This window comes from Bacillus sp. 0909A, assembly GCF_036765115.1.
Lineage (GTDB): Bacteria > Bacillota > Bacilli > Bacillales > Bacillaceae > Bacillus > Bacillus mojavensis.
Genome location: NZ_JBAIZU010000002.1, coordinates 114,533 through 345,218, shown reverse-complemented (window position 1 = coordinate 345,218; position 230,686 = coordinate 114,533). Strand labels below are relative to the sequence as shown.

The following is a 230,686-nucleotide window of genomic DNA, read 5'->3' as shown; positions in this document are numbered from 1 at the left end:
GCTGACAAATAATCCGTTCGGTTCTTGAAGAAAAGCTCATTGATTTCAGCTGGTGTGACATGTTCATAGATGAGTAAACCAGCTGAATCTAATGCTTTTTCGATTTCATGATAAGTAAAACATGATTTCATCGGTTCACCGGCTGCTGAAGCCATTTTCACCATATGTTCAACTCTATTTGACATTCCTTTTGTTTCAAAGAGCGTTTCGTCTGCATAATCAAAAACGATAGAGCTTCCCGAGGGAACATGGGCAAATAAATGGTTAAGCAGGCTCTTATTTTCTTCTTTCGTCAAGTAATAAGAAACTCCTAAAAGGCTGAAGAACGTTTTTTTGTTATCAAAGCCTTCATCTAAGAGAGGCTGATATGAAAACGTTTTGGTAAAGTCCATAGGAACCAAATGAAGATTCGTTGGGATAGTCAGCTGTGCATGATCCAATCTTTTCTTTTTCAATTGCTGTGTAGCGGGGTAATCAATTTCAAATATATCTAAGCTGGTTTCCAGCTCTGGATGCCGAAAGCAGAAAGTATCTAACCCGGCGCCAAGAATGACATACTGTTTTGCCCCCAGCACCGCTTCATTGCGCAATACTTTCTCACAATAAGCTGCTCGAGCTAAGGGCGTTGGGGAAAGCTGGACTTGTGTAATCCACCTTAGTATCTCCTCTGAGTCATCTTGAAACTTTCGGGCAATATCTTTATTGAAAAACTGTATGCCTTGTATCATATTTTGACTAATGTCGGAAAACTCTTTTTCAGAAATAAGGTCTTTTGCAATATAATCGTCAAAAATTTTAGGTGTGTCATATTGACTGTGATAGGCTCGGCTAAAAGCAGATAGTAAAGCTGTTAAACTGGACTCATTTTCCTTCATATCATGTCCTCCTGATAAACAAAAATAAGATTCCCCCGGCCAGGAGAATCTTATTATACACACAAAAATATTAATAGTAAATTATAGCATAAATAAAAAAATTTGTCAATATATTTGGGTTGGAAGAGAAGATTTTTCTCTTTTAATTGTTAGCTATTGCTTGTAATACATAACTACAACATGACCTGCTTTTGTGAGAGTCTTATATTAATCCGCTTTGCTCATACGGAACAACGTTATCATGATCGCCGTGTATCATGAGCATCGGAGGCTCCTCGCGATGAACATAAGCGGCTTGGGCCTAGCTTTAGAATCTCATGTAAATTTGCTCTGACCCAGCAGTCTGGATTAGGGTTTTCATGGTGTGGAAAAGGTCGCCTTCTACCCAATCGCCTTATAAATGTCGTAGAAATGACTTCTGCATCTTTTAATAGGTAAGCCCCGCCGGATCCTCTTTTGGCATCATTAAACCCGCTTTTTTAAACAAATTGCTCATTTAGCGGATAATGACCGGGTTAGTATGTACGGAGTCTGCGATTTGCTCACAGGTAAGGTAGGCAGTCCACACATTTGAACATTAACATATGACCGGCTGTCGTGAAACAGCTGCTGATTTTCAAAAAAACTTGAAAATAAGAAAAAGCCTGAGATATCTCAGGCTTTTCATTTAGAAATTACAAACCGACGGCATTCCAGGCTGCTTCAACTTTTGCGGCATCAGTGGAGCCATAAAGGTCACGGGCAGACTGAATGAGGGCGGCCTTCGCATCTTTGAATGTGGAATAAGGTGTAAGATACGTTGTTAACGCACGGTAATAAATCTGCTGTGATTTAGAAATGCCTAGTTTTGTAATAGTATTGTAAGCGGCTTTGTTTGGAATTCCGCTGTTTATGTGTACACCGCCGTAATCGCCTTCATCTGTATTCGGAAGGTTTTGATAGTCGGCGTAATTGTCAGGCTGGTCATATTTTGTCGGATTGGACAAGCTGCGGAGAGCCGGCTGGCTGACCGTAATGTCTTCACCGATATCCCAGTCTTCTGTATCAGTAAAGTAACCGAACACATCAGAGAACGACTCGTTTAATGCCCCAGGCTGATTTTCATAGACAAGGTTGGCTGTTTCTTGAGTGACACCGTGTGTCATTTCATGCGCTGTCACATCCAAGGAGCCGGAAAGCGGGGAGAAGAAGGAGCCGTCTCCGTCACCGTAAATCATTTGATCCCCTGTCCAAGCGGCGTTATTATACTGGCTGCCGTAGTGAACAGAAGAAACGATTTTACTGCCCTTGTTGTCATAGCTGTTCCGTTTAAACGTCGAGTAAAAATAATCGTACACTTTACCCAGGTTATAGTGGGCATCTACAGCTGCGCGCTGTGATGAAGTTGTGAATTTATTTGTTGTGCTTGAGACTAGCGTTCCCGGAAGGCGGCTTTGTCTGTTTTGTAAATCATACGTGATAATTTGAGTGCCGGTTGGTTTTGACAGGTCTCTTAAAACATATTTGCCGCTTTCATAAGAAATATTCAGAGGAACTGTTGCACCTTTTAGTGTGGTCCCTGATCCTGTTGCGGCTGCATGTTCTACTTTATTTTGCTGTTTTAAAATGCTGCCTGTTTCGGCATCCACTAAGACTTCCCAGTTCGCGGGTTCAGGTTCAATATAGCGAATCGTGACATCGTAAGCCAGACGATAGCTGCCGTCCTCTGTTTCTACCGCTTTTAACTCCGCTTTATCACTGTTTTTTGCACTTCCGTTAGAAACGGCGTCAGGTGATTTGCCAATGGCTTTAAAAGCCAGTGCCAATGCTTTGTCAGAGGATACCTTTTTGCTGTTTTTTGTTTTTGAAGCAGACTGATTGTGCAATTCTCCATTGATCGCATAGACTTTGTCAGATTTATCGACGTGAACGATCACTTGCGAATCTTTAATAGGCACTCCGTTAATCACTGGCACGTATCGAAAGTGCTTGTACCCAAGATTGTCAGTTGTGCTTTCCACAAGTTTCAGTCTTTTGGCGGGATCGCCTTTAAATACTTTGCTGTTCTTTTTCAAAAACTGTTTGACAGCTTTGTCATTTGGAGCCGAGAGCTCTGTTTGTGCAATGGCGCTTTTGGGAAGAAAGTTTGTTTGATTCTCCTTAAGTTGGTAATTCTCAGCAGCCTGAACACCCGGAAGGCCGATTGATAAACTCATAAACGAAGCAGCGACAACAACGGACAATTTTTTACCTAAACCCACAATAAATCCCCCTTTTTGAAAATACTGAAAAATCTTTATATCGTTATATTAAACGAGCAATCTAGCATTCTCAACAAAAACTAACATAACTAGACAAAATTGATAGAATTGTCCTGTGTTTATTTTTGTTGAATAATATCAAGATGAGTCAAGTGTCATGTGCTGGATGATTGCAAGAGTTATGTCGTCTTTTCATCAAAGGGGAGATGAGAAATTTTTGGTTTTTATTGAAACTTTTTAACAAGTGGCTTGTCTAACCGAATGAGGCCTTAATAAGAAGTAAAGGATTGTTGTACGTGTTGGAATTATTCAGTCATTATGTATTGCATTTTGAACAGATACACTGCAAGAGCTGCTGCAGCTAAAGGGGCAGCACCAATCCGTTTTGATTTTAAGAGAATTTCAAGAGCTTTCTTATGAAGAAATTTCCGAAATCTTAGGCTGGAGCCTTTCAAAAGTGAAAACCACACTTCACCGGGCAAGATTGGAGCTCAAGAAAAACATGACGAAAAGAAGAGAGGAGGAGCGGATATGACCTGCTTTCTAGTAAGAGACCTTCTCCCTCTGTATATTGAAGGTGATTGCAAAAAAGAAACGGAAAACTTCATTGAAGAGCATATGAACACCTGCGACAGCTGCAGAGACATGTATAAACAGATGTCTGAGCCTTTTGAGTTTAAAGATGAACAAGCACCTCAAGATGCTTTTCTGCCTGAAGAAGAAATCCGTTTTAAACAAAGATACTATGGTTTGCTGATTATTAAAGCAGCCTTCTGGTTTGGAGCAGTGTTTGCTGTGATGCTGATCATCAAACTGCTGATCTAAAGGAAAAGCGCTTGCCGGATTGACGGACAAGCGCTTTTATGACATTAAGCCTGCGGATGAAGCATTTGGTAGATGGCTGCAAGCTGTTCTTGAGACAGAGCGCCAAAGAGCTTTTCATAAAAAATTGCCTGCTCCGTTGTCGCACCAGCTTCTAAAGCTGCATTTTTATCAAAGCTGTACGCTCCATCTTCTGAAACAATGGATGCCTGCAGAATATGAATCTTAAGGGAAACAGCGGCGAAAAATTGGTCAAGTGCCAGTGCTTCTTTTTCTGTGAAGCCGAGCTCAACAGCTTTTTCTGTATCAAATTTGTAGCTGCCGTCTTCAACATACACACATTGTGAAACAACATCAAAAAATTCAGAGGTCGATTCCCACAATTTCGCAATGATTTGAGCCTCTTCTTGTGTCATTCCTAACTCGACAGCTTTTTCACTGTCAAAATAATAAACCCCGTCTTCTTCATATATACATTGATTTAATAAATCTAAAAATGCATTCAGGTCTTTATGTGTGATTGTCTCCTGCAAAGCAGGTGTGCTGTGACTAACTGTTTTTGCGCTTGCGGCATCAGGTCCGAAAGTTAGCAGGGTGGCTGAGGTCAGTGCGGCGGTTGTAAGTATGGCTTTTTTCACAAATGTTTTTTTCATGTTTCGTCTCTCCCTTTTGTGAATTGTGGTGCAATTCCCATTATAGGGAGAGGCTGGTGTCAGGAAAATAGGCTTTATGGTAGTTTATGTATATCAATGTCGAACCACTTTTGTTTGGTTAAAGATGTCATATTTAGAACGATTGTCCATGAATGGATATTGTTTTGCTTCTTCCCGCCTAGGAAACAGGGGAGATAAGCCTTACGCCACGAAAAAACACCGCATTCATTTGCGGTGTTTTTGATTACAATGTCTTTAGCAAGGATAAGCTTTTAATCGAGCAATCCTTGCTCGCGCATTTTCTTTTTTAACGTAAATCCGCTTCCCATCACGGCGCAAACGAGCACAATGCTGGCGATAATGCCCCACGCGCTTTTTTCGGCGATAAAGACGCCGATCAGCATTATGCTGAAAACCGCTGCAAATGCAAATAATAATAAAAGCCAATTCATTTTTTTCATATTTCCATCCCCTTTTACGTCTTATGATAAGTTTACAGAAAAACGTGACGCTTTTAAAGAGGATGTGTGGTATAATATGAAAGTTATCTAATTTTTTTAGGAGATGAAAAAGTGAAACTTCGAAATGATCTTCGCAACATCGCGATTATTGCCCACGTTGACCATGGGAAAACGACTCTAGTCGATCAGCTTTTACACCAGGCTGGTACATTCCGTGCCAACGAACAGGTTGCTGAACGCGCAATGGACTCAAACGACCTTGAACGTGAACGCGGCATTACAATTTTGGCAAAAAATACTGCGATTAACTATAAAGATACACGTATCAATATTTTGGATACCCCTGGACACGCAGACTTTGGGGGAGAGGTAGAACGGATTATGAAAATGGTTGACGGCGTACTGCTTGTCGTTGACGCATATGAAGGCTGCATGCCTCAAACTCGTTTTGTTCTGAAGAAAGCTCTTGAGCAAAACTTGAACCCGGTTGTTGTTGTGAACAAAATCGACCGTGATTTCGCACGTCCTGAAGAAGTTATTGATGAGGTTCTTGACCTGTTCATCGAGCTTGATGCAAATGAAGAACAGCTCGAATTCCCGGTGGTGTATGCTTCTGCGATTAATGGAACAGCGAGCCTTGATCCGAAGCAGCAAGATGAAAACATGGAAGCTTTATATGAAACGATTATTAAGCATGTTCCGGCACCTGTTGAGAATGCAGATGAGCCGCTTCAATTCCAAGTTGCACTTCTTGATTATAACGACTATGTAGGCCGTATCGGAATCGGACGCGTTTTCCGCGGTACGATGAAAGTCGGTCAGCAGGTTTCCCTTATGAAGCTTGACGGTACAGCTAAATCATTCCGTGTGACAAAGATCTTTGGTTTCCAAGGCTTAAAACGGGTGGAAATTGAAGAAGCAAAAGCGGGAGACCTCGTTGCGGTTTCCGGCATGGAAGATATCAACGTTGGTGAAACAGTTTGTCCTGTAGAGCATCAAGAACCGCTTCCGGTGCTTCGCATTGATGAACCGACTCTTCAAATGACATTTGTCGTAAATAACAGCCCGTTTGCCGGCCGTGAAGGGAAATATGTGACAGCACGTAAAATTGAAGAACGCCTTCAGTCACAGCTGCAGACTGATGTCAGCTTGCGTGTCGAGCCTACAGCTTCTCCGGATGCTTGGGTGGTTTCCGGCCGCGGTGAGCTTCACCTGTCTATTTTAATTGAAAACATGCGCCGTGAAGGCTATGAGCTTCAAGTGTCAAAACCTGAAGTTATCATCAAAGAAATTGACGGTGTACGCTGTGAGCCTGTAGAGCGCGTGCAAATTGATGTTCCGGAAGAGCATACAGGCTCTGTAATGGAATCAATGGGAGCGCGTAAAGGTGAAATGATCGATATGATTAACAACGGTAACGGCCAAGTCCGTTTAATCTTTACAGTGCCTTCCCGCGGATTGATCGGTTACTCAACAGAGTTCCTGTCATTAACACGCGGCTTCGGTATCCTGAACCATACGTTTGACAGCTACCAGCCGATGCAGGCGGGCCAAGTCGGCGGACGCCGTCAAGGTGTGCTTGTGTCAATGGAAAACGGAAAAGCGACATCTTACGGAATTCAAGGGATTGAAGACCGCGGTGTGATCTTTGTTGAACCTGGTACTGAAGTTTATGAAGGAATGATTGTTGGGGAGCATAATCGTGACAACGACCTTGTTGTCAATGTCAGCAAAATGAAACAGCAGACAAACGTCCGCTCTGCAACAAAAGATCAAACAACAACAATTAAAAAAGCGCGCATCATGTCTCTTGAAGAATCTTTAGAGTACTTAAACGAAGATGAATACTGCGAAGTAACGCCTGAATCCATCCGTTTAAGAAAGAAAATCCTCAATAAAAACGAACGTGAAAAAGCGGCTAAAAAGAAAAAAACAGCAGGATTGTCTTAATCCTTTGCAGAATTTGAAAAGATAGAACCCGTACGCTACAGGGGAGGGAATCTTTTTGAATGACGTAAGCGAACGCCTGTCGTTCTTCGCCGCTCTATATCAAGTGGACCGGCAGCCCGCAGCAGGCATGTGGCTGCTATACGGCACCATTTTTGTTTTAGCTGTTATTGTGTTTAAACTTGGATTTGCCAAACGGCTTCCGGTATTAAAATCAGCAGTGGTGTACCTATTTCTGGCTTTAGGCTGCACTGTTTTGACTTTTCTCGGTGTATTTTTGCCTGTGGCAGAGGGCTTGGTCGTCGCTGCATTGATTTTAATCATTTACAAAATTCGGCTGTATCAGTCGAAAAAGGAACAGTCGGCAAAATCATGAAAAAAGACTCAGCATCTCGCTGAGTCTTTTTTGTATTCTGTATGAATAGCTGCCGCTTTATTTTTTAACTTTTTCTTTCTTCTGCTGTCCCGGGTGAAACGTGAACTTTCCGGTTTTCAGCCGTTCTTCTGTTTTTTGGGCAATTCGGTCATGGCATTCCTGGCACATATATGTATGGATCGGACGGTTTCTCAGCCGTTTCGCGATCAGGGTTTCATCATCAATTGTTTCAATTTTATCACAAATAGAACATTGGACCCTCATCATATCACCTCTTTCACTCTACTACGTATTATATCATGGATCAGATGCTGTCCAAAATAAGAAAAAGCTAAAGCCGCAAGGGCTATAGCTTAATCATTATTGTTCTTTTTCATATGATGATCAGATTGGTCGTTTTGTTCCGTTTCCATTTCCTTCTCTTGCTTTTCGTTTAATTGATCGTTTTGCTGCTTGGTTTGCGGTTCATCTTCATCGTCAATTACATCGTTAGGCACTTCCGGAAGCACCCGTCCGACAATTGCGGCCAGTTCATCTAAAATCCCTGTAACAGGACGGCCTTCACTGATCTCTCTTCCCATTTCATTAAGGCGGCTGACGGTATCAGGATCAGCAACCACTACTGCATTGGCTCCGTGCCGATCATTTTTTAAAGCCTGTGCCACAGAGTATTTAATGGTTTCGACTTTACTTCTATCCAGATTATCGTCAACGTCAATTCCTACTACAGCATATCCCCCGAGCACAACAGCTGTTGCATCCTTGACATCTGGCACTTTTTCAGCAACGCCGACAAGATGCTTGGCAATATCGGTTCTAGTTCCATTGTCTTTTGTTTCTTGAGATGAGTCCTTTACGTGAATCGGTTTTGTTTCCTGCTGTCTCGTTGATTCTTTTTCAATATTTTGCTCCTGTCTTCCCTGTTGAACAGCGCAGGCGGACAAAATGAGTGTGAGCTGTATGATAATGAAAAGAATTCGCACTTGCGGTTTCCCTCCTTGAAATGCATTCATTAATTTTATTGTTGAATTAACCTTCTATCTTTATTCACAAAAACATATATTTTAGCAGGCGTTCACCTTTTTCATCGTAAAAGAAGCAGGAAGAACTTTGACCCTTATATCAGGAGGCTGAGACTTGAGTAAAATTTATGTGTTAGATACGAATGTGTTATTACAGGATCCTAACGCTATTTTTTCTTTTGAAGAAAATGAAGTTGTCATCCCTGCTGTCGTTTTAGAAGAGATTGATTCAAAGAAACGATATATGGACGAAGTTGGGAGGAATGCAAGGCACGTATCTAAGCTGATAGACGCGCTAAGACTGAAGGGGAGACTGCATGAGAAGGTTCCGCTTGATACGGGAGGAACGCTCAGAATTGAATTAAACCACCGTTCCTTTCACCAGCTTCAAGAAATTTTTATCGAAAAAACGAATGATAATCGTATATTAGCTGTTGCTAAAAACTTAAGCCTCGAAGAAGAGACGAAGGAAAACGGCAGGCCTGTGATCCTTGTCAGCAAGGATGTATTAGTCAGAGTCAAAGCGGATGCCATCGGCCTTCTTGCAGAGGATTTCTTAAATGACCGGGTTGTGGACAATGATGAGATGTACAGCGGTTATAAGGATTTATATATCAACCAGCAGCTATTCAGCTCTTTTTACGGAAAAAAACAAATTTCAGTTCAGGATATAAAGCAGCATGCATTTTACCCAAACCAGTTCGCGTTAATGAAGGATGAATTAGGAGGATCGTCCTCAGCTGTCGGTATTGCCGATAAAACGGGTACGGTCTTAAAAAGGCTTGTGTTTGATGATGAACACGTTTGGGGAATCAGACCGAGGAATGTTCAGCAGACAATGGCGTTAGAGCTTTTGCTCCGAGAAGATATTCCGCTGGTGACGCTGATCGGAAAAGCCGGAACCGGGAAAACATTGCTTGCTTTGGCAGCGGGGCTATTACAGACAGAAGATTTAGGGATATATAAAAAGCTGGTCGTGGCAAGGCCGATTGTACCTGTGGGCAAGGATATCGGATACTTGCCGGGTGAAAAAGAGGAGAAGCTAAAGCCTTGGATGCAGCCGATTTTTGATAACTTGGAGTTTCTGTTTAATGCCAAGAAACCGGGAGAGCTCGAGGCGATTTTGGCGGGGATCGGTTCGATCCAAGTAGAGGCGCTGACTTATATCAGAGGGAGAAGCATTCCTGATCAATTTATTATTATTGATGAGGCGCAAAATTTGACCAGGCATGAAGTGAAAACACTTCTTACAAGAGTGGGCGAAGGTAGTAAAATTGTCTTAATGGGCGATCCTGAACAAATTGATCACCCATATTTAGACAGTCTGAATAATGGTCTGGCATATGTCGTTGAGCGATTTAAAGGACAACCCATCTCAGGCAGTGTGAAGCTTTTAAAAGGTGAGAGATCCGGGCTTGCCCAGCTTGCCGCTGACTTGCTGTGATGATTTAAATGATTTCAATCTCTTTTATATTGGTGATTGGCTGTACGTGATCAACTGGATCTTCAAAGTAAATATGAACCGGGCCGCCTTCCTGAATCGGCTTGCCTGCCTGGCTGAAATGGACAATACTGTTCAGCGCGGTATCAAGAGGAACGGCGGCTTTACCGGAACTTGTAATAAATACGCATTGTGATGCAGAGCTGAGCGGCTCAGCATTTTTCAGCACACTTCCCAATTTCATTGCGAAGCTGCCGTTCATCAATTTCTGTTTCTCAAATTGTTTTTCTGTCTTTAATGTAGGCGGCGCAATCTGTCCTTCTCTAATAACACGTTCAGTATCCAGGGCAGATTCATTCTCAGCCGAATGTAAATTGATTTCTTGGCCGTCCCCTTTACGGTCAAATGAAAATTTTCGATCATCAAAAATCCATACGCTCGGATCAATCGTAATTGGATATGTAACATTGCCTTTTACTTGTATAACGCTCATGGTATAACCCCCTTCTCTCAAAATTATAAAAGTTTTCGCATGAATTGTCACTTTGTGTAACAAATTATGTGTATTGAGATGCTTAGGGAGTGAGGGTGGTCGCATGGTATGCCGGCATAATGACGAGCTGGAAGCGTTAGTGAAAGAAGCAAAAAAGGTGACAGACAAGGGAGAGGTGGCCAGCTACATTCCCGCTTTAGCAAAAGCTGATCAGCATGATCTCTCAGTAGCGATTTATTATTCCAATAATACTTGTCTGTCAGCGGGTGACGTAGAAAAAACATTTACCCTTCAAAGTATATCGAAAGTGCTCTCACTTGCCCTTGTGTTAATGGAATACGGCAAGGACAGAGTCTTCAGTTATGTCGGCCAGGAGCCGACCGGTGATCCGTTTAATTCAATTATTAAGCTTGAAACCATGAATCCGAGCAAGCCGCTAAATCCTATGATAAATGCCGGAGCACTGGTTGTAACCAGCTTGATTAAAGGACAAACGTCTAAAGAGAGACTCGATTATCTGCTTTCTTTTATCAGGAAACTGACAAACAACCAAGACATCACCTACTGCCAGGACGTAGCTGAGTCTGAATACAGCACATCAATGATTAATCGGGCAATGTGTTATTATATGAAGCAGTACGGGATTTTTGAGGATGATGTTGAAGCAGTAATGGATTTATATACGAAGCAATGTGCGATTGAGATGAACAGTCTTGATTTAGCGAAAATCGGGGCTGTGTTTGCGCTTAACGGCAGGCATCCAGAAACAGGAGAGCAAGTCATTTCAAAAGATGTCGCAAGAATTTGCAAGACGTTTATGGTCACCTGCGGAATGTATAATGCAAGCGGAGAATTTGCGATTAAGGTCGGAATTCCTGCGAAAAGCGGCGTATCAGGAGGGATTATGGGCATTTCACCCTATGATTTTGGGATCGGCATTTTCGGCCCGGCTTTGGATGAAAAAGGGAACAGCATTGCAGGTCTAAAGCTTTTGAAAATAATGTCTGAAACGTATAGGCTGAGTATTTTTTAATTTATGTCATCTGTTTAAATCCTCTTGCATTTTCTGCTGATACCCTTTATGATAAATAGAAGAATTAGGTACTCGCCTGGGGAACGGAGGGATACTTTTGGCTTCAGAGATGATAGTTGACCATCGGCAAAAAGCTTTTGAGCTACTGAAAGTTGACGCTGAGAAGATTTTGAAGCTGATCCGAGTACAAATGGATAACTTAACGATGCCTCAATGTCCTCTATATGAAGAGGTATTAGATACTCAAATGTTCGGACTTTCGAGGGAAATCGATTTTGCTGTCCGCCTGGGATTGGTTGACGAAAAAGATGGAAAAGACCTTTTATACACATTAGAACGCGAATTGTCTGCTTTGCACGACGCGTTTACAGGTAAATAAATGATAAAACTCAAACTAATTAACAGTTTGGGTTTTTTTATAACCGCTTGCTTTTTCACCGTATAATGACGGTCTCTTTTTGTGCATTTCATCCGAATCGTATAGAGAATCTTCGTGTCATTTGATAAATTGTAGTAAGATAAAAAATATAAATACATAAAAACCATAGGTAATGGAAGTTGGAAGCAGGGAAGAGGATGTTATGTTAAAAAAAATGCTAAAATCTTATGACTACTCACTGATATTCGCAATTGTTTTACTATGCGGATTCGGTTTAGTGATGGTGTACAGCTCAAGTATGATTACGGCTGTTTCTCGGTATGGGGTAAGCAGTAATTATTTCTTCATGCGTCAGCTGTTTGCTTTAGTCGCAGGAGGCATCCTTTTTATTGTTATGGCCGTGTTTCCTTACAAAGCACTGGCTCATCAAAAATTTCAAAAGGTGATGCTGCTTGTTTCAGTGTTTGCGCTTATCTCACTGTTTGTATTCGGGCATGTTGCCGGAAATGCGCAAAGCTGGTTTAAAATCGGCGGAATGAGTATTCAGCCGGGTGAATTTGTGAAGCTGGTAGTGATTTTATATTTAGCAGCTGTCTATGCAAAAAAACAAAGCTATATTGATCACCTGTTAACAGGAGTTGCGCCTCCTGTGGTGATGACGGTTATTATCTGCGGTTTAATTGCCATGCAGCCTGACTTTGGTACAGCGATGATTATCGCCATCATCGCTACGTGCATGATTTTGTGCTCGGGTTTCAGCGGGAAGACGCTGGTAAGGCTTGTTATACTGGGTGGAATTGTCTTAATTCTGGTCAGTCCAATTATTTATTTTAATATGGATAACATTTTAACAGAAAAGCGTTTAGCTCGTTTTGAGAGTCTGGAAGATCCGTTTAAATATGCGGATTCATCTGGTTTGCAAGTGATCAATTCTTATTATGCGATTGGGTCGGGCGGTATTTTCGGTCTCGGACTAGGAGAAAGTATCCAGAAATACGGGTATCTTCCTGAGTCACATACTGACTTTATCATGGCCGTGATTGCTGAAGAACTTGGCATTTTTGGGGTATTGTTTGTTGTTTTCCTGTTGGGCTTTATCGTATTAAAAGGTTTCTATATTGCGAGAAAATGCGAGGACCCGTTTGGAAGTCTTCTGGCAATCGGCATTTCAAGCATGATTGCCATACAATCGTTTATTAACCTTGGCGGTGTCAGCGGGCTAATCCCGATTACGGGTGTTACGCTGCCATTTATCAGCTACGGAGGCTCTTCTTTACTGCTTTTATTGGGAAGCATGGGGATATTAATCAATATCAGCATGTTTGTGAAATATTCAGAGAATAAGAAAAAGAGAGAGTCCTTGGCGCCAAAGGGAATGAAAAAGAAACAGCTTGAAAAAACTGTTTATCTGTAAAAAACAAGTGTGTACACGTAAAGGGTATTCCGATATGATAGATTATATTCCATTCGGGTAAGGGGGAAAAAAGTTTGTCACAGCAATCAATACAAAAAGTGTTAGTAGCAAACAGGGGAGAAATTGCAATCCGTATATTCCGTGCTTGTACAGAATTGAATATTCGTACAGTTGCGGTTTATTCAAAAGAAGATTCCGGTTCCTATCATCGTTACAAAGCAGATGAAGCGTACCTGGTGGGCGAAGGGAAAAAACCAATTGATGCCTACCTGGATATTGAAGGTATTATTGATATTGCGAAAAGAAACAAGGTGGATGCGATCCATCCGGGATATGGTTTCTTATCTGAAAATATACATTTCGCAAGGCGCTGTGAGGAAGAAGGCATCGTGTTCATCGGTCCGACTTCTGAACATTTAGATATGTTTGGTGATAAGGTAAAAGCGCGTGAGCAGGCGGAAAAAGCCGGAATTCCTGTTATTCCAGGAAGCGACGGCCCTGCAGAAACGCTTGAAGCAGTCGAACAATTCGGACAAATTCACGGGTATCCGATTATTATTAAAGCTTCGCTTGGCGGCGGCGGACGCGGCATGAGAATTGTCAGAAGTGAAAGTGAAGTCAAAGAAGCATATGAACGTGCGAAATCAGAGGCAAAAGCAGCCTTTGGCAATGATGAAGTATATGTAGAGAAATTGATTGAAAACCCTAAGCATATTGAGGTTCAGGTGATTGGAGACAATCAGGGCAATGTGATTCATCTTTTTGAACGGGATTGTTCTGTTCAAAGACGCCACCAAAAGGTGATTGAAGTAGCGCCGAGCGTTTCGCTGTCAACTGAATTGAGAGATCAAATTTGTGAAGCGGCGGTTGCGCTTGCTAAAAACGTGAACTATATAAATGCTGGTACGGTTGAATTCCTTGTCGCGAACAACGAGTTTTATTTTATAGAAGTAAATCCGCGTGTTCAAGTTGAGCATACAATTACGGAAATGATTACCGGTGTTGATATTGTGCAGACACAGATCCTTGTTGCCCAAGGCCACAGCCTTCACAGCAAAACAGTCAACATTCCGGAGCAGAAGGACATTTTTACAATCGGCTATGCGATTCAGTCACGGGTAACGACTGAGGATCCGCAAAATGATTTTATGCCTGACACAGGGAAAATCATGGCTTACCGTTCGGGTGGAGGCTTTGGTGTTCGTCTTGATACAGGAAACAGCTTCCAAGGCGCCGTTATTACGCCATACTACGATTCACTGCTCGTTAAGCTATCAACTTGGGCTTTAACGTTTGAACAGGCGGCGGCCAAAATGGTTCGAAACCTTCAGGAGTTTAGAATCAGAGGAATTAAAACAAACATTCCGTTCCTTGAAAATGTCGCAAAGCATGAAAAGTTTCTGACGGGGCGATATGATACGTCTTTCATTGATACAACGCCTGAGTTGTTTAATTTCCCTAAACAGAAAGACCGCGGAACAAAAATGCTTACTTACATTGGAAATGTAACAGTGAATGGTTTTCCTGGAATCGGCAAAAAAGAGAAACCGGCGTTTGACAAACCGTTAGCTATAAAAGTAGACGTCGACCAGCAGCCTGCAAGAGGAACAAAACAGATTCTAGATGAAAAAGGCGCTGAAGGGCTTGTAAATTGGGTTAAGGAACAGAAATCTGTTCTATTAACTGATACAACATTCCGAGATGCCCATCAGTCTTTACTGGCGACTAGATTCAGATCGCATGATTTGAAAAAAATCGCTAATCCGACGGCTGCGTTATGGCCGGAACTGTTCAGCATGGAAATGTGGGGAGGCGCGACCTTCGATGTAGCCTACCGCTTCCTGAAGGAAGATCCATGGAAGCGTTTGGAGGACCTCCGCAAGGAAGTGCCGAACACGCTGTTCCAGATGCTGCTTCGTTCCTCAAACGCTGTCGGCTATACGAATTATCCAGATAATGTAATTAAAGAATTTGTAAAGCAATCCGCTCAATCCGGTATTGATGTTTTCCGTATTTTCGACAGCTTAAACTGGGTAAAAGGGATGACGTTAGCCATTGATGCCGTTCGGGATTCAGGTAAAGTAGCTGAAGCGGCAATTTGTTACACAGGTGATATTCTCGATAAAACCCGTACAAAATATGATCTTGCTTATTATACATCTATGGCGAAGGAGCTTGAGGCTGCAGGGGCCCATATTCTCGGAATTAAAGATATGGCAGGTCTGTTAAAACCGCAAGCCGCATATGAGCTGGTGTCTGCGTTGAAAGAAACGATCAATATTCCGGTTCACCTACATACGCATGATACGAGCGGTAACGGAATTTATATGTATGCAAAAGCAGTAGAAGCAGGCGTTGATATCGTAGACGTGGCGGTCAGTTCAATGGCTGGCTTAACATCACAGCCTAGTGCGAGCGGATTTTACCATGCGATGGAAGGAAACTCCCGCCGTCCGGAAATGAACGTGCAAGGCGTGGAATTACTATCCCAGTATTGGGAATCTGTTCGTAAATATTATAGTGAATTTGAAAGCGGGATGAAGTCTCCGCATACTGAAATTTATGAGCATGAAATGCCAGGTGGCCAATACAGTAACCTGCAGCAGCAGGCGAAAGGAGTAGGCCTGGGCGATCGCTGGAACGAAGTCAAAGAGATGTACAGACGAGTAAATGATATGTTCGGTGATATCGTGAAGGTTACGCCTTCCTCTAAAGTAGTCGGGGATATGGCGCTGTACATGGTGCAAAATAACCTGACTGAAAAGGACATTTACGAAAAAGGCGAATCATTAGATTTCCCTGATTCTGTTATTGAGCTTTTCAAAGGAAATATTGGACAGCCTCATGGCGGATTCCCGGAAAAGCTTCAAAAGCTCATTTTAAAAGGGCAGGAGCCGATCACAGTCAGACCGGGAGAACTGCTTGAGCCGGTATCCTTTGAAGCGATCAAACAGGAGTTTAAAGAGCAGTATAACCTAGAGATTTCAGACCAGGATGCTGTGGCGTACGCCCTTTATCCTAAAGTCTTCTCTGATTATGTGAAAACTGCTGAAAGCTATGGAAATATTTCAGTATTAGATACTCCGACCTTCTTCTATGGCATGACATTAGGAGAAGAAATAGAAGTGGAAATTGAACGCGGGAAAACGCTGATCGTCAAACTGATTTCAATCGGTGAACCTCGGCCGGATGCAACTCGCGTGATCTATTTCGAACTGAACGGCCAGCCGCGTGAAGTGGTCATAAAGGACGAAAGCATTAAGTCTTCCGTTCAGGAAAGATTAAAAGCAGACCGCACAAATCCAAATCATATTGCGGCTTCTATGCCTGGAACTGTCATCAAGGTACTGACAGAAGCTGGTGCCAAAGTCAATAAAGGTGATCATTTGATGATCAACGAAGCCATGAAAATGGAAACAACGGTTCAGGCGCCATTCTCAGGAACAATTAAACAGATTCATGTGAAAAATGGAGAGCCGATCCAAACGGGAGATCTGCTTCTCGAAATTGAAAAAGCATAATCAAAAAGAGTGTATATCAGCTGATATACACTCTTTTTAGTGAAGAACGAGATATGAAGACATGAAAGCGCAGCTGGTGCAGCAAATCGGGGGGCTGTTTCAAACGTATATAAAGGACGCATTGGTTGTCTGCTCATAGGTGCAGGAATGAGACAAGCTGAACAAGGAGGGATGCTTAATAAGCTTTCGTATGATGTTCTGGTAAGAATGAATGGACTTCTTGGTGAAAAGTTATTTTAATTAAGATCCTGTCCTAAACATCGACTGAACAGCGCGTTTAGCATTCAACATCGGTCGAGATGATCCAAACCTTATATCAATCATCAAGTTGGAAGGATAAAAAAGACCAAAGCGTATAAGAGCTTTGGTCCTGTGTCTTATGCCCGTTTTGATTCGTAACGAAAGCGTGCAATCAATAATAAGAAGTAGCATAAAACCCCAAACAGGCAGGCAATAAAAAATGAGTGCGCAAGCGCAAAGCCCAGCGCCAGTTCAGAATATACGATCATAATGCCGGACAGTGCCTGTAACGTGATAAAAATAAGACACGAAATCCAGCCCCAAAAGATTTGCTTTTGTTCTTTATAGGAAGTAATCGCATGAACAGCGGCAACGATGATCCATACAAACAGGAGCAAGGCTGCAGCTCTGTGCCCCATTTGCACCCATTCGTGGAATTGGGTCGGAAGTCCATTGTTCAGCCGGCTGCACAGCGGTACATCAGGACACGCCAGACTGGATTCTGTATGTCTTACGTATGCGCCAGTATACACAACGATATAGGAATATATCAAAATACCTATCATGTGAAATTGCATTTTCTTGCCGATTTGAAGCGGTTTGACAAGTTTCCTGGTTGATTTATCAGCTTCAAATATAAGCAATGTTAATATTAGAACAGACGCAAAAGAAATCAGTGAAATCCCAAAATGAAGCGCCATAATAAGCGCGTTTGAACCGAATACAACAGCCAACGCGCCAAGCAGTGCCTGGAGAAACAAAAAGATAATGGACATGATGGCAAGAAACGTTGTCTCACGGAAAACAGGTGTGATTTTTCTCCATGACCAAAAGGCAAGGCTTAATACAAGAATAATTGAGATGCCGCTTGCGAATCTGTGGCTCCATTCAATAATAGAAGCGGGATTCAGTTCAGGGAAGAAGCGCCCGTGGCACAGCGGCCACTGTCTGCCGCATCCTTGGCCGGAACCTGTTTTTGTAACGAGGGCTCCCCCGATTAAAACAATAAGCATCACAAATGTAGTCAAAACACCGAGAGCTTTTAATGCTTTATTCATACAATATCCACCTTCTTAACAAACTGCTGCAATTTTTTATACGTACCAAGTGTAAGCGAATATGTGTTTTGTGGCAATTCTTAGAGCCCTTTGTTCACAAAAATATAATAGAATTACGACTTCTGGAAATGTATACTTGATTATTCATGCCGGGTCTGATAGAAATAAGGTAAACGCATTGGCGAATTGGCGATTGCCTTTTTCTCTGGTAAAATTCATAAAAAGTTCACAAATAAATTCCTGTTTCTCGTTTAATATTTAATAGGATGTTTTTTTACAAGTTGTTATCTTGTATGATAGAGTTGCAGGTTATTATGAACCTGCGTTAGGTTTGTAAGGGAGGTTTACGTTATGGCTAACTCCAGAATCTTAAATGATACAGCTATAGACGGACAAATTGAAGAAACAACGGCATGGAAAGATTTTCTGTCCCTCATTAAAATAGGGATCGTAAATTCTAATCTCATCACAACTTTTACTGGAATGTGGCTTGCTTTTCATATTTCCGGTTTAAGCTTTTTAGGAAATATAAACACCGTTCTTCTTACTTTATTTGGATCATCATTAATTATTGCGGGCTCCTGTGCGATCAATAACTGGTATGACCGGGACATTGATCATATCATGGAGCGTACAAAAGTAAGACCGACGGTTACGGGTAAAATTCAGCCGAATCAGGCTTTATGGTCTGGAATTTTGCTTGTTGCTTTAGGATTGATTATGCTGCTGATGACCACTGTGATGGCTGCTGTTATTGGTTTTATCGGAGTATTTACTTATGTTGTCCTGTACACAATGTGGACGAAACGCCGCTATACGATTAACACAGTAGTAGGGAGTGTTTCCGGAGCAGTGCCGCCTCTGATTGGATGGACGGCAGTAGAAGGAAATATCGGCGTCGTGGCATGGGTATTATTTATGATTTTATTCATTTGGCAGATTCCTCACTTCTTATCGCTTGCCATTAAGAAAACTGAGGACTACAGAGCCGCGAATATTCCAATGCTTCCAGTCGTATATGGATTTGAAGTGACGAAAAGACAAATTATTGTATGGGTTGCGTGCCTGATGCCGCTTCCATTCTTTTTAGGAAGCCTAGGTCTACCGATTGTGATTCTCGGCTTGCTGTTAAATATCGGCTGGCTGATTCTTGGTTTGATGGGTTTCCGTTCAAAAAATATCATGAAGTGGGCGACGATGATGTTCGTTTACTCACTGAATTACATGACAATCTATTTCGTTGCAATGGTTGTCTTTACGCTTTTCTAAAAAATAGATACATTGCTTGTTTTATCGCTTCAAAATAAACGATGACAACTAGTGAATGCCGCCTTGACCTTTTGTTTAATCAGGCGGCTTTACTTTTATACATAGATGGCATTTTGAGTAAAAAAACTCATAATTTAAGAGAAGAGGAAATGTAAGTGCTTTATTGGGAGGCGGCCGGATTGCGATGGAATCAATCTATTTTCCGCCGCTGTATTGACCAGAAAAGGGGTTGGGTGAAATGGTAAAGCATTGGCGTCTTATCTTATTATTAGCCTTGGTGCCGCTTCTGTTAAGCGGATGTGGAAAACCTTTTTTATCCACGCTCAAGCCTGCTGGCGAGGTGGCTGATAAACAGTATGACCTGACAGTGCTCAGTACATTGATTATGGTTGTTGTCGTAGCAGTTGTATCTGTTATCTTCTTTTACGTGATTGTAAGATTCAGAAGGTCACGGGTTGGGGAAAACACGATACCAAAACAAGTGGAAGGGAATAAAGTTTTAGAAATCACATGGACAGTAATCCCTATTTTGCTGCTCATCATTCTTGTTATCCCTGTCGTATTATATACGCTTGAACTGGCAGATACATCACCTATGGATAAGAAAAACCGCAAAGCCGAGGATGCTCTCGTTGTCAATGTCAGAGCGAATTTATATTGGTGGGAGTTTGAATATCCTGATTACGGCATTATCACAAGCCAGGAGCTGATCGTACCGACAGACCAGCGGGTTTATTTCAGTTTAAAAGCCTCTGATGTAAAGCATTCTTTTTGGATTCCTTCAGCTGGAGGAAAAATTGATACCAATACTGATAACGAAAATACGTTCTTCTTAACATTCGATTCAAAACGCAGCAAAGAGGCGGGAGATACGTTCTTTGGAAAGTGTGCTGAGCTTTGCGGGCCTTCACACGCACTCATGGATTTTAAAGTAAAGGCCCTTTCTGCGAAAGAGTTTCAGGCATGGACAAAAGATATGAAAAACTATAAGACGACAGCAGAAAATGATTTGGCTAAGCAGGGGGAAGAGCTGTTCAAAGAGAAAAACTGCCTGAGCTGCCATGCAGTAGAGCCGAATGATAAGCGTGCGGAGGCAGCAAGAACGGCACCAAATCTGGCGACTTTCGGTGAAAGGACAAAAGTGGCAGGGGTAAAGGATGCCAATGAAGAAAATGTGAAAGCTTGGCTGAAAGACCCTGAGAGCATAAAGCCGGGGAACAAAATGACAGGAACATATCCGAAGCTTTCAGACAGTGAAATGGACGCGCTTTATGAATACTTAAAAGGCTTGAAAGCAGAAAGCAAGTAGGGAAGAAAGGGAGATATTGGGGGAGGTCACATATGTTGAATGCGCTTACAGAAAAGCGGACGCGCGGATCTATGCTTTGGGATTATTTGACGACGGTGGACCACAAAAAAATTGCAATACTTTACTTAATCGCAGGAGGATTCTTCTTTCTTGTCGGTGGAATTGAAGCGATGTTTATCAGAATCCAGCTTGCAAAGCCGGAAAATGCTTTTCTCAGTGCTCAAGCGTACAATGAAGTGATGACGATGCACGGAACGACAATGATCTTTTTGGCTGCGATGCCGCTTTTATTTGCTTTGATGAATGCGGTTGTTCCATTGCAGATCGGAGCGCGGGATGTTTCGTTTCCATTTTTAAACTCGCTTGGTTTTTGGCTCTTCTTCTTCGGGGGCATTTTCTTAAACTTAAGCTGGTTTTTGGGAGGAGCGCCAGATGCGGGCTGGACGTCATATGCCTCGCTCTCGCTTCATTCCAAAGGGCATGGCATAGACTTTTTCGTCCTTGGACTGCAAATATCCGGACTGGGGACGCTGATAGCCGGGATTAACTTTTTGGCCACGATTATTAACATGAGGGCTCCCGGCATGACGTACATGAGGCTACCTTTGTTTACATGGACGACATTTGTGGCGTCGGCATTGATTTTGTTTGCGTTTCCGCCGCTAACGGTTGGCTTGGCTCTTATGATGCTGGATCGGCTGTTCGGCACAAATTTCTTTAATCCTGAGCTTGGCGGTAACACGATTATTTGGGAGCATTTATTTTGGATATTCGGACATCCGGAGGTTTATATTCTGATTTTGCCTGCTTTCGGCATTTTCTCAGAGGTCATCCCGGTGTTTTCCAGAAAGCGGTTGTTTGGATATTCTTCAATGGTTTTTGCGATCGTGCTTATCGGTTTTCTTGGCTTTATGGTTTGGGTGCACCACATGTTTACGACAGGCCTCGGACCGATTGCGAACGCAATCTTTGCAGTTGCTACAATGGCGATCGCTATTCCGACCGGGATTAAAATTTTTAACTGGCTGCTGACGATTTGGGGAGGAAATGTGAAATATACCACAGCCATGCTGTATGCCGTCTCATTTATCCCGTCCTTTGTGCTTGGCGGTGTGACAGGTGTCATGCTGGCGGCAGCAGCTGCTGATTACCAGTTCCATGATACGTATTTTGTGGTGGCGCACTTTCACTATGTCATTATAGGCGGAGTGGTATTCGGGCTATTAGCCGGTGTTCATTTCTGGTGGCCGAAAATGTTCGGTAAAATTCTGCATGAAACAATGGGGAAAATATCATTTGTCTTGTTTTTTATCGGCTTCCATCTTACTTTTTTCATCCAGCACTTTGTCGGTTTAATGGGTATGCCGCGCCGAGTGTATACCTTCTTGCCAGGCCAGGGGCTTGAAACCGGCAACTTGATCAGTACAATCGGGGCGTTTTTTATGGCAGCAGCCGTTATCCTCCTGCTTGTCAATGTCATCTGGACCTCGGTGAAGGGCGAATATGTCGGAGATGATCCATGGCATGACGGGCGTACGCTTGAATGGGCTGTTTCGTCACCGCCGCCAGAATATAATTTTAAACAGCTTCCATTTGTCAGAGGGCTTGACCCGCTGTGGATCGAGAAGCAGGCGGGACACAAATCAATGACACCGGCTGAACCGGTTGAAGATATCCATATGCCAAACGGTTCAATTCTGCCGCTGATCATTTCCTTCGGCCTCTTTGTCGCTGCCTTTGGTCTCTTGTATAGAACCGAGCACGCTTGGGGTCTGCCGGTGATCTTTATCGGACTTGGCATCACATTTTTTACAATGCTGCTCCGTTCATTGATTGATGATCACGGTTATCATATTCACAAAGAGGAACTGCCGAACGATGATAAAGGGGTGAAGGCGTAATGCAAATTGAAGAAAAATTCACCGCAGAGACCTTTCCAGCTTCTCCCGAAAAAGCAACACTGGAAGGGAAAAATAAATTTTTAGGTTTTTGGCTTTTTCTTGGGGGAGAGACTGTTTTGTTCGCGTCTCTCTTCGCCACTTTTCTTGCACTCCGGAATTCAAACGCCGGTGACCCGCCTACGACAGAAATGTTTGATGTCACACTCGTTTTTATCGCCACAATGCTCTTATTAACGAGCAGTTTAACGAGTGTATATGCGATGTATCATATGAAAAACTTTTCCTTCGGGAAAATGCAGCTCTGGCTGGGGATTACCTTGTTATTGGGTGCGGGATTTTTAGGCTTGGAAATTTATGAATTTAAGCATTACACACATGAGTTTGGCTTTACCATCACAAGCTCGGCGCTTGGCTCATCGTTTTATACGCTTGTCGGCACACATGGTGCACACGTGGCGTTTGGCCTCTTGTGGATCAGCGCGCTGATGATTCGTAATGCAAAGAGGGGCTTGAGCTTATATACAGCGCCTAAGTTTTACGTGGCCAGTCTTTACTGGCATTTTATTGATGTCGTGTGGGTCTTTATCTTTACCGTTGTATATTTAATGGGGATGGTGGGATAAACATGGTCGATAAAAAAAGCAGAGGACATATCAGCGGCGACCTTGAATATAAGAAAAAGAAGCATGCTCAGGAGATGAAATATCAAGTCATGTCTTTTGGCCTGATGATCGGCCTTACGCTCGTTGCGTTTCTGACTGTGGCAACAGACGGCATCGGCAGCTGGTTTACGATTCCTTTCATAATACTGCTTGCGGCTATTCAAGTGATATTTCAGCTGTATTACTTCATGCATATGAATCAGAAAGGGCATGAAGCGCCGGCATTGTTTCTGTATTCAGGTATGTTTGTCGCGTTCATTACGGTGCTTGCGTTTGTTACAATTATATGGTGGTAATTTGAGCAGCCGCCGGAGGTGAAGACATGAATCAGTTAGACGTGTTTGGGTTTCGCGCTATGTGGAGCCCTTATCTTTTTTGTACCCTTTTAGGCATCACGGTGCTTTACATCTTTTTTTACAGACGGATGTCTTCAAAGCCTGACCGTCTTACGGGTAAAGAAATGGCCAGTTTTCTGTCGGCAATGCTGTTTTTATATGCAGCCGAAGGAAGCCCGATTGATCTGCTCGGACATATTATGTTCAGCGCCCATATGGTGCAGATGGCTGTTTTGTATTTAGTGGTTCCGCCTTTATTAATCGCAGGAATTCCTGCATGGGCCTGGGAAAAAATGATTTTTCGGCCTGCTATTAAGCCGTTTTTTACATTTTTCTCAACACCCTTAATTGCATTGCTTTTATTTAACGGCATTTTTTCTCTTTATCATGTGCCGCTAATATTTGATACTGTCAAAACGGATACGCTTTACCATACGTTAATGACTTGGCTCATTTTCGTGTTAGCGTTTTTTATGTGGTGGCCGCTCGTCCATAAGGTGGCTCGGCTTCCGCAGCTCAGCGGCTTGATGAAGCTGGGCTATATTATGGCGGACGGTATACTGCTGACGCCTGCTTGCGCCCTGATCATGTTTAGCGGAACGCCGTTATATGCCACCTATACAGATCCGTCTGCCTGGGCGGAAGCCATGAAGCTTTGTGTTCCTGCGGATATGCTGGGACAGGTTCCGTTAACAGGGCCGGAAATGTTTAATACACTTCCTTTGTTAGAGGATCAGCAGCTCGGGGCAGTTATGATGAAAATCATTCAGGAAATTGTATACGGCGCTTTTTTGGCGATTGTCTTTTTTCAATGGGTGAAGAAGGAAAGGGAAAAGGATGGAAAGGAGGAGCCGCCTTATATTCAGCAGACGATATCATAAAAGGTACAGCGGCAATTGGCTGTACCTTTTTTATTACATTTTAACGGTTTTCAGCATGTCGGAGATGTCCTGGATGAGTGCCTTGCTTTTGGTCACAACCTGCACTGGGAACTCTTCTGTTTCTCCGTATTCCACTCCGTGCGGGTAATAGTGTTTTCCTAATAGAGGGGGCATTAATTGAATAACGGCGCGGCCGCTTCCGACATCGCCCTCTGTTGCATTGCCTTGAATCCGCAGGTAAAACGTTCCCTCAATCGTCGAAAACTTTCTGTCATAGGTCACTCTTTCATAATCCCATTGACCGGCTCTGATGAGTCCCTTGCTTTCCATCAAATCGTCCAAGAGGCTGAGCTCAGCCTTTACCCCTTCAAGTCCGCTATCAGTAAACTTCAACACTGACCCCTCCTTATAAAAATTACCTTTCCTGACAATCATAGTATGAAAGCGTTAAACTTTCAATGAATCTTCTTCTTTTGAAAGTATGCAAAAATGAAAATTTGACGAAAATATCACTAGATAAAAGGAGGTTTTACGGATGACAAAAATAAAAGATCTGATGACAGCTGACTTGCAATATTGCACGGTATTAGATAATGTATATGAAGCTGCGGTAAAGATGAAAGACGCGGATGTAGGAGCCATTCCGGTAGTTGATGAGGATGGAGAAACACTGGTTGGTATCGTAACTGATCGTGATCTAGTGTTAAGAGGCATCGCCTCAAAAAGGCCCAACTCCCAAAAAATCACTGACGCTATGACCGAAAAACCTGTCAGTGTGGAAGAGGACGCGCCAGTTGATGAGGTACTTCATTTAATGGCATCCCATCAGCTCAGACGGATACCTGTAACCAAAAACAACAAGCTGACTGGCATTGTCACGCTTGGCGATCTTTCCTTATCTGAACAAACAAATGAACGTGCCGGCAGTGCTTTATCAGATATTTCAGAGGACGAAAACAGAGAGCAAGGCTTTTTGCATTAACACATAAATCTTTGACATGTTAAATAGGCTGTATTGTAATGAGAAATAAGGCAAGACATGCAATTCACATCACGGGGGTGATAGATTGAAAAATATATTAAGAGCCATGGTTATCCTCTTGATTATTTGCGGAACTTATGTTCTGTTTATTCAATATGGGGCTGTTCCTGAAAAAAAATCAAATGACAGCGAGCCTCAAGTCTCTAACGAGGAAGCGGCAAGCGGCAAACGAATACATATGCCGACTTCAGGATTATTGTCCTTTATGGGCAAATCCGCCGACGATGTAAAGAAAAAACTTGGGGAACCGGAACGTATTGACCCCTCGGCTTATGATTACGAATGGTGGGTTTACAATCAGGGAAAAGACCAATATGTGCAAATCGGGATGCTGGACAATAAAGTGGTCACATTATTTGCGGCGGGAAATGATATTAACGCAAAGCCCTTCAAAATCGGTGAGTCAACGGGAGAAGTATTTAAGACAACCCAGGTAGCTCCGTTTGTAAATGTAGAGTATAAAGGAAATTCCTATCGGTTTGAGTTTTCTGAAGAGGACATCAACACCAGACCGACTGTAAAAGTAGGGAAGATGTACGTCCAGCTGTATATGGACAAATTTGAAGGGAAGCTATCCAGCATCAGGGCGTTTGATGCACAAACCCTTGTCAAGCAAAGACCTTATGAGGTAGTGTACCGCGGCGAATTAGTAGAACCGAAAACGGTTACGGAAGATAAGTGGAAAGAGATCCAAACATCGAGTGAAAAGCAAATTCTCGATTTGACCAATGTCATTCGTGTCAAACATGGGTTAGCTAAGCTTGAGTGGGATCAGCCGACGGCCGAAGTGGCTTTTGGCCACAGTGAGGATATGAAAGAAAACAACTATTTCTCCCATGTATCGAAGAAATACGGCACGCTGAAGGACCGCTTAGAAAAAGGTGATGTCGATTTTGAGCAAGCGGGAGAAAATATCGCATACAATTATGTGGACGGTCCGGCTGCTGTAGAAGGCTGGCTGAATAGTGAAGGCCATCGAAAAGCGCTCCTAAATTCAGACTACACGCATCTTGGCGTCGGTGTAGACCGGAAGTATTACACTCAAAACTTTATTAAACGCTGATAGATCAGCCGCGGGCGACAGTACCGCGGCTGTTTATTGTTTCTGCAAAGACTCAGATGAACCTTTCTCGATGGATACTGTGAGTGACGTCGGAACCAAAAAAAGAGCTGCAACGGGCTGTCCAGCTCTTTTTTGATGAGGAGACTGACAGACGGCCGGAACCAATTATGGATCTTGTTCTGACGGGTTTCGGAACATGCCGCATCCAAACATTTACAAAAGGCTGGGATCTTGATTTCGAAACGATTAAGGTCTCGGCTAGGGATAAAGCTTCTGTTGTTCGACCTGAAAGCGCATTGAGTTTTTTTTGCGCTTCTTATTTTAAGGGGAAATGCCTAAAAAGTTTTTCTGTAAATATTAGGCGAACACTATGGCTCATAAACCGATACATTGTAGAAGGTACATTTTTCGGAGGGGGTGAGGATTGTGGCGAATCAACATGCCAATCATTCAATTAATGACTTTAAACAATTCGTTAAAAAACATCCCAAGCTGATCAAAGAAGTGCGCAAAGAACAAAGAAGCTGGCAGGACGTATACGAAAATTGGGTTCTCTTCGGAGAGAAAGACCCGATTTGGGATCCGTACAGAGAACAAGGGGCAGCCGCAGAAGCGGTAACCGACACATCAGAAAGAAATGATTTTGTTTCTAAAATGGTTACAGCTGTGAAAAAGATGGATGTCAATCAAATGAATGAACAGATCAATAAAATGAGCCAGTCGATCTCATCGTTGCAAAGCCTTCTCAACACATTTTCCGGAAGCGGACATAAGCAATCTCAGCCAGGACCCGGACAGCATCCTTTTTCTTTTAGGAAGGACTAATAAAGGAGAGCTTATATGCGCAAAGACGTTCAGGAATTTATTTTAGCAGATGAAGAACGAAAACGATTCTTAAGAGAACAGCCGATTTGGTACCGGAGGCTGGCGAGAAAGCCGGATGAACTGGCTTCATTTCAGCTTGAGATGATGAATTTTTATGAAAAAACCATTCCGCACCGGGTGAATCAGTTTACGAACGGGATTCAAATGGCACAAATGATGATGCAAATGTTCCAAGCGATGCGGACAAAAGATTAAAAGACCCGAAAATGGGTCTTTTTCATTGCGTAAACTGGGGAGGCTGTTCCGGCTCCTTTTTTAAAGGCGGCTAAGCATTTTCCAATTGGCAGGTTTCATGGTAAACTAACAACTGGAGGTGCGTGCTATGTATGCGACGATGGAATCCGTGCGGCTTCAAAGTGAAGCTCAGCAGCTTGCCGAGATGATTCTGCAGTCGGAGACGGCTGAGAACTACCGCAATTGTTACAAGCGTCTCCAGGAAGATGAAGAGGCAGGGCGGATTATTCGTTCTTTTATCAAAATAAAAGAGCAATATGAGGATGTGCAGCGTTTTGGCAAATATCATCCTGACTATAGAGAAATATCCCGGAAAATGAGGGAGATCAAGCGGGAGCTGGACCTGAACGATAAGGTGGCCGACTTCAAAAAAGCAGAGACCGAACTGCAGTCTATTCTTGATGAAATCAGCGTTGAAATTGGGACTGCTGTATCAGAGCATATAAAAGTTCCGACTGGGAATCCTTATTTTGACGGTTTGTCTTCATGCGGAGGCGGCTGCGGATCAGGCGGCGGCTGCGGATGCAAAGTGTCATGACGAGACTGGCCGTCTCGTCTTTTACATATAAGAGAAATCAGGCAGGTGAACGTATTGGAGAATAGACGCCAGGGCATGATTGTATATCTTCATTCTTTAAAGCAAAGCAAAATGCTGAGAAAGTTTGGAAATGTGCATTATGTGTCAAAACGCTTAAAATATGTCGTGCTGTATTGTGATATGGATCAAATTGAAAAAACAATGGACAAGATCTCGTCATATTCTTTTGTTAAGAAAGTTGAGCCTTCTTATAAACCGTTCTTAAAATTGGAATTTGAGTCAAAGCTTGATAAAGCGAAAGAATATGATTATAAAATCGGAATATAGCTGTATAAAAAAATCCCCGCAGGTTTCTGCGGGGTCCTTCTATTCCTTAACTTGTTAAGGAGAAGGCAAAGGGAGAGGAGAAACCGGAGGAAGAACTTATGGGGAAACGTAAGTCTTCTCCGCGGTTGGCAACAACATCCTCTGGATGCTGTTGCTTATAGTATGGACAATGATCCTTCCGCTTATACACTTGTAAATGAAGTTTAGCGCTCATTGTTTGAAAGAATGCTTTATGATAAGATAGGATTGGTTTTTTTCTTATACATAACGGCGTCCGGCCGAACAAGGAAACAAAATAGCTTTTAGAAAAAGTGGTGTGGAACATGAGAGTAATTTCTGGATCAAAAAAAGGCCGTTCACTAAAGGCAGTGCCGGGAACATCAACGAGACCGACAACCGATAAAGTGAAGGAATCGATTTTCAATATGATTGGCCCTTATTTTGACGGGGGCAGGGGACTTGATTTATTCGCTGGAAGCGGAGGTCTTGGTATTGAAGCGCTTTCACGAGGGTTTGACCATTGTATATTCGTTGACCGTGATTTTAAAGCGATTCAAACGGTAAGATCGAACTTAAAAACATTAGAGCTTACAGCGTATGCAGATGTGTACCGCAACGATGCGGAACGTGCTTTACACGCAGCTGCGAAAAGAGAAACGGGTTTTCACGGGATTTTTCTTGATCCTCCGTATAAGGAACAAAAACTAAAAGCGCTCTTAAGTGTGATAGACGAACAACAAATGCTGGAAGATGACGGTTTTATCGTCGCAGAGCATGACAAAGACGTCGAGCTTCCCGAAGCAGTAGGTGATTTAGTGATAACAAGAAAAGAAACCTACGGATTGACAGGGGTGGCGATCTATAAAAAGAGGGGGTTGTGATGTGACGAGTATAGCTGTCTGTCCCGGCAGTTTTGATCCGGTAACCTACGGGCATCTGGATATCATTAAACGGGGGGCGAATATATTTGATCAGGTGTATGTGTGTGTGCTGAACAATTCTTCAAAAAAGCCGTTATTCAGTGTAGAAGAACGCTGTGAGCTTTTGAGAGAAGTGACAAAAGACATTCCGAACATAACAGTTGAAACGTCACAAGGACTGTTAATTGATTATGCAAAAAGAAAAAATGCAAAAGCCATTTTAAGAGGCTTGAGAGCGGTGTCTGATTTCGAGTACGAGATGCAGGGAACATCCGTAAACCGTGTGCTTGATGAATCAATTGAAACCTTTTTTATGATGACAAATAACCAATATTCTTTCTTAAGTTCAAGCATAGTAAAAGAAGTGGCAAAGTATAAAGGCGCGGTATCAGAATTTGTACCGCCGGAAGTCGAGAAGGCGCTTCAGGAAAAATTCAGACAAGGATGAGTGTTTTGAGCTCATCCTTTTTTTGTTCCGTTTGTCAGTCTGTATGAAAAAATGAAAATGTACGTAAACAGTGCACATAACGTGACAGCAGGGCCAATCTGCACAAGCAGATTCCATCCGCTGATAAGAGCTGTCGGCAGCTCACCTGTTTCAAGAGATTTAAAAACGTACTGATCATGGTCATTCCACGCGGTGTAAAGAGGTTTCCATAACAGAATGACAAAAACGGCTGCATAAATGCCTTGCAGTACACGCGCGATGAAGAATGGTTTAAATCTGATGTCCGTCTCTGATAAAATGCCTGCCACTTGAGCCTGAACGGAAAAGCCGCTGAACCCGAGGATAAAGCTGACGACAACAGCTTTTTGCAAAAGGGAGACATCTGTCTCGCTGACAAGCTTGCTTCCCATTGTAATTTCAAACATCCCTGATAATAAAGGAATGTCCAGCTGAGAGGGGAGCTGAAACAAGGTCAGTGCGCCTTCTGTGAGAATAGAGAGAATATCGGTCAGTTGTACGACAGATAACAAACGATTAAAGACAGAAAACAAAATAATAAAGCCGCCCACCATTAGAAGGGTTTGTACAGATGACGTTACAGCGTCGCCTAAAATTTTTCCTAAAGGTCTTTTTTCCGCAAGTCTTGCAGTGTGAAGAGCATGTAAAGCATCCTTGATTGAAGGCAAAGAGATGGTTTTGTTTCTCATCAGCTGCCGCTCTTCTTTACGCCCGTAGGAGCGCATCGTTAAACCCACAGCCAAATTTCCTAAATAGTGTGCAGAAGCTAATAAAATACCTAATGACGCATTCTGAAAAAAGCCGACGGCGACAGCTCCAAAAATAAAGAGCGGGTTGGATGAATTGGTGAAGGAAGCAAGCCGTTCTGCTTCTACTCTTGAAATCTGTTTTTCCTGCCGCAGCCTTGCCGTCAGTTTTGCGCCGGCGGGGTTCCCTGATGCCATACCCATGGCCAGAACGAAGCCGCCGACACCCGGCACGCGGAAAATAGGGCGCATAAAAGGCTCGAGCAGAACACCGACAAACCTTACAATACCAAAGCCAATTAATAGCTCAGACAGTATGAAAAACGGCAGCAAAGACGGAAATACGACCTCCCACCACATGGACAGCCCGGTTTTAGAGGCTTCGAATGAGGCCTGCGGATGTGAGATGACAGTCGCTGTTAAAAAAATAAAAAACGCAGCAATCAAAAGTGTATGAATCTTCGACAAGTTCATTCTTACCTCCCCGACGCTAAAAATGCACAATGACATGTATATCATGATAAAATATGGTATGACTCGAAACTGCCAAGCAGTACCTGTCCTCTTGACCCTTTGTACTAATATACGAGCATAGGGGTTCAGTTTAGACCATAGAATTCGGTATACAGGGAATTCAGGCAGGAGGTTAACACGTTGGCCAAACCTAAAATCGGGTTAGCGTTAGGATCGGGAGGCGCCAGAGGAATTGCTCATCTCGGCGTGCTTTCCAGTTTACATAAGCACCAAATTGAAGTGGATATGATTGCGGGGAGCAGTATGGGCGCTTTGGTCGGCAGTTTCTACGCCGCGGGGCATGACGTGGAAACGATGAAAAAAGTCGCCAAGGCTTTCAAACGGCGGCTCTATGCTGATTATACGGTACCGAGACTCGGTTTTTTGAGAGGTGACCGTGTCAGGCAGCTCGTGCATGCTTATACATTCGGCAAACCGATAGAGGAACTAAAAATCCCTCTTGGAATTGTCGCGTGTGATCTGCAGACAGGAGAAAAGATTGTTTTCCGAAAAGGATCAGTATCAGATGCGGTGCGGGCAAGCATCAGCATACCAGGCATTTTTATTCCGCAGAAGCTGGACGGACGGCTTCTTGTAGACGGCGCGGTCGTCGACCGTATCCCGGTGTCTGTTGTAAAAGACATGGGGGCTGACATTATCATCGCCTCAGATGTCTCCAGGGTTCGAAAAACCGAAAAGGCGGCGCATATTTTTGATGTAATCATGCAAAGTATGGATATACTCCAAAATGAATTGGTGCGACATCAGACGATCGCCGCTGATATCATGATTCGCCCTTCTCTTGAAACATACAGCTCCAGCTCATTTGCCAATATAGAAGAGATGATAACAGCAGGCGAGCAGGCAACAAACCGAATGATCAGCCAGATAAAAAAAGAAATAGAGAATTGGGAGGGCTAATAACTTGCTACGCAAAAAACATTTTAGCTGGATGCTTGTCATCCTCATTCTGATTGCCGTTTTATCATTTATAAAACTGCCATACTATATTACAAAACCGGGAGAAGCGACAGAGCTTGGTTCACTGATAAAAGTGGAGGGAGGCTACTCGGAAACAGGGAGTCTCTCCTTAATGACTGTCAAAGTGGGACCGGCTAATCCATTTACATATGCATGGGCTAAGATGCATCCCTATTATGAAATCGTTCCTGATGAAAGCATCAAGGAAGAAGGCGAATCAGATGAGGAATATATGAAACGGCAGCTTCAAATGATGAAAAGCTCACAGGAAAATGCCGTCATCGCCGCATATCAAAAGGCAGGAAAAAAAGTAAGCTATTCCTTTAACGGCATCTACGCAAGCTCAGTGGTAGAAAACATGCCGGCGAAAGGCAAAATAGAAGTCGGCGATAAAATCATCAGTGCAGACGGAAAAACCTATCAGTCTGCTGAAAAGCTGATCGACTATATCAGCAGCAAAGCAGCCGGGGATAAAGTAACGTTAAAAATTGAAAGAGAAGGAAAAGAAAAGACGGCCACCCTTTCTTTAAAACAATTTCCAGATGACCCTGGCCGTGCTGGAATAGGAGTTTCGCTGTATACGGACAGGAACGTCAAGGTAAAGCCTGATATTGATTTCGAAATCGAAAATATCGGCGGCCCATCAGCGGGATTAATGATGTCGCTTGAAATTTATAATCAGCTGACAAAAACAGATGAAACTAGAGGCTATGACATTGCAGGCACCGGTACGATTGATGTCGACGGAAAAGTAGGACCGATCGGCGGCATTGATCAAAAAGTCGTCGCCGCAGACAAAGCTGGTAAAGACATCTTCTTCGCTCCGAATCAAAACGGCGCCAGCAATTCTGATTATCAAAACGCAGTAAAAACAGCGAAAGATATTGATTCAGACATGAAGATTGTGCCTGTTGATACGATGCAGGATGCGATTGATTATTTGAATAAGCTGAAAGCGAAAAGCACCTGAAATTCAGGTGCTCTTTTTATATCCTCAAAAAACGGTGTTCATCCTCGTCATATCGTATCGGGGCATGTCCGTATTCTTGTAAATCAAATTCGGTTCTAAGGGGCTCTTCTATCGCAAGGCTGTAGATTCTGCTTGCTTTAATGTCCAGATCGAGAGCAGGGTGGGAAAAGGAAGACAGCTTGCTGACAAGCGGAGCGGACAGCGCCTTTTTCTTTTCTGATAAAAAGGCCTGTCCTTTTTTCGTCATCCCAAGAAGTCTGATATAAGGAACCTCCTCGTCATTGATCAGCCGGTGAATCTCCTGTTTTTTCGTTCTCGTTAAAATGTGTGTGTTCATCCGCTGAAGCCTCGTCCACGTATATCGCTTTGTTTTGAGAAGCTCCATAAATTCCTGATAGGAGCTGGCTTTTCTGATCGAACGGAGGATTCTGTTCTCCAGCCCTTCCTCAACTTCGTATATTTGCTGTAATTCTAAGGCTGTGAGAGTCGAAAGACTGTATTTCAAATAAGAAAAATAGCTTTCTGGTGTATGCCACAGTCCGAAAGTCTTGCGGTAATCGGCTAATTCCCGTGCGGCTGCTTTGGGAAGAAACGGAACGCAGTCTTCAAAAGGCTTTTCAATCAGGGCTTTTCTGATGCTGGTCGCGCTGGCAATGTGACTATCTTCATCAGGAAGGTCAGCATCATGATAATCCGAGGAGATTCTCGCTGTCGTATAGGGCTTCATTTCATATCCGCCGGAAAGAATCGATTTTACATAATGGTATCCCAGAATGTTGTTCGGCTTCGACATATCAAGTCCGTTTTCTGTATGTAAAATGGATTTGAAGGCGATAGCAGCTGCTGATGGATAACTGGCACCCTTTTTAAGCTCTTCTTTTATACATTGATCAAACGAATCTTTATGCTCATCCATTACCTTTGCGGATTCTAAAAACGGCTCAATCTGTCCGTCTTCACTCCCGAAAAACAGTGCCTCGCATCCCAGGTTATTCAAAGTGGAGACGCTGCCGCGTGCGAAAATCTCCGCTTTTTGCACCGCGTAAAGATAAGGCAGTTCGACTACGAGGTCGACTCCGCTCTGAAGCGCCATTTTTGTGCGGGCCCATTTGGATACAACAGCAGGCTCCCCGCGCTGCAGAAAATGTCCGCTCATCACCGCAACAGCCGTGTCGCATCCGGTTTGCCGTTTGGCTGTTTGGGCATGATAAAGATGTCCGTTATGAAAGGGATTATACTCAACCACCAATCCGACAGCTTTCATATTTTTTCCGCCTTTCTTGCTATGTTTAAAAACGTATGGTACATTTGCAATTGAAAACTCTTACGTCTTTTTTGATTTAAGTGTATGCATAGGATATTCAGCTGTCAACGATGCTTGGCTGGTAGCATTATGCTGTAAAGAAAAAATATTGACAAAAACATTCTTAAAAGCTATAATCATGTTTGTTGCTTTCCTGAGGTGATACAAATGAAATGGACGATTTATCAGTTGCATCAAATGAAAAACCCGAGTTTTGAGTTTGATGAGACAGTTGAGTTACATGAGCTGACAAAGCTGAATTCTGACATTCGCCGCATTTCTCCTGTAAGGGTGAAAGGCAGAGCGGATATCAAATCTAAGCAGGTTTCGTTTGATTTTACGATCTCAGGCGAAATGATTTTGCCATGCTCAAGAACACTCGTTGATGTTCCGTATCCATTTACAATTTCAACAAAAGAACTGTTTATATTTCATCAGACGGATGATATAGAAGATGATGACGTTCACATTGTTGAGGACGATACTATCGACTTAACTCCGATCGTAAAAGAAGAAATTCTTTTAGAAATCCCTATGCAAATCTTTTGTGAATCTGAACAAGAAAAAGGAGCTGCTCCTCAAGAAGGAAAGGACTGGCAAGTCATTTCAGAGGAAGACAAGAAGAATCAAGTCGATCCGAGACTTGCTGCCCTTGAAAAGCTCTTAAAACAAGATGATGAATCTTAACTCTTTAAGGAGGTGGGAATAATGGCTGTACCTTTTAGAAGAACTTCTAAAATGAAAAAAAGATTGCGCCGTACACATTTCAAACTTAATGTACCTGGTATGACAGAATGTCCGTCATGCGGAGAGATGAAATTGTCTCACCGTGTATGCAAAGCATGCGGATCATACAACGGCAAAGACATAAATGTAAAAAGTAACTAATTAGAAAAGCGCAGGGTGAAAACCCTGCGCTTTTTCTTTTTTTCTTCCTGTCAGCTTGTAGAAAATTTGTGAGTGCAAATAGTCTATCTAATCTATTACCGGCATATGTATGAGATAAATAAGCTGACATGGAGGGAGATTGATTTGACCATTACAAGACAAGATGCTTGGACACAGGATGAGGATTTGCTGCTGGCAGAAGTAGTGCTTCGTCATATTCGCGAGGGCGGAACACAGCTTTCTGCCTTTGAGGAGGTCGGAAGGGCGCTGACCAGAACAGCCGCTGCCTGCGGATTCAGATGGAACTCATATGTGAGAAAGCAATACCAATCAGGCATAGAACTGGCAAAAAAACAGCGGAAAGAACTAAGAAAACAAATTGGGGTTCATTCCGTCAATATGCCGAATTCCGTCAGGCAGACTGCCCCGGAAGCTCCAGAGGGAAAAAGAGATTTGTCCATTCAGGATGTGATTGAGTTTCTCGAGCAGTTTAAAGAGGCACCGTCTGCGCAAGAATTCCACGTTGAAAAGGAAAAAATGAAGGAGCAAATTCAGTCGCTGCAAAAAGAACTCGAGGATTTACGGAGTGAAAACCAAACATTAAGAAACCAGCTGGAGATGACAGAAGAGGACTACAAGGCACTGATCGATATAATGGACCGAGCCAGAAAAATGGTTGTTTCGAAGGAAGACGGGAGGCTGAAAAAAACAGCTCAAGAAACGTAATGAACCCTCAAAATGAACCGGCCCTAGAGTCATCAAAGGCCGGTTGTTTCATTTTTATGCTGATTCACCCGGTGTCATTTCGCCAGCTATATCCGGATGCCAGATGAGCGGGTTTTCCCCTTTGTCCCGCGCCATGTCATATTTGACTGGTTCAAAGTTCATTTTACTAAAAAACTCTGCTGATTTGATCCGAGGGTTTGTTCGGATCGGCATTCTGAATGATTTGGCGAATTCAACTAAGGCTGTACCGTAGCCTCTGTTTTGATAACCTGGAAGGACTTCAAGCTTCCAAAGCTCTAAGTAATCCTGGTGTTGGTCAAAGTAAGGATTTGATTTGCCATTGACTTGATACAGACTCATACGCGCTACCAGTTTATCCCCAAAATAAATCCCATAAAAAGGCGAAGTGCTGTCATTTTCAATGATATTAGCTTGAAGATCTTCAAGCATCGAGAGCTCTTGTATACCATATTCTTTGAATTTCTTGAATTCTTCAAGCGTTTTATAGTTGACAAGCAGACGTTCTACCTTAATCAAACCAATCTCCCCCTTTGTTGTTCTCTACATATATTGTAATCGCTTTATTTAAAAAATCCAAATATTTAAACTTTAATTTAAGTGTTTTGAAACCTCTGCGAAGTATTTTTTTCATACTTCTGCTATGATAATACGTAAATGTTAAATTGGGTGTGACATCATGAAAATTGGAATTATCGGCGGGGGCTCGGTCGGTCTTTTATGTGCCTATTATTTATCTTTGGATCATGAGGTGACTGTTTTGACGAGGCGGGATGAACAGGCCGCAGCGATTCAATCTGAAGGGGTTCGGCTTTATAAAGCCGGGAAAGCGTTCAATGCTCATTGCAGTGCGGGTACAGCTATTGATTCATGTTTTGACCTTCTTGTCGTGACAGTGAAACAGCATCAGCTTCGAACTGTTTTTCCAATGCTTGAACGAATCAAAAAAACAAATATTTTATTCTTGCAAAATGGTATGGGTCATATACACGACCTTAAAGACTGGGGTGCTGACCATTCCGTTTATGTTGGGGTTGTTGAGCACGGAGCTGTAAGGAAATCGGATACAGCCGTTGAACATACAGGCATTGGTGCGATAAAATGGAGCACATTCAAGCATGCTGAATCAGATCGGCTTAACGCGATGCTCCAGCATAACCATTCAGAATTTCCAATTCGCTATGAGTTGGATTGGTATCGCCTGCTGACGGGCAAGCTGATCGTAAACGCCTGCATCAATCCGTTAACCGCGCTGCTGCGTGTGAAAAATGGAGAGCTGTTGACAGTGCCTGCTTATTTTTCTTATATGAAGCTCGTTTTTCAAGAGGCATGCAGCATTTTGCGGCTGGAAGATGAAGAGGCAGTCTGGGAGCGTGTACGGGCAGTTTGTGAGCAAACGAAAGACAATCGCTCTTCCATGCTGGTCGATGTGACTGCTGGACGGCAGACGGAAGCTGACGCCATCCTCGGATATTTGCTGAAAGAAGCACAGCTTCAAGGTCGCGACGCTGTTCACCTTGCGTTTTTACATGGCAGCATCAAAGCTTTGGAGCGAAACCGAAACAAAGTCTTTTGAGCTTTTCTGGTAACATGCTATACTCATTTCGGATAACTAACTATTTATTGGAGAAAGGAAGTTCTAGAAGATGCAGCTAACTGAACTTTCCATCAAAAATCAGAATGTGTTTGTACAGCACTATATAGATGGTAAAGAAGAAATGTCTTCTTTTTTTGATTACAGCATTCATCATAAGGATATGTGGCAAGAAAGACTGGAAGATTTGTCCTCGCGGGTTTTCGCAAGAGAGGAATTGACAGCCTATTTATCCTCTTATCACAACAAGTTCGGCTCAAGCGCTATGCAGCATTCTATTGAGAAGCTGAAGGATCCTTCGAGTGTTGCTGTTGTTGGCGGACAGCAGGCAGGGCTTTTAACAGGACCGCTCTACACCATACATAAAATCATCTCAATTATTGTTTTAGCAAAGGAAAAGGAAGAACAGCTACAGGTGCCTGTTGTACCGATCTTTTGGGTTGCCGGAGAAGACCATGACTTGGATGAAATTAATTTTGTCCATACGTCAGAAGACAGTGGGCCAGTGAAAAAAAAGCTTCCACAGTCTTACTGGAAAAAGTCATCTGCCGCCAATACACCGCTTGACCAAGAAAAATGCGCCGCATGGATAGACGATGTGTTTGCGGCTTTTGAAGAAACAGACCATACGAACACACTTCTGGAACATGTAAAACGATGTTTAAGAGAATCTGTTACGTTTACCGATTTCTTTGAACAGCTGATTGCGGATCTGTTTCAAGAGGAAGGCTTAGTATTGTTGAATTCCGGAGACCCGGGAATTAAAAAGCTGGAAACCGCCATGTTCCAAAAGATCCTCCATGACAATGATGATCTTGCACAAGCTGTTTCTAAACAGCAGGACTTCATGCGTGAAGCGGGTTACAAGCCGATTATCGAGTCTGGAAAAGAGCAGGCAAATCTGTTTTATGAATATGAAGAGGAACGCTTTTTAATTGAGAAAGACAACGGCCGTTTTGTGATTAAGGAACTTGATCTGGCATGGTCGATGGATGAACTTTATACACATATGGAAGAACATCCTGAGCGCTTTAGCAATAATGTCGTAACGAGACCGTTAATGCAGGAATTTTTGATTCCTACCTTGGCATTTATCGCGGGACCCGGTGAAATCAATTATTGGGGTGAGCTCAAACAGGCTTTTGCAGTGATGGGCTTTAAAATGCCTCCTGTTATGCCGAGGCTGAACATCACGATAGTTGAGCGCCATATTGAGAAAAAACTGACTGAACGAAAGATATCTTTACAAGAGGCGATAGAAGGCGGAACGGAAAACCAAAAAGAGAAATACTTTGAACACCAGATTCCGGAAGAGTTTACCGCGGTGATTGAGCAAGCGAAAAACCAGATTGAAGCCATTCATAAAACCGTCCGGCAGGAGGCGCTTAAGGTTGATCAGAGCATGGAGCCTTTGCTCCTGAAGAACGCGGCGTTTATTCAGGAGCAGCTTCAGTTTTTAGAGCGTACAGTGACAAAACGAATTGAGGAAAAAGAAGGCTATGTCTTAAGGGATTATGAGAGAATTCAAAATAGCATTAAGCCACTGCTCGCACCACAAGAGCGAATTTGGAATATCATGTATTATTTAAACAGGTACGGCCCAAAATTCTTCATATCATTCAAGAATCTGCCATTTTCTTTTCAAAATCAACATCAAGTTGTCAAACTTTGAAATAAAGTTTTAAAGAACCCTGAATAGTTCAGGGTTTTTTTTTATGTGTAAACAGTGTAAAATGAAGTTGTGGAGAGAAGTGGTGGATAGTGGTGAGTTAAGGAGAGAAAGTGGGGCAAAAGATCATGTTTATGGGTGAATACCAGCATACAATTGATGCGAAAGGCCGCATGATCGTACCCGCTAAATTCAGAGAAGGCCTCGGTGAGCAGTTTGTGCTGACAAGAGGACTTGATCAGTGTCTCTTCGGCTACCCTATGCACGAGTGGAAACAGATTGAAGAAAAACTAAAAGCTCTTCCTCTCACAAAAAAAGATGCCCGCGCATTTACACGTTTCTTCTTTTCAGGTGCGACAGAATGCGAACTGGACAAGCAGGGCAGGGTAAATATCGCATCATCTCTATTGAATTACGCTAAACTGGAAAAAGAATGTGTTGTTATCGGGGTTTCGAATCGAATTGAATTGTGGAGTAAGGTAATTTGGGAACAATACACAGAAGAGCAAGAAGATTCATTCGCTGAAATTGCTGAAAACATGATTGGATTTGATATATAATGAATCTTCGTGTATAACACTCTAAAAACAATTTCAATTCATCCTGATAAAAGGTGGGACCAACACACAATGTTTCAACACAAGACAGTACTTCTTCGTGAAACCGTTGACGGCCTAAATATTAAACCGGACGGTACATATGTAGACTGCACACTCGGTGGAGCTGGGCACAGTACATATTTATTACAGCAGTTATCCGAGAAAGGGCGTTTAATCGCATTTGACCAAGATGACACGGCATTACAGCATGCAGAAGAAGCGTTGTCCGATTATCAAGGACAGCTTATTCTGATTAAAAGCAACTTTAGGTACTTAAAAGAATGTTTACATGAACACGGCATTACTGAAGTAGACGGTATTTTATTTGATCTAGGGGTGTCTTCCCCGCAGCTGGATACACCGGAAAGAGGATTCAGTTACCATCATGACGCACCTTTGGACATGAGGATGGACCAGTCGGCCACGCTTACGGCGAAAGAGGTCGTAAATGAGTGGCGCTATGAGGATCTTGTCCGTATTTTCTTTAAATATGGTGAAGAGAAGTTCAGCAAACAGATCGCCAGAAAAATTGAGGAGGCCAGAAGCAAATCTCCTATTCAAACTACGGGCCAACTGGTCGATCTAATAAAAGACGCTATTCCCGCTCCGGCCAGAAGGAGCGGAGGACATCCCGCAAAACGCGTGTTTCAGGCAATCAGAATTGCTGTGAACGATGAACTGAAGGTTTTTGAAGAGGCTTTGGAGCAAGCAATTGACGTGTTAAAGCCGGGGGGCAGGGTATCAGTGATTACCTTCCACTCACTTGAGGACAGAATTTGCAAATCAACGTTTAAAGAGAAGTCGTCACTTCCGGATCTTCCTCCGGGTCTTCCTGTTATACCGGAAGAGTTTGAACCGGAGCTCAAGCTTATCACAAGAAAACCGATCACGGCATCTGAAGAAGAATTGGCAGAAAACAATCGTGCTCGTTCTGCGAAGCTTCGAATTGCTGAAAAAAGAAAATAACAAAACGCGAACGCAAACCTAAAAAGGAGGTCATCAGCCTATGAACAATTTAGCTTATCAACCAGAGAAACAGCAACGGCATGCGATCAGTCCTGAGAAAAAAGTGATTGTCAAGAAAAGGGCTTCCATTACTCTCGGAGAAAAGGTGCTTCTCGTCCTCTTCGCCGCTGCAGTGCTGAGCGTATCGCTTTTGATCGTGTCGAAGGCTTATGCGGCTTACCAAACAAATATAGAGGTGCAAAAGCTTGAGGAGCAAATTTCTTCCGAAAACAAGCAGATTGGTGACCTCGAAAAAAGCGTTGCTGATTTAAGCAAGCCGCAGCGCATTATGGATATTGCGAAAAAGAACGGCTTGAATTTAAAAGATAAAAAAGTGAAAAACATACAGGAATGATTCAAATGCCAAAAAAGAATAAATTTATGAACAGAGGAGCAGCGATTCTAAGTATTTGTTTCGCTCTCTTTTTCTTTGTCATCCTCGGGAGAATGGCATATATTCAAATAACCGGAAAAGCCAACGGTGAAGTGCTTGCGACAAAAGCGACAGAGCAGCATGAAAAGAAACGGTCAATTGAAGCGAGCAGGGGCTCCATCTTAGACCGAAATGGAAAAGTAATTGCTGAGGATACAGCTACGTATAAGCTAATCGCTGTTCTTGATGAAAAAATGACTACTGACAAAAAGCATCCGCAGCATGTCCAGAACAAGGAAAAAACAGCTGAAGAATTGTCTAAAATGATAAACATGGACAAGGCTGATATTCTTGATATCTTAAACAAGAAGAAGGCAAAACAAGTCGAGTTCGGTTCAGCGGGACGGGATATTACTTATTCACAAAAGCAAAAAATCGAAAAGCTGAATCTCCCGGGAATTTCATTTTTGCGTGATACAAAACGCTACTACCCGAACGGCATATTTGCGTCCAACTTGATTGGCTATGCCGAGGTTGACCAAAAAACAAATGAAATCACCGGCGCGATGGGATTAGAAAAAGTGCTGGATAAGTATTTAAGGGAGCGGGACGGATACGTCACATATGAAAGTGACAAATCCGGCTGGGAACTCCCGAACAGCAAAAATAAAATTACAGCTCCAAAAAATGGTGACAATGTATATTTAACCATTGATCAGAAAATTCAAACCTTTTTGGAAGACAGCATGACAAAAGTGGCGAAAAAGTATAATCCGAAAAAAATCATGGCAGCAGTCGTCGATCCGAAAACGGGCAAAGTGCTTGCCATGGGGCAGCGTCCAAGCTTTGACCCAAACACACGCGATGTGACGAACTACTATAACGATTTAATTTCATATGCGTATGAGCCGGGATCAACAATGAAGATATTTACACTTGCTGCTGCCATACAGGAGAATGTGTATAACGGCAATGAAAAGTACAAATCCGGAACATACAAAGTAGGCGGAGAACCTGTAAGGGACCATAATGATGGTGTAGGCTGGGGGCCAACAACATATCATGACGGTGTTGTAAGGTCTTCAAATGTTGCTTTTGCCAAACTGGCTAATGAAAAATTGGGCTATTCCCGGTTTAATGAGTATCTTCATAAGTTCAATTTCTATCAAAAAACAGGCATTGACTTGCCGGGTGAAGCATCAAGTAAAATCAATTTTAAATATGAATTTGACAAAGCATCAACTGCATATGGCCAAGCCTCTGCTGTTACACCAATTCAACAGCTGCAGGCTGCAACTGCAATAGCAAATGACGGTAAAATGATGAAACCCTATGTCATAGACCATATTGTTGATCCTGATAAGAAAAAAACCATTTATCAAAATAAACCTCAGTCCGCCGGTACCCCAATTTCTGCGGAAACCGCTAAAAAGGTTCGTCAAATTTTAGGTGATGTCGTTACATCTGATATCGGTACTGGACAGCCATATAAAATTGAAGGTTTTGATGTGGCTGTTAAAACCGGAACAGCGCAAATTGCCGGACAAAACGGTTATCTATCTGGACGCGATAATTACGTATTTTCCGTAATGGGAATGGCGCCTAAAGATGATCCTGAGCTGCTGATCTATGTTGCAGTGCAGCAGCCGCAATTAGAAAATGATGAAACAGGCTCTAATCCAGTATCTGAAATTTTCAATCCGACAATGAAAAACAGTTTGCATTATCTGAACATTGAACCGACTGAAACGTCAGATTCAGATGAGGAAGAAACGAAAGCGCAGGCGATGCCTGATTTAACAGATCAAACTGTAACAGGTGCTCAAAAGAAAGCGAAAGACGAAAACCTCACACCGATTGTGATCGGCAGTGATATTGCAGTAAAACAGCAATATCCAAAAGCGGGTGAGGAGGTTTTGACCAATCAGAAGGTCTTCCTGAAAACGGGGGGCAAAATCAAGATGCCTGATATGACAGGCTGGTCGAGAAGAGAGGTTCTTCAATACGGCGATTTGGCAGGAATTCATATAGAAGTGAGCGGACAAGGTTACGCTGTGAGCCAAAGCGTTAAGAAGGACAAAGAAATAAAAGACGGAACCGTGATCAAGGTGAAGTTTAAGAATCCTGATTAAATAGAAAGAAAGCTTACCCTGTTGGGTGAGCTTTCTTTTTTTCTATCTCCAAAGAGGAGCGCCGTTCTACCTGTCCACACGCAGGCATAAAATGAAACAAGCCTAAATAAGGAGTGAACGGTGCCTTGCGCGTCTCGAATGTAACGGTTAGAAAACGTTTATTATTTGTTTTGCTTTTTGGAGTGATCGTATTTCTGATCATTGATACAAGGCTGGGGTATGTTCAGTTTGTCATGGGGGAGAAACTGACTTCTCTGGCGAAGGATTCCTGGAGCCGGAACCTGCCGTTTGAGCCGGAACGGGGAGAGATCCTTGATCGGAACGGGGTTAAGCTTGCTACAAATAAGAGTGCTCCGACCGTATTTGTCGTGCCGCGCCAAGTCCAGGATCCACTGAAAACGAGCAAACAGCTGGCTGCGGTGTTAAATATGTCTGAAGAAAAAGTATATAAGCACGTCACAAAAAAAGCGTCGATAGAAAAGATTACGCCGGAAGGGAGAAAAATTTCAAATGAAAAGGCAAAAGAAATCAAAGCACTCGATTTAAAAGGGGTGTATGTAGCGGAGGATAGTATCCGCCATTATCCGTTCGGCAGCTTTTTATCCCATGTGCTTGGGTTTGCCGGCATTGATAACCAAGGACTCCTCGGGCTTGAAGCCTATTATGATGATGATTTAAAAGGAGAAAAAGGCTCTGTTAAGTTTTATACAGATGCCAAAGGGAAAAAAATGCCCGATGAAGCGGATGACTACACGCCTCCTAAGGATGGACTCGATATGAAGCTGACTGTAGATTCGAAGGTGCAAACCATAATGGAACGAGAGCTTGATAACGCTGAAGCTAAATATCATCCAGACGGTATGATTGCAGTTGCAATGAACCCGAAAAACGGAGAAATACTTGGGATGGCAAGCAGACCTGACTTTGATCCGGCTGATTACCAATCTGTTGACCCGTCCGTTTACAATCGGAATCTCCCTGTGTGGAGCACGTACGAGCCGGGTTCGACCTTTAAAATTATTACACTTGCGGCGGCTCTGGAGGAGCAAAAAGTCAACTTAAAACGCGACCAATTTTATGATAAAGGACATGCAGAAGTAGACGGAGCAAGACTGCGCTGCTGGAAAAGGGGCGGCCACGGACTGCAAACGTACCTTGAAGTTGTGCAAAACTCATGTAACCCCGGCTTTGTTGAATTGGGAGAGAGATTGGGCAAAGAAAAGCTATTCAAATATATAAAAGGCTTTGGATTTGGCCAAAAAACCGGGATTGACCTGCAAGGTGAAGGAACAGGGATTTTATTTCCGCTTGATAGAGTAGGCCCGGTTGAGCAAGCGACAACCGCCTTTGGACAGGGGGTATCCGTCACGCCGATTCAGCAGGTTGCAGCCGTTTCTGCAGCTGTTAACGGCGGCACGCTCTACACACCTTATATAGCAAAAGAGTGGATTGATCCGGTAACCAAAAAAACAGTCAAAAAACAATCGCCAATTGCCAAGAAACAAGTCATTTCTAAGGAAACATCAAAACAAATCCGCTATGCTTTAGAAAGCGTCGTTGCAGAAGGCACCGGACGCAATGCGTTTGTCGAAGGCTATCGTGTCGGCGGCAAAACAGGTACAGCGCAAAAGGTGAAAGATGGAAAATACCTCGAAAACAACCATATTGTATCATTTATCGGTTTCGCACCGGCTGACGACCCAAGTCTTGTCGTCTATGTCGCGGTCGATAACCCGAAAGGCACAATTCAGTTTGGCGGAACCGTTGCAGCGCCTATTGTAGGAAGTATTATGAGAGACAGCCTGCCGGAGCTTGGTGTGAAGCCTAGGAAAAATCAAATCGAAAAAAAATACCAATGGAACGACACAAAAACAGTAGAAGTTCCGAATGTTGTAGGGATGTCTGTCTCAGATCTTGAGTCACTTTTGGTGAATCTGAATATAGATGCTTCCGGAAAAGGGAGCAAAATCGTCAAACAATCACCAGCTGCAGGAACGAAAGTAAAAGAGGGCTCTAAGATACGTGTTTATTTGACTGAAGAAGATGAAAAAAAGGAGGCAGCCGATTAATTCGGGCTGCCTATTATTTTATTGCAGAAAAATGCTGATATCTTTCAAGATTAGCTGGATGTATCCTTTTTTTTACGCTAAAATATGAACTGTATGCTTAAAAGTCATTATCACATCATTTGATGTGACTTCAATGATAAAAAGAACGAATAGAATGTTGAGAGGTTTGATACGATGAAACTTACAAAGCTGCTTACATACTTAACAACCGAACCTTCTGTAAATGATTCACAAGACCCTGAAATAACTTCAATTGAGATGGACTCCAGGGAAGTAAAGAAAGGGAGTCTTTTTGTATGTGTAAAAGGGTATACGGTAGATGGCCATGATTTTGCGCAAAAAGCAGTTGAAAACGGCGCAGCGGCTATTGTGGCTGAAAAGGAGCTCGATGTGGGTGTGCCTGTCATCATTGTCCGGCAGTCACTGCGGGCGCTCAGCGTTTTGTCTGATGCGTTTTACGGACAGCCGACAAAGAAACTGCAGCTGATCGGAATAACGGGCACAAACGGAAAAACATCAACGACCCATATGGTTGATGAGATTCTCAAAAAAGCGGGGAAGCGAACAGGCTTAATCGGCACGATGTACATTAAAATCGATGACGAAACACTTCCCGTTAAAAACACGACACCGGAAAGCGTCACGTTACAGCAAACATTTAAAAAAATGAATGACAAGCATGTCGACACGGCCATCATGGAGGTTTCTTCTCACGCTTTATCACTTGGACGGGTTCACGGCTGTGATTATGACATCGCCGTGTTTACGAACTTAACACAGGATCATCTTGACTATCACAAAACGATGGATGAATACCGACAGGCAAAAAGCCTGCTGTTTTCTCAGCTTGGCGGGGCATTCAACCATGAAAATCCAAAACGGGCTGTTTTAAACGCGGATGATGAGGCAAGCGCTTATTTTGAAAAGGTCACTGCGGCACATATTTCTACATATGGAATTAAAAACAATGCTGATGTAATGGCGAAAGATATCAAAACTACTGCACAGGGCACAAGTTTTGAACTGGTGACGAACAAAGGCACGAAGCACATCACGATGTCGCTCGTCGGACAGTTTAACGTGTATAACGTGCTCGCTGCTGTTGCGACTTGTATAGCGGCAGGCATTCCGTTTGAAACCATTACAGAAGCCGTGGAAGAATTGCATGGCGTAAGAGGCCGTTTTGAACTGGTTAATCAGCAGCAGGAGTTTCCGGTTATTGTTGATTACGCGCATACGCCGGACAGCCTTGAAAACGTACTGAAGACATGCAGAGACATGGCGGAAGGAAAGCTGTTTGTTGTTGTCGGCTGCGGCGGAGACAGAGATAAGACAAAGCGCCCGAAAATGGCGAAAATCGCTGTTGAGCTGGCTGACGAACCGATTTTCACTTCAGATAATCCGAGAAGCGAAGATCCGCGTGCCATTTTAAGAGATATGGAAGCAGGGGTAGAGAACGAATACTACCACAGCATTGCCAATCGCGAGCAGGCGATCTTCTTTGCCATTGCCAACGCCAAAAAAGGCGATGTTGTCCTCATTGCTGGGAAAGGACATGAAACCTATCAGCAGATTGGAAACGAAACCTTTGACTTTGACGATGCCGAAGTGGCGGCAAGAGCCATTGTCGAACTGAATAAAAATAAGACGAATTCATAGGAAAGAGATGTTATTGCATGATGGAGCTTGAAAAGATTTTTCATATGGAAAAAAAACATGAATATGATAACTACGTATGTCGTTTGAAAGAAACAGGAGGAGAAAAGGACAATGCTTGAGCAAGTCATTCTGTTTACAATTTTAATGGGTTTTTTAATCAGTGTTCTGCTCTCTCCGATTCTTATTCCGTTTTTAAGAAGATTAAAATTCGGCCAGAGTATTAGAGAAGAAGGACCGAAATCACACCAGAAAAAATCAGGGACACCGACAATGGGCGGGGTCATGATCATACTGTCTATCATTGTGACAACAATAGTGATGACGCAGAAGTTTTCAGAAATAAGTCCGGAAATGTTCCTGCTGCTGTTTGTCACGATCGGTTACGGTTTACTCGGCTTTTTGGATGATTACATTAAAGTCGTCATGAAACGAAATCTCGGTCTGACGTCAAAGCAAAAGCTGATCGGACAAATTATCATCGCAATTGTGTTTTATGCGGTGTATCATTACTACAATTTTGCGACGGATATCCGCATTCCTGGGACTGATCTGTCATTTGATCTTGGATGGGCTTACTTTATCCTTGTGCTATTTATGCTTGTCGGCGGATCAAACGCCGTCAACCTGACTGATGGTCTTGACGGTCTATTATCAGGTACGGCAGCCATCGCTTTTGGCGCCTTTGCCATTCTGGCATGGAATCAATCCCAATATGATGTTGCTATTTTCTCAGTCGCAGTTGTTGGAGCGGTGCTGGGCTTCCTAGTCTTCAATGCGCATCCAGCCAAAGTGTTTATGGGAGATACAGGATCACTTGCATTGGGAGGAGCAATCGTCACCATCGCCATTTTAACGAAATTAGAAATCCTGCTGGTTATCATCGGCGGTGTATTCGTCATTGAGACATTATCCGTTATTCTGCAGGTCATCAGCTTTAAAACGACAGGTAAACGAATCTTTAAAATGAGTCCGCTTCACCACCATTATGAGCTTGTCGGGTGGTCTGAATGGAGAGTTGTTGTAACATTTTGGGCTGCGGGACTTTTGCTTGCCGTATTAGGAATTTACATCGAGGTGTGGTTATAAGTGGAAAACGATCTATTTTTGCATAATCAGCATTTTTTAGTCCTTGGACTCGCCAAAAGCGGGTTTGCGGCTGCTTCTATACTTCATGAAAAAGGTGTTTATGTTACAGTCAACGACCAAAAGCCTTTTGATGAGAACGAACCAGCCCAGAAACTTTCTGAAAAAGGGGTCGAAGTTGTCTGCGGAGAGCACCCTGTTTCTCTGTTCGATCAGCATCAGATTACTGTACTGATCAAAAACCCGGGTATTCCATATGAAAATATTATGGTTCAGGAAGCCGAAAAAAGAGGCATCCCGATATGGACGGAAATTGAGCTTGCCTACCATCTGACGAATGCCAAATTTATTGGGATTACTGGGTCGAATGGAAAAACGACAACAACAACGCTGATTTATGAAATGCTGAAGGCAGACTCTCAAAAGGCGCTGATCGCCGGAAACATCGGTACAGTCGCAAGTGAGGTTGCCTATCACGCTGATGGAGATGAATGGATCGTAACGGAACTTTCGTCATTTCAGCTGATGGGAACGCACGACTTCAGGCCTGAAATCAGCCTGATTTTAAACGTGTTTGATGCCCATCTGGATTATCATCATACGAGAGAAAACTATGAAAAAGCGAAACAAAAAGTGTATCTGCATCAGAAAGCTTCAGATAAAGCAATTGTCAACCAGGATGATGAAACAGTCGTGCGCCTGGCTGAGGCCGGAGAAGCCGGAATTGTTCCTTTTTCAGTAAGCAAACAGCTTGAACACGGCGCTTATGTAAAAGAGGGCATGATTATGTACAACGGCGAAGCTATTCTTCCTCTGGAAGAGGTTGTGCTGCCAGGTGCGCATAATCTGGAGAACATTTTAGCCGCGATTGCGGCAGTGAAAACGGCTGGAGCGTCCAACGAGGCCATCAAAAAAGTGCTGACAAGCTTTACCGGCGTAAAGCACCGTCTCCAGTATGTCACAACAGTGAAGAACCGTAAGTTTTATAATGACAGCAAAGCAACAAACGTTTTGGCGACAAGCAAAGCGCTTTCGGCTTTTGAAAAACCTGTCATCCTGCTTGCAGGCGGACTGGATCGCGGAAACGGCTTTGACGACTTAAAACCTTACATGAAGCATGTCAAAGCGGTGCTTACATTCGGACAGACAGCGCCGAAACTCGAAAAGCTCGGAAATGATCTGGGAATACAACATGTCAAACGTGTCGATAATGTTGAACAAGCAGTATCTGCGGCGTTTGCGCTCTCAAATGAAGGAGATGTCATTCTGCTTTCACCTGCGTGTGCGAGCTGGGATCAATTCAAAACATTTGAAGAACGCGGTGACATGTTTATAGACGCCGTGCATATGCTTAAGTAAGGGCTTGTCTTGGAAATCGGCAGCCCTAATGACTTTAAGCTTGGGGTGTCGATTGCTTTGACTACTAAAAAAACATCGCCTGATTTGTTATTGGTCATCATTACGTTATTATTATTAACAATTGGATTAATTATGGTGTACAGTGCGAGTGCGGTATGGGCGGATTATAAATTTGACGACTCATTCTTTTTCGCGAAACGGCAGCTATTGTTTGCGGGCATCGGCGTTATTGCCATGTTCTTTATTATGAATGTTGATTATTGGACATGGCGGACATGGTCCAAGTTGCTGATGGTTATCTGTTTTTTCTTGCTGGTGCTTGTTTTAATACCAGGCGTAGGCATGGTGCGGAACGGCTCTAGAAGCTGGATCGGTGTCGGCGCATTCAGCATACAGCCTTCAGAGTTTATGAAGCTTGCGATGATAGCATTCCTTGCTAAATTTCTCTCTGAAAAGCAAAAAAACATTACATCGTTCAGACGTGGATTCGTTCCGGCGCTCGGCATCGTGTTTTCCGCATTTTTGATTATTATGTGCCAGCCTGACCTCGGTACGGGAACGGTAATGGTCGGTACTTGTATTGTCATGATTTTTGTAGCCGGTGCGCGAATTGCCCATTTCGTCTTTCTCGGGCTGATCGGCCTGAGCGGATTTGTTGGGCTCGTACTGTCGGCTCCATATCGAATTAAACGGATTACCTCTTACTTGAATCCGTGGGAAGATCCGCTCGGCAGCGGCTTTCAAATTATTCAATCGCTGTATGCGGTAGGGCCTGGCGGATTGTTCGGAATGGGGCTCGGCCAAAGCAGACAGAAATTCTTTTATCTGCCTGAGCCGCAAACGGACTTTATTTTCGCCATCTTGTCAGAGGAGCTTGGGTTTATCGGCGGGTCTCTTATTTTGCTTCTGTTCAGCGTGCTGCTGTGGAGAGGAATCAGGATCGCGCTCGGTGCACCAGATCTTTATGGCAGCTTTGTCGCTGTAGGGATTATTTCAATGATCGCGATCCAAGTTATGATCAATATCGGTGTTGTGACGGGCCTTATTCCGGTAACTGGCATCACGCTGCCGTTTCTAAGCTACGGAGGTTCATCATTGACTCTGATGCTGATGGCTGTCGGTGTGCTGCTGAACGTGAGCCGGTACTCGAGGTATTAATAAATTTTATTCGTGAAGCGATCCTATGAAACAGGAAGCTGGGAAACAATTGATGCGATAACCCTGTCCATAAAAACAGGGTTATCGTTATGTTATAGAGACTGAGACTGGGGGAAGAGATATGCGAATTGCAATAAGCGGAGGCGGCACAGGGGGACACATCTATCCAGCACTTGCCTTTATCAAAGAGGTGCAGCGCCGCCATCCTGATGTAGAATTTTTATATATCGGAACAGAAAACGGATTAGAGAAAAAAATTGTAGAACGGGAAAATATACCGTTTCGTTCCATTGAAATTACAGGTTTTAAAAGAAAGCTTTCATTTGAAAACGTAAAAACGGTCATGCGTTTCCTAAAAGGCGTTAAAAAAAGCAAATCGTATTTAGCGGAATTTAAGCCGGATGCCGTGATTGGAACGGGCGGTTATGTGTGCGGGCCGGTTGTATACGCGGCTGCAAAAATGGGGATTCCGACTATCGTTCATGAACAAAACAGCCTGCCGGGCATCACCAATAAGTTTCTTTCAAAATATGTTGATAAAGTAGCAATATGTTTTGAGGAAGCAAAATCACATTTTCCAAGTGAGAAAGTTGTATTTACGGGAAACCCGAGAGCCTCTGAGGTCGTCTCAATAAAGACGGGTCGCTCGATGGCAGAATTCGGGCTCTCTGAAGAGAAAAAAACCGTATTAATCTTCGGCGGAAGCAGAGGCGCCGCACCGATTAACCGTGCGGTCATTGATATGCAGGATGCGCTGAAATCAAGAGCGTATCAAGTACTGTATATTACGGGCGAGGTTCACTATGAGAAAGTAATGACTGAGCTGAAAAACAAGGGTGCAGCTGACAATATGGTCACAAAACCGTTTCTTCATCAGATGCCAGAGTATTTAAAGGCGATTGATGTGATTGTAGCAAGAGCGGGTGCGACGACCATTGCGGAAATTACGGCACTCGGAATCCCAAGTGTGCTGATTCCAAGTCCGTACGTAACGGCGAATCACCAGGAGGTCAATGCGAGATCTCTCGGTCAGCATGATGCGGCGATTGTTTTGAAAGAAACAGAACTCAGCGGGGAAAAGCTGATTGAAGCGCTTGACCGGATTGTGCTCGATGAACAAACATTAAAGGATATGAGCGAACGGACAAAGTCACTAGGTGTTCCTGATGCTGCGGCCCGTTTATACAGCGTACTCGAAGATTTGAAAAAATAATAGAAAAGCAAATGGAATGCGGAGGTTTACGATGGAGAAAGTGATACAAGAATTAAAAGAACGCGAAGTCGGCAAGGTGCTTGCAAATGAACCGCTCGCAAATCATACAACAATGAAAATCGGCGGTCCTGCGGATGTATTGGTCATACCAAGCAGTGTAGATGCTGTCAAGGACATCATGGATGTTGTGAAAAAATATGAAGTAAAGTGGACAGTCATCGGCCGCGGATCAAACCTTCTTGTATTAGATGAAGGGATCAGAGGTGTGGTGATCAAGCTGGGGGCGGGTCTTGACCACTTGGAGCTTGACGGGGAACAAGTCACTGTCGGTGGCGGTTATTCAGTTGTGCGTCTTGCTACATCGATGAGCAAAAAAGGCTTGTCGGGATTAGAATTCGCTGCCGGAATTCCGGGATCCGTCGGAGGGGCTGTCTATATGAATGCAGGCGCTCACGGATCTGATATGAGTAAGATCCTTGTCAAAGCGCATATTTTATTTGAGGACGGCACAATCGAGTGGCTGACAAATGAGGAGATGGAATTCACCTACAGAACGTCCGTATTGCAAAAGAAACGCCCTGGTGTTTGTCTTGAAGCCGTTCTCCAGCTTGAACAGAAGGATAAAGAATCAATCGTTCAGCAAATGCAAAGCAATAAAGACTACAGAAAGAATACACAGCCGTATTCAAGCCCTTGTGCAGGAAGTATATTCAGAAACCCGCTTCCGAACCATGCCGGCAATCTAGTGGAAAAAGCGGGCTTAAAAGGATATCAAATCGGCGGTGCGAAGATATCGGAGATGCACGGAAACTTCATCGTCAATGCGGGCGGAGCATCAGCAAAAGATGTGCTTGATCTCATTGATCATGTGAAAAAGACAATCCGTGAAAAATACGAGATTGATATGCACACAGAGGTTGAAATCATCGGTGAAAATCGCTGATTCAAGTTCTGAACTGAAGCTGTTCATATGATATACTGTAAGCAAACGACAAACGGCATCATAGTATGCCGTTTGTTTTGGAATAGGCAGACTTTTAAGGCTGTTTCAGTTGAATGAGGTGAACAGGCAATGAATCCGGGTCATGACCGAGAAAAAATCGTAAATATTGAAGAGCGGATCCCTAAAATTAAAGAGCAGAGAAAACAGAAGGCAAACCGCAGGCTTATTTCATTTATTATGCTCTTTTTTATGATGGTGCTGATCATCGTGTATCTGCAGACACCGATTAGTAAAATTTCATCAATCTCTGTTACCGGTAATGAGAATGTTTCCAAAAAGGAGATTATTGATCTTTCCGATATCAAAAGCGGAGATACTGAATTTTGGAGTCTGGATAAGAAAAAAACAGCAAAAAAGATTCAGGAAAATAAATTAGTGAAAAAAGCAGAAATCAGCAAATCCCTTCCTAATAAAATCAACATTGCGATCGAAGAATATAAAGCGATTGCCTATTTAGAAAAAGACAATGTGTATTACGAAATCCTTGAAAACGGTTCAGTTTTGCCAAACGAAGTAACGCCGGATGATGCGGGACCCATTTTGGTGAATTGGACAGACCCTAAAAAACGTGTTCAGATGGCCAAGCAGCTCGATGCTTTGTCAAATTCTTTAAAACAGTCGATTTCAGAAGTGTACTATACTCCTGTCAAAATGGATCAAAACCGTATTAAATTATATATGAACGACGGGTATGTCGTTACTGCTTCCATCAAAACCTTTGCAGACCGAATGAAAACGTATCCTTCTATTATCTCACAGCTTAACGGTAGTAAAAAAGGGATTATTCATTTAGAAGTTGCTACCTATTTTGAAGAGTTTGGAAAAAGAGATTCGTCTGCCAAAAAGGAAGATGAAAATTGAGGGGCAAATCAGCCGTCCTTCTTTCTTTGATTATGCTGATCGCAGGCTTTTTAATTTCTTTTTCCTTTCAGACGACAAGAGAAAACCACAAAAGCATGACAGAGAGGGAAGAATGGAAAAAAGAATATGCCCTGCGGGATGAACTGCTGAAGCAAGAGAAAGAAAACAAGGACCTTGAAAAAGAACTGTATCAAAAGCAGAACAAAGTCCGTCAGACTGAAAATAAGCTGAAAAACGAAAAAACAGAATACTATAACGTTCTGGAAGATGTAGAAAAGTACAGAATGTATATTGGGGAAGTCGGTGTACAAGGAGAGGGCGTTCAAGTGACTTTGGAAGATGCTTCTTACATACCGGAAGGAGAGAACGTGAACAGCTACATCGTTCACGAAAGCCATCTCTTTCAAGTCATAAATGAACTGTATATTTCTGGTGCGGAAGCCGTCTCCATCAACGGCCAGCGGCTGACCCATGATTCCTACATCAAGTGCAACGGGCCGGTCGTAACGGTTGACGGGGTGCAGCACCCCGCCCCATTTGTCGTTTCTGCCATTGGAGATCCCGATGTCCTGCTTCCTTCGTTAAATATAGCAGGAGGCCTGATCGATCAGCTTTCTATGGATCATATTTCTGTTACCGCAGAAAAAAAGAAAAATGTACAAATGGAGCCCATTCTGAAAACGAAGGAATGACTGGAAAAGCGGGTGAAGTGATTGAAAATAAAGCGTTCCTTCATTAGCCTCAGCGTGCTTATGGTCATATTCGGCCTTATGATATCTGTTCAATTTAATTCTTTAAAGCATCCTCAAGTCCGAGATACAAGAGATATGTGGGATATTAGAGAAGAGCTTACATCAGAGCAGAAGAAGCAGGAAGAGCTGCTGGCTGAAATTAATAAGTATGATAAATTGCTGAATACCTATACGCAAAACAAAGAATTGACAAAAGAAACAGCGCTCAATAATACATTACAAACCTTAAAAAAAACAGCCGGCATGACCGATATTACAGGTAGCGGAATTGTTATCACCCTTTCTCCGCTTTTTTCTGAAAGCGTAACTGGAGAGGCGATCAAAAATCCACCGCCGGATTTACTAAAGAAGCTGATTAATGAACTCAACTCTTATGGTGCTGAGCATATCTCAATAAATGAGCGAAGAGTTGTGAATTCTTCAGTGATACGGGACATAAACGGCACAACAAAAATAGACGGATACAGCCTAGATGATTATCCTTTAACAGTAAAAGTGCTTGCTGAAAATCCGGACAAGCTGTACAGCAGGGTAAAGGGGTCCGATCTAGAGGATATCTTTGCTTCTGAGAATGTAGCGTTAAAAGCAGGTAAACCTGACAGCAGCCTCACATTAAAAGCTTATGACAGGGCAGTGGACGTACAACAGCTAAAACCGCTTAAAGACTAAAAGGGAGGAGAATTGTCATGTGGCTGCCCGTGCTTGGACTCGTGCTCGGAATAACGATCGGACTGATGACAAACTTAACAATACCGAGTGAATACTCAAATTATTTATCACTTGCTGTGCTTGCTGCACTTGATACTCTAATCGGCGGAATCAGGGCGCATTTACAAGGTACATACGATGAAATGGTATTTGTTTCCGGTTTCTTTTTTAATATTATAATGGCCATAAGTTTAGCTTTTCTGGGAGTTCATCTTGGTGTAGACTTGTATTTAGCAGGTATATTCGCATTTGGAGTCAGATTATTTCAGAATATAGCCGTTATAAGAAGAAATCTACTAACAAAGTGGACTCTTTCTAAAAAAAATAAAAAAAATGTGATATAAAAGAGGATATACATAGGATATAACGAATATTTTCAATAAACATAAAATGTGAAAAGCACATAAGAATATTCCGTTGTTATTTTTTGTTACACACTTGTAAAGCCACATTCATTGTATTGTTGTTCCGCAAATAATAGAATAGAAATGATCGAAATGTGAGGAGGTGCCATAGAATGAACAACAATGAACTTTACGTCAGTCTTGACATCGGTACGTCCAATACAAAAGTGATCGTCGGAGAAATGACAGATGATTCCCTTAATATTATCGGTGTGGGAAATGTACCGTCTGAAGGGTTGAAAAAAGGCTCAATCGTTGATATAGATGAGACCGTTCATTCTATAAGAAAAGCGTTTGACCAAGCTGAAAGAATGGTAGGTTTTCCGCTTAGAAAAGCTATTGTCGGCGTTAATGGAAATTATATCAATATTCAAGATACAAACGGTGTTGTAGCAGTTTCTAGTGAAAATAAAGAAATTCAAGTAGAAGATGTCCGCCGCGTCATGGAAGCGGCCCAAGTTGTTTCAATACCGCATGAACAGCTGATAGTCGACGTCATTCCTAAACAATTTATCGTTGATGGAAGAGATGAAATTACCGACCCGAAAAAAATGCTTGGTGTGCGTTTAGAAGTAGAGGGCACACTGATCACCGGTTCAAAAACAATATTACATAACTTGCTTCGCTGCGTTGAAAGAGCCGGTGTTGAAATAACTGATATTTGTCTACAGCCGCTGGCAGCCGGTTCTGCTGCTTTGTCAAAGGATGAGAAAAATCTCGGTGTGGCTCTCATTGATATAGGCGGAGGGTCAACCACCATTGCCGTATTCCAGAACGGACACCTGACTTCTACCCGTGTCATTCCTCTCGGAGGCGAAAATATCACCAAAGATATCTCCATCGGATTGAGAACGTCCACAGAAGAAGCGGAACGAGTGAAAAAACAATTTGGACATGCCTACTATAACGAGGCTTCAGAAGATGAAGTATTTGAGGTAACCGTTATAGGCACCAATCAAAAACAGACATTTACACAGCAGGAAGCAGCGAATATCATTGAAGCAAGAGTCGAAGAAATTCTTGAGATTGCTTCAGAAGAACTTCGCAATATGGGAATTAGCGATCTGCCGGGAGGCTTCGTGCTGACAGGGGGACAAGCAGCGATGCCTGGTGTCATGTCACTGGCGCAGGATGTGCTGCAAAACAATGTCAGAGTGGCGAGCCCGAATTATATCGGTGTAAGAGATCCTCAGTATATGACGGGAGTTGGCATGATTCAATTCGCCTGCCGGAATGCTAGAATTCAAGGCAGAAAAATTGGCTTCAAGATGCCTGAAGAAGCGATACAGGAAATCGCAGTCTCATCAGCAGAGGAACAAGAGCATCATCACCAAAATGAGATGCAGCAACGGCCAAAAGGAAAACAAAAAACACAAGCCGAACATAACAAACAGAGCAAAATGAAAAAACTATTAAGCATGTTTTGGGAATAGATAGATAGTCATTCGGCAGATTAGGAGGATTTAGCATGTTGGAGTTTGAAACAAACATAGACGGCTTAGCATCAATTAAAGTAATCGGAGTAGGAGGCGGCGGTAACAACGCGGTCAACCGAATGATTGAGAATGAAGTGCAAGGAGTAGAGTACATCGCGGTAAATACGGACGCTCAAGCTCTTAACCTGTCAAAAGCGGAAGTGAAAATGCAAATCGGCGCAAAGCTGACTAGAGGATTGGGAGCAGGTGCGAATCCGGAAGTCGGAAAAAAAGCCGCAGAGGAAAGCAAGGAGCAGATTGAAGAAGCGCTAAAAGGCGCTGACATGGTATTCGTAACAGCTGGTATGGGAGGCGGAACAGGAACAGGTGCCGCACCGGTTATTGCGCAAATCGCAAAAGATTTAGGAGCATTAACAGTCGGAGTCGTTACAAGACCGTTTACGTTTGAAGGCCGTAAGAGACAGCTGCAGGCGGCGGGCGGAATTTCTGCAATGAAAGAAGCGGTGGACACACTGATTGTGATTCCGAACGACCGTATTTTGGAAATTGTTGATAAAAACACGCCGATGCTTGAAGCATTCCGTGAAGCTGATAACGTACTCCGTCAAGGGGTTCAAGGTATTTCTGACCTGATTGCTACTCCTGGTCTCATTAACTTAGACTTTGCTGATGTGAAAACGATCATGTCAAACAAAGGATCTGCTTTGATGGGTATTGGTATTGCGACTGGAGAAAACCGTGCTGCAGAAGCTGCGAAAAAAGCCATTTCCAGTCCGCTTCTTGAAGCAGCAATTGACGGCGCGCAAGGCGTCCTAATGAACATTACTGGCGGAACAAATCTGAGCCTATATGAAGTTCAGGAGGCAGCAGATATTGTCGCTTCTGCATCTGACCAGGATGTAAACATGATTTTCGGTTCTGTTATTAACGAAAATCTTAAAGACGAGATTGTGGTTACTGTGATTGCCACTGGTTTTATCGAACAGGAGAAAGATGTTACGAAACCCCAGCGTCCATCATTAAACCAGAATATCAAATCACATAATCAGAGTGTTCCAAAACGTGAGCCGAAACGAGAGGAACCGCAGCATCAAAACACAGTCAGCCGCCAAACCTCACAGCCGGCTGACGATACGCTTGATATCCCGACATTTTTAAGAAACCGCAATAAACGCGGCTAATTGAAAGGACAAAATCGTTTTCGATTTTGTCCTTTTTTTATTTTTTCCTCAATCATTTTCCATCCATCTATCATGTCTTTTGAACTATGCCTTCCTACACAGATCAACAAATCAACCTATTATACCTACCGATATTTCATGACCATCTAATCATTTTCATTTATATGGAAATGAAATGACAGGAAACGACAATATCTGTAATTAAGATTGTCTACAGTTAACATACAGCGAAGTTTTGACAAACAAATTGAACTTTAAAGGAGGGACGACATTTTTTTACAAAGTGGTTTAAAAAAGGGGGATAAAAAATGAGGAAAAAGACGAAAAACAGACTGATCAGTTCTGTTTTGAGTACAGTTGTCGTCAGTTCACTGCTGTTTCCGGGTGCAGCCGTGGCAAGCAGCAAAGGCGCCGCTTCTTCTGTAAAACAGGAGCTTCAATCTTCAGAGACGATTCAAAATAAGATATCCAGCTCATTAAAGAAAAGCTTTAAAAAAGAAGAAAAAACTACCTTTCTGATCAAATTTAAAGATCAAGCTGACACTCAAAAAGCGGCAAAATCAGCTGTCAAAAGAGCGAAATCTAAAAAGCTGACCGCTGCTAAAACGGAATATCAAAAGCGTTCCGCCGTTGTGTCTTCGTTAAAAGTGACAGCTGATGAAGCTCAGAAGGACGTCTTGAAATATTTAAACAGCCAGAAAAATAAAGGGAATGCCGATGATATTCATTCCTATTATGTGGTAAATGGAATTGCAGTACATGCTTCTAAAGAGGTCATGGAGAAAGTGGCTCAGTTCCCCGAAGTAGAAAAGGTGCTTCCAAATGAAAAACGGCAGCTTTTTAAGTCATCCGCCTCCCCATTCAATATGAAAAAAGCGCAAAAAGCGATAAAAGCGACTGACGGCGTAGAATGGAATATAAACCAAATAGATGCACCAAAGGCTTGGGAGCTTGGATATGACGGAACGGGTACGGTTGTCGCCTCCATTGATACAGGGGTTGAATGGGAACACCCTGCATTAAAAGAAAAATATCGCGGGTTTAATCCGGAAAGCCCGAATGAGCCTGATAATAACATGAACTGGTTTGACGCTGTAGCGGGCGAGTCAAGTCCTTATGATGATCTTGCTCATGGCACTCACGTAACAGGTACAATGGTTGGTTCTGAGCCTGATGGCACGAATCAAATTGGTGTCGCACCTGGCGCAAAATGGATTGCCGTTAAGGCGTTTTCAGAAGATGGCGGGACAGATGCTGACATTTTGGAGGCCGGTGAATGGATTTTAGCTCCAAAAGACGCAGAGGGCAATCCTCACCCGGAAATGGCTCCGGATGTCGTCAATAATTCTTGGGGCGGGGGCTCCGGCCTTGATGAATGGTACAGGGATATGGTCAATGCCTGGCGGGCGGCCGATATTTTCCCGGAATTCTCTGCGGGAAATGCTGATCTCTTTAATCCGGGAGGACCTGGTTCTATCGCTAATCCTGCCAATTATCCGGAAGCATTTGCGACCGGAGCGACTGATATTAACAAAAAGCTTGGCGATTTTTCACTCCAAGGACCGTCGCCATACGATGAAACAAAGCCGGAAATTTCTGCTCCAGGCGTAAACATCCGGTCTTCAGTTCCTGGCCAGACATATGAAGACGGATGGGATGGCACATCAATGGCAGGACCGCATGTTTCTGCTGTTGCCGCGTTGTTGAAGCAGGCAGACGCCTCACTTTCTGTCGATGAGATGGAGGATATATTGACAAGCACGGCTGAGCCATTAACGGACTCTACATTCCCTGACTCTCCGAATAACGGATACGGTCATGGTTTGGTTAATGCTTTTGACGCTGTATCAGCCGTTACAGACGGTTTAGGAAAAGCAGAAGGGCAAGTATCTGTCGATGGGGAAGATGAGGAGCTGCCTGTCTATCAGCATGAGAAAGTAAATGAAGCTTATGAAGGTGCCAGCCTTCCGCTTACCTTGACAGCTGAAGACAATGTAAGTGTGACTTCCGTGAAATTGGCATATAAGCTGGATCAAGGCGAATGGAACGAGGTCAATGCGAAACGAATCAGCGGAGATCATTTGAAGGGGACATACCAGGCGGAAATCCCAAGTATAAAGGGGACCGCATTAAGCTATAAGTGGATCATTCAGGATTTTGGCGGCCATGTTGCGGAGTCTGACATATATGATGTAACCATAAAACCTAGCATCACTACTGGATACAAGCAGGATTTTGAAACAGAACCAGGCGGCTGGCTTATGAGCGGGACAAACAATAACTGGGAGTGGGGAGTTCCGGAATCAGGCCCTCATGCAGCTGCATCAGGAGAAAAAGTATATGGGACAAACTTGACTGGAAATTATGCCAATGGAGCGAATATGAATCTCACTATGCCTCCAATTGATGTGCCGGATTCAGGGAATCTGTTTCTTCAATTCAAGAGCTGGCACAACCTGGAAAGTGATTTTGATTACGGCTACGTATTTGTTTTACCGGAAGGCGAAACGAATTGGGAGCAGGCTGGGGTCTATAATGGAAAGACTTCAAACTGGATCAGCGAAGAAATTAATTTATCCGCATACAAAGGCCAAAACATTCGAGTGATGTTCAACCTTCAGTCTGATGAAAGCATTGCGAAAGAGGGCTGGTACATTGATGATGTTCAGCTTTCAGACAAATCTGCCGGGAAAACAGCTAAAAAGAATAAGCTGGGCGTACAAAAAACGGCAGAAAAGCAAAAGAAAAAAGCGGTTAATCCAAAAAAGGCTAAGCCTTCAACACATACAGCTGCCAAAACAGAACATAGCGCTGATATACAGCCGCAAGCATTGCCGCTAAGAGCACAGGTCAGTGTGGTTGAAACAGGAAAATCAACCTATTCAGATCAATCAACCGGACAGTACAAGCTGACGCATAAAGCAGGAGACTATACGCTTATGGCAGAAGCTTACGGCTATCAATCGAAAACGCAAAAAGTGTCTTTGCAGGCAGATCAGACAACCCGAGCTAATTTTACGTTAGAAGAACTAAAGAAAGGCACATTAAAAGGCACTGTCATCAATAAAACAACAGGAAAGCCTGTAAAAGGGGCTTCCGTCTATGTTATCGAGGATGCCGCGGTTGAACCGGCAACTACAAACGACAAAGGAGAATATACACTTGAGGCCTATGAGGGCTCTTACACCATTAAAGTAGCTGCGCCTGGCTATTACAGCGATGAATTTTCCGTTGAGTTAAAAGGTGATATCACAAAAGAAACTGTGCTAAAGCCTTTCGTCGGTTATCCAGGCGAGATCGGATACGATGACGGAACAGCGGAGAATGCAAATTCCTATTTTGCTGCCGGAAACGGATGGGCGGTTAAAATGTCACTGGCTGACGGCAAGGAAAAAGGCATGCTGACAGGAGGGCTATTCAGATTCTGGGATACGGAGTTCCCAGATCCTGGCGGCACAGAGTTTAAGGTTGAGGTTTACGATGCGACAGGGAAAGATGGAGCACCCGGCAAAAAAATTGCGGGACCATATCAAGCTGAAGCTCTTCGTAATGGCGAATGGACGAAAGTAGATCTCAGCTCGAAGGGAATTATGGTCGATAAAGACTTTTATCTTGTCTATATCCAGTCAAAACCTGATCCATATTCACCAGGCTTGGCAATGGATGAAACCGGGCAGTACTCAGATCGCAACTGGCAGTATGTTGACGGAACATGGCAAAAAGGGGATAAAGAAGACGGCAACTATATGATTCGTGCATTAGTCGATTATGAAGCTGCCGTACCTGACATTACTTCTCCTGCAGACCAATCATACACCAATAAGGAGAGCGTCACTGTAAAAGGAAAGGCTTCTCCAGGGACGACTATAACCCTTTATAATGGTGATAAAGAAGCAGGAGAAACGAAAACTGCCGCAGATGGCACGTTCGAGGCAGGGGTTTCACTCAGCAAAGGGGAAAACAAGCTGACAGCGGCTGCATCAACAGACTCCGGAACGACAGATGCTTCAAGTCCTGTTACGGTCACACTTGATCAAGACAAGCCTGAACTGACGCTCGACAATCCAAAGGATGGCGAGAAAATCAATAAAGAAGCCCTGACTGTTAAAGGCACTGTTTCAGATGACAACTTGAAAGAAGTAAAGGTTAATGGCAAAAAAGCAACAGTCACAGACGGTTCCTACTCTGCCCGTATCCTATTGGAAAACGGAAGCAACGAAGTAAAGGTGACAGCCTCTGACTTAGCAGGCAACAAGACGACGAAAAAAGCTGTCGTCGATGTGAATTTTGACAAGCCAGTTATTAACGGACTAATTCCTGGTGAGGACAAAATCTTAAAAGCCGGTGAATCGGTCAAAATCGCTTTTTCAAGCGCGAAAGGGGCAGATGCAACGTTTGTCATTCGTCTTCCGCTCACAAATGCAAGAGCGAATGTACAAAACGCTACCGAGCTGCCGTTAAGGGAAATATCTCCGGGACGATATGAAGGCTATTGGACAGCAACATCTTCTATTAAAGCAAATGGAGCGAAAGTAGAGGTTATCGTTCGAGACAATTACGGCAATGAAACTAGAAAAACAGCGAATGGAAAACTATATATCAATACTGAAAAGTAAGAGTAAAAAAGCTGCCGCCCTTGGCAGCTTTTTTTCTATATACTCGCATTCATTCCCTCGACAAATTAAGCAGTTATCCCTGAAAAATTGTATAGGCCTCTCAACATTAATTGACAGACTTTCCCACAGAGCTTGCTTTATACTTATGAAACAAGAAGGGGAACAGCGTGATGCAAGAAAGAAAGGGGTCAGGTGTGAAAATCTATTTAGATGTCATTTGGCTGTTAAACTTTTGTTTTGACGCACTGTTGCTTTTACTGACGGCATTTATTTTAAAACGCCATGTGAAAAAAAGAAGATTGATAGGCGGCGCGTTTATCGGTTCAAGTATTGTCCTTTTGATGTTTACTCCTTTCTCGCCGATCGTTGAGAACCCGGCCGGAAAGCTAGCTTTTTCGGTTGTCATTGTACTCGTAACATTCGGTTTTAAGAGGTTTCGTTATTTCTTTCAAAATTTGTTTTCCTTTTATTTTGCTACTTTTGTAATGGGAGGAGGAATAATCGGAGCACACTCATTGCTGCAGTCAAACTCTATTGTCAGAAACGGTGTCATGATCACCAATCAAACCGGATTTGGGGACCCGATCAGCTGGATGTTTATCGTGGCTGGCTTTCCCGCATTATGGTTTTTTTCCAAGAGAAGAATTGAAGATATTGAAACAAAAAACATTCAATATGAGGAACGAGTCAGGGTACAGGCGGACCTGGGCGGCCAAACACTGCACGCAAGAGGCCTGGTGGATTCAGGCAACCAGCTGTACGACCCGCTCACAAAAACGCCTGTCATGATTATTCACATTGATAAGCTTGAACCGATTTTCGGAGAGGGTGATACGATGATTATTCGAAATGCAGACCCGATGGAAGCGATTGAACAGCTTGATGATTCGTTTCGTTTTTTAGATAAAATGAGGCTGATCCCATACCGGGGAGTAGGCCAGCAGCATCAATTCTTATTATGTATCAAACCGGATCATGTAACGATTATGACAAAAGATGAAATGATTTCCGCGGATAAATGCTTAATTGGCATCAGTACGTCAAAGCTGTCGGCAGATGGAGATTTTGACGCGATTATTCATCCGAAAATGCTGTCCGGAAAAGCCATTAAGCACGTATCCTAATGTTCGCAAATGTCCGTTACTTATCATACTCATAAGACGTGACATTTAGAAGGGAGAGGAAGATGAAAAAACTTAAATTGCGGTTGACGCACCTCTGGTATAAGCTGCTGATGAAACTGGGCTTGAAAAGCGATGAAGTGTATTACATAGGCGGAAGTGAAGCGTTGCCGCCGCCATTATCAAAAGACGAGGAGCAGGTTCTATTAATGAAGCTCCCAAGCGGTGACCAGGCGGCCCGTGCTATTTTGATCGAACGCAACCTGCGGCTGGTCGTCTATATCGCCCGGAAATTTGAAAACACGGGAATTAATATTGAAGATTTAATCAGCATCGGCACCATTGGATTAATCAAGGCTGTGAATACCTTCAATCCGGAAAAGAAAATCAAGCTGGCTACATATGCCTCTCGCTGTATCGAGAATGAAATCCTGATGTATTTAAGGAGAAACAACAAAATCCGTTCAGAAGTATCTTTCGATGAACCGCTTAATATTGATTGGGACGGCAATGAGCTTCTGCTTTCTGATGTGCTGGGCACGGATGATGATATCATCACAAAGGACATTGAAGCAAACGTGGATAAAAAACTTCTAAAAAAAGCGCTCGAACAGTTAAATGAGAGGGAGAAACAAATCATGGAACTTCGTTTCGGGCTTGTCGGCGAAGAGGAAAAAACCCAAAAGGATGTTGCGGATATGATGGGGATTTCTCAATCCTATATTTCCCGTCTGGAAAAACGAATCATTAAAAGATTGCGAAAAGAATTCAACAAAATGGTGTAAAAAATTTTTGCGGGTGAATCCCTTGATTCTACAAGGATTTCCCAATTATGACTATTTTTCGGTCTGAGTACAGTGCATATTTTTCCCACCCGAGGAGATACTTAACGTTGTACAGCAGCTCCTGTAGGGAGGGAAAAAAGTGTCGAGAAATAAAGTCGAAATCTGCGGGGTGGATACGTCCAAATTACCCGTACTCAAGAATGAAGAGATGAGAAAGCTGTTTAGGCAATTGCAGGACGAAGGTGATGATTCAGCCAGAGAAAAGCTTGTAAACGGGAACTTGCGTCTTGTCTTAAGTGTCATTCAAAGATTTAATAACAGAGGGGAGTATGTTGATGACTTATTTCAAGTCGGCTGCATCGGACTAATGAAATCCATTGATAATTTTGATCTAAGCCACAATGTTAAGTTTTCAACATACGCTGTACCTATGATTATCGGAGAGATCCGCAGGTATTTGCGCGATAATAACCCGATACGTGTCTCGAGATCACTTAGGGATATCGCATATAAGGCACTCCAGGTAAGAGAACGGTTAATCAGTGAGACAAGCAAGGAGCCGACGGCAGAGGATATCGCCAAAGTTCTTGAAGTACCGCACGAAGAAATCGTGTTTGCACTCGACGCCATTCAAGATCCGGTATCTCTTTTTGAACCGATCTACAATGATGGCGGAGATCCGATTTATGTCATGGATCAAATCAGTGATGAACGCAACAAAGATACACAATGGATTGAAGAGCTGGCTTTGAAAGAGGGCATGAGAAGGCTGAACGAGAGGGAAAAAATGATTTTAAGAAAACGGTTCTTCCAAGGAAAAACGCAAATGGAAGTAGCCGAAGAAATCGGGATTTCTCAAGCGCAGGTGTCCAGACTGGAAAAGGCAGCAATCAAACAAATGAATAAGAATATTCATCAATAGCATGGACGCGGAAAGCCTTTAAAACAGAAATTGTTTTAAAGGCTTTTCTATTTAGAAGCGAGCGGTTTACGTTTTCGAAAAAGTAAGGTATCCTAGTCCGTACATAGTTTTGTGAAAATTAAAACAATTATTCGGTTTGGAAAGAGGAGGACCACAATGATTTTGCAGCTTGACAATGTCTCACTAAAACGGAATGGAAAATGGATACTAAAGGATATTCATTGGAAAGTAGAGGAAAAGGAGAACTGGGTGCTTTACGGATTAAACGGAGCAGGGAAGACCGCGCTGTTAAATATGCTTTGCTCTTATTATTTTCCGACAACAGGCGAGATGCAGGTGCTTGGTCATGTATTCGGTAAAACGGAGCTGGGAGATAAACTCAGACGAAAAATCGGCCTTGTCTCAGCGGGTCTTCAGCAAAAATTGTATCCGGCAGATTCAGCTTTTGAAATTGCTCTGAGCGGGGCATATGCTTCGATTGGCTTGTATGAAACTCCAAGTGCGGATATCAGAGAAAAGGCGATTGCCCTGCTTGAGGACTTAGGAGCCATCGATTATGCTGACCGCCGCTATGAAACTCTTTCTCAAGGAGAGAAACAAAGAGCTTTAATCGCAAGAGCGCTAATGGCTGATCCGGAGCTGCTTATACTGGACGAGCCAGTTACAGGACTTGATTTTATTGCCCGGGAAAAACTGTTAGATACGATTACGCACATTGCAAGCAGGGAAAATGCGCCGTCTATTCTTTATGTTACGCATCATGCGGAAGAAATTTTGCCGATTTTTGATAAAGCCCTCTTGTTAAAAAAGGGAGAAGTCTTTAGATCAGGACAAATGAAAGACATGCTGACAGACGAATCACTTTCTTCTTTTTTTGATACGCCGATCCGTGTATTATGGAATCAGGATCGTCCGTTTTTAACAAGAGCTGAGACGGTAACAAATGCATAACGACATACGATTCATCCTAGGGGTGCTTTAGAAGCTGAGAGAGACGCTTGTCTCAACCCTTATTGACCTGATCTGGATCATACCAGCGGAGGGAAGCGGTGAAAAAAGCGGAGAATGCAGCAGCTTGCACTCTGCTTTCTTTATTAAGCCGTTTCATGAATATGAAACGGTTTTTTTCTATTAAAAATAGGAGCGGATAACATGACTGATCAAGTAGAATCTTTACTTAAAAAAGCGGAAGAACAAAAGGACGAGCTCATTGAGCTTGCGAAAACGCTGATATCTTTTAAAACACCGGCGCCGCCTGCGAGAAATACAGACAGCATCCAAACATGGATTGCGCAGTTTTTGCGTGAACGGGGATTTTTGATCGATAAATGGGACGTTTATCCAGGAGATCCCAATGTTGTGGGTTTTTTAAAGGGAACAAATTCAGCAGCCTATCAAAGTTTAATCATCAATGGGCATGTCGATGTGGCAGAGGTAAGAGAGGACGAGGAATGGGTGCATGACCCGTTTTGTCCTATTGAGAAAAACGGTTTCTTAATCGGCCGGGGCGCCTCAGATATGAAAGGCGGAATGGCCTGTGTGCTGTTTGCTGTAAAGCTGATTCGTGAAGCAGGCATTGAGCTCCCGGGCGATTTGATTCTGCAATCGGTCATCGGGGAGGAGGTCGGAGAGGCCGGCACACTTGAATGCTGCAAAAAGGGCTACCACGCAGACTTTGCAGTTGTGGCGGATACGAGCGATATGCATATTCAAGGTCAAGGCGGAGTGATTACAGGCTGGATCGAAATCAAAAGCAGTCAAACGTTTCATGATGGAACAAGACGGAATATGATCCACGCTGGCGGAGGAACATTCGGGGCGAGCGCGATCGAAAAAATGGCAAAAATCATTTCTGGACTCGGTGAGCTTGAGCGCCATTGGGCCATTATGAAACGTTATCCCGGCTTTGCACCCGGTACAAACACAATTAATCCCGCTGTTATAGAAGGAGGCAGGCATGCGGCCTTTATAGCAGATGAGTGCCGGCTGTGGATCACAGTCCATTTTTACCCGAATGAAACGCATGAACAAGTGGCAGCGGAAATAGAAGATTACATCAACCGGCTGAGTGACAGTGATATTTGGCTGAGGGAAAACCGTCCTGTCTTTAAATGGGGAGGCTCTTCAATGATTGAGGAGAGAGGAGAAATTTTTCCGGCCTTGGAAGTTGATCCGGCTCATCCTGGCGTTTTAGCCCTTACAGCGTCACACGAGGAAATCAAACGCGAACGCCCGGTCGTTGACGTCTCTCAGACCGTAACCGATGGCGGATGGCTTTATAATGCCGGTATCCCAAGCGTGATCTACGGACCTGGCAATTTATATAATGCTCATTCCGTTAATGAGGGGGTATCGATTGAGCAGCTCGTAGATTATACGAAAATCATGCTCACATTCATCCTTAAATGGTGCAGCTGTAAAAAAGAACAATGATCATGAAATTTCTCCTTGCTGACAAGGTTCAGCCCGCCCGTTCATATACTAGAAAAAAGGACTGAAAAAAGGACGTGATGGGATGATCAGCATTTCAGAATTTCAGGTGAAAGATGTCGTCAATGTCTCTAACGGAAAAAAATTGGGGAGCATCGGCGATATTGATATCAATGTCACTACAGGAAAAATTCAGGCGATTATACTAGGGGGAAATGGAAAAGTTCTCGGTTTTTTTGGAAAGGAAGAGGAAATGGTCATTCCTTGGCGAAATATAGTTAAAATCGGTGAAGATGTCATTTTAGTCCGATTAAGTGAATCCCATGCTTAGCTTTTTTGCCGCTGATTGTCAAATGCCGGAAGTCTGAACTCCTCCGGCACATTTCATTTATGAAATATGCAAATCGGCGCTAAACGAATGCAGAAAGATGTGGTAAAATAAGTGGGAAATTACGCCTTATAAATGTTTGTCGAAAGGTTGGATCATCATGAATACATATCACCCATTCAGTCTCACCACCCCCTCGACACTCATGATACAAGACTGGAAACAAACGAATCAAAACCATGCAGAAATCATTGCCGGATTTACTACGAAAAACGGCGGTGTCAGTCAAAAACCTTTTGAGTCGTTAAATACAGGATTGCACGTTCATGACAAAGATGCAGATGTGGTTAAAAATCGTGAATATATAGCCGATATGTTTAATATTGATTTGCAGTCTTGGGTATTTGCTGACCAGACACACGACAATCGCGTCCAAAAAGTGACGCAGAGGGACAGGGGCAAAGGCGCCCGTGAGTATCAATCAGCTTTTCAAGCAACAGACGGACTCTATACAAATGATAAAAATGTATTCCTGGCATTATGCTTTGCTGATTGTGTGCCTCTTTTCTTTTTCGATCCGGTGAGATCGCTTGTCGGGGTCGCTCATGCCGGATGGAAAGGCACGGTCAAACAGATTGGCAGAGAAATGGTGAAACAATGGACCGAACAGGAGGGCTCGAAGCTTTCTGATATATACGCTGTTGTCGGACCGTCTATCTGCGGTGCGTGCTATACCGTGGATGATCGTGTGATGAATGCTGTTCGCGCATTGCCGTTTTCAGCAGAGCGTGCCGTAAATCAGACGGGGCAGGGGCAGTATCAGCTTGATCTGAAAGAGTTGAATCGACTCATACTGATCGACAGCGGTTTGGCAAATGAGCAGATTTCTGTCAGCGGTTTATGTACGGAAAGTGAGCCGTCACTTTTCTTTTCCCACCGGCGCGATCAGGGGAAAACAGGACGGATGATGTCCTTTATCGGAATGAAGGAGGCATAAAAGATCTTGCGTGTTGTTGATCATTTACGACATATAAACGAACAAATAAACGAAGCATGTAACAGATCGGGCCGCAGCTCCGATGAAGTTACGGTTATTGCAGTCACAAAATATGTCTCGCCAGAAAGAGCACAGGAGGCGGTCGATGCGGGCATTACGTGCCTCGGAGAGAACCGGGACGCCGAGCTGCTTCGCAAGCAGGAAATCATAAAAGGAAATGTGGAATGGCATTTTATCGGCAGTCTTCAATCAAGAAAAGTAAAAGCTGTCGTCAATTCTGTTTCCTATATTCACTCTCTGGACCGGCTTTCATTAGCGAAAGAAATTGAAAAACGGGCTGAAGGTGCTGTCCAATGCTTTGTGCAGGTCAATACCTCGCTTGAGCCCTCTAAACACGGCATGAAAAAAGAAGAAGTGATACCCTTCATACAGGAGCTATCCGGTTTTAAAAACATCGTTGTGGCCGGACTGATGACTATGGCTCCTCTGACTGATGACCAAGATCAGATCAGAAGCTGTTTCCGAGCGCTGAGAGAACTTCGTGATCAGGTTCAAGAGCTGAAACAGCCGAACGCTCCATGTACAGAACTGTCGATGGGCATGTCAAATGATTTTGAAATCGCGATTGAAGAAGGGGCTACTTATATTAGAATCGGCTCATCGTTAGTCGGAAATGAAACAGGGGGTGTACAGCAATGAGTATGAAAAATAAACTGAAAAACTTTTTCTCGATGGATGAAGAAGAATACGAATACGAATATATTGAAACTGAGCGGGATTCTCATGAGGAACAGGAACAAAAAGAAAAACCTGCTTATAATGCTGGTAAACCAGCAGCCAAACAGAATGTGGTAAGCTTGCAAAGTGTTCAGAAATCCTCTAAAGTGGTGTTGAGTGAGCCGCGCGTTTATGCGGAGGCGCAGGAAATAGCCGACCATCTGAAGAACAGGCGGGCAGTTGTCGTCAATCTTCAGCGGATACAGCATGACCAGGCGAAACGGATTGTTGACTTCTTAAGCGGAACCGTTTACGCCATTGGCGGCGATATCCAAAGAATCGGTTCAGATATTTTCCTATGCACGCCTGATAACGTAGATGTATCAGGCACAATTTCTGAGCTCATATCTGAAGACGATCAGAGGTGGTAAAGCGAGATGATCCTTTATCAAGTTTTTTCGGTTTTAAGCTTATTAATTACAATATACTCATTTGCCCTGATCATATATATTTTTATGTCATGGGTGCCGAGTACGAGGGAAACAGGAGTCGGACGTTTTTTAGCTTCGATCTGTGAACCATATCTCGAGCCATTCAGAAAAATTATCCCCCCAATTGCAATGCTGGATATTTCACCAATCGTAGCCATTCTCGTGCTGCGGTTTGCGACAACCGGCTTGTGGGGGCTTTATCGCATGATTGCCTTTTAAGGTGACAGTTTGATAGGGGCTTGGCTGCTGCCAAGCCTCTTTACATAGAAGGGAAAGACGATGAGCGATATTTATCAGCACTTCAGAAAAGACGAGCGTGCCTTTATCGATCAGGCGCTCGAATGGAAAAGAATTGTCCAGGAGCAGTACCGGATGAAGCTGACCGACTTTTTAGATCCCCGGGAACAGGTCATTCTCGCTGCTGTCACGGGACAGGCAGATGTAGGACTGGCTTTTTTCGGCGGCTATGGCAGAGCGGAGCGAAAACGGGCTATTTTATATCCTGAGTACATCAAGCCTGAAGAATCGGATTTTGAGCTTCAGGCGTTTGACGTCCGCTATGCTGAAAAATTTGTGACGGTCGATCACCGGTCTCTTCTTGGTTCATTAATGGGAATCGGCCTGAAGCGGCAAAAGTTTGGTGATTTAGTGTTTTCAGAGACGGCAGTGCAAATTATTGTCTCAGCTGATACAGCCGATTTTGTTGCAGCTCAGCTTACCCAAGCCGGAAAAGCCGCGGTCAAGCTTGAGAAAATTGACTTGTCAGACCTTAAAATTCCCGCACTAGATGTCGAAATAAGAGATGATACCGTTTCTTCTTTAAGGCTTGACGCAGTCTGCGCTTCTATGAGCAGGCAATCACGCCAGAAATCACAAACGCTGGTGAAAAACGGTCTTGTAAAAGTGAACTGGAAGGTTGTTGAAGATCCTTCTTACCAGGTTGCTGAAGGGGACATGCTCTCTATCAGGGGCTTTGGCCGCTGCAGTCTGACAAAAATCGAAGGGAAAACCAAAAAAGACAAGTGGAGAGTCACGTTTGAACGACAAAAATAGTCGGTTTTTCAGTTTTTTTCTCCATCTGTGTGGAATTTGCTTTATAATGTGAACTAGATAACCGTACTGAAATGTAAAAAATGGAGGTGGCATCATGCCATTAACGCCGAATGATATTCACAATAAGACGTTTACAAAAAGTTTTCGCGGATATGATGAAGACGAGGTAAATGAATTTCTGAGCCAAGTCAGAAAAGATTACGAAATTGTTCTCCGTAAAAAAACAGAGCTTGAAGCGAAAGTGAATGAGCTCGATGAAAGAATCGGGCACTTTGCCAACATTGAAGAAACGCTGAATAAATCGATTCTGGTTGCCCAAGAAGCAGCTGAGGACGTAAAGCGCAATTCTCAAAAGGAAGCAAAGCTGATTGTTCGGGAAGCGGAGAAAAACGCTGACCGCATCATCAATGAGTCTTTATCGAAATCAAGAAAAATCGCAATGGAAATCGAAGAACTGAAAAAACAGTCTAAAGTGTTCAGAACACGTTTCCAAATGCTGATCGAAGCGCAGCTTGATCTTCTGAAAAATGATGATTGGGATCATCTGCTTGAATATGAAGTCGACGCCGTGTTTGAGGAAAAGGAATAAATTCTCTGATTACCTTGACATTTTCTTAGCTTGTCGAATATAATACGTTCATAAATTCAGATGAAAAGACGGTTGAAAGGGACAGTCATGTTTCCATCATGCCTTTATAGCGACCCGGAGATGGTGAAAGTCCGGGATGGCCGGAATCATGTAGATCAGCCCTTAAGTTTCCTTTCTGAACTCACAGTAGGTTAGGACGTTCATCACGTTACGATGCTCGAGAGGAAAAAGCGTAAGCCTGGCTTTTTCTAAAAGGGTGGTACCGCGAGATAAGCTTTCTCGTCCCTTATGGGATGAGAGGGCTTTTTTTATTTTCTGAAAAAATTGGTGGAGGAATGAAAATGGATTACAAAGACACGCTCTTAATGCCGAAAACAGATTTTCCGATGCGAGGCAATTTGCCAAACCGTGAGCCTGACATGCAAAAGAAATGGGAGGAGCAGGATATCTACAGTCTAGTACAGGAACGGACGAAGGACCGCCCGAAATTTGTTTTACATGACGGACCTCCGTACGCAAACGGCGATATCCACATGGGCCATGCGCTTAACAAAATTTTAAAGGACTTTATCGTCCGCTACAAATCAATGAGCGGGTACAACGCACCATATGTTCCGGGCTGGGATACACACGGATTGCCGATTGAAACAGCTCTTACAAAAAACAAAAAAGTGAACCGCAAAGAAATGTCAGTAGCTGAATTCCGCAAGCTATGCGAAGAATATGCATGGAAGCAAATTGAGGGTCAGCGTGAGCAATTCAAGCGTCTCGGAGTCCGCGGTGACTGGGAAAATCCATATGTGACACTGAAACCAGAATATGAAGCACAGCAAATCCGCGTTTTCGGTGAGATGGCAAAACGAGGCTACATTTATAAAGGCCTTAAACCGGTTAACTGGTCACCTTCAAGTGAGTCAGCTTTAGCTGAAGCGGAAATCGAATATCAAGACAAACGCTCAGCATCTATTTACGTTGCTTTTGGCGTGAAAGACGGAAAAGGCGTGCTTGAAAACGGCGAGCGCATCATTATTTGGACAACAACGCCTTGGACGATCCCTGCAAACCTTGGCATTTCGGTGCATCCTGATCTAGAATACAGCGTGATTGCAGTCGGTGATGATCGCTTTGTAGTAGCAAGTGCACTGGTTGAAGCTGTAGCTTCTGCATGCGGCTTTGAGCAGTATGAAGTGACAAGAACGATCAAAGGGAAAGATCTCGAAAATATTATCGCTGAACATCCGCTATACGGCAGAGATTCACTCGTTATGCTTGGAGATCACGTGACAACTGACGCCGGAACAGGCTGTGTTCATACAGCACCGGGACATGGGGAAGATGACTTTATCATCGGCCAAAAATACGGCTTAGACGTACTTTGTCCGGTTGATGAAAAAGGTGTGATGACAAGCGAAGCTCCTGGCTTTGAAGGTATGTTCTATGATGATGCAAACAAAGCGATCACCCAGCAGCTCGAAGAAAAGGGCGCGCTCGTAAAGCTTGAATTCATTACACATTCCTATCCGCACGACTGGAGAACAAAGAAACCAACCATTTTTAGAGCAACTGCGCAATGGTTTGCGTCTATTAAAGATTTCAGATCAGACCTGCTGGATGCCATTAAAGAAACAAAATGGGTTCCTGAATGGGGCGAGCAGCGCTTGCACAATATGGTGCGCGACCGCGGCGACTGGTGTATTTCCAGACAGCGTGCATGGGGTGTGCCGATTCCGGTATTTTATGCTGAAAACGGCGAGCCAATCATCACAGATGAAACAATTGAGCACGTTTCAGAATTGTTTAGAAAACATGGCTCAAACATTTGGTTTGAAAAAGAAGCGAAGGATCTTCTTCCGGAAGGCTTTACGCATCCTGGTAGCCCGAACGGCACATTTACAAAGGAACAGGACATCATGGATGTTTGGTTTGATTCTGGTTCTTCCCACCAAGCGGTGCTTGAAGAGCGCGAGGACCTCGTTCGGCCGGCTGATTTATACCTTGAAGGCTCTGACCAATACCGGGGCTGGTTTAACTCATCTCTATCAACAGCAGTAGCCGTAACAGGAAAAGCGCCATATAAAGGTGTGCTCAGCCATGGATTTGCACTGGATGGAGAAGGACGCAAAATGAGTAAATCCATCGGTAACGTTGTGGTTCCAGCAAAAGTTATGAAACAGCTTGGCGCCGACATTTTGAGATTATGGGTGTCTTCTGTAGACTACCAGGCGGATGTTCGCGTGTCTGACGCGATTCTGAAGCAGGTTGCTGAAGTATACCGTAAAATCCGCAATACGTTCCGTTTCCTTCACGGCAACCTATTCGATTTTGATCCAAAAACAAATGCGGTGGCTGTAGAAGATCTTCGTGAAGTCGATCAGTATATGCTGATTAAGCTAAACAAACTGATTGATAAAGTGAAAAAAGCGTATGACGAGTACGAATTTGCGGTTGTGTATCACAGCATCCACAATTTCTGTACAATTGAATTAAGCTCATTCTATCTGGATTTTGCTAAGGATATTGTATACATTGAGCATGCGGATCATCCGGATAGACGCAGCATGCAGACTGTATTTTATGAAACGCTGCTTGCGTTAGTGAAGCTTACAGCGCCGATTCTGCCTCATACTGCTGACGAATTATGGTCTCACTTAACATTTGTTGACGAGCAAAGCGTTCAGTTGACAGATATGCCGGAAACGATTGCGGTTCCAAACAGCGAAGCCACAGAAGATAAGTTTGACCGTTTTATGTCTCTTCGTGATGATGTGCTAAAAGCGTTAGAAACAGCGCGAAATGAAAAAATCATCGGTAAATCATTGGAAGCAAGCCTGACGTTATATCCGAATAAAGAGAACAAAGAGCTATTAGCTTCTATTAAAGAAAATCTTTCTCAGCTGTTTATTGTTTCTGAATTAACCATCAGTGAAGAAAATGAAGCGCCAAACGATGCGCAAAGCTTTGAGACAGGGAAAATCGCTGTCGAGAAAGCTGAAGGCGAAATGTGTGAGAGATCCCGTGTGATTTCGAAAGATGTAGGTGCAAACCCGAAATACCCTACACTGTCACTGCGCAACGCTGAAATTGTTGAAAAGTATTATCAGAATTAATGAAAGAGCCCGGCGCACAAGCCGGGCTTTTTTTGTGCCAAGAGTGACATCGTTTAGAATGGCAGGAAAAATCTTATGGGCTTTAGATCATCATTCACAGGTAACAATATAGGTATTACGTTAAGAGCAGGAGTTGTGATGAATGAATGAATGATCAACTGACCGCAATTTATACGGAACTTCTTCTGATGAAAGAAGAATTACAGTCGAGATTATTTGAGTATTCTTGCTTTCAGGTTTCAACAAGCCCGCAGGCAGCAATCAATCATAAACAAAAAGCAACTCTGATCTATCATATTAAAGAAGAGCTTCAGGACGTTCTTCTCGCATTGTCGAAAATTGAGGACGGCACATTCGGATACTGTGAAGAAACTGGGTCTCCCATTCCTCTTTCAAAGCTGGCGGTGCTGCCGACAGCGCGAACAGCAAACGATTTTCTGTATTCAGTCCAATTTGAAAAAAAAACGCTTCCTCTGTGGAAATCAACTGATATTGAATATGATCAGGCGCTGTATGAATAACAGCGCCTTCCCAATTAAGTCTGTACAGAGGCTGATATTTCTTTACTCCTGTGCTTTTTATTGATAAAATGCATAATGGATTAAAGTAACCGTACAATGGAGGAACGTTTGTGCTGTATTACGTTATCGCACTACTTATTATCGCAGCTGATCAACTGACAAAATGGCTTGTCGTCAAGAACATGGAACTTGGACAAAGCATACCGATCATTGATCAGGTATTCTATATCACCTCCCATCGCAATACGGGTGCGGCGTGGGGGATATTAGCCGGTCAGATGTGGTTTTTTTACCTCATCACAACTGCAGTCATTATTGGTATTGTTTATTACATACAGCGATATACGAAAGGGCAAAAGCTTCTTGGTATTTCCCTTGGACTCATGCTTGGCGGCGCCATCGGCAATTTTATCGACCGGGCTGTCAGACAGGAAGTGGTGGATTTTATCCATGTCATTATCGTCAATTACAATTACCCGATCTTTAATATCGCGGACTCTTCATTATGTGTCGGCGTAATGCTTTTATTTATACAAATGCTGTTGGACAGCGGGAAAAAGAAGAAGGAGCAATAGAATGAATCAATTTGACATAACCGCTTCAGAAGAACAAAAAAGTGAGCGGATTGATAAATTTCTGGCATCGACTGAAAATGGTTGGTCGAGAACCCAGGTTCAGCAATGGGTGAAGGACGGACAAGTTGTCGTAAACGGAAGCCCGGTGAAAGCGAATTATAAAATTCAGCCGGGTGATCAGGTGACCGTCACTGTACCTGAGCCGGAAGCACTCGACGTGCTGGCAGAACCGATGGATCTGGATATATACTATGAAGATCAAGATGTGCTGGTTGTCAATAAACCTCGCGGAATGGTTGTGCACCCAGCACCCGGGCATCTTACGGGCACACTTGTAAACGGCCTTATGGCCCATTGTACGGACCTTTCCGGAATAAATGGCGTGATGCGTCCGGGGATTGTTCACAGGATCGATAAAGATACATCAGGTTTATTAATGGTTGCAAAAAATGATATGGCACATGAGTCCCTTGTGAATCAATTAGTGAACAAAACCGTAACCAGAAAATATACGGCGGTTGTCCACGGGATTATTTCTCATGATGACGGTACAATTGATGCGCCGATCGGGCGGGATAAGAAAGACCGGCAAAGCATGACTGTAACACGTGATGGCAAAAACGCCGTCACTCATTTTCATGTTCTTGACCGCTTCCAGGAGTTTACGCTTGTGGAATGCCAGCTTGAAACAGGAAGAACGCATCAAATCCGTGTTCATATGAAGTATATCGGATTCCCTTTAGCGGGAGATCCGAAATACGGGCCGAGAAAAACGATCGATTTTAACGGACAGGCGCTTCATGCCGGAATCTTGGGTTTTCAGCATCCTCGCACTGACGAATATATCGAATTTGAGGCACCGCTTCCTGAGGATATGTCTGCTTTAATCGAAAATTTGAGAAAAACCCGTTGACAGGTCGTCTCTTTTCTGAAATAATAAACGAAGCTGAATAGATTCTTTAAAACAGTCCAGAGAGGCTGAGAAGGATAACGGATTGACGGGATACGTGTATATGCACGCACCTTGTCCTAAACCCCTCTCTGCCAATGGCAAGAGGGGTTTTTTCTTCTAAATGAACTGTGAGGTGTCACATAATGAATCAAAAAGCTGTCATTCTCGACGAACAGGCAATCAGACGTGCGCTGACCAGAATTGCTCACGAAATGATAGAACGCAATAAAGGGATGAACAACTGCATCCTTGTCGGCATCAAGACAAGAGGCATTTATTTAGCAAAACGCCTCGCCGAACGGATAGAACAGATTGAAGGAAATCCTGTAACAGTTGGAGAAATTGATATTACCCTTTATAGAGATGATCTATCCAAAAAAACGAGCAATGAAGAACCGCTTGTGAAAGGTGCAGATATACCGGTAGACATCACAGATCAAAAAGTAATTGTCGTAGATGATGTTCTTTACACAGGAAGAACGGTCAGAGCCGCTATGGACGCACTTGTCGATGTAGGCAGACCTTCCTCAATTCAGCTGGCTGTGCTTGTTGACAGAGGACACAGAGAACTGCCGATCCGAGCAGATTACATCGGGAAAAACATTCCGACTTCAAAAGCTGAAAAGGTTATGGTGCAGCTTGATGAGGTTGACAAAAACGATCTCGTCGCCATTTATGAAAATGAATAAAGTATCACCTTTTTAAACGCAATCCAGAGAGGTTGCAAAGAGGTGCACAACGAAGCCCCGAAAGTATGCGGCCGGTCTTTGTATGCCTCTTTGCGTAAAAATAGCAAAGAGGTTTTTTTATACAGTTATTAAGTCATCCTAATATGAAAAGTCATCAATCAGGGGGAAAATCATCATGAGTAAGAAAAAAGTTAATTTAGGAGTCAGGGAAATCCCGAAACCTTTCTCTTGGGTTTCGTTCAGCCTGCAGCATTTATTTGCGATGTTTGGCTCAACGATTTTGGTTCCGAAGCTGGTCGGAATGAGTCCTGCAGTTGCATTGGTGACGAGCGGTATCGGAACACTTGCTTACCTTCTGATCACGAAAGGACAAATACCAGCGTATCTCGGTTCATCCTTTGCCTTTATTTCTCCGATCATCTTGGTAAAAGCGACCGGTGGACCGGGAGCGGCAATGGTTGGTGCGTTTCTGGCAGGGCTTGTGTACGGGCTGATTGCCTTGCTGATCAGACAGCTCGGAACAGGCTGGCTGATGAAGCTTCTCCCGCCTGTCGTCGTAGGTCCGGTTATTATCGTCATTGGACTGGGTCTGGCAGGTACAGCGGTAAATATGGCCATGTATGCTGATCCGAATGCAAGTGAGCTGGTTTACAGCTTAAAACATTTCAGTGTTGCAGGTGTCACTTTAGCGATCACGATCATTTGCGCGATTTTCTTGCGAGGATTCTTAAGCTTAATCCCGGTCTTGATCGGAATCATCGGCGGATACTTGTTTGCCCTGACTCAAGGAATTGTCAACTTTCAGCCGGTGCTTGACGCGAAATGGTTTGCTATCCCTGAATTTATCATCCCGTTCAAAGATTATACGCCGTCAGTGACACTAGGCATTGCCGCAGCAATGGTCCCTGTCGCATTTGTTACAATGTCAGAGCATATTGGCCATCAAATGGTGCTGAGCAAAGTTGTCGGACAAGACTTCATTAAAAAACCGGGTCTCCATCGCTCGATAATGGGTGACAGCGCGGCCACAATTCTTGCTTCCTTGATTGGCGGCCCGCCTACAACCACTTATGGAGAAAACATTGGCGTACTGGCCATTACGAGAGTGTTCAGCGTCTTTGTTATCGGAGGCGCGGCAGTGATTGCCCTTTGTTTCGGCTTCATCGGCAAGATATCTGCGCTTATCAGTTCAGTCCCGTCAGCGGTTATGGGAGGCGTTTCCTTCCTGCTGTTCGGCATCATCGCTTCCAGCGGTTTGAGAATGCTGATTGACAACAAAATTGATTATGAAAATAACAGAAACCTCATCATCACATCAGTCATCCTTGTGATCGGCGTAGGCGGCGCATTTATCCAGGTGTCTGAAGGAGGATTCCAAGTGTCAGGCATGGCGCTTGCGGCAATTGTAGGTGTCATCTTAAACCTGATTCTTCCGCAAGCGAAGGAAGAGCAGGCAGACACATCCGAACAACATCATATCTAAACCTTTTAATGAAAGTCCAGAGAGGCTTGGAAGGGTTATAAAGAGAAGAAAGCTTCACGCTGCTCCTCTATTTAACCGTACCCCGAGTCTATCCAAGACCGGGGTTTTTTCAGCCTTAAAAAAGTTGAAATGAGAGGGGAAAGAAAATGAAGCATTTAACGACGATGAGTGAACTCAGCACTGGGGAAATCAAAGATTTGCTTCAAACTGCGCAAGACCTCAAAAACGGAAAAACAGACCATCAGCTGACAGGGAAATTTGCAGCGAATCTGTTTTTTGAACCAAGCACCAGAACACGATTCAGCTTTGAGGTAGCTGAAAAGAAACTGGGCATGAATGTCCTGAATCTCGACGGAACGAGCACAAGTGTACAAAAAGGTGAAACCTTATATGACACAATCCGAACGCTCGAATCGATCGGTGTTGACGCGTGTGTCATCAGGCACAGTGAGGATGAGTACTACAAAGAGCTTGTCGGACATGTAAATATCCCGATTCTGAATGCAGGAGACGGGTGCGGCCAGCATCCGACACAATCATTGCTTGATTTAATGACAATCAATGAAGAATTCAACACGTTCAAAGGCCTTACCGTCTCGATTCACGGCGACATTAAGCACAGCAGGGTCGCAAGGTCTAATGCTGAAGTGTTGACAAGACTCGGTGCCCGCGTTCTGTTTTCCGGTCCGCCGGAATGGCAGGATGAAGAAAATACGTTTGGCGCGTATGTCTCAATGGAAGAAGCAGTAGAGACTTCCGATGTTGTCATGCTGCTCCGTATTCAAAATGAAAGACATCAGTCAGTTGTCAGCCAGGAAGGCTATCTAAACGAATTCGGCTTGACTGTAGAACGGGCTGAACGTATGAAGCAGCATGCGATTATTATGCACCCCGCGCCTGTGAACAGAGGAGTGGAGATTGATCACAGCTTAGTAGAAAGCGAAAAATCAAGAATCTTCAAACAAATGCAAAATGGCGTATTTATCAGAATGGCAGTGTTACAGCGAGCCTTACAAACCAATGCGAAAAGAGGAGAAGCAGCGTATGTCATATCTCATTAAAAACGGCTGGATACTTAACGAAAATGGTGAAAAAACAGAACAGGATATTCGAGTGACAGGAGAGGTCATCTCCGAAATCGGCAAGCTTGATGCAGCAGATGGAGAAACGGTTATTGACGCGAAAGGATTGCTCGTTTCACCGGGGTTTGTTGACCTCCATGTACACTTTAGAGAGCCTGGCGGAGAGAAAAAAGAAACCATTGAAACTGGTGCAAAAGCAGCGGCGCGCGGCGGTTATACAACAGTAGCGGCCATGCCGAATACACGGCCGGTTCCTGATACGAAGGAGCAGATGGAATGGGTGCAAAAGCGCATTAAAGACACATCATGTGTCAGAGTCCTTCCTTATGCATCTATTACGATCAGACAAATTGGCGATGAGCTGACAAACTTTGAAGCATTAAAGGAAGCTGGGGCATTTGCATTTACAGATGACGGCGTCGGTATACAGACAGCAGGAATGATGTATGAAGCAATGAAACGCGCAGCCGCGATAGACAAAGCGATTGTGGCACATTGCGAGGACAACTCCTTAATTTATGGAGGAAGCGTACATGAGGGGACATTCTCCAAAGCAAACGGGCTCAACGGCATTCCTTCTGTGTGTGAATCGGTTCATATTGCCCGCGACGTGCTGCTGGCTGAGGCGGCTAACTGCCATTATCATGTATGCCATATCAGCACGAAAGAGTCTGTCAGGGTCGTACGCGATGCGAAAAAAGCGGGAATCAGAGTGACAGCAGAAGTATCACCGCATCATTTGCTGCTTTGCGATGAGGACATTCCGGGGCTGGACACAAACTTTAAAATGAACCCGCCGCTGCGCGGTGCGGAAGATAGAGAGGCACTGATTGAAGGACTTTTAGACGGAACAATCGACTTTATAGCAACCGACCATGCGCCGCATACAGAAGAAGAGAAAAACACAGAAATGAAGCTGGCGCCGTTCGGAATTGTCGGTTTGGAAACAGCGTTCCCGCTTCTTTACACACATTTTGTCAAAAACGGCAGCTGGACGCTGAAACAGCTGATTGATTATATGACAATCAAGCCTTGCCAAACGTTTAATCTCCCATATGGAACACTGAAAACGGGACAAGCAGCAGATATCACTTTAATCGATTTGGAAAGAGAAGCAGTGATAGACAAAGAAACATTCTTATCTAAAGGTAAAAACACACCATTTAACGGCCTCAGCTGCAGCGGCTGGCCAGTCGCTACAATTGCAGCAGGAACGCTTGCTTATGAAGAAGGGAGACTTGTGAAATGAAAAGACGATTAGTACTGGAAAACGGAGCGGTATTTGAGGGCAAAGCCTTCGGGAGCTTGGAGCACAGCATGGGGGAAGTCGTTTTCAATACCGGTATGACTGGTTATCAGGAAATCTTGTCAGACCCTTCTTATTGCGGGCAGATTGTTACGTTAACATATCCGCTTATCGGAAATTACGGCATTAACCGTGATGACTTTGAATCCATTACGCCTTTTGTTAAAGGATTGATTGTAAAAGAATTATGTGAACTGCCTTCTAACTGGCGTTCAGCGTACACATTGGATGAGTATTTAAAAATGAAAAACATTCCGGGACTGCAAGGAATTGATACAAGAAAGCTGACGAGAATGATCCGCACGGCTGGCGCGCTAAAAGGAACGTTTGCCTCACCTGATGAAGATATCGAATCGGTACTGAAAAGACTGAACGAAACTGAACTGCCGAGAAATCAAGTATCCCAAGTGTCAGCTAAAACAGCATACCCTAGTCCGGGAAGAGGTAAACGCATTGTCCTGGTGGACTTTGGAATGAAGCACGGCATTTTAAGAGAGCTGAACAAACGGAAATGCGATGTCATCGTTGTGCCTTACAACGTAACAGCAGAAGAAGTCCTTCAGCTGAAGCCAGACGGCATCATGCTTTCTAACGGACCTGGAGACCCGAAAGATGTGCCTGAAGCAATTGAAATGATAAAAGGTGTTCTTGGAAAAGTGCCATTATTCGGAATTTGTCTCGGCCACCAGTTATTTGCGCTTGCGTGCGGAGCCAATACTGAGAAAATGAAATTCGGTCACAGGGGCTCCAACCATCCGGTAAAAGAGCTTGCAACCGGAAAAGTTGCCTTAACATCACAAAACCATGGCTATACAGTTTCATCTATCAATGAAACAGAGCTTGAAGTCACGCACATCGCGATAAACGACGATACGATTGAAGGGCTGCAACACAAAACACTGCCGGCATTTACGGTTCAATATCATCCAGAAGCATCACCTGGTCCTGAGGACGCTAATCATCTATTTGACAGATTTATCGAAATGATTGAAACAACGGAGAAAGAAGGGGAAGCGGTATGCCAAAACGCGTAGACATTAATAAAATTTTAGTAATCGGGTCAGGACCAATCATCATCGGCCAAGCAGCTGAATTTGATTATGCGGGAACGCAAGCCTGCCTTGCATTAAAAGAAGAAGGCTATGAGGTTATTCTTGTCAACTCAAACCCTGCAACGATCATGACCGATACAGAAATGGCTGACCGGGTTTACATCGAACCGCTGACACCTGAATTTCTGACGCGGATCATCAGAAAAGAGCGTCCTGACGCCATTCTTCCTACACTCGGCGGTCAAACCGGCTTGAATCTTGCGGTGGAGCTTTCTGAGCGAGGTGTGCTGGAGGAGTGCGGCGTTGAGGTGCTCGGCACAAAGCTGTCTGCAATCCAGCAGGCTGAAGACCGCGACTTGTTCAGAACATTAATGAATGAACTAAATGAACCGGTGCCTGAAAGTGAGATCATCCACTCTCTGGAAGAAGCAGAGAACTTCGTCAGCCAAATTGGATTCCCTGTCATTGTCCGCCCGGCATATACATTAGGCGGAACAGGCGGCGGCATCTGCTCGAATGAAACCGAACTGAAAGAAATTGTGGAGAACGGATTAAAATTAAGCCCGGTGCACCAATGTTTGCTTGAAAAAAGCATTGCCGGCTACAAAGAAATCGAATACGAAGTTATGAGAGACAGCCGAGATCATGCGATTGTCGTTTGTAACATGGAGAACATTGATCCGGTAGGAATCCATACCGGAGACAGTATTGTCGTCGCACCGAGCCAAACGCTCAGCGACCGTGAATATCAGCTCCTCCGGAATGTATCTTTAAAACTGATCCGTGCGCTTGGAATTGAAGGGGGATGTAACGTACAGCTCGCTTTAGATCCAGACAGCTTCCAATACTACATCATTGAAGTGAACCCGCGTGTCAGCCGTTCATCTGCCCTTGCATCAAAAGCGACAGGCTATCCGATTGCAAAGCTCGCAGCTAAAATCGCCGTCGGCCTTTCACTAGACGAAATGATGAATCCGGTCACAGGGAAGACATACGCTGCATTTGAACCAGCGCTGGACTATGTTGTATCTAAAATACCTCGCTGGCCGTTTGATAAGTTTGAATCAGCAAACAGAAGGCTCGGTACCCAGATGAAAGCGACGGGAGAGGTGATGGCGATTGGCCGCACGCTTGAAGAATCGCTGCTGAAAGCTGTGCGTTCACTGGAAGCTGATGTGTATCATCTTGAATTAAAAGATGCCGCCGATATACCTGATGAGCTTCTCGAGAAGCGGATTAAAAAAGCCGGAGACGAGCGTTTATTCTACCTGGCTGAAGCGTACAGAAGGGGCTACACAGTTGAGCAGCTTCATAAATTCTCTGCCATCGACCTCTTTTTCCTGCATAAGCTGTTCGGAATCGTTCAGTTTGAAAAAGAGCTGAAAGCAAATGCGGGCGATACGGATGTGCTGAGACAGGCAAAAGAACTCGGATTTTCTGATAAGTACATCAGCCGCGAGTGGAAAATGAAAGAATCTGAGCTTTACAGCTTGAGAAAACAAGCGGGAATTGCACCGGTATTTAAAATGGTAGATACATGCGCGGCGGAATTTGAATCAGAAACGCCATACTTCTACAGCACATATGAAGAAGAAAACGAATCTGTTGTTACAGATAAGAAAAGCGTGATCGTACTTGGCTCCGGCCCGATTCGAATCGGGCAGGGGGTTGAATTTGACTACGCCACAGTTCACTCTGTGTGGGCAATTAAACAAGCAGGCTATGAGGCAATTATCGTCAATAATAACCCGGAAACCGTGTCAACTGATTTTAGTATCTCAGACAAGCTGTACTTTGAACCGCTTACGATCGAAGATGTCATGCATATCATTGATCTCGAACAGCCGATGGGCGTTGTCGTGCAATTTGGCGGACAAACTGCAATCAACCTTGCTGACGAACTTTCTGCACGCGGAGTCAAAATCCTTGGAACGTCATTAGAAGATTTAGACCGTGCGGAAGACCGGGATAAGTTTGAACAGGCGCTGGTAGAACTTCAAGTGCCGCAGCCGCTTGGCAAAACTGCGACATCAGTTGATCAGGCTGTAAACATCGCGAGCAACATCGGCTATCCGGTACTGGTGCGCCCTTCATATGTGCTTGGCGGCCGGGCGATGGAGATTGTGTATCATGAAGAAGAACTGCTTCATTACATGAAAAACGCAGTCAAAATCAATCCGCAGCATCCAGTATTAATTGACAGATATCTGACTGGAAAAGAAATCGAAGTGGATGCGGTGTCTGATGGCCAAACCGTTGTCATTCCGGGAATCATGGAGCACATTGAGCGTGCGGGCGTGCACTCCGGAGACTCTATCGCGGTCTATCCGCCGCAGTCTCTGACGGAAGATATTAAAGAAAAAATTGAACAATATACGATCGCACTCGCGAAAGGGCTGAATATTGTCGGCTTGCTCAACATCCAATTCGTCCTGTCACAAGGTGAAGTATACGTGCTTGAAGTCAATCCGAGATCAAGCAGAACGGTGCCGTTCTTAAGCAAGATCACGGGCATTCCGATGGCGAACCTCGCGACAAAAGTCATTCTCGGGCAAAAGCTGGCTGAGTTTGGCTACAATGAAGGCCTGCAGCCTGAACAGCAGGGTGTATTCGTAAAAGCACCGGTCTTCTCCTTCGCGAAGCTGAGAAGAGTGGACATTACGTTAGGGCCTGAAATGAAATCAACAGGTGAGGTCATGGGCAAAGATTCCACCCTTGAAAAGGCGCTCTATAAAGCCCTGATAGCTTCAGGCATTCAAATCCCTAACTACGGTTCCGTGCTTTTAACAGTGGCTGATAAGGACAAAGAAGAAGGGCTTGCCATCGCTAAACGATTCCATGCGATCGGGTATAACATTTTAGCGACCGAAGGAACGGCGGGGTATCTCAAGGAAGCATCAATTCCAGCGAAGGTCGTCGGAAAAATCGGCCAGGATGGCCCGAACTTGCTTGATGTGATCAGAAACGGAGAAGCCCAGTTTGTCATCAATACGCTGACAAAAGGAAAGCAGCCGGCAAGAGACGGATTTAGAATCAGACGTGAATCAGTAGAAAACGGTGTTGCCTGCTTAACATCTTTAGATACGGCAGAAGCGATTTTGCGGGTGCTGGAAAGCATGACGTTCCGTGCCGATCAAATGCCGGCAGTCAACTCAAATCAGGAGGCGGCAATCACTTTATGAAAAAAGCGTATTTGACGGTGTGTGCTAACCAGCAAATTGCAGACCGGGTGTATCAAATGGTTCTAAAAGGGGAGCTTGTCCAAGGGTTTACTGTCCCAGGACAGTTCCTTCACCTGAAAGTGAGCGAAGCGGTTACGCCTCTTTTGCGAAGACCAATCAGCATTGCTGATGTTAACCTTGAAAAAAATGAAGTCACCATTATTTATCGAGTAGATGGGGAAGGAACAAGACTCTTGTCGCTGAAGCAGAAGGGAGATCTCGTGGATGTCCTCGGGCCTTTGGGCAATGGCTTTCCAGTAGATGAAGTCCAACCCGGAAAGACGGCTTTGCTGGTAGGGGGCGGTGTAGGAGTGCCGCCTCTCCAAGAACTGTCGAAACGTTTAAAGGAAAAAGGCGTAAAGGTCATACACGTTTTAGGATTCCAATCGGCAAAGGATGTTTTTTACGAAAAAGAATGCCGACAGTATGGTGATACGTATGTGGCAACAGCTGATGGAAGCTACGGGGAAACCGGGTTTGTCACAGATGTCATCAAACAGAAAAGTCTTGAATTTGACATTCTCCTCAGCTGCGGGCCGACACCGATGCTAAAGGCGCTCAAACAAGAATACGCCCACAAAGAGGTTTACATTTCCATGGAAGAACGAATGGGCTGCGGTATCGGTGCATGCTTCGCTTGCGTGTGCCATACAAACGAAAGTGAGACAGCTTACGTAAAGGTATGTCTTGACGGGCCTGTATTTAAAGCTCAGGAGGTGGCGCTGTAATGCTAGAGGTGAAATTGCCAGGGCTGAATTTGAAAAATCCGATCATTCCCGCATCAGGCTGCTTCGGTTTTGGAAAAGAGTTTGCGCGTTTTTATGATTTGTCTTGTCTCGGAGCAATCATGATCAAAGCTACGACAAAGGAGCCCCGCTTCGGGAATCCGACGCCTAGGGTAGCTGAGACTGGCGCTGGAATGCTCAATGCGATCGGTTTGCAAAATCCAGGGCTGGAAAGCGTCTTAGAAAATGAGCTGCCATGGCTTGAACAATTTGATACGCCTATTATTGCCAATGTCGCCGGCTCACAGGTCGAGGATTATGTTGAAGTGGCAGAGCATATCAGTAAAGCGCCTAATGTACACGCCCTTGAACTGAATATTTCCTGTCCGAACGTCAAAACAGGCGGAATTGCTTTTGGCACAAATCCTGCCATGGCTGCTGATTTAACGAAAGCGGTTAAAGAAGTGTCAGATGTGCCTGTATATGTGAAGCTATCTCCGAATGTGGCAAACATCACAGAAATTGCAGTAGCGATCGAAGAGGCTGGTGCGGATGGTCTAACGATGATCAACACATTAATCGGCATGAGGCTCGATTTAAAATCAGGTAAGCCGATATTAGCCAATAAAACTGGAGGGCTGTCGGGTCCTGCTGTAAAACCTGTTGCCATCCGCATGGTGTATGAGGTCAGCCAGGCTGTCGGCATTCCGATTATTGGGATGGGAGGCGTTCAGACAGCCGAAGACGCATTGGAATTTCTTCTGGCTGGAGCAAGTGCGGTCGCTGTCGGAACAGCAAATTTCGTGAATCCTTTCGCCTGCCCTGACATCATTGAACAGCTCCCTGCTGTTTTACGCCAATACGGCTATGAATCTGTTGAAGAATGCATCGGAAGGAGCTGGAATCATGAAAAACAACCTGCCCATCATCGCGCTTGATTTTGTATCAGCTGAAGAGACACTGTCGTTTTTAGCGCCTTTTCAGAAAGAACCATTATTTGTGAAGGTCGGGATGGAGCTTTTTTATCAAGAAGGCCCGGCCATCATTGCACAATTAAAAGAAAGAAACTGTGAGATCTTTTTAGATTTGAAGCTCCATGACATCCCGACCACAGTAAATAAAGCAATGAAGCGTCTTGCCTGCCTCGGAGTCGATCTTGTCAATGTTCACGCAGCCGGAGGCAAAAAAATGATGGAAGCAGCCTTGGAAGGCTTAGAGGAAGGCACGCCGGCAGGAAAAAAACGTCCATCACTTATTGCGGTAACCCAGCTGACAAGCACATCTGAACAAATGGTGAAGGAGGAGCTGCTCATCAGAAAGTCTCTCATTGACACGGTAGTGCACTACAGCAAACTGGCGGAGAATAGCGGACTTGATGGAGTGGTGTGCTCCGTTCATGAAGCAAAAGCCATTTACGAAGCAGTGTCGCCATCGTTTCTGACGGTGACCCCGGGTATCCGTATGTCAGCAGACACTGCGAATGATCAAGTGCGTGTCGCAACGCCTTCTATAGCAAGAGAAAAAGGGTCATCAGCCATTGTTGTAGGACGCTCTATTACAAAAGCTGGAAATCCGCTAAAAGCCTATGAAGCTGTCAAACTCGAGTGGGAGGGAATCAAACAATGAAACAAATCATCGCAAAACATCTATTAGACATTCAAGCTGTATTTTTACGCCCAAATGATCCGTTTACATGGGCGAGCGGCATTTTATCGCCAATTTACTGTGACAATCGCCTTACCCTTTCTTTCCCAGAGGTAAGAAATGATGTTGCTGCAGGCATCAGCAAGCTTATCCAGGAGCATTTCCCGGAAGCTGAGATGATCGCAGGAACAGCGACAGCAGGTATCCCTCATGCGGCATTGGCGGCTGACCGTTTGAACTTGCCGATGTGTTATGTGAGAAGCAAACCAAAAGCACACGGAAAAGGCAATCAAATTGAGGGTGCCGTTCAAAAAGGCCAAAAAACAGTTGTCATTGAAGATTTAATTTCTACAGGGGGCAGCGTACTCGAAGCTGCAGCAGCTCTAAAAGCCGCTGGCTGTGAAGTGCTTGGTGTGGTATCAATTTTTACGTACGGACTTCCTAAAGCGCAGGAAGCGTTTGCTGAGGCTGATCTTCCATACTACTCGTTAACTGATTATGACACACTGACAGAGGTTGCACTTGAAAATGGAAATATTCGTACAGACGACCTGAAGAAGCTGCAAACATGGAAAATGAATCCCGAGTCAAAAGATTGGTTTAAAAAATGAAAAAATAAATTGAAGAGCTTTAATGCCTTGCCACGATTGAAAACAGGCCTTTGGGTCTGTTTTTTTATTAATCCTATAAAAAAACTCGGGTTGACTTATGTTAGAATTGTGCTAAAATTTACTACAAATCTGAAAAACTTATCAAGAGCGGCTGAGGGACTGGTCCTATGAAGCCCGGCAACCTGCACAATGTGTAAGGTGCTACTTCCAGCAAAATGTATTCCATTTTGAAAGATAAGGGCTACATGCAGTTCCTGTCTTTCTTTCCGCCGGATTGAAAGTTTTTTATTTTAAGAGGGGCTGTTTGGGAGAAAACAGCAGCCGCATCACATTACAATTGGAAAAGACAACCGGCAGAAAGCTACTGTTTGTTTGTCTCCGAAAGGAGGAAAGAAGAAATGTTAACTTACGATAATTGGGAAGAACCAACGATTACATTTCCAGAGGACGATCCTTATAAAGGGGCGCTGTCAGTTTTAAAATGGGCTTACGGCCATTATGGCAATCAGCTTGTTTATGCCTGCAGTTTCGGAATTGAAGGAATCGTTCTGATTGACTTAATCTATAAAGTGAAAAAAGACGCAGAGATTGTATTTCTCGATACAGGGCTTCATTTTAAAGAAACCTATGAAACGATAGAACGCGTCAAGGAGCGCTACCCCGGTCTTAATATCATCCTGAAGAAACCGAACCTTACTCTTGAGGAACAGGCGGAAGAACACGGTGATAAACTGTGGGAAAGAGAGCCGAATCAATGCTGCTATCTCAGAAAGATCGTTCCTTTAAGAGAGGCGCTTTCCGGCCATCCGGCATGGCTTTCCGGCCTGCGCCGCGATCAAGGGCCAAGCCGTGCCAATACGAATTTCTTAAACAAAGATGAGAAATTCAAATCAGTAAAAGTTTGCCCGCTTATCCACTGGACTTGGAAAGACATCTGGAGATACACTTCTCGAAATGAGCTGGACTACAATCCGCTCCACGACCAAGGGTATCCAAGTATTGGCTGCGCGCCTTGTACGTCACCTGCATTTACCGCGGAGGACTTGCGCTCAGGAAGATGGAACGGTATGGCGAAAACAGAATGCGGACTGCATGAATAAGGAGCTGCAAAATGGAATTAGCCGCTATTTTATTTAGCTTGTTTTTTGCAGTGAATATTGGCGCAAGCGGCGCTGCAGCTTCAATGGGAGTTGCTTACGGATCTGGGGCCATCAAAAAGAAAACCTACGCTTTGATCATATGCGCCGTTGGTGTGCTGGCCGGGGCTGTCATTGGCGGGGGCGAAGTTGTGAAAACCATCAGCTCTGGTATTATCCCCGAACAGACGATCACGCTGACGATTGTTTGCATCATTATCGGGTCTGCTGCGCTGTCGCTATTTACAGCTAATCTGCTCGGCATTCCTTTATCGACAAGTGAAGTGACTGTCGGGGCAGTTGTCGGCGTGGGCGTGGCGTACAAAGTGTTGTTTGTAAACAATCTTCTGATTATTGTTTCATTTTGGATTTTCGTTCCGCTGTTCGCTTTCGGTTTCACATTTTTTGTAGCAAAGCTGTTTCGTTATTTTAAGATTGAAATTACGTCTTCCCGAAAACAAAACGTCCTTGGCATCCTTTTGCTATGCGCTGGTTTTTTTGAAGCGTTCTCTGCGGGCATGAATAATGTGGCGAATGCCGTTGGCCCGTTAGTGGCTGCCGGCGTACTGGATGTAGAGAATGGAACCCTGTATGGGGGAGCTTTTGTAGCTCTGGGCGCACTGATATTAGGCCGCAGGGTGTTAGAAACAAACGGGAAGAAAATTACAAGGTTTTCAAAAGGAGAAGGCATTCTCCTATCCGGAACAGGAGCAGGACTGGTGATCATCAGCTCTATATTTGGAATGCCAGTACCCTTAGCGCAAGTAACGTCATCGTCTATTATCGGAATAGGCATGGCGAAAAACGGCCCAAACGTATTTCATAAACAGGTCGTTCAAACGATGCTGAAAGTATGGATCGTATCGCCGTTTTTATCTTTATCCATCTCTTATTTGCTTGTCTCTATGTTTTTAAAGGCGGATTATTATTCAATCTTTATCATGGTAAGTGTGCTTCTAGCTGCAGGCGGTGCCGTCAGCCTGACAAAAGCCATTCGTAAAGAGAGACGCTCTGTCCACGATCAAGGCGGGGGAATTTAACTATTAATCTGAGTTATTTTATCTGTTAACTAGGAGGAAATGAATATTATGAGTTTAGCACCACATGGAGGAAAACTGGTAAACCGAGTAAATGAATCATATGATGTAAGCGGCATTCAGAAAGAGATTGAACTTGATTTGATTTCTTTTGCTGACCTGGAATTGATCGGAATTGGCGGATATAGCCCGATTGAAGGCTTCTTTAATGAGAAGGATTACGTATCTGTTGTTGAAAACATGCGTCTTGCTTCCGGTGTTGTATGGTCTCTTCCGATCACGCTGCCGGTAGATGCACAAAAAGCAGCCGAACTGTCAGTCGGGGAAACAGTAAAATTAACGTATGACGGAGAAACATACGGCGTTATCCAAATCGAAGACTTATACGTGCCTGATAAACAAAAAGAAGCTGTTAACGTATATAAAACAGATGATCAGGCTCATCCGGGTGTGAAAAAGCTGTTCAGCCGCGGCGATACATATATCGGCGGTCCGATCACATTGATTAAAAAGGCTTCCAAACAATTCCCTGAATTTACATTTGAACCGGCGGAAACAAGACGCCAATTTGCAGAAAAAGGCTGGGAGACAATTGTCGGTTTCCAAACAAGAAATCCTGTTCACAGAGCGCATGAATATATTCAAAAAACGGCTCTTGAGACAGTGGACGGTTTGTTTTTAAATCCGCTTGTCGGCGAAACAAAATCTGATGACATACCAGCTGATGTCCGGATGGAAAGCTATCAAGTGCTTCTTGACAACTATTACCCGAAAGACCGTGTCTTCCTTGGCGTTTTCTTGGCTGCAATGCGTTATGCCGGTCCGAGAGAAGCGATTTTCCATGCGCTTGTCAGAAAAAACTACGGCTGCACACATTTCATTGTCGGCCGCGATCACGCCGGTGTCGGTGACTATTACGGCACGTACGAAGCCCAGGAGCTGTTTGACACATTTAAACCAGAAGAACTCGGCATTACACCGCTGAAATTCGAGCACAGCTTCTTCTGCGAAAAATGCGGAAATATGGGAACGGCAAAAACGTGCCCGCATGGCAGAGAGCATCACGTGATTTTATCAGGCACCAAGGTGAGAGGGATGCTGAGAGACGGTGTGTTGCCGCCTGCAGAATTCAGCCGCGCAGAAGTTGTAGAAGTGTTAATTAAAGGCATGAAGAAAAAAGAAGAAGCAGGCGTTTCTTAAGGAGGACTGGCAGTGACAAATCGCGATATCGTATGGCATGAAGCCTCTATTACAAAAGAAGAGTATCAGCAAAAAAACAAGCATAAAAGCTCCATTCTCTGGCTGACGGGTTTAAGCGGTTCAGGCAAATCAACCATTGCCAATGCTGCTGCTAGAGAACTTTTTGAACAAGGCTACCAAGTTATTGTGCTGGATGGTGACAACATTCGCCACGGTTTAAATAAAGATCTCGGTTTTACTGACGAAGACCGAAAAGAAAACATCCGCCGAATCGGAGAGGTAGCAAAACTTTTTGTGCAGCAGGGCACCATTGTCATTACTGCTTTTATCTCTCCTTTCCGAGAGGACAGAGACCAGGTTCGCCAGCTTGTGCAAGCAGGCGAATTTAACGAAGTTTACATTAAATGCGACCTCGATATTTGTGAACAAAGAGATCCAAAAGGGCTCTACAAAAAAGCAAGAAACGGGGAAATTCCGTTCTTCACAGGCATTGATTCTCCTTATGAAGAGCCGGAAGCTCCTGAGCTCGTCCTTGACTCAGGACAATATGATCGTGAAGAGTGCAAAAATCAGCTGATCGAGTTTGTAAAGCAGCAATTGAGCTAAACGCCGCTCAGCTGTGTTCTTCTCAGATGCCGAAAAAATGCAAACTAGAACAACATCGAAGCGAACGTTCTGGAAGAACTCGAATAGATCGGGGGAAAGACGATGGGGAAAGTATATATTGTAGGAGCAGGTCCCGGAGATCCTGATCTGCTGACAATTAAAGCGCTGAAAGCCATTGAAAAAGCTGACGTCATCCTATATGACAGATTAGTAAATAAAGAGATTTTGCAATATGCCAAGGAGCAGGCGGACCTGATCTACTGTGGGAAGCTTCCAGATTTTCATACAATGAAGCAGGAAACCATCAATCGGTTTCTTGTGAAGTATGCGCAAAAAGGGAAAAACGTTGTCAGATTGAAAGGCGGAGACCCATTTGTGTTCGGCAGAGGGGGAGAAGAAGCGGAATGCCTTTCTGAAAATGGCATTCCGTTTGAAATTGTCCCCGGTATTACATCTGGAATCGCGGCAGCTGCTTATGCCGGGATTCCTGTCACTCATCGGGACGCGGGCTCTAACGTGGCTTTTGTAACGGGGCATTATAAAAAAGAAGAGGATTTTGAGGAAAAGTGGAAAGCGCTGGCCACAGGGATTGATACACTTGTCATCTATATGGGCATTAAAAATGTGCAGCTGATCGAAAAAAAACTCCTGGAAAACGGCCGGGACGGTGCTACTCCAGCAGCGTTTATTCATTGGGGGACAACGGACAAGCAAAAATCTGTTTTTTGTACAGTTGACACCCTTTCAGAAACGGTGAAAAAAGAAGACATTAAAAATCCGAGTTTAATTGTCGTAGGAAATGTTGTAAATTATCACTATAAGCTGGAATGGTTTGAATCTGAGCTGAAAAAACAAGATTTAAGCGAGGCGTTGTAAATGAAACAAGCGATTTTATATGTCGGCCACGGCAGCCGGGTAAAAAAGGCACAGCAAGAGGCCGCTGCATTTTTGGAAGGATGCAAAGCGCATATCTCTGCGCCTGTTCAGGAAATCAGTTTTTTAGAGCTGCAGGAGCCGGCAATTGAGACAGGGTTTGAAGCATGTGTGAAGCAAGGCGCCACTCATATCGCAGTGGTGCCTCTGCTTCTTTTAACGGCTGCGCATGCCAAACATGATATTCCGGAAGAAATTGCGCGTGCCGCGTCCCGTTATCCTTCAGTCCGTATTTCATACGGAAGTCCGATCGGGATTGACGAAGAAGTGGTCAAAGCGGTCTATCATCGTGTTAAAGACATAGGTGTTCCGTACGAAAACGCCAGGGTTGTGCTCATCGGCAGGGGAAGCTCAGACCCAGATGTAAAAAGAGACGTAACCGGAATTGCCGGATTGCTTCAAAACATCATGCCCGTCAGCGAAGTGATTCCATGTTTTATGACAGCATGCGGTCCCAATTACAAAGAGATTTTTTCTGAACTGAAAAAAGATGACGGCGTGACGACCTTTATTGTTCCGTATTTGCTGTTTACCGGGATGCTGATGAATGAGATTGAACGTGAGGTCCAGAAATTGAAGGCGGAAAATCCAAATGTCTACCTCTCTTCCTATATCGGTTTCCACCCGCATGTGAAAAAGGCGTTTTTACATCGTGTGAAAGAAACTGCCGACAACCATGAGGGGCAATTTGATTTTGACGGAGGCATATATGCTCCCGCTTCACATTAGTTTGCAGAAGAAAAAGGTTGTGATTGCAGGGGGCGGCAACATTGCGCTCAGAAGGCTGAAATCGGTGCTATCAGAGGGAGCGGATATTACGCTTGTCAGTCCGGATGTTGAACCGGAAATCAAACAGATGGCAGAAAATTGCCGTATCAGATGGGTCTGCCGTACGATTGAAAAAGAGGATTATCTCGATGCTTTTTTGATTATTGCCGCTACGGATGATGCCGCTGTGAATAAAGAGATTGCTCAAAACGCATCGTCTTCCCAGCTTGTCAACTGTGCCAGTAATGCTGAGCTGGGCAATGTGTATATGCCGAAAATCGTAAAAAGAGGGCATGTAACGGTGTCTGTCTCTACAAGCGGAGCCAGTCCAAAGCACACAAAAGAGCTTGCTGAAAAAGTGGATAAACTGATTGAAGGCGATTTTGTCACTGAAGTTGACAGGCTTTATCAGGTAAGAAGAAAGAAATAAGCCAGAGCATACAATGCTCTGGCTTTTCTTTGTGCTGCTCAGCTTTTTTTCAGCTTGATGACAGTATCCGCATCAGGTGTGACAAAGACGGTATGCTGGCTGTCATAAGTCACGAAGCCTGGCTTTGCGCCGTTCGGCTTTTTGACATGCCTGATTTTTGTATAATCAACTGGCACAGAACTTGAATCCTTTGCTTTTGAAAAATAAGATGCGATTGTGGCGGCTTCAATAATTGTTTGTTCATCAGGCTCGCTGCTTCTGATGACGACATGGGAGCCCGGAATATCCTTCGTGTGAAGCCATATGTCGTCTCTGGCTGCTGCTTTGGTCGTTAAATACTCGTTTTGGCGGTTGTTTTTGCCGACTAAAATAGTGATACCGGAAGAAGATTCGTATGTTTCTAAAACAGGGTTGTTCTGTTTTTGTTTTTTCTGTCCTTTTTGCTGCTTAGGTCGTAAATATTTCCCCTCCACAAGCTCTTCTCTGATTTCACTGATATCACGCGGAGAAGCGGACGACAGCTGCTGAATCAGCTGGTCGAAGTATTCAATTTCTTGCTGTGCCAGCCTGATCTGTTCCTCGACAACGGCAACTGAGTTTTTCGCCTTCTGATACTTAGTGAAATAGGCCTGCGCATTCTCTGAAGGCGTTTTGTTCGGATTCAGCGGGATTGTAATTGTCGGATTTTCCTCATCATAGTAGTTGATGACTTCAGCCTGTTTGTCGCCTTTTTTCATCATATATAAATTTGCAGTCAGCAGCTCCCCGTAAAGCTGAAATTCCTTAGCGTTTTCCGAATACTCCAGTGTTTTTTCCAGTTTTTTGATTTTGTTGGCGTTCTTTTTCCGTTCATTCACAACAAACCGCTCAAGATCCTGGGCCTGCTGTTTAACCCGGTCCCGCTCAGCTTTTCCGAAATAAAAACGGTCCAGCAGTTCACTTAATGAATCGAAGCGGCGTGCTTCTCCTTTAAGGTGAGTCAGCTCGAGCAGATAAAAATAATCCTTTCCGTTAACAGTCGTAATGCTAGGAATAAAGCGGTGCTCCCTTACCTCTGCAAAAAGCTCCAGAAGCGCTTTTGGAAGTGTTACTTTGTTGGCAAGGCCCGCTCTGTGGACAGCTTCTTTTGCGAACAGCGGAGAAACACCGGAAAAATGGTCAACAATTTGTTTATCTAGCCGCCCTTCTTGAAAACTGAGATGACGCAAAATGTCGTCTTCAGTTGCTTCAAGCGGCGGGATCTTATCCTGGGCCGGCGGAAGCTTATAATCGTAGCCCGGCAGTACGGTACGGTAGCTGTTCATTGACGGGGATAAATGTTTCAGCCCGTCGATGATCGCATTTTCCTCTCCGTCTGTCAGAATGATATTGCTGTGGCGGCCCATAATTTCGACATAAAGCTTTCGATGCGTTTCATCACCGATTTCATTGCGGCTTTTAATATGAAAAATCATAATGCGGTCAAGCCCAGCCTGTTCAATTTTTTCAATAAATCCGCCTTCAATATGCTTTCTCAGCAGCATGCAAAACATCGGCGGTTCACTCGGGTTTTCATACGTTTGGGCCGTGATATGCACCCGTGAATAGCTTGGGTGTGCCGATAATAAGAGTTTTTGGTTTTTTCCATTGGCACGGATGTGAAAAATCACATCGTGCTTATAAGGCTGATGGACTTTCGTGATCCGTCCGCCCGTTATTCGCTCGTTCAGTTCGTGTGTCATTCCGTATGTAAACATGCCATCAAACGACATATATAATACACCCTCTCATTCTTCCTGCATTCGATAATTATAGCATGAAATGGGACGAGTCAGAATAAGCATGCTTATAGAGTGATATCTCTATAAGAGAGCAGGGGAGTGGACGAGCGGAATGAAGTTTCATGAAATGGGACAAACAGATTTATTAGAGGCAACAAATACGTCCATGAAACAAGGATTAACTGAAAAAGAGGTGAAAAAACGCCTCGACAAGCATGGGCCAAACGAGCTTCAAGAAGGAAAAAAAACATCAGCGCTTATTTTGTTTTTAGCCCAGTTTAAAGATTTTATGGTGCTTGTGCTGCTTGCGGCAACACTTATTTCAGGGTTTCTTGGTGAATATGTGGATGCGGTTGCGATTATTGCGATTGTGTTTGTGAATGGCATACTTGGGTTCTTTCAAGAACGGCGTGCAGAGCAATCTCTTCAGGCATTAAAAGAGCTGTCAACTCCTCATGTGATGGCACTCAGGGAAGGAAGCTGGACAAAGATTCCTTCTAAAGAACTGGTGCCGGGCGACATTGTGAAGTTTACAAGCGGCGACCGGATTGGAGCAGATGTCCGGATTGTCGAAGCGAAAAGCCTGGAAATTGAAGAATCAGCGTTAACCGGAGAGTCAATCCCAGTTGTGAAACATGCGGATAAATTGAAAAAACCCGATGTGTCGCTGGGGGATATTACGAATATGGCCTTTATGGGAACCATCGTCACCCGCGGCAGCGGTGTGGGTGTTGTCGTCGGTACAGGAATGAACACGGCTATGGGGAAAATCGCTGACATGCTTGAATCGGCGGGAACTCTGTCGACCCCGCTGCAAAGAAGGCTCGAGCAGCTCGGAAAAATTTTAATTGTTGTCGCTTTGCTGCTCACCGTACTCGTTGTCGCCGTCGGCGTGATCCAGGGACACGATCTGTACAGTATGTTTTTAGCCGGTGTCTCACTAGCGGTAGCCGCCATTCCAGAAGGGCTTCCAGCCATTGTGACAGTAGCGCTGTCATTGGGTGTACAGCGTATGATCAAGCAAAAATCAATCGTGAGAAAGCTTCCGGCGGTTGAGACGCTTGGGTGTGCCTCTATTATTTGTTCAGACAAAACAGGAACGATGACGCAAAACAAAATGACGGTCACACATGTATGGTCCGGAGGAAAAACATGGAGAGTGTCGGGCACGGGTTACGATCCGAAAGGAGGCTTCACACTGAACGATAAAGAGGTCAGTGTGAATAAGCATAAGCCGCTTGAGCAAATGCTGTTATTCGGAGCGCTTTGTAACAACTCGAATATTGAGAAAAGAAACGGTGACTATGTGCTTGACGGAGATCCGACAGAGGGGGCGCTGCTCACTGCGGCAAGAAAAGGCGGCTTTTCAAAGGAGTTTGTGGAATCTCATTACCGGGTGGTTGAGGAGTTTCCGTTTGATTCAGCACGAAAAATGATGACCGTCATTGTAGAGGATCAGGACAGAAAGCGCTATATCATAACGAAAGGCGCGCCGGATGTCCTGATGCAGCGGTCCAACCGTATTTATTATGACGGCTCTCCCGCCCCTTTCTCAAATGAAAGAAAAGCAGAAACAGAGGCAGTATTACGGCAGCTGGCTTCCCAGGCGCTCCGGACGATTGCTGTTGCCTATAGACCGGTAAAAGCAGGGGAAACACCGTCAATGGAGCAGGCGGAAAAAGATCTGACAATGCTTGGCCTTTCGGGCATCATTGATCCGCCGCGGCCTGAAGTCAGACAGGCGATTAAAGAATGCCGTGAAGCGGGAATTAAGACCGTCATGATTACAGGGGATCATGTTGAGACAGCAAAAGCTATAGCAAAAGATTTGCGTCTCCTCCCGAAAAACGGAAAAATCATGGACGGCCAGATGCTGAATGAGCTTTCACAAGAAGAGCTTTCTGATGTAGTGGAGGATGTGTATGTGTTTGCCCGCGTTTCTCCTGAGCATAAATTGAAAATTGTTAAAGCGTATCAGGAAAACGGCCATATCGTTGCGATGACAGGAGACGGCGTCAATGACGCTCCCGCTATCAAACAGGCTGACATTGGCGTTGCCATGGGGATTACAGGGACGGATGTGGCGAAGGAAGCATCATCCCTCATTCTCTTAGATGATAATTTTGCAACCATCAAATCGGCGATTAAAGAAGGCAGAAACATTTATGAAAATATTAGAAAATTTATCCGATACCTGCTGGCTTCTAACGTAGGAGAAATTCTGGTCATGCTTTTCGCCATGCTGCTTGCCCTTCCGTTGCCGCTCGTGCCGATTCAGATTTTGTGGGTCAACTTGGTGACAGATGGATTGCCGGCGATGGCGCTCGGCATGGATCAGCCGGAAGGGGACGTTATGAAGCGGAAGCCGCGTCACCCGAAAGAAGGGGTGTTTGCCCGCAAGCTTGGATGGAAGGTGGTCTCGAGAGGATTTTTAATTGGTGCTGCCACGATTTTGGCTTTTATCATCGTGTACCACCGCAATCCTGAGAATTTGTCTTATGCTCAGACAATTGCGTTTGCAACGTTGGTGCTGGCTCAGCTTATTCACGTATTTGACTGCCGGAGCGAAACATCTGTTTTTTCCAGAAATCCGTTTGAAAACTTGTATCTGCTTGGCGCTGTATTGTCATCGATTTTACTGATGCTGGTGGTTATTTACTATCCACCGCTCCAGCCGATTTTCCATACGGTTGCCATCACGCCGGGAGACTGGATGCTTGTCATCGGCATGTCGGCCATCCCTACTTTTTTGCTGGCGGGGTCACTTTTGACAAGAAAAAAATAAATTCATATGATATAATCTTAGGGGTAATAGCATGTCTATTGCCCTTTTATTTTGAGAACAGGGAAGAAATTAGGTGTTTTATTTATGATACGAAGTATGACAGGCTTCGGCAGTGCAAGCAAAACACAAGATAATCTCTCTGTAAGCGTTGAACTTAAATCTGTGAATTACAGGTTTAAAGAAGTGAACGCTCGTTTGCCAAGGCCTTTGCTATATTTAGAAGATAAGCTGAAACAGACGATTCTGCAGTACATACAGCGCGGAAGAATTGAGCTTTTCGTCTCCGTTGACAGTGATATGCTCGTAGAGAGAAGGCTTGACATTGATTGGCCGCTGCTCGATGAGTTTGTCGCAGCTGCAGAGGATATGAAAAAGCGATATCAATTGTCCGCAGATCCTGATGTCATGGACTTCTTCAAGCTTGAACATGTCGTCCAGATTCATGAGGAACAGACACAAAGCGAAAAGCTTGAGGAGTTACTAATAGCTGCTGCAGAGGAAGCTGTAAAAGGACTCTGTGAGATGCGCGAAAAAGAGGGGCTGCTTCTAGCCAAAGACTGTCTGATGCATATTGACCAGCTTGAAGAGCTGGCCGAAAAGACCGAATCTTTGGCAGCCGATGCGGTATCTCGTTACAGGGAACGGCTTTACGCCAGAATAAAGGAATGGACCGAAGACGTGTTGGATGAGAGCCGGCTTGTTACAGAATGCGCTATTTTTGCAGATCGCTCTGATATTACAGAAGAGATTACAAGGCTGAAGAGCCACTTCGTTCAGTTTCGTGATATATTAGCTGAAGGCGGAGCTGTCGGGCGCAAACTCGACTTTCTTGTCCAGGAGCTGAATCGGGAAGCAAATACAATCGGCTCAAAAGCAAATGATCATCAGATCACAAAGCTTGTCGTCGAAATGAAAAGTTCTATTGAAAAAATAAAAGAACAAGTGCAAAATATAGAATAGTAACTGTGCGTATTGTTTACAGACGGACTTGCTAGGCTAAACTAGAGACGTCTATTTTACAGGGGGAACGTAGAAGATGACGATTAAACTGATTAATATCGGATTTGGCAATATTATCTCCGCCAATCGGATGATTTCGATTGTCAGCCCGGAGTCTGCGCCAATCAAACGGATGATCCAGGATGCAAGAGACCGCGGAATGCTAATTGACGCTACATACGGACGAAGAACCCGTGCAGTTGTCGTCATGGATAGTGATCACATTATCTTATCTGCCGTCCAGCCTGAGACAGTTGCACACAGACTTTCTGTTAAAGAAGAAATTATGGATGAAGGGCAGGGGTAATTGCCGCATGAAAGAAAGAGGGTTATTAATCGTTCTCTCAGGTCCCTCAGGAGTTGGTAAAGGAACGGTTCGGCAAGCGATTTTTTCGCAGGAAGACACAAAATTCGAGTATTCGATTTCAGTAACAACGAGAAACCCGCGTGAGGGCGAAGTGAACGGAGTCGATTATTTTTTCAAAACGAGAGAAGAATTCGAGCAAATGATTGCAGACAATAAGCTGCTTGAATGGGCAGAATATGTCGGCAATTATTACGGCACTCCGGTCGATTATGTTGAACAGACGCTCCAAGAAGGAAAAGACGTCTTTTTAGAAATCGAAGTTCAAGGCGCTCTTCAAGTGAGAAATGCTTTCCCGGAAGGCTTGTTTATTTTCCTTGCGCCTCCAAGTCTTTCTGAACTGAAGAACAGAATTGTGACAAGAGGAACGGAAACAGATGCTCTGATTGAAAATCGCATGAAAGCCGCAAAAGCTGAGATCGAAATGATGGACGCATATGATTACGTTGTAGAAAATGATAATATCGAAACGGCTTGCGACAAAATTAAAGCAATCGTTCTCGCGGAACATTTGAAGCGTGAGCGCGTTGCACCAAGATATAAGAAAATGCTGGAGGTTGAATAACTGATGTTAGATCCGTCAATTGACTCATTAATGAATAAATTGGATTCGAAATACACGCTCGTAACCGTTTCTGCTAGACGCGCGCGTGAAATGCAAATCAAAAAAGACCAGATGATTGAACATACGATTTCACACAAATATGTAGGCAAAGCTTTAGAAGAAATTGATGCAGGCCTGCTTTCGTTTGAAAAGGAAGACCGCGAATAGTAGCACAAGTAGCAACCTATATCATGTAGGTTGTTATTTTTTTCCGTGCTGTTTTTATATTGCAGAGGGGGAGAAGTCATTGCTGAACAATCGAAATGTGTTACTTTGCGTGAGCGGAGGCATCGCTGTTTATAAAGCCTGTGCGCTGACAAGCAAACTGGTACAGGCGGGGGCAAATGTTAAAGTCATTATGACTGAATCTGCGTGCCAGTTCGTATCACCGCTGACATTTCAGGCATTGAGCCGCCATGAAGTATATACAGATACATTTAAAGAACAAAATCCAAGCGTCATCTCTCATATAGACGCAGCTGACTGGGCCGACCTGATTATCGTAGCGCCGGCTACGGCCAATGTGATTGGAAAACTGGCCAACGGCATTGCAGATGATATGCTGACAACAACCTTGTTAGCGGCAACAGCTCCGGTATGGATTGCGCCCGCCATGAATGTGCATATGTATGACCATCCGGCAGTCAAACGCAATATTTCTGTCCTTTATCAGGATGGTTTTCGTTTTATTGAGCCGAGCGAGGGCTATTTAGCATGCGGTTACGTCGGAAAAGGAAGATTGGAAGAACCCGAAAACATCGTGAAGCTTGCGGAAAAGCATTTTGCGGAGGAAAAAAACGCGCCTTTAGAAGGGAAACATGTTGTGATCACAGCAGGCCCGACACGGGAGGCAGTTGATCCTGTACGTTTTTTCACGAATAAATCGACGGGTAAAATGGGATACGCATTAGCTGAGGCTGCGGTGCGACTCGGTGCAAACGTGACCTTGATCTCAGGGCCGGTTTCGCTTGATGTCCCTAAAGGGCTTTCTCAGTTTATCCCGGTCCAATCGGCTGCGGACATGCGCGATGCAGTGCTCTCTGTGTATGAGGGAAGCGACATTGTCATTAAAACAGCTGCTGTTGCCGATTTTACGCCAAAAACAGTATTTGACCAAAAAATGAAAAAGCAAGACGGCGGAATGACCCTTGAATTAAAAAGAACAGTCGATATCTTAAAAGAATTGGGCGAGAAAAAACAGCATCAGCTGTTAGTCGGTTTTGCTGCTGAGACACAAGATGTGGAACATTACGCCCGCAAAAAGCTTTCTGCCAAAAATCTTGACATGATTGTGGCGAATGATGTGAAAGCGGCAGGGGCCGGTTTTGGTGTTGATACGAATATTGTGACGCTCTTTTTCAAAGACGGGCGCAAACGTGAACTTCCGAAGATGTCTAAGCTCGATGTTTCTTTTGACATTTTTGAAGAAATCGCAGCGCTCTTAAAACAAACCGGAGAGCCCTCATGAATTTTGCCGAAGTCATCGTAGATGTCAGCACCAAAAATATAGACAGACCGTTTGATTACAAAATCCCAGACCATCTTAAAGGTATGATCAAAACGGGAATGAGGGTCATTGTTCCGTTTGGCCCCCGTAAAATTCAAGGGTTTGTGACAGCTGTCAAAGATACGTCTGATCTCTCAGGTAAATCTGTCAAAGAAGTGGAGGATTTATTAGATCTTACGCCTGTTTTGACAGAAGAGCTGATGAATTTGTCGTCATGGCTGTCAGACAAAACGCTGTCTTTTAAAATAACGGCGCTTCAAGCGATGCTGCCTGCCGCATTAAAGGCAAAATATGAAAAAGAGCTGAAAATCGCGGAGGGTGCGGATATTCCGCCGCAGGTAGAACGGCTGTTTTCTGAAACAAAGAGCTTGCTGTATTCCGATATACCTGATCACGATACGCTGAAAATCATCCAGAAGCAGGTTCAAAAAGGCCATATCGACGTAACTTATAAAGTGGCGCAAAAAGCGAACAAAAAAATGGTCAGGTATATTCAGGCCAATGCCGGTAAAGATGAGCTCTCCAAGCAGGCTGAGGGTTTATCCCGACAAGCGGCCAAACAACAGGCGATCCTGCACTTTTTCATGACGGAAACGGAAGGCGCGAAAATACCTGCTGCGGACCTGTGCAAAAAAACAGACGCAAGCTCGGCCACCATCAAGACCCTGATCCAAAAGGGGCTTTTGAAAGAAACCTATGAAGAGGTTTACAGAGATCCCTATCAGGACAAAATGTTCAAAAAAACAGAACCGCTGCCGCTGACAGACGAGCAAAGCGCGGCCTTTCAGCCGATACGCCGGGCGTTAGACAACAATGAACATCAAGTGTTTCTCCTGCACGGGGTGACGGGAAGCGGCAAAACGGAAGTTTATCTCCAATCGATTGAAAAAGTGCTGGCGAAAGGAAAAGAAGCCATCGTACTTGTACCGGAAATATCGTTAACGCCGCAAATGGTTCATCGCTTTAAAGGGCGCTTCGGCTCTCAGGTAGCCGTAATGCACAGCGGGTTATCCACTGGTGAAAAGTATGACGAGTGGCGCAAAATCCACCGCAAGGAAGTGCGGCTTGTAGTGGGCGCGAGGTCCGCTATTTTTGCCCCGTTTGAAAATCTCGGGATGATTATCATCGATGAGGAGCATGAATCGTCCTATAAACAAGAGGAAATGCCGCGCTACCATGCGAAAGAAGTAGCAATCAAGCGGGCGGAGCACCACCGCTGTCCGGTTGTGTTAGGAAGTGCTACACCGACATTAGAGTCATATGCACGGGCGCAAAAAGGAGTGTACGAGCTGCTTTCGCTGAAACACCGCGTCAATCACCAAGTGATGCCTGAGGTTTCGCTTGTGGATATGAGAGAGGAGCTCAGAAACGGCAATCGCTCTATGTTTTCAATAGAATTGATGGAAAAGCTTGAAGAAACCATTGCCAAGGGTGAACAAGCTGTGCTGTTTTTAAATAAAAGGGGATATTCTTCCTTTGTGATGTGCAGGGACTGCGGTTATGTTCCGCAATGCCCTCACTGCGACATTTCCATGACGTATCACCGTTCCGGCCAGAGGATGAAATGCCATTATTGCGGACATGAAGAACCTGTTCCGCATACTTGTCCCGAATGCGGAAGCGATCATATCCGTTTTTTCGGAACGGGAACACAAAGAGTGGAAGAAGAATTAACAAAGGTGCTGCCACATGCAAGAGTCATACGGATGGATGTTGATACGACCTCTCGGAAAGGTGCCCATGAAAAATTATTGTCTGCTTTCGGAGAAGGCAAAGCGGATATACTTCTTGGAACGCAAATGATTGCGAAAGGGCTTGATTTTCCGAATGTGACACTTGTCGGAGTCTTAAGCGCTGACACAACACTGCACATTCCTGATTTCAGATCTGCCGAAAAAACGTTTCAGCTGCTAACGCAAGTCAGCGGCCGCGCGGGAAGACATGAAAAACCCGGCAATGTCATCATTCAAACGTACACACCGTCCCATTACAGCATCCAGCTGACGAAAACGCATGATTATGAAACGTTTTATCAGCAAGAAATGGCACACAGGAGGGAGCAATCCTACCCGCCGTATTTCTATTTGGCTCTTGTTACGGTTTCTCACGAGGAAGTGGCGAAAGCGGCTGTAACGGCTGAGAAAATCGCACACTTTCTGAAAGCAAACTGCGGGGCAGATACGAAAATACTCGGTCCAAGCGCATCGCCGATCGCCAGGATCAAAGATAGATATCGCTATCAATGCGTGATAAAATACAAACAGGAAACCCAGATATCAGCTTTATTGAAGAAGATACTGGAACATTATAAACGCGAAATTGAACAAAAGCATGTAATGATTTCAATTGATATGAATCCTTATATGATGATGTAAGATCTCACGTCTTGGAGGGTAATGAATTGGCAGTGAAAAAGGTCGTCACACATCCCGCGGAGGTTTTGGAAACGCCTGCGGAAACCGTGACTGTTTTTGATAAAAAGCTAAAAAAACTGCTTGATGATATGTACGATACCATGCTTGAAATGGATGGAGTCGGACTGGCAGCGCCGCAAATCGGTATTTTAAAAAGAGCGGCTGTTGTTGATATCGGAGAGGAAAGCGGCAGAATTGACCTTGTGAATCCGGAAATTCTTGAACAAAGCGGCGAGCAAACCGGAGTTGAAGGATGCTTGAGTTTTCCCGGCATCTATGGTGAGGTCACGCGTGCCGATTATGTCAAAGTGCGGGCGTATAACCGTCAAGGAAAACCGTTCATTCTTGAAGCGAGAGGCTTTTTCGCGAGAGCCGTGCAGCATGAAATGGACCACTTGGACGGCGTGCTGTTCACATCAAAAATAAGCAAATATTATACAGAAGATGAACTAGCGGATATGGAAGGATGATTTGATGACGAGAATCGTGTTTATGGGAACACCCGATTTTTCAGTTCCTGTTTTAAGAACCCTGATAGATGACGGATATGAAGTAGTGGGGGTCGTCACACAGCCGGACCGTCCGAAGGGCAGAAAAAAAGTGCTCACGCCTCCGCCTGTGAAGGAAGAAGCTTTACGTCACGGCATCCCGGTTCTTCAGCCTGAGAAAGTCAGACTGACAGAAGAAATAGAAAAGGTGCTAGCGTTACAACCGGATCTTATTGTGACGGCAGCGTTTGGGCAAATTCTGCCTAAAGAGCTACTCGACAGCCCTAAGTACGGATGCATTAATGTTCATGCGTCTCTTTTGCCTGAACTGAGAGGCGGGGCCCCTATCCATTATTCCATCCTCCAAGGAAAGAAAAAAACCGGAGTTACCATTATGTACATGGTGGAAAAATTAGATGCAGGCGATATGATTTCAAAAGTGGAAGTAGACATTGAAGAAACCGACAATGTTGGAACCCTGCACGATAAATTAAGCATTGCTGGCGCGAAGCTTTTGTCTGAAACAGTTCCTCAAGTCATAGCCGGCGACATATCACCTGAAACGCAGGATGACGAGAAAGCGACGTATGCGCCAAACATTAAAAGAGAACAAGAGCTGATTGACTGGTCCAGAGCGGGAGAAGAGCTTTATAACCAAGTTCGAGGTTTAAACCCATGGCCTGTTGCCTATACGACTTTAAATGGTCAAAATCTGAAAGTATGGGCAGCGAAGAAAACAGCTGCGCCGGCAAAAGCTGAACCCGGCACAGTCATTGCTATTGAAAAAGAAGGAATCATCGTCGCCACAGGAAACGATACGGCACTGTTATTAACGGAGCTGCAGCCTGCCGGCAAAAAACGCATGCGAGGCGAAGACTTTGTCCGTGGCGCTCATGTTGAGACAGGTGATATGTTAGGAGTGCACAATGAAAACAAATAGCGTACGCGATATTGCGCTGGAGGCGCTGGTCAAATTAGAACAAAATCAGTCATACAGTAACCTGCTCCTGAAATCGGTTATCAAATCTAATAAACTGAGCGATCAAGACCGCGGGCTTTTAACTGAACTAGTGTACGGTACATTGCAAAACCAAATCGCGCTGGATTATATGCTCAAGCCATTTATCAACAAGCCGCAAAAGGTGAAGCCGTGGGTTATCCAGCTTCTCCGCCTGTCCTTATATCAAATGGAATATTTAGAGAAAATTCCCGACCGGGCAGTCATCCATGAAGCGGTAGAGATTGCTAAAAACCGGGGACATAAAGGCATTGCCTCATTTGTCAACGGCGTGCTTCGCTCTATTCAGCGCGAAGGAGTCCCTTCCTTTGACGCCATCGAAGATCCTGTTCTCAGGCTTGCGACAGAAACAAGCCATCCCGAATGGCTCGTGAAAGAGTGGGTAGCCGCATACGGATTTGATGCGGCTGAAAAGATTTGCCGCATCCATCTCATTCCGCCTAAGCAAACGCTGCGTGTCAATCAAATGAAAACGGACAGAGCGGAGATACTTGATCAAATGGCAGCTGAAGGAATCGAAGCGGAAAAAGGTGATCTCGCCGAAGACGCTGTGAAGCTTGTAAAGGGAACTATTGCCGGAACTCACTTCTTCCAGACGGGCGAAGTGTCCATCCAGGATGAAAGCTCCATGCTGGTTGCCCGGGCCCTTGACCCTAAGCCAGGTGAAACGGTGCTTGATGCGTGCGCAGCGCCGGGCGGAAAGTCAGCCCATATCGCTGAATTAATGGAGAACAAGGGAAGTGTGACATCACTTGATCTTCACAAACATAAGGTGAAGCTCATCAAAGAAGCGTCAGAACGGCTTGGCCTTTCCATTATTGATGCGAAAACAATGGACGCGAGAAAAGCCGGAGAAACATTTGAAAGTGAACAGTTTGACCGTATTTTGGTTGACGCTCCATGCTCAGGCTTTGGCGTGATCAGAAGAAAGCCGGATATGAAATACACCAAAACCCCGAATGACAGCTCCCGGCTTGCTGAAATCCAGCTGTCTATCTTAAGGGAAATTGCGCCATTAGTAAAAAAAGGTGGCACTCTTGTCTACAGTACGTGTACAATGGATCGGACAGAAAATGAAGAAGTTATCCATGCGTTTATACAAGAACATCCTGATTTTGAACCCGATTTGTCTCTTGAAAAGCGGCTGCCCGAAAAGGCGAGACCCTTTGTTCGGGATGGAAGGCTTCAAATCCTTCCGCATTATTTCGGAACAGATGGTTTCTTTATTTGCAGCATGAGAAAGAAGGGATAAGCAATGACAGAACTTAAAAAAACAAAGATCAGAAAAGAATTGCGGACAGAACGTCCTTCGATTTATTCTTTTGAATTAGACGAAATCAAACAATGGCTGACAGACAACGGGGAGAAACCGTTCCGCGCGGCACAGATTTTTGAATGGCTATACGAAAAACGAGTAACTTCTTTTGATGAAATGACAAACCTATCAAAGGAGCTGCGTGAGAAATTAAACACTCATTTTGTATTAACAACGCTGAAAACGGCTGTTAAACAAACTTCTCAAGACGGTACGATGAAGTTTTTATTCGAGCTTCACGATGGTTATACAATCGAAACTGTTTTAATGAGACACGAGTATGGTAATTCTGTATGTGTAACGACACAAGTCGGCTGCCGCATTGGCTGCACATTCTGTGCGTCAACGCTTGGCGGTTTAAAACGAAATCTTGAAGCGGGCGAAATTGTCGCTCAAGTGGTGAAAGTTCAAAAGGCGCTAGATGAAACGGATGAACGCGTCAGCTCTGTCGTTATCATGGGAATTGGCGAACCATTTGATAACTTTAACGAAATGCTTGCCTTTTTAAAAATCATTAACCATGATAAGGGACTGAATATCGGCGCTCGCCATATTACTGTTTCTACAAGCGGAATCATCCCGAAAATTTACGAATTCGCTGATCAGCAAATGCAGATTAACTTTGCGATTTCTCTGCACGCGCCAAATACAGAAATCAGAAGCCGTTTGATGCCGATTAACAGAGCGTACAAGCTCCCTGATTTAATGGAAGCCGTTAAATATTACATTAATAAAACGGGACGCCGGATCAGCTTTGAATACGGTCTGTTCGGTGGCGTAAATGACCAGGTTGAGCACGCTGAAGAGCTTGCAGACTTGCTGGAAGGCGTAAAATGCCACGTGAACTTGATTCCGGTAAACTATGTGCCTGAACGGGATTACGTCCGCACACCGCGCGAGCAGATTTTTGCTTTTGAGAAAACGCTGAAATCCCGCGGAGTAAATGTCACGATCCGAAGAGAGCAAGGCCATGACATTGACGCAGCCTGCGGTCAGCTTCGCGCGAAGGAGCGTCAAGACGAGACGAGGTGATGAGGGTTGTTAACAGCCTTAAAAACAGATACAGGGAAAATCCGCCAGCATAATGAAGATGATGCGGGTATTTTTAAGGGGAAAGACGATTTTGTATTAGCGGTTGTCGCTGATGGCATGGGCGGCCATCTTGCTGGAGATGTTGCAAGCAAGATGGCTGTGAAAGCCATGGGAGAGAAATGGAATGAGTCAGATACGATTCCTGCGGCGCCGTCAGAATGTGAAAAGTGGCTCATTGAACAGATTCTCGCGGTAAACAGCAAGATTTACGAACATGCCCAAGCGCACGAAGAATGCCAAGGCATGGGAACAACCATTGTATGCGCTCTTTTTACAGGTAAAACGGTTTCAGTTGCCCATATAGGCGACAGCAGATGCTATTTGCTCCAGGACGATCTCTTCGTTCAGGTGACAGAGGATCATTCTCTGGTGAATGAACTGGTTCGCACCGGTGAAATCTCAAGAGAAGATGCTGAGCATCATCCGCGCAAAAATGTGCTGACGAAGGCGCTCGGAACAGATCAATCCGTCAGTATTGACGCACGTTCTTTCGAAATTGAACCTGGAGACAAACTCCTTTTATGTTCTGATGGACTGACGAATAAAGTGGAAGTCACTGAATTAAAAGACATCCTGCAAAGCGATTCAGCTCCTCAGGAAAAAGTAAACCTGCTAGTGGACAAAGCCAATGAGAATGGCGGGGAAGACAATATTACAGCAGTGTTGCTTGAGCTTGCTTTACATGTTGAAGAGGGTGAAGATCAGTGCTAATCGGCAAGCGAATCAGCGGGCGTTACCAGATTCTCCGTGTCATAGGCGGCGGGGGAATGGCCAACGTTTATTTAGCTGAGGACATTATTCTTGATCGTGAAGTCGCAATCAAAATCCTGCGGTTTGACTATGTGAATGACAATGAGTTTATCAGGCGTTTTCGTAGAGAAGCCCATTCGGCCTCAAGCCTTGATCACCCGAATATTGTCAGCATTTATGATTTGGGCGAGGAAGATGATATTTACTATATTGTCATGGAATACGTAGAGGGCATGACGCTAAAAGAATACATAACAGCAAATGGGCCGCTTCACCCCAAAGAAGCGCTCAGCATCATGGAGCAAATTGTTTCAGCCATTGCCCATGCCCACCAAAATCATATTGTCCACAGGGATATTAAACCGCATAACATTTTGATCAACCATATGGGCAATATCAAAGTAACGGATTTTGGAATTGCGACTGCACTGACTTCGACAACAATCACCCACACCAATTCTGTGCTGGGCTCAGTCCATTATTTATCCCCCGAACAGGCGCGGGGCGGCCTGGCCACAAAAAAATCAGATATTTATGCGCTTGGGATTGTCTTATTTGAGCTATTAACCGGCCGAATCCCATTTGATGGAGAATCGGCTGTCAGTATCGCCTTAAAGCATCTTCAGGCTGAAACCCCTTCAGCGATAAGGTGGAATCCCTCAGTACCCCAAAGCGTTGAAAACATCATATTAAAGGCAACCGCCAAAGATCCTTTTCACCGCTATGAAACTGCTGAAGATATGGAAGAAGATATACGAACAGCTTTTGACGCTGACAGGCTCAACGAAAAGAAATTTACGATTCATGATGATGAAGAAATGACGAAAGCGATTCCGATTATTAAGGATGAAGAGCTTGCAAAAGCTTCTCATGATAAAAAAACTGACATGACATTTCCTCAAGAAAACCAAACAAAGAAAAAAGCAAAGAGAAAAAAATGGCCGTGGATACTGCTCACCATATGCCTGGTTTTTATCACGGCAGGAGTTCTAGCCGTCACTGTTTTTCCTTCTCTTTTTATGCCTAAGGATGTCAAAATACCTGATGTAGCAGGGATGGAATATGAAAAAGCGGCAGATCTTCTAGAAAAAGAAGGTTTGCAGGTAGATTCAGACGTATTGGAAATCTCAGATGAGAAGATCGAAGAAGGCCTGATGGTCAAAACCGATCCTAAAGCCGAGTCCACTGTTAAAGAAGGAGCAACGGTTACGCTTTATAAGAGCACAGGTAAAGCAAAAAAGCAGATCGGTGATGTGACGGGCCAATCAGTCGACAAGGCAAAAAAAGTGTTAAAGGAACAGGGCTTTAAAAATGTAACGGTGGATGAAGTAAATGATGAGAAAGACGCCGGCACTGTCATAGATCAGAATCCGTCAGCAGGGACCGAGCTTGTGCCGGACGAAGATCAAATTAAGCTCACAGTCAGCATCGGGCCGGAAGATATTACGCTCAGAGACTTAAAAACATACAGTAAAGAAGCGGCCTCAGGATATCTGGAAGATAACGGGCTCAAACTGGTGGAAAAAGAAGCGTACTCAGATGACGTTCCGGAAGGACAGGTTGTCAAACAAAAACCGGCAGCGGGAACGGCGCTAAAGCCGGGAAATGAGGTCGAAGTGACATTCTCTCTCGGACCTGAGAAGAAACCGGCGAAAACAGTGAAAGAAAAAGTCAAGATTCCATATGAGCCGGAAAATGAAGGGGACGAGCTTGAGGTGCAAATCGCGATTGACGACGCGGATCACAGCATTTCTGACACTTACGAACATTTTAAGATTAAAGAGCCCGTCGAACGGACGATTGAACTGAAGATTGAACCTGGCCAAAAAGGGTACTATCAAGTGATGGTAAATAATAAAGTCGTCAGCTACAAAACAATTGAGTATCCGAAAGATGAATAACAAGGAGGGAAAATATGCCTGAGGGCAAAATTATTAAAGCGCTAAGCGGCTTTTATTACGTACTGGATGAATCAGAGGATTCAAATAATGAAAAAGTTATACAATGCAGAGGAAGAGGTATTTTCAGAAAAAATAAAATCACCCCTTTGGTCGGTGATTATGTTGTTTATCAAGCTGAAAATAATAAAGAAGGATATCTTCTAGAGATTAAAGAAAGAACCAATGAACTTATCAGGCCGCCGATCTGCAACGTTGATCAAGCGGTGCTTGTTTTCTCGGCGGTGCAGCCATCTTTCAGCACAGCATTGCTCGACCGTTTTTTGGTTCTCGTAGAAGCAAATGACATCCAGCCGATTATTTGTATTACAAAAATGGATTTAATTGAAGATCAACATACACAAAAACGCATTCAAGCGTATGCTGAAGACTACCGGAACATTGGCTATGACGTATATCTTACCTCTTCTATGGACCAAGACAGCTTAACGGAGATCATCCCGCATTTCCGCGACAAAACAACAGTCTTTGCCGGCCAGTCGGGGGTTGGGAAATCCTCGCTTCTCAACGCGATCAGCCCGGAGCTGGGTTTGAAAACAAATGAAATTTCTGAGCATTTAGGCCGCGGGAAGCACACAACCCGCCACGTGGAGCTTATACACACGTCCGGAGGTCTGGTTGCGGATACGCCGGGTTTCAGCTCTCTTGAGTTTACAGACATTGAAGAAGGAGAGCTGGGCTTCACATTCCCTGACATCAGAGAAAAAAGCGCATCATGCAAATTCAGAGGATGTCTGCATTTGAAAGAGCCGAAATGTGCAGTCAAACAAGCCGTTGAAGAAGGGGAATTAAAGCAGTACCGCTACGACCATTATGTTGAATTTATCACAGAGATCAAAGACAGAAAGCCGAGGTATTAGATCATGGTAAAGATTGCACCTTCTATTCTTTCCGCTGATTTTGCCGCTTTAGGCAAAGAAATTCAAGATGTAGAAAAAGGCGGAGCCGATTACATTCATGTTGATGTCATGGACGGCCATTTTGTCCCGAATATCACGATTGGACCGCTGATTGTAGAAGCCATTCGTCCGGTGACGAAACTGCCGCTGGATGTACATTTAATGATTGAAGAGCCGGATCGTTATATCCCGGCTTTCGCAAAAGCTGGTGCCGATATCCTGTCTGTACATGCTGAAGCCTGTCCGCACCTTCACCGGACAATCCAGCTTATAAAAGAGCAGGGTGTAAAAGCCGGAGTTGTCCTGAATCCGCATACACCTGTTCAGATAATTGAGCATATTTTTGAAGAACTTGATCTTGTTCTCTTAATGACGGTAAACCCTGGTTTCGGCGGACAGAAATTTATTCATTCTGTTCTTCCGAAAATAAAAGAAGTGAAACGTATGGCAGAGGAAAAAGGGAAACATGATCTGCTCATTGAAGTGGACGGCGGCGTCAACAAAGAAACAGCCCCGCTAGTCATCGAAGCGGGCGCAAACTTACTTGTTGCCGGTTCTGCTGTTTATGGCCAAACTGACCGCGAAAAAGCTATTTCTGAAATAAGGGGAAGCAAATAAGCAGCACGAAAAAGAGCCGGGCGCATCTAGCCTGAGCTCTTTTTCCTGTATCCAGAAGCAGAAAGGAAAAAGAGATGAGAAAAATCAATATCGTTGCAGGAGGCCCAAAAGATTTAATCCCTGACCTGACTGGTTATATGGCTGATGACACGATCTGGGTCGGGGTTGACAAAGGAACGGTCACGCTTTTAAATGCCGGTATCATTCCTGATGAAGCCTTCGGAGATTTTGACAGCATTACAGAGCATGAACGCCGGCAAATCGAAAAAGCCGCGCCCGCTCTCCATGTGTATCAGGCAGAAAAAGATCAAACTGACTTAGACCTTGCTCTTGATTGGGCCCTGGACAAGCAGCCGGATATGATTCAGATCTTCGGTATTACAGGCGGCAGAGCAGATCACTTTTTAGGTAATATTCAGCTGCTGTACAGAGGAGTAAAAACAACTTCGAAATTGAAGCTTATAGACAAACAGAATGATATTCAGATGTTCTCTCCAGGCGAATATTCTCTTTCTATCGATCAAAACAAACGATATATCTCCTTCATTCCATTTACAGAAGAAGTGGATGAGCTGACCCTCAACGGTTTTAAATATCCGCTAAATAAGTGTCATATTACGCTTGGTTCAACACTATGTATTAGTAACGAACTCATTCATTCACGAGGTACTTTTTCGTTTACGAAAGGCATATTAATAATGGTAAGAAGCACGGATTAGCTTGTGCTTTCACTCATTTGTTGAAATTAATGAACCTTAAAGCGATGAACAGGCGGTTACGGGACTTATAGGAGGGGACAAAAATGAAATTTTACACCATTAAATTGCCGAAGTTTTTAGGAGGAATTGTCCGGGCGATGCTGGGCTCATTTAGAAAAGATTAAAGCCCAGGGGTTCACAGCCCTCTTTCACCACATAAAAACGCCTGCCACATACAGGGCAGGCGTTCATTTTGTTATACACGCTCAACTTTACCGGATTTCAAAGCTCGAGCAGATACATATACTTTTTTAGGTTTTCCGTTCACAAGGATACGAACCTTTTGAAGATTCGCGCCCCAAGTGCGCTTAGAAGCGTTCATTGCGTGAGAACGGTTATTCCCAGCTGTTGTTTTTTTACCTGTGATAACGCATTTACGTGCCATTTGTTTCCCTCCTCACTTGCACAAAACATCTACTTTTTCACTTTCATATGTTCTTAGATGCTTTCGATATGGATACTTTAAATAATTTACCACAGCTAAAAAACGTTTGCAACTATTGTTTCATCATCTTTCAAGAAAATTCACTTGACATCTTGCACAAACAGCGGCGCTATAGTATATGTAAAGAGACGTGCAGCGATTGCCGCGTCTTTTCTTTTCATAATGGAGTTCATATAGTAGAATAGCTGTAACTCTATGCATTCGAAGGAGGAACTAGTGTGTCCATTGAATTAAGAACGAAATACGGGCAGATTGATATATCGAATGAAGTCATTGCAATGGTTGCCGGAGGGGCTGCGATTGACTGTTACGGCATTGTTGGAATGGCCTCTAAAAACCAAATTAAAGACGGACTGACTGAAATCCTTCGGAAAGAGAATTTCAGCAGAGGTGTTCAAGTTCGCCAAGAAGCAGAACAGATACATATTGACATGTATATCATTGTCAGCTACGGCACAAAAATTTCTGAAGTGGCACATAACGTCCAAACAAAAGTAAAGTACACAGTAAATCAAACAGTCGGACTTGCAGTGGATTCTGTCAATATTTATGTCCAAGGGGTACGAGTGACGAACCCGTAGTTAGGAGGAGTAGGATTGTCTATCAGAACATTAGACGGCAAAACCTTTGCCGAGATGATTCTTGCAGGAGCACAGAATCTGTCTCAAAACGCGAGTGCGGTTGACGCGCTCAACGTGTTTCCGGTGCCGGACGGTGATACGGGAACAAACATGAACCTGTCGATGACTTCCGGGGCAAGAGAAGTGGAGCATTTGGAGACAAGTGATATCGGTAAAGTGGGCTCCGCGTTATCTAAAGGATTGCTCATGGGGGCAAGAGGGAATTCAGGAGTCATCTTGTCCCAATTGTTCCGAGGATTCAGTAAAAGCATCGAAACAAAAAAAGAAATTAATGCAAAAGAGTTTGCCGCCGCGCTGCAAGCCGGTGTCGATATGGCTTACAAAGCTGTCATGAAACCTGTGGAGGGCACCATTTTAACTGTTGCAAAAGATGCTGCGAAACAAGCGGTAGCCTTGGCGGAAAAAGAAACCGATATCATTGCGCTGATGACATCTGTGACAAAGGAAGCCGAGGCATCCTTAAACCGGACACCAGAATTGCTGCCTGTCTTGAAGGAAGTAGGTGTCGTTGACAGCGGGGGCAAAGGCCTGCTTTGTGTGTATGAAGGTTTCCTCGCTTCATTAAAAGGAGAGACTGTTCCTGAGAAAACCGTTCTCCCATCACTTGATGACATGGTTAGCGCGGAGCATCATAAGAGCGCGCAGAGTATGATGAACACGGAAGATATTGAATTCGGTTTCTGTACAGAAGTGATGGTAAAGCTCGATCAGAATAAAAGAGAATTTGATGAAGGCACATTCAGAAATGACCTCAGCCAATTTGGGGATTCTCTTTTGGTTATTGCAGACGAGTCTCTGGCGAAGGTTCATATTCATGCGGAAGAGCCGGGAAACGTGTTAAACTATGCCCAAAACTACGGTGAATTAATAAAAATCAAAATTGAAAACATGAGAGAGCAGCACACTTCCATCATCAGCCAGGACAGCGAGCCTGCTCACAGTGAGAAAGCGGCAAAGCAGCCGTACGGCATTGTGACTGTTGCAATGGGAGAAGGCATTTCTGATCTATTCAAAAGCATTGGCGCTTCCGTTGTGATTGAAGGCGGCCAGACGATGAATCCGAGCACTGAGGATATTGTCGAAGCTGTAAGGTCTGTAAATGCTGAAGCTGTGTTTATCTTACCGAATAACTCCAACATTATCATGGCTGCCAATCAAGCTGCAAGTGTGATGGGTGATAGGGTTTTTGTCATTCCTGCCAAAACCGTTCCGCAAGGGATGTCAGCACTGCTGGCATTTAATCCTGATCAAGAACCTGAAGCAAATGAAGCTAATATGCTAAGTGCGATTCAGCAAGTAAAAAGCGGACAGGTGACATACTCAGTCAGAGATACTCATATTGACGGCAAAGACATTAAAAAAGGCGACTTTATGGGAATTCTGAATGGAACGATTATCGGCACTGCTGAAGATCAGCTGTCAGCCGCGAAAATGCTGCTGTCAGAAATGATCGGAGAAGAGGACGAAATTGTTACTATCCTATATGGTGAGGATGCATCCCAGGAAGAAGCTGGGGCGCTTGAAGCGTTTCTCAGTGAAAAGTACGACGAGATTGAGGTTGAAATCCACAACGGAAAACAGCCGCTGTATTCGTATATCGTTTCTGCAGAATAGAAGGGCAAATTGCCCTTCTATTCTTATGTCTGCTTTTAAGTGCGGCAGCGCTGTAACGCGCCCGCTTGCCATTTTATTTCTGATCAATTAGTCTAGAAGCAAAGCCGCTTATAAGCTCTGTTTCATAAGGAGGAATAGCATGAAATACAGAAGCGTTTTTGATATTATCGGCCCGGTTATGATCGGTCCGTCCAGTTCGCATACAGCAGGAGCGGCGAGAATCGGGAGAGTGGCCAGAAGTTTATTTGGCAGAGAGCCTGAGCGCATCGTTGTGTCCTTTTACGGCTCTTTTGCTGAAACATATAAAGGTCACGGCACAGACGTGGCGATCATCGGCGGCCTGCTTGATTTTGATACATTTGACGAACGGATTAAAACCGCTATACAAATTGCAGAAGATAAAGGAATTGATATAGAGTTTCGGGTCGAAGACGCTGTTCCGGTTCATCCGAACACAGCTCGAATCAGTATTTCTGATGGTAAGGGAGAACTTGAACTGACAGGAATTTCAATAGGCGGAGGAAAAATTGAAATCACAGAATTAAACGGCTTTGAGCTCCGTCTGTCTGGAAACCACCCTGCCATTTTAGTTGTTCATAATGACAAGTTTGGCACCATTGCAGGTGTTGCCAATGTCCTTGCGAAATTCTCAATCAACGTTGGCCATATGGAAGTTGCCCGCAAGGATATTGGGCAGCTTGCGCTGATGACAATAGAGGTCGATCAAAATATTGACGACCACGTTCTCGACGAGCTGTCGAAGCTGCCGAACATTATTCAAGTGACAAAGATTGCTGACTAGCGAAGGGTCAGGAGGAGCCAGTTATGTTTCGTAATGTAAAGGAATTAATTGAGATTACCAAAGAAAAGCAAATATTGATCTCTGATGTAATGATCGCTCAAGAGATGGAAGTAACAGAAAAAACAAAAGAAGAGATTTTTCAGCAGATGGATCACAATCTGACTGTTATGGAAGCGGCGGTTCAAAAAGGGCTTGAAGGGGTTACGAGTCAAACAGGCCTGACCGGCGGCGATGCAGTTAAAATGCAAGCCTATATTCGATCTGGAAAAAGCTTATCGGGACCGCTGATATTAGATGCAGTATCGAAAGCTGTCGCAACAAATGAAGTAAACGCAGCCATGGGAACAATCTGTGCGACACCAACTGCCGGATCTGCGGGTGTAGTGCCGGGTACGTTATTTGCCGTGAAAGAGAAGCTGAACCCATCAAGAGAACAAATGATCCGCTTTTTATTTACGGCCGGAGCTTTCGGATTTGTCGTAGCAAATAATGCAAGTATTTCCGGTGCTGCCGGCGGGTGTCAGGCAGAGGTAGGATCTGCCTCGGGCATGGCAGCTGCGGCAATTGTTGAAATGGCAGGCGGAACACCTGAGCAAAGTGCGGAGGCCATGGCGATTACATTAAAAAATATGCTCGGCCTTGTGTGCGATCCTGTTGCGGGTCTTGTTGAAGTGCCTTGTGTGAAGCGGAATGCAATGGGCGCATCAAACGCGATGATTGCTGCTGATATGGCATTGGCAGGCATTACAAGCCGGATTCCATGTGACGAGGTCATCGATGCAATGTATAAAATCGGCCAAACGATGCCCACTGCACTTAGAGAAACAGGACAGGGCGGTTTAGCGGCAACCCCGACGGGAAGAGAATTAGAGAAAAAAATATTCGGAGGAGCGCTGGGTTCAAGTGAAACAACATCAGCAAACTAGTATAGCCAACATTAAGGGCATTGGGCCGGAGACAGAAAAAACATTAAATGAACTCGGTATTTATGACATTTCTGATCTTCTGAATTATTTCCCTTATCGCTATGATGACTACGAGCTGAGGGATTTAGAAGAAGTAAAGCATGATGAAAGAGTCACAGTTGAAGGGAAGGTTCATTCAGAGCCTTCTCTTACCTATTACGGAAAAAAACGAAACAGGCTGACATTTCGTCTTCTTGTCGGCCATTATTTAATCACCGCCGTTTGTTTTAACCGCCCTTATTTAAAGAAAAAGATTTCGCTGGGATCTGTCGTGACGATTTCCGGTAAATGGGACAAGCACCGTCAGACCATTTCTGTTCAGGAATTGAAAAACGGGCCGCATCAAGAGGATAAGAGCATTGAACCAGTCTATTCCGTGAAAGAAAATGTCACCGTCAAAATGATGAGACGTTTTATTCAGCACGGGCTGACCCAATATGCGGACTCAATACCTGATCCTCTTCCGGAAAATCTTAAAATCCGCTATAAGCTACCGGACTATCATGAGGCGTTAAAAGCGATGCACCAGCCAGAAACAAGAGAGGCATTAAAGCTGGCCAGACGGCGGTTCGTTTACGAAGAATTTTTATTATTTCAGTTGAAAATGCAAGCGTTCCGAAAGGCGGAAAGAGAGCAGTCACAAGGGATACGGCAGCGTTTTTCAAACGAAGAACTCATGAAATTTGTCAAAAGCCTCCCGTTTCCCCTCACCAACGCCCAGTCCCGCGTGCTTCGCGAAATAACAGCAGACATGTCTTCCCCATACAGAATGAACCGCCTTCTTCAAGGGGACGTCGGATCAGGAAAAACGGCAATCGCTGCCATAGCGCTTTATGCCGCAATCTTATCCGGCTATCAGGGAGCGCTTATGGTTCCGACAGAAATTCTGGCTGAACAGCATGCTGATTCGCTTGTTTCACTGTTTGAAAAGTGGGATATCAATGTCGCCCTTCTGACAAGCTCTGTAAAAGGGAAGCGCCGAAGAGAATTGCTTGAGCGGCTTGCTGCGGGAGAGATTGATATCCTTGTAGGAACCCATGCTTTAATTCAGGATGAGGTCGAGTTTAAAGCGCTAAGTCTTGTCATCACGGATGAGCAGCATCGATTTGGAGTTGAACAGCGGAAGAAGCTTCGGAACAAAGGGCAGGATCCCGATGTGCTCTTTATGACAGCCACTCCGATTCCGAGAACCCTAGCGATCACTGTTTTTGGTGAAATGGATGTCTCCGTCATTGATGAAATGCCGGCGGGGCGCAAAAAAATCGAAACCTATTGGGTGAAGCATGACATGCTGGACCGCATTCTGGCATTCGTCGAAAAAGAATTAAAGCAGGGCAGACAGGCGTATATTATCTGTCCGCTGATCGAAGAATCAGACAAGCTTGATGTGCAAAACGCCATAGACGTATACAATATGCTTTCTGATGTGTTTCGAGGAACATGGAACGTCGGCCTTATGCACGGAAAACTGCATCCCGATGAAAAAGATCAGGTGATGAGGGAATTCAGCGCGAATACGTGTCAAATTCTCGTATCAACCACTGTTGTTGAAGTCGGGGTGAATGTCCCGAATGCAACGATTATGGTCATTTACGACGCCGATCGCTTTGGCTTGTCCCAGCTTCATCAGCTGCGCGGCCGTGTCGGCCGCGGCGAGCATCAATCCTACTGCATTCTTATGGCTGATCCGAAATCAGAAACAGGAAAAGAACGTATGAGAATCATGTCGGAAACCAATGACGGCTTTGAACTGTCTGAAAAGGATTTGGAACTGAGAGGCCCGGGGGATTTCTTTGGAAAAAAACAAAGCGGAATGCCTGAGTTTAAGGTGGCGGACATGGTTCATGATTACAGAGCGCTTGAAACGGCAAGGCAGGACGCTGCAAATCTTGTGGCTTCGGAAGTGTTCTGGAAGGACCCTGAATACGGGGTGCTAAGAGAGCATTTGCTGAAAAGCGGAGTCATGGATGGGGAAAAATTGAGCTGAGGTAAGAAGTTTTTGGTGTTCAGCCAGAAACAATCATTGCATTCCAATCTATGAAATTATATACTACTATTAGTACCTAGTCTTAATTGTCCGGACGGTGTTTAGATATGAGAAGAAATAAGAAAGAACGCCAGGAATTACTTCAGCAGACGATCAAAGCAACCCCATTTATTACAGATGAAGAATTAGCGGGTAAATTCGGAGTAAGCATTCAGACGATTCGTTTGGACCGCTTGGAGCTTTCCATACCGGAGCTGAGAGAAAGAATTAAGAACGTGGCAGAGAAAACGCTTGAAGATGAAGTGAAGTCCCTGTCATTAGACGAAGTCATCGGAGAAATTATTGACCTTGAGCTGGATGATCAGGCGATTTCTATTTTAGAGATAAAACAGGAGCATGTATTCAGCCGGAATCAAATAGCGAGAGGACACCATTTATTTGCTCAGGCGAATTCCTTGGCTGTTGCCATTATAGATGACGAATTGGCGCTTACTGCAAGTGCAGACATCCGCTTTACCAGGCAGGTAAAGCAGGGTGAACGAGTCGTTGCGAAAGCGAAAGTAACGGCGGTTGATAAAGAAAAAGGAAGAACGGTTGTCGAAGTGAACAGCTATGTTGCAGAGGAAATTGTTTTTTCTGGACATTTTGACATGTACCGTTCAAAACATTCATAAAGGTGGAGCATGCATGAGAATAGCTGTAGATGCAATGGGAGGAGACCACGCTCCCAAAGCTGTTATTGACGGAGTTATGAAGGGGATAGAGTCATTTGATGATCTTCATATTACACTTGTCGGTGACAAAACTACAATAGAATCATATTTAACAACATCATCAGATCGCATCACGGTGCTGCACGCAGATGAAGTGATTGAGCCTACGGACGAACCGGTCCGCGCCGTGCGGAGAAAAAAGAACTCTTCTATGGTCCTGATGGCGCAGGAAGTCGCGGAAGGCAGAGCTGACGCCTGCATTTCAGCAGGAAATACCGGCGCGCTAATGACAGCCGGCCTGTTTATTGTGGGAAGAATTAAAGGAATTGACCGCCCTGCGCTTGCACCGACATTGCCGACTGTTTCAGGCGGCGGATTTCTGCTCCTTGATGTCGGCGCGAATGTAGATGCCAAACCTGAGCATCTCGTTCAATATGCCATTATGGGTTCTGTTTATTCCCAGCAAGTCCGGGGTGTGACTTCACCGAGAATCGGACTTTTGAATGTCGGAACAGAAGATAAAAAAGGAAACGAACTGACGAAGCAGGCGTTCCAATTATTAAAAAAGGCAAACATCAACTTTATCGGAAACGTGGAAGCGCGTGACCTTTTAGACGATGTAGCAGATGTCGTAGTAACGGACGGATTTACCGGGAATGTTACACTCAAAACGCTTGAAGGCTCTGCGATGTCCATTTTTAAAATGATGAGAGAAGCGCTCACGTCAAACTTTACATCTAAGCTTGCGGCAGCTGTGCTGAAGCCGAAAATGAAAGAAATGAAAATGAAAATGGATTATTCCGAATACGGCGGAGCAAGCCTTTTCGGTTTGAAAGCGCCGGTAATCAAGGCACACGGCTCGTCTGATGCCCGTGCGGTTTACCATGCGATCCGCCAAGCCAGAGAGATGGTCAGCCAAAATGTGGCAGCGCTCATCCAAGAAGAAGTAAAAGAAGAAGAAAAAACAGATGAATAGTCTGGAGGTTTTAACATCATGAGTAAGATTGCATTTTTATTCCCTGGTCAGGGATCACAATTTATCGGCATGGGAAAAGAGCTTTATGAGCAGGTGCCTGCTGCAAAACGTCTGTTTGATGAAGCTGACGAAACATTGGAAACAAAGCTCAGCTCATTGATTTTTGAAGGTGATGCCAAAGAATTAACGCTTACATACAATGCGCAGCCTGCTTTGCTGACGACTAGCATTGCTGTGCTTGAGAAATTTAAAGAATCAGGCATTACACCTGATTTCACAGCCGGACACAGCCTTGGAGAATATTCTGCACTGGTGGCGGCTGGCGCAATGAGCTTTAAAGACGCTGTTTATACTGTCAGAAAACGCGGTGAGTTCATGAACGAAGCGGTGCCGGCCGGAGAAGGAGCGATGGCTGCTATTCTCGGCATGGATGCCGACGCGTTGAAACAAGTAACCGATAAAGTCACTGAGGACGGCCACCTTGTGCAGCTTGCCAACCTCAACTGTCCCGGACAGATTGTTATTTCCGGAACGGCAAAAGGAGTAGAGCTTGCATCTGAACAGGCTAAAGAGAACGGCGCTAAACGAGCGATTCCGCTTGACGTAAGCGGTCCGTTCCATTCTGAACTGATGAAGCCTGCCGCTGAAAAGCTGAAAGAAGTTTTGGACTCCTGTGAACTGAAAAACGCAGATGTGCCGGTGATCTCAAATGTTTCTGCAGATGTGATGACAGATAAGGAAGAGATTAAAGAAAAACTCATTGAGCAGCTGTACTCCCCGGTTCGTTTTGAGGAAACTGTTAACAAGCTGATTGCAGAGGGTGTTACGACGTTTATTGAAATCGGTCCCGGCAAAGTGCTTTCAGGCCTTGTGAAAAAAGTAAACAGACGCTTAAAAACCATTGCCGTATCAGACCCGGAAACGATTGAACTGGCAATTCAAACGCTTAAGGAGGAGAATGAGAATGCTTAATGAAAAAACAGCTGTTGTCACTGGCGCATCCCGCGGAATCGGCCGTTCAATCGCCCTTGACCTGGCCAAAAACGGTGCAAATGTTGTCGTTAACTACTCAGGCAGCGAAGCGAAAGCAAATGAAGTTGTAGATGAAATCAAATCAATGGGCAGAAAAGCGATTGCTGTCAAAGCCGATGTATCAAATCCTGAAGATGTACAAAACATGATAAAAGAAGCGATTTCTGTTTTCTCTACGGTCGACATTCTAGTGAACAACGCCGGAATCACAAAAGACAATCTCATCATGAGAATGAAAGAAGATGAGTGGGATGATGTCATTAACATTAACCTGAAGGGTGTTTTCAACTGTACGAAAGCTGTCACAAGACAAATGATGAAGCAGCGTTCAGGCCGGATTATTAACGTATCATCTATTGTCGGCGTTAGCGGAAATCCTGGACAAGCCAACTACGTGGCTGCAAAAGCAGGTGTGATCGGCTTAACGAAATCTTCAGCTAAAGAGCTCGCAAGCCGAAATATCACCGTTAATGCGATTGCGCCTGGATTTATCTCAACTGATATGACAGATAAGCTTGCAAAAGATGTTCAAGATGAAATGCTGAAACAAATTCCGCTCGCTCGCTTTGGCGATCCCAGCGATGTCAGCAGTGTCGTGACGTTTCTAGCTTCAGAGGGAGCGCGTTATATGACAGGCCAGACCCTTCATATTGACGGCGGAATGGTAATGTAAGTTTTTTTCTTGAAAATTTCATCATAGTTACTCTAGTTTTTTAAAAACGAATCCACTATAATACTTGAGGGGAGGTGAATTGCTATGGCAGATACATTAGAGCGTGTAACGAAAATCATCGTAGATCGCCTTGGCGTTGATGAAGCAGACGTCAAACTTGAAGCTTCTTTCAAGGAAGACTTAGGTGCTGATTCCCTAGATGTAGTTGAGCTTGTTATGGAACTTGAAGACGAGTTTGATATGGAAATTTCTGACGAAGATGCTGAAAAGATTGCAACAGTCGGCGACGCTGTGAACTACATACAAAACCAGCAATAAGCTGATGCTAAAAGTCCCGCCGAAACGCGGGGCTTTAGCCCTTTATTCGTGCAGTTATTACAGCATGCCGCTTTTACGCGCGCTGTATCCGGTTTAGTCAGAGAAGCGCGGTGAACCTGATGTGCCTATGGAGGTTACTATGTCAAAACACTCACATTACAAAGATAAGAAAAAGTTCTATAAAAAAATAGAACAATTTAAAGAGTTTCAAGAACGGATCTCGGTTCACTTTCAAAATGAAAAGCTTTTGTATCAAGCATTTACACATTCATCTTATGTGAATGAGCATCGGAAAAAGCCGTATGAAGATAATGAAAGGCTTGAATTTTTAGGTGACGCTGTTTTGGAACTGACGATCTCCAGATTCTTATTTGCCAAGTATCCGGCTATGAGTGAAGGAGATTTGACGAAATTGAGAGCCGCGATTGTATGCGAACCGTCTCTCGTTTCATTGGCTCACGAACTGTCATTCGGCGATCTTGTCCTATTGGGGAAAGGCGAGGAAATGACAGGCGGCAGAAAACGTCCAGCGCTTTTGGCGGATGTCTTCGAAGCATTTATCGGAGCCTTGTATCTTGACCAGGGATTAGAGCCGGTCGAAAGTTTCTTAAAAGTCTATGTGTTCCCTAAAATAAACGATGGTGCTTTTTCTCATGTGATGGATTTTAAAAGCCAGCTGCAGGAATACGTGCAGCGGGACGGCAAAGGCTCGCTGGAGTATAAAATATCCAACGAAAAAGGACCTGCCCATAACCGTGAATTCGAAGCCATCGTATCTCTAAAAGGTGAACCACTCGGAGTCGGAAACGGCCGTTCAAAGAAAGAAGCCGAACAGCACGCTGCTCAGGAAGCTCTAGCTAAATTGCAAAAACACCATACTAAACAATAAAATCCCCCTAAGCTATAAGGGGGATTTCAGTATGTTTGCCGTCTTATTTCATCCATGTTTATGATAAAATTGAAATACTTATTACATAAGGAGGATCGCTATGTTCCTCAAACGTTTAGACGTTATAGGATTTAAATCATTTGCAGAACGGATTTCCGTTGATTTTGTAAAAGGCGTCACTGCAGTTGTCGGCCCGAACGGAAGCGGAAAAAGCAATATCACAGACGCTATTCGCTGGGTTCTTGGAGAACAATCAGCACGTTCCCTTCGCGGCGGAAAAATGGAAGATATTATTTTTGCCGGCAGTGATTCGAGAAAACGGTTAAATCTTGCCGAAGTTACGCTTACGCTTGATAATGACGATCATTTTTTGCCGATTGACTTCCACGAGGTCAGTGTCACAAGGCGTGTGTACAGATCTGGCGAGAGTGAATTCTTAATTAACAATCAGCCGTGCCGCTTAAAAGATATTATTGATTTATTTATGGACTCAGGACTTGGAAAAGAAGCATTTTCGATTATCAGCCAAGGGAAAGTGGAAGAAATCCTGAGCAGCAAAGCGGAGGACCGCCGCAGTATCTTTGAAGAAGCAGCCGGGGTGCTCAAATACAAAACGAGAAAGAAAAAAGCAGAAAACAAGCTGTTTGAAACCCAGGATAATTTAAATCGGGTAGAAGATATATTACATGAGCTGGAAGGTCAGGTTGAACCTCTTAAAATACAGGCCTCAATCGCGAAAGACTACCTGGAGAAAAAGAAAGAGCTTGAGCACGTTGAAATTGCGCTGACCGCTTATGATATTGAAGAACTGCACGCCAAATGGTCAAGCCTTCAGGAGAAAGTGCAAGCCGCAAAGGAAGAAGAGCTTGCTGAATCGTCTGCTATTTCAGCAAAAGAAGCGAAAATTGAAGATGCGCGCGACAAAATTCAAGCGCTCGATGAATCAGTGGACGAGCTCCAGCAAGTCTTGCTTGTGACAAGTGAGGAGCTTGAAAAGCTGGAAGGGCGCAAAGAAGTACTGAAAGAACGCAAAAAAAACGCTGTGCAAAACCGCGAACAGCTTGCAGAAGCCATCGTACAGTTTCAGCAAAAAGAAGCTGTGCTGAAAGAAGATCTTGCGAAGCAGGAAGCAGTCTTTGAAGCGCTTCAGACAGAAGTCAAAGATTTAAAAGCACAGGTGAAGGAAAAGCAGCAGGCTCTCAGTCTTCACAATGAAAATGTCGAAGAGAAAATTGAGCAGCTGAAAAGCGATTACTTTGAGCTGTTAAACAGCCAGGCGTCGATTCGTAATGAGCTCCAGCTGCTCGATGACCAGATGTCCCAATCAGCAGTTATCCAACAGAGGCTAGCTGATAATAATGAAAAGCATCTGCAGGAACGGCGCGATATTTCCGCCCAAAAAGCTGCATGTGAAACCGAGTTTGCCCGCATAGAGCAGGAGATTCACAGCCAAGTCGGCGCGTATCGAGAAATGCAGGTTAAATACGAACAGAAAAAGCGTCAGTATGAGAAAAATGAATCTGCTCTTTACCAAGCATACCAATACGTCCAGCAGGCGAGGTCGAAAAAAGACATGCTTGAGACGATGCAGGGAGATTTCTCCGGCTTTTATCAGGGTGTTAAAGAGGTGCTGAAAGCGAAAGAGCGGCTTGGCGGAATTCGCGGGGCAGTCCTTGAGCTGATGTCAACAGAACAAAAGTATGAAACGGCTATTGAAATAGCACTCGGAGCTTCAGCACAGCATGTCGTGACCGATGATGAACAGTCCGCCCGTAAAGCAATTCAATATTTGAAACAGAATTCGTTCGGCCGGGCGACATTTCTGCCGCTTTCTGTCATCAAAGACCGTCAGCTTCAAAGCAGGGACGTGGCAACTGCGAAGCAGCATCCGTCATTTCTCGGGGTTGCCAGTGATCTTGTCACATTTGATCCCGCGTATCGCCGTATCATTCAAAACCTGCTCGGCACCGTTTTGATTACAGAGCATTTAAAAGGCGCAAACGAGCTTGCGAAGCTGCTTGGGCACCGGTACCGCATCGTAACTCTCGAGGGCGATGTCGTAAATCCTGGAGGTTCAATGACGGGGGGCGCCGTTAAAAAGAAAAACAACTCCCTGTTAGGAAGAAGCCGGGAACTTGAGGATGTCACCCAGCGGCTGGCTGAGATGGAAGAAAAAACAGCGCAGCTTGAACAAGAGGTCAAAACCCTTAAGCAATCCATTCAGGAGATGGAGAAAAAACTGGCTGATTTAAGAGAGGCCGGGGAAGGCTTAAGAGTGAAGCAGCAGGATGTGAAAGGCCAGCTGTATGAGCTTCAAGTTGCTGAGAAGAATATCAATACGCACTTAGAGCTCTATGATCAAGAAAAATCAGCTCTGTCAGATAGCGATCGAGAGAAGAAAGCGCGCAAACGCGAGCTGGAAGAAAAGCTTTCTTCCGTATCTGAAAGAATGAAACAGCTTGAAGAGGATATTGAAAGACTGACAAAACAAAAACAGACACAGTCCTCTACAAAAGAGTCCCTCTCCAATGAGCTGACTGAGCTGAAGATCGCAGCAGCGAAAAAAGAGCAAGCATGTCAGAGCGAAGAGGACAACCTCGCTAGATTAAAGAAAGAGCTCCAAGAAACAGGGCTTGCTTTAAAAGAGGCGAAAGAGGATTTAAGCTTCTTAACGTCAGAAATGTCATCAAGCACAAGCGGCGAAGAAAAACTGGAAGAGGCCGCAAAACATAAATTAAATGACAAAACAAAAACAATTGAATTGATTGCGTTAAGGCGCGACCAGAGGATCAAACTTCAGCAGGGGCTTGATACGTATGAGCGCGAGCTGAAAGAAATGAAACGCCTGTATAAACAAAAAACAACGCTCTTAAAAGACGAGGAAGTAAAACTAGGCCGAATGGAAGTCGAGCTTGATAATTTGCTGCAATACTTGCGGGAAGAATACAGCTTGTCCTTTGAGGGAGCCAAAGAGAAATATCAGCTTGAAACAGATCCTGAGGAAGCACGAAAGCGCGTGAAGCTGATTAAACTCGCAATAGAAGAGCTTGGAACGGTAAACCTCGGAAGCATAGATGAGTTTGAGAGGGTTAACGAACGCTATCAATTCTTGTCAGAGCAAAAAGAAGATTTAACAGAAGCAAAAAATACCCTGTTTCAAGTGATTGAGGAAATGGACGAAGAGATGACGAAACGCTTTAACGACACATTCGTCCAAATCCGCTCACACTTTGATCAAGTCTTCCGCTCCTTATTCGGAGGAGGGCGAGCGGAATTAAGGCTTACCGATCCGAATGATCTGCTGCATTCCGGGGTAGAAATTATCGCGCAGCCGCCGGGAAAAAAACTGCAAAACTTAAACCTTTTGTCTGGCGGAGAGCGTGCGCTTACTGCTATTGCGCTTTTATTCTCAATTTTAAAGGTGCGCCCTGTGCCGTTTTGTGTTCTTGACGAGGTAGAAGCAGCACTTGACGAAGCAAATGTGTTCCGGTTTGCGCAGTATTTGAAAAAATACAGCGCCGATACCCAGTTTATTGTGATTACCCACAGAAAAGGCACTATGGAGGAAGCCGATGTGCTTTACGGCGTGACAATGCCGGAGTCAGGTGTTTCTAAGGTCATCTCAGTGAAGCTGGAAGAGACAAAAGAATTCGTTCAGTAACGAGGAAAGAGGTTATAAGATGAGTTTTTTTAAAAAATTAAAAGAGAAAATCACAAAGCAGACAGATTCCGTATCTGAAAAATTTAAGGACGGCCTTGAAAAAACAAGAAACTCCTTTCAAAATAAAGTGAATGATCTCGTGTCCCGTTACCGTAAAATTGATGAGGACTTCTTCGAAGAGCTTGAAGAGGTTCTGATCAGTGCTGATGTCGGTTTTACAACGGTTATGGAGCTGATAGACGAGCTCAAAAAAGAAGTGAAGCGCAGAAATATTCAAGATCCGCAGGAAGTGCAGTCTGTTATTTCTGAAAAGCTGGTGGAGATTTATAACAGCGGAGACGAACAAATATCTGAGCTGAACATTCAGGAAGGGCGTTTGAATGTCATTCTCCTAGTCGGCGTAAATGGAGTCGGCAAAACGACAACGATCGGAAAGCTTGCTCATAAACTAAAGCAAGAAGGGAAGTCTGTTGTACTCGCTGCCGGAGACACTTTCAGAGCAGGAGCGATTGAACAGCTTGAAGTATGGGGAGAACGTACCGGTGTGCCTGTCATTAAACAGGCGGCGGGCAGCGATCCTGCGGCTGTCATCTATGATGCTGTTCACGCTGCCAAAGCGAGAGAAGCTGATGTGTTAATTTGTGATACGGCAGGGCGTCTTCAAAACAAGGTAAACCTGATGAAGGAGCTCGAAAAGGTGAAGCGTGTTATCGAAAGAGAAGTGCCGGAAGCGCCTCATGAGGTGCTGCTCGCCCTTGATGCCACGACTGGCCAAAACGCAATGGCGCAGGCGAAGGAGTTCTCGAAAGCAACAAACGTAACAGGAATTGCTTTAACAAAACTTGACGGCACTGCAAAAGGCGGTATTGTCCTTGCGATTCGCAACGAGCTTCATATCCCGGTTAAATTAGTAGGATTAGGAGAAAAAGTTGATGATCTTCAGGAGTTTGACGCTGAATCTTACGTATACGGCCTCTTTTCAGATTTAGTGGAAAAAGCGGAGGATTAATATTTTCCGGGTTCCCCCGATTATAGAAAGACAGCCCCCAAAACCCTAGGGGGCTGTTTTGTTATCGTCTCACTTGATAGGCGAAATGATAAAGGCTGTTATCAGTGGATAGCAATTTCGCATCACCGGAATAAACCCTGAATGGGATGATGTCGTAGTAATGAACGGAAACAGATGTGTAATACGTGTAGTAGCCAGCAGCAGGCCCTAAATACATTGGAACGTCAAACTTTCCGTTTTCATCGGTTGTTCCCGCAGCTGTCTTTGTTGTATTCCCGACTTTCGTATCTGCTTCGAAGCTGACTGGTGTGTTTGGCACTGGCGCTCCATTTTCGTCGAGCAATGTACCGCTTATCGTAATATTGTACTTGACTCGCCATAATTGGCCCTGTCCGTAATTGATTTTGCCGTACACGCCTCCGTCCGTGCTAATATTTGAGATGGATGCCTTATAAGGGCCTCCGGCCGCAGCTGCTTGCTGGGCGGGAAAAATAAATGGTAATACGGCAGCCAAGCATAACATAAACAATAAACCGATTTTTTTCATGAGAAATCCTCCTTTTAAATATGGTTCATATACAATATCGGAATAAATTGGATGATGTTTAGTTAATATTGGAAAAAGTTATCAATGCTTTGACAAGATAAAAACTTGACACTCGCATTAAAACCATGTAAACTAAGTTATCGTAAAGGGATTTGACTTAACAAAGGGGAGAGCTCATATGTCGCTCGAAAAGACAACGAGAATGAATTATCTGTTTGATTTTTATCAGTCGTTGTTGACGTCTAAACAGAAGAGCTATATGTCTCTTTATTATTTGGACGATTTCTCCCTTGGCGAAATAGCCGAAGAATATGAGGTTTCAAGACAAGCTGTTTATGATAACATCAAACGAACAGAAGCGATGCTTGAACAATATGAAGAAAAGCTGCTCCTTTTGAAAAAGTTTCAGGAGCGTAAAGAGATGTTTAATAAGCTGAAGGAGCTTGCTTCCGGTTCTAAAGAAGAGGAAGAAATTACAGCTCTGATTAAAGCGCTTGAGAAATTAGATTAGGAGGCGGCAAACTATGGCATTTGAAGGATTAGCCGACCGACTGCAGCAGACGATTTCTAAAATCCGCGGAAAAGGGAAAGTCAGCGAACAAGATGTAAAAGAAATGATGCGTGAGGTTCGTCTTGCGCTGCTTGAGGCTGACGTTAACTTTAAAGTAGTAAAGGATTTTGTGAAAAAAGTAAGTGAACGGGCTGTAGGCCAAGACGTCATGAAAAGCCTGACGCCCGGCCAGCAGGTCATTAAAGTCGTTAAAGAGGAACTGACAGAGCTGATGGGCGGCGAAGAAAGCAAAATTGCCGTCGCGAAGCGGCCGCCAACTGTTATTATGATGGTTGGTCTCCAGGGTGCCGGTAAAACGACAACGAGCGGTAAACTTGCAAATCTGCTGCGCAAAAAGCACAATCGCAAACCGATGCTGGTTGCTGCCGATATTTACCGTCCTGCTGCAATCAAGCAGCTGGAAACGCTCGGCAAGCAGCTCGACATGCCTGTTTTTTCCCTTGGTGATCAGGTCAGCCCTGTAGAAATAGCCAAGCAGGCTATTGAAAAAGCCAAGGAAGAACACTATGATTATGTCATTTTGGACACAGCAGGACGTTTGCATATCGACCATGAGCTTATGGATGAACTGACCCAAGTGAAAGAAATCGCGAATCCGGAAGAAATCTTTCTGGTTGTCGATTCAATGACCGGGCAGGATGCCGTGAATGTAGCCAAAAGCTTTAACGAACAGCTCGGTTTAACCGGTGTTGTATTAACGAAGCTTGATGGAGACACGCGCGGCGGTGCTGCACTTTCCATTCGTGCGGTGACAAACACGCCGATTAAATTCGCCGGTTTAGGCGAAAAGCTTGATGCATTAGAAGCTTTCCATCCTGAACGCATGGCATCAAGGATTCTCGGCATGGGTGACGTGTTAACATTGATTGAAAAAGCTCAGGCAACCGTCGATGAAGACAAGGCCAAAGAGCTGGAACAAAAAATGAGAACAATGAGCTTCACATTGGACGATTTTCTCGAGCAGCTCGGGCAGGTCAGAAACATGGGGCCTCTGGATGAGCTTCTGCAAATGATGCCGGGTGCAGGTAAGATGAAAGGCTTGAAAAATATTCAAGTTGATGAAAAGCAGCTGAATCATGTGGAAGCGATCATTAAATCGATGACTGTTCTTGAAAAAGAACAGCCGGATATCATTAATGCCAGCCGGCGCAAGCGGATTGCGAAAGGAAGCGGGACGTCCGTACAGGAAGTCAACCGTCTGCTTAAGCAGTTTGACGAAATGAAAAAGATGATGAAGCAAATGACAAACATGTCAAAAGGAAAGAAAAAAGGATTTAAGTTACCTTTTATGTAATCGGTTATACATGATAAAACCGTTGTTAAGAAAAAACACTTTACAAACACTTTTATCATTGTTAATATACTATCTTGTTGAAATATTTTCGGAGGTGCTAGTAAAATGGCAGTAAAAATTCGTTTAAAACGTATGGGAGCAAAAAAATCTCCTTTCTATCGTATTGTTGTAGCAGATTCTCGTTCACCGCGTGACGGCCGTTTCATCGAAACAGTCGGCACTTACAACCCGGTTGCAAAACCAGCGGAAGTAAAAATTGATGAAGAGCTTGCTCTTAAATGGCTTCAAACTGGAGCGAAACCATCTGATACAGTTCGCAACTTGTTCTCTAGCCAAGGAATCATGGAAAAATTCCACAACGCTAAACAAGGCAAGTAATGACTGATCAACACTTGGAAGATTTGATTGTCACGATTGTGACGCCGCTTGTTGATCATCCAGATGACATTCGGGTCATAAGAGAAGAAACCGATCAAAAGATTGCGCTGCGCTTATCTGTTCATAAGTCAGATACCGGTAAAGTTATCGGGAAGCAAGGCCGGACTGCAAAAGCGATTCGAACAGCTGTATTTGCAGCTGGCGCACAGTCTTCTAAGAAAGTTCAATTTGAAATATTTGACTAAAAGGGAGAGGGCCGGCACCTCCCCTTTTTTTACACGCAAAAAACGGGTAAACTGATAGAAGATAAGACAAGATAGAAACGTCTGGTCTTGAAAAAGTTTTAAAAGCAGGGAGCTTGGTGCGATGCAAATTATTCACCGTGTAGCCGTTATGCAAGTCTTAACCGAGCACAGCAAAGAAAAGCTGTTATCTACTTTCACAGAAAAGAAACAAATGCTTGAACGAGAATGCAGCCAGCTCTATTTTCAGCTTAGAAAACATGAAAAAGAACAGCAGAACCCAGATGTAATTGAGCAATTTAAAAAGGCAATAGAAAAACGAAAAGATAATATGAAAATGATCGATTTTCAAATTACCCAAGTACATACATTACCGCTTGGCAGTGAAATGAAAGAAAAGGAAATCGATGCGCTGCTGACCATTAAAGTCGGGGATGACTGGCATGAGAAAACAGCAGCAAACACCATCGTCATAAAAGACGGAACAGTAATTGAAATTCGCCAGAGGTGATCATATGACAAAGCGATGGTTTAATGTCGGTAAAATTGTAAATACCCACGGAATTAAAGGCGAGGTGCGGGTCATTTCAAAAACGGATTTTGCCGAAGAACGGTACAAGCCGGGCAACACGCTGTATTTGTTTATGGACGGACGCCAAGAACCGATAGAGGTAACGGTAAACACGTACAGGCTGCATAAGCAATTTCATCTCCTGCAGTTTAAAGAAAGACAAAGCCTGAATGAAGTAGAGGAACTGAAAAACGCCATCATCAAAGTTCCGGAAGAGGATTTGGGTGAGTTGAATGAGGGAGAATTTTATTTCCACGAAATTATCGGCTGTGAAGTTTTTACTGAAGAAGGCGAACTGATCGGAAAGGTGAAAGAAATTTTAACACCGGGAGCCAATGATGTATGGGTAATCGAGCGTAAAGGTAAAAAAGACGCGCTGATCCCTTACATTGAATCAGTCGTCAAACAGATTGATGTCAGCGAAAAGAAAATTGAGATTCAACTCATGGAAGGATTAATAGACGAATGAAAATCGATTTTTTGACGCTGTTTCCTGACATGTTTGAAGGTGTGCTCGGTTCATCCATTCTTCAAAAAGCCCAAGAAAAAGAAGCAGTGCAGTTCCAGATCGTCAATTTCCGGGAGTATTCTGATAACAAGCATAATACAGTGGATGATTATCCTTACGGAGGCGGAGCAGGTATGGTGCTGAAGCCTCAGCCTGTTTTTGACGCGGTTGAGGACCTGACCTCAAAAGCAGACAGTCCGCCGCGCGTTATCCTCGTCTGCCCGCAAGGTGAGCGTTTCACTCAAAAAAAAGCCGAGGAATTGGCAAAGGAAGAGCATTTGCTGTTTATCTGCGGCCATTATGAAGGCTATGATGAGCGAATCCGTGAGCATTTGGTGACCGATGAAATATCAATTGGCGACTTCGTTCTGACAGGCGGTGAGCTGCCTGCGATGATGATCGCTGACAGTGTCGTCAGGCTGCTTCCGGGTGTGCTTGGCAAAGAGGCTTCCCACATAGAGGATTCGTTCAGTACGGGGCTCTTGGAGCATCCGCATTATACAAGACCGGCAGATTATAAAGGTTTAAAAGTGCCTGAAACACTTCTATCAGGAAACCATGCTAAAATCAAAGAATGGCGGAATAAAGAATCGATCAGAAGAACCTATTTAAGACGCCCGGATCTCCTGAAAGACTATCCGCTGACAGAGCAAGAAAGAAAATGGATTTCTGAATGGGAAAAAGAATAGATTTTATTGCATAGGCTATGAAATTGTGATAAGATACTACTTGTGGCTTGAGCGGGCTTATCCGCTGAAAGCTTGAAAACGATGTTCCGCTGTGCCGGGTTTTGTGGCCAAGAGCATCTGTTGGAAGGAGTTGAAAACGATGCAAAAACTAATTGAAGATATCACAAAAGAACAGCTTCGTACTGATCTTCCTACGTTCCGTCCTGGTGACACTTTACGTGTACACGTAAAAGTTGTTGAGGGTAATCGTGAGCGTATCCAGATTTTTGAAGGTGTTGTGATTAAGCGTCGTGGTGGTGGAATCAGCGAAACGTTCACAGTTCGTAAGATTTCTTACGGTGTTGGCGTTGAACGTACTTTCCCTGTACACACACCAAAAATCGCGAAAATCGAAGTTGTACGTTACGGTAAAGTACGCCGTGCTAAGCTTTACTACCTGCGTGAACTTCGCGGAAAAGCGGCTCGTATTAAAGAAATCAGACGATAATGATAACGAACGAAAAGAGCTTGTTACCAGTAACAAGCTCTTTTTTTATATAGAATTTGAAAATGCCGGTCAGGCATCGTAAAATACATAAAGAACAACTAAGAATCTTGCACACTCAGAAGATAAAGGCGGTGTTTGTGTCACATGACAATCCAGTGGTTCCCTGGCCATATGGCAAAGGCAAGACGGGAAGTAACCGAAAAATTAAAATTAATCGATATCGTATATGAATTGGTAGATGCCAGAATTCCGATGTCCTCAAGAAACCCAATGATTGAAGACATCTTAAAAAATAAGCCGAGAATTATGCTGTTAAATAAAGCTGACAAAGCAGATGCGGCAGTTACACAGCAGTGGAAAGAGCACTTTGAGAACCAAGGAATCCGCTCTCTGTCCATTAATTCTGTAAACGGCCAAGGATTAAATCAAATCGTTCCGGCTTCAAAAGATATCCTGCAGGAGAAATTTGACCGGATGAGGGCAAAAGGTGTGAAGCCAAGAGCGATCCGGGCGTTGATCATCGGCATTCCGAACGTCGGAAAATCAACGCTTATCAACCGGCTGGCAAAGAAAAATATCGCGAAAACCGGAGACAGGCCGGGTATCACAACATCTCAGCAATGGGTCAAAGTCGGAAAAGAATTAGAGCTTTTAGACACTCCGGGGATTCTATGGCCTAAATTTGAGGACGAGCTTGTCGGGTTGAGGCTGGCAGTCACGGGGGCTATTAAAGACTCGATTATCAATCTTCAGGATGTTGCCGTGTTTGGCCTCCGTTTTCTCGAAGAACATTATCCTGAACGGCTTAAAGAGCGCTACGGGCTCGATGAGATACCCGAAGACATTGCGGAGCTGTTTGATGCGATAGGTGAAAAACGCGGCTGCCTCATGAGCGGGGGGCTTATTAACTACGATAAAACGACTGAAGTGATTATTCGTGATATCCGCACAGAAAAGTTCGGGAGGCTGTCATTCGAACAGCCGACGATGTAAAGACCCGCAGAAATGCGGGTCTTTATTTTTTCCTGACCCGACCGATACATACAGTAAGGGAGAAGAGAAAGTGAATACATTAACCGTAAAAGACATTAGAGACCGTCTGCAAGGGGTAAGAGATGACCAGGACCCATTTCTTGTCCAGTGTGAAAATGACCCGAGAAAAAGCGTACAAGCGCTTGTAGAGCAATGGCTGAAAAAGCATGCGAAGGAAAAAGCGCTAAAAGAACAGTGGATGAATATGACCACCTATGAACAGCTTGCGAGAAACAAGGGGTTTCGTTTTATTGCAGGAGTAGACGAAGTAGGCCGGGGCCCATTGGCAGGACCGGTTGTCGCCAGCGCAGTCATCCTTCCTGAGGAATGCGAAATACTTGGACTCACAGACTCAAAAAAGCTTACAGAAAAGAAGCGTGAGGAATATTACGATCTCATTATGAAAGAAGCTGTGGCAGTCGGTATAGGAATTGTAGAAGCAGCTGTTATTGATGAGATCAATATTTATGAAGCCTCAAAATTGGCAATGGTCGAAGCAATCCGCGATTTGTCCGATACCCCCGATTATTTGCTCGTTGACGCGATGACACTGCCGCTCGATACGCCTCAGTCTTCAATTATAAAAGGCGATGCCAAAAGCGTATCTATCGCTGCAGGTGCGTGTATTGCGAAAGTCACGAGGGACCGGATGATGAGCGCATATGCAGAAAAGTATCCGCAGTACGGCTTTGAAAAAAATAAAGGCTATGGGACAAAAGAGCATCTTGAAGCGCTAGCAGCCTACGGACCGACCGATTTGCACCGGAAAACTTTCGCTCCTGTTCAATCTTACAGATAATCTAATGAACAAGGAGGCACCTTTTTGAAATGAACATACGAAATGATGTACAGCAGGCGCTCAAAAACCTTTTTGGTAACACTGCAGCTCCGCGGGAAACATCACATACAACCGACGAATCAAATGCCGTAAAGCGTCTCCTTTTAGGAAAAGTACTTCGTTTATTAGGGGATCAGCATGCACTGATCCAAGTAGGGAATCAAACGATTCAAGGCAAACTTGAAACCCAGCTTCGTCCTCAGGCGTATTACTGGTTTTCCTACGAAAAAAAACCAGCGGAACAGACAGGCCGTCTCCAGGTCGTTCAAAGCTTTGACCAAAATCCCAAAACAATTCAGGATGCAGCGGGCAAGCTTCTGAACGCTATTTCAGTGAAGCCGTCAAACGCCTCCCTTATGATGGCAGGCGCAATGCTGAAAAGCAAAACACCCATCACAGAAAATGATATCAAAACAGCTGTCCGCTGGATGGACACGCTGCCTGCGTCAGACACAAAAAAAGCCATTGAAACAGTTTTATTTGCCTTAAAGCGAGATCTCCCTGTTCATCCCGATGTTTTGAGCGGAGTTCATGCTGTCAAATCGCCTGTACCGCTCCATCAGCACTTATCTCAGCTGATACAGGCTATTCATGAAAATCCTCAGCCGATCCAGGCGCTGACAAAGCTAAGAGAAGCCGTTACAGCACTATTTAATAGCGAAACAGATGTCCATGCAGAACGTCTTATCGAGAAGCTTTTCTCGTTAACGGATCATACCAGATCTGCCTCTTCAGTCAGTACTGCCGGAAACCGGGAGCTTAGCGCAGCAGACGGCTCTGCAGGAAAGGCAAACCGGGCACCTGTAAACCCGCAGGAGCAGCAGCGAAACATACGAGACGGTGCTGCTAAAACTGTCTCAGACATTCCAATGAAAGAAGCAGGAAGGCTGCTGGCCAAACTGACGGAAGCTGCGGATAAAAACGGCAATTCAATCGTAAAAGAAGCAGCGAATTGGATAAAGGCTGTTGTTTCCTCTAGTCAAAATAAGCCCGAGACAGCAGCATCTGTTTTGCAGGCCGCACGAGTTACGGATCAAGAAGCCGATGTATTTTTAAAGGCTGTTCAGCAGACAGCTCCTAATTTAACGGATAAGGCAGATGTTCTTTCCTTTTTATCCAAAGTAAAAATGGCAATAGGCGCGCGAGATGAGCTTGCATTTATTAAAGCGTTTGAACAAGGCACCGCAGTGCTGCCTGATGATATTCAATCAGTCAAGATGGCTCTGCATGCCGCCAGAGCGTCACATGAGTTAGCGGAACCTGTCAAACAGGAAGCGGATCAGCTCTTCCATAAATTAAACGGTCAGCTTCTCATGCAGCAGGATCATCCTTCATACAGCCAAATTGTGATGTCATTTCCGATGTTTTCAAAATCAGGGGTTCAGGACATGACTGTTCTGTTTAAAGGAAAAAAAGAAGCGGATGGAAAGCTCGACCCTTCCCATTGCCGGCTCCTGTTTTTACTGCAATTGGATACGTTAAAAGAAACGGTTGTTGACTGCCTGATACAGCAGCAAGTCATGACGATTACAATTGAGACGGATTTTGAACTTCAGCCGGCCATCGATCCAATGGTGCCCACCCTCAAGCAATCGCTCAAAGAAATGGGCTACAGTCTTTCAGGAGTTAACGCTAAAAAGCGCCTTCGATCTGATGAAATGGCTACAATTGATCAATACATAACAAGCATCAGTGATCAGGAAGTGGATGTGAAAATATGAACGAGCAAACGCCTTTAAGGAAAGCCATAGCTCTCCATTATGACGAAAAAAAAGACAAGGCGCCAAGAGTAATTGCAACCGGAAAGGGCTATGTTGCTGACAACATTATCAAAGAAGCTAAAAAGGCGGGGGTCCCGATCCAAGAAGATCGGACCCTTGTCGAATTAATGCGCCATTTGACTGTGGATGACCAGATCCCGGAAGCTCTTTATGAAACGGTAGCCGAGATTTTTTCTTTCATTTATAGGTTGGACGAAAGTGTAAAAAATAAAAAATAGCCGAAATATTCCCCATTCTCCGCTTGAAATTTATGTTTTTAATAAAATAAAAGTTTGAATGTTTAGAAGGATTTTAAGATTTTGCATCGAACTCTAGACAATTCTTCCAGTATTATATAGAATGAAAGCGCAGTCTATTTTTAGTTTTGTTACATAAGTTAGGAGGATGGGAAATGAATATCCATGAGTACCAGGGAAAAGAAGTCCTCAGAAAATATGGGGTATCTGTTCCTGAAGGTAAAGTGGCTTTTACAGCAGAAGAAGCAGTTGAAAAAGCAAAGAGCTTATCCAGCTCAGTTTATGTCGTAAAGGCTCAAATTCATGCTGGCGGTCGAGGCAAAGCTGGTGGGGTAAAAATAGCAAAATCATTAGACGAAGTAAGAGCGTACGCTGAAGAACTTTTAGGTAAGACCCTTGTTACGCATCAGACGGGTCCGGACGGGCAAGTAATAAAACGCTTACTTATTGAAGAAGGCTGCGATATTAAAAAGGAATACTATGTGGGATTAGTGCTTGACCGTGCCACTTCAAGAATTGTTCTGATGGCCTCTGAAGAAGGCGGAACAGAAATTGAAGAAGTAGCAGAGAAAACACCGGAAAAAATCAAAAAGGCTGTCATTGATCCGGCTGTTGGCCTCCAAGGCTATCAAGCCAGAGAAATTGCATTCGCTATTAATATTCCAAAAGAGCTTGTTGGGAAAGCTGCTAAATTTATGCTTGGACTATACAAAGCGTTTGTGGAGAAAGACTGCTCAATTGCCGAAATCAACCCTCTCGTTGTAACAGGAGACGGGAATGTGATGGCACTTGATGCGAAATTAAATTTTGACAGCAACGCATTATACAGACAAAAAGATATTATGGAATATAGAGATTTGGACGAAGAAGATCCAAAAGAAATTGAAGCGTCTAAATACGATCTGAGCTACATTTCCCTTGATGGAAATATCGGATGCATGGTAAACGGCGCAGGGCTTGCGATGTCCACGATGGATATCATTAAACATTATGGAGGAGAGCCGGCCAACTTCCTTGATGTGGGGGGCGGCGCAACCGCAGAAAAAGTCACGGAAGCATTTAAAATCATTCTTTCTGACCAAAATGTTAAAGGGATTTTCGTCAACATTTTCGGCGGCATTATGAAATGTGATGTCATCGCAGAAGGGGTTGTTGAAGCGACAAGACAAGTCGGTTTAACATTGCCGCTTGTCGTCCGTCTTGAAGGAACAAACGTGGATCTAGGGAAGAAAATCCTTAGTGAATCAGGATTAAATATTACATCTGCGGAATCCATGGCTGACGGCGCGCAGAAAATCGTATCTTTAGTATAGGAAAGAATGAAAGGCAGGGGACCAAATAATGAGTGTTTTTATCAATAAAGATACAAGAGTTATTGTACAAGGGATTACAGGTTCTACCGCTTTATTCCATACGAAGCAGATGCTTGAATACGGCACAAATATCGTGGGCGGTGTGACACCTGGAAAAGGCGGAACAGAAGTGGAAGGGGTACCTGTATTTAATACAGTGGCTGATGCAGTTCATACGACTGGCGCAAATGCGTCTGTTATCTATGTCCCGGCACCTTTTGCGGCTGATGCTATTATGGAAGCGGTAGATGCGGAGCTTGATCTGGTCATTTGCATCACAGAGCATATCCCGGTTTTAGATATGGTAAAAGTGAAACGCTTCATGGAAGGCAAGAAAACGAGATTAATAGGCCCGAACTGCCCTGGCGTCATCACGCCTGAAGAATGTAAAATCGGCATTATGCCCGGATATATCCATAAAAAGGGTCATGTAGGCGTTGTATCGCGTTCAGGAACATTAACATACGAAGCAGTGCATCAGCTGTCAGAAGCGGGTGTAGGACAGTCTACAGCCGTTGGGATCGGCGGCGACCCTGTAAATGGAACCAACTTCATTGATGTTTTAAAAGCGTTTAACGAAGATCCTGATACACACGCTGTCATCATGATCGGCGAAATCGGCGGTACAGCTGAAGAGGAAGCTGCTGAGTGGGTAAAAGCCAACATGACAAAACCGGTAGTCGGATTCATTGGAGGCAAAACAGCACCTCCAGGGAAGCGCATGGGACATGCAGGTGCCATCATTTCCGGCGGAAAAGGCACTGCGGATGAAAAAATCAAAACACTTAACGAATGCGGAATCGAAGTTGCAGAGACACCTTCTGTCATGGGAGAAACATTAATTAAAGTGTTGAAAGAGAAGAATTTATTTGAAACGTGCAAAACACATTAATAGAGAAGGAACAGCCATCTTGGCTGTTCCTGCTTTTGCTGTCAAAAGGAGGTCCTCATATTGGATCAGGCCGCTGCCTGTTTAATCACTTGCAGAATCAATCAATTATTATCCCCTTCTCTTCTATTAAAATGGTGGAAAGCTGATCCGTTAATGTCACTGTCAAACCCTTCATGCGTATTAGAAACTGCTTCACACGGCAAAGTAAAGACTGCGGCATTAAAAAATAAAATAGAAGAACAATATCCCAAACTTCAGTATTTACTCTCTGTATACCATCAGCAAGGCATTGAAGTCATCCCAATATCCTCAGATCAATATCCATTCTGGCTGAAAACCATTTATGATCCGCCTCCTGTGCTGTTTGCAAAAGGTGATATATCCCTTCTTTCTCAAGGGCGTAAAATAGGAATTGTAGGTACGCGACATCCAACAGCCTATGGAATCCAGGTTGTCAATCATCTTACAATAGAGCTTTGCCATAAAAAGTGGGTGATTGTCAGCGGGCTGGCGTCTGGGATTGACGGATTGTCCCATGCGGCAAGTATTAAGGCGAAGGGGCGGACAATCGGAGTCATCGCAGGCGGATTTCAGAACATTTATCCTCGAGAAAATCTTCAATTAGCAGAACACATGGCTAAACACCATCTTCTTCTGTCAGAGCATCCACCTGAAACCAAACCCCAAAAATGGCATTTCCCTATGAGAAACCGTATCATCAGCGGGTTAAGTGAGGGCACATTGTTGTGCAGGGCAAAGAGAAAAGCGGTTCTTTGATTACCGCATACCAAGCGCTGGAACAAGGGAGAGAAGTATTTGCCGTACCCGGTTCTGTATTTGATCCTTACGCCGGAGGTCCTATAAAATTGATCCAAGAGGGGGCTAAAGCCATATGGTCAGCAGAGGATATTTATGCAGAGCTTCCTGAGAGAAACGTTCAATATACGGAACCCTTTTGAATTATCGTTTGACAAACAGCATTGTAATATTTAATAATAGTGAGGATTTAAAGTTGCATATTGTTTTCTATTTAAATAATGACGTTCATCATAAAGAATGAAATGTTGAAAGCCAAATAAAGACAGCTGCAAATATAAAATAAAATTTGAAATACTTGAAGAGAGAGAACACCTCTTGAGGGGGATGAAAATGTCTGATTATCTAGTCATCGTGGAATCGCCCGCTAAGGCGAAAACGATTGAACGTTACTTAGGTAAAAAATATAAAGTGAAAGCATCAATGGGACATGTCCGGGATCTTCCAAAAAGTCAAATGGGAGTTGACATAGAACAAAATTTCGAACCGAAATATATAACCATTCGAGGTAAAGGTCCGGTATTAAAAGAGCTGAAAACCGCTGCCAAAAAAGCGAAAAAAGTTTATCTCGCAGCCGACCCCGACAGAGAAGGGGAAGCGATTGCATGGCACTTGGCCCACAGCCTTGACCTGGATCTTAATTCAGACTGCCGTGTTGTGTTTAACGAAATTACGAAAGACGCAATTAAAGAATCATTTAAGCATCCCCGCATGATCAATATGGATTTGGTGGATGCACAGCAGGCGAGACGTATATTAGACAGGCTCGTCGGATATAAAATCAGCCCAATTCTTTGGAAAAAAGTTAAAAAAGGGCTCAGCGCTGGCCGTGTTCAATCTGTTGCCCTCCGTTTAATTATTGATCGTGAAAAGGAAATTAACGACTTTAAGCCAGAGGAATATTGGACAATAGACGGCACGTTCTTAAAAGGACAGGAGACGTTTGAAGCGAGCTTTTTCGGTAAAAACGGAAAAAAACTTCCTTTAAAGAGCGAAGCGGATGTAAAAGACATACTTTCTCAGCTCAAAGGCAATAAGTATACAGTTGAAAAAGTAACTAAAAAGGAACGGAAACGCAATCCGGCCTTGCCATTTACAACTTCAACCCTTCAGCAGGAAGCAGCGCGCAAGCTCAATTTCAGAGCGAAGAAAACGATGATGATTGCCCAGCAATTATATGAAGGAATTGATCTGGGAAAAGAAGGAACTGTCGGTTTGATCACGTATATGAGAACGGATTCAACCCGTATTTCCAATACAGCAGTTGATGAAGCGGCAGCGTTTATTGATCAAACGTACGGAAAAGAGTACTTAGGCGGCAAAAGAAAGCCCGCTAAAAAGAATGAAAATGCTCAGGATGCCCACGAAGCGATCCGCCCGACGTCGGTTCTCAGAAAACCAAGCGAATTAAAAGCAGTCCTTGGCAGAGATCAGCTGAGACTGTATAAATTAATTTGGGAGCGTTTTGTTGCCAGCCAAATGGCATCTGCTGTTTTAGATACAATGAGTGTTGATTTGACAAACAACGGTTTGACTTTTCGTGCAAACGGAAGTAAAGTCAAGTTTTCCGGGTTTATGAAAGTGTATGTTGAAGGCAAAGACGATCAATTGGAAGAAAAAGACCGGATGCTGCCTGACCTGCAAGAGGGAGACACTGTTTTATCTAAGGATATAGAACCGGAACAGCATTTTACCCAGCCGCCTCCGCGCTATACTGAGGCCCGATTGGTTAAAACGCTTGAAGAACTCGGTATCGGCCGTCCTTCCACTTATGCTCCGACGCTTGATACGATTCAGCGGCGAGGGTACGTTGGTCTGGATAATAAACGGTTTGTTCCCACAGAATTAGGGCAGATCGTGCTTGAACTGATCATGGAATTTTTCCCTGAAATCATTAACGTTGAGTTTACGGCAAAAATGGAAAAAGACCTTGATAATGTTGAGGAAGGCAATATAGAATGGGTACAGATTATTGATAACTTCTATACCGATTTTGAAAAGCGCGTGAAAAAAGCCGAATCAGAAATGAAGGAAGTTGAAATTGAGCCTGAATATGCCGGAGAAGATTGTGAATTGTGCAGTTCTCCTATGGTGTATAAAATGGGCCGATACGGTAAATTCCTAGCTTGCTCCAATTTCCCCGATTGCCGGAATACAAAGCCGATTGTCAAACAAATCGGTGTGAAGTGCCCGAGCTGCGGAGAAGGAAATATTGTTGAGCGAAAATCGAAAAAGAAACGGATTTTTTACGGCTGTGACCGTTATCCGGACTGTGAATTCGTTTCCTGGGACAAACCAATTGAACGAAAATGTCCGAAATGCGGAAAAATGCTTGTTGAGAAAAAACTCAAAAAAGGCATACAAGTCCAATGCGTGGAATGCGATTATAAGGAAGAACCACAGAAGTAGCGGTGAGCAGGGTCTTGCTCACCTTCTTTGTGTGTGTTAAAAGAAGACAATGAATAATAAACTAGGAGATGTGAAAGATGAACCAACAAACAGTGAATGTAATTGGAGCCGGACTTGCAGGCAGTGAAGCGGCATGGCAGCTTGCCAAACGGGGGATTCAAGTCAGATTATATGAAATGCGCCCTGTCAAACAGACGCCTGCCCATCATACTGATAAATTTGCAGAACTGGTATGCAGCAACTCTTTACGCTCCAATACACTTGCTAACGCTGTAGGTGTATTAAAAGAAGAAATGCGTGCGCTTGATTCAGCAATTATCGCTGCGGCTGACGAATGCTCAGTGCCTGCCGGCGGCGCACTCGCGGTAGACCGGCACGAATTTGCGGCAAGTGTGACAAACCGGGTGAAAAACCATCCCAACGTTACTGTTATTAATGAAGAAGTAACAGAAATACCGGAAGGACCAACAATTATCGCAACTGGTCCGTTAACTTCAGAATCATTGTCTGCACAGTTAAAAGAGCTTACTGGAGAAGACTATTTATACTTCTATGATGCAGCGGCGCCTATCGTAGAGAAAGACAGCCTTGATATGGATAAAGTGTATTTGAAATCCCGTTATGACAAAGGAGAAGCGGCTTATCTAAACTGCCCGATGACAGAAGAAGAGTTTGACCGATTTCATGAAGCTTTGACTTCAGCGGAAACTGTGCCGTTAAAAGAATTTGAAAAAGAGATTTTCTTTGAAGGCTGCATGCCGATTGAAGTAATGGCAAAACGAGGAAAGAAAACAATGCTTTTCGGACCGATGAAGCCAGTGGGATTAGAGCATCCTGTTACCGGAAAACGTCCATATGCAGTCGTTCAGCTTAGACAGGATGATGCGGCGGGAACTCTCTATAATATTGTAGGATTCCAAACTCATTTAAAATGGGGAGACCAAAAGGAAGTCCTCAAATTGATACCCGGACTTGAAAATGTGGAAATCGTCAGATACGGCGTTATGCACAGAAATACATTCATTAATTCTCCAAGCTTGTTAAAGCCGACTTATCAATTTAAAAAACGGAACGATTTGTTCTTCGCAGGACAAATGACGGGAGTAGAAGGATATGTGGAATCTGCTGCTTCTGGACTTGTAGCAGGTATTAATGCGGCTAAACTTGTTTTAGGAGAAGAGCTTGTCACTTTTCCTCAGGAAACAGCAATAGGCAGTATGGCTCACTATATTACAACAACAAACCAGAAGAACTTCCAGCCGATGAACGCAAACTTTGGGCTTTTAAAAGAATTGCCTGTTAAAATTAAAAATAAAAAAGAGCGTAATGAACAGTACGCAAATCGGGCGATCGAGACAATTCAAACAATTTCGAAAACAATATAGGTATTGATTGCAACTTGAACGCGATTTGTGATACCATTTAAAAGCCCTTCCTGGGGAGGTATTTGGCATGGAGAATGTTAAGAATTTCGTAAACTTATTCGTTGAATATTTACAAATTGAAAAAAATTATTCACAATATACTATTGTGAATTATGTGGATTCAATTGAAGAATTCGAGACTTTCCTGCGTGTTCAAGGTATAAATGGATTTGAAGAAGCTGCATATCAAGATACTAGAATTTTTTTGACAGAAGCCTATGAAAAGGGTTTATCAAGAAGAACAATCAGTAAAAAAATTTCTGCATTGAGAAGTTTTTACAAATTTCTGATGCGGGAAAAGCTTGTTGATGATAATCCGTTCCAGCTTGTTCATCTGCCGAAACAAGAGAAACGGATACCGAAGTTTCTATATCAAAAAGAGCTTGAGGAACTGTTTGAAGTTTCAGATATAAGCCAGCCGACCGGCATGAGGGATCAAGCGCTATTAGAGCTTCTCTATGCCACCGGAATGAGGGTCAGTGAATGCTCTTCCATAACGGTTCATGATCTTGATTTATTTATGGACACTGTGCTTGTACACGGGAAAGGCAAGAAGCAGCGTTATATCCCTTTTGGGTCTTACGCCCGTGAAGCGTTGAAGTTATATATGAATAGCGGAAGACAGTGCTTGCTGAAAAAAGCAAAAGAACCTCATGATCTATTATTCGTGAATCAAAGAGGCGGACCGCTTACAGCCCGAGGCATTAGGCACATTTTAAGCGGGCTTGTCAAAAAAGCGTCCGGCACTTTACATATCCATCCGCATATGCTTCGACATACGTTCGCCACTCATCTGTTAAACGAAGGAGCAGATTTGAGGAGCGTTCAAGAACTGCTCGGGCATTCCAATCTGTCTTCGACACAGATATACACGCACGTTTCGAAGGAAATGCTGAGAAACACATATATGTCTCACCATCCAAGAGCTTTTAAGAAAAATTAAAGGAGGCCCTTTATGTCATCTTTTCATGCGACCACAATCTTTGCAGTACAGCATCAGGGACGAAGCGCAATGTCCGGAGACGGTCAAGTTACATTTGGTCAGGCTGTTGTAATGAAACATACTGCGAGAAAAGTAAGAAAACTGTTTAACGGCAAGGTTCTCGCAGGATTTGCGGGATCTGTTGCAGACGCTTTCACTCTATTCGAAAAGTTCGAAGCGAAACTTGAAGAATATAACGGCAACTTAAAACGGGCTGCTGTTGAGCTTGCAAAGGAATGGCGAAGCGACAAAGTGCTTAGAAAGCTTGAAGCCATGCTGATCGTTATGAATCAAGATACCTTGCTTCTCGTATCGGGAACTGGTGAGGTTATCGAACCGGATGACGGCATTCTGGCAATTGGATCAGGCGGCAACTACGCTTTGGCAGCCGGAAGAGCGCTGAAAAAGCATGCCGGTGACAGCATGACTGCAAGTGAGATTGCTAGAGCTGCGCTGGAAACAGCGGGCGAAATTTGTGTATACACGAACGATCAAATCATACTGGAAGAGCTTGAATAGAAAGGACTTGAGGCGCATGGAAAAAACACCGTTAACACCTAGACAGATTGTAGATCGGTTAGACCAATACATCGTCGGTCAGCAAGACGCGAAAAAAGCTGTCGCCGTGGCATTAAGAAACCGCTATAGAAGAAGTCTTCTGGATGAAAAGCTGAAAGACGAGGTCGTTCCGAAAAACATTTTAATGATGGGGCCTACCGGGGTAGGGAAAACTGAAATTGCCAGACGAATCGCTAAGCTTTCAGGTGCGCCATTTATCAAAATTGAAGCAACAAAATTTACAGAAGTCGGCTATGTAGGCAGGGACGTTGAATCAATGGTCAGAGACCTTGTGGAAACTTCTGTTCGTCTTATAAAAGAAGAAAAAATCAACGAAGTGAAGGAGCAGGCTGAAGAAAATGCAAACAAACGCATTGTGCGCCTGTTAGTCCCAGGGAAGAAAAAACAATCAGGCGTTAAAAACCCGTTTGAAATGTTTTTTGGCGGCAGCCAGCCAAACGGCGAAGACGAAACGGAAAGCCAGGAAGAAGCAAACATTGAAGAAAAAAGAAAACGCATGGCTCATCAGCTGGCATTAGGAGAGCTGGAAGACCACTATGTTACTGTAGAAGTTGAAGAGCAACAGCCTTCTATGTTTGACATGCTGCAGGGCTCGGGTATGGAGCAGATGGGCATGAATATGCAGGATGCACTGAGCGGATTGATGCCAAAGAAGAAGAAACGCCGTAAAATGACTGTCAGAGAAGCCAGAAAAGTCCTGACGAATGAAGAAGCAAGCAAACTCATCGATATGGATGAAGTCAGCCAGGAAGCTGTCCATAGAGCAGAAGAGAGCGGAATTATCTTTATCGACGAGATTGATAAAATTGCAAAAAACGGTGGCGCGTCATCTTCAGCTGATGTATCAAGAGAAGGTGTTCAGCGTGATATTCTCCCAATCGTTGAGGGTTCTACCGTTGTCACTAAATACGGTTCAGTTAAAACAGACCATGTATTGTTTATTGCAGCGGGAGCATTTCATATGGCCAAACCATCTGATCTGATTCCTGAACTGCAAGGGCGTTTTCCAATTCGTGTAGAACTGAGCAAACTGACGGTTGACGATTTCGTGAGAATCTTAGTTGAACCTGATAACGCGCTCTTAAAACAATATCAGGCATTATTACAGACAGAAGGTATATCTCTTGAATTTTCTGACGAAGCTATTCATAAGATTGCTGAAGTCGCCTATCATGTGAATCAGGAAACAGATAATATCGGTGCGAGACGCCTTCATACAATACTCGAACGTCTGTTAGAAGATCTTTCTTTTGAAGCCCCGGATGTAACAATGGAGAAAATAACGATTACACCGCAGTATGTGGAAGAAAAGCTCGGAACGATAGCTAAAAACAAAGATTTAAGTCAATTTATATTGTGAAAATTTAATAAGAGGAATGTTTAGGAGGATCATTTACCATGGCTTTATTACAAAAAACAAGAATTATTAACTCCATGCTGCAAGCTGCGGCAGGGAAACCGGTTAACTTTAAAGAAATGGCGGAAACGCTTCGGGATGTAATTGATTCCAATATTTTCGTTGTGAGCCGCAGAGGAAAACTTCTCGGGTACTCTATCAATCAGCAAATTGAAAATGACCGTATGAAAAAAATGCTTGAGGATCGCCAATTCCCAGAGGAATATACGAAGAATCTGTTCAACGTCCCTGAAACATCTTCTAACCTGGATATCAATAGTGAGTATACTGCTTTTCCTGTTGAAAACAGAGACTTGTTCCAAGCTGGTTTAACAACAATTGTGCCGATCATCGGAGGCGGAGAAAGATTAGGTACACTCATTCTTTCACGTTTACAGGATCAGTTTAATGATGATGATTTAATTCTTGCTGAATACGGCGCTACAGTTGTCGGAATGGAAATTCTGAGAGAAAAAGCAGAAGAAATTGAAGAAGAAGCAAGAAGCAAAGCAGTCGTACAAATGGCAATCAGCTCTCTTTCTTATAGTGAGCTTGAAGCAATTGAACACATCTTTGAAGAGCTTGACGGAAACGAAGGTCTTCTTGTTGCAAGTAAGATTGCAGACCGTGTCGGCATTACTCGCTCAGTTATTGTTAACGCACTCAGAAAGCTTGAAAGTGCTGGGGTAATTGAGTCAAGATCATTAGGAATGAAGGGTACTTATATCAAAGTGCTGAACAACAAATTCCTGATTGAATTAGAAAATCTGAAATCGCATTAATGAACAGAAGAACCCCTTAAAAGAGGGGTTCTTTTTTGCATTCAAATAAAGGAAATCAATAAGCTTTATTTCCTGGGCGAAAAGTCTTTCTCTGTAATATGTTAATAAAATTGATGATTTACTTCATAAAAACAGAAAAAAGACGATAAATGAATGGGGAAATACAGAAATTAAGCTATTTTCAGCCTTATATTAATGTAAAAAACGTAGTTCAAATAATCTAGGACTATGTACCTATTTGTAAAATAGATATATATGAGGACATTTTTTTACACGAACTTCATAGACTTTATGCCTGTTATTTCTTACAATAAGCATATGGTTTTACAAATCTCGACAAGGATATTGAGGGTGAAAAAAACTGAAATGGAGGTAAGTGGATTTGAGCCTATTTTCTGGAACGATACAAAATCTTGAAAATGCCTTGGGCAGAGCGAATATTAAGCAAAAAGTCATAACCAATAATATTGCTAATATAGATACACCGAACTATAAGGCGAAAAAAGTCTCTTTCCAAAATTTATTAGATCAAGAATCCTCTCGTCTCGAATCTATAAAAACAGACTATCGGCATGTTGATTTTTCTGATGCTGATTCAAATTATTCAATTGTAACGAGCGGAGATACATCTTATCAGCAAAACGGAAATAACGTTGACGTTGACAAAGAGATGACAGAACTAGCAGAAAATCAGATTAACTATCAAGCTTTAGTTGAAAGAATGAACGGAAAATTCAATTCTCTGAAGACCGTACTAACAGGAGGAAAGTAATGACAGCTTTTCAAAGCTTAAATGTTTCAGCATCAGCTTTAACTGCTCAGCGCCTCAGAATGGATGTTGTATCGTCTAACTTGGCGAATATGGATACGACAAGAGCTAAGCAGGTAAACGGTGAGTGGTTGCCTTACAGAAGGAAAATGGTTTCGCTTCAGTCAAAAGGTGAATCGTTCTCATCGATTTTGAATTCTAAAATGAGCGGCAGCGGCAATGTCGGAAATGGGGTAAAGGTTACAAAAATCACTGAGGATAACTCTGATTTTAATCTGGTCTATGATCCGACCAATCCTGATGCAAACGCTGAAGGATATGTGCAAAAGCCAAATGTTGATCCATTAAAAGAAATGGTTGACCTTGTCAGCAGTACGAGATCATACGAGGCCAATGTCACAGCGATGAATGCCTCAAAGGGAATGCTGATGAAGGCTCTAGAAATCGGAAAGTAAGGTGATGAATGTGATCAATAAAATTTCTCCTTTTCAGGTTCAAAATACTCAAAACACTCAAAATGCAACAAATCAAGTAAACAATAGCCAAAAAACAGATTCTTCAAATCAAACAAGCTTTTCGGAGCTTTTAAAAAACTCTATAAGTTCGTTAAATGAGTCCCAAGTAGCTTCTGACAATATGACTAATGCCTTGGCTTCAGGGAAAGATGTGAATCTTGATGAGGTCATGATCGCCGCTCAAAAAGCAAGCATCTCTCTGACTGCTGCAACTGAGTTCCGCAACAAAGCTGTGGAAGCATACCAGGAGATTATGAGAATGCAAATGTAGGGGGTCTGACGAGAAAGAGAAAGAGTGGAATGACCGGGGGTTAACATGAATCGTACTCTAATGCAAATGAAAAACAAAACGAGTGAGTTTTGGAAAAATAGATCTAAATTACAAAAGATTTTAATGATTGGTGCTTTAGCGGCAATTATCATTCTTGCCATTATTATCAGTATTTTTTCTTCTAATCAGAAAATGGCGCCGCTGTACAAAGATTTGTCAGCTGAAGAAGCCGGACAGATCAAAGAAGAACTGGATGCGAAAAAAGTGCCTAGCGAACTTTCAAATGGCGGTACGGTTATTAAGGTTCCGGAAGATCAGGTTGATTCACTGAAAGTTCAGCTGGCTGCAGAAGGGCTTCCTAAAACCGGATCAATTGATTACTCATTTTTTGGACAGAACGCTGGCTTTGGTTTAACAGATAATGAATTTGATATGGTGAAAGTCAAAGCCACACAAACGGAACTGTCCAATCTGATTAATGAAATGGACGGTATCAAAAATTCAAAAATAATGATTAACCTTCCGAAAGACGCTGTCTTTGTCGGTGAAGAGCAATCAGCAGCATCTGCTTCAATCGTACTGCAGATTCAGCCTGGCTACACACTAGATCAAAGCCAGATCAACGGGTTGTATCATCTGGTATCAAAAAGTGTGCCGAACTTAAAAGAAGATAATATCGTTATCATGGACCAGAACTCTACATACTACGACAAAACAGACAGCGGTTCAGGGTCCTACGCTGATAGTTATTCTTCACAGCAGGGAATTAAATCCCAAGTTGAAAAAGACATTCAAAAACATGTTCAGTCATTGCTTGGAACGATGATGGGGCAGGACAAAGTTGTCGTTTCTGTCACGGCCGATATTGACTTTACAAAAGAAAAACGGACAGAAGACATCGTCGAGCCTGTTGACAAAGAAAACATGGAAGGCATTGCGGTTAGTGCTGAAAAAGTATCGGAAACATATCAGGGAGACGGCGCAGCTAATGGCGGAACTGCCGGAACCGGTGATGAAGATGTAACAAACTATCAAGCTGACGGTGAAAATACCGAAAGTGGGAACTACGAAAAAAGCAGTAATAAAATCAATTATGAGGTTAACCGAATCCATAAAGAAATAGCTGAAAGCCCTTATAAGGTAAGGGATTTAGGGATTCAAGTAATGGTAGAGCCGCCTGATGCCAAAAACACGGCGTCGCTATCAACCGAAAGACAGGATGATATACAAAAAATTCTTTCAACTGTTGTCAGAACATCATTGAATAAGGATGAAACACAAAACCAGAACCTTTCTGATGAAGATATCAGCAATAAAATTGTTGTCTCCGTTCAGCCTTTTGATGGAAAAGTAAGTCTTGATACTGATACGGAAAATTCCTCCGGTATCCCAATGTGGGTATATATCGTTGGGGGCGTTTTGGTAGCAGTCATCATCATTCTGATCATTATGTTTATCAGAAAGAAACGCGCTCAAGAGGATGAATTTGAGGAATACACGTACGAAGTGCCTCAGGAGCCTATCAATTTGCCTGATATAAATGAAGAGGAAAATGAAACAGAGGAAACAGTCAGACGAAAACAGCTTGAAAAGATGGCGAAAGATAAGCCTGAAGACTTTGCGAAACTGCTGAGAAGCTGGCTGGCCGAGGATTAGGAGGGATTAGAAATGGCGAGACGTGATCAAGATAAGCTTACAGGAAAACAAAAAGCAGCCATTCTCATGATTTCCTTAGGTTTAGATGTGTCAGCTTCTGTATATAAGCATTTAACCGATGAAGAGATTGAAAGGCTTACTCTTGAAATATCAGGAGTTAGAAGTGTCGATCATCAAAAAAAGGATGAAATTATAGAGGAATTTCATAATATAGCGATTGCCCAAGATTATATTTCTCAGGGCGGTTTAAGCTATGCCCGACAAGTTCTTGAGAAGGCGCTGGGAGAAGATAAGGCTGAAAACATACTAAACAGGCTGACTTCTTCTCTGCAAGTTAAACCATTTGACTTTGCCAGAAAAGCAGAGCCTGAACAAATTTTAAATTTCATTCAACAAGAGCATCCGCAAACGATGGCTTTAATCTTGTCTTACCTTGACCCTGTGCAGGCCGGACAAATTTTATCCGAGCTGAATCCTGAGGTTCAGGCAGAAGTCGCAAGAAGGATTGCGGTAATGGACAGAACGTCACCTGAAATTATTAATGAGGTAGAACGGATTCTGGAACAGAAATTATCCTCCGCATTCACTCAGGACTATACACAAACCGGCGGAATCGAAGCTGTTGTTGAAGTCTTAAATGGTGTAGACAGAGGAACAGAAAAGACGATACTGGATTCCTTGGAAATTCAGGATCCTGATCTTGCTGAAGAAATCAAGAAGCGGATGTTTGTCTTTGAGGACATTGTTACACTTGATAACCGCGCAATTCAGAGGGTTATTCGCGATGTTGAAAACGACGATCTGCTCCTTTCATTAAAGGTGGCAAGCGAGGAAGTCAAAGAAATTGTATTCAACAATATGTCACAGCGTATGGTTGAAACATTCAAAGAAGAAATGGAATTTATGGGCCCTGTACGTTTGAAGGATGTAGAAGAGGCTCAATCAAGAATTGTAAGCATCGTCAGAAAGCTTGAAGAAGCCGGTGAAATTGTGATAGCAAGAGGCGGAGGAGACGATATTATTGTCTAATATCATTAAACAAGAATCATCTTTTTCCCCACAGCAGGAAAGAAGGAAGCTTTCTTTACAAGAGGTTCGGATTGATCATACACACCTTTTACAGACTGAAGAAAATCCGGAAGCTTTAATGGCCCGGGTCAAAGAAGAAGCTAATCGGATTTCCGAGCAAGCGAACAGCCAGATGGAAGATATCCGCCGTCAAATCGAGCAGGAAAAAAATGATTGGGCGGCTGAAAAACAGCGGCTTATTGAAGAAGCGAAAGCAGAAGGATTCGAACAAGGTGTGGCATTAGGGAAAACTGAAGCCTTACAACAGTATGCTGGGCTGATCAGTCAAGCAACCAGCATAATGGAAATGTCCAGAAAAGCTGTAGAGGACAAACTTGAAGATGCCTCCGGAGAAATCGTTGAGCTTGCCGTTGCGTTAGCTAAAAAAGTATGGCAGCAAAAAACTGATGATAAAGAGGCCTTTATCCTGCTTGTGAAACAGGTGGTAAACGAAGTAAAGGAATATGACGATATATCAATATATGTAGATCCTTATTACTATGAAACAGTTTTTCAGCATAAAAACGAAATTCAGCAGCTTCTATACAAAGAATGCCGGCTTGGTTTATACGCCGACGAAAAAGCTGAAAAAGGATCATGTTATATAGAAACTCCTTTTGGGAGAGTAGATGCAAGCATTGATACCCAGCTGGTGCAACTGAAGCATAAGCTCCTTACAGCACTGGAAGCAGGTGCGGATCTATGAAGACACAGAGTCTGATAGATTGTATAGAAATGACAGACTCGTATAAGCGTTATGGAAAAGTGAAACGGGTAATCGGCCTGATGATTGAATCAAAGGGGCCGGCAAGCTCAATTGGCGATCTATGCCTGATTTATGCAAAGGGTCAATCAGGTAAAGTCATCAAAGCTGAAGTTGTTGGCTTTCAGGAAGAAAATATTCTGTTAATGCCCTATTTAGAGGCCGCAAGCATTGCACCCGGGAGCATTGTTGAAGCCACCGGTGAATCTCTTCGTATAAAGGTAGGAGCCGGTCTGATCGGACAAGTCATTGATGCGTTTGGCGAACCGCTCGACGGAAAAATTTTGCCGAAAGGACTTTCGCCTGTATCAACGGAGCAATCACCGCCTAACCCGATGAAACGTCCGCCTATCCGTGAAAAGATGGGTGTTGGAGTCAGGTCTATTGACAGTCTGCTGACTGTCGGAAAAGGCCAGCGGATTGGTATTTTCGCAGGAAGCGGCGTCGGAAAAAGCACATTAATGGGAATGATCGCTAAACAGACCGAAGCTGACTTGAACGTAATTGCACTTGTTGGAGAACGCGGTCGAGAGGTTCGGGAGTTTATTGAAAAAGATCTGGGAGCAGAGGGACTGAAGCGGTCAATTGTAGTCGTTGCTACCTCAGACCAGCCTGCATTAATGAGGTTGAAAGCCGCATATACGGCGACAGCCATTGCTGAGTACTTTCGTGATAAAGGCCAAAATGTCATGTTTATGATGGATTCTGTCACAAGGGTGGCGATGGCTCAGAGGGAGATCGGACTTGCCGCTGGAGAGCCCCCGACGACAAAAGGATATACACCCTCTGTGTTCGCTATTTTACCTCGGTTGTTAGAGAGAACAGGTGCAAATGAACACGGAACAATCACAGCGTTTTATACAGTGTTAGTAGACGGAGATGACATGAATGAACCTATTGCTGATACCGTACGCGGAATTTTAGACGGACACATTGTGTTAGACAGGGCTCTTGCTAATAAAGGCCAGTTTCCTGCCGTCAATGTGCTAAAAAGCATCAGCAGGGTGATGTCAAACATCTCGACAAAACAGCACTTAGACGCAGCGAATAAATTCCGTGAACTTTTATCAACGTATCAAAATTCTGAAGACCTCATTAATATTGGAGCTTACAAAAGAGGGTCCTCAAGAGAAATTGATGAGGCGATACAATTTTATCCGCAGCTTATTCAATTTCTGAAGCAGGGAACAGAAGAATCAGCATCATTGGAAGAAAGCATTGCAGCATTAACTAGTTTGACAGGAAATGAGGAATAGAACGTGGCCTATCAATTTAGATTCCAAAAGCTGCTGGAACTAAAAGAGAACGAGAAAGACCAGTCTTTATCTGAGTATCAGCAATCAGTTTCTGAATTCGAAACTGTAGCGGAGAAACTATATGAGAATATGAGCAAAAAGGAATTGCTTGAACAAAATAAAGAAAACAAACTGAAAAGCGGGATGAGCGTTCAAGAGATGAGGCATTATCAGCAATTTGTCTCAAATCTTGAAAACACAATTTATCACTACCAAAAGCTTGTCATTATGAAAAGGAATCAAATGAACCAAAAGCAAGAATTGTTAACAGAAAAAAATATTGAAGTGAAGAAGTTTGAAAAGATGCGTGAAAAACAGTTTAAAATGTTTGCTCTTGAAGACAAAGCTGCAGAGATGAAAGAAATGGACGATATCTCGATCAAGCAGTTTATGATTCAAGGCCATTAGGAGCGAATGTAATGTCCGGCAAAAAGAAAGAATCAGGTAAATTCCGATCGGTGTTGCTGATTATTATCCTTCCGCTGATTTTTCTGCTTATAGCAGGGGGGATTGTTCTCTGGGCGGCTGGTGTCAATGTCTTAAAGCCGATACAGGAAGCTGCAGCCAAAACGCCAGTGCTTAAAGAATTGGTTCCTGAGACCGAAGATAAAAAAGATACATCATCAACAGCTAAGAATAACAGTAATACGGCGGCTCTGGAAAAAACCATTAAGGATCAAAAAAGTGAGATCAGTATATTGAATAAAGATTTAGAAACAAGCAAATCTGAAATTGACAGGCTGAATCAAAAGATCCGTTCTCTTGAAAAAACAGCGGAAGACCAAAAAAAGACATCGAAGGATAACTCAGAAGAATCATCAAGTTCTGATACAGCTTCTAATGATAAAGTCATCAGTGTTTATAAAAGCATGGACAGCGGAAAGGCTGCTAAAATCATTGCCCAATTAAAGGAGAAAGAAGCGCTGAAAATATTGAATGGACTGAGCAAAAAGCAGCTTGCTGAAATTTTGGCAAAAATGACTCCTGAGCAAGCGGCAACATATACAGAAAAAATTGCTGCCAGCCAAGAATAGGGGGAATAAAGGTGAAGCTGCTTGAATTAGCCGGACCTCGGCTGCAAACTACAGCAGGGACAGCTGCTAAAACAATCAAAAATAGCCAGGGAGTTTTTCAAAATTGGCTTATGTCTGAAGCCGGCTCGAAAGAACCTTCATCACAAGGAAAAGGGACTCTGACTGACGATCAGCTTTTGAAAGATGCCTGTAAAAAGATCAGTGGTTGGCTAAAAGCAACTCCTGAAAATCAAGACAAGCAAAAAGCCGATCTTCTGCAAACGTTAAGTAAACTAACAGGAAAGCAACTGGATGAATCCGCTCAGCAAATATTACAGAGCCTACTGCAAGCAGTTGAATTAAAATTGGCTGACGAAACAGATCAACTGCACAGGGGGCAAATACTTGCAGAAAAAATCATTTCTAAAGATAAAACGGCTCTGACTGCAAAGAATTCAGCTGGTGATGCCGCTACTGATGAACTCAAGTCTGATAGAGAGCAAGGAGTTCAGGAAAATGAGGCATCAGCAGAAGTTGATAAAGCGCTTATCTATATCCAAATGCTTATCAGTCAGCTTTTAGAAGGAAATAAAATGACTGACCGTGATCATCAAGCTCATACTGTTTACAAAAATGGAGATGAATTTCTTTCTGCATTAGAAAAAAAGGGCATATCTGAACAGCTTATTCAGGATCTTAAACAGCAGATATTTACAAAAGATGAGTCAAGTTCAAAGCTTTATACGATGTCAAAGTCAGAGCTGAAAAGTTTTCAAAGCTTAATGGAACAGATGTCATTGCTTCCTCAAAAAGGGACGAAGGAATGGAATATGACTGAAAGTCAGCTGAAAGCTTTCTTGTTATCGAAATCATCCGAATCATCACAAGATGTTGCAAAACGTGCCCTTACACCGGACACTCCAACGTCAGGTAATAAAAGTACGACAGATTCCGCTGTAAGTATTCAGCCTATAGATAGTAAGTCGGGAATTCAAATGATGTTTTCAGGCTACCGGAGCACCGGAGGAGTTCAGACACTCGATTTGCAGCTCTCATCTGATTTACATACAGCAGAAACAAAAACGGTTGCTGATCAAGTGATCAGTGCATGGAAGCAGATGAAATATACACCCTTTGGGAGATCAACCGGCAGCTTTACAATTCGGCTGAACCCTGAACATTTAGGATTTGTCACAATTAAGCTGACAAATGAAAATGGAATGTTCCAGAGTAAAATTATTGCATCCAGTCAATCTGCAAAAGAGCTGCTCGAACAACATCTGCCTCAGCTGAAGCAATCACTGCCCAATATGGCTGTCCAAGTTGACCGTTTTACTTTGCCGATTCAAAGCGGAGACCAGCCGATATATGGCCAGCTTGCTGATGAACAGAAACAGCAGCAAGAGGGACAGAAGCAGCAAAGACAGAAAAAGCAATCAAACGAGTTTGGAGATTTGCTTGATGAAGTGTCAATGGTTGAATTGGAGGAAGAAGAATGACATCAATAAGCTCAGAATATAAATTGCCTGAAAAAAAAAGCAGCACTGCGCCTGCAAGTAACAGCAGCTTGGGAAAAGACGAGTTCTTAAAAATATTAATGACTCAAGTCCAAAACCAAGATCCGCTTAATCCGGTTGATGACAAAGAATTCATCAGCCAGATGGCAACTTTTTCAAGTCTGGAACAGATGATGAATCTGAATACGACGATGACAAAATTCGTTGAAAACCAAGATCCGTTTACAACGTATGTTGATTGGATGGGAAAAGAAGTATCTTGGACTGATGGTAAAAGTGCAACAGATAAAACAGGCACAGTAAGCTCTGTAAAACATTCTCAAGGAAAATATTATCTCGTTCTGGATGATGGGACCGAGATCAGTCCGGCGAATGTCATGTCTGTGGGACAATCTTCTAAATAAAAACATCTGGGGGAATATATTATGTTACGTTCACTTTATTCTGGAATCAGCGGTATGAAAAACTTTCAAACTAAACTTGATGTTATCGGCAACAATATTGCCAACGTAAATACAGTGGGATTCAAAAAGAGCCGGGTTACCTTTAAAGATATGGTGAGTCAAACGATTGCCGGCGGTTCAGCTGCTGGTGCAACAATCGGCGGAACTAACTCTAAGCAGATCGGTTTAGGTTCATCATCTGGCACAATTGATACCATTCATTCAACAAGCGCAACACAAAGCACAGGAAGAACGCTTGATTTAGCAATTGACGGCGACGGTTATTTTCAAATCGATACAGGTGATGGAACGGCTTACACAAGAGCCGGAAACTTCTATTTAGATAATACCGGAACATTAGTGACTGGTGACGGCTACCATGTATTAAATATGACCGGAGGAACAATAAAAATTCCTCTTGATGCTCAAAGCTTTAGCATCGGATCTGATGGAAAAGTATCAATTGTTGATGCTGGCGGTAAACCACAAGATGGCGGCCAGATTGGAGTTGTTACTTTTGCAAACAGTGACGGTTTAGATAAAATCGGAAGCAACTTGTATCGTGAATCTTTGAACTCTGGAACTGCTAGTGCAGCTAATCAGCCTGGTGACGGCGGTACGGGTGCCTTGAAGTCAGGATTTCTAGAAATGTCTAACGTTGATTTAACTGACGAGTTTACTGAAATGATTGTCGCTCAGCGTGGGTTCCAATCAAACTCCAAGATTATTACAACATCGGATGAAATCCTTCAAGAGCTGGTTAACCTTAAACGTTAAGGAGGGAGGGGAGGCGAGTAATCGTTTCTCCGCTGTTTTATGATTAAAGTAACCCGTTTAAATGGGCAGCCCTTTACGCTGAATGCGTTATTTATTGAACAGATTGAATGCTTTCCGGATACTACAATCACACTGTCGAACGGTAAGAAGTTTGTAGTAAAAGAAGATGAAGAAGCTGTTCTGGAGAAGATTGTGTCTTTCTATCAAAAAATACAAATATTTTCAATGGACCATGGAATAGAGGAACCGGAATGAAGAAAAAATTATTGATCATTTTAATCATTATTCTTATCGTAATTGGTGCTCTCGGGGCGGCGGCTTATTTTGTTTTAGGCGGAAAGTCCGAAAAAAGTGAAGCAAAACGAAGTATTGATGAAATCGTTGCATCTTCTGTTGATGTAGCAGAAATCACAACGAATTTAAAGTCCGATAACATTATTCGCTTAGCGATTAAACTTGAAACGGACTCTGATAAATCAAAAGAAGAACTTGAGAAACGTGACTTCCAAGTGAAAGATGCTGTTATATCACTGCTGGCTGATACGAATGCTGATGAGATTGAGGGAGACAAGGGAAAAGAAACCTTTAAGAAGGAACTAAAAGATAAAGTGAATAGCTACCTCCAAGAAGGAAAAGTAGAAAAAGTGTATATTACCTCTTTTAATCTGCAATAAAGCATAATTTGACAGAATACGGAGGTGAGGAAAATGTCAGGAGAAGTTCTCTCCCAAAATGAAATAGATGCACTGCTTTCTGCAATATCAACAGGTGAAATGGATGCTGAAGAGCTGAAAAAAGAAGAAAAAGAGAAAAAAGTGAAAGTTTATGATTTCAAACGTGCGCTACGGTTTTCTAAAGACCAAATCCGCAGTTTAACAAGAATTCATGACAATTTTGCAAGACTTCTTACAACTCACTTTTCTGCTCAGCTCAGAACGTATATCCATATATCGGTCAGCTCTGTTGATCAGGTTCCATACGAGGAATTTATCCGATCCATACCGAATATGACGATTCTGAATTTATTCGATGTCCATCCGATGGAAGGCAGAATTATGATGGAGGTCAACCCGACGATTGCCTATACGATGATGGATCGTGTGATGGGCGGCATCGGGATCAGTCATAATAAGGTTGATAGTTTAACAGAAATTGAAACGAAAATTATTTCTAATTTATTTGAAAATGCACTGGGAAATTATAAAGAAGCTTGGCAGTCCATAGCTGATATTGAACCCGAAATGACTGAGTTTGAAGTGAATCCGCAATTTGTTCAGATGGTATCTCCTAATGAAACGGTTGTTGTTATTTCACTCAACACCCAAATCGGGGAAATCAGCGGTGTCATTAATCTTTGTATCCCGCATATCGTCCTCGAGCCGCTCATACCAAAGCTTTCGGTCCATTATTGGATGCAATCAGAAAGAAATGAACCGAAACCTGAGGAAACAAAGTCGCTTGAAAAACGTATCATGACAGCACAAATACCTGTCGTGGCCGAACTCGGCACATCTGAACTGACAATAGAAGAGTTTTTAAGTTTAGAAGTCGGAGACTGCATAACTTTGGACAAATCAGTAACAGATCCTCTTACTGTATTGGTCGGAGATAAGCCGAAATTTTTAGGACAAGCCGGCCGGGTGAATCGAAAACAGGCAGTGCAAATTTTAGACCACGACATAAGAGGTGAACAAGATGGAGAATAACAGATTATCTCAAGATGAGATTGACGCGCTTCTTAATGGCACGAGCAGCACACCGGACGAGCCTGAGGCTCCGGAAGTGCATGACTTATCGGACATGGAGCGTGATGCGATCGGTGAAATCGGAAATATTTCATTCGGCAGTTCAGCGACAGCTTTATCCACGCTTTTGAATCAAAAAGTTGATATTACAACTCCAAACGTAACTGTCATCCCAAGAAGCAAAATCAGTGATGCGTTTCCTGAACCGTATGTAGCAATTGAAGTGAATTATACAGAAGGTTTCAGCGGCAGCAACCTGCTAGTCGTCGAACAAAGTGACGCGGCTATTATTGCGGACCTAATGATCGGGGGAGACGGGAAAGGGGCAGATCCTTCACTTGGAGAGATTCATTTGAGTGCGGTTCAAGAAGCGATGAACCAAATGATGGGGTCGGCAGCAACGTCAATGTCTACTGTATTCAGTAAAAAAATTGATATTTCACCCCCGCGTGTAGAACTGCTTGATGTAAATGAAGAAAAAGGAACAGACCGTATTCCTGCTGATGAAATGCTGGTTAAAGTTTCTTTCCGCTTGAAGGTGGGCGAGTTAATAGACTCTAACATCATGCAGCTTTACCCGCTGACATTTGCTAAAGATTTGATCTCGAGTCTTATGACCACGGAAAGTCCAGCTGAAGAAACAACGCAGGATTCTGACGTTACATATGAACAGCCGCAAGAGCCTGTAACGCCTGAGCCGCGCATCGAACAGCAGCATGCGCCGGCTAAAAGACAGGGGAAACCGAAAAAAGCAGCGCCTGTTCAAGTTTCACCAGTGGAATTTTCATCATTTGATCCGAATGAGAGCACACAAGCTCCTATAAACAATCTGGATATGCTTTTGGATATCCCGCTTTCAATCACTGTTGAACTCGGCAGAACGAAAAGAAGCGTAAAGGAAATTTTAGAGCTTTCAGCCGGAAGTATTATTGAGCTTGATAAATTAGCCGGTGAGCCGGTTGATATTTTAGTGAATCAGCGTATCGTTGCCAAAGGCGAAGTCGTGGTCATTGAGGAAAACTTCGGAGTAAGGGTCACTGACATTTTAAGCCAGGCAGAACGCATTAATAATTTAAAATAAAGAAACACGAGGAGAGAGAAAAAATTATGGCACATAGAATTTTAATTGTAGATGACGCAGCATTTATGAGAATGATGATCAAAGATATTTTGGTGAAAAACGGTTTTGACGTAGTAGCAGAAGCCGAAAATGGCGCTCAGGCTGTAGAAAAATTTAAAGAGCATTCTCCTGACTTAGTTACAATGGATATCACAATGCCAGAAATGGACGGTATCACTGCATTAAAAGAAATTAAACAAATTGATGCACAAGCTAAAATCATTATGTGCTCTGCTATGGGACAGCAATCAATGGTTATCGATGCTATTCAAGCAGGCGCTAAGGATTTTATCGTAAAACCTTTCCAGGCAGACCGTGTGCTTGAAGCAATCAACAAAACATTAAGCTAAAGGGTGTACGACTGTTGAAAAAGAGTCAATATTTCATTGCTTTTATATGTTTTTTCATTTTATTCAGTGTACATCCGCTTGCTGCTGATGCCGCGGCATCTGATGAATCAACTGTAAACGAATGGTTTCAAAAGAAAGATGAAAAGACAGCAGATAAGTCAGAGCAAAAGAAAGAAAAAACGACACAAACTGCTGATGAGACGGAGGGAGCTGCTGCTCCTTCTGTTTCAGCCTTTGATTTTGTGAAGATGATTTTCGCTTTATTGTTTGTCATCGCGCTGATTTACGGGCTTGTTAAGCTTATGAACAAAAGAAACCGGCTGCTAAAGCCTTTTCAATATGTCGAAAATATCGGCGGAACATCGGTTGGCCAAAACCGATCTATCCAATTGATTAAAGTCGGCAACAGTGTTCTCGTCGTTGGGGTAGGAGAGACGATACAGCTTCTTAAAGAAATTGAGGATGAAAAGGAAATCGAAGATATTCTCAGTCAGCATGAAGAGGCGATGTCAAGCAAAATAGAGTGGCAAAAGCTTGCGAAACCCCTAAAGGGTTCTGAGAATCAGCCGCAGCAAAAGCTGACTTCATTTTCAAAAGCATTAAAAGAGCAGCTTGAAGAGCTAAAACAAAACCGTTCAGAAGGAAAAAAGAAAGGCCCACGTCATCATGAATGAGTTTATAAATATTTTCAGTTCAAGCGATCCGGATAACGTCAGTTCAACGGTTAAACTACTATTATTGTTAACTGTATTTTCAGTGGCGCCTGGAATATTGATTCTTATGACTTGTTTTACCCGCATCGTCATCGTTCTGTCTTTTGTCAGAACTTCACTGGCGACGCAATCAATGCCGCCAAATCAGGTCCTAATCGGCCTTGCGCTATTTTTAACGTTTTTTATTATGGCTCCCACTTTTTCAGAGATTAATAAAGAAGCGCTGACACCGTTGATGGACAATAAAATCAGTTTGGAAGAAGCGTATACAAAAGCTGAGGAACCGATTAAAGAATTTATGAGTAAGCATACAAGGCAAAAGGATTTGGCACTGTTTATGAATTACGCGAAAATGGATAAACCCGAATCGTTAAAGGATATTCCTCTTACAACGATGGTTCCCGCTTTTGCCATTTCGGAGCTCAAAACAGCGTTTCAAATAGGCTTTATGATTTTTATCCCCTTTTTAATTATTGATATGGTAGTGGCGAGCGTTCTGATGTCAATGGGGATGATGATGCTCCCTCCAGTTATGATTTCTCTGCCCTTTAAAATTTTACTTTTTGTTTTAGTAGACGGCTGGTATTTAATTGTGAAATCTTTGCTTCAGAGCTTTTAGGGTAGGTGCTAAACGTGAATTCAGAATTTGTAATTTCTATGGCGGAAAAAGCTGTATATGTAACGCTGATGATCAGCGCGCCTCTGCTTGCGATTGCTTTATTGGTCGGATTAATCGTCAGCATCTTTCAGGCCACAACTCAAATCCAGGAACAGACTTTGGCGTTTATTCCCAAAATCGTGGCAGTCCTGTTGGCACTGATTTTTTTCGGTCCATGGATGCTGTCGACGATCCTTTCGTTCACAACAGAGCTATTTTCTAATTTAAATCGTTTTGCAGGGTAATACAGTGATGAATTCAATTATTGATCTATTTCCTGCTTTTTTATTGGTTTTTATTAGAATCTCTGCTTTTTTTGTAACAGTTCCGTTATACGGCCACAGAAACGTTCCGGCTGTACATCGTGTCGGATTTGCTTTTTTTCTTGCAGTCATTTGTTTCAGCACGATTGATAAACCCCCGTCTATGGAGGTTGACGAGCAATATATGCTGCTGGCGTTTAAAGAAGCTTTGGTGGGGCTGTGTCTTGGTTTGATTGCTTATATGATGATTGCTGCTGTTCAGATAGCCGGTTCGTTTATTGATTTTCAGATGGGTTTTTCAATTGCGAACGTTATCGATCCGCAAACGGGCGCACAGAGTCCATTGATTGGTCAGTTTATCTATACGATGGCTCTTTTGTTTATGCTGAGTGTCAATGCGCATCATTTGCTGCTGGACGGTATTTACTACAGCTTTCAGTATATTTCAGTTGATCAGGCATTTCCGAATTTTGGCGATGAAAAGTTTGCTTACCTTATCGCCAAAAGCTTTAATGCAATGTTTATTATCGCATTTCAAATGTCGGCACCGGTTGTGGCCAGTTTGTTTCTTGTGGATCTTGCATTAGGCATCGTAGCCCGGGCGGTTCCGCAATTAAATGTATTTGTTGTCGGTCTGCCTTTAAAGATCGCTGTCAGTTTTATCATGCTCATCGTGTGTATGTCCGTTATCTTCGTCGTTGTTCGGAATGTTTTCGGCTTAACGATTGAAACGATGCGGAATCTTTTAGCATTGGTCGGTGTTTCTTAATGAAGCTAAGAATTGATCTCCAATTTTTTGCGGGAGAGAAGACCGAGAAAGCCACTCCGAAAAAACGGAAGGATACTAGAAAAAAAGGACAGGTTGCAAAAAGCTCTGATGTGAATACCGCCGTTTCATTATTAGTCATCTTCCTTTCGTTTATTGCGATCGGCCCGTATATGAGAGACAGGCTGCTGTCATTTATAGAGACATTTTACACGGAGTCACTCACAATGAAGCTCTCAGAATCAAATGTACATACCCTGTTTATCAGCTTATTAAAGGATACTGGCATCGTACTTGCTCCGATTCTGCTCGTCGCTCTTGTTGCAGGAGTTGTAAGCAACTATATGCAGGTTGGATTTTTATTTTCTACGGAAGTGATCCAGCCTAAGCTTGAAAAATTGGATCCGATAAAAGGCTTTAAACGGATATACAGCATGAGGGCGATTGTAGAACTGCTTAAATCGGTTTTGAAAATTGCTGTAGTCGGGTTTGCGGCGTTTGTTGTGCTTTGGGTGCACTATGGAGAAATTCTCCGTCTCCCGCTTTTGACACCTGAAGAAGCACTTTCCTTTGTTTCAAAACTCACCCTGTGGATGGGGCTGAGCGGAGCAGGGGCTTTGTTGATTCTTGCCGGACTCGATTATTTATATCAGAGATTTGACTATGAGAAAAATATCAAAATGTCAAAGCAGGATATAAAAGATGAGTACAAAAAATCTGAGGGAGACCCGATTATTAAGTCTAAAATTAAGCAAAGACAGCGGGAAATGGCAATGAGGCGGATGATGCAGGAAGTGCCGAAAGCTGATGTCATCATCACAAACCCGACTCACTATGCGATCGCACTTAAATATGACGAAGAAAAAATGGACGCACCTTACATTGTTGCAAAAGGTGTTGACCACCTTGCATTAAAAATAAGAAAGATTGCTAAAGAGCATGATGTCATGATGGTAGAAAACAGGCCGCTTGCCCGTGCGTTATATGATCAGGTTGAAATTGATCAGGCAGTGCCGGAAGAGTTTTTTAAAGTCTTGGCAGAAATCTTGGCTTACGTATTTAAAACGAAACAAAAAGTAAATTGAATTTTATGATTCAAAAGGAGAGAAAAAACAGCATGTCAACAAGAGATTTATCCGTTTTAATAAGTGTTGTCCTCATTGTGGCAATGCTGGTGATACCATTTCCTCCATGGCTGTTAAGTATTTTGATCATTATTAATATTTCTCTTGCGTTGATCGTGCTTCTCACCACAATGAATATGCAAGAACCGCTGCAGTTTTCGATTTTTCCGTCTCTGCTGCTGCTTTTGACCTTATTTCGTCTGGGCTTGAATGTGTCCACGACGCGTTCGATCCTTTCGCGCGGTGAAGGAGGGAAGGTTGTTGAGACCTTCGGTAACTTCGTTGTCGGCGGAAATGTTTTAGTCGGACTTGTTGTATTTATTATCTTAATTATTATTCAGTTTATCGTCATCACAAAGGGCGCGGAACGTGTTTCCGAGGTTGCGGCAAGATTTACGCTTGATGCAATGCCGGGGAAGCAGATGAGTATTGATGCAGATTTAAATGCAGGCATGATCAATGAACAGGAAGCGAAACACCGCCGTGAAAAAGTAGCTCGAGAAGCAGACTTTTACGGTGCGATGGACGGGGCCAGCAAATTTGTGAAAGGTGATGCAATTGCCGGAATTATTATTGTAATGATCAATATCATTTTCGGAATCATTATCGGTATGCTGCAGCAAGGCATGGCGATACAAGAGGCAGCCTCTCATTTTACGATGCTGACTGTAGGGGATGGAATTGTATCGCAAATTCCGGCACTTTTAATTTCTACAGCTACAGGTATTGTTGTGACTAGAGCAGCCTCCGAAGGAAACTTAGGTCATGACATCACAGGCCAGCTGTTCGCTTATCCAAAGCTCTTATATGTTACGGCAGCAACCATTCTGCTTCTTGGCTTGTTTACTCCGATTGGTATTTTCCTAACAGGGCCGCTTGCAGGGCTGCTTGCTTTTGGTGGTTATACGCTATCTAAAACAGGCAAGGAAAAAGAAGAAGTAGATGAGATTCTTGAGGAAGAGGCTGAAGTTGACGAGCTCAAAAGCCCCGAAAGTGTTGTACAGCTTTTGCATATAGATCCGATAGAATTCGAGTTTGGCTATGGCCTAATTCCGTTGGCGGATGCTAATCAGGGCGGGGATTTATTAGACCGGATTGTGATGATTCGCCGTCAGCTGGCGCTGGAACTTGGGCTTGTCATTCCTGTCGTGCGTATCAGAGACAATATTGCTTTGCAGCCCAATGAATACCGATTGAAAATTAAAGGAAATGAAGTAGCGAAAGGCGAGCTATTACTAGATCATTATCTAGCAATGTCGCCTACGCCTGAAGACGACCTGATTGAAGGGATCGAGACAGTAGAACCGTCGTTTGGACTTCCAGCTAAATGGATTGGTGAATCGGTGAAGGATGAAGCTGACATGTTGGGCTATACAGTTGTAGATCCGGCTTCAGTTGTCTCAACACATATTACAGAGAAAATTAAGCAGCATGCTCATGAATTAATCGGCAGACAGGAGACGAAACAGCTGATTGATCATTTGAAAGAAACGTATCCGGTCCTAGTGGAAGAGGTTACGCCAAATCCATTATCTGTCGGAGATATTCAGAAAGTGCTGGCTAAGCTGTTAAAAGAAAAAGTTTCAATCCGCAATTTGGTAACCATTTTTGAAACGCTTGCCGATTATGGAAAACTGACAACAGACTCTGATCTTTTGACAGAGTACACAAGGCAGGCGCTTGCTAAGCAAATTACTGCCCAGTTTGCCAAAGAAAATGAAGTGTTAAAAGTTATCACTTGCTCGGGCCGTGTAGAAAAGGCAATTGCTGACGGCGTACAGCAAACAGAACATGGGAACTATTTGTCGCTTGAACCTGATGTGTCGGAAAGCATTGTGCGCTCTGTTGCAAAAGAAGCCGAACAGCTCTCAATACGGCAAGAAACTGCGATCCTTCTTTGCTCGCCGCCTGTAAGGATGTATGTGAAACAGCTTCTGGAACGATATTTTCCAGATCTCCCCGTTCTTTCTTATAACGAGCTTGAGGCTAATGTCGAAGTTCAAAGCATTGGAGTGGTGGATATTTAATGAAAATCAAAAAATTTACTGCTGCTTCAATGCAAGAAGCGGCACTTCTTATCAGAAAAGAACTAGGTAATGAAGCAGTTATACTAAATTCTAAAAAAATTAATAAGCGAAAATGGTTCGGGCTTTTAAAAAAACCGGCTGTTGAAGTAATTGCCGTATTGGATCAAGATTTTCTTGAGAAAAAGACAGCTGAAAAGGCAGCAGAGCCGAAACAAACGTCAAAATCACCTGTCAGCAGTCCGAAGATAGAGGAGAGGATAACCCCTCAAATGCCTGCTCAATCTGAGCCAGGCGATTTTTCAGCTTATCAATCCGTACTTCCTGAATCGCTCAGAAAAGCCGAACTGCTTTTGGATGAAACCGGCGTTAATGAATCAATTAAGACCAGTACTATGAAAAAAATACTGCAATTCTCTGTTGAATCGGGCGGACTGACGGAAGAAAACGTGGTCGGTAAACTTCAGGATATTCTGTGCGAGGCACTTCCTCCAGCAAACAAGTGGCAGGAGCCCATTCATTCGAAATATATCGTGCTGTTTGGTTCAACGGGTGCGGGAAAAACAACAACGCTTGCAAAACTAGCAGCGTCTGCTCTGCTTGAAAAACAGAAAAAAATTGCTTTTATTACAACAGATACTTACCGGATTGCAGCTGTTGAACAATTGAAAACATATGCCGAGCTGCTGCAGGCTCCTATGGAAGTTTGTTATACAAAAGAGGAATTTCAGCGTGCGAAAGAATTATTTGCTGAATATGATCATGTATTTATCGATACAGCAGGAAGAAATTTCAGAGAACAGCAATATATTGATGAACTGAAAGAGACGATTCCTTTTGAAAGCAGCATTCAGTCATTTCTCGTTTTGTCAGCGACTGCAAAGTATGAAGATATGAAACACGTTGTCAGACGTTTTTCATCTGTTCCTGTCAATCAGTTTATCTTTACTAAAATAGATGAGACTGCTTCATTAGGCTCTGTATTCAGTATACTGGCAGAATCGAAGATAGGCGCCGGGTTTATCACAAACGGCCAGAATGTGCCGGAGGATATACAGACAGTCTCTCCGCGGGAGTTTGTAGGGATGCTGTGCAGATGAACAGATTTGACCAAGCAGCAACTTTACGGGCGAAAATGAAGAAGCGTCAGCGCGATCTGCCGATTGTTTTTGAACAGAAAGCTAAAACACTTGCAGTCATCAGCGGCAAGGGCGGTGTCGGAAAATCCAACATCACTTTAAATATGGCTCTTGCGCTGCAGAATAAAGGTAAGAAGGTACTGCTTATTGATCTTGATATCGGAATGGGCAACATTGATATATTAATGGGAAACTCATCCTCCGCCACGATTATTGACGTTCTAACTGAGCTCAAGCCTTTTATGCAATCCATATCTACAGGGCCAAAGGGTCTACGGTATATATCTGGCGGAACTGGGCTGGATGTGATGTTTCAGCTGGACCAGAAAAAATGGACCTTTTTTGCTAATGAGCTTTCTCATGCGTTAAGTCAGTTCGATTATGTACTGTTTGACATGGGGGCGGGCTTATCAAAAGACCAGCTGCCTTTTATTTTATCAGCAGAAGACATTTTGATCATAACAACCCCGGAGCCTACAGCCATTATGGATGCATACAGTGCTGTCAAACATCTCGCGCTGACAGGAAATCAGCTTTCAATGAAAGTAGCAGTCAATCGGTGCCGTGATCAAAAGGAAGGGCTTGACGCTTTTACCCGCCTTTCCCGGACCATTCAGATGTTTTTAGGCGAAGCGGTTCAGTTTGCCGGTTCAGTCCCCGACGACGGGATCGTGAGCGAAGCAGTTGTCGAACAGGTTCCTTTTTTATTAAAAAGTCCTCAGGCAAAAGCCAGCCGGTCAGTCCGTCTCTTAGCGGACGCCTTGTTTGAAAGAGAAGAAACTAGACACGAAGAAGAAAAACAGACATTTATTGAGAAATTATCTTCTTTTTTAATGAGGAGGGCTTAATTTGATTCGTGTGCTTGTAGTTGATGATTCGGCATTTATGAGAAAAATGATAAGTGATTTTCTAACCGAGGAAAAGCAGATAGAAGTAATCGGAACTGCGAGAAACGGAGAAGAGGCACTTAAAAAGATAGAGTTGCTGAAACCGGATGTTATTACACTTGATATTGAAATGCCGGTGATGAATGGAACAGACACACTACGGAAAATTATTGAGATTTATCAGCTGCCGGTCATTATGGTTTCAAGTCAGACCCAGCAAGGAAAAGAGTGCACGATTAACTGTTTAGAGATAGGAGCCTTTGATTTTATCACAAAGCCATCTGGTTCTATATCTTTAGATTTATACAAAATTAAAGAACAATTAGTTGAGCGGGTCATCGCGGCTGGACGTTCTACTCAACAAAAAGCTGCGGCTCCGACGGTCATTCGGCCTGAGCCTAAACCTAAACCCATCGCTAAGCCAGTATGGAGTCAGCCAAAATCTGGTCCAAGCAGACATATTGTTTGTATCGGAACGTCAACGGGTGGCCCAAGGGCGCTTCAAAAGGTAATACCCAAGCTTCCTAAAGATTTAAACGCGCCTGTAGTCGTTGTACAGCACATGCCTGAAGGCTTTACTGCTTCTCTGGCTGATCGGCTGAACCATCTGTCTGACATTCATGTAAAGGAAGCAAAAGATGGCGAAGCAGCTATTAACGGCTGTGTGTACATAGCTCCGGGGGGGAAAAACATATCCGTTATCAAAAACAGCGGCAGTCTTAAAATCGTGCTTGATAATCATGATACCCCAAGCCGTCACAAACCATCAGCAGACTACTTGTTCCGTTCTGTCGGCAAACTTGCAGACTATGAAAAAGTAGCGGTCATTATGACTGGAATGGGCAGCGACGGTACTGCCGGTCTTAAGGACATGCTTGCGTCCGGCAATGTGAAAACCATTGCAGAGTCTGAAGAATCTTGTGTTGTATTTGGGATGCCGAAAGCAGCCGTTAAGGCGGGCCTCGTTCATGAAATTAAACATGTGGAAGATATCGCAGCATCCATCACAAGCTGTGTGAAAAAAGAGAGGGTGTGATTCAAATGGATATGAATCAATATTTAGATGTCTTTATTGATGAAAGTAAAGAACATTTACAAACATGTAATGAAAAGCTGCTCCTTTTAGAGAAAGACCCGACAGATCTTCAGCTCATCCACGATATATTCAGGGCTGCCCATACACTAAAAGGAATGAGTGCAACAATGGGTTATACAGATTTAGCCCATTTAACCCATTTGCTTGAAAATGTATTGGATGCTTTTCGAAACGGAGATATGGCAGTTACATCAGACTGGATGGATATCTTGTTTGAAGCCCTGGATCATCTAGAAGCAATGGTTCAGTCTATTATTGACGGCGGGGATGGTAAAAGAGACATCTCTGAAGTGAGTGCAAAGCTTGACGTGAACGGTGTGCATGCTGAGACTGCTGCTTCAGCGGAACCTGCTGAAGCGAAGAGTTCAGCATCTGACTGGGAATATGATGAGTTTGAACGAACAGTAATAGAAGAAGCAGAGGAGCAGGGTTTCAAACGGTATGAAATTACAATTTCTCTGAAAGAAGACTGTATGTTAAAAGCAGTTCGTGTATATATGGTTTTTGAGAAGCTAAATGAAATCGGAGAGGTAGCCAAAACAATACCGAGTGCGGAAGTGCTTGAAACGGAAGATTTCGGCACCGACTTCCAGGTTTGCTTCTTAACGAATCAAACGGCTGAAGACGTTGAACAGATCATCAACGGAGTTTCAGAGGTTGAGCAGGTTGAAATTATTCAGGGCTCGCCTTTACAACCAGCTGAAAAACCGGAAGAGCCTCAGGCGGATTTACCAGCTGCTGCACAGACACCTGTTAAGCAGGACAAACAAAAGCAGCCTGCTAAAAACGATGAACAGTCGAAGCATACAGCCGGCGGATCTAAAACAATTCGAGTCAATATTGACAGACTTGATTCTTTAATGAACCTGTTTGAAGAGCTTGTCATTGACCGCGGGCGTCTTGAGCAGATTGCAAAAGAGCTTGAGCACAATGAATTGACTGAAACAGTAGAGCGAATGACGAGAATTTCCGGCGATTTGCAGTCTATTATTCTCAACATGAGAATGGTTCCGGTTGAAACCGTTTTTAACCGTTTCCCGAGAATGATTCGCCAGCTTCAAAAAGAGCTGAATAAAAAAATCGAACTCTCCATCATCGGCGCGGAAACAGAACTTGATCGAACAGTAATTGATGAAATTGGAGATCCGCTCGTTCACTTAATCAGAAACAGTATTGACCATGGAATTGAGTCTCCGGAAACGCGTTTGCAAAAAGGAAAACCTGAGTCTGGAAAAGTTGTGCTGAAAGCTTATCACAGCGGAAATCACGTCTTTATTGAAGTGGAGGATGACGGAGCAGGCCTTAATCGCAAAAAAATCCTTGAAAAAGCGCTTGAGCGCGGTGTCATTACGGAAAGAGAAGCTGAAACCTTAGAAGACAATGAAATTTATGAATTGATATTTGCTCCGGGGTTCTCTACAGCTGATCAAATTTCGGATATTTCCGGACGGGGCGTCGGACTTGATGTTGTAAAAAACAAACTCGAATCACTCGGCGGTTCAGTCAGTGTGAAATCTGCAGAAGGACAAGGATCACTATTCAGCATCCAGCTTCCGCTTACATTGTCCATTATTTCAGTTCTGCTGATCAAATTGGAAGAAGAGACATTTGCGATTCCGATTTCTTCTATAATTGAAACGGCAGTTATCGATAGAAAAGACATTCTCCAAACGCATGACCGTGAAGTCATCGATTTTAGAGGCCATATTGTCCCTGTCGTTTATTTAAAAGAAGAGTTTAAAATAGAAGATACTAGACAAGACGCGGAACAGCTCCATATCATTGTCGTGAAAAAAGGCGACAAACCTACTGCATTTGTGGTGGACTCCTTTATTGGCCAGCAGGAAGTTGTGCTGAAATCACTCGGAGATTATTTAACAAACGTCTTTGCAATTTCCGGAGCTACTATTTTAGGAGACGGAGAAGTAGCGCTCATTATCGATTGTAACGCACTGATTATTTAACCATACGAGGAGGTGTCTCACATGACTGCAGAAATTAAAACAGGCGAGAAAATGATTGTCTTTATGGTAAACGGCAAAGAATATGCCATTTCTGTCACTCAGGTGAAATCAATTGAGAAATGGCAAAAGCCGACGAGAGTGCCAGGGGTTGAACCTTATATTTGCGGAGTGATCAATTTGCGCGGCGTGGTGACTCCAGTTATTGATTTAAGAAAGCGTCTCAGCTTGCCTGAGTATGAAATTACCGATGAAACACGAATTATCATTATTGCTTATCGTGATATTGAAGTCGGCTGGATAGTGGATGAAGCAAATGATGTCATAACAGTACAGGAAAGTGAAATAGAGTCCGCTCCAGAAAGTGTTCAAAAAGACACGTATGTGTCGATCAAACAGATTGTAAAACAAGAGAACAGGCTCTTAAATATTATTGATGCAAATGCGGTTTTGGATAAAGAATCATCTCAGTCCGCTGTGCCCGATCAAGCTTAATCTTAAAGGGGTTATGACATGAGTATTTTTAATGGAATCAAAGAAGAGCAGATGGACATTTTGCGGGAAGTCGGCAATATCGGAGCCGGCCACTCTGCTTCTGCAATGGCCCAGCTGTTAAATAGAAAGATTGATATGGAAGTCCCGTTTGCAAAGTTATTATCGTTTGATGAACTTGTAGACTTTTTCGGCGGAGCAGAAATGCCGGTCGCCAGCATTTTTTTAAGAATGGAAGGCGATTTGACGGGCTCGATGTTCTTTATAATGCCTTTTTATCAGGCGGAGCAGTTTATCAGAGAGCTGATCGGCAACCCGGATTTTGATATTGAAAATCTGGGTGAAGATCATATGAGTTCTTCCGCTTTGCATGAACTGGGCAATATTTTAGCAGGATCATATTTAACGGCATTGGCTGATTTGACGAAACTCCAGCTTTACCCGAGTGTTCCAGAAGTTTCACTGGACATGTTCGGTGCGGTCATCAGTGAAGGTCTGATGGAGCTCAGTCAGGTTGGGGAACATGCAATTGTTGTTGACACGTCAATTTTTGATCAAAGCCATCAGCAGGAGCTAAAAGCGCATATGTTTATGCTGCCGGACTATGATTCATTTGAAAAGCTCTTTGTCGCCTTGGGTGCTTCATTATGAGTACGACTGAGGCTGCTGTTGTAAAGGTTGGAATTGCGGACGTGAAGATTGCCCGCTTCCCGGATTCGATCCGGACGTCTGGTTTAGGGTCGTGTGTGGGGCTGGTGCTCTACGATAAAGAAAAGCAAACGGCGGGGCTTGTTCATGTCATGCTGCCGGATTCGGCATTATCAAAAACAGCTGAACTCAATCGGGCAAAATATGCCGATACCGCTGTAAAAGCTACGATTGATATGCTGGTAGAAGCGGGCTGCCGAAAGTTTGCGTTAAAAGCAAAGCTTGCCGGTGGATCAGAGATGTTTAAATTTAAAATGACGAATGATTTGATGAAGATCGGACCGAGAAATGTTTTAGCGATAAAGGAACAGCTGTCATTATATAATATTCCGATTATCAGTGAAGATACGGGAGGCTCAAGCGGCCGGACGATAGAATTTGAACCGAAGTCCTGCATGCTGCATATTCGAACTGTTAAACAAGGTGAAAAAACGATTTAATTAAGGTATTAGGGGGATAACAATGCAATCCTTGAATTATGAAGATCAGGTGCTTTGGTCGCGCTGGAAAGAGTGGAAAGATCCTAAGGCCGGTGATGATTTAATGCGCCGTTATATGCCGCTTGTCACATATCATGTAGGCAGAATTTCTGTCGGACTGCCAAAATCGGTGCATAAAGACGATCTTATGAGCCTTGGTATGCTTGGTTTATATGATGCCCTTGAAAAATTTGACCCTAGCCGGGACTTAAAATTTGATACCTACGCCTCGTTTAGAATTCGCGGTGCAATTATTGACGGGCTTCGTAAAGAGGATTGGCTGCCCAGAACCTCGCGTGAAAAAACAAAGAAGGTAGAAGCGGCGATTGAAAAGCTTGAACAGCGCTATCTTCGGAATGTATCGCCCGCAGAAATTGCAGAGGAACTCGGAATGACGGAACAGGATGTAGTGTCAACAATGAATGAAGGTTTTTTTGCAAATCTGCTGTCAATTGACGAAAAGCTTCATGATCAGGATGACGGGGAAAACATCCAGGTCATGATCAGAGATGACAAAAATGTCCCGCCGGAAGAAAAGATCATGAAAGATGAACTGATTGCGCAGCTTGCGGACAAGATTCACGAACTCTCTGAGAAAGAACAGCTTGTGGTCAGTTTGTTCTATAAAGAGGAGTTGACATTGACAGAAATCGGACAGGTATTGAATCTTTCTACGTCCCGTATATCACAAATACATTCAAAGGCACTATTTAAATTAAAGAATCTGCTGGAAAAAGTAATTCAATAAAGAATTCTCATGATTAGCGAGTGAAAAACATGTCAACACTATTATGGCTTTTAAGCTTCACGCTTCACGGCGTTCTTCTGTACGCTGTCATTATCCTGTATATGAGGCTCGCAGCTGTGAAAGAAACAGAAAAACAGCAAAAGAAGATGCTGGAAGAGACGGAGAACACACTTGCGGCATTTCTTCTTGAATTAAAAGAAGAAAATGAGAAGTTGATAGACAACTTGGATGCAGCTTCTAGTCAAACTGAAGAAAAACAGAAGACGGAGCATCTGCACGCAGAACAACATTCAGAGCGGAATGCTGTTCAGGAAGAAGACAACACTCTTCCCGAGCATATCGAAGGTCTAATCAATGAGGTTGAGAGGACGGAAGAGAACGTAAACAGCGATGCCCGATCATTTGAAGATCAAGTTATGGCATTACATGAGCAGGGATATTCAGCTGGTGAAATTGCTCAGAAATTGAAGAGCGGAAAGACAGAAATCGAGCTATTTTTAAAATTTCGCACCAAAGCTGTAAAGGATTCTTGATTGTCGCATCAAGCTGTGTTATATTATGTCTTGGTGTTAAATACACACGCTTAACGATTTATGCAGAGGGTGCTGCAGGCGGCAGTTCTGCACAAAAATGACCTAAGCGGAGGAAAAAAACCATTATATTAGGAGGAAATAACATGTCAGTCATTTCTATGAAGCAATTGCTTGAAGCTGGTGTTCACTTCGGTCACCAAACACGCCGTTGGAACCCAAAAATGAAGCGTTATATTTTCACGGAGCGTAACGGAATCTACATCATTGACCTTCAAAAAACAGTCAAAAAAGTAGAGGAAGCTTACAACTTCACTAAAAATCTTGCTGCTGAAGGCGGAAGAATCCTTTTCGTCGGAACAAAAAAACAAGCTCAAGATTCTGTTAAAGAAGAAGCTCAACGCTCTGGCATGTACTATGTCAACCAACGCTGGTTGGGCGGTACATTAACAAACTTTGAAACAATCCAAAAACGTATTAAGCGTCTTAAAGACATTGAAAAAATGCAAGAAAACGGTACGTTTGAAGTACTTCCTAAAAAAGAAGTCGTTCAATTGAAAAAAGAATTAGAACGTCTTGAAAAATTCCTAGGCGGAATTAAAGAAATGAAGGATCTTCCTGATGCATTATTCATCATCGATCCTCGTAAAGAGCGCATCGCTGTTGCTGAAGCTCGCAAATTAAACATCCCTATCATCGGAATTGTAGATACTAACTGTGATCCTGATGAAATCGATGTTGTAATTCCTGCGAACGATGACGCTATCCGCGCTGTTAAACTTCTAACTTCTAAAATGGCAGATGCAATCTTAGAAGCGAAGCAAGGCGAAGAAGAAGCGGAAGTTGCTGAAGATACTGCACCAGAAACAGAAACAACAACTGCGTAACCTATTCAAAAGGTGATAAGAGGGACTGCCTTTTATCACCTTTTTTCAAGAAAAATGTAATGATACATATCTTGTTTAAACATATAAGGAGGAATACAAATGGCTATTACTGCACAGCAAGTAAAAGAACTGCGTCAAAAAACTGGCGCGGGTATGATGGATTGTAAAAAAGCGTTAACTGAAACTGATGGAGATATGGACAAAGCAATTGACCTTCTTAGAGAAAAAGGAATTGCAAAAGCAGCGAAGAAAGCTGACCGTATCGCAGCAGAAGGTTCAACTCTTATTAAAACTGACGGCAACAAAGGTGTTATTTTAGAAGTAAACTCTGAAACTGATTTCGTTGCGAAAAACGAAGGCTTCATAGAGCTTCTTAACACATTAGCTGACCACCTTCTTGCAAACACTCCTGCAGATGTTGAAGAAGCAATGGGACAAAAAATGGACAACGGATCTACTGTAGAAGAGTACATTACAAGTGCAGTAGCTAAAATCGGTGAGAAAATCACTCTTCGCCGCTTTGCTGTTCTTACAAAAGACGACAGCTCTGCATTCGGTGCTTACCTTCACATGGGCGGACGCATCGGCGTATTAACTGTTCTTAACGGTACAACTGACGAAGAAACTGCAAAAGATATCGCAATGCATGTTGCTGCGGTTAACCCTCGTTACATTTCTCGTGACCAAGTATCAGAAGAAGAAACAGACCATGAGCGTCAAATCTTAACTCAGCAAGCTCTTCAAGAAGGAAAACCTGAAAACATTGTAGCGAAAATGGTTGAAGGCCGTCTGAACAAATTCTTCGAAGAAATTTGTCTTTTAGACCAAGCATTTGTTAAAAACCCAGATGAAAAAGTGAAACAAGTTGTTGCAGCGAAAAACGCAACTGTTGAAACTTTCGTTCGCTATGAAGTTGGAGAAGGTATCGAAAAACGTCAAGAAAACTTTGCTGAAGAAGTAATGAACCAAGTGAAAAAATAATGGTGAAAAGATTTCGCGATCAAGTCGCGTCTTTTCAGGCAGTATAGGGGACACACTTTGTGTTCCCTATTTTTAAAACTATATTTACAAACCTTTTTTTCTCTTGCATAATAGAAAACGGCAATGTTTACACTTGGAGGTTATTATGGAAAAACCAAAATACAAACGTATCGTATTAAAGCTTAGCGGGGAAGCATTGGCAGGGGAACAGGGTAACGGAATTAACCCTACTGTCATTCAATCCATTGCAAAGCAAGTGAAAGAAATCGCTGAGCTTGAAGTCGAAGTGGCTGTTGTAGTAGGCGGCGGCAACTTATGGCGCGGAAAAACAGGTAGTGACCTGGGCATGGACCGTGCAACTGCTGACTACATGGGGATGCTGGCCACAGTGATGAACTCGCTTGCTCTTCAAGACAGCTTAGAAACACTCGGAATCCAGTCCAGAGTGCAAACATCCATTGAAATGAGACAAGTTGCTGAACCATACATCAGAAGAAAAGCGATACGCCACTTAGAGAAAAAACGTGTCGTGATTTTTGCTGCGGGCACAGGGAACCCATACTTCTCAACTGATACGACAGCTGCACTGCGGGCTGCTGAAATTGAAGCAGACGTTATTTTAATGGCTAAGAACAATGTTGACGGTGTGTATAATGCTGACCCTAGAAAAGATGAATCAGCTGTTAAATATGAATCACTTTCTTACCTTGACGTTTTAAAAGACGGTTTGGAAGTTATGGATTCAACAGCATCATCTTTATGCATGGATAATGACATTCCGCTAATCGTCTTTTCTATTATGGAAGAAGGAAATATTAAACGCGCTGTGACAGGCGAATCAATCGGAACGATCGTGAGGGGGAAATAACGTGTCAAAAGAAGTATTAACACAAACGAAAGAAAAAATGGAAAAAGCAATTGCTGCTTATCAGCGTGAACTGGCTACTGTACGAGCAGGCCGTGCGAACCCATCTTTATTAGATAAAGTAACAGTTGAATATTACGGAGCACAGACACCTTTAAATCAGCTGTCTTCTATTAACGTGCCTGAAGCTCGTATGCTGGTTATAACACCATACGACAAGTCAGCAATCGGTGATATTGAAAAAGCAATTTTAAAAGCGGATTTAGGCTTAACGCCAACGAGTGACGGCAATATGATTCGCATTGCGATTCCTGCGTTAACAGAAGAAAGACGTAAAGAATTAGTCAAAGTTGTCAAAAAATATGCTGAAGACGCGAAAGTGGCTGTGCGAAATGTACGCCGTGATGCGAACGATGATCTCAAAAAACTTGAGAAAAGCGGAGACATCACTGAAGACGAACTGCGTGCTTCCACTGAAGATGTTCAAAAACTGACAGATGAATATGTGTCAAAAATTGACAGTGTCACAAAAGACAAAGAAAAAGAAATCATGGAAGTTTAATGAAAAACTATGTACAATAGATAATAGTGAAAAGACCCTCTCATGTTTACAGGGGGTTTTTTTGTTAATACTGTTGATTACATCGTTATCAGCAGGGAATGCAACCTTTTTGGGTGACGGAGGAATCTCATGCTCAACATACTCAAAAATTGGAAGAACCAGCAAACTGCGGCTTCCAACTTAGAACGCTATACAAAAGAAGACATACTTAAGGGAGAAATCCCCGAACACATCGCCATTATAATGGATGGAAATGGCCGTTGGGCTAAAAAACGCTCTCTTCCCCGAATTGCAGGCCACCATGAAGGAATGAAGGTGGTTAAAAGAACGACAAAGCTTGCTAACGAATTGGGCGTCAAAGTACTGACTTTGTACGCATTTTCAACAGAAAACTGGAAGCGGCCGAAAATGGAAGTTGATTTTTTAATGAAGCTTCCTGAAGAATTTTTAAATACGTATCTCCCGGAGCTTGTTGAGGAGAATGTGCAGGTCCGGATTATAGGAGATGAATCAGCCTTGCCGCCGCACACAATGCGTGCGATTGAAAAGGCTGTAAAGGATACGGCGCAAAATGACGGGTTGATTCTTAATTTTGCTCTCAACTATGGGGGCCGTACTGAAATTGTCACTGCTGCAAAAACACTCGCGGAAAAAGTCAAGGAGGGTTCTTTGAATATAGAAGACATTGATGAATCACTTTTTTCTAAACATTTAATGACTGAATCTTTGCAGGATCCTGAACTTTTAATCCGAACGAGCGGCGAGATTAGACTAAGCAACTTTATGCTTTGGCAGGTTGCCTACAGTGAATTTGTCTTTACTGACGTCCTGTGGCCTGACTTTAAAGAAAATCATTTCTTGCAGGCGTTAGGAGAATATCAGCAACGGGGCCGGAGGTTTGGCGGAATTTAGAGGATGGTGGACATGAAACAAAGAATTTTGACAGGTGTTCTGGCAGCAATTGTATTTTTATTTTTAGTTATTGTCGGGGAATTGCCGTTCACCATATTAGTTTATGCAATGGGCAGTGTAGCGCTTTTTGAGCTTTTGCGGATGAAAAAACTTAAGCTTGTTTCACTGCCGGGATTGATCAGTCTTTTATTATTGTGGATGTTCTTAATGCCAAGCCAGTATTCTTTTTTTGAAGCGATTGGTATCTCCAAAATTGAAGCGGCTTTGTTCGCAGTACTTATTTTATTGACGTACACTGTATTGGTGAAGAACACTTTTACCTTTGATGAAGTCGGCTTTATTACCCTTGCAACGATTTACATCGGAATGTGTTTTCATTATTTTATTGAAATCAGAAACCTTGATCAGCACGGGCTGACATACATCTTTTATGCCTGTGTCGTGATTTGGTCGACTGATTCCGGTGCATATTTTGTCGGGAAGTCGCTTGGTAAACGAAAACTATGGCCTGAAATTAGCCCTAATAAAACAGTTGAGGGATTTGTAGGCGGAATTGTCATTGCACTTGTACTCTCGACAATTTTTCAGCTTGTCGCAAACCTGCCGATCCCATATTTCTATCTGCTTTTGATCACACTGTTTTTGTCTGTTTTCGGACAGATTGGGGATTTAGTAGAATCCGCTCTGAAAAGACATTACGAGGTAAAGGATTCTGGGAAGATTCTTCCCGGGCATGGCGGTGTGCTAGACCGTTTTGACAGTTTTTTGTTTGTCATGCCTTTCTTGTACTTTCTGCTTGCCCTTTTTTCATAAAAAAGTCTAATATGAATATGAGACTGATTATGCAGCAAAAAGAATAGGAGTAGTGGCACTTTGAAAAATATTTGTCTTTTAGGAGCAACAGGATCAATCGGCGAACAGACTCTTGATGTATTGCGTACGCACCAAGACCAATTTCAGCTGGTATCTATGTCGTTCGGCAAAAATATTGATAAGGCCGTGCCGATGATAGAGGCCTTTCAGCCGAAGTTTGTATCTGTCGGTGATCTGGATACATACCACAAATTAAAACAAGTTTCTTTTACATTTGATTGCCAAATCGGGCTTGGAGAAGAAGGCCTGATTGAAGCGGCAGTTATGGAGGAAGTCGATATTGTTGTCAATGCCTTGCTTGGAAGTGTCGGTCTCATCCCTACGTTAAAGGCGATCGAACAGAAAAAAACAATTGCGCTTGCAAATAAGGAAACTCTTGTCACTGCCGGGCATATAGTTAAAGAACATGCTAAGAAATACAATGTTCCGCTGCTGCCCGTTGACAGTGAGCATTCAGCCATTTTTCAAGCGCTACAAGGCGAACAGGCTAAAAACATTGATCGCCTCATCATTACGGCATCCGGCGGAAGTTTTCGGGACAAGACGCGGGAGCAGCTCGAATCAGTTACAATTGAAGATGCATTACAGCACCCGAATTGGTCAATGGGTGCAAAAATCACGATTGATTCGGCTACAATGATGAATAAGGGATTAGAGGTGATTGAGGCGCATTGGCTTTTCGATATTCCATATGAACAAATCGATGTGGTCTTACATAAGGAGAGCATCATCCATTCCATGGTAGAGTTTCATGACAAGAGTGTGATTGCACAGCTTGGTACTCCGGATATGAGGGTTCCGATTCAATATGCGCTCACCTATCCCGACCGATTGCCATTGCCAGACGCCAAAAGACTCGAGCTGTGGGAAATCGGCAGTCTTCATTTTGAGAAAGCTGACTTTGCTAGGTTCCGCTGCTTACAATTTGCCTTTGAATCAGGTAAAATAGGAGGAACAATGCCGACTGTGCTAAACGCGGCAAATGAAGTGGCTGTCGCCGCCTTTTTAGCCGGCAAGATATCGTTTTTGGCGATTGAAGACTGTATCGAAAAGGCATTAAACCGCCATCAGCTTATTCAAAAGCCTAGCTTGGCAGACATTCAGGAAGTGGACAAAGATACCCGGGGATACGTCAATTCAATACTCACATAAGGTGGTATGTTCGTGAATACAGTTATAGCGTTTATCATTATTTTCGGAACGCTCGTTTTCTTCCATGAACTGGGCCATTTGCTGTTAGCCCAAAGAGCGGGAATTCTGTGCCGTGAATTTGCGATCGGCTTTGGTCCAAAAATCTTTTCGTTCAAAAAAAATGAAACGGTGTATACGATCAGACTTCTTCCGGTCGGTGGATTTGTCCGCATGGCCGGAGAAGATCCGGAAATGATTGAGGTGAAACCGGGCTACACGATCGGGCTTCTTTTTAACAAAGAGGATCAGGTTGAAAAAGTCATCATCAATCAAAAGGAAAAATACCCGGATGCTTTAATCATCGAGGTGGAAACGGCGGACCTAGAGCATGACATGAAGATCACCGGCTATGAACAGGGGAAAGAGGATGAGCTTTCCAGCTTTACTGTGAGTGAAACCTCCTTTTTCATTGTAGACGGAGAAGAAGTGCAGATCGCGCCGTATAACCGCCAATTTGGTTCCAAACCTGTGTGGCAGCGAATTAAGGCGATTGCCGCAGGTCCGATTATGAATTTCATTTTGGCTTATGTCATTTTAGTGATGCTTGGGCTGATTCAGGGTGTTCCGTCAAATGAGCCTATGCTTGGACAGCTGACAGACAACGGACGGGCGGCCGAAGCAGGGCTAAAAGAAGGAGATTACATTCAAAGCATTAACGGAGAGAAGATGAGGTCCTGGACCGACATTGTCTCTGCGGTAAAAGAAAACCCGGATAAAGAAATTGACGTTGAGGTAAAAAGAGATAACAAAACGCTTCACATTTCAGTGACTCCGGAAGCCGTTAAAGACGAGAACAAAAAAACAATCGGCCGCTTTGGTTCTTACGCGCCGACTGAGAAAGGCGTTCTCTCAGCAGTTGCTTACGGTGCAACATCAACTGTTGATGTTACAAAAGCGATATTAACGAATCTCAGTAAATTAGTGACAGGACAATTTAAAATTGATATGCTCTCAGGTCCTGTCGGCATATACGATATGACAGACCAAGTGGCAAAGACGGGAATCATTAATTTATTCCAGTTTGCTGCGTTTTTAAGTATTAACCTTGGTATCGTCAACCTGCTTCCGATTCCGGCTCTTGACGGCGGAAGACTGTTGTTTCTATTTATAGAAGCGATTCGGGGCAAACCGATCAACAGAGAAAAAGAAGCCTTTGTGGTGTTTATCGGAGTTGCTTTCCTAATGCTTCTTATGCTGGTCGTTACATGGAACGATATCCAGCGGCTGTTTTTGTAAATGAAAAGTAAATCAATCAGAGGTGCGAAGAAATGAGACAAAGCTTGACGCTTATTCCTACGCTCCGTGAAGTTCCAGCTGATGCCGAAGCGAAAAGTCATCAGCTTCTTCTAAGAGCAGGATTTATCAGACAGAATACGAGCGGGGTATACAGCTATATGCCTCTTGCGTATAAGGTTATTCAAAACATTCAGCAGATTGTCCGTGAGGAAATGGAAAAAATCGACGCTGTAGAAATGCTTATGCCCGCGCTGCAGCAGGCTGAGACATGGCAGGAATCAGGCAGATGGTATACGTACGGTCCTGAACTGATGAGACTTAAAGATCGTCACGGCCGTGAATTTGCTTTAGGGGCAACGCATGAAGAAGTGATCACTTCACTCGTTCGCGATGAGGTTAAATCCTATAAGCGTCTCCCTCTGACTCTGTACCAAATCCAGTCTAAGTTCAGGGATGAAAAACGCCCGCGCTTCGGTTTATTAAGAGGCCGCGAATTCATTATGAAGGATGCTTATTCTTTCCATGCTTCCGAAGAGAGCTTGGATGAAACATATCAAAAAATGTACAACGCGTATTCTAATGTTTTCGCCCGCTGCGGCATTAATGTAAGACCTGTTATCGCTGACTCAGGTGCCATGGGTGGAAAAGATACACATGAGTTTATGGCGCTTTCTGAAATCGGAGAGGATACCATTGCGTACTCTGATGAATCCCAATATGCAGCCAATATCGAAATGGCTGAAGTTCTTTATCAGGAAGTCCCTTCAAATGAAGAGCCTATCGCTTTAGAAAAAGTGCACACTCCTAATGTGAAAACGATCGATGAGCTGACTGCATTTTTACAGGTTTCGGCTGAAGCCTGCATTAAATCGGTATTGTTTAAAGCGGATGACCGTTTTGTTCTGGTGCTTGTAAGAGGGGATCACGAAGTAAATGAAATTAAAGTGAAGAATCTCCTGCATGCAGAGGTTATGGAACTTGCTTCTCATGAAGAGGTCGTTCAGCAGCTTGGAACAGAGCCTGGCTTTGTCGGACCTATCGGTGTGAATCAAGAGATTGACGTCTATGCAGATGTCGCTGTTAAAGCAATGGTTAATGCTGTTGCCGGTGCGAATGAAGGAGATTATCATTATAAAAATGTCAACGTAAACCGGGATGCGCAAATTAAAGAATTTGCAGATCTTCGTTTTATTAAGGAAGGCGATCCGTCACCAGACGGTAAAGGCACGATTCGTTTTGCAGAAGGAATCGAAGTCGGACAAGTCTTTAAGCTTGGAACTCGTTATTCTGAAGCGATGAATGCGACATATTTAGATGAAAACGGACGAGCGCAGCCAATGCTGATGGGCTGTTACGGAATCGGTGTTTCCAGAACCCTTTCTGCCATTGCTGAACAGCATCACGACGAAAAAGGTTTAATATGGCCAAAAAGCGTGGCGCCGTATGATCTTCATATTCTTGCATTGAATATCAAAAACGATGCGCAAAGAGAATTGGCTGAAAAGCTGTACGCTGATTTAAAAGCGAAAGGCTATGAAGTGCTGTATGACGATCGGGCGGAACGCGCCGGCGTAAAATTTGCTGACTCGGATCTAATCGGTCTTCCAATCCGTATTACTGTCGGTAAACGGGCTGATGAAGGAATTGTAGAGGTTAAAATCCGCAAAACGGGTGAGTCAACAGAAGTTTCTGTTGATGAGCTATTTGCTTTTATCAGCAAGCAGTAAACACCATAACGATTTATCAAAAAACATGTTAAAATAGAAATAATAGAAGGTACCTCATTGCCTGAGGTACCTTCACTTATGATGTTTTTAAGGGGGGGATACTGTCTTAATGGAACAGTTATCAGTAAACAGAAGGCAGTTTCAAATTCTTCTGCAGCAGATTAATATGACAGATGATACCTTCATGACATACTTTGAAGATGGCGAGATTGAAAAGCTGACGATACACAAAGCGTCTAAATCCTGGCATTTTCATTTTAAATTTAAATCTTTGCTGCCTTATCAAATATATGACATGTTAACCATGAGGCTGACTCAATCGTTTGCCCATATTGCAAAAGTGACGTCCTCAATCGCAGTGCATGATGCCGAGGTTGACGAAGGTCTTGTGCAGGATTATTGGACACGCTGCATTGAAGAGCTGCAAGGTATTTCACCGCCGATTATCAGTCTCTTAAGCCAGCAAAAACCGAAGCTGAAGGGCAACAAACTGATTGTCAAAACAAAAACGGATACAGAAGCATCTGCTCTTAAGAACAAATACAGTGCGATGATTCAAGCGGGATACCGTCAATTTGGGTTTCCAGATTTTCAGCTTGATGCTGAAATATTTGTATCTGATCAAGAAGTACAAAAATTTCGGGAGCAAAAGCTAGCTGAAGACCAAGAGCGGGCGATGCAGGCGTTAATTGAAATGGAAAAGAAAGACAAAGAAAGTGATGAAGATCAAGTTCCTTCAGGACCCCTTGTCATCGGCTATCAAATTAAAGATAACGAGGAAATCAGAACACTTGACAGCATAATGGACGAGGAACGGAGAATTACGGTTCAGGGTTATGTGTTTGATGTGGAAACCAGAGAACTGAAAAGCGGGCGCACGCTGTGCATCTTTAAAATTACTGACTACACAAATAGTATCTTAATTAAAATGTTTGCAAGAGAAAAAGAAGATGCGGCCCTCATGAAGTCTCTGAAAAAAGGTATGTGGGTAAAAGCGCGCGGAAGCATTCAAAACGACACCTTTGTCCGAGATTTGGTCATGATTGCAAACGATGTAAATGAGATAAAAGCAAAAACCCGTGAGGACACGGCGCCTGAAGGAGAAAAAAGGGTAGAGTTGCATCTGCATTCCCCCATGAGCCAAATGGATGCTGTAACAGGCATCGGAAAGCTTGTCGAACAGGCGAAAAAATGGGGGCATGAGGCGATCGCTTTGACTGACCATGCTGTCGTTCAATCCTTCCCAGATGCGTATTCTGCTGCCCAAAAACATGGAATTAAAATGATTTATGGAATGGAAGCAAATATCGTGGATGACGGGGTGCCGATTGCCTATAATCCCGCACACCGTTTGCTTGATGAAGAAACCTATGTTGTTTTTGACGTCGAGACAACAGGACTATCCGCTGTGTACGATACAATTATTGAACTGGCGGCTGTAAAAGTGAAAGGCGGGGAGATCATTGATAAATTTGAGTCATTTGCCAACCCGCATCGTCCGCTTTCAGCGACTATCATTGAACTGACAGGCATCACTGATGATATGCTGGTCGACGCGCCGGATGTAATAGACGTGATAAGAGATTTCAGAGAATGGATTGGCGATGACATTCTCGTTGCCCATAATGCAAGCTTCGATATGGGATTTTTAAACGTTGCTTTCAAAAAGCTTCTCCAAGTCGAGAAAGCAAAAAACCCTGTCATTGATACGCTGGAGCTCGGCCGTTTCCTTTATCCGGAATTTAAGAATCACCGTCTGAACACACTATGTAAAAAGTTTAACATTGAACTTACACAGCACCACCGTGCGATCTATGATACCGAGGCGACCGCTTATTTGCTTATGAAAATGCTGGAGGATGCTGCTGAAAAGGGCATTCAGTATCATGACCAGCTGAATGAAAATATGGGTCAGTCCAATGCTTATCAAAGGTCAAGACCCTATCATGCAACGGTGCTGGCGGTGAACAGCACAGGCTTGAAAAATTTATTTAAGCTCGTTTCACTTTCTCATATTCATTATTTTTACAGAGTGCCGCGTATTCCGAGATCTCAGCTTGAGAAATACAGGGAAGGCCTTCTGATCGGTTCTGCCTGCGACAGAGGAGAGGTTTTTGAAGGCATGATGCAAAAGTCGCCGGAAGAGGTGGAAGATGTTGCGTCATTCTACGATTATCTCGAGGTTCAACCGCCTGAGGTATACCGCCACTTGCTTGAGCTAGAACTGGTTCGCGATGAAAAATCGCTGAAAGAAATTATAACGAATATCACCAAACTCGGAGAAAAGCTTAATAAACCTGTTGTTGCAACAGGAAATGTTCATTATTTGAATGATGAGGACAAAATTTACAGAAAGATTTTAGTATCCTCACAGGGCGGCGCGAATCCGCTGAACAGACATGAACTTCCGAAAGTGCATTTCAGAACGACAGATGAAATGCTTGAAGCTTTTTCCTTCTTAGGGGAAGAAAAAGCGAAGGAAATCGTTGTAACCAACACACAAAAGGTTGCATCTTTAATCGAAGACATCAAGCCGATTAAAGATGATCTATATACGCCGAAAATCGAAGGCGCTGATGAAGAGATCAGGGAAATGAGCTATCAGCGTGCACGAAGCATTTACGGAGAGCAGCTCCCTGAAATTGTTGAAGCGCGTATTGAAAAAGAATTAAAAAGTATCATCGGCCACGGCTTTGCTGTTATTTATTTGATCTCTCATAAACTCGTAAAGAGATCTCTAGATGACGGGTATCTGGTAGGGTCACGGGGATCGGTAGGTTCTTCTTTGGTTGCGACACTTACTGAGATCACAGAGGTGAACCCGCTGCCGCCGCACTATATATGTTCTGAATGCCAGCATTCTGAGTTCTTTAATGACGGATCTGTCGGCTCAGGTTTTGATCTGCCTGACAAAATGTGTCCTCATTGCAAAACGCCTTTGAAAAAAGACGGGCACGATATTCCGTTTGAAACGTTCCTGGGATTTAAAGGAGATAAAGTACCTGATATCGATTTGAACTTCTCTGGGGAATATCAGCCGCAGGCCCACAATTATACAAAAGTATTGTTCGGAGAAGACAACGTATATCGTGCGGGAACGATCGGTACGGTTGCAGAAAAAACAGCTTACGGTTACGTAAAAGGCTATGCCGGCGACAATAATCTCCATATGCGCGGCGCCGAAATCGACCGGCTTGTGCAGGGCTGTACAGGTGTAAAACGGACGACCGGACAGCACCCTGGCGGTATTATCGTAGTTCCTGATTATATGGATATTTATGATTTCTCTCCGATTCAGTTTCCGGCAGATGCGACAGGTTCTGAATGGAAAACGACTCATTTTGACTTCCATTCCATTCATGACAACCTGCTGAAGCTTGATATTCTGGGGCACGATGATCCGACGGTAATCCGTATGCTCCAAGATTTAAGCGGAATTGATCCGAAAACGATTCCGACGGATGACCCTGAAGTAATGAAAATCTTCCAAGGAACCGAATCACTCGGTGTCACACAGGAACAGATAGGATGTAAAACGGGCACCTTGGGAATCCCTGAATTCGGAACCCGCTTTGTCCGGCAAATGCTTGAAGACACAAAGCCGACAACATTTTCTGAGCTCGTTCAGATTTCAGGGCTGTCTCACGGTACAGATGTATGGCTCGGCAATGCGCAAGAACTCATTCACAATAATATTTGTGAGCTGAGTGAGGTGATCGGCTGCCGTGATGACATTATGGTTTATTTAATCTATCAAGGCCTCGAGCCGTCACTGGCGTTTAAAATCATGGAATTTGTGCGTAAAGGAAAAGGTTTAACGCCTGAATGGGAAGAAGAAATGAAAAATAACAATGTCCCAGACTGGTATATCGATTCCTGCAAAAAGATTAAATACATGTTCCCGAAAGCCCATGCCGCGGCTTATGTATTAATGGCAGTCCGCATTGCTTACTTTAAAGTGCATCACGCGCTACTGTATTATGCGGCTTATTTTACCGTTCGTGCAGACGACTTTGATATCGATACGATGATCAAAGGCTCCACAGCAATCAAAGCTGTAATGGAGGATATCAACTCCAAAGGGCTTGATGCGTCACCGAAGGAAAAAAACCTTCTCACAGTATTAGAGTTAGCGCTGGAAATGTGTGAAAGAGGCTATTCGTTCCAAAAAGTCGATTTATACCGCTCCAGTGCAACGGAATTTATTATTGACGGCAATAGCCTGATCCCGCCGTTTAATTCTATTCCTGGTTTAGGTACGAACGCCGCTCTAAATATTGTAAAGGCCCGTGAAGAAGGAGAATTTCTCTCAAAAGAAGATTTGCAAAAGAGAGGGAAAGTATCAAAAACGATTTTAGAGTATTTAGATCGTCACGGCTGTTTGGAGTCATTGCCGGATCAAAACCAATTATCGCTGTTTTAGCATATAAAAGCAGAATTTCTTAAGAAATTCTGCTTTTATGCATACATGTGCGGCAAAAGTGCAATCGTATGATGAGAGCCCCTGTGATCAGCTTAACAGCGTAAAGGTAAACGTATATCCATTTGCAATAAAAATATGGTTATGGTATAGTTTTATTGGAAATGCTAACGATTACCGAGGCAAAGAGTGGGGAAACCCGCTCTTTTGTATTGAACAAGACAATTTTGTCTCGACATGTTCATCGTTTACTTTAAAGCCCCTGCTCTTTTGAAGCAGGGTTTTTATGCAGAGTGACGAGACGAATATGATATCGACAGCACAAGGAGGAAGAACATGAGCAAAAAAGTGACTGACACCGTTCAAGAAATGGCTCAGCCAATCGTAGACAGCCTTCAGCTTGAACTCGTTGACATTGAATTTGTCAAAGAGGGTCAAAGCTGGTTCCTTCGCGTGTTTATTGATTCCGATGACGGTGTGGATATTGAGGAATGTGCCAAAGTAAGCGAAGCTCTAAGCGAGAAGCTTGATGAGGCAGACCCAATCAGCCAAAATTACTTTCTTGAGGTTTCATCCCCGGGAGCTGAGCGTCCATTAAAGAAAAAAGCCGATTTTGAAAAATCACTAGGGAAAAATGTATACATTAAGACCTATGAGCCGATTGACGGCGTAAAAGTGTTTGAAGGAGAGCTGGCTGAATTTGATGGACAAACAGTGACAGTTGAGATGACAATCAAAACAAGAAAGAAACGGATCGATATTCCGTATGAAAAAATAGCTAACGCAAGATTAGCTGTAACATTCTAATGAATATAAGTTTTAAGGGGGGAGACCGTTAACATGAGCAGTGAATTATTAGATGCTCTCACCATTCTTGAGAAAGAAAAAGGCATCAGCAAAGAAATTATCATTGAAGCAATCGAAGCTGCTTTAATTTCTGCTTATAAGCGCAATTTTAATCAGGCGCAAAATGTACGGGTGGATTTGAACCGTGAAACAGGTTCAATCCGTGTATTCGCAAGAAAAGATGTCGTTGATGAGGTATACGATCAAAGACTGGAGATCTCAATTGAAGAGGCGCAAAGCATCCATCCGGAATATATGGTGGGCGATGTTGTAGAGATTGAAGTAACGCCTAAGGATTTCGGACGCATTGCAGCCCAAACAGCGAAGCAGGTCGTGACACAGCGTGTGCGCGAAGCTGAACGCGGTGTGATCTATTCTGAGTTTATTGACCGTGAAGAAGACATCATGACAGGTATCGTCCAGCGCCTGGACAACAAGTTTATCTATGTGTCTTTAGGAAAAATTGAAGCCTTGCTGCCGGTTAATGAGCAAATGCCGAATGAAAGCTATAAGCCTCATGACCGCATTAAGGTGTATATCACAAAAGTAGAAAAAACGACGAAAGGCCCGCAGATTTATGTGTCAAGAACACACCCAGGCCTCTTAAAGCGTTTATTTGAAATCGAAGTGCCAGAAATTTATGATGGAACTGTAGAGCTGAAATCTGTTGCCAGAGAAGCAGGCGACCGTTCGAAAATTTCTGTCCGCACAGATGATCCTGATGTGGATCCGGTAGGCTCTTGCGTCGGCCCTAAAGGCCAGCGTGTTCAGGCGATTGTCAATGAATTAAAAGGTGAAAAAATTGACATTGTCAACTGGTCGAATGACCCTGTAGAATTTGTCGCGAATGCGCTCAGCCCTTCGAAAGTGCTGGATGTCATCGTGAATGAAGAAGAAAAAGCGACAACTGTTATTGTTCCTGATTACCAGCTGTCTCTGGCGATTGGCAAAAGAGGACAAAACGCACGCTTAGCTGCTAAATTGACAGGCTGGAAGATTGATATTAAGAGCGAAACAGACGCAAGAGAGCTTGGAATCTATCCGAGAGAACTTGATGAAGACGACGAAGAGCCGCTCTTTACGGAGCCTGAAACTGCTGAATCGGATGAATAAGAGGTGACCTTAGGTGAATAAACACAAAAAAATCCCGTTACGCAAGTGTGTGGTGACTGGTGAAATGAAGCCTAAAAAGGAACTAATCCGAGTTGTTCGTTCAAAAGAAGGCGAAATCTCAGTAGATCCGACCGGGAAAAAGAACGGGCGGGGTGCTTATTTAACGCTGGATAAAGAGTGCATCTTAGCAGCAAAAAAGAAAAACACTTTGCAAAATCAATTTCAATCACAAATCGATGACCAGATTTTCGAAGAATTGCTGGAACTGGCGGAAAAGGTGAAAAAATAAAATGTCTGGAATGGAATGGTTTCCCTTGCTGGGTCTGGCCAATCGAGCTCGTAAGGTCGTGTCAGGCGAAGACTTGGTTATTAAAGAAGTCAGGAATGCGCGTGCGAAGCTTGTCCTGCTTACAGAGGATGCATCATCTAACACAGCAAAGAAAGTAACCGACAAGTGCAATTATTATAAAGTTCCTTATAAAAAAGTCGCGAATCGCGCGGTTCTTGGCCGCTCTATCGGTAAAGAATCCCGTGTCGTTGTCGCCGTCACTGACCAAGGTTTTGCGAATAAGCTAATCAGCTTGCTCGATTAATATTTTTGGGGGTGAACGAATGGCTAAAATGAGAGTATACGAATATGCAAAAGCGTTAAATGTTTCAAGTAAGGAAATTTTGACCGCACTGAAGAACATGGATTTAGAAGTGAATAATCATATGGCCATGCTTGAAGAAAAGGCCATTAAACAGCTTGATGCCAAATTTAAAAAAGGCGGCGCAGCCGTTAAATCTCAAAAGCCTGCGGAAACGAACAAAAACAAACAGCCGCAAGGGGTAAATCAGCAGTCTGCTGGAAATCAACCAAATAAAATTCGAGACGGAAAGAAGAATGACGTGCAGAATAATCAATTTAACAAAAACAAGAAGAATAACAACAACAAAAAAAATAAACGCAACAATAACAACAACAGAAACCAACATCAGCAAAAGCCTGTGAAGCCGAAAAAAGAGCTTCCTGAAAAAATTACGTTCTCAGGCACTTTAACAGTTGGCGCACTGGCAGAAGAGCTAGGCAAAGAGCCTTCTGAACTCATCAAAAAACTGATGCTTCTTGGTGTTATGGCGACCATTAACCAAGAGCTCGATAAAGATACAATCGAACTGATTGCATCAGAATACGGTGTTGAAACTGAAGAAGTTATTGTCCTTGAAGAAACTGAATTAGAGAAATACGAAGAGCCTGATAAAGAAGAGGATCTTGAAATTCGTCCTCCTGTCGTTACAATCATGGGTCACGTTGACCATGGGAAAACAACGCTTCTTGACAGCATCCGTAAAACAAAGGTTGTTGAAGGAGAAGCTGGCGGAATCACTCAGCATATCGGAGCCTACCAAATCGAAGAAAACGGCAAGAAAATCACTTTCTTGGATACGCCGGGTCACGCCGCATTTACAACCATGCGTGCACGCGGTGCGGAAGTAACCGATATTACGATCCTAGTTGTTGCTGCGGATGACGGTGTAATGCCGCAAACAGTAGAGGCGATCAATCACGCGAAAGCAGCTGAAGTACCGATCATCGTTGCTGTGAATAAAATTGATAAAGAAGCTGCGAACCCTGACCGTGTCATGCAAGAACTGACGGAATACGGACTAGTGCCTGAAGCTTGGGGCGGAGAAACGATTTTTGTGCCGCTTTCCGCTTTAACTGGAAAAGGCATTGATGAACTTATTGAAATGATTTTGCTTGTCAGTGAGGTAGAGGAACTGAAAGCGAACCCGAACCGCCAGGCAAAAGGAACTGTTATTGAAGCAGAACTGGATAAAGGCAGAGGGTCAGTTGCGACATTGCTCGTACAGACTGGAACACTGCATGTCGGTGATCCGATCGTAGTCGGCAATACATTTGGCCGTGTCCGTGCAATGGTCAATGATATCGGACGCCGTGTAAAAACAGCGGGCCCGTCTACACCGGTTGAAATTACTGGTCTAAATGACGTGCCTCAAGCAGGAGATCAATTCCTTGTCTTTAAAGACGAAAAAACAGCTCGTTCTGTTGGAGAAGCCCGTGCTTCTAAACAGCTTGAAGAGCAGCGCAGCGATAAAGCAAAGCTGAGTCTTGACGACTTATTCGAGCAAATTAAACAAGGTGATGTAAAAGACATCAACCTTATCGTAAAAGCTGACGTTCAAGGATCTGCCGAAGCTTTAACAGCCGCACTTCAAAAAATTGAAGTTGAAGGTGTTAAAGTGAAAATCATCCACACAGGTGTTGGTGCAATTACAGAATCTGACATTATTTTAGCATCTGCTTCCAATGCAATTGTTATCGGGTTTAATGTGAGACCAGACGGTAATGCTAAGAGTACGGCTGAAGCTGAAAACGTAGATATTCGTCTTCACCGTATTATTTACAAAGTAATTGACGAGATTGAAGCAGCTATGAAAGGTATGCTTGATCCTGAATATGAAGAAAAAGTAATTGGTCAAGTAGAAGTGCGCCAAACATTCAAAGTATCTAAAATCGGTACGATTGCCGGCGGATATGTTACTGAAGGAACAATCACGCGCAATAGCGGTCTCCGTTTAATTCGTGACGGCGTCGTAATCTTCGAAGGCGAAGTGGACGTTCTGAAACGCTTTAAAGACGATGTGAAAGAAGTTTCACAAGGCTACGAATGTGGTATAACGATTAAGAAATACAATGACATTCGTGAAGGTGACATCCTTGAAGCGTTTGTCATGCAAGAAATTGAAAGAACGTGATCGGATTTGCGGAATGTGAATGCATCATTTATGATGCAGGATCGTTAAAAGAAAAGCGTGCCGTTCTAAAGCGGATCTTAACCAGGGTTCAAAATAAGTTCAATGTTTCGATTTCGGAGATTGGCTATCAGGACACATGGCAAAGAACCAGCTTTGGAATCGCCGCTGTTTCTTCCTCTCGCGTTCAAACAGAAAAAGAATTGCAGCGTGTCCTTGCGTTTATTGATTCTTTTCCTGAAATTGAACGGACGATCACTAGAACAGAGTGGTTTTAACTTAGAGGTGATTGAATTGAGTATGAGAGCAAACCGTGTTGGCGAGCAAATGAAAAAAGAACTCGGTGATATTATCAGCCGAAAGCTGAAGGATCCGAGAATTGGTTTTCTGACAGTAACAGATGTACGTGTATCAGGTGATTTGCAAATTGCAAAGGTGTATATTTCCGTTCTCGGAGACGAGAAAAAACGGGAAGAAGCGCTGAAAGGACTGGCTAAGGCAAAAGGGTTTATACGCTCTGAAATCGGCAGTCGCATCAGGCTTCGTAAAACGCCTGAGATTGAATTTGAGTTCGATGAATCAATTGATTACGGAAACCGAATCGAAACATTGATTCACCAATTGAATTCAGAGAACCCGTCTGAATAACAAATGAAGAGGATAGGCGTTCGTCGTCTGTCCTCTTTTCTGCGTTTTAAAGAAAATCCACACAACAGAAGGAGTGAAAGGCATATGGTTAACGGAGTTCTCCTTTTACATAAACCGGTAGGCATGACATCGCATGATTGTGTCATGAAGATACGGAAGCTGCTTAAAACAAAAAAAGTCGGGCACACGGGAACGCTTGATCCTGAGGTATCAGGTGTGCTTCCGATTTGTGTAGGCCGGGCAACAAAAATTGTTGAATATTTAACTGAGAAGTCTAAAACATATGATGCTGAAATTACGCTTGGCATTTCAACGACGACAGAGGATCAAACCGGAGAACCCGTTGATACAAAGCCAGTAGTTCAAACTATTGATGAAGCAGAAGTGGAAAAGGTGTTAAACAGCTTAAAGGGAAAACAAGAACAAATTCCCCCGATGTATTCAGCAGTAAAGGTAAACGGCAAAAAATTATATGAGTATGCAAGAGCGGGACTTGAAGTAGAACGGCCAAAACGTCTTATTACCATTGAAGACATTGCGCTCACTACAGGGGTTAAACATAATGGAGAGACAGCGAGTTTCCGGTTTACGGTAACATGTTCAAAAGGAACCTATGTGCGGACACTGGCGGTTATGATTGGCGAAAAGCTCGGATATCCGGCTCATATGTCTCATTTGATCCGTACGGCGTCCGGTGACTTTTCCCTTGATGAATGCTTTACGTTCGAAGAGCTGGAAGCTCAAGCCGAATCCGGAACTATAACAGAGCATACAGTCTCTATTGAACGTGCGCTCAATCATTTGCCGAAATGGATCATAAGTGATACATTAGCTAAGAAAGTAGAAAATGGGGCTTTACTTGAAACACCTGAACAATTCTCGGATCTGACAAGTGACGACCGTATCGCAGTCTATACGGAATCCGGAAGCTGTCTGGCGATTTATTTCCCCCATCCTACAAAACACGGGCTGTTAAAGCCGGCAAAAGTATTGATGCAAAAAAGCGAACAATAGAAAAAAGGTGACCGTTCTGTGAAGACGATACATATTACACATCCGCATCATTTAATAAAAGAGGAGCAGCCAGAATCTGTGATGGCGTTAGGTTATTTTGACGGCGTCCATCTAGGGCATCAAAAGGTAATCGGCACAGCTAAACAGATAGCTGAAGAAAGGGATCTGACATTAGCCGTGATGACCTTTCACCCCCATCCATCTCATGTGCTGGGTAGGGATCAGGAACCAAAGGATCTGATTACTCCTCTTGAAGATAAAATCAGCCAAATTGAACAATTAGGCACGGAGATTCTGTATGTCGTTAAATTTAATGAAGAGTTTGCTTCTCTGACTCCAAAGCAGTTTGTTGATCAGTACATTTTAGGCCTTAATGTACAGCATGCAGTGGCAGGCTTTGACTTTACGTACGGCAAATACGGCAAAGGAACAATGGAAACGATGCCGCTTGATTTAGATGGAAAAGCTGATTGTACGATGGTAGAAAAATTGACTGAGCAGGATAAAAAAATCAGCTCCAGCTATATTCGGACTGCACTTCAAAACGGAGACGTTGAACTGGCCAATGTTTTGCTTGGACAGCCCTACTTTATTAAAGGAATTGTCATTCACGGAGATAAAAGAGGGCGGACAATCGGGTTTCCGACGGCCAATGTCGGCTTAAATAACAGCTATATTGTCCCGCCGACCGGTGTATATGCCGTCAAGGCGGAAATAAACGGCGAGCTTTACAACGGCGTTTGCAATATCGGCTATAAGCCGACGTTTTATGAAAAACGTCCGGAACAGCCTTCGATTGAGGTCAATTTATTTGATTTTGATCAAGATGTATACGGAGCCGCTATAAAAATTGAATGGTATAAACGAATTCGGAGTGAGCGCAAGTTCAACGGCATTCAAGAATTAACAGAGCAAATTGAGAAAGATAAGCAGGAAGCGATCCGTTATTTCAGCAATTTGCGGAAATAACATGCAGCGCACACAAATTTTAATCTAAAATATTTGCATATAGGCTCAATTTTTAGTATGATAGTCTTCGTAGTCTTAAAACCTTTGCTTGGCAATCCGAAGTCACCGACGGTTGCTAGGTAACTGGGGCTAAATATGATTTGGAGGTGAAACAGGATGGCAATTACTCAAGAGCGTAAAAACCAACTCATCAGTGAGTTTAAAACACACGAATCTGATACTGGATCTCCAGAAGTTCAGATCGCTATCCTAACTGATTCAATTAACAACTTGAACGAGCATTTACGTACACACAAGAAAGACCACCATTCACGTCGCGGTCTTCTTAAAATGGTAGGTAAGCGTCGTAATCTTCTTACGTATCTGCGTAATAAAGACGTAACTCGTTACCGTGAGTTAATTAACAAACTAGGCTTACGTCGATAATCGTAAAAAGCGGGAGGATTCCCGCTTTTTTATCGTATTAAAGCGAAAATTTTTATAACAATCATTGAAATCCTTTTACATACTACTTTGACATTGATATGTTCAATCCATTTCGTTCATAATAGGAGTAATTGATTATTTCACACAACGAAGAGAGGAGTTCGTAATCGTATGGGACAAGAAAAACATGTCTTTACCATAGATTGGGCCGGAAGAACACTTACTGTTGAAACCGGCCAGCTTGCCAAACAGGCAAACGGTGCTGTTATGGTCCGCTACGGCGACACAGCAGTACTCAGTACAGCAACCGCTTCAAAAGAACCGAAACCGCTTGATTTCTTCCCGCTTACTGTAAACTACGAGGAAAGATTATATGCGGTAGGTAAAATACCTGGCGGGTTTATTAAAAGAGAAGGACGTCCAAGTGAAAAAGCAGTACTGGCGAGCCGTTTAATCGACCGTCCGATCCGGCCTTTGTTCGCCGATGGATTCCGTAATGAAGTTCAAGTCATCAGCATCGTCATGAGTGTTGACCAAGACTGCTCTTCAGAAATGGCTGCTATGTTCGGTTCATCGCTTGCACTTTCTGTATCGGACATCCCGTTTGAAGGACCGATTGCAGGGGTAACTGTCGGACGCATTGATAATCAATTTGTCATTAACCCGACGGTTGATCAGCTTGAGAAAAGTGATATCAATCTTGTCGTTGCCGGAACTAAAGATGCAATTAACATGGTGGAAGCCGGAGCCGACGAAGTTCCTGAGGAAACGATGCTAGAAGCGATTATGTTCGGCCATGATGAGATTAAACGACTGATTGCATTCCAAGAAGAAATTGTTGCAGCTGTCGGCAAAGAAAAATCAGAAATTAAGCTCTATGAAATTGACGAAGAGCTGAATGAAAAGGTAAAGGCTTTAGCAGAAGAAGATCTGCTGAAAGCAATCCAAGTTCATGAAAAGCATGCACGCGAAGATGCCATTACTGAAGTGAAAAACACAGTGGTAGCAAAATTCGAGGAAGATGAGCATGATGAAGAAACAATCAAGCAAGTCAAACAAATTTTGTCCAAGCTTGTTAAAAATGAAGTGCGCCGCCTGATTACTGAAGAAAAGGTAAGACCTGACGGCCGCGGAGTCGATCAAATTCGCCCGCTCTCATCAGAGGTCGGCCTCTTGCCAAGAACACACGGTTCCGGATTGTTCACAAGGGGGCAGACTCAGGCTCTCAGCGTTTGTACGTTAGGTGCTCTCGGTGATGTGCAAATCCTTGATGGTTTAGGTGTTGAAGAATCGAAACGGTTTATGCACCATTACAACTTCCCGCAATTCAGCGTTGGGGAAACAGGACCAATGCGTGGGCCGGGACGCCGTGAAATCGGACACGGAGCACTGGGTGAGCGTGCGCTTGAGCCAGTTATTCCGTCTGAAAAAGACTTTCCTTATACTGTCCGTCTTGTGTCAGAAGTGCTTGAATCAAACGGTTCTACGTCTCAAGCAAGTATTTGCGCAAGCACACTTGCAATGATGGATGCCGGTGTACCAATCAAAGCGCCAGTCGCAGGTATTGCAATGGGACTTGTCAAATCAGGCGAACACTATACTGTTTTAACTGATATTCAAGGCATGGAAGATGCGCTTGGAGACATGGACTTTAAAGTTGCCGGAACTGCAAAGGGCGTAACGGCGCTGCAAATGGACATTAAAATTGATGGCCTTTCCAGAGAGATTCTTGAAGAAGCGCTTCAGCAGGCGAAAAAAGGAAGAATGGAAATCCTCAACAGTATGCTTGCTACATTAAGCGAATCAAGAAAAGAGCTTTCCCAATATGCGCCTAAGATTTTAACAATGGCGATCAATCCTGATAAAATCCGTGATGTCATCGGACCTAGCGGAAAACAAATCAATAAAATCATCGAAGAGACCGGTGTTAAAATTGATATCGAGCAGGATGGCACAATCTTTATTTCTTCGACAGTTGAAAGCAGTAACCAAAAAGCGAAGAAAATCATCGAAGACCTCGTCAGAGAGGTTGAAGTCGGTCAGCTTTACTTAGGTAAAGTAAAACGAATCGAAAAATTCGGTGCATTCGTTGAAATTTTCAGCGGAAAAGACGGTTTGGTGCACATTTCAGAGCTTGCGCTTGACCGCGTAGGAAAAGTTGAAGATGTTGTCAAAATCGGAGATGAGATTCTTGTGAAAGTTACTGAAATCGATAAGCAAGGACGGGTCAACTTGTCTCGTAAAGCTGTGCTCCGTGAAGAGAAAGAAAAAGAAGAACAAAAATCTTAAATGAAAACATAAAAGGAGCCTGGGAGACCCCGGCTTCTTTATTTTGACGCTTTTAAAAAGCAAGCGGGTTCTACCTTGTCCTTCTCCTTCATAATGTGAGGTGAGGGGGGACAAAACATGTACAAAAAATTTGTACCGTTTGCCGTTTTTCTATTTCTTTTTTTTGTTTCATTTGAGATGATGAAAAATCCGCACACACTTGATTATATAGGGGCAATGAAACAAGATACGGTGACCGTCTCGGCGTCCAAAGACCCGTTATATGAAGAATTGCTTCAAAAGGCGCCAGATTATGAAGTAAAGCCTCAGAATGCAAGAATAGATAAGGTGTGGAAAAGCATTCCCGGTTACAATGGTTTAAAGGTGAATATTGAAAAATCCTATAAAAAAATGAAAAAGTACGGTGAGTTTCGGGAAAACGATTTAGTGTACAGTCAAGTAAAACCAAGCGTTCATCTTGAGTCTCTTCAGCCAGAGCCTATTTACAAAGGGAATCCTGAAAAACCGATGGTGGCTTTTTTAATTAATGTGGCATGGGGAAACGAATACTTGGAAAGAATGCTCCCTGTACTTCAAAAGCATAAAGTAAAGGCAACGTTTTTTTTGGAAGGCAATTGGGTGAAACACAATGAACAGTTGGCTAAAAAGATTGCGGAAGAAGGACATGAAATCGGAAATCATTCATACAATCATCCGGATATGAGCAAACTGACAACAGGAAGAATTTCCGAACAGCTCGACAAGACGAATGAGCAGATAGAAAAAACGCTCGGTGTCAAGCCGAAATGGTTCGCTCCGCCAAGCGGGAGTTTCAGAAAAGCGGTTGTTGACATTGCAGCTGACAAACATATGGGAACTGTGATGTGGACAGTTGATACAATCGACTGGCAAAAACCGGCTCCGTCTGCACTTCAAACACGGGTGTTAAGCAAGATACATAATGGTGCCATGATTTTAATGCATCCGACAGATCCCACGGCGGAAAGTCTTGAAGCGCTGATTACAAAGATAAAAGAGAAAGGATATGCGCTTGGAACAGTCACTGAACTAATGGATGAAACAAGACTGTTGAAGTAACAGGGCAGGCAGCTAGTCTTTGAATAGGAGGAACAAATTTGATTAAACGATATACATGTCAAAATGGTGTAAGAGTTGTGCTTGAAAATAACCCGACAGTCCGTTCTGTTGCGATTGGCGTTTGGATTGGTACAGGCTCGCGGCACGAAACGCCGGAGATAAATGGGATTTCCCACTTTTTGGAGCATATGTTCTTCAAAGGGACGAGCACAAGATCTGCACGTGAGATAGCAGAATCTTTTGATCGTATTGGCGGTCAGGTCAATGCGTTTACCTCAAAGGAATATACCTGCTATTATGCAAAGGTGCTTGATGAGCATGCGAATTACGCACTTGACGTATTAGCAGATATGTTTTTTCATTCAACTTTTGATGAAAACGAGCTGAAAAAAGAAAAAAATGTGGTTTACGAAGAAATAAAAATGTACGAAGACGCGCCCGATGATATTGTCCATGATTTACTGAGCAAAGCCACGTACGGGAATCATTCTTTAGGCTATCCGATCCTAGGCACAGAAGAAACGCTTGATTCTTTTAACGGCGACTCTCTCAGACAATACATGCATGATTATTATACGCCGGACCGTGTCGTTATTTCTGTAGCGGGTAATATTTCAGAAAGCTTTATAAAAGATGTAGAAAAATGGTTCGGATCATACGAGGCAAAAGGCAAAGCGACAGGTCTTCAGAAGCCTGGATTCCATACAGAAAAACTCACAAGAAAAAAAGAAACAGAACAAGCCCATTTATGTCTAGGCTTTAAAGGGCTGGAAGTCGGTCATGAAAAGATTTATGATTTGATCGTCCTTAATAATGTGCTCGGAGGCAGCATGAGCAGCCGCCTGTTCCAAGATGTTCGTGAAGATAAAGGGCTCGCTTATTCTGTTTACAGCTATCACAGCTCATATGAGGACAGCGGCATGCTCACCATTTATGGCGGAACAGGTGCAAATCAGCTTCAGCAGCTGTCAGAAACCATTCAAGAAACCCTTGCGACATTAAAACGCGACGGCATAACGGTGAAAGAGCTGGAAAACAGCAAGGAGCAAATGAAGGGAAGCTTGATGCTGAGCTTAGAAAGCACGAACAGCAAAATGAGCCGAAACGGTAAAAATGAACTGCTGCTCGGAAAACACAAAACATTAGACGAAATTATTAATGAATTAAACGCTGTAAACTTAGATCGCGTCAACGGTCTTGCTAGACAAATGTTTACGAATGACTATTCTCTGGCTCTTATCAGCCCTTCCGGCAATATGCCATCATAGACCGAAATGCCTGCCCCAAAACGGAGCAGGCATTTTTTTATCCTTTTGATCATACATAGTACAAGGGGGTGACAGAGATGCGGCTCAGTGAATTATCCGGGAAGGAAATTGTCGACATCAAAAGAGCTGAACGGCTGGGAGTACTGGGTCAGACCGATTTAGAAATCAATGAACAGGATGGTCAGATCACAGCGCTTCTCATTCCGACAGTCAAATGGTTTGGTTTGAGAAAACACGGTCAAGACATTCGTGTCCCCTGGAATCATATTCAAAAGATCGGATCAGATATGATCATTTTAGATGTCCCTGAGGAGATTTCTCCTCACCAAGAGTAACTATAGAAAAGGCCCAACTCTGCAGGTTATGGGCTCTCATGAAAACATCCAAACATCGGCTGAGTCAGCCGATGTTTTTTTGTGTGAAAAAAGCGTATGTTTTAATTCACCGCTATTTCCTTTTGATCATAAGATGAAGGGGAGCTTAACAACTAGGGATCCAGTATATACAAAGAAGGTGAACGTTTAACATGTTAACCGGATTGAAAATTGCAGTTATCGGCGGTGACGCAAGGCAGCTCGAAATTATTAGAAAGCTCACTGAACAGCAGACTGACATCTATCTCGTCGGTTTTGACCAATTGGATCACGGTTTTACCGGAGCTGTAAAATGCAACATTGATGAAATTCCTTATCAGCAAATAGACAGTATCATTCTTCCTGTGTCTGCAACAACAGGAGAAGGTGTCGTATCAACCGTTTTTTCAAATGAAGAAGTTGTTTTAAAACAGGAGCACCTCGACCAAACGCCTGCACACTGTGTCATTTTCTCAGGGATTTCTAACGCCTATTTAGAAAACATTGCAGCTCAAGCAAACAGAAAACTTGTTAAGCTGTTTGAGCGGGATGACATTGCGATATATAATTCTATTCCGACAGTAGAAGGAACCATTATGCTGGCCATTCAGCACACAGATTATACGATACACGGATCTCAGGTGGCCGTTCTCGGGCTAGGGCGTACCGGAATGACGATCGCCCGTACATTTGCCGCGCTGGGGGCGAATGTAAAGGTAGGCGCAAGAAGTTCAGCGCATCTGGCGCGCATCACCGAAATGGGGCTCGTCCCGTTTCACACTGATGAACTCAAAGAGCATGTCAAAGATATAGATATTTGTATTAATACCATACCGAGCATGATTTTGAATCAAACTGTGCTTTCTTGCATGACACCGAAAACCTTAATATTGGATCTGGCTTCACGTCCCGGTGGAACCGATTTTAAATATGCTGAAAAACAAGGGATTAAGGCACTCCTTGCCCCTGGTTTGCCGGGGATTGTCGCTCCTAAAACAGCCGGGCAGATCCTCGCCAATGTCTTGAGCAAGCTTTTGGCTGAATTACATGCTGAGGAGGGGAAATAAGAATGTCGTCACTAAAAGGGAAAAGAATCGGATTTGGACTGACCGGCTCGCATTGCACATATGAAGCGGTGTTTCCGCAAATTGAGGCGCTAGTCAATGAAGGAGCGGAAGTCCGGCCGGTTGTCACATTTACCGTAAAAACCACAGATACACGCTTTGGAGAAGGAGCGGAATGGGTTAAAAAAATTGAAGATCTTACCGGATATGAGGTAATTGATTCAATTGTAAAGGCTGAACCCCTCGGGCCAAAGCTGCCATTGGACTGCATGGTAATAGCTCCTTTAACCGGAAACTCGATGAGCAAGCTGGCCAACGCCATGACAGACAGCCCAGTACTGATGGCTGCAAAAGCAACAATCAGAAACAATCGGCCGGTCGTTCTTGGTATCTCAACAAATGACGCTCTCGGTTTAAATGGCACCAACCTAATGAGGCTCATGTCTACCAAAAATATCTTCTTCATTCCTTTTGGGCAAGATGATCCATACAAAAAACCGAATTCAATGGTTGCCAAAATGGATCTGCTTCCTCAAACTGTTGAAAAGGCCCTGATGCATCAGCAGCTTCAGCCGATTCTCGTTGATAATTATCAGGGAAATGACTAAATATACAGAAAATCTTTCCTAAACAAAAAATTTCGGTCATCACCCGCATATTCTATGGTAAAATAAAACGTAAAATTATAGTCAAATCAATTCAATGAAGCTGATTGGCGGAAGGAGTTTTACAGATGGGAAGAGGTTTACACGTAGCTGTTGTCGGAGCGACAGGAGCTGTAGGACAACAAATGCTTAAAACACTTGAAGACAGAAATTTTGAAATGGATACACTTACATTGCTATCTTCAAAACGCTCTGCGGGTACCCAAGTCACATTTAGAGGCCAAGAGCTGACTGTACAGGAAGCTTCTCCCGAGAGCTTTGAAGGAGTAGATATTGCTTTGTTCAGCGCCGGCGGAAGCGTATCGCAGGCATTGGCACCTGAAGCTGTAAAACGCGGAGCTATTGTTATAGATAATACAAGTGCGTTCCGTATGGACGAAAATACGCCGCTTGTTGTGCCTGAAGTCAACGAGGCAGACTTGCATGAACACAACGGCATTATTGCCAACCCTAACTGCTCTACAATTCAAATGGTGGCTGCGCTGGAACCGATCCGCAAAGCTTACGGCTTAAACAAAGTTATCGTATCAACTTACCAAGCGGTATCAGGAGCGGGTAATGAAGCTGTAAAAGAGCTGCACAGCCAAACAGAGGCGATTTTAAACAACGAAGAAATCAAACCAGAGATTATGCCTGTAAAAGGTGATGAAAAACACTATCAAATCGCTTTCAATGCGATTCCGCAAATTGATAAATTCCAAGATAACGGCTATACGTTTGAGGAAATGAAAATGATAAATGAAACGAAAAAAATCATGCACATGCCTGAGCTTCAAGTAGCGGCTACATGTGTGAGACTTCCGATTGAAACCGGCCATTCAGAGTCCGTTTACATCGAGGTAGACCGAGATGACGCTACTGTGGAAGATATTAAAAATCTATTAAAAGAAGCTCCTGGCATTACACTTCAGGACGACCCGAGCCAGCAGCTTTATCCAATGCCTGCCGATGCAGTCGGCAAAAACGATGTGTTTGTAGGCCGCATCCGCAAAGACTTGGACAGAGCAAACGGTTTTCATTTATGGGTAGTTTCTGATAACCTATTAAAAGGCGCCGCATGGAACTCTGTTCAAATTGCAGAAAGCCTGAAAAAACTAAACCTCGTATAAAAGAGAGAATTTCCCAAGTGCGAATAGAAGAGAGTAAGGCGCAAATCGCCTGCTCTCTTCTGTTACGTCCGAATAATTTGGAGTGAAAACAGTGAAGATAATTGTTCAAAAGTTTGGCGGGACATCTGTAAAGGATGACAAAGGCCGTAAACTGGCTTTAGAGCACATTAAAGAAGCAATCAGTGAAGGTTATAAGGTTGTCGTTGTCGTTTCTGCGATGGGCAGGAAGGGTGATCCGTACGCAACTGACTCTCTGTTGGGACTGCTTTACGGCGATCAGTCTGCGATTTCCCCAAGAGAGCAGGATTTGCTTTTATCATGTGGAGAGACGATTTCTTCTGTCGTCTTTACGAGCATGCTGCTGGATAACGGTGTAAAAGCATCTGCGCTGACTGGGGCTCAGGCCGGCTTCTTAACGAATGATCAGCATACAAATGCAAAAATCCTTGAAATGAAGCCTGAGCGTTTATTCAGTGTGCTTGCGAATCATGACGCGGTAGTCGTCGCAGGATTCCAAGGCGCTACTGAAAAGGGCGATACAACAACGATCGGAAGAGGGGGCAGCGATACGTCTGCAGCCGCACTTGGGGCGGCAATTGACGCTGAGTACATCGATATTTTCACAGATGTTGAAGGTGTGATGACTGCTGATCCGAGAGTAGTGGAAAACGCGAAACCGCTTCCTGTGGTAACATATACGGAAATCTGCAATTTGGCGTACCAGGGAGCGAAAGTGATTCATCCGCGAGCTGTGGAAATTGCGATGCAGGCTAAGGTTCCGATCCGCGTCCGCTCAACCTATTCTAAAGATAAAGGCACATTGGTGACTTCACATCATTCTTCCAATGTCGGCAGTGATGTTTTTGAACGGCTGATTACTGGAATTGCCCATGTCAAAGATGTCACACAGTTCAAAGTGCCTTCAAAAATCGGTCAGTATAACGTTCAGACTGAAGTTTTTAAAGCGATGGCGAATGCAGGAATCAGCGTTGATTTCTTTAATATTACACCTAGTGAAATTGTTTATACGGTGGCTGGGAACAAGACGGAAACAGCTCAGCGCATCTTAATGGATATGGGCTATGACCCGATGGTGACGAGAAACTGCGCAAAAGTTTCGGCAGTCGGTGCCGGTATCATGGGCGTCCCGGGTGTAACGTCTAAAATTGTGACAGCCCTATCAGAGAAAGAGATTCCTATTCTGCAGTCGGCGGACAGCCACACGACCATCTGGGTGCTTGTCCATGAAAAGGACATGGTTCCTGCTGTAAACGCTTTGCATGAAGTGTTTGAACTTTCTAAGTAAATGTGATTGAATCATGATGAGGTGAAAAAAATGAATTTCGGAAATGTGTCTACAGCTATGATTACACCTTTTGACAATAAAGGGAATGTAGACTTTCAAAAATTGTCTACACTGATTGACTACTTGTTGAAAAACGGAACAGATTCTTTAGTAGTAGCGGGAACGACAGGAGAATCTCCAACCCTTTCAACAGAAGAAAAAATAGCGCTATTTGAATATACGGTCAAAGAAGTGAACGGCCGAGTGCCCGTTATTGCGGGTACTGGAAGCAACAACACGAAAGATTCCATTAAGCTCACAAAAAAAGCTGAGGAAGCGGGCGTAGACGCGGTCATGCTCGTTACACCGTACTATAATAAACCTTCACAAGAAGGCATGTACCAGCATTTTAAAGCTGTTGCTTCTGAAACGTCTCTTCCTGTTATGCTGTACAATGTGCCGGGCCGCACCGTTGCTTCTCTTGCTCCTGAGACGACTATCCGTTTAGCGGCAGATGTTCCGAATGTTGTTGCGATTAAAGAAGCGAGCGGAGACCTCGAAGCGATTACAAAAATTGTTGCGGAAACACCTGAAGATTTCTCCGTTTATTCTGGAGATGACGCCTTGACGCTTCCTGTTCTGTCAGTAGGAGGAAGAGGTGTCGTTTCAGTCGCAAGCCATATCGTAGGCTCTGATATGCAGCAAATGATCAAAAATTATACAAATGGGCAAACAGCTAACGCGGCACTGATTCACCAGAAACTCCTGCCGATTATGAAGGAACTGTTTAAAGCGCCTAACCCGGCTCCTGTGAAAACAGCTCTTCAGCTGAAAGGCCTTGATGTCGGTTCAGTGCGTCTTCCTCTTATCCCGTTAAACGAAGATGAACGTCTGAGCTTAAGCAGCGCGATTAGCGAACTGTAAGAAAAATTTCATACAGTGAAACAAACGCGGTCATTCTCATTCCACCTGAGTTTGACCGTTTCTTATACATATTGGTTTTCCCTAAACCTTCTGCTTTATCTTGTTTTCTAAAATTACTTTCAGTTATAATAGGAACAAGTGATGATGGACGGGTATGAGACTAGGAGGATATAGATTTTGAAAAAGAAAAATACAGAAAACGTTAGAATTATCGCCCTTGGCGGTGTCGGAGAAATTGGGAAGAACCTTTATGTCATCGAAATTGATTCAGACATATTTGTCGTTGATGCCGGCCTTATGCATCCAGAAAATGAAATGCTTGGTATTGATGTGGTGATTCCTGACATATCATATTTAATTGAACGATCTGACCGCGTCAAGGCTATCTTTTTAACACATGGGCATGATGAGAATATCGGCGGCGTTTTTTACTTGTTAAACAAGCTGTCTGTTCCTGTATACGGAACAAAGCTGACGCTTGCACTGTTAAGAGAAAAATTAAAGCAATACGGACATAACCGAAAAGCTGATTTAAGAGAAATTCACTCAAAATCTGTCATTACATTTGAATCAACAAAGGTATCGTTCTTTAATACGATCCACAGTATCCCTGATTCAGTAGGCGTTAGTTTAAAAACATCACTTGGGTCTATTGTATGCACGGGAGACTTCAAATTTGACCAAACACCCGCACTTAATCAATCATGCGACATTGGCGAGATTGCCAAAATCGGCAACAGCGGCGTACTTGCTCTGCTTTCTGACAGTGCAAATGCAGAACGTCCGGGTTACACCCCTTCGGAAGCTGTTGTCAGCGGAGAGATTTCGGACGCGCTTTACAATTCAGAGAACCGGGTAATCATTGCTGTTTTCGCATCCAATATTAACCGGATTCAGCAAGTCATTCATGCAGCGGCTCAAAATGGCAGAAAGATTGCCGTTGCCGGAAAAAACCTTCAATCGATCCTTCAGCTTGCAAGAAAGCTTGGATATATTGAAGCAGATGACGAACTGTTTATTTCGGTTCAGGACGTCAAAAAATATCCGAAGCGCGAAGTAGCTATTGTAACTGCCGGCAGCCATGGTGAACCGTTGGCAGCTCTGACAAGAATGGGAAACAAAGCCCACAAGCAGCTGAATATCGAAGAAGGGGATACAGTTGTAATTGCATCCACACCGATCCCTGGGCAGGAACTCATTTATTCTAAAACAGTAGATTTGCTTGCCAGAGCTGGCGCACAAGTCATTTTTGCACAAAAGCGTGTGCATGTGTCTGGACACGGCTCACAGGAAGAGTTAAAGCTGATGATCAATCTGCTTAAACCAAAATATTTAATTCCTGTAAACGGCGAATACAGAATGCAAAAGGCTCATTCAAAAATCGCTGAAGAAATCGGCATGAAGCGCAGTGATATCTTCTTAATTGAAAAAGGAGACGTTGTCGAGTTCCGCGGCCAAAACGTAAAGATCGGTGATAAAGTGCCATACGGCAATATTTTAATCGACGGTTTAGGTGTAGGCGACATCGGAAATATTGTGCTGAGAGACCGCCGCTTACTTTCACAAGACGGCATACTGATTGTTGTCATTACCCTTGATAAACAAAAGAAACATCTTGTATCAGGTCCTGAGATTATCACACGCGGTTTTGTTTATGTAAGAGAGTCTGAAGGCCTTATCGTACAGGCTACTGAGCTTGTACGCTCTATCGTGACTGAAGCAACTGAAACATCAAATGTTGAATGGTCAACGCTTAAGCAGGCAATGCGAGATGCTTTGAACCAATTCCTATATGAAAAAACAAAACGTAAACCGATGATCATCCCAATTATTATGGAAGTCTAATGGAAACGTAAGACCGGAGCTGCTCCGGTCTTTATTTTTTTGCCTGTTATGCCGGGATTGAATCGAAGATCTTTGTTCATAATACAAAGAGAAACTCGGAAAGGGTGAAAGCGAAATGGATCATCGTATGGAAAATACACAAGAAGAACGTCCTGAAAAAAATGATGCGAAAGACAGCATTATGAATAAAATACAGCAGCTAGGGGAAACGACACTTCCGCAGCTGCCGCAAGATACAAATATCCATTGTCTGACCATTATCGGACAAATAGAAGGCCATGTTCAGCTGCCTCCGCAAAACAAAACAACAAAATATGAACATGTCATCCCGCAAATCGTTGCCATTGAGCAGAATCCAAAAATTGAAGGTTTGCTTATTATATTAAATACAGTCGGCGGAGATGTGGAAGCAGGTCTTGCGATTGCTGAAATGCTCGCATCCTTGTCAAAACCGACCGTCTCCATTGTACTTGGCGGAGGACATTCCATCGGTGTGCCAATTGCGGTATCTTGTGATTACAGCTATATCGCTGAAACAGCTACCATGACGATTCATCCCGTTCGGCTGACGGGACTGGTGATCGGTGTGCCTCAAACCTTTGAGTACTTGGATAAGATGCAAGAAAGAGTCGTTAAATTTGTAACAAGCCATTCAAATGTAAATGAAGATAAGTTTAAAGAGCTGATGTTTTCAAAAGGAAACTTAACACGTGATATTGGAACAAATGTCGTCGGCAAGGATGCCGTCGAGTATGGCCTGATTGATCACGTCGGCGGAGTCGGCCAAGCGATCAATAAATTAAATGAGCTGATCGAGGAAGCGAGAGAAGAAGAAGGACGGATGATTCAATGATTTTATATACCATGATGCCGCAGGAAATTGTTTTCGCAGAACAGAACCAACAGCCAAGTGCTCACGAGCAAATCGAGTATAGAGGTGTTCCGCTTCTTGTCGAGATGAAAGGCAATGAAGCAGAGGTTATACAAGTCATGAGTACAAACCCCATGCACTTTCTGCATCCGGATATTTCTCCCGGACAAAAGCTAAAATTAAACGTATAAGATTCCTCCCCTTTTTTAAGGGCAAAATATGCTATAATAGGGGAATCCTACAGAAAAAATGCAGCCAGTAAACGGCTGCTTTCTTCATTATGTATGAACTTACATTTTTTAACGCAGTAAGGTGATGAGTGTGGCAAAGAAAAAAAGAAAATCGAGAAAAAAACAGGCAAAACAGCTCAACATAAAATACGAATTAAACGGATTGCTGTGCATTGCTATCTCAATTATCGCCATTTTGCAGCTTGGTGTAGTGGGACAAACCTTTATCTACTTGTTCCGTTTTTTCGCTGGTGAGTGGTTTATTTTATGCTTGTTAGGCTTATTTGTTTTAGGGGTTTCACTATTTTGGAAGAAAAAAACGCCAAGTCTTTTAACGAGACGAAAGGCGGGGCTGTACTGCATCATTGCAAGCATCTTGCTGCTTTCTCATGTGCAGCTGTTTAAAAATTTGACGAACAGAGGGTCTATTGAGTCTGCCAGCGTGATCCGCAATACATGGGAATTATTTTTAATGGACATGAATGGGAGTTCTGCTTCACCTGATTTAGGCGGGGGAATAATCGGGGCGCTTCTGTTTGCGGCTTCACACTTTTTGTTTGCATCTACTGGTTCTCAAATTATGGCGATTGTAATGATTTTGATCGGATTGATTCTGGTCACAGGGCGCTCTCTTCAAGAAACGCTGAAAAAGTGGATGAGCCCGATCGGCCGCTTTATCAAAGAACAATGGTTTGCTTTTATTGATGACATGAAATCAGTCAAAACAAATATGAAATCATCGCAAAAGGCGAAAGCCAATACTAGCAAAAAACAAAAGCCGGCTCGCAAAAAACAGCAAATGGAGCCAGAGCCCGCTGCTGAAGAAGAGGAGCAGGAAATGGTATCGCCTCTCATTCATTCAGAGCCGATTATCTCAAGCTTTTCAGACCGGAATGAATCGGAAGAGCCCCCGGCAGCTGCAGAAAAACAAATTGAACCGGTCACAGAACCTCTTCAGGAAAATCAGTCCGAGGCTGACCATAATGAAACGGCAGTTGCTCCGCCAATGACCTTTACAGAACTTGAAAATAAAGATTATCAGATGCCGTCATTAGATTTATTAGCCGATCCGATGCATACCGGCCAGCAGGCTGATAAAAAAAATATTTATGAAAATGCGAGAAAGCTCGAACGCACCTTCCAAAGCTTCGGCGTAAAGGCAAAAGTGACACAGGTTCATCTCGGGCCGGCTGTCACGAAATATGAAGTGTATCCGGATGTCGGAGTAAAGGTCAGTAAAATAGTCAACCTAAGTGACGATTTAGCGCTTGCATTAGCTGCAAAAGACATCAGGATTGAGGCGCCTATTCCAGGTAAATCTGCCATTGGGATAGAAGTTCCAAACGCGGAAGTGGCTATGGTATCGCTGAAGGAAGTGCTTGAGTCAAAACTTAATGATCGACCTGATGCAAAACTGTTAATCGGACTTGGCCGTAATATTTCAGGCGAAGCCGTGCTTGCTGAATTAAACAAAATGCCTCATTTGCTTGTTGCAGGCGCGACCGGGAGCGGAAAAAGTGTCTGTGTCAACGGCATTATTACAAGTATTTTGATGCGCGCTAAACCGCATGAAGTGAAAATGATGATGATTGACCCAAAAATGGTTGAGCTGAATGTGTACAATGGAATTCCGCATTTGCTTGCTCCGGTGGTAACTGATCCTAAAAAAGCTTCACAAGCTTTGAAAAAGGTTGTCAATGAAATGGAACGGCGGTACGAACTGTTTTCTCATACAGGAACTAGAAATATTGAAGGGTACAATGATTATATTAAACGCTCCAATAATGAGGGAGAGGCAAAACAGCCAGAGCTGCCGTATATCGTGGTTATTGTGGACGAGCTAGCTGATCTTATGATGGTAGCTTCATCTGATGTAGAAGACTCGATTACGAGATTGTCCCAAATGGCGCGGGCTGCCGGCATCCACCTTATTATTGCGACACAGCGCCCGTCAGTTGACGTCATTACAGGGGTCATCAAGGCAAATATTCCGTCACGAATCGCATTCAGTGTCTCTTCACAGACGGATTCAAGGACCATTCTGGATATGGGGGGCGCTGAGAAGCTTCTAGGACGCGGAGATATGCTGTTTTTACCTGTAGGGGCTAATAAGCCTGTCCGCGTACAAGGAGCATTTTTGTCAGACGAAGAAGTGGAGCAGGTCGTGGATCATGTCATTACGCAGCAAAAAGCTCAATATCAGGAAGAAATGATTCCTGAAGAAATAACGGAAACACATACTGAGGTTACCGATGACCTTTATGATGAAGCCGTCGAATTAATTGTCGGCATGCAGACTGCATCCGTATCGATGCTGCAAAGAAGGTTCAGAATCGGGTATACAAGAGCGGCACGTCTGATAGATGCAATGGAAGAACGCGGTGTAGTTGGCCCGTATGAAGGCAGCAAACCAAGGGAAGTCTTAATATCAAAAGAAAAACATGATGAGCTCTCTTCTTAAAGAAAGAGAGCTCGGCAACAATAATAACATTATGTAAACTGTACACCTTGCTGTTTATTTTTTCGACAAAACATGATATAGTTGTCCCAATTGTTCAATAATTTTTATCGAAGGTGGTTTACGGAGGGGAAACATGTCTACAAAAGCTGATAATCGGCACTTGTATTTAAAAGTAATTGAACGAATTAAAGAGGATATTAAAAATGGAATCTACACTGAGAAAGAAAAGCTCCCTTCTGAATTTGAGCTTTCCAAAAAGCTTGGCGTCAGCCGGGCGACTTTGCGTGAAGCACTACGGATATTGGAAGAAGAGCATGTGATTATCAGAAGGCATGGTGTAGGAACTTTTGTCCATTCTAAGCCGTTATTTCTTTCGGGCATTGAACAGCTGAACAGTGTAACCAAAATGATTGAACAGGCTAATATGATCCCAGGAACAATCTTTCTTTCATCTCAAGTGCTTATGCCGACTGATGATGATATCAAGAGATTTCATCTGACATCAGGCCAGGAAGTTTTTTATCTTGAACGTGTCAGAACGGCAAACGGACAGCCGATTGTGTATTGTATTGACAAAATTCCGATGGATATATTGCCGGATTCTTTTTCTCACCAGCAAGAGTCTATGTTTGACCTGCTTGAGAAAAATTCAGGCTCTGTCATCAGCTATGCCGTAACCGATATCGAGCCGATCGGCTATCATGATACGATTTCTCCAGTGCTGGAATGTGATCCGGAAACAGCTCTTTTACTGTTAAAACAAACGCATTATGATCAGCATGATAAACCGGTGCTTTATTCATTAAACTATTTCAGAGCAGACAAATTCAGATTCCATGTTTTGCGTAAACGATTCTAAAACAGACGCCAGTGATGTGTCTGTTTTTTTATTGCCTGGTTTATGTTTCTTTGTACATACTTTCAATGCGGTTAACGCAAGATATAAAGGATGACTAAGTGAATGGGTGAAAATGTTGAAAGAAAAAATAGGAATGAAAAATATTATTGCTCTGGCTTCCGTACCGCTTGTTATGACATTAGGGAACTCCATGCTGATTCCCGTGCTTCCGATGATGGAGAAAAAGCTGTCGGTCAATTCATTTCAAGTATCATTAATTATCACTGTATATTCAGTGGTAGCGATCATTTGCATTCCGATCGCGGGGTATCTGTCGGATAGATTTGGCAGAAAAAAAGTGCTGCTCCCATGCCTTCTTATTGCGGGAATAGGGGGAGCTGTGGCTGCTTTTGCTTCGACATATATAGACAATCCTTATGCTATGATCTTGGCTGGACGGGTTCTTCAAGGCATCGGATCAGCAGGGGCAGCTCCCATCGTCATGCCGTTTATCGGCGATCTGTTTAAGGGAGATGATGAAAAGGTCAGTGCCGGTCTTGGCGATATTGAAACCGCTAACACCTCGGGGAAAGTGCTGAGTCCCATACTGGGCGCTTTACTCGCATCCTGGTACTGGTTCGTCCCGTTTTGGTTTATTCCATTTTTCTGTTTGATCAGCTTTTTGCTTGTATTGTTTCTGGTGGAGAAGCCTGAAGAAGATGAGGATGCACCTACAATTTCAGAGTTCCTCAAGAATGTGCGGAAAATCTTTAAACAGGATGGACGCTGGCTCTACACAGTTTTTATTATTGGATGCGTCATTATGTTTTTATTATTTGGCGTATTATTTTACTTATCAGATACGCTAGAGAATAAATATACAATTGACGGAGTGGCCAAAGGCGGGCTGCTGGCGATACCTCTTTTATTCCTGTCCATTAGTTCTTTTATAGCGGGTAAAAAGATCGGCAAAGATAAGGCAAGAATGAAATTTTGCGTCGTTACAGGGATGATTATGTTAAGCCTGTCTTTTATCGGCTTGTGGTGGAACCACAGTTTTTATTTTTTATTTATCTTTTTAAGTTTTGGGGGAATTGGAATCGGAATGGCGCTACCTGCTTTAGATGCGCTGATAACGGAAGGGATTGAAAGTGAGGAATGCGGAACAATTTCTTCATTTTACAATAGTATGCGCTTTATTGGAGTAGCTCTCGGGCCGCCTGTGTTTGCGGCATTGATGTCTAATGCAAGCTGGCTTATCTTCATTCTTTCCGCGTTTTGCGGGATTATTTCTTTATTTCTGGTGCTCTTTAATATAGATGCTAAAAAAAGTGAAGAAGAAAAAAACTTAGGGACGGTTTGACAAACCGTCTTTTTTTGCTGAGAAAAATCGGCAGAAAACTTGTGTAAGATAAGTGATTGATTCGCATTTCGTAAAAGCATGAAGAGGACAAGGATCATAACAGCACAAACAGCGGAAGAACTATTAATACGCAAGAGGTTATTGTTTCCTTATAAATCCTACAGTTGCTATAATTACATGAAAGAGTGTTTCTGCGAATGCTGAAATTTGGTCATAATACATACTAATAAGAAATGAACGAAGGAGGTTTCACATGTCATATGTCAATGAAGTCAAAACAAAGCACGGCGGTTTAACCGCACATATTGTAGAAACAGAAAAATTTAAAACCGTCTCGCTTATCTTTAAAATGCTGGCACCCTTAACAAAGGAGCAAGTTACGAAAAGAGCGCTGTTCCCGCATGTGCTGCTTCGCGGAACAGAAAGCCGTCCGAAAACTGCAGAATTACGTTCTTATCTGGATGAACTGTACGGCACATCTGTTTCGGCCGATCTCTCAAAAAAAGGTGAACAGCATGTGATTACATTCAGACTTGAAATTCCGAATGAAAAATATTTAAAAGATCAGACGCCTCTCCTTGAAAAAGGGCTCCAGCTTCTCGCAGAAATCGTCTTTTCACCTGCTTTAGAAGCAGGCGTTTTTCAATCGCAATATGTGGATCAAGAAAAACGAACGCTGAAGCAGAGAATTCAAGCGGTTTATGATGATAAAATGCGTTACTCTAATCTAAGGCTTATACAGGAAATGTGTAAAAATGAACCTTATTCGCTGCACGTTAATGGTGAGATCGACGATGTTGATGCCATTACGGCCGATCAATTATATGAAACATACCGAAACGCGATCCAAAAAGACCAGCTTGATCTATATGTCGTCGGCGATGTTGACAGGAAACAAGTGCAAGCTGCTATTGATCAATATTTTCACACAGAGGAACGCGCTCTGGAAGCATTTGTGAACAACCATTCTGAACAATCTGAGCCTAAAGAAGTCATTGATGAAGTAGACGTCAAACAAGGCAAGCTGAATATTGGCTATCGGACCAATATTACCTTTACGGATCAGGATTATTCAGCTTTACAAGTTTTTAACGGAATGTTCGGCGGCTTTTCTCATTCCAAGCTTTTCATTAATGTTCGGGAAAAAGCCAGTCTCGCTTATTACGCAGCCTCCCGTATTGATAGCTTTAAAGGCTTATTAATGGTGATGTCAGGAATTGAAGTGAAAAACTACAAACAAGCCGTTTCTATTATTGCCGAGCAATTTCAGGCTATGAAAAACGGGGAGTTCAGTGAGCAAGACATCTCTCAGACGAAAGCCATGATTCGGAATCAGGTGCTGGAAACAATTGATACTGCGTACGGTTTATCTGAATTTTTATATCAGCAGGCCGCTGCCCAAGTCGATATTCCGATCGAAGATTTCCTTGCCAATATTGAGCGGGTGACAAAAGAGGATATCATTAAAGTCGGCGAAAAAATTCAGCTTGATACGACTTACTTCTTAAAAGGGACGGAGGGTGCATCTTGATAAAACCAATCGAATTTGAACAGCTTCAGGAGACGCTGTATCATGAAAAAATGTCAAACGGCCTAGACGTATACGTATTGCCGAAAAATGGCTTTAACAAGACGTATGCGGTATTCACAACAAAGTACGGGTCTATAGATAATCAGTTTGTCCCTCTTGGAAAAGACGAGATGGTTCATGTCCCCGACGGGATTGCCCATTTTCTTGAACATAAGCTGTTTGAAAAAGCTGATGGAGATGTTTTTCAAGATTTCAGTAAACAGGGCGCCTCTGCCAATGCGTTTACGTCATTTACAAGAACGGCTTATCTTTTCTCGAGTACGTCAAACGTGGAACGCAATTTGGAAACACTGATTGATTTTGTGCAGGACCCTTATTTTACAGAAAAAACAGTAGAAAAGGAAAAAGGGATTATCGGCCAGGAAATTAACATGTATGATGATAATCCTGACTGGAGGCTGTACTTCGGGGTAATTGAAAACATGTTCAAAGATCATCCTGTCAAAATTGATATAGCCGGCACGGTAGAAAGTATATCCCATATCACTAAGGACCTTCTTTATGAATGTTATGAGACGTTTTATCATCCGAGCAACATGCTCCTCTTTATAGTCGGCCCTGTTGATCCTGAAGCAATCATATCTCAGGTAAGAGAAAATCAGGGAAGAAAACCGTATACAGATCAGCCGGAAATTAAACGGGAAGAAGTAAAAGAGCAAGAAGCTGTTTTCCGAAAAGAAAAAGAAATTAAAATGAATGTTCAGGGACCGAAATGTCTCGTCGGACTGAAATCAAAGCATCCGTATAGATTAGGGAAAGAGCTGCTCAAGCGTGAACTAGCAATGAACCTATTGCTGGAATCTTTGTTCGGCAAAAGCTCTGCTCAATATGAATCCCTTTATGAAAAAGGGTATATTGATGAGACGTTCAGCTTTGATTTTACGGCTGAATATGGGTTCGGTTTTGCGGCTATTGGCGGGGACACGCCTGAACCGGATAAATTGGCTGAAGACATTAAAGGCAATCTGCTTCGTGCCGGTGAAATCATCACCGCTGAGAAGATTGAACTTGCCAGAAAGAAAAAAATCGGGTCATTTTTAAAGGCATTAAACTCACCTGAATACATCGCTAACCAATTCACTCGCTATGCATTTTTGGAGATGAGCCTGTTTGATATCGTAACTGTTCTTGAGCAGATCACCCTTGAGGATGTGCAGCAAATCATACAAGAGGAAATTGCTGACGACAGACTGACTGTCTGCAAAGTGGTTCCTAAATCTTAACATGCATCCCTCCAACGTGAGGGGTGTTTTTCTGCGGAAAGAAGGAAAGAGGATGAAAAAAACAGCATTAGTCACCGGGGCAAGCGGCGGTATTGGCAAAAGCATAAGTGAATCGCTTGCAGCAGAGGGGTATGATCTGCTTTTGCACTACAATCAGAATGAAGACGCGGCAGCAGAGCTTGCTGAAAAACTGAAACGGGCGTTTGGCATAGATGCTAATATTTTGCAAGGAGATCTCTCCACTCCGACTGGCGCTGATGAACTATCAAAATCAATTGTTCAGCCGGTTGATGCGATCGTTTTAAACAGCGGCAGAAGCCATTTCGGGCTGATTACTGATGTAGATAATGCTACGGTACAGGAAATGGTTCAGCTGCATGTGGCAAGTCCTTACATGCTGACGAGAAACCTTCTTCCAGGCATGATCCGAAACAAAACGGGAGCGATTGTGGCAGTCAGCTCTATTTGGGGAGAGACTGGCGCATCGTGTGAGGTGCTGTACAGCATGGCAAAGGGAGCACAGCACTCGTTTGTAAAAGGACTGGCTAAGGAGCTGGCTCCAAGCGGTATCAGGGTCAATGCAGTAGCACCTGGTGCTGTAGATACAAACATGATGAATCAATTCAGTCCGGATGAATTGGAAGAGATCGCTGATGAGATCCCGATCGGCCGGCTTGCACAGCCGAAAGAAATTGCCGAGGCAGTAGCATTTCTCATGTCTGAAAAAGCTTCCTATATTACTGGACAGATTCTGTCAGTTAACGGGGGCTGGCACTGCTGACGCAAATAAAATGTGTATAGTTTCTTTTAAGAAGGACAAAATAATTTTGTAACTTCACATGAAATGGAGGAAACTCACATGTCAGTATTAGAAAACTGGGATAGTTGGAAGAATTTCCTTGGTGATCGTTTGAACTATGCGCAAGATAAAGGCATGAGTCAGGACACCATCACTGACCTTGCTACAGAAATCGGCGGTTACCTGGCTAATGAAGTGGATTCTAAGAACGAGCAGGAAAAAGTGCTGGCAGATCTTTGGAGCGTAGCATCTAAAGAAGAACAGCATGCCATTGCCAATATGATGGTTAAGCTTGTTGAAAATAACAGCACTCATTAAGAAGAGAGGAGATTCTTCCTCTCTTTTTTATGTTTTACTGATCATAGCAACATTCTTCTTTCTAATTAGAGAAAAATGCTTTATGATAAAGGAAGGTAAAAATTTGCCACAATGAAGGGGGTATATCATTTGGCAAAGCTCGAATGGTATTTTGAATATGAAATTCAAGTGAACCGCCCCGGACTGCTCGGGGATATTTCATCTCTTCTCGGGATGCTTTCTATTAACATCGTAACGATAAACGGCGTCGATCTTTCCAGAAGGGGAATGCTGCTCAGGTGCCGCCATATAGATCAAATTAAACGATTAGAATCAATCTTAAAAACGATGGAAACAATTAAAGTAACGAAGCTGAGGGAACCAAGGCTTCGCGACCGTCTCGCCGTGCGACACGGCCGGTACATCCAGAGGGATGCCGATGATAAGAAAACATTCCGCTTTGAACGGGACGAGCTGGGGCTATTAGTCGATTTTATGGCCGAACTGTTCAAAAAAGAAGGCCATAAATTAATCGGGATCCGGGGAATGCCGCGCGTCGGGAAAACGGAGTCAATTGTAGCTTCCAGCGTATGCGCCAGCAAAAGGTGGCTGTTTGTGTCATCTACCTTGCTGAAACAAACAATCAGAAGCCAGCTGATTGCCGATGAATACAGCACTGAAAATGTTTTTATCATTGACGGGATTGTGTCGACAAGAAGAGGGTCTGAACGCCATCTGCAGCTGGTGAGGGAAATCATGAGGCTGCCTGCTACAAAAGTGGTGGAGCATCCGGACATATTCGTTCAAAATACAGAGTATACACTAGATGACTTTGATTATATTATTGAACTGAGAAATGATCCTGATGAGGTTATTACATATGAACATGCTGAAGAACCCCAAATGTTTGATCAACCCGGGTTTTCAAGCTTTGATTTTTAAAATTGGAAGGTGTTTGTTGTGACTGAACTAGGAATCCGGCTGAAAGAAGCCAGAGAGGAAAAAGCAATGTCATTGGATGATCTCCAAGCGGCAACTAAGATTCAAAAAAGGTATTTAACCGCCTTGGAGGAAGGAAATTATGACATTATTCCGGGTAAGTTTTATGTCCGGGCTTTCATCAAACAATATGCGGAAGCCGTCGGGCTTGATGCTGACCAATTGTTTGAAGAGTATAAAAAAGATATCCCGAATACGTATCATGACGATGTGTCTGAAAAAATCTCCGGTATGAATATGCAGAAGGAAATGCCAAAGCCTGCTTCTAAAGCGCTGGAATTGCTGCCTACAATACTTGTGATTCTCGGCGTGATTGTCGTAATTGCCATTGTTTACGCTATAATTCAGTTTGCGAATCATAAAAACGATGATAATAGCAACGCGGCATCAGAAAAATCAATCACGAAAAGTGAAAGCAAGTATGAAATCCCTAAGGATTCGACGCTGAAAGAGAATCAAACGAACAGCTCTGCAAAAGAGACAGACACAAAAAAAGAAACGAAAGACAAAGAAGATAGAAAAAAAGACAGTGACAGTAACAAACTAGAGTTGAAAGCAACTGGCACTGAAGGATCTGTAACAACGTATGAAGTGTCCGGCGCCGATAAAATCGAGCTTGAGCTGAAGGCTTCAGACAGCTCTTGGATTCGAGTGCGCGATGAAAACAGCAGCTCTCTCAAAGAGGGTACACTGAAAAAAGACGAAACGTATAAGAAAGACATAACTGACCAGAAACAAGTTGAAATCCGCACAGGATATGCACCTAACCTGAAAATAAAAATCAACGGTGAGGTTCTGTCGTATAAACTTGATCCTAAAGAAGTAATGGCACAAACAATAAAGATTGTAAATAAAAAGGAAGAAAAGTCATCTTAATCACCAGATGACTTTTCTTCACGTCCGAGTATGAAATTGGAGGGGCTTTATGTTTAACTTACCGAATAAAATCACACTAGCAAGAATTGCATTAATCCCGATCTTCATGATTATCATGCTGGCGCCGTTTGACTGGGGCAGGCTCGAATTTGGAGACGAATCCATTCCGGTCACACACTTAGCGGGCGCTATTTTGTTTATTATTGCATCGACGACAGATTGGATAGATGGTTATTATGCCCGCAAACTGAACCTTGTTACAAACTTTGGGAAATTTCTCGATCCGCTTGCGGACAAACTTCTCGTATCGGCAGCGTTAATTATCCTTGTGCAATTTGATCTTGCTCCCGCTTGGATGGTCATTGTGATTATCAGCCGGGAGTTTGCTGTAACAGGTTTAAGGCTTGTATTAGCCGGAACGGGAGAAGTAGTAGCTGCGAATATGCTTGGTAAAATTAAAACCTGGGCACAAATTATAGCAGTATCTGCATTGCTTCTTCACAATCTTCCGTTTGAGCTTGTGTCATTTCCGTTCGCTGACCTGGCGTTATGGGTAGCCGTATTCTTTACCGTTGTATCAGGGTGGGACTATTTCGCTAAAAACTGGGAAGCGCTAAAAACATCTAACTAAGAAAGAAGGACATACGTGATGGAATTTCCAAAAAAAGCAGAAATTATTGCAGTAGGTTCAGAGCTCTTGCTTGGTCAGATTGCCAATACAAATGCTCAATTTATCAGCAAACAGCTGGCAGAAATCGGAGTAAACGTATTCTACCATACAGCAGTCGGTGATAATCCGGAGCGGCTGAAGCAGGTCATCCGCATTGCTGAAGAGCGCTCTGATTTTATTATTTTTTCAGGAGGGCTCGGACCGACAAAAGATGATTTAACAAAAGAAACGATAGCTAATGTGCTGGGACGCCCGCTCGTTTTAAATGATGAGGCATTTCAATCCATTGAGGATTATTTCAAACGAACAAAACGCACGATGTCACCTAATAACCGAAAACAAGCGCTTGTAATCGAAGGATCTGACGTACTGGCAAATCACTTTGGAATGGCGCCGGGAATGCTTACAGAGCATGATTCACGCTTTTATATGCTTCTTCCCGGACCGCCGAGTGAATTGCGTCCGATGTTTGAAAATGAGGCTAAACCGCTTCTTCTTAAAAAGATGGGCTCGAATGAAAAAATTGTGTCAACGGTTCTTCGCTTCTTCGGTATCGGCGAATCTCAGCTAGAAGCTGATTTAGAAGATATCATTGATGCACAGACGAACCCGACGATTGCCCCGTTGGCAGCGGATGGAGAGGTGACGCTGCGCCTGACAGCGAAACATGCCGATGAAAAAGAAACAGAGCGTTTGTTAAAAGAAACAGAAGCCGTTATTTTAGAACGTGTCGGTGAATTTTTCTATGGCTACGACGATACATCGCTTGTGAAAGAGCTATCTAAAGCATGTAAGGAAAAAGGCATCACGCTTTCTGCCGCAGAAAGCTTTACCGGCGGGCTGTTTTCTGAATGGCTGACAGACCTTAGCGGCGCTTCAGCGTTGTTTTCCGGCGGCGTCGTTTGCTATTCAAACGAAGTGAAGCAAAATGTGCTCGGCGTCAAAAAGGAAACATTGGACCGTTTCGGCGCAGTCAGCGAGCAATGTGCATCTGAGCTCGCAAAGGGTGTTCAGCAGCTCACTGGAAGCGATATTGGCATTAGCTTTACCGGTGTTGCCGGCCCTGATACCCAAGAAGGCCATGCACCTGGACATGTGTTTATCGGTATTTCTGCAAATGGAAAAGAAGAGGTTCACGAATTTCACTTTGCGGGCTCCAGAACAGGAATTAGAAAACGTGCTGCTAAATATGGCTGCCATTTAATTTTAAAACTGTTAGAGCAAAAATAATGTTTTCAGCACACTATCCTCCTCAAAAAACATGATTTCTCCGGCTCATTATGATATTTTGGTAGAAATCAGGCCAAGAAAAAATCCGAATATGCGTTCGCTTTTTTCTTGGCAAATCCCTTCAAACAGGGTATAGTATATGTAGTGGTAACATAAAGGAGGAAAAAATAGAATGAGTGATCGTCAGGCAGCCTTAGATATGGCTCTTAAACAAATAGAAAAGCAGTTCGGCAAAGGTTCTATTATGAAACTGGGGGAAAAGACAGATACAAGAATTTCTACTGTTCCAAGCGGCTCCCTCGCTCTTGATACGGCACTGGGAATAGGCGGGTATCCCCGCGGACGGATTATTGAAGTATACGGTCCTGAAAGCTCAGGTAAAACAACTGTGGCGCTCCATGCCATTGCTGAGGTTCAGCAGCAGGGAGGACAAGCTGCGTTTATCGATGCGGAGCATGCGCTAGACCCGGTATACGCACAAAAACTCGGTGTCAATATCGAAGAGCTTTTACTGTCTCAGCCAGATACAGGCGAGCAGGCGCTTGAAATTGCAGAAGCATTGGTTCGAAGCGGTGCAGTTGACATCGTCGTTGTCGACTCTGTAGCGGCGCTCGTTCCGAAAGCGGAAATTGAAGGCGACATGGGAGATTCACATGTCGGTTTGCAGGCGCGTTTAATGTCTCAAGCGCTTCGTAAGCTTTCAGGGGCTATCAACAAATCGAAGACAATCGCGATTTTCATTAACCAAATTCGTGAAAAAGTCGGCGTTATGTTCGGAAACCCGGAAACGACTCCCGGCGGCCGTGCGCTGAAATTCTACTCTTCCGTTCGTCTTGAAGTACGCCGTGCTGAACAGCTGAAACAAGGCAACGACGTTATGGGGAATAAAACGAGAATCAAAGTCGTGAAAAACAAAGTAGCTCCTCCGTTCCGTACAGCTGAGGTTGATATTATGTATGGAGAAGGTATCTCAAAAGAAGGCGAAATCATTGATCTCGGAACTGAACTTGATATCGTGCAAAAAAGCGGTTCATGGTACTCTTATGAAGAAGAGCGTCTTGGCCAAGGCCGTGAAAATGCCAAGCAATTCTTAAAAGAAAATAAAGATATCATGCTGATGATTCAGGAGCAAATTCGTGAACATTACGGCTTAGATAATAACGGAGTAGTACAGCAGCAGGCGGAAGAGACACAGGAAGAACTCGAATTTGAAGAATAAAAATAAAATGAATTTGAAATAATAAAAAAGGCAGAGTGCAAACTCTGCCTTTTTTCTGCAAAATAATGATAAAAAAATTGCTTTTTTTAACAACTTTTATAGTGCTTCATACGTCTAACAAAACGTGTGCATTTGATATTAGATTGGGAGGATAAAATGAATGACAAGCCCCACTCGCAGAAGAACTGCGAAGCGTAGACGCAGAAAACTAAATAAAAGAGGCAAACTTTTGTTTGGTATGTTGGCCGCAATCATTTGTTTCACGATTTGGAATGCCGTTCATCGAGAGGATAAAGAAGCCGAACCATCTCAAGAAGCTGCGGCGGTTTCTGATACCGGTCAGAAGCAAGCTGATCAGAAGAAAAACAAAGCCAAAAAAACAGAGGAACAAATCAAAACAGTGGACCGCAATCCAAAAATCAGCAGTTATTTAAAAGAGATCGGCTTCAGCGGGACAGCCATGATCGTCAGAAACGGAGAAGTCGAATTAAATAAAGGTTTTGGCTATGCGGACCGCAAGCATCACATAAAAAACAATCCTGCGACAACTTTTTATATCGGATCATCACAAAAAGCGCTAATAGCAACCGCTATTCTGCAGCTTGAGGAAAAAGGAAAACTCCAGACAAGTGATCCGGTCAGCACGTATTTACCCCATTTTCCCAACGGAAAGAATATTACATTAAAGAATCTGCTTACTCATACATCGGGAATAAACGGACATGTTGAAGGGAATGGCGCGATCACTCCTGATGACTTAATAAAAAACATAGAGCAGCAAGGAATCAAACGTCAGCCTGGAATGTGGGATTATAAGGATTCTAACTATTCAGTTCTCGCTTATCTTGTTGCTGAAGTGAGCGGCGAGTCTTATGAACAATACATAACCAATCATATTTTTAAGCCTGCGGGGATGACACATTCGGGTTTTTACAAGTCATACGATAAGCAGCCTTATCCAGCTGTCGGCTACAAGCTGAAAGGCAGCAGGACTATTACACCGTATATGCCCGATTTATCTCAGCTTTATGGAGCAGGCGATATATATATGAGCGCTGCTGATATGTACAAATTTGACAAAGCGCTGATAGACGGCAAGCTTTATTCGCAAGAAAGCTATGAAAAAATGTTCACACCAGGAAGCAGTTCCACATACGGAATGGGGTTTTATGTTGCTCCCGGAAGCTACTCAAACCACGGAGTCATGCCTGGCTTTAACGTATTGAACAGCTTCAGCAAATCCGGACAAACCGTTGTTGTTTTGTTGTCAAATATTCAAAATAACGCTAAACTTGGACAAGTGAACAATAAAATATACCAGCTTCTAAATCAGCAGTAATTTACGATCTGTTTTTTCAAAAGATAGGCGGATTCATGTTCGGCACGGTAAATGGGGGCGGCTCGGCAAACGTTAAGCTGGCAAGCTTGACAAGTATTTCCGACACAATTACAATGAAGTTGTAACATTTGTTTTTTTAACATGATTGTTAAACCATTTAAACTTGACAAGGGCGATGAAACTTTCATTCCCTGTGAAGGTTCTGTATGTTGAGAAAACTAGACAATGTACATGCCGACACTTATTTTGAGCAACAACCAAGTTCATAGCAAGAGGAGGTGAAAGTATGACCCCAATTATGATGGTTCTCATCTCCATTTTGCTGATTCTACTCGGTTTAGTTGTTGGCTACTATGTTCGTAAAACCATTGCCGAAGCGAAAATTGCAGGCGCACGCGGTGCAGCCGAGCAAATTCTTGAAGATGCAAAGCGTGATGCTGAAGCACTGAAAAAAGAAGCTCTGCTTGAAGCAAAGGATGAAATCCACAAACTTCGAATAGATGCTGAACAAGAAGTTCGTGAAAGACGAAATGAGCTTCAAAAACAAGAAAACCGTTTACTCCAAAAGGAGGAAAACCTTGATCGTAAACATGAGGGAATTGATAAACGGGAAGCGATGTTGGAGAAGAAAGATCATTCTCTGAATGAACGACAACAACATATTGAAGAGATGGAAAGCAAAGTGGATGAGATGATTCGTATGCAGCAGTCAGAGTTGGAACGAATTTCGAGTCTGACTCGTGACGAAGCGAAACAAATCATTCTTGACCGGGTTGAAAACGAGCTTTCACATGACATCGCCATCATGACAAAAGAAACTGAGAACCGTGCGAAAGAAGAGGCGGATAAAAAAGCGAAAAACATTCTTTCACTCGCCTTACAGCGCTGCGCAGCGGACCACGTTGCCGAAACAACGGTATCAGTTGTCAATCTTCCAAATGATGAGATGAAAGGACGTATCATCGGCCGGGAAGGGCGTAACATTCGTACGCTTGAAACGCTGACAGGTATTGACCTGATTATCGATGATACCCCTGAGGCTGTCATTCTGTCCGGATTTGATCCGATCAGACGTGAAACAGCAAGGATTGCTCTTGATAAACTCGTTCAGGATGGCCGTATTCATCCGGCACGGATTGAAGAAATGGTTGAAAAATCTCGCCGCGAGGTCGATGACTACATTCGTGAGATGGGTGAGCAAACGACATTTGAGGTTGGCGTTCACGGCCTCCACCCAGATCTGATCAAGATTCTCGGCCGCTTAAAGTTCCGTACAAGCTACGGTCAAAATGTGCTTAAGCATTCCATGGAAGTCGCATTCTTGGCCGGGCTGATGGCATCGGAGCTTGGAGAAGATGCAAAGCTTGCGAAACGGGCGGGACTCCTTCATGACATCGGAAAAGCGATTGACCATGAAGTAGAAGGAAGCCACGTTGAAATCGGAGTCGAGCTTGCGACTAAATATAAAGAGCACCCAGTCGTAATTAACAGTATTGCATCACACCATGGGGACGAGGAGCCGACTTCCATTATCGCTGTGCTGGTAGCTGCAGCAGATGCGCTTTCCGCTGCAAGACCTGGCGCGAGAAGTGAGACGCTCGAAAACTACATTCGAAGACTTGAAAAGCTCGAAGAAATTTCTGAGTCCTACGAAGGTGTTGAAAAATCATTTGCGATTCAGGCTGGACGTGAAGTGCGTATTATGGTGAAGCCGGATTCAATAAATGATCTTGAAGCCCATCGCCTGGCGCGAGATATCCGCAAACGAATTGAGGACGAGCTCGATTATCCAGGTCATATTAAAGTGACAGTCATTAGAGAAACTCGAGCCGTAGAGTATGCAAAATAAAGTGATGCGCTAAGCATCACTTTATTTTTTTGACGGCTGAGGAATAGAAAGGATTTACAAAATGAGAATTTTATTTATCGGAGATGTTGTCGGGTCACCGGGCCGCGACATGGTAAAAGAGTATGTGCCCAAGCTGAAAACAAAATACAAGCCGCATTTTACTATTATAAATGGCGAAAATGCCGCACATGGAAAAGGCTTAACAGAAAAAATCTATCACAGTTTAATACAGTCTGGCGCGGATGCGATCACGATGGGAAACCATACATGGGACAAAAAAGAAATTTTCGATTTTATCGACGATGTCCCGAACTTAGTTCGTCCCGCAAACTTTCCGGAGGGCACACCGGGGAAAGGGATCACATATGTGAAAGCAAACGGTAAAGAACTTTCCGTTATAAACTTACAAGGCCGTACGTTTTTACCGCCGCTCGATGATCCGTTTTTAAAAGCGGATGAATTAATTGCCGAAGCTGCTAAAAGAACACCGTACATTTTTATCGACTTTCATGCGGAAGCGACAAGTGAAAAGCTCGCACTCGGCTGGTATACGGATGGACGGGCATCTGCTGTAGTAGGAACTCACACTCATGTGCAAACAGCGGATAACCGCATTTTGCCGAAGGGTACGGCATATATTACGGATGTAGGAATGACCGGTCCATATGACGGTATACTGGGGATGGACAGAGAAACGATTATCAAGCGTTTCAAAACAAACCTTCCTGTGCGCTTTACTGTCGCTGAAGGAAAAACAACCCTAAGCGGAGTTGTCATCGATATAGATGATCAAACGAAAAAGGCCGTTAAAATTGAACGTATTTTAATCAATGATGATCACATGTTCTTTGAATAATTGATCACATGGTTATTTTATAAAAATATTAAAAAGAAAAGCAGGAATATAGCAACTCCTTAGTGAATATAGTAAAAATGGAAGGTAGCCCGCTATTTTTGAAAAGCATTGTGGGGATGGCTTTTTGGATAGCAACATCTAATAATGATTGTTCTAATGAACACTCACTTATCCATTGTAAAACTAAGGGGGAGCAGAAATGGAAATCTTAAAAGTTTCAGCAAAATCGAGTCCAAATTCAGTGGCAGGTGCGCTTGCAGGTGTGTTAAGAGAGCGCGGGGCCGCCGAGATTCAAGCAATTGGAGCGGGTGCTTTAAATCAAGCTGTTAAAGCTGTGGCAATTGCCAGAGGATTTGTGGCGCCGAGCGGGGTTGATTTGATTTGTATTCCAGCTTTTACTGATATTCAGATCGATGGTGAAGAAAGAACAGCGATTAAATTAATTGTGGAGCCTCGCTAAGAAAAATAAAGTATTCACAACCTGTTTGCATCATGCAAGCAGGTTGTTTTTCGTTTATTGTGATATTTTCTCTCAATAGTATTTTGATAATATTAATGAACCATATGTCACGTGTAAAAAGCATTCCGATTTTTTTTGAAAAAAATTCAGCCCATTTTTCAAGACGGATACTTTTGTCTTTCCTGTGAGGACACAGCTGTTTACGATGATTCCAGATCATGGTACAATCCGGTTATAACAAGACTTTTAAAGGAGGATTGTACATGGAGAGTGGAAAGATGAGAGCTGTAATGAAAAAACACGGTGCTTTCGGCGCTGTGCTGGCTGAAGTTCCCATTCCTGAAATCGATAAGCATGAAGTTCTTATAAAAGTTAAGGCAGCTTCCATTTGCGGCACAGATGTGCATATTTATAATTGGGATCAATGGGCACGGCAGAGAATAAAAACTCCTTGTGTCTTCGGCCATGAGTTCAGCGGGATTGTCGAGGCTGTAGGCGAGAATGTCAGCAGTGTAAAAATCGGGGAGTATGTTTCTGCGGAAACGCACATTGTATGCGGCACATGCGTCCCTTGTTTAACAGGAAAGCCTCATGTGTGTAAAAATACGGCCATTATCGGAGTGGACACTGCAGGCTGTTTTGCGGAGTATGTCAAAGTGCCGGCCGAAAACGTTTGGAAGAACCCCGCGGATATGGACCCGGAAATCGCTTCCATTCAAGAGCCTTTAGGAAATGCCGTTCATACAGTTCTTGAGAGTCAGAACGCCGGAGGAACGACTGCCATTATCGGATGCGGGCCGATCGGACTTATGGCGGTAGCGGTCGCAAAAGCAGCAGGTGCAGCGCAGGTGGTCGCCATTGACAAAAATGAGTACAGATTAGCTCTCGCCAAACAAATGGGTGCCACAACGGCGGTCTGCATCGAAAAAGAAGATCCGCTCAAAATTGTAAGCGCTTTAACAGAGGGAGAAGGCGCTGATCTCGTTTGTGAGATGTCGGGTCACCCTGCAGCTATTGCACAAGGCCTTGCAATGGCTGCAAATGGCGGGAGATTTCATATTCTCAGTCTGCCGGAACATCCCGTTACCATCGATTTGACGAATAAAGTCGTGTTTAAAG

227 protein-coding genes, 3 pseudogenes, 2 riboswitches and 1 other annotated feature (2 of these 233 cut by a window edge) are annotated in these 230,686 nt (G+C 43.5%); of the genes and pseudogenes, 213 read left to right on the top strand and 17 right to left on the bottom strand.

Translation table 11 applies throughout. The features are described from left to right. From V6D42_RS06970 to V6D42_RS06960, 3 genes are all read right to left on the bottom strand, one after another. A protein-coding gene (locus tag V6D42_RS06970) for a class I SAM-dependent methyltransferase (protein WP_333512747.1) crosses the window boundary here: on the bottom strand, nt 1-875 show its 5' portion. The gene continues 40 nt to the left of window position 1, outside the view; only the first 875 of its 915 coding nucleotides appear in the window; it begins with the start codon at nt 873-875; its stop codon lies off the left edge, out of view. Between the two features lie 202 nt (nt 876-1,077). After that, nucleotides 1,078-1,134 (bottom strand): hypothetical protein, encoded by a 57-nt coding sequence (locus tag V6D42_RS06965; protein ID WP_333513131.1) that lies wholly within the window; start codon nt 1,132-1,134, stop codon nt 1,078-1,080. Between the two features lie 415 nt (nt 1,135-1,549). Further along, a complete protein-coding gene (locus V6D42_RS06960; RefSeq protein ID WP_333512746.1) occupies nt 1,550-3,115 on the bottom strand; it encodes a M4 family metallopeptidase in 1,566 nt (521 codons plus the stop codon). 346 nt (nt 3,116-3,461) lie between these two features. Between V6D42_RS06960 and V6D42_RS06955 the strand changes: the two are divergent. Next, nucleotides 3,462-3,650, top strand: a pseudogene (locus tag V6D42_RS06955) (sigma factor-like helix-turn-helix DNA-binding protein); the annotation flags it as partial. Continuing rightward, nucleotides 3,647-3,940, top strand: a complete 294-nt coding sequence (locus V6D42_RS06950) for a zf-HC2 domain-containing protein (RefSeq protein ID WP_333512745.1) — start codon at nt 3,647-3,649, stop codon at nt 3,938-3,940. The pseudogene V6D42_RS06955 and the gene V6D42_RS06950, both read left to right, overlap by 4 nt. 44 nt (nt 3,941-3,984) lie before the next feature. Here the strand turns inward: V6D42_RS06950 and V6D42_RS06945 are convergent, their stop codons facing one another. Both V6D42_RS06945 and V6D42_RS06940 read right to left on the bottom strand, forming a co-directional pair. After that, nucleotides 3,985-4,590 carry a hypothetical protein gene (locus V6D42_RS06945; RefSeq protein ID WP_029441237.1) on the bottom strand — a complete coding sequence of 202 codons (606 nt, stop codon included), beginning with the start codon at nt 4,588-4,590 and terminating at the stop codon, nt 3,985-3,987. Nucleotides 4,591-4,862: 272 nt separating this feature from the next. Continuing rightward, a complete protein-coding gene (locus tag V6D42_RS06940) occupies nt 4,863-5,051 on the bottom strand; it encodes a YlaF family protein (protein ID WP_010334117.1) in 189 nt (62 codons plus the stop codon). 111 nt (nt 5,052-5,162) lie between these two features. Here V6D42_RS06940 and typA point away from each other — a divergent pair, with 111 nt between their 5' ends. Together typA and V6D42_RS06930 are read left to right on the top strand one after the other, a co-directional pair. Next, nucleotides 5,163-7,001: a translational GTPase TypA gene (gene typA, locus V6D42_RS06935; protein WP_010334118.1), complete on the top strand. Its 1,839-nt coding sequence runs from the start codon at nt 5,163-5,165 to the stop codon at nt 6,999-7,001. 55 nt (nt 7,002-7,056) lie between these two features. Then, nucleotides 7,057-7,374 carry a YlaH-like family protein gene (locus V6D42_RS06930; protein ID WP_024121276.1) on the top strand — a complete coding sequence of 106 codons (318 nt, stop codon included), beginning with the start codon at nt 7,057-7,059 and terminating at the stop codon, nt 7,372-7,374. Between the two features lie 57 nt (nt 7,375-7,431). Here the strand turns inward: V6D42_RS06930 and V6D42_RS06925 are convergent, their stop codons facing one another. Beyond that, entirely contained in the window at nt 7,432-7,641 is a 210-nt protein-coding gene (locus V6D42_RS06925) for a YlaI family protein (protein ID WP_105954170.1), read from the bottom strand. An 86-nt stretch (nt 7,642-7,727) separates the two neighbouring features. Beyond that, a complete protein-coding gene (locus V6D42_RS06920) occupies nt 7,728-8,357 on the bottom strand; it encodes a YhcN/YlaJ family sporulation lipoprotein (protein WP_333512744.1) in 630 nt (209 codons plus the stop codon). Between the two features lie 154 nt (nt 8,358-8,511). Here V6D42_RS06920 and V6D42_RS06915 point away from each other — a divergent pair, with 154 nt between their 5' ends. Beyond that, nucleotides 8,512-9,840 carry a PhoH family protein gene (locus V6D42_RS06915; RefSeq protein WP_333512743.1) on the top strand — a complete coding sequence of 443 codons (1,329 nt, stop codon included), beginning with the start codon at nt 8,512-8,514 and terminating at the stop codon, nt 9,838-9,840. 4 nt (nt 9,841-9,844) lie between these two features. Here V6D42_RS06915 and V6D42_RS06910 read toward each other — a convergent pair whose 3' ends face one another. Beyond that, nucleotides 9,845-10,330: a peptidyl-prolyl cis-trans isomerase gene (locus tag V6D42_RS06910; protein ID WP_333512742.1), complete on the bottom strand. Its 486-nt coding sequence runs from the start codon at nt 10,328-10,330 to the stop codon at nt 9,845-9,847. 103 nt (nt 10,331-10,433) lie between these two features. Between V6D42_RS06910 and glsA the strand changes: the two genes are divergently transcribed. The 4 genes from glsA to pyc all read left to right on the top strand — a co-directional run bounded on the left by glsA (nt 10,434) and on the right by pyc (nt 16,677). Continuing rightward, entirely contained in the window at nt 10,434-11,363 is a 930-nt protein-coding gene (gene glsA / locus V6D42_RS06905; RefSeq protein ID WP_333512741.1) for a glutaminase A, read from the top strand. Nucleotides 11,364-11,460: 97 nt separating this feature from the next. Next, nucleotides 11,461-11,742: a YlaN family protein gene (locus V6D42_RS06900; RefSeq protein ID WP_003221339.1), complete on the top strand. Its 282-nt coding sequence runs from the start codon at nt 11,461-11,463 to the stop codon at nt 11,740-11,742. A gap of 202 nt (nt 11,743-11,944) precedes the next feature. After that, on the top strand, nt 11,945-13,156 hold the full coding sequence (locus V6D42_RS06895) for an FtsW/RodA/SpoVE family cell cycle protein (protein ID WP_333512740.1): 1,212 nt from the start codon (nt 11,945-11,947) through the stop codon (nt 13,154-13,156). 74 nt (nt 13,157-13,230) lie between these two features. After that, on the top strand, nt 13,231-16,677 hold the full coding sequence (gene pyc / locus V6D42_RS06890) for a pyruvate carboxylase (protein ID WP_333512739.1): 3,447 nt from the start codon (nt 13,231-13,233) through the stop codon (nt 16,675-16,677). A gap of 377 nt (nt 16,678-17,054) precedes the next feature. Here pyc and ctaA read toward each other — a convergent pair whose 3' ends face one another. Further along, entirely contained in the window at nt 17,055-17,975 is a 921-nt protein-coding gene (gene ctaA / locus V6D42_RS06885; protein WP_333512738.1) for a heme A synthase CtaA, read from the bottom strand. Between the two features lie 351 nt (nt 17,976-18,326). Between ctaA and cyoE the strand changes: the two genes are divergently transcribed. The 6 genes from cyoE (at nt 18,327) to ctaG (ending at nt 24,332) form a co-directional block, all read left to right on the top strand. After that, nucleotides 18,327-19,244 carry a heme o synthase gene (cyoE, locus tag V6D42_RS06880; protein WP_010334129.1) on the top strand — a complete coding sequence of 306 codons (918 nt, stop codon included), beginning with the start codon at nt 18,327-18,329 and terminating at the stop codon, nt 19,242-19,244. Between the two features lie 238 nt (nt 19,245-19,482). Continuing rightward, nucleotides 19,483-20,553, top strand: a complete 1,071-nt coding sequence (gene coxB, locus V6D42_RS06875; RefSeq protein WP_333512737.1) for a cytochrome c oxidase subunit II — start codon at nt 19,483-19,485, stop codon at nt 20,551-20,553. A gap of 32 nt (nt 20,554-20,585) precedes the next feature. After that, nucleotides 20,586-22,454, top strand: coding sequence for a cytochrome c oxidase subunit I (ctaD, locus tag V6D42_RS06870; RefSeq protein ID WP_026014704.1), 1,869 nt, complete (start codon nt 20,586-20,588; stop codon nt 22,452-22,454). Then, nucleotides 22,454-23,077 (top strand): cytochrome c oxidase subunit III, encoded by a 624-nt coding sequence (ctaE, locus tag V6D42_RS06865; RefSeq protein WP_059352864.1) that lies wholly within the window; start codon nt 22,454-22,456, stop codon nt 23,075-23,077. The genes ctaD and ctaE overlap by 1 nt, the downstream gene beginning before the upstream one ends. A gap of 2 nt (nt 23,078-23,079) precedes the next feature. Next, a complete protein-coding gene (gene ctaF / locus V6D42_RS06860) occupies nt 23,080-23,412 on the top strand; it encodes a cytochrome c oxidase subunit IVB (protein WP_010334133.1) in 333 nt (110 codons plus the stop codon). 26 nt (nt 23,413-23,438) lie between these two features. Then, a complete protein-coding gene (gene ctaG / locus V6D42_RS06855) occupies nt 23,439-24,332 on the top strand; it encodes a cytochrome c oxidase assembly factor CtaG (RefSeq protein WP_333512736.1) in 894 nt (297 codons plus the stop codon). 33 nt (nt 24,333-24,365) lie between these two features. On the opposite strand, the gene V6D42_RS06850 is transcribed toward ctaG, so the two are convergent. After that, complete coding sequence (locus V6D42_RS06850; protein ID WP_333512735.1) at nt 24,366-24,728, bottom strand: YugN family protein; 363 nt, start codon at nt 24,726-24,728, stop codon at nt 24,366-24,368. A 139-nt stretch (nt 24,729-24,867) separates the two neighbouring features. Between V6D42_RS06850 and V6D42_RS06845 the strand changes: the two genes are divergently transcribed. The 8 genes from V6D42_RS06845 to coaD all read left to right on the top strand — a co-directional run bounded on the left by V6D42_RS06845 (nt 24,868) and on the right by coaD (nt 29,789). Continuing rightward, nucleotides 24,868-25,314, top strand: a complete 447-nt coding sequence (locus tag V6D42_RS06845) for a CBS domain-containing protein (protein ID WP_010334136.1) — start codon at nt 24,868-24,870, stop codon at nt 25,312-25,314. 85 nt (nt 25,315-25,399) lie between these two features. Next, nucleotides 25,400-26,437 (top strand): CAP domain-containing protein, encoded by a 1,038-nt coding sequence (locus V6D42_RS06840; RefSeq protein WP_333512734.1) that lies wholly within the window; start codon nt 25,400-25,402, stop codon nt 26,435-26,437. A 426-nt stretch (nt 26,438-26,863) separates the two neighbouring features. Then, on the top strand, nt 26,864-27,262 hold the full coding sequence (locus tag V6D42_RS06835; RefSeq protein WP_333512733.1) for a YlbD family protein: 399 nt from the start codon (nt 26,864-26,866) through the stop codon (nt 27,260-27,262). Between the two features lie 15 nt (nt 27,263-27,277). After that, on the top strand, nt 27,278-27,517 hold the full coding sequence (locus V6D42_RS06830) for a YlbE-like family protein (RefSeq protein ID WP_333512732.1): 240 nt from the start codon (nt 27,278-27,280) through the stop codon (nt 27,515-27,517). 127 nt (nt 27,518-27,644) lie between these two features. Then, entirely contained in the window at nt 27,645-28,094 is a 450-nt protein-coding gene (gene ricF / locus V6D42_RS06825; RefSeq protein WP_010334140.1) for a regulatory iron-sulfur-containing complex subunit RicF, read from the top strand. 54 nt (nt 28,095-28,148) lie between these two features. Continuing rightward, nucleotides 28,149-28,421, top strand: a complete 273-nt coding sequence (locus V6D42_RS06820) for a YlbG family protein (RefSeq protein ID WP_333512731.1) — start codon at nt 28,149-28,151, stop codon at nt 28,419-28,421. Between the two features lie 323 nt (nt 28,422-28,744). Further along, a complete protein-coding gene (gene rsmD, locus V6D42_RS06815) occupies nt 28,745-29,302 on the top strand; it encodes a 16S rRNA (guanine(966)-N(2))-methyltransferase RsmD (protein WP_333512730.1) in 558 nt (185 codons plus the stop codon). Between the two features lies 1 nt (nt 29,303). Further along, nucleotides 29,304-29,789, top strand: a complete 486-nt coding sequence (coaD, locus tag V6D42_RS06810; RefSeq protein WP_024121295.1) for a pantetheine-phosphate adenylyltransferase — start codon at nt 29,304-29,306, stop codon at nt 29,787-29,789. An 11-nt stretch (nt 29,790-29,800) separates the two neighbouring features. Here coaD and ylbJ read toward each other — a convergent pair whose 3' ends face one another. Beyond that, nucleotides 29,801-31,027: a sporulation integral membrane protein YlbJ gene (ylbJ, locus tag V6D42_RS06805; RefSeq protein WP_168747727.1), complete on the bottom strand. Its 1,227-nt coding sequence runs from the start codon at nt 31,025-31,027 to the stop codon at nt 29,801-29,803. Between the two features lie 180 nt (nt 31,028-31,207). Between ylbJ and V6D42_RS06800 the strand changes: the two genes are divergently transcribed. Further along, complete coding sequence (locus V6D42_RS06800) at nt 31,208-31,987, top strand: patatin-like phospholipase family protein (protein WP_333512729.1); 780 nt, start codon at nt 31,208-31,210, stop codon at nt 31,985-31,987. Nucleotides 31,988-31,991: 4 nt separating this feature from the next. Further along, nucleotides 31,992-33,017 carry a protease DdcP gene (gene ddcP / locus V6D42_RS06795; protein ID WP_333512728.1) on the top strand — a complete coding sequence of 342 codons (1,026 nt, stop codon included), beginning with the start codon at nt 31,992-31,994 and terminating at the stop codon, nt 33,015-33,017. Nucleotides 33,018-33,033: 16 nt separating this feature from the next. Here the strand turns inward: ddcP and V6D42_RS06790 are convergent, their stop codons facing one another. Together V6D42_RS06790 and V6D42_RS06785 are read right to left on the bottom strand one after the other, a co-directional pair. Further along, nucleotides 33,034-34,281, bottom strand: a complete 1,248-nt coding sequence (locus V6D42_RS06790; RefSeq protein WP_333512727.1) for a nucleotidyltransferase — start codon at nt 34,279-34,281, stop codon at nt 33,034-33,036. Next, nucleotides 34,278-34,461 (bottom strand): annotated as a pseudogene (locus V6D42_RS06785) (hypothetical protein). The gene V6D42_RS06790 and the pseudogene V6D42_RS06785 overlap by 4 nt, the downstream one beginning before the upstream one ends. Nucleotides 34,462-34,488: 27 nt before the next feature. Between V6D42_RS06785 and V6D42_RS06780 the strand changes: the two are divergent. From V6D42_RS06780 to gerR, 3 genes are all read left to right on the top strand, one after another. Further along, the gene (locus V6D42_RS06780) at nt 34,489-35,007 is read left to right on the top strand and encodes a YceD family protein (RefSeq protein WP_010334147.1); all 519 of its coding nucleotides are present in this window, start codon (nt 34,489-34,491) and stop codon (nt 35,005-35,007) included. A 21-nt stretch (nt 35,008-35,028) separates the two neighbouring features. Then, complete coding sequence (gene rpmF / locus V6D42_RS06775) at nt 35,029-35,208, top strand: 50S ribosomal protein L32 (RefSeq protein WP_003154457.1); 180 nt, start codon at nt 35,029-35,031, stop codon at nt 35,206-35,208. A 144-nt stretch (nt 35,209-35,352) separates the two neighbouring features. Further along, nucleotides 35,353-35,934 carry a sporulation-specific transcriptional regulator GerR gene (gene gerR, locus V6D42_RS06770; protein WP_333512726.1) on the top strand — a complete coding sequence of 194 codons (582 nt, stop codon included), beginning with the start codon at nt 35,353-35,355 and terminating at the stop codon, nt 35,932-35,934. Nucleotides 35,935-35,988: 54 nt separating this feature from the next. Here the strand turns inward: gerR and V6D42_RS06765 are convergent, their stop codons facing one another. After that, nucleotides 35,989-36,471: an N-acetyltransferase gene (locus V6D42_RS06765; RefSeq protein WP_168747733.1), complete on the bottom strand. Its 483-nt coding sequence runs from the start codon at nt 36,469-36,471 to the stop codon at nt 35,989-35,991. Nucleotides 36,472-36,631: 160 nt separating this feature from the next. Between V6D42_RS06765 and V6D42_RS06760 the strand changes: the two genes are divergently transcribed. The 53 genes from V6D42_RS06760 (at nt 36,632) to sirC (ending at nt 95,337) form a co-directional block, all read left to right on the top strand. Further along, nucleotides 36,632-37,528 carry a 2-dehydropantoate 2-reductase gene (locus tag V6D42_RS06760; RefSeq protein ID WP_333512725.1) on the top strand — a complete coding sequence of 299 codons (897 nt, stop codon included), beginning with the start codon at nt 36,632-36,634 and terminating at the stop codon, nt 37,526-37,528. Between the two features lie 70 nt (nt 37,529-37,598). After that, on the top strand, nt 37,599-39,218 hold the full coding sequence (gene bshC, locus V6D42_RS06755; protein WP_333512724.1) for a bacillithiol biosynthesis cysteine-adding enzyme BshC: 1,620 nt from the start codon (nt 37,599-37,601) through the stop codon (nt 39,216-39,218). A 125-nt stretch (nt 39,219-39,343) separates the two neighbouring features. Further along, a complete protein-coding gene (gene mraZ / locus V6D42_RS06750; RefSeq protein ID WP_003221402.1) occupies nt 39,344-39,775 on the top strand; it encodes a division/cell wall cluster transcriptional repressor MraZ in 432 nt (143 codons plus the stop codon). 69 nt (nt 39,776-39,844) lie between these two features. Continuing rightward, nucleotides 39,845-40,780 carry a 16S rRNA (cytosine(1402)-N(4))-methyltransferase RsmH gene (gene rsmH / locus V6D42_RS06745; protein WP_168747736.1) on the top strand — a complete coding sequence of 312 codons (936 nt, stop codon included), beginning with the start codon at nt 39,845-39,847 and terminating at the stop codon, nt 40,778-40,780. 40 nt (nt 40,781-40,820) lie between these two features. Continuing rightward, nucleotides 40,821-41,174 (top strand): cell division protein FtsL, encoded by a 354-nt coding sequence (gene ftsL / locus V6D42_RS06740; protein WP_010334153.1) that lies wholly within the window; start codon nt 40,821-40,823, stop codon nt 41,172-41,174. Between the two features lie 5 nt (nt 41,175-41,179). Further along, the gene (pbpB, locus tag V6D42_RS06735; protein WP_442893195.1) at nt 41,180-43,324 is read left to right on the top strand and encodes a penicillin-binding protein 2B; all 2,145 of its coding nucleotides are present in this window, start codon (nt 41,180-41,182) and stop codon (nt 43,322-43,324) included. A 125-nt stretch (nt 43,325-43,449) separates the two neighbouring features. Then, nucleotides 43,450-45,393, top strand: a complete 1,944-nt coding sequence (locus tag V6D42_RS06730) for a stage V sporulation protein D (RefSeq protein ID WP_168747738.1) — start codon at nt 43,450-43,452, stop codon at nt 45,391-45,393. Between the two features lie 174 nt (nt 45,394-45,567). Further along, nucleotides 45,568-47,052 (top strand): UDP-N-acetylmuramoyl-L-alanyl-D-glutamate--2,6-diaminopimelate ligase, encoded by a 1,485-nt coding sequence (locus V6D42_RS06725; RefSeq protein ID WP_268449997.1) that lies wholly within the window; start codon nt 45,568-45,570, stop codon nt 47,050-47,052. Between the two features lie 111 nt (nt 47,053-47,163). Next, the gene (gene mraY, locus V6D42_RS06720; protein ID WP_024121314.1) at nt 47,164-48,138 is read left to right on the top strand and encodes a phospho-N-acetylmuramoyl-pentapeptide-transferase; all 975 of its coding nucleotides are present in this window, start codon (nt 47,164-47,166) and stop codon (nt 48,136-48,138) included. Continuing rightward, nucleotides 48,139-49,494, top strand: coding sequence for a UDP-N-acetylmuramoyl-L-alanine--D-glutamate ligase (gene murD / locus V6D42_RS06715; protein WP_333512721.1), 1,356 nt, complete (start codon nt 48,139-48,141; stop codon nt 49,492-49,494). Nucleotides 49,495-49,551: 57 nt separating this feature from the next. Next, nucleotides 49,552-50,652 carry a stage V sporulation protein E gene (spoVE, locus tag V6D42_RS06710; protein ID WP_003221421.1) on the top strand — a complete coding sequence of 367 codons (1,101 nt, stop codon included), beginning with the start codon at nt 49,552-49,554 and terminating at the stop codon, nt 50,650-50,652. A gap of 121 nt (nt 50,653-50,773) precedes the next feature. Continuing rightward, complete coding sequence (gene murG, locus V6D42_RS06705) at nt 50,774-51,865, top strand: undecaprenyldiphospho-muramoylpentapeptide beta-N-acetylglucosaminyltransferase (RefSeq protein WP_168747741.1); 1,092 nt, start codon at nt 50,774-50,776, stop codon at nt 51,863-51,865. 31 nt (nt 51,866-51,896) lie between these two features. Next, nucleotides 51,897-52,808, top strand: coding sequence for a UDP-N-acetylmuramate dehydrogenase (gene murB / locus V6D42_RS06700; protein ID WP_168747742.1), 912 nt, complete (start codon nt 51,897-51,899; stop codon nt 52,806-52,808). Between the two features lie 129 nt (nt 52,809-52,937). Next, on the top strand, nt 52,938-53,729 hold the full coding sequence (locus tag V6D42_RS06695) for a cell division protein FtsQ/DivIB (RefSeq protein ID WP_333512720.1): 792 nt from the start codon (nt 52,938-52,940) through the stop codon (nt 53,727-53,729). After that, a complete protein-coding gene (locus V6D42_RS06690; RefSeq protein ID WP_333512719.1) occupies nt 53,726-54,421 on the top strand; it encodes a DUF881 domain-containing protein in 696 nt (231 codons plus the stop codon). Before V6D42_RS06695 ends, V6D42_RS06690 begins: the two co-directional genes overlap by 4 nt. A 21-nt stretch (nt 54,422-54,442) precedes the next feature. After that, complete coding sequence (locus V6D42_RS06685) at nt 54,443-55,150, top strand: DUF881 domain-containing protein (protein ID WP_333512718.1); 708 nt, start codon at nt 54,443-54,445, stop codon at nt 55,148-55,150. Nucleotides 55,151-55,167: 17 nt separating this feature from the next. Then, a complete protein-coding gene (locus V6D42_RS06680) occupies nt 55,168-55,533 on the top strand; it encodes a small basic family protein (RefSeq protein ID WP_333512717.1) in 366 nt (121 codons plus the stop codon). Between the two features lie 173 nt (nt 55,534-55,706). Continuing rightward, the gene (ftsA, locus tag V6D42_RS06675) at nt 55,707-57,026 is read left to right on the top strand and encodes a cell division protein FtsA (RefSeq protein ID WP_326195593.1); all 1,320 of its coding nucleotides are present in this window, start codon (nt 55,707-55,709) and stop codon (nt 57,024-57,026) included. Nucleotides 57,027-57,061: 35 nt separating this feature from the next. Next, a complete protein-coding gene (gene ftsZ, locus V6D42_RS06670) occupies nt 57,062-58,210 on the top strand; it encodes a cell division protein FtsZ (RefSeq protein ID WP_010334166.1) in 1,149 nt (382 codons plus the stop codon). Between the two features lie 308 nt (nt 58,211-58,518). Beyond that, the gene (locus V6D42_RS06665; RefSeq protein ID WP_333512716.1) at nt 58,519-62,826 is read left to right on the top strand and encodes a S8 family serine peptidase; all 4,308 of its coding nucleotides are present in this window, start codon (nt 58,519-58,521) and stop codon (nt 62,824-62,826) included. 194 nt (nt 62,827-63,020) lie between these two features. Further along, the gene (gene spoIIGA / locus V6D42_RS06660; RefSeq protein ID WP_333513130.1) at nt 63,021-63,950 is read left to right on the top strand and encodes a sigma-E processing peptidase SpoIIGA; all 930 of its coding nucleotides are present in this window, start codon (nt 63,021-63,023) and stop codon (nt 63,948-63,950) included. Nucleotides 63,951-64,012: 62 nt separating this feature from the next. Next, nucleotides 64,013-64,732, top strand: coding sequence for an RNA polymerase sporulation sigma factor SigE (gene sigE / locus V6D42_RS06655; protein ID WP_024121327.1), 720 nt, complete (start codon nt 64,013-64,015; stop codon nt 64,730-64,732). Nucleotides 64,733-64,871: 139 nt separating this feature from the next. Beyond that, nucleotides 64,872-65,654, top strand: a complete 783-nt coding sequence (gene sigG / locus V6D42_RS06650; RefSeq protein ID WP_010334169.1) for an RNA polymerase sporulation sigma factor SigG — start codon at nt 64,872-64,874, stop codon at nt 65,652-65,654. Nucleotides 65,655-65,810: 156 nt separating this feature from the next. Then, a complete protein-coding gene (locus V6D42_RS06645; RefSeq protein WP_010334170.1) occupies nt 65,811-66,605 on the top strand; it encodes an ABC transporter ATP-binding protein in 795 nt (264 codons plus the stop codon). Nucleotides 66,606-66,613: 8 nt separating this feature from the next. After that, a riboswitch (TPP riboswitch) is annotated at nt 66,614-66,716 on the top strand. Between the two features lie 90 nt (nt 66,717-66,806). Continuing rightward, a complete protein-coding gene (locus tag V6D42_RS06640) occupies nt 66,807-68,087 on the top strand; it encodes an acetylornithine deacetylase (RefSeq protein ID WP_333512715.1) in 1,281 nt (426 codons plus the stop codon). A gap of 82 nt (nt 68,088-68,169) precedes the next feature. Next, nucleotides 68,170-68,415, top strand: a complete 246-nt coding sequence (locus tag V6D42_RS06635; RefSeq protein WP_010334173.1) for a YlmC/YmxH family sporulation protein — start codon at nt 68,170-68,172, stop codon at nt 68,413-68,415. A gap of 157 nt (nt 68,416-68,572) precedes the next feature. Further along, complete coding sequence (gene pgeF, locus V6D42_RS06630) at nt 68,573-69,409, top strand: peptidoglycan editing factor PgeF (RefSeq protein ID WP_333512714.1); 837 nt, start codon at nt 68,573-68,575, stop codon at nt 69,407-69,409. 6 nt (nt 69,410-69,415) lie between these two features. Then, on the top strand, nt 69,416-70,108 hold the full coding sequence (locus tag V6D42_RS06625) for a YggS family pyridoxal phosphate-dependent enzyme (protein ID WP_333512713.1): 693 nt from the start codon (nt 69,416-69,418) through the stop codon (nt 70,106-70,108). Then, nucleotides 70,105-70,557, top strand: a complete 453-nt coding sequence (gene sepF / locus V6D42_RS06620) for a cell division protein SepF (RefSeq protein WP_024121333.1) — start codon at nt 70,105-70,107, stop codon at nt 70,555-70,557. Before V6D42_RS06625 ends, sepF begins: the two co-directional genes overlap by 4 nt. A gap of 6 nt (nt 70,558-70,563) precedes the next feature. Next, nucleotides 70,564-70,836 (top strand): YggT family protein, encoded by a 273-nt coding sequence (locus tag V6D42_RS06615; protein WP_010334177.1) that lies wholly within the window; start codon nt 70,564-70,566, stop codon nt 70,834-70,836. A 60-nt stretch (nt 70,837-70,896) separates the two neighbouring features. Then, nucleotides 70,897-71,670: a YlmH family RNA-binding protein gene (locus tag V6D42_RS06610; protein WP_333512712.1), complete on the top strand. Its 774-nt coding sequence runs from the start codon at nt 70,897-70,899 to the stop codon at nt 71,668-71,670. A gap of 94 nt (nt 71,671-71,764) precedes the next feature. Beyond that, the gene (divIVA, locus tag V6D42_RS06605; RefSeq protein WP_010334179.1) at nt 71,765-72,259 is read left to right on the top strand and encodes a septum site-determining protein DivIVA; all 495 of its coding nucleotides are present in this window, start codon (nt 71,765-71,767) and stop codon (nt 72,257-72,259) included. A gap of 62 nt (nt 72,260-72,321) precedes the next feature. Continuing rightward, nucleotides 72,322-72,549: a binding site (T-box leader), on the top strand. A 51-nt stretch (nt 72,550-72,600) separates the two neighbouring features. Next, complete coding sequence (gene ileS / locus V6D42_RS06600) at nt 72,601-75,366, top strand: isoleucine--tRNA ligase (RefSeq protein ID WP_333512711.1); 2,766 nt, start codon at nt 72,601-72,603, stop codon at nt 75,364-75,366. Between the two features lie 146 nt (nt 75,367-75,512). After that, nucleotides 75,513-75,887, top strand: a complete 375-nt coding sequence (gene ylyA, locus V6D42_RS06595; protein ID WP_010334180.1) for a sporulation-related RNA polymerase-binding protein YlyA — start codon at nt 75,513-75,515, stop codon at nt 75,885-75,887. Between the two features lie 110 nt (nt 75,888-75,997). Then, nucleotides 75,998-76,462, top strand: a complete 465-nt coding sequence (gene lspA / locus V6D42_RS06590) for a signal peptidase II (RefSeq protein WP_333512710.1) — start codon at nt 75,998-76,000, stop codon at nt 76,460-76,462. 1 nt (nt 76,463) lies between these two features. Further along, entirely contained in the window at nt 76,464-77,375 is a 912-nt protein-coding gene (locus V6D42_RS06585) for an RluA family pseudouridine synthase (protein ID WP_168747755.1), read from the top strand. 182 nt (nt 77,376-77,557) lie between these two features. Continuing rightward, the gene (gene pyrR, locus V6D42_RS06580) at nt 77,558-78,103 is read left to right on the top strand and encodes a bifunctional pyrimidine operon transcriptional regulator/uracil phosphoribosyltransferase (protein ID WP_024121338.1); all 546 of its coding nucleotides are present in this window, start codon (nt 77,558-77,560) and stop codon (nt 78,101-78,103) included. 175 nt (nt 78,104-78,278) lie between these two features. Next, nucleotides 78,279-79,586, top strand: coding sequence for a uracil permease PyrP (pyrP, locus tag V6D42_RS06575; RefSeq protein ID WP_103671387.1), 1,308 nt, complete (start codon nt 78,279-78,281; stop codon nt 79,584-79,586). 146 nt (nt 79,587-79,732) lie between these two features. After that, complete coding sequence (locus V6D42_RS06570) at nt 79,733-80,647, top strand: aspartate carbamoyltransferase catalytic subunit (RefSeq protein ID WP_333512709.1); 915 nt, start codon at nt 79,733-79,735, stop codon at nt 80,645-80,647. Next, the gene (locus tag V6D42_RS06565) at nt 80,631-81,917 is read left to right on the top strand and encodes a dihydroorotase (RefSeq protein WP_333512708.1); all 1,287 of its coding nucleotides are present in this window, start codon (nt 80,631-80,633) and stop codon (nt 81,915-81,917) included. Before V6D42_RS06570 ends, V6D42_RS06565 begins: the two co-directional genes overlap by 17 nt. Beyond that, a complete protein-coding gene (locus V6D42_RS06560) occupies nt 81,914-83,008 on the top strand; it encodes a carbamoyl phosphate synthase small subunit (protein WP_268446235.1) in 1,095 nt (364 codons plus the stop codon). The genes V6D42_RS06565 and V6D42_RS06560 overlap by 4 nt, the downstream gene beginning before the upstream one ends. Next, entirely contained in the window at nt 82,993-86,208 is a 3,216-nt protein-coding gene (carB, locus tag V6D42_RS06555; RefSeq protein ID WP_333512707.1) for a carbamoyl-phosphate synthase (glutamine-hydrolyzing) large subunit, read from the top strand. Before V6D42_RS06560 ends, carB begins: the two co-directional genes overlap by 16 nt. Beyond that, nucleotides 86,205-86,975 (top strand): dihydroorotate oxidase B electron transfer subunit, encoded by a 771-nt coding sequence (gene pyrK, locus V6D42_RS06550; RefSeq protein WP_326231467.1) that lies wholly within the window; start codon nt 86,205-86,207, stop codon nt 86,973-86,975. Before carB ends, pyrK begins: the two co-directional genes overlap by 4 nt. Next, nucleotides 86,975-87,910: a dihydroorotate dehydrogenase gene (locus V6D42_RS06545; protein ID WP_333512706.1), complete on the top strand. Its 936-nt coding sequence runs from the start codon at nt 86,975-86,977 to the stop codon at nt 87,908-87,910. The genes pyrK and V6D42_RS06545 overlap by 1 nt, the downstream gene beginning before the upstream one ends. After that, nucleotides 87,879-88,598 carry an orotidine-5'-phosphate decarboxylase gene (pyrF, locus tag V6D42_RS06540; protein ID WP_333512705.1) on the top strand — a complete coding sequence of 240 codons (720 nt, stop codon included), beginning with the start codon at nt 87,879-87,881 and terminating at the stop codon, nt 88,596-88,598. Before V6D42_RS06545 ends, pyrF begins: the two co-directional genes overlap by 32 nt. Next, complete coding sequence (pyrE, locus tag V6D42_RS06535; protein ID WP_333512704.1) at nt 88,595-89,227, top strand: orotate phosphoribosyltransferase; 633 nt, start codon at nt 88,595-88,597, stop codon at nt 89,225-89,227. Before pyrF ends, pyrE begins: the two co-directional genes overlap by 4 nt. A 135-nt stretch (nt 89,228-89,362) precedes the next feature. Further along, nucleotides 89,363-89,468: riboswitch (SAM riboswitch) on the top strand. A gap of 157 nt (nt 89,469-89,625) precedes the next feature. Next, nucleotides 89,626-90,327 (top strand): phosphoadenylyl-sulfate reductase, encoded by a 702-nt coding sequence (locus tag V6D42_RS06530; protein WP_024121347.1) that lies wholly within the window; start codon nt 89,626-89,628, stop codon nt 90,325-90,327. A gap of 11 nt (nt 90,328-90,338) precedes the next feature. Further along, nucleotides 90,339-91,403, top strand: a complete 1,065-nt coding sequence (gene cysP, locus V6D42_RS06525; RefSeq protein ID WP_333512703.1) for a sulfate permease — start codon at nt 90,339-90,341, stop codon at nt 91,401-91,403. A gap of 48 nt (nt 91,404-91,451) precedes the next feature. Then, nucleotides 91,452-92,600: a sulfate adenylyltransferase gene (sat, locus tag V6D42_RS06520; protein WP_333512702.1), complete on the top strand. Its 1,149-nt coding sequence runs from the start codon at nt 91,452-91,454 to the stop codon at nt 92,598-92,600. A gap of 12 nt (nt 92,601-92,612) precedes the next feature. Continuing rightward, nucleotides 92,613-93,206: an adenylyl-sulfate kinase gene (gene cysC, locus V6D42_RS06515; RefSeq protein ID WP_333512701.1), complete on the top strand. Its 594-nt coding sequence runs from the start codon at nt 92,613-92,615 to the stop codon at nt 93,204-93,206. A gap of 102 nt (nt 93,207-93,308) precedes the next feature. Further along, on the top strand, nt 93,309-94,082 hold the full coding sequence (gene cobA / locus V6D42_RS06510; protein ID WP_333512700.1) for a uroporphyrinogen-III C-methyltransferase: 774 nt from the start codon (nt 93,309-93,311) through the stop codon (nt 94,080-94,082). Continuing rightward, a complete protein-coding gene (gene sirB, locus V6D42_RS06505) occupies nt 94,083-94,868 on the top strand; it encodes a sirohydrochlorin chelatase (RefSeq protein ID WP_333512699.1) in 786 nt (261 codons plus the stop codon). Next, complete coding sequence (gene sirC, locus V6D42_RS06500) at nt 94,849-95,337, top strand: precorrin-2 dehydrogenase (RefSeq protein ID WP_333513129.1); 489 nt, start codon at nt 94,849-94,851, stop codon at nt 95,335-95,337. Before sirB ends, sirC begins: the two co-directional genes overlap by 20 nt. A gap of 38 nt (nt 95,338-95,375) precedes the next feature. Here the strand turns inward: sirC and rqcH are convergent, their stop codons facing one another. Further along, nucleotides 95,376-97,088 carry a tRNA modification protein RqcH gene (rqcH, locus tag V6D42_RS06495; protein WP_333512698.1) on the bottom strand — a complete coding sequence of 571 codons (1,713 nt, stop codon included), beginning with the start codon at nt 97,086-97,088 and terminating at the stop codon, nt 95,376-95,378. A 121-nt stretch (nt 97,089-97,209) separates the two neighbouring features. Between rqcH and V6D42_RS06490 the strand changes: the two genes are divergently transcribed. The 17 genes from V6D42_RS06490 to spoVM all read left to right on the top strand — a co-directional run bounded on the left by V6D42_RS06490 (nt 97,210) and on the right by spoVM (nt 114,791). After that, on the top strand, nt 97,210-99,882 hold the full coding sequence (locus tag V6D42_RS06490) for a calcium-translocating P-type ATPase, SERCA-type (protein ID WP_326202303.1): 2,673 nt from the start codon (nt 97,210-97,212) through the stop codon (nt 99,880-99,882). A gap of 84 nt (nt 99,883-99,966) precedes the next feature. Continuing rightward, the gene (locus tag V6D42_RS06485) at nt 99,967-100,842 is read left to right on the top strand and encodes a YicC/YloC family endoribonuclease (protein WP_333512697.1); all 876 of its coding nucleotides are present in this window, start codon (nt 99,967-99,969) and stop codon (nt 100,840-100,842) included. Nucleotides 100,843-100,918: 76 nt separating this feature from the next. After that, the gene (gene remA / locus V6D42_RS06480; RefSeq protein ID WP_003154355.1) at nt 100,919-101,188 is read left to right on the top strand and encodes an extracellular matrix/biofilm regulator RemA; all 270 of its coding nucleotides are present in this window, start codon (nt 100,919-100,921) and stop codon (nt 101,186-101,188) included. Between the two features lie 7 nt (nt 101,189-101,195). Further along, nucleotides 101,196-101,810, top strand: a complete 615-nt coding sequence (gmk, locus tag V6D42_RS06475; RefSeq protein ID WP_168747782.1) for a guanylate kinase — start codon at nt 101,196-101,198, stop codon at nt 101,808-101,810. 3 nt (nt 101,811-101,813) lie between these two features. Then, entirely contained in the window at nt 101,814-102,017 is a 204-nt protein-coding gene (gene rpoZ, locus V6D42_RS06470) for a DNA-directed RNA polymerase subunit omega (RefSeq protein ID WP_003221520.1), read from the top strand. Between the two features lie 79 nt (nt 102,018-102,096). Continuing rightward, nucleotides 102,097-103,317 carry a bifunctional phosphopantothenoylcysteine decarboxylase/phosphopantothenate--cysteine ligase CoaBC gene (gene coaBC, locus V6D42_RS06465; protein ID WP_333512696.1) on the top strand — a complete coding sequence of 407 codons (1,221 nt, stop codon included), beginning with the start codon at nt 102,097-102,099 and terminating at the stop codon, nt 103,315-103,317. Then, a complete protein-coding gene (gene priA, locus V6D42_RS06460; RefSeq protein WP_333512695.1) occupies nt 103,314-105,731 on the top strand; it encodes a primosomal protein N' in 2,418 nt (805 codons plus the stop codon). Before coaBC ends, priA begins: the two co-directional genes overlap by 4 nt. A 26-nt stretch (nt 105,732-105,757) precedes the next feature. Next, on the top strand, nt 105,758-106,240 hold the full coding sequence (gene def / locus V6D42_RS06455; RefSeq protein ID WP_254503414.1) for a peptide deformylase: 483 nt from the start codon (nt 105,758-105,760) through the stop codon (nt 106,238-106,240). Between the two features lie 4 nt (nt 106,241-106,244). Continuing rightward, nucleotides 106,245-107,198 (top strand): methionyl-tRNA formyltransferase, encoded by a 954-nt coding sequence (fmt, locus tag V6D42_RS06450; protein WP_333512694.1) that lies wholly within the window; start codon nt 106,245-106,247, stop codon nt 107,196-107,198. Beyond that, nucleotides 107,185-108,528, top strand: a complete 1,344-nt coding sequence (rsmB, locus tag V6D42_RS06445) for a 16S rRNA (cytosine(967)-C(5))-methyltransferase RsmB (protein ID WP_333512693.1) — start codon at nt 107,185-107,187, stop codon at nt 108,526-108,528. The genes fmt and rsmB overlap by 14 nt, the downstream gene beginning before the upstream one ends. Before the next feature lie 3 nt (nt 108,529-108,531). Next, nucleotides 108,532-109,623, top strand: a complete 1,092-nt coding sequence (gene rlmN / locus V6D42_RS06440; RefSeq protein ID WP_029441251.1) for a 23S rRNA (adenine(2503)-C(2))-methyltransferase RlmN — start codon at nt 108,532-108,534, stop codon at nt 109,621-109,623. A gap of 6 nt (nt 109,624-109,629) precedes the next feature. Beyond that, entirely contained in the window at nt 109,630-110,394 is a 765-nt protein-coding gene (gene prpC, locus V6D42_RS06435) for a protein-serine/threonine phosphatase PrpC (protein WP_333512692.1), read from the top strand. Then, nucleotides 110,388-112,334 (top strand): Stk1 family PASTA domain-containing Ser/Thr kinase, encoded by a 1,947-nt coding sequence (gene pknB, locus V6D42_RS06430; protein WP_333512691.1) that lies wholly within the window; start codon nt 110,388-110,390, stop codon nt 112,332-112,334. The genes prpC and pknB overlap by 7 nt, the downstream gene beginning before the upstream one ends. Before the next feature lie 14 nt (nt 112,335-112,348). Further along, complete coding sequence (gene rsgA, locus V6D42_RS06425) at nt 112,349-113,251, top strand: ribosome small subunit-dependent GTPase A (protein ID WP_333512690.1); 903 nt, start codon at nt 112,349-112,351, stop codon at nt 113,249-113,251. Between the two features lie 3 nt (nt 113,252-113,254). Continuing rightward, complete coding sequence (rpe, locus tag V6D42_RS06420) at nt 113,255-113,908, top strand: ribulose-phosphate 3-epimerase (protein ID WP_286058548.1); 654 nt, start codon at nt 113,255-113,257, stop codon at nt 113,906-113,908. Nucleotides 113,909-113,982: 74 nt separating this feature from the next. Beyond that, nucleotides 113,983-114,627 carry a thiamine diphosphokinase gene (locus tag V6D42_RS06415; RefSeq protein ID WP_333512689.1) on the top strand — a complete coding sequence of 215 codons (645 nt, stop codon included), beginning with the start codon at nt 113,983-113,985 and terminating at the stop codon, nt 114,625-114,627. A gap of 83 nt (nt 114,628-114,710) precedes the next feature. After that, on the top strand, nt 114,711-114,791 hold the full coding sequence (gene spoVM / locus V6D42_RS06410; protein WP_003221545.1) for a stage V sporulation protein SpoVM: 81 nt from the start codon (nt 114,711-114,713) through the stop codon (nt 114,789-114,791). 71 nt (nt 114,792-114,862) lie between these two features. Here spoVM and rpmB read toward each other — a convergent pair whose 3' ends face one another. Next, on the bottom strand, nt 114,863-115,051 hold the full coding sequence (rpmB, locus tag V6D42_RS06405) for a 50S ribosomal protein L28 (protein WP_003221548.1): 189 nt from the start codon (nt 115,049-115,051) through the stop codon (nt 114,863-114,865). A 278-nt stretch (nt 115,052-115,329) separates the two neighbouring features. Here rpmB and V6D42_RS06400 point away from each other — a divergent pair, with 278 nt between their 5' ends. From V6D42_RS06400 to ftsY, 13 genes are all read left to right on the top strand, one after another. Continuing rightward, entirely contained in the window at nt 115,330-115,692 is a 363-nt protein-coding gene (locus V6D42_RS06400) for an Asp23/Gls24 family envelope stress response protein (protein WP_024121367.1), read from the top strand. A gap of 15 nt (nt 115,693-115,707) precedes the next feature. Then, complete coding sequence (locus tag V6D42_RS06395; protein ID WP_326202325.1) at nt 115,708-117,366, top strand: DAK2 domain-containing protein; 1,659 nt, start codon at nt 115,708-115,710, stop codon at nt 117,364-117,366. A 139-nt stretch (nt 117,367-117,505) separates the two neighbouring features. Further along, nucleotides 117,506-118,168: an L-serine ammonia-lyase, iron-sulfur-dependent subunit beta gene (sdaAB, locus tag V6D42_RS06390; RefSeq protein ID WP_010334213.1), complete on the top strand. Its 663-nt coding sequence runs from the start codon at nt 117,506-117,508 to the stop codon at nt 118,166-118,168. A gap of 23 nt (nt 118,169-118,191) precedes the next feature. After that, on the top strand, nt 118,192-119,094 hold the full coding sequence (gene sdaAA, locus V6D42_RS06385) for an L-serine ammonia-lyase, iron-sulfur-dependent, subunit alpha (protein WP_326202328.1): 903 nt from the start codon (nt 118,192-118,194) through the stop codon (nt 119,092-119,094). Then, complete coding sequence (gene recG, locus V6D42_RS06380; RefSeq protein ID WP_333512688.1) at nt 119,072-121,120, top strand: ATP-dependent DNA helicase RecG; 2,049 nt, start codon at nt 119,072-119,074, stop codon at nt 121,118-121,120. The genes sdaAA and recG overlap by 23 nt, the downstream gene beginning before the upstream one ends. Before the next feature lie 107 nt (nt 121,121-121,227). Then, nucleotides 121,228-121,794 carry a transcription factor FapR gene (fapR, locus tag V6D42_RS06375; protein WP_029441255.1) on the top strand — a complete coding sequence of 189 codons (567 nt, stop codon included), beginning with the start codon at nt 121,228-121,230 and terminating at the stop codon, nt 121,792-121,794. A gap of 13 nt (nt 121,795-121,807) precedes the next feature. Continuing rightward, nucleotides 121,808-122,809 (top strand): phosphate acyltransferase PlsX, encoded by a 1,002-nt coding sequence (gene plsX / locus V6D42_RS06370; RefSeq protein WP_326202333.1) that lies wholly within the window; start codon nt 121,808-121,810, stop codon nt 122,807-122,809. Nucleotides 122,810-122,827: 18 nt separating this feature from the next. Further along, nucleotides 122,828-123,781 carry an ACP S-malonyltransferase gene (gene fabD / locus V6D42_RS06365; protein ID WP_168747803.1) on the top strand — a complete coding sequence of 318 codons (954 nt, stop codon included), beginning with the start codon at nt 122,828-122,830 and terminating at the stop codon, nt 123,779-123,781. Continuing rightward, a complete protein-coding gene (fabG, locus tag V6D42_RS06360; RefSeq protein ID WP_010334219.1) occupies nt 123,774-124,514 on the top strand; it encodes a 3-oxoacyl-[acyl-carrier-protein] reductase in 741 nt (246 codons plus the stop codon). The genes fabD and fabG overlap by 8 nt, the downstream gene beginning before the upstream one ends. Nucleotides 124,515-124,598: 84 nt before the next feature. Continuing rightward, on the top strand, nt 124,599-124,832 hold the full coding sequence (acpP, locus tag V6D42_RS06355) for an acyl carrier protein (RefSeq protein WP_003154310.1): 234 nt from the start codon (nt 124,599-124,601) through the stop codon (nt 124,830-124,832). Between the two features lie 139 nt (nt 124,833-124,971). Then, nucleotides 124,972-125,721 carry a ribonuclease III gene (gene rncS / locus V6D42_RS06350; protein WP_010334220.1) on the top strand — a complete coding sequence of 250 codons (750 nt, stop codon included), beginning with the start codon at nt 124,972-124,974 and terminating at the stop codon, nt 125,719-125,721. 100 nt (nt 125,722-125,821) lie between these two features. Next, entirely contained in the window at nt 125,822-129,382 is a 3,561-nt protein-coding gene (gene smc, locus V6D42_RS06345; protein ID WP_333512687.1) for a chromosome segregation protein SMC, read from the top strand. A 19-nt stretch (nt 129,383-129,401) separates the two neighbouring features. Next, on the top strand, nt 129,402-130,391 hold the full coding sequence (ftsY, locus tag V6D42_RS06340) for a signal recognition particle-docking protein FtsY (protein WP_044155917.1): 990 nt from the start codon (nt 129,402-129,404) through the stop codon (nt 130,389-130,391). A gap of 61 nt (nt 130,392-130,452) precedes the next feature. Here ftsY and V6D42_RS06335 read toward each other — a convergent pair whose 3' ends face one another. Then, entirely contained in the window at nt 130,453-130,938 is a 486-nt protein-coding gene (locus V6D42_RS06335; RefSeq protein WP_333512686.1) for an Ig-like domain-containing protein, read from the bottom strand. 178 nt (nt 130,939-131,116) lie between these two features. Here V6D42_RS06335 and V6D42_RS06330 point away from each other — a divergent pair, with 178 nt between their 5' ends. The 102 genes and pseudogenes from V6D42_RS06330 to tdh form a co-directional block, all read left to right on the top strand. Then, nucleotides 131,117-131,449, top strand: coding sequence for a putative DNA-binding protein (locus V6D42_RS06330; protein ID WP_333512685.1), 333 nt, complete (start codon nt 131,117-131,119; stop codon nt 131,447-131,449). A gap of 13 nt (nt 131,450-131,462) precedes the next feature. After that, nucleotides 131,463-132,803, top strand: a complete 1,341-nt coding sequence (gene ffh, locus V6D42_RS06325) for a signal recognition particle protein (protein WP_024121380.1) — start codon at nt 131,463-131,465, stop codon at nt 132,801-132,803. 105 nt (nt 132,804-132,908) lie between these two features. Then, the gene (gene rpsP / locus V6D42_RS06320; protein WP_003220815.1) at nt 132,909-133,181 is read left to right on the top strand and encodes a 30S ribosomal protein S16; all 273 of its coding nucleotides are present in this window, start codon (nt 132,909-132,911) and stop codon (nt 133,179-133,181) included. Continuing rightward, nucleotides 133,181-133,426 carry a KH domain-containing protein gene (locus V6D42_RS06315; protein ID WP_024121381.1) on the top strand — a complete coding sequence of 82 codons (246 nt, stop codon included), beginning with the start codon at nt 133,181-133,183 and terminating at the stop codon, nt 133,424-133,426. Before rpsP ends, V6D42_RS06315 begins: the two co-directional genes overlap by 1 nt. Before the next feature lie 121 nt (nt 133,427-133,547). After that, on the top strand, nt 133,548-133,934 hold the full coding sequence (locus V6D42_RS06310) for a YlqD family protein (RefSeq protein WP_268450196.1): 387 nt from the start codon (nt 133,548-133,550) through the stop codon (nt 133,932-133,934). Between the two features lie 4 nt (nt 133,935-133,938). Next, entirely contained in the window at nt 133,939-134,463 is a 525-nt protein-coding gene (rimM, locus tag V6D42_RS06305; protein WP_010334227.1) for a ribosome maturation factor RimM, read from the top strand. Then, nucleotides 134,460-135,191: a tRNA (guanosine(37)-N1)-methyltransferase TrmD gene (gene trmD / locus V6D42_RS06300; protein WP_010334228.1), complete on the top strand. Its 732-nt coding sequence runs from the start codon at nt 134,460-134,462 to the stop codon at nt 135,189-135,191. The genes rimM and trmD overlap by 4 nt, the downstream gene beginning before the upstream one ends. A 139-nt stretch (nt 135,192-135,330) precedes the next feature. Further along, a complete protein-coding gene (gene rplS / locus V6D42_RS06295) occupies nt 135,331-135,678 on the top strand; it encodes a 50S ribosomal protein L19 (protein ID WP_010334229.1) in 348 nt (115 codons plus the stop codon). Between the two features lie 144 nt (nt 135,679-135,822). Continuing rightward, complete coding sequence (gene ylqF, locus V6D42_RS06290; protein ID WP_010334231.1) at nt 135,823-136,671, top strand: ribosome biogenesis GTPase YlqF; 849 nt, start codon at nt 135,823-135,825, stop codon at nt 136,669-136,671. 70 nt (nt 136,672-136,741) lie between these two features. Then, nucleotides 136,742-137,509 (top strand): ribonuclease HII, encoded by a 768-nt coding sequence (locus tag V6D42_RS06285; RefSeq protein ID WP_333512684.1) that lies wholly within the window; start codon nt 136,742-136,744, stop codon nt 137,507-137,509. Nucleotides 137,510-137,538: 29 nt separating this feature from the next. Beyond that, nucleotides 137,539-139,269 (top strand): hypothetical protein, encoded by a 1,731-nt coding sequence (locus V6D42_RS06280; protein WP_333512683.1) that lies wholly within the window; start codon nt 137,539-137,541, stop codon nt 139,267-139,269. Next, complete coding sequence (locus V6D42_RS06275) at nt 139,266-139,547, top strand: FlhB-like flagellar biosynthesis protein (protein ID WP_326231447.1); 282 nt, start codon at nt 139,266-139,268, stop codon at nt 139,545-139,547. The genes V6D42_RS06280 and V6D42_RS06275 overlap by 4 nt, the downstream gene beginning before the upstream one ends. 173 nt (nt 139,548-139,720) lie before the next feature. After that, nucleotides 139,721-140,878, top strand: coding sequence for an ADP-forming succinate--CoA ligase subunit beta (sucC, locus tag V6D42_RS06270; protein WP_326128302.1), 1,158 nt, complete (start codon nt 139,721-139,723; stop codon nt 140,876-140,878). 28 nt (nt 140,879-140,906) lie between these two features. Next, complete coding sequence (gene sucD, locus V6D42_RS06265) at nt 140,907-141,809, top strand: succinate--CoA ligase subunit alpha (RefSeq protein WP_010334236.1); 903 nt, start codon at nt 140,907-140,909, stop codon at nt 141,807-141,809. Between the two features lie 153 nt (nt 141,810-141,962). Continuing rightward, nucleotides 141,963-142,768 (top strand): annotated as a pseudogene (gene dprA, locus V6D42_RS06260) (DNA-processing protein DprA). Nucleotides 142,769-142,958: 190 nt separating this feature from the next. Continuing rightward, on the top strand, nt 142,959-145,034 hold the full coding sequence (gene topA / locus V6D42_RS06255; protein WP_029441257.1) for a type I DNA topoisomerase: 2,076 nt from the start codon (nt 142,959-142,961) through the stop codon (nt 145,032-145,034). Between the two features lie 77 nt (nt 145,035-145,111). Next, nucleotides 145,112-146,419, top strand: coding sequence for an FADH(2)-oxidizing methylenetetrahydrofolate--tRNA-(uracil(54)-C(5))-methyltransferase TrmFO (gene trmFO, locus V6D42_RS06250; protein ID WP_010334239.1), 1,308 nt, complete (start codon nt 145,112-145,114; stop codon nt 146,417-146,419). A 67-nt stretch (nt 146,420-146,486) separates the two neighbouring features. Next, entirely contained in the window at nt 146,487-147,401 is a 915-nt protein-coding gene (gene xerC / locus V6D42_RS06245; RefSeq protein WP_010334240.1) for a tyrosine recombinase XerC, read from the top strand. Nucleotides 147,402-147,413: 12 nt separating this feature from the next. Further along, nucleotides 147,414-147,959, top strand: coding sequence for an ATP-dependent protease subunit ClpQ (gene clpQ / locus V6D42_RS06240; protein WP_010334241.1), 546 nt, complete (start codon nt 147,414-147,416; stop codon nt 147,957-147,959). 16 nt (nt 147,960-147,975) lie between these two features. Then, nucleotides 147,976-149,379 carry an HslU--HslV peptidase ATPase subunit gene (gene hslU / locus V6D42_RS06235; RefSeq protein ID WP_029441258.1) on the top strand — a complete coding sequence of 468 codons (1,404 nt, stop codon included), beginning with the start codon at nt 147,976-147,978 and terminating at the stop codon, nt 149,377-149,379. A gap of 38 nt (nt 149,380-149,417) precedes the next feature. Then, nucleotides 149,418-150,197 carry a GTP-sensing pleiotropic transcriptional regulator CodY gene (gene codY / locus V6D42_RS06230; RefSeq protein ID WP_003220850.1) on the top strand — a complete coding sequence of 260 codons (780 nt, stop codon included), beginning with the start codon at nt 149,418-149,420 and terminating at the stop codon, nt 150,195-150,197. 382 nt (nt 150,198-150,579) lie between these two features. Continuing rightward, nucleotides 150,580-150,969 (top strand): flagellar basal body rod protein FlgB, encoded by a 390-nt coding sequence (gene flgB, locus V6D42_RS06225; protein ID WP_010334244.1) that lies wholly within the window; start codon nt 150,580-150,582, stop codon nt 150,967-150,969. After that, entirely contained in the window at nt 150,969-151,421 is a 453-nt protein-coding gene (flgC, locus tag V6D42_RS06220; protein WP_010334245.1) for a flagellar basal body rod protein FlgC, read from the top strand. Before flgB ends, flgC begins: the two co-directional genes overlap by 1 nt. Before the next feature lie 10 nt (nt 151,422-151,431). Continuing rightward, complete coding sequence (fliE, locus tag V6D42_RS06215; RefSeq protein WP_333513127.1) at nt 151,432-151,752, top strand: flagellar hook-basal body complex protein FliE; 321 nt, start codon at nt 151,432-151,434, stop codon at nt 151,750-151,752. 45 nt (nt 151,753-151,797) lie between these two features. Further along, entirely contained in the window at nt 151,798-153,408 is a 1,611-nt protein-coding gene (gene fliF, locus V6D42_RS06210) for a flagellar basal-body MS-ring/collar protein FliF (RefSeq protein ID WP_333512682.1), read from the top strand. A gap of 12 nt (nt 153,409-153,420) precedes the next feature. Beyond that, on the top strand, nt 153,421-154,437 hold the full coding sequence (fliG, locus tag V6D42_RS06205) for a flagellar motor switch protein FliG (RefSeq protein ID WP_003231981.1): 1,017 nt from the start codon (nt 153,421-153,423) through the stop codon (nt 154,435-154,437). Continuing rightward, entirely contained in the window at nt 154,430-155,182 is a 753-nt protein-coding gene (fliH, locus tag V6D42_RS06200) for a flagellar assembly protein FliH (protein ID WP_333512681.1), read from the top strand. The genes fliG and fliH overlap by 8 nt, the downstream gene beginning before the upstream one ends. Next, nucleotides 155,179-156,495, top strand: a complete 1,317-nt coding sequence (gene fliI, locus V6D42_RS06195) for a flagellar protein export ATPase FliI (RefSeq protein WP_010334248.1) — start codon at nt 155,179-155,181, stop codon at nt 156,493-156,495. Before fliH ends, fliI begins: the two co-directional genes overlap by 4 nt. 3 nt (nt 156,496-156,498) lie before the next feature. Next, nucleotides 156,499-156,942, top strand: a complete 444-nt coding sequence (fliJ, locus tag V6D42_RS06190) for a flagellar export protein FliJ (protein ID WP_333512680.1) — start codon at nt 156,499-156,501, stop codon at nt 156,940-156,942. A gap of 11 nt (nt 156,943-156,953) precedes the next feature. After that, complete coding sequence (locus tag V6D42_RS06185; protein WP_333512679.1) at nt 156,954-157,568, top strand: MotE family protein; 615 nt, start codon at nt 156,954-156,956, stop codon at nt 157,566-157,568. An 11-nt stretch (nt 157,569-157,579) separates the two neighbouring features. Further along, complete coding sequence (locus tag V6D42_RS06180; RefSeq protein WP_333512678.1) at nt 157,580-159,046, top strand: flagellar hook-length control protein FliK; 1,467 nt, start codon at nt 157,580-157,582, stop codon at nt 159,044-159,046. Continuing rightward, on the top strand, nt 159,043-159,468 hold the full coding sequence (gene flgD / locus V6D42_RS06175; protein WP_333512677.1) for a flagellar hook assembly protein FlgD: 426 nt from the start codon (nt 159,043-159,045) through the stop codon (nt 159,466-159,468). Before V6D42_RS06180 ends, flgD begins: the two co-directional genes overlap by 4 nt. Nucleotides 159,469-159,489: 21 nt before the next feature. After that, nucleotides 159,490-160,284 carry a flagellar basal body rod protein FlgG gene (gene flgG, locus V6D42_RS06170; RefSeq protein WP_268471251.1) on the top strand — a complete coding sequence of 265 codons (795 nt, stop codon included), beginning with the start codon at nt 159,490-159,492 and terminating at the stop codon, nt 160,282-160,284. A gap of 39 nt (nt 160,285-160,323) precedes the next feature. Next, nucleotides 160,324-160,539 (top strand): flagellar FlbD family protein, encoded by a 216-nt coding sequence (locus tag V6D42_RS06165; RefSeq protein ID WP_010334253.1) that lies wholly within the window; start codon nt 160,324-160,326, stop codon nt 160,537-160,539. Continuing rightward, complete coding sequence (gene fliL / locus V6D42_RS06160) at nt 160,536-160,958, top strand: flagellar basal body-associated protein FliL (RefSeq protein WP_333512676.1); 423 nt, start codon at nt 160,536-160,538, stop codon at nt 160,956-160,958. Before V6D42_RS06165 ends, fliL begins: the two co-directional genes overlap by 4 nt. Nucleotides 160,959-160,991: 33 nt before the next feature. Then, nucleotides 160,992-161,990 carry a flagellar motor switch protein FliM gene (fliM, locus tag V6D42_RS06155; RefSeq protein WP_010334255.1) on the top strand — a complete coding sequence of 333 codons (999 nt, stop codon included), beginning with the start codon at nt 160,992-160,994 and terminating at the stop codon, nt 161,988-161,990. After that, a complete protein-coding gene (gene fliY, locus V6D42_RS06150; protein WP_333512675.1) occupies nt 161,980-163,110 on the top strand; it encodes a flagellar motor switch phosphatase FliY in 1,131 nt (376 codons plus the stop codon). Before fliM ends, fliY begins: the two co-directional genes overlap by 11 nt. A gap of 26 nt (nt 163,111-163,136) precedes the next feature. Beyond that, nucleotides 163,137-163,499 carry a chemotaxis protein CheY gene (gene cheY, locus V6D42_RS06145; protein WP_010334256.1) on the top strand — a complete coding sequence of 121 codons (363 nt, stop codon included), beginning with the start codon at nt 163,137-163,139 and terminating at the stop codon, nt 163,497-163,499. Nucleotides 163,500-163,513: 14 nt separating this feature from the next. Continuing rightward, nucleotides 163,514-164,173 carry a flagella biosynthesis regulatory protein FliZ gene (gene fliZ, locus V6D42_RS06140; RefSeq protein ID WP_333512674.1) on the top strand — a complete coding sequence of 220 codons (660 nt, stop codon included), beginning with the start codon at nt 163,514-163,516 and terminating at the stop codon, nt 164,171-164,173. Beyond that, on the top strand, nt 164,166-164,831 hold the full coding sequence (gene fliP, locus V6D42_RS06135) for a flagellar type III secretion system pore protein FliP (protein ID WP_010334258.1): 666 nt from the start codon (nt 164,166-164,168) through the stop codon (nt 164,829-164,831). Before fliZ ends, fliP begins: the two co-directional genes overlap by 8 nt. Before the next feature lie 14 nt (nt 164,832-164,845). Next, the gene (fliQ, locus tag V6D42_RS06130) at nt 164,846-165,115 is read left to right on the top strand and encodes a flagellar biosynthesis protein FliQ (RefSeq protein ID WP_010334259.1); all 270 of its coding nucleotides are present in this window, start codon (nt 164,846-164,848) and stop codon (nt 165,113-165,115) included. A gap of 7 nt (nt 165,116-165,122) precedes the next feature. Then, nucleotides 165,123-165,902: a flagellar biosynthetic protein FliR gene (gene fliR / locus V6D42_RS06125; RefSeq protein WP_168747830.1), complete on the top strand. Its 780-nt coding sequence runs from the start codon at nt 165,123-165,125 to the stop codon at nt 165,900-165,902. Beyond that, nucleotides 165,902-166,984, top strand: a complete 1,083-nt coding sequence (gene flhB / locus V6D42_RS06120; protein WP_168747832.1) for a flagellar biosynthesis protein FlhB — start codon at nt 165,902-165,904, stop codon at nt 166,982-166,984. The genes fliR and flhB overlap by 1 nt, the downstream gene beginning before the upstream one ends. Nucleotides 166,985-167,016: 32 nt before the next feature. Beyond that, complete coding sequence (flhA, locus tag V6D42_RS06115) at nt 167,017-169,050, top strand: flagellar biosynthesis protein FlhA (protein ID WP_333512673.1); 2,034 nt, start codon at nt 167,017-167,019, stop codon at nt 169,048-169,050. Further along, on the top strand, nt 169,050-170,147 hold the full coding sequence (locus V6D42_RS06110; protein ID WP_333512672.1) for a flagellar biosynthesis protein FlhF: 1,098 nt from the start codon (nt 169,050-169,052) through the stop codon (nt 170,145-170,147). The genes flhA and V6D42_RS06110 overlap by 1 nt, the downstream gene beginning before the upstream one ends. After that, complete coding sequence (locus tag V6D42_RS06105; RefSeq protein WP_333512671.1) at nt 170,138-171,034, top strand: MinD/ParA family protein; 897 nt, start codon at nt 170,138-170,140, stop codon at nt 171,032-171,034. The genes V6D42_RS06110 and V6D42_RS06105 overlap by 10 nt, the downstream gene beginning before the upstream one ends. Before the next feature lies 1 nt (nt 171,035). Next, nucleotides 171,036-172,109: a protein-glutamate O-methylesterase CheB gene (gene cheB / locus V6D42_RS06100; RefSeq protein ID WP_326328535.1), complete on the top strand. Its 1,074-nt coding sequence runs from the start codon at nt 171,036-171,038 to the stop codon at nt 172,107-172,109. Between the two features lie 5 nt (nt 172,110-172,114). Next, a complete protein-coding gene (gene cheA, locus V6D42_RS06095) occupies nt 172,115-174,133 on the top strand; it encodes a chemotaxis protein CheA (RefSeq protein ID WP_333512670.1) in 2,019 nt (672 codons plus the stop codon). A gap of 21 nt (nt 174,134-174,154) precedes the next feature. Then, on the top strand, nt 174,155-174,625 hold the full coding sequence (gene cheW, locus V6D42_RS06090) for a chemotaxis protein CheW (RefSeq protein ID WP_010334267.1): 471 nt from the start codon (nt 174,155-174,157) through the stop codon (nt 174,623-174,625). Nucleotides 174,626-174,643: 18 nt separating this feature from the next. Then, on the top strand, nt 174,644-175,273 hold the full coding sequence (gene cheC / locus V6D42_RS06085) for a CheY-P phosphatase CheC (protein WP_024121415.1): 630 nt from the start codon (nt 174,644-174,646) through the stop codon (nt 175,271-175,273). Further along, nucleotides 175,270-175,770 (top strand): chemoreceptor glutamine deamidase CheD, encoded by a 501-nt coding sequence (gene cheD, locus V6D42_RS06080; protein WP_010334269.1) that lies wholly within the window; start codon nt 175,270-175,272, stop codon nt 175,768-175,770. The genes cheC and cheD overlap by 4 nt, the downstream gene beginning before the upstream one ends. Nucleotides 175,771-175,792: 22 nt before the next feature. Continuing rightward, nucleotides 175,793-176,557, top strand: coding sequence for an RNA polymerase sigma-28 factor SigD (sigD, locus tag V6D42_RS06075; protein ID WP_010334270.1), 765 nt, complete (start codon nt 175,793-175,795; stop codon nt 176,555-176,557). A gap of 29 nt (nt 176,558-176,586) precedes the next feature. Then, a complete protein-coding gene (locus V6D42_RS06070) occupies nt 176,587-177,090 on the top strand; it encodes a Swarming motility protein SwrB (RefSeq protein ID WP_333512669.1) in 504 nt (167 codons plus the stop codon). 143 nt (nt 177,091-177,233) lie between these two features. Next, a complete protein-coding gene (rpsB, locus tag V6D42_RS06065; protein WP_010334272.1) occupies nt 177,234-177,974 on the top strand; it encodes a 30S ribosomal protein S2 in 741 nt (246 codons plus the stop codon). A 99-nt stretch (nt 177,975-178,073) separates the two neighbouring features. Next, entirely contained in the window at nt 178,074-178,955 is an 882-nt protein-coding gene (gene tsf / locus V6D42_RS06060; protein ID WP_101863331.1) for a translation elongation factor Ts, read from the top strand. A gap of 145 nt (nt 178,956-179,100) precedes the next feature. Beyond that, the gene (gene pyrH, locus V6D42_RS06055; RefSeq protein WP_010334275.1) at nt 179,101-179,823 is read left to right on the top strand and encodes a UMP kinase; all 723 of its coding nucleotides are present in this window, start codon (nt 179,101-179,103) and stop codon (nt 179,821-179,823) included. A 1-nt stretch (nt 179,824) separates the two neighbouring features. Continuing rightward, nucleotides 179,825-180,382: a ribosome recycling factor gene (frr, locus tag V6D42_RS06050; protein WP_010334276.1), complete on the top strand. Its 558-nt coding sequence runs from the start codon at nt 179,825-179,827 to the stop codon at nt 180,380-180,382. 129 nt (nt 180,383-180,511) lie between these two features. Continuing rightward, complete coding sequence (locus V6D42_RS06045) at nt 180,512-181,294, top strand: isoprenyl transferase (protein ID WP_029441264.1); 783 nt, start codon at nt 180,512-180,514, stop codon at nt 181,292-181,294. A gap of 3 nt (nt 181,295-181,297) precedes the next feature. After that, nucleotides 181,298-182,107 (top strand): phosphatidate cytidylyltransferase, encoded by an 810-nt coding sequence (cdsA, locus tag V6D42_RS06040; RefSeq protein WP_168747846.1) that lies wholly within the window; start codon nt 181,298-181,300, stop codon nt 182,105-182,107. A 60-nt stretch (nt 182,108-182,167) separates the two neighbouring features. Continuing rightward, on the top strand, nt 182,168-183,319 hold the full coding sequence (gene dxr, locus V6D42_RS06035; RefSeq protein WP_333512668.1) for a 1-deoxy-D-xylulose-5-phosphate reductoisomerase: 1,152 nt from the start codon (nt 182,168-182,170) through the stop codon (nt 183,317-183,319). A 6-nt stretch (nt 183,320-183,325) separates the two neighbouring features. After that, entirely contained in the window at nt 183,326-184,594 is a 1,269-nt protein-coding gene (rseP, locus tag V6D42_RS06030) for an RIP metalloprotease RseP (protein ID WP_081720789.1), read from the top strand. A gap of 32 nt (nt 184,595-184,626) precedes the next feature. After that, nucleotides 184,627-186,321: a proline--tRNA ligase gene (proS, locus tag V6D42_RS06025; protein ID WP_333512667.1), complete on the top strand. Its 1,695-nt coding sequence runs from the start codon at nt 184,627-184,629 to the stop codon at nt 186,319-186,321. Between the two features lie 109 nt (nt 186,322-186,430). Further along, complete coding sequence (locus V6D42_RS06020; protein WP_268446175.1) at nt 186,431-190,744, top strand: PolC-type DNA polymerase III; 4,314 nt, start codon at nt 186,431-186,433, stop codon at nt 190,742-190,744. A 333-nt stretch (nt 190,745-191,077) separates the two neighbouring features. Continuing rightward, nucleotides 191,078-191,548, top strand: a complete 471-nt coding sequence (rimP, locus tag V6D42_RS06015) for a ribosome maturation factor RimP (RefSeq protein ID WP_010334281.1) — start codon at nt 191,078-191,080, stop codon at nt 191,546-191,548. Nucleotides 191,549-191,581: 33 nt separating this feature from the next. Then, entirely contained in the window at nt 191,582-192,700 is a 1,119-nt protein-coding gene (nusA, locus tag V6D42_RS06010; RefSeq protein WP_326333505.1) for a transcription termination factor NusA, read from the top strand. 13 nt (nt 192,701-192,713) lie between these two features. Continuing rightward, on the top strand, nt 192,714-192,989 hold the full coding sequence (gene rulR, locus V6D42_RS06005) for a glucose-induced regulator RulR (RefSeq protein WP_010334283.1): 276 nt from the start codon (nt 192,714-192,716) through the stop codon (nt 192,987-192,989). 1 nt (nt 192,990) lies between these two features. Then, entirely contained in the window at nt 192,991-193,293 is a 303-nt protein-coding gene (locus tag V6D42_RS06000; RefSeq protein ID WP_010334284.1) for a YlxQ family RNA-binding protein, read from the top strand. A gap of 19 nt (nt 193,294-193,312) precedes the next feature. After that, complete coding sequence (gene infB / locus V6D42_RS05995; RefSeq protein WP_010334285.1) at nt 193,313-195,463, top strand: translation initiation factor IF-2; 2,151 nt, start codon at nt 193,313-193,315, stop codon at nt 195,461-195,463. Next, nucleotides 195,460-195,738 (top strand): DUF503 domain-containing protein, encoded by a 279-nt coding sequence (locus tag V6D42_RS05990; protein WP_003220950.1) that lies wholly within the window; start codon nt 195,460-195,462, stop codon nt 195,736-195,738. Before infB ends, V6D42_RS05990 begins: the two co-directional genes overlap by 4 nt. A 16-nt stretch (nt 195,739-195,754) precedes the next feature. Beyond that, nucleotides 195,755-196,108: a 30S ribosome-binding factor RbfA gene (gene rbfA / locus V6D42_RS05985; RefSeq protein ID WP_010334286.1), complete on the top strand. Its 354-nt coding sequence runs from the start codon at nt 195,755-195,757 to the stop codon at nt 196,106-196,108. Nucleotides 196,109-196,192: 84 nt separating this feature from the next. After that, on the top strand, nt 196,193-197,122 hold the full coding sequence (gene truB / locus V6D42_RS05980; protein WP_168747855.1) for a tRNA pseudouridine(55) synthase TruB: 930 nt from the start codon (nt 196,193-196,195) through the stop codon (nt 197,120-197,122). Between the two features lie 18 nt (nt 197,123-197,140). After that, nucleotides 197,141-198,091 (top strand): bifunctional riboflavin kinase/FAD synthetase, encoded by a 951-nt coding sequence (gene ribF, locus V6D42_RS05975; RefSeq protein ID WP_333512666.1) that lies wholly within the window; start codon nt 197,141-197,143, stop codon nt 198,089-198,091. A 156-nt stretch (nt 198,092-198,247) separates the two neighbouring features. Further along, entirely contained in the window at nt 198,248-198,517 is a 270-nt protein-coding gene (gene rpsO, locus V6D42_RS05970; protein ID WP_003154182.1) for a 30S ribosomal protein S15, read from the top strand. Between the two features lie 171 nt (nt 198,518-198,688). After that, nucleotides 198,689-200,806, top strand: a complete 2,118-nt coding sequence (gene pnp, locus V6D42_RS05965) for a polyribonucleotide nucleotidyltransferase (protein ID WP_010334288.1) — start codon at nt 198,689-198,691, stop codon at nt 200,804-200,806. A 117-nt stretch (nt 200,807-200,923) separates the two neighbouring features. After that, nucleotides 200,924-201,883 (top strand): polysaccharide deacetylase family protein, encoded by a 960-nt coding sequence (locus tag V6D42_RS05960; RefSeq protein WP_326195502.1) that lies wholly within the window; start codon nt 200,924-200,926, stop codon nt 201,881-201,883. A 38-nt stretch (nt 201,884-201,921) separates the two neighbouring features. Then, entirely contained in the window at nt 201,922-203,151 is a 1,230-nt protein-coding gene (locus tag V6D42_RS05955) for a M16 family metallopeptidase (protein ID WP_268446168.1), read from the top strand. Between the two features lie 77 nt (nt 203,152-203,228). After that, nucleotides 203,229-203,486, top strand: a complete 258-nt coding sequence (locus tag V6D42_RS05950; protein ID WP_010334291.1) for a YlmC/YmxH family sporulation protein — start codon at nt 203,229-203,231, stop codon at nt 203,484-203,486. Nucleotides 203,487-203,677: 191 nt separating this feature from the next. Beyond that, nucleotides 203,678-204,571: a dipicolinic acid synthetase subunit A gene (dpaA, locus tag V6D42_RS05945; protein WP_029441268.1), complete on the top strand. Its 894-nt coding sequence runs from the start codon at nt 203,678-203,680 to the stop codon at nt 204,569-204,571. A gap of 2 nt (nt 204,572-204,573) precedes the next feature. Continuing rightward, entirely contained in the window at nt 204,574-205,176 is a 603-nt protein-coding gene (gene dpaB, locus V6D42_RS05940) for a dipicolinate synthase subunit B (RefSeq protein WP_333512665.1), read from the top strand. Nucleotides 205,177-205,301: 125 nt separating this feature from the next. After that, nucleotides 205,302-206,342 (top strand): aspartate-semialdehyde dehydrogenase, encoded by a 1,041-nt coding sequence (asd, locus tag V6D42_RS05935; RefSeq protein ID WP_268446166.1) that lies wholly within the window; start codon nt 205,302-205,304, stop codon nt 206,340-206,342. 91 nt (nt 206,343-206,433) lie between these two features. Next, nucleotides 206,434-207,648, top strand: coding sequence for an aspartate kinase (gene dapG / locus V6D42_RS05930; RefSeq protein WP_333512664.1), 1,215 nt, complete (start codon nt 206,434-206,436; stop codon nt 207,646-207,648). 30 nt (nt 207,649-207,678) lie between these two features. Then, entirely contained in the window at nt 207,679-208,551 is an 873-nt protein-coding gene (gene dapA, locus V6D42_RS05925; protein ID WP_010334296.1) for a 4-hydroxy-tetrahydrodipicolinate synthase, read from the top strand. Between the two features lie 177 nt (nt 208,552-208,728). Next, on the top strand, nt 208,729-210,396 hold the full coding sequence (gene rnjB / locus V6D42_RS05920) for a ribonuclease J2 (protein ID WP_333512663.1): 1,668 nt from the start codon (nt 208,729-208,731) through the stop codon (nt 210,394-210,396). A gap of 115 nt (nt 210,397-210,511) precedes the next feature. Beyond that, nucleotides 210,512-211,249 carry a translocation-enhancing protein TepA gene (gene tepA / locus V6D42_RS05915; protein WP_268446164.1) on the top strand — a complete coding sequence of 246 codons (738 nt, stop codon included), beginning with the start codon at nt 210,512-210,514 and terminating at the stop codon, nt 211,247-211,249. Next, entirely contained in the window at nt 211,246-211,458 is a 213-nt protein-coding gene (locus V6D42_RS05910; protein ID WP_326192174.1) for a YlzJ-like family protein, read from the top strand. Before tepA ends, V6D42_RS05910 begins: the two co-directional genes overlap by 4 nt. Before the next feature lie 130 nt (nt 211,459-211,588). Next, the gene (locus tag V6D42_RS05905) at nt 211,589-213,958 is read left to right on the top strand and encodes an FtsK/SpoIIIE family DNA translocase (protein WP_333512662.1); all 2,370 of its coding nucleotides are present in this window, start codon (nt 211,589-211,591) and stop codon (nt 213,956-213,958) included. 133 nt (nt 213,959-214,091) lie between these two features. Further along, complete coding sequence (locus V6D42_RS05900; RefSeq protein WP_010334301.1) at nt 214,092-214,817, top strand: GntR family transcriptional regulator; 726 nt, start codon at nt 214,092-214,094, stop codon at nt 214,815-214,817. A 133-nt stretch (nt 214,818-214,950) separates the two neighbouring features. Then, nucleotides 214,951-216,159 carry an MFS transporter gene (locus V6D42_RS05895; protein WP_333513126.1) on the top strand — a complete coding sequence of 403 codons (1,209 nt, stop codon included), beginning with the start codon at nt 214,951-214,953 and terminating at the stop codon, nt 216,157-216,159. 253 nt (nt 216,160-216,412) lie between these two features. After that, entirely contained in the window at nt 216,413-217,690 is a 1,278-nt protein-coding gene (gene yfmF, locus V6D42_RS05890) for an EF-P 5-aminopentanol modification-associated protein YfmF (protein ID WP_333512661.1), read from the top strand. Next, nucleotides 217,687-218,973, top strand: a complete 1,287-nt coding sequence (yfmH, locus tag V6D42_RS05885) for an EF-P 5-aminopentanol modification-associated protein YfmH (protein WP_333512660.1) — start codon at nt 217,687-217,689, stop codon at nt 218,971-218,973. Before yfmF ends, yfmH begins: the two co-directional genes overlap by 4 nt. Before the next feature lie 52 nt (nt 218,974-219,025). After that, entirely contained in the window at nt 219,026-219,754 is a 729-nt protein-coding gene (ymfI, locus tag V6D42_RS05880; RefSeq protein ID WP_333512659.1) for an elongation factor P 5-aminopentanone reductase, read from the top strand. Between the two features lie 78 nt (nt 219,755-219,832). Next, nucleotides 219,833-220,090 (top strand): DUF3243 domain-containing protein, encoded by a 258-nt coding sequence (locus V6D42_RS05875; RefSeq protein ID WP_029441274.1) that lies wholly within the window; start codon nt 219,833-219,835, stop codon nt 220,088-220,090. Nucleotides 220,091-220,219: 129 nt separating this feature from the next. Beyond that, nucleotides 220,220-221,011 (top strand): DUF3388 domain-containing protein, encoded by a 792-nt coding sequence (locus tag V6D42_RS05870; protein WP_333512658.1) that lies wholly within the window; start codon nt 220,220-220,222, stop codon nt 221,009-221,011. Between the two features lie 18 nt (nt 221,012-221,029). Continuing rightward, a complete protein-coding gene (rodZ, locus tag V6D42_RS05865) occupies nt 221,030-221,944 on the top strand; it encodes a cell shape determination protein RodZ (RefSeq protein ID WP_442893194.1) in 915 nt (304 codons plus the stop codon). 49 nt (nt 221,945-221,993) lie between these two features. Beyond that, on the top strand, nt 221,994-222,575 hold the full coding sequence (pgsA, locus tag V6D42_RS05860) for a CDP-diacylglycerol--glycerol-3-phosphate 3-phosphatidyltransferase (protein ID WP_010334305.1): 582 nt from the start codon (nt 221,994-221,996) through the stop codon (nt 222,573-222,575). Between the two features lie 18 nt (nt 222,576-222,593). Further along, nucleotides 222,594-223,844 carry a competence/damage-inducible protein A gene (locus tag V6D42_RS05855; RefSeq protein ID WP_029441276.1) on the top strand — a complete coding sequence of 417 codons (1,251 nt, stop codon included), beginning with the start codon at nt 222,594-222,596 and terminating at the stop codon, nt 223,842-223,844. Between the two features lie 172 nt (nt 223,845-224,016). After that, on the top strand, nt 224,017-225,063 hold the full coding sequence (gene recA / locus V6D42_RS05850; protein ID WP_010334307.1) for a recombinase RecA: 1,047 nt from the start codon (nt 224,017-224,019) through the stop codon (nt 225,061-225,063). 160 nt (nt 225,064-225,223) lie between these two features. Further along, entirely contained in the window at nt 225,224-226,402 is a 1,179-nt protein-coding gene (locus V6D42_RS05845; protein ID WP_333512657.1) for a serine hydrolase domain-containing protein, read from the top strand. A gap of 286 nt (nt 226,403-226,688) precedes the next feature. After that, a complete protein-coding gene (gene rny, locus V6D42_RS05840) occupies nt 226,689-228,251 on the top strand; it encodes a ribonuclease Y (RefSeq protein ID WP_010334309.1) in 1,563 nt (520 codons plus the stop codon). A gap of 61 nt (nt 228,252-228,312) precedes the next feature. After that, a complete protein-coding gene (gene ymdB, locus V6D42_RS05835) occupies nt 228,313-229,107 on the top strand; it encodes a 2',3'-cyclic-nucleotide 2'-phosphodiesterase (RefSeq protein WP_333512656.1) in 795 nt (264 codons plus the stop codon). A gap of 199 nt (nt 229,108-229,306) precedes the next feature. Further along, nucleotides 229,307-229,567, top strand: a complete 261-nt coding sequence (gene spoVS, locus V6D42_RS05830; protein ID WP_003154135.1) for a stage V sporulation protein SpoVS — start codon at nt 229,307-229,309, stop codon at nt 229,565-229,567. Nucleotides 229,568-229,830: 263 nt separating this feature from the next. After that, on the top strand, nt 229,831-230,686 hold the 5' portion of the coding sequence (gene tdh / locus V6D42_RS05825) for an L-threonine 3-dehydrogenase (RefSeq protein ID WP_333512655.1). Its footprint extends 188 nt past the window's final position; 856 of the gene's 1,044 nt are visible here — the first part of the coding sequence; it begins with the start codon at nt 229,831-229,833; the stop codon falls past the right edge of the window.

Bases quoted from the DNA above. Each gene is read 5' to 3' on its own strand.
- V6D42_RS06950 (WP_333512745.1), top strand. From the start codon at position 3,647: ATGACCTGCTTTCTAGTAAGAGACCTTCTCCCTCTGTATATTGAAGGT.
- V6D42_RS06945 (WP_029441237.1), bottom strand. From the start codon at position 4,590: ATGAAAAAAACATTTGTGAAAAAAGCCATACTTACAACCGCCGCACTG.
- V6D42_RS06940 (WP_010334117.1), bottom strand. From the start codon at position 5,051: ATGAAAAAAATGAATTGGCTTTTATTATTATTTGCATTTGCAGCGGTT.
- V6D42_RS06925 (WP_105954170.1), bottom strand. From the start codon at position 7,641: ATGATGAGGGTCCAATGTTCTATTTGTGATAAAATTGAAACAATTGAT.
- V6D42_RS06910 (WP_333512742.1), bottom strand. From the start codon at position 10,330: ATGAGCGTTATACAAGTAAAAGGCAATGTTACATATCCAATTACGATT.
- glsA (WP_333512741.1), top strand. From the start codon at position 10,434: ATGGTATGCCGGCATAATGACGAGCTGGAAGCGTTAGTGAAAGAAGCA.
- V6D42_RS06895 (WP_333512740.1), top strand. From the start codon at position 11,945: ATGTTAAAAAAAATGCTAAAATCTTATGACTACTCACTGATATTCGCA.
- ctaA (WP_333512738.1), bottom strand. From the start codon at position 17,975: ATGAATAAAGCATTAAAAGCTCTCGGTGTTTTGACTACATTTGTGATG.
- cyoE (WP_010334129.1), top strand. From the start codon at position 18,327: ATGGCTAACTCCAGAATCTTAAATGATACAGCTATAGACGGACAAATT.
- coxB (WP_333512737.1), top strand. From the start codon at position 19,483: ATGGTAAAGCATTGGCGTCTTATCTTATTATTAGCCTTGGTGCCGCTT.
- ctaD (WP_026014704.1), top strand. From the start codon at position 20,586: ATGTTGAATGCGCTTACAGAAAAGCGGACGCGCGGATCTATGCTTTGG.
- ctaE (WP_059352864.1), top strand. From the start codon at position 22,454: ATGCAAATTGAAGAAAAATTCACCGCAGAGACCTTTCCAGCTTCTCCC.
- ctaF (WP_010334133.1), top strand. From the start codon at position 23,080: ATGGTCGATAAAAAAAGCAGAGGACATATCAGCGGCGACCTTGAATAT.
- ctaG (WP_333512736.1), top strand. From the start codon at position 23,439: ATGAATCAGTTAGACGTGTTTGGGTTTCGCGCTATGTGGAGCCCTTAT.
- V6D42_RS06845 (WP_010334136.1), top strand. From the start codon at position 24,868: ATGACAAAAATAAAAGATCTGATGACAGCTGACTTGCAATATTGCACG.
- V6D42_RS06830 (WP_333512732.1), top strand. From the start codon at position 27,278: ATGCGCAAAGACGTTCAGGAATTTATTTTAGCAGATGAAGAACGAAAA.
- ricF (WP_010334140.1), top strand. From the start codon at position 27,645: ATGTATGCGACGATGGAATCCGTGCGGCTTCAAAGTGAAGCTCAGCAG.
- rsmD (WP_333512730.1), top strand. From the start codon at position 28,745: ATGAGAGTAATTTCTGGATCAAAAAAAGGCCGTTCACTAAAGGCAGTG.
- ylbJ (WP_168747727.1), bottom strand. From the start codon at position 31,027: ATGAACTTGTCGAAGATTCATACACTTTTGATTGCTGCGTTTTTTATT.
- V6D42_RS06790 (WP_333512727.1), bottom strand. From the start codon at position 34,281: ATGAAAGCTGTCGGATTGGTGGTTGAGTATAATCCCTTTCATAACGGA.
- V6D42_RS06780 (WP_010334147.1), top strand. From the start codon at position 34,489: ATGAAATGGACGATTTATCAGTTGCATCAAATGAAAAACCCGAGTTTT.
- rpmF (WP_003154457.1), top strand. From the start codon at position 35,029: ATGGCTGTACCTTTTAGAAGAACTTCTAAAATGAAAAAAAGATTGCGC.
- V6D42_RS06760 (WP_333512725.1), top strand. From the start codon at position 36,632: ATGAAAATTGGAATTATCGGCGGGGGCTCGGTCGGTCTTTTATGTGCC.
- bshC (WP_333512724.1), top strand. From the start codon at position 37,599: ATGCAGCTAACTGAACTTTCCATCAAAAATCAGAATGTGTTTGTACAG.
- mraZ (WP_003221402.1), top strand. From the start codon at position 39,344: ATGTTTATGGGTGAATACCAGCATACAATTGATGCGAAAGGCCGCATG.
- rsmH (WP_168747736.1), top strand. From the start codon at position 39,845: ATGTTTCAACACAAGACAGTACTTCTTCGTGAAACCGTTGACGGCCTA.
- ftsL (WP_010334153.1), top strand. From the start codon at position 40,821: ATGAACAATTTAGCTTATCAACCAGAGAAACAGCAACGGCATGCGATC.
- pbpB (WP_442893195.1), top strand. From the start codon at position 41,180: ATGCCAAAAAAGAATAAATTTATGAACAGAGGAGCAGCGATTCTAAGT.
- V6D42_RS06725 (WP_268449997.1), top strand. From the start codon at position 45,568: ATGAAACTTACAAAGCTGCTTACATACTTAACAACCGAACCTTCTGTA.
- mraY (WP_024121314.1), top strand. From the start codon at position 47,164: ATGCTTGAGCAAGTCATTCTGTTTACAATTTTAATGGGTTTTTTAATC.
- murG (WP_168747741.1), top strand. From the start codon at position 50,774: ATGCGAATTGCAATAAGCGGAGGCGGCACAGGGGGACACATCTATCCA.
- murB (WP_168747742.1), top strand. From the start codon at position 51,897: ATGGAGAAAGTGATACAAGAATTAAAAGAACGCGAAGTCGGCAAGGTG.
- V6D42_RS06695 (WP_333512720.1), top strand. From the start codon at position 52,938: ATGAATCCGGGTCATGACCGAGAAAAAATCGTAAATATTGAAGAGCGG.
- V6D42_RS06680 (WP_333512717.1), top strand. From the start codon at position 55,168: ATGTGGCTGCCCGTGCTTGGACTCGTGCTCGGAATAACGATCGGACTG.
- ftsA (WP_326195593.1), top strand. From the start codon at position 55,707: ATGAACAACAATGAACTTTACGTCAGTCTTGACATCGGTACGTCCAAT.
- ftsZ (WP_010334166.1), top strand. From the start codon at position 57,062: ATGTTGGAGTTTGAAACAAACATAGACGGCTTAGCATCAATTAAAGTA.
- V6D42_RS06665 (WP_333512716.1), top strand. From the start codon at position 58,519: ATGAGGAAAAAGACGAAAAACAGACTGATCAGTTCTGTTTTGAGTACA.
- sigE (WP_024121327.1), top strand. From the start codon at position 64,013: ATGAAAAAACTTAAATTGCGGTTGACGCACCTCTGGTATAAGCTGCTG.
- V6D42_RS06645 (WP_010334170.1), top strand. From the start codon at position 65,811: ATGATTTTGCAGCTTGACAATGTCTCACTAAAACGGAATGGAAAATGG.
- V6D42_RS06640 (WP_333512715.1), top strand. From the start codon at position 66,807: ATGACTGATCAAGTAGAATCTTTACTTAAAAAAGCGGAAGAACAAAAG.
- V6D42_RS06635 (WP_010334173.1), top strand. From the start codon at position 68,170: ATGATCAGCATTTCAGAATTTCAGGTGAAAGATGTCGTCAATGTCTCT.
- pgeF (WP_333512714.1), top strand. From the start codon at position 68,573: ATGAATACATATCACCCATTCAGTCTCACCACCCCCTCGACACTCATG.
- sepF (WP_024121333.1), top strand. From the start codon at position 70,105: ATGAGTATGAAAAATAAACTGAAAAACTTTTTCTCGATGGATGAAGAA.
- V6D42_RS06615 (WP_010334177.1), top strand. From the start codon at position 70,564: ATGATCCTTTATCAAGTTTTTTCGGTTTTAAGCTTATTAATTACAATA.
- V6D42_RS06610 (WP_333512712.1), top strand. From the start codon at position 70,897: ATGAGCGATATTTATCAGCACTTCAGAAAAGACGAGCGTGCCTTTATC.
- divIVA (WP_010334179.1), top strand. From the start codon at position 71,765: ATGCCATTAACGCCGAATGATATTCACAATAAGACGTTTACAAAAAGT.
- ileS (WP_333512711.1), top strand. From the start codon at position 72,601: ATGGATTACAAAGACACGCTCTTAATGCCGAAAACAGATTTTCCGATG.
- ylyA (WP_010334180.1), top strand. From the start codon at position 75,513: ATGAATGATCAACTGACCGCAATTTATACGGAACTTCTTCTGATGAAA.
- V6D42_RS06585 (WP_168747755.1), top strand. From the start codon at position 76,464: ATGAATCAATTTGACATAACCGCTTCAGAAGAACAAAAAAGTGAGCGG.
- pyrR (WP_024121338.1), top strand. From the start codon at position 77,558: ATGAATCAAAAAGCTGTCATTCTCGACGAACAGGCAATCAGACGTGCG.
- pyrP (WP_103671387.1), top strand. From the start codon at position 78,279: ATGAGTAAGAAAAAAGTTAATTTAGGAGTCAGGGAAATCCCGAAACCT.
- V6D42_RS06570 (WP_333512709.1), top strand. From the start codon at position 79,733: ATGAAGCATTTAACGACGATGAGTGAACTCAGCACTGGGGAAATCAAA.
- V6D42_RS06565 (WP_333512708.1), top strand. From the start codon at position 80,631: ATGTCATATCTCATTAAAAACGGCTGGATACTTAACGAAAATGGTGAA.
- V6D42_RS06560 (WP_268446235.1), top strand. From the start codon at position 81,914: ATGAAAAGACGATTAGTACTGGAAAACGGAGCGGTATTTGAGGGCAAA.
- carB (WP_333512707.1), top strand. From the start codon at position 82,993: ATGCCAAAACGCGTAGACATTAATAAAATTTTAGTAATCGGGTCAGGA.
- pyrK (WP_326231467.1), top strand. From the start codon at position 86,205: ATGAAAAAAGCGTATTTGACGGTGTGTGCTAACCAGCAAATTGCAGAC.
- V6D42_RS06545 (WP_333512706.1), top strand. From the start codon at position 86,975: ATGCTAGAGGTGAAATTGCCAGGGCTGAATTTGAAAAATCCGATCATT.
- pyrF (WP_333512705.1), top strand. From the start codon at position 87,879: ATGAAAAACAACCTGCCCATCATCGCGCTTGATTTTGTATCAGCTGAA.
- pyrE (WP_333512704.1), top strand. From the start codon at position 88,595: ATGAAACAAATCATCGCAAAACATCTATTAGACATTCAAGCTGTATTT.
- V6D42_RS06530 (WP_024121347.1), top strand. From the start codon at position 89,626: ATGTTAACTTACGATAATTGGGAAGAACCAACGATTACATTTCCAGAG.
- cysP (WP_333512703.1), top strand. From the start codon at position 90,339: ATGGAATTAGCCGCTATTTTATTTAGCTTGTTTTTTGCAGTGAATATT.
- sat (WP_333512702.1), top strand. From the start codon at position 91,452: ATGAGTTTAGCACCACATGGAGGAAAACTGGTAAACCGAGTAAATGAA.
- cobA (WP_333512700.1), top strand. From the start codon at position 93,309: ATGGGGAAAGTATATATTGTAGGAGCAGGTCCCGGAGATCCTGATCTG.
- sirB (WP_333512699.1), top strand. From the start codon at position 94,083: ATGAAACAAGCGATTTTATATGTCGGCCACGGCAGCCGGGTAAAAAAG.
- sirC (WP_333513129.1), top strand. From the start codon at position 94,849: ATGCTCCCGCTTCACATTAGTTTGCAGAAGAAAAAGGTTGTGATTGCA.
- rqcH (WP_333512698.1), bottom strand. From the start codon at position 97,088: ATGTCGTTTGATGGCATGTTTACATACGGAATGACACACGAACTGAAC.
- V6D42_RS06490 (WP_326202303.1), top strand. From the start codon at position 97,210: ATGAAGTTTCATGAAATGGGACAAACAGATTTATTAGAGGCAACAAAT.
- V6D42_RS06485 (WP_333512697.1), top strand. From the start codon at position 99,967: ATGATACGAAGTATGACAGGCTTCGGCAGTGCAAGCAAAACACAAGAT.
- remA (WP_003154355.1), top strand. From the start codon at position 100,919: ATGACGATTAAACTGATTAATATCGGATTTGGCAATATTATCTCCGCC.
- gmk (WP_168747782.1), top strand. From the start codon at position 101,196: ATGAAAGAAAGAGGGTTATTAATCGTTCTCTCAGGTCCCTCAGGAGTT.
- rpoZ (WP_003221520.1), top strand. From the start codon at position 101,814: ATGTTAGATCCGTCAATTGACTCATTAATGAATAAATTGGATTCGAAA.
- priA (WP_333512695.1), top strand. From the start codon at position 103,314: ATGAATTTTGCCGAAGTCATCGTAGATGTCAGCACCAAAAATATAGAC.
- fmt (WP_333512694.1), top strand. From the start codon at position 106,245: ATGACGAGAATCGTGTTTATGGGAACACCCGATTTTTCAGTTCCTGTT.
- rsmB (WP_333512693.1), top strand. From the start codon at position 107,185: ATGAAAACAAATAGCGTACGCGATATTGCGCTGGAGGCGCTGGTCAAA.
- rlmN (WP_029441251.1), top strand. From the start codon at position 108,532: ATGACAGAACTTAAAAAAACAAAGATCAGAAAAGAATTGCGGACAGAA.
- rsgA (WP_333512690.1), top strand. From the start codon at position 112,349: ATGCCTGAGGGCAAAATTATTAAAGCGCTAAGCGGCTTTTATTACGTA.
- rpe (WP_286058548.1), top strand. From the start codon at position 113,255: ATGGTAAAGATTGCACCTTCTATTCTTTCCGCTGATTTTGCCGCTTTA.
- V6D42_RS06415 (WP_333512689.1), top strand. From the start codon at position 113,983: ATGAGAAAAATCAATATCGTTGCAGGAGGCCCAAAAGATTTAATCCCT.
- spoVM (WP_003221545.1), top strand. From the start codon at position 114,711: ATGAAATTTTACACCATTAAATTGCCGAAGTTTTTAGGAGGAATTGTC.
- rpmB (WP_003221548.1), bottom strand. From the start codon at position 115,051: ATGGCACGTAAATGCGTTATCACAGGTAAAAAAACAACAGCTGGGAAT.
- sdaAB (WP_010334213.1), top strand. From the start codon at position 117,506: ATGAAATACAGAAGCGTTTTTGATATTATCGGCCCGGTTATGATCGGT.
- sdaAA (WP_326202328.1), top strand. From the start codon at position 118,192: ATGTTTCGTAATGTAAAGGAATTAATTGAGATTACCAAAGAAAAGCAA.
- fapR (WP_029441255.1), top strand. From the start codon at position 121,228: ATGAGAAGAAATAAGAAAGAACGCCAGGAATTACTTCAGCAGACGATC.
- plsX (WP_326202333.1), top strand. From the start codon at position 121,808: ATGAGAATAGCTGTAGATGCAATGGGAGGAGACCACGCTCCCAAAGCT.
- fabD (WP_168747803.1), top strand. From the start codon at position 122,828: ATGAGTAAGATTGCATTTTTATTCCCTGGTCAGGGATCACAATTTATC.
- fabG (WP_010334219.1), top strand. From the start codon at position 123,774: ATGCTTAATGAAAAAACAGCTGTTGTCACTGGCGCATCCCGCGGAATC.
- acpP (WP_003154310.1), top strand. From the start codon at position 124,599: ATGGCAGATACATTAGAGCGTGTAACGAAAATCATCGTAGATCGCCTT.
- rncS (WP_010334220.1), top strand. From the start codon at position 124,972: ATGTCAAAACACTCACATTACAAAGATAAGAAAAAGTTCTATAAAAAA.
- smc (WP_333512687.1), top strand. From the start codon at position 125,822: ATGTTCCTCAAACGTTTAGACGTTATAGGATTTAAATCATTTGCAGAA.
- ftsY (WP_044155917.1), top strand. From the start codon at position 129,402: ATGAGTTTTTTTAAAAAATTAAAAGAGAAAATCACAAAGCAGACAGAT.
- V6D42_RS06335 (WP_333512686.1), bottom strand. From the start codon at position 130,938: ATGAAAAAAATCGGTTTATTGTTTATGTTATGCTTGGCTGCCGTATTA.
- V6D42_RS06330 (WP_333512685.1), top strand. From the start codon at position 131,117: ATGTCGCTCGAAAAGACAACGAGAATGAATTATCTGTTTGATTTTTAT.
- ffh (WP_024121380.1), top strand. From the start codon at position 131,463: ATGGCATTTGAAGGATTAGCCGACCGACTGCAGCAGACGATTTCTAAA.
- rpsP (WP_003220815.1), top strand. From the start codon at position 132,909: ATGGCAGTAAAAATTCGTTTAAAACGTATGGGAGCAAAAAAATCTCCT.
- V6D42_RS06315 (WP_024121381.1), top strand. From the start codon at position 133,181: ATGACTGATCAACACTTGGAAGATTTGATTGTCACGATTGTGACGCCG.
- V6D42_RS06310 (WP_268450196.1), top strand. From the start codon at position 133,548: ATGCAAATTATTCACCGTGTAGCCGTTATGCAAGTCTTAACCGAGCAC.
- rimM (WP_010334227.1), top strand. From the start codon at position 133,939: ATGACAAAGCGATGGTTTAATGTCGGTAAAATTGTAAATACCCACGGA.
- trmD (WP_010334228.1), top strand. From the start codon at position 134,460: ATGAAAATCGATTTTTTGACGCTGTTTCCTGACATGTTTGAAGGTGTG.
- rplS (WP_010334229.1), top strand. From the start codon at position 135,331: ATGCAAAAACTAATTGAAGATATCACAAAAGAACAGCTTCGTACTGAT.
- ylqF (WP_010334231.1), top strand. From the start codon at position 135,823: ATGACAATCCAGTGGTTCCCTGGCCATATGGCAAAGGCAAGACGGGAA.
- V6D42_RS06280 (WP_333512683.1), top strand. From the start codon at position 137,539: ATGAACATACGAAATGATGTACAGCAGGCGCTCAAAAACCTTTTTGGT.
- V6D42_RS06275 (WP_326231447.1), top strand. From the start codon at position 139,266: ATGAACGAGCAAACGCCTTTAAGGAAAGCCATAGCTCTCCATTATGAC.
- sucC (WP_326128302.1), top strand. From the start codon at position 139,721: ATGAATATCCATGAGTACCAGGGAAAAGAAGTCCTCAGAAAATATGGG.
- sucD (WP_010334236.1), top strand. From the start codon at position 140,907: ATGAGTGTTTTTATCAATAAAGATACAAGAGTTATTGTACAAGGGATT.
- topA (WP_029441257.1), top strand. From the start codon at position 142,959: ATGTCTGATTATCTAGTCATCGTGGAATCGCCCGCTAAGGCGAAAACG.
- trmFO (WP_010334239.1), top strand. From the start codon at position 145,112: ATGAACCAACAAACAGTGAATGTAATTGGAGCCGGACTTGCAGGCAGT.
- xerC (WP_010334240.1), top strand. From the start codon at position 146,487: ATGGAGAATGTTAAGAATTTCGTAAACTTATTCGTTGAATATTTACAA.
- clpQ (WP_010334241.1), top strand. From the start codon at position 147,414: ATGTCATCTTTTCATGCGACCACAATCTTTGCAGTACAGCATCAGGGA.
- hslU (WP_029441258.1), top strand. From the start codon at position 147,976: ATGGAAAAAACACCGTTAACACCTAGACAGATTGTAGATCGGTTAGAC.
- codY (WP_003220850.1), top strand. From the start codon at position 149,418: ATGGCTTTATTACAAAAAACAAGAATTATTAACTCCATGCTGCAAGCT.
- flgC (WP_010334245.1), top strand. From the start codon at position 150,969: ATGACAGCTTTTCAAAGCTTAAATGTTTCAGCATCAGCTTTAACTGCT.
- fliF (WP_333512682.1), top strand. From the start codon at position 151,798: ATGAATCGTACTCTAATGCAAATGAAAAACAAAACGAGTGAGTTTTGG.
- fliG (WP_003231981.1), top strand. From the start codon at position 153,421: ATGGCGAGACGTGATCAAGATAAGCTTACAGGAAAACAAAAAGCAGCC.
- fliI (WP_010334248.1), top strand. From the start codon at position 155,179: ATGAAGACACAGAGTCTGATAGATTGTATAGAAATGACAGACTCGTAT.
- V6D42_RS06185 (WP_333512679.1), top strand. From the start codon at position 156,954: ATGTCCGGCAAAAAGAAAGAATCAGGTAAATTCCGATCGGTGTTGCTG.
- flgD (WP_333512677.1), top strand. From the start codon at position 159,043: ATGACATCAATAAGCTCAGAATATAAATTGCCTGAAAAAAAAAGCAGC.
- flgG (WP_268471251.1), top strand. From the start codon at position 159,490: ATGTTACGTTCACTTTATTCTGGAATCAGCGGTATGAAAAACTTTCAA.
- V6D42_RS06165 (WP_010334253.1), top strand. From the start codon at position 160,324: ATGATTAAAGTAACCCGTTTAAATGGGCAGCCCTTTACGCTGAATGCG.
- fliL (WP_333512676.1), top strand. From the start codon at position 160,536: ATGAAGAAAAAATTATTGATCATTTTAATCATTATTCTTATCGTAATT.
- fliM (WP_010334255.1), top strand. From the start codon at position 160,992: ATGTCAGGAGAAGTTCTCTCCCAAAATGAAATAGATGCACTGCTTTCT.
- fliY (WP_333512675.1), top strand. From the start codon at position 161,980: ATGGAGAATAACAGATTATCTCAAGATGAGATTGACGCGCTTCTTAAT.
- cheY (WP_010334256.1), top strand. From the start codon at position 163,137: ATGGCACATAGAATTTTAATTGTAGATGACGCAGCATTTATGAGAATG.
- fliP (WP_010334258.1), top strand. From the start codon at position 164,166: ATGAATGAGTTTATAAATATTTTCAGTTCAAGCGATCCGGATAACGTC.
- fliR (WP_168747830.1), top strand. From the start codon at position 165,123: ATGAATTCAATTATTGATCTATTTCCTGCTTTTTTATTGGTTTTTATT.
- flhB (WP_168747832.1), top strand. From the start codon at position 165,902: ATGAAGCTAAGAATTGATCTCCAATTTTTTGCGGGAGAGAAGACCGAG.
- flhA (WP_333512673.1), top strand. From the start codon at position 167,017: ATGTCAACAAGAGATTTATCCGTTTTAATAAGTGTTGTCCTCATTGTG.
- V6D42_RS06110 (WP_333512672.1), top strand. From the start codon at position 169,050: ATGAAAATCAAAAAATTTACTGCTGCTTCAATGCAAGAAGCGGCACTT.
- cheA (WP_333512670.1), top strand. From the start codon at position 172,115: ATGGATATGAATCAATATTTAGATGTCTTTATTGATGAAAGTAAAGAA.
- cheW (WP_010334267.1), top strand. From the start codon at position 174,155: ATGACTGCAGAAATTAAAACAGGCGAGAAAATGATTGTCTTTATGGTA.
- cheC (WP_024121415.1), top strand. From the start codon at position 174,644: ATGAGTATTTTTAATGGAATCAAAGAAGAGCAGATGGACATTTTGCGG.
- cheD (WP_010334269.1), top strand. From the start codon at position 175,270: ATGAGTACGACTGAGGCTGCTGTTGTAAAGGTTGGAATTGCGGACGTG.
- sigD (WP_010334270.1), top strand. From the start codon at position 175,793: ATGCAATCCTTGAATTATGAAGATCAGGTGCTTTGGTCGCGCTGGAAA.
- V6D42_RS06070 (WP_333512669.1), top strand. From the start codon at position 176,587: ATGTCAACACTATTATGGCTTTTAAGCTTCACGCTTCACGGCGTTCTT.
- rpsB (WP_010334272.1), top strand. From the start codon at position 177,234: ATGTCAGTCATTTCTATGAAGCAATTGCTTGAAGCTGGTGTTCACTTC.
- tsf (WP_101863331.1), top strand. From the start codon at position 178,074: ATGGCTATTACTGCACAGCAAGTAAAAGAACTGCGTCAAAAAACTGGC.
- pyrH (WP_010334275.1), top strand. From the start codon at position 179,101: ATGGAAAAACCAAAATACAAACGTATCGTATTAAAGCTTAGCGGGGAA.
- V6D42_RS06045 (WP_029441264.1), top strand. From the start codon at position 180,512: ATGCTCAACATACTCAAAAATTGGAAGAACCAGCAAACTGCGGCTTCC.
- cdsA (WP_168747846.1), top strand. From the start codon at position 181,298: ATGGTGGACATGAAACAAAGAATTTTGACAGGTGTTCTGGCAGCAATT.
- rseP (WP_081720789.1), top strand. From the start codon at position 183,326: ATGTTCGTGAATACAGTTATAGCGTTTATCATTATTTTCGGAACGCTC.
- proS (WP_333512667.1), top strand. From the start codon at position 184,627: ATGAGACAAAGCTTGACGCTTATTCCTACGCTCCGTGAAGTTCCAGCT.
- V6D42_RS06020 (WP_268446175.1), top strand. From the start codon at position 186,431: ATGGAACAGTTATCAGTAAACAGAAGGCAGTTTCAAATTCTTCTGCAG.
- rimP (WP_010334281.1), top strand. From the start codon at position 191,078: ATGAGCAAAAAAGTGACTGACACCGTTCAAGAAATGGCTCAGCCAATC.
- nusA (WP_326333505.1), top strand. From the start codon at position 191,582: ATGAGCAGTGAATTATTAGATGCTCTCACCATTCTTGAGAAAGAAAAA.
- V6D42_RS06000 (WP_010334284.1), top strand. From the start codon at position 192,991: ATGTCTGGAATGGAATGGTTTCCCTTGCTGGGTCTGGCCAATCGAGCT.
- infB (WP_010334285.1), top strand. From the start codon at position 193,313: ATGGCTAAAATGAGAGTATACGAATATGCAAAAGCGTTAAATGTTTCA.
- truB (WP_168747855.1), top strand. From the start codon at position 196,193: ATGGTTAACGGAGTTCTCCTTTTACATAAACCGGTAGGCATGACATCG.
- rpsO (WP_003154182.1), top strand. From the start codon at position 198,248: ATGGCAATTACTCAAGAGCGTAAAAACCAACTCATCAGTGAGTTTAAA.
- pnp (WP_010334288.1), top strand. From the start codon at position 198,689: ATGGGACAAGAAAAACATGTCTTTACCATAGATTGGGCCGGAAGAACA.
- V6D42_RS05960 (WP_326195502.1), top strand. From the start codon at position 200,924: ATGTACAAAAAATTTGTACCGTTTGCCGTTTTTCTATTTCTTTTTTTT.
- V6D42_RS05950 (WP_010334291.1), top strand. From the start codon at position 203,229: ATGCGGCTCAGTGAATTATCCGGGAAGGAAATTGTCGACATCAAAAGA.
- dpaA (WP_029441268.1), top strand. From the start codon at position 203,678: ATGTTAACCGGATTGAAAATTGCAGTTATCGGCGGTGACGCAAGGCAG.
- dpaB (WP_333512665.1), top strand. From the start codon at position 204,574: ATGTCGTCACTAAAAGGGAAAAGAATCGGATTTGGACTGACCGGCTCG.
- asd (WP_268446166.1), top strand. From the start codon at position 205,302: ATGGGAAGAGGTTTACACGTAGCTGTTGTCGGAGCGACAGGAGCTGTA.
- dapA (WP_010334296.1), top strand. From the start codon at position 207,679: ATGAATTTCGGAAATGTGTCTACAGCTATGATTACACCTTTTGACAAT.
- tepA (WP_268446164.1), top strand. From the start codon at position 210,512: ATGGATCATCGTATGGAAAATACACAAGAAGAACGTCCTGAAAAAAAT.
- V6D42_RS05910 (WP_326192174.1), top strand. From the start codon at position 211,246: ATGATTTTATATACCATGATGCCGCAGGAAATTGTTTTCGCAGAACAG.
- V6D42_RS05900 (WP_010334301.1), top strand. From the start codon at position 214,092: ATGTCTACAAAAGCTGATAATCGGCACTTGTATTTAAAAGTAATTGAA.
- V6D42_RS05895 (WP_333513126.1), top strand. From the start codon at position 214,951: ATGAAAAATATTATTGCTCTGGCTTCCGTACCGCTTGTTATGACATTA.
- yfmF (WP_333512661.1), top strand. From the start codon at position 216,413: ATGTCATATGTCAATGAAGTCAAAACAAAGCACGGCGGTTTAACCGCA.
- ymfI (WP_333512659.1), top strand. From the start codon at position 219,026: ATGAAAAAAACAGCATTAGTCACCGGGGCAAGCGGCGGTATTGGCAAA.
- V6D42_RS05875 (WP_029441274.1), top strand. From the start codon at position 219,833: ATGTCAGTATTAGAAAACTGGGATAGTTGGAAGAATTTCCTTGGTGAT.
- pgsA (WP_010334305.1), top strand. From the start codon at position 221,994: ATGTTTAACTTACCGAATAAAATCACACTAGCAAGAATTGCATTAATC.
- V6D42_RS05855 (WP_029441276.1), top strand. From the start codon at position 222,594: ATGGAATTTCCAAAAAAAGCAGAAATTATTGCAGTAGGTTCAGAGCTC.
- recA (WP_010334307.1), top strand. From the start codon at position 224,017: ATGAGTGATCGTCAGGCAGCCTTAGATATGGCTCTTAAACAAATAGAA.
- V6D42_RS05845 (WP_333512657.1), top strand. From the start codon at position 225,224: ATGACAAGCCCCACTCGCAGAAGAACTGCGAAGCGTAGACGCAGAAAA.
- rny (WP_010334309.1), top strand. From the start codon at position 226,689: ATGACCCCAATTATGATGGTTCTCATCTCCATTTTGCTGATTCTACTC.
- ymdB (WP_333512656.1), top strand. From the start codon at position 228,313: ATGAGAATTTTATTTATCGGAGATGTTGTCGGGTCACCGGGCCGCGAC.
- spoVS (WP_003154135.1), top strand. From the start codon at position 229,307: ATGGAAATCTTAAAAGTTTCAGCAAAATCGAGTCCAAATTCAGTGGCA.